227 protein-coding genes, 2 tRNA genes and 2 pseudogenes (2 of these 231 cut by a window edge) are annotated in these 222,079 nt (G+C 72.5%); 99 read left to right on the top strand and 132 right to left on the bottom strand.

Annotated features, from left to right (window positions below):
- On the top strand, positions 1-382 hold the 3' portion of the coding sequence (locus tag OG439_RS10760) for a TetR/AcrR family transcriptional regulator (RefSeq protein WP_247051414.1). 266 nt of this gene lie to the left of the window's left edge; only the last 382 of its 648 coding nucleotides appear in the window; its start codon lies off the left edge, out of view; its stop codon occupies positions 380-382.
- An 8-nt stretch (positions 383-390) separates the two neighbouring features.
- On the opposite strand, the gene OG439_RS10755 is transcribed toward OG439_RS10760, so the two are convergent.
- Positions 391-1,296, bottom strand: coding sequence for an SGNH/GDSL hydrolase family protein (locus OG439_RS10755; RefSeq protein WP_326949234.1), 906 nt, complete (start codon positions 1,294-1,296; stop codon positions 391-393).
- Between the two features lie 205 nt (positions 1,297-1,501).
- Between OG439_RS10755 and OG439_RS10750 the strand changes: the two genes are divergently transcribed.
- From OG439_RS10750 to OG439_RS10720, 7 genes are all read left to right on the top strand, one after another.
- On the top strand, positions 1,502-1,903 hold the full coding sequence (locus OG439_RS10750; protein ID WP_326949233.1) for a YciI family protein: 402 nt from the start codon (positions 1,502-1,504) through the stop codon (positions 1,901-1,903).
- Positions 1,903-3,126, top strand: a complete 1,224-nt coding sequence (locus OG439_RS10745) for an RNA polymerase sigma factor (RefSeq protein WP_326949232.1) — start codon at positions 1,903-1,905, stop codon at positions 3,124-3,126. Before OG439_RS10750 ends, OG439_RS10745 begins: the two co-directional genes overlap by 1 nt.
- A 123-nt stretch (positions 3,127-3,249) precedes the next feature.
- Positions 3,250-4,161 (top strand): ABC transporter ATP-binding protein, encoded by a 912-nt coding sequence (locus OG439_RS10740; RefSeq protein WP_326949231.1) that lies wholly within the window; start codon positions 3,250-3,252, stop codon positions 4,159-4,161.
- On the top strand, positions 4,158-4,952 hold the full coding sequence (locus OG439_RS10735; protein WP_326949230.1) for an ABC transporter permease: 795 nt from the start codon (positions 4,158-4,160) through the stop codon (positions 4,950-4,952). The genes OG439_RS10740 and OG439_RS10735 overlap by 4 nt, the downstream gene beginning before the upstream one ends.
- A complete protein-coding gene (locus OG439_RS10730) occupies positions 4,952-6,046 on the top strand; it encodes a streptophobe family protein (protein ID WP_326949229.1) in 1,095 nt (364 codons plus the stop codon). Before OG439_RS10735 ends, OG439_RS10730 begins: the two co-directional genes overlap by 1 nt.
- Positions 6,043-6,726, top strand: a complete 684-nt coding sequence (locus OG439_RS10725; protein ID WP_326951521.1) for a response regulator transcription factor — start codon at positions 6,043-6,045, stop codon at positions 6,724-6,726. The genes OG439_RS10730 and OG439_RS10725 overlap by 4 nt, the downstream gene beginning before the upstream one ends.
- Complete coding sequence (locus OG439_RS10720) at positions 6,723-8,168, top strand: sensor histidine kinase (protein WP_326949228.1); 1,446 nt, start codon at positions 6,723-6,725, stop codon at positions 8,166-8,168. The genes OG439_RS10725 and OG439_RS10720 overlap by 4 nt, the downstream gene beginning before the upstream one ends.
- Here the strand turns inward: OG439_RS10720 and OG439_RS10715 are convergent.
- Positions 8,154-8,747 (bottom strand): TetR/AcrR family transcriptional regulator, encoded by a 594-nt coding sequence (locus tag OG439_RS10715; RefSeq protein WP_326949227.1) that lies wholly within the window; start codon positions 8,745-8,747, stop codon positions 8,154-8,156. The genes OG439_RS10720 and OG439_RS10715 overlap by 15 nt on opposite strands.
- Before the next feature lie 85 nt (positions 8,748-8,832).
- Here OG439_RS10715 and OG439_RS10710 point away from each other — a divergent pair, with 85 nt between their 5' ends.
- The gene (locus OG439_RS10710) at positions 8,833-9,249 is read left to right on the top strand and encodes a nuclear transport factor 2 family protein (protein WP_326949226.1); all 417 of its coding nucleotides are present in this window, start codon (positions 8,833-8,835) and stop codon (positions 9,247-9,249) included.
- On the opposite strand, the gene OG439_RS10705 is transcribed toward OG439_RS10710, so the two are convergent.
- A complete protein-coding gene (locus OG439_RS10705; protein ID WP_326949224.1) occupies positions 9,246-10,007 on the bottom strand; it encodes an SDR family NAD(P)-dependent oxidoreductase in 762 nt (253 codons plus the stop codon). The genes OG439_RS10710 and OG439_RS10705 overlap by 4 nt on opposite strands.
- 133 nt (positions 10,008-10,140) lie before the next feature.
- On the opposite strand from OG439_RS10705, the gene OG439_RS10700 reads away from it, so the two are divergent.
- From OG439_RS10700 to OG439_RS10680, 5 genes are all read left to right on the top strand, one after another.
- A complete protein-coding gene (locus OG439_RS10700) occupies positions 10,141-10,989 on the top strand; it encodes a helix-turn-helix transcriptional regulator (RefSeq protein ID WP_326949223.1) in 849 nt (282 codons plus the stop codon).
- Positions 10,990-11,059: 70 nt separating this feature from the next.
- On the top strand, positions 11,060-12,103 hold the full coding sequence (locus OG439_RS10695) for a D-isomer specific 2-hydroxyacid dehydrogenase family protein (protein WP_326949222.1): 1,044 nt from the start codon (positions 11,060-11,062) through the stop codon (positions 12,101-12,103).
- Complete coding sequence (vanA, locus tag OG439_RS10690) at positions 12,100-13,131, top strand: D-alanine--(R)-lactate ligase (RefSeq protein WP_326949221.1); 1,032 nt, start codon at positions 12,100-12,102, stop codon at positions 13,129-13,131. Before OG439_RS10695 ends, vanA begins: the two co-directional genes overlap by 4 nt.
- On the top strand, positions 13,128-13,736 hold the full coding sequence (gene vanX / locus OG439_RS10685; protein WP_326949220.1) for a D-Ala-D-Ala dipeptidase VanX: 609 nt from the start codon (positions 13,128-13,130) through the stop codon (positions 13,734-13,736). The genes vanA and vanX overlap by 4 nt, the downstream gene beginning before the upstream one ends.
- Positions 13,717-14,808 (top strand): UDP-N-acetylglucosamine--N-acetylmuramyl-(pentapeptide) pyrophosphoryl-undecaprenol N-acetylglucosamine transferase, encoded by a 1,092-nt coding sequence (locus OG439_RS10680; RefSeq protein ID WP_326949219.1) that lies wholly within the window; start codon positions 13,717-13,719, stop codon positions 14,806-14,808. Before vanX ends, OG439_RS10680 begins: the two co-directional genes overlap by 20 nt.
- A gap of 5 nt (positions 14,809-14,813) precedes the next feature.
- Here the strand turns inward: OG439_RS10680 and OG439_RS10675 are convergent, their stop codons facing one another.
- Positions 14,814-15,914, bottom strand: a complete 1,101-nt coding sequence (locus tag OG439_RS10675) for a sensor histidine kinase (RefSeq protein WP_326949218.1) — start codon at positions 15,912-15,914, stop codon at positions 14,814-14,816.
- On the bottom strand, positions 15,907-16,581 hold the full coding sequence (locus OG439_RS10670) for a response regulator transcription factor (RefSeq protein WP_247051399.1): 675 nt from the start codon (positions 16,579-16,581) through the stop codon (positions 15,907-15,909). Before OG439_RS10670 ends, OG439_RS10675 begins: the two co-directional genes overlap by 8 nt.
- 87 nt (positions 16,582-16,668) lie before the next feature.
- Here OG439_RS10670 and OG439_RS10665 point away from each other — a divergent pair, with 87 nt between their 5' ends.
- The 6 genes from OG439_RS10665 to OG439_RS10640 all read left to right on the top strand — a co-directional run bounded on the left by OG439_RS10665 (position 16,669) and on the right by OG439_RS10640 (position 19,703).
- Positions 16,669-17,127 (top strand): M15 family metallopeptidase, encoded by a 459-nt coding sequence (locus OG439_RS10665; protein WP_326949217.1) that lies wholly within the window; start codon positions 16,669-16,671, stop codon positions 17,125-17,127.
- A 171-nt stretch (positions 17,128-17,298) separates the two neighbouring features.
- Positions 17,299-17,703 (top strand): YbaB/EbfC family nucleoid-associated protein, encoded by a 405-nt coding sequence (locus OG439_RS10660; protein ID WP_326951520.1) that lies wholly within the window; start codon positions 17,299-17,301, stop codon positions 17,701-17,703.
- Positions 17,700-18,005, top strand: a complete 306-nt coding sequence (locus OG439_RS10655) for a hypothetical protein (protein ID WP_326949216.1) — start codon at positions 17,700-17,702, stop codon at positions 18,003-18,005. The genes OG439_RS10660 and OG439_RS10655 overlap by 4 nt, the downstream gene beginning before the upstream one ends.
- Complete coding sequence (locus OG439_RS10650) at positions 18,002-18,367, top strand: hypothetical protein (protein ID WP_326949215.1); 366 nt, start codon at positions 18,002-18,004, stop codon at positions 18,365-18,367. The genes OG439_RS10655 and OG439_RS10650 overlap by 4 nt, the downstream gene beginning before the upstream one ends.
- 2 nt (positions 18,368-18,369) lie before the next feature.
- Complete coding sequence (locus OG439_RS10645; protein ID WP_326949214.1) at positions 18,370-19,098, top strand: hypothetical protein; 729 nt, start codon at positions 18,370-18,372, stop codon at positions 19,096-19,098.
- The gene (locus tag OG439_RS10640) at positions 19,095-19,703 is read left to right on the top strand and encodes a DUF3558 domain-containing protein (protein ID WP_326949213.1); all 609 of its coding nucleotides are present in this window, start codon (positions 19,095-19,097) and stop codon (positions 19,701-19,703) included. Before OG439_RS10645 ends, OG439_RS10640 begins: the two co-directional genes overlap by 4 nt.
- A 17-nt stretch (positions 19,704-19,720) precedes the next feature.
- Here the strand turns inward: OG439_RS10640 and OG439_RS10635 are convergent, their stop codons facing one another.
- From OG439_RS10635 to OG439_RS10625, 3 genes are read right to left on the bottom strand one after another with little or no spacing between them, the layout of a single operon-like run.
- The gene (locus tag OG439_RS10635; RefSeq protein WP_326949212.1) at positions 19,721-20,713 is read right to left on the bottom strand and encodes an NAD-dependent epimerase/dehydratase family protein; all 993 of its coding nucleotides are present in this window, start codon (positions 20,711-20,713) and stop codon (positions 19,721-19,723) included.
- A gap of 22 nt (positions 20,714-20,735) precedes the next feature.
- A complete protein-coding gene (locus OG439_RS10630) occupies positions 20,736-21,185 on the bottom strand; it encodes a MerR family transcriptional regulator (protein WP_326949211.1) in 450 nt (149 codons plus the stop codon).
- A gap of 44 nt (positions 21,186-21,229) precedes the next feature.
- Positions 21,230-21,979: an SDR family NAD(P)-dependent oxidoreductase gene (locus tag OG439_RS10625; protein WP_326949210.1), complete on the bottom strand. Its 750-nt coding sequence runs from the start codon at positions 21,977-21,979 to the stop codon at positions 21,230-21,232.
- A 93-nt stretch (positions 21,980-22,072) separates the two neighbouring features.
- On the opposite strand from OG439_RS10625, the gene OG439_RS10620 reads away from it, so the two are divergent.
- Positions 22,073-22,669 carry a TetR/AcrR family transcriptional regulator gene (locus OG439_RS10620; protein WP_326949208.1) on the top strand — a complete coding sequence of 199 codons (597 nt, stop codon included), beginning with the start codon at positions 22,073-22,075 and terminating at the stop codon, positions 22,667-22,669.
- Between the two features lie 14 nt (positions 22,670-22,683).
- Here the strand turns inward: OG439_RS10620 and OG439_RS10615 are convergent, their stop codons facing one another.
- Entirely contained in the window at positions 22,684-23,793 is a 1,110-nt protein-coding gene (locus tag OG439_RS10615; RefSeq protein WP_326949207.1) for an FAD-dependent oxidoreductase, read from the bottom strand.
- Positions 23,794-23,862: 69 nt separating this feature from the next.
- Between OG439_RS10615 and OG439_RS10610 the strand changes: the two genes are divergently transcribed.
- From OG439_RS10610 to OG439_RS10600, 3 genes are all read left to right on the top strand, one after another.
- Positions 23,863-24,543: a TetR/AcrR family transcriptional regulator gene (locus tag OG439_RS10610; protein ID WP_326949206.1), complete on the top strand. Its 681-nt coding sequence runs from the start codon at positions 23,863-23,865 to the stop codon at positions 24,541-24,543.
- Positions 24,544-24,664: 121 nt separating this feature from the next.
- On the top strand, positions 24,665-25,327 hold the full coding sequence (gene ribB, locus OG439_RS10605; protein ID WP_326949205.1) for a 3,4-dihydroxy-2-butanone-4-phosphate synthase: 663 nt from the start codon (positions 24,665-24,667) through the stop codon (positions 25,325-25,327).
- Positions 25,327-25,995, top strand: coding sequence for an HAD family hydrolase (locus OG439_RS10600; protein ID WP_326949204.1), 669 nt, complete (start codon positions 25,327-25,329; stop codon positions 25,993-25,995). Before ribB ends, OG439_RS10600 begins: the two co-directional genes overlap by 1 nt.
- 8 nt (positions 25,996-26,003) lie before the next feature.
- Here the strand turns inward: OG439_RS10600 and OG439_RS10595 are convergent, their stop codons facing one another.
- Positions 26,004-27,152 (bottom strand): oxygenase MpaB family protein, encoded by a 1,149-nt coding sequence (locus tag OG439_RS10595; RefSeq protein ID WP_326949203.1) that lies wholly within the window; start codon positions 27,150-27,152, stop codon positions 26,004-26,006.
- 156 nt (positions 27,153-27,308) lie between these two features.
- Here OG439_RS10595 and OG439_RS10590 point away from each other — a divergent pair, with 156 nt between their 5' ends.
- Positions 27,309-28,211 carry an alpha/beta hydrolase gene (locus tag OG439_RS10590; RefSeq protein WP_326949202.1) on the top strand — a complete coding sequence of 301 codons (903 nt, stop codon included), beginning with the start codon at positions 27,309-27,311 and terminating at the stop codon, positions 28,209-28,211.
- A 226-nt stretch (positions 28,212-28,437) separates the two neighbouring features.
- Here OG439_RS10590 and OG439_RS10585 read toward each other — a convergent pair whose 3' ends face one another.
- Positions 28,438-29,394 carry an EamA family transporter gene (locus OG439_RS10585; protein ID WP_326949201.1) on the bottom strand — a complete coding sequence of 319 codons (957 nt, stop codon included), beginning with the start codon at positions 29,392-29,394 and terminating at the stop codon, positions 28,438-28,440.
- A 147-nt stretch (positions 29,395-29,541) separates the two neighbouring features.
- On the opposite strand from OG439_RS10585, the gene OG439_RS10580 reads away from it, so the two are divergent.
- The 3 genes from OG439_RS10580 to OG439_RS10570 all read left to right on the top strand — a co-directional run bounded on the left by OG439_RS10580 (position 29,542) and on the right by OG439_RS10570 (position 30,773).
- Positions 29,542-29,943 (top strand): hypothetical protein, encoded by a 402-nt coding sequence (locus OG439_RS10580; RefSeq protein ID WP_326949200.1) that lies wholly within the window; start codon positions 29,542-29,544, stop codon positions 29,941-29,943.
- Positions 29,940-30,326: a DUF4383 domain-containing protein gene (locus tag OG439_RS10575; RefSeq protein ID WP_326949199.1), complete on the top strand. Its 387-nt coding sequence runs from the start codon at positions 29,940-29,942 to the stop codon at positions 30,324-30,326. The genes OG439_RS10580 and OG439_RS10575 overlap by 4 nt, the downstream gene beginning before the upstream one ends.
- A 102-nt stretch (positions 30,327-30,428) precedes the next feature.
- Positions 30,429-30,773, top strand: coding sequence for a hypothetical protein (locus OG439_RS10570; RefSeq protein WP_326949197.1), 345 nt, complete (start codon positions 30,429-30,431; stop codon positions 30,771-30,773).
- On the opposite strand, the gene OG439_RS10565 is transcribed toward OG439_RS10570, so the two are convergent.
- Positions 30,770-31,318: a cysteine hydrolase family protein gene (locus tag OG439_RS10565; protein WP_326949196.1), complete on the bottom strand. Its 549-nt coding sequence runs from the start codon at positions 31,316-31,318 to the stop codon at positions 30,770-30,772. The two genes, OG439_RS10570 and OG439_RS10565, sit on opposite strands and share 4 nt — an antisense overlap.
- A gap of 248 nt (positions 31,319-31,566) precedes the next feature.
- On the opposite strand from OG439_RS10565, the gene OG439_RS10560 reads away from it, so the two are divergent.
- Entirely contained in the window at positions 31,567-33,003 is a 1,437-nt protein-coding gene (locus OG439_RS10560; RefSeq protein WP_326949195.1) for a flavin monoamine oxidase family protein, read from the top strand.
- 6 nt (positions 33,004-33,009) lie between these two features.
- Here the strand turns inward: OG439_RS10560 and OG439_RS10555 are convergent, their stop codons facing one another.
- Together OG439_RS10555 and OG439_RS10550 are read right to left on the bottom strand one after the other, a co-directional pair.
- On the bottom strand, positions 33,010-33,666 hold the full coding sequence (locus tag OG439_RS10555) for a hypothetical protein (RefSeq protein ID WP_326949194.1): 657 nt from the start codon (positions 33,664-33,666) through the stop codon (positions 33,010-33,012).
- A gap of 58 nt (positions 33,667-33,724) precedes the next feature.
- On the bottom strand, positions 33,725-34,243 hold the full coding sequence (locus OG439_RS10550) for a lytic polysaccharide monooxygenase auxiliary activity family 9 protein (protein ID WP_326949193.1): 519 nt from the start codon (positions 34,241-34,243) through the stop codon (positions 33,725-33,727).
- 286 nt (positions 34,244-34,529) lie between these two features.
- Between OG439_RS10550 and lexA the strand changes: the two genes are divergently transcribed.
- Complete coding sequence (lexA, locus tag OG439_RS10545; protein WP_326949192.1) at positions 34,530-35,186, top strand: transcriptional repressor LexA; 657 nt, start codon at positions 34,530-34,532, stop codon at positions 35,184-35,186.
- Positions 35,187-35,223: 37 nt separating this feature from the next.
- Here lexA and OG439_RS10540 read toward each other — a convergent pair whose 3' ends face one another.
- Positions 35,224-36,432 (bottom strand): cytochrome P450, encoded by a 1,209-nt coding sequence (locus OG439_RS10540; RefSeq protein WP_326949191.1) that lies wholly within the window; start codon positions 36,430-36,432, stop codon positions 35,224-35,226.
- A gap of 159 nt (positions 36,433-36,591) precedes the next feature.
- On the opposite strand from OG439_RS10540, the gene OG439_RS10535 reads away from it, so the two are divergent.
- The gene (locus OG439_RS10535; RefSeq protein ID WP_442792298.1) at positions 36,592-38,073 is read left to right on the top strand and encodes an MFS transporter; all 1,482 of its coding nucleotides are present in this window, start codon (positions 36,592-36,594) and stop codon (positions 38,071-38,073) included.
- Positions 38,074-38,140: 67 nt separating this feature from the next.
- Here OG439_RS10535 and OG439_RS10530 read toward each other — a convergent pair.
- Positions 38,141-38,347, bottom strand: a pseudogene (locus OG439_RS10530) (response regulator transcription factor); the annotation flags it as partial.
- A gap of 162 nt (positions 38,348-38,509) precedes the next feature.
- Positions 38,510-39,547, bottom strand: a complete 1,038-nt coding sequence (locus OG439_RS10525; RefSeq protein WP_326949189.1) for a zinc-binding dehydrogenase — start codon at positions 39,545-39,547, stop codon at positions 38,510-38,512.
- Between the two features lie 63 nt (positions 39,548-39,610).
- Between OG439_RS10525 and OG439_RS10520 the strand changes: the two genes are divergently transcribed.
- Positions 39,611-40,183: a hypothetical protein gene (locus tag OG439_RS10520; RefSeq protein WP_326949188.1), complete on the top strand. Its 573-nt coding sequence runs from the start codon at positions 39,611-39,613 to the stop codon at positions 40,181-40,183.
- A gap of 20 nt (positions 40,184-40,203) precedes the next feature.
- Here the strand turns inward: OG439_RS10520 and OG439_RS10515 are convergent, their stop codons facing one another.
- From OG439_RS10515 to OG439_RS10505, 3 genes are read right to left on the bottom strand one after another with little or no spacing between them, the layout of a single operon-like run.
- Complete coding sequence (locus OG439_RS10515) at positions 40,204-41,259, bottom strand: 4-oxalomesaconate tautomerase (protein ID WP_326949187.1); 1,056 nt, start codon at positions 41,257-41,259, stop codon at positions 40,204-40,206.
- On the bottom strand, positions 41,256-41,960 hold the full coding sequence (locus OG439_RS10510; protein WP_326949186.1) for a 4-carboxy-4-hydroxy-2-oxoadipate aldolase/oxaloacetate decarboxylase: 705 nt from the start codon (positions 41,958-41,960) through the stop codon (positions 41,256-41,258). Before OG439_RS10510 ends, OG439_RS10515 begins: the two co-directional genes overlap by 4 nt.
- 55 nt (positions 41,961-42,015) lie before the next feature.
- Positions 42,016-42,690 (bottom strand): GntR family transcriptional regulator, encoded by a 675-nt coding sequence (locus OG439_RS10505; RefSeq protein ID WP_326949185.1) that lies wholly within the window; start codon positions 42,688-42,690, stop codon positions 42,016-42,018.
- 77 nt (positions 42,691-42,767) lie between these two features.
- On the opposite strand from OG439_RS10505, the gene OG439_RS10500 reads away from it, so the two are divergent.
- The gene (locus tag OG439_RS10500; protein WP_326949184.1) at positions 42,768-43,541 is read left to right on the top strand and encodes an NAD(P)-dependent oxidoreductase; all 774 of its coding nucleotides are present in this window, start codon (positions 42,768-42,770) and stop codon (positions 43,539-43,541) included.
- 511 nt (positions 43,542-44,052) lie between these two features.
- Here the strand turns inward: OG439_RS10500 and OG439_RS10495 are convergent.
- The 3 genes from OG439_RS10495 to OG439_RS10485 form a co-directional block, all read right to left on the bottom strand.
- A complete protein-coding gene (locus OG439_RS10495; protein WP_326949183.1) occupies positions 44,053-44,298 on the bottom strand; it encodes a DUF4287 domain-containing protein in 246 nt (81 codons plus the stop codon).
- A 306-nt stretch (positions 44,299-44,604) separates the two neighbouring features.
- Positions 44,605-44,676, bottom strand: a tRNA-Val gene (locus OG439_RS10490).
- Between the two features lie 36 nt (positions 44,677-44,712).
- Positions 44,713-44,787, bottom strand: a tRNA-Val gene (locus OG439_RS10485).
- Positions 44,788-44,983: 196 nt separating this feature from the next.
- Between OG439_RS10485 and OG439_RS10480 the strand changes: the two genes are divergently transcribed.
- Entirely contained in the window at positions 44,984-46,447 is a 1,464-nt protein-coding gene (locus OG439_RS10480; RefSeq protein ID WP_326949182.1) for a DHA2 family efflux MFS transporter permease subunit, read from the top strand.
- A gap of 31 nt (positions 46,448-46,478) precedes the next feature.
- Here the strand turns inward: OG439_RS10480 and OG439_RS10475 are convergent, their stop codons facing one another.
- On the bottom strand, positions 46,479-46,892 hold the full coding sequence (locus tag OG439_RS10475; protein WP_326949181.1) for a MarR family winged helix-turn-helix transcriptional regulator: 414 nt from the start codon (positions 46,890-46,892) through the stop codon (positions 46,479-46,481).
- A 78-nt stretch (positions 46,893-46,970) separates the two neighbouring features.
- Between OG439_RS10475 and OG439_RS10470 the strand changes: the two genes are divergently transcribed.
- Complete coding sequence (locus OG439_RS10470; RefSeq protein WP_326949180.1) at positions 46,971-47,903, top strand: quinone oxidoreductase family protein; 933 nt, start codon at positions 46,971-46,973, stop codon at positions 47,901-47,903.
- Positions 47,904-47,983: 80 nt separating this feature from the next.
- Here OG439_RS10470 and OG439_RS10465 read toward each other — a convergent pair whose 3' ends face one another.
- The 14 genes from OG439_RS10465 to OG439_RS10400 form a co-directional block, all read right to left on the bottom strand.
- Positions 47,984-51,322 (bottom strand): serine hydrolase, encoded by a 3,339-nt coding sequence (locus OG439_RS10465; protein ID WP_326949179.1) that lies wholly within the window; start codon positions 51,320-51,322, stop codon positions 47,984-47,986.
- The gene (locus tag OG439_RS10460) at positions 51,319-52,302 is read right to left on the bottom strand and encodes an ABC transporter ATP-binding protein (protein WP_326949177.1); all 984 of its coding nucleotides are present in this window, start codon (positions 52,300-52,302) and stop codon (positions 51,319-51,321) included. The genes OG439_RS10465 and OG439_RS10460 overlap by 4 nt, the downstream gene beginning before the upstream one ends.
- Positions 52,299-54,233, bottom strand: a complete 1,935-nt coding sequence (locus OG439_RS10455) for a dipeptide/oligopeptide/nickel ABC transporter permease/ATP-binding protein (protein WP_326949176.1) — start codon at positions 54,231-54,233, stop codon at positions 52,299-52,301. Before OG439_RS10455 ends, OG439_RS10460 begins: the two co-directional genes overlap by 4 nt.
- A gap of 10 nt (positions 54,234-54,243) precedes the next feature.
- A complete protein-coding gene (locus OG439_RS10450) occupies positions 54,244-55,224 on the bottom strand; it encodes an ABC transporter permease (RefSeq protein WP_326949175.1) in 981 nt (326 codons plus the stop codon).
- Positions 55,221-56,810 (bottom strand): ABC transporter substrate-binding protein, encoded by a 1,590-nt coding sequence (locus OG439_RS10445; protein ID WP_326949174.1) that lies wholly within the window; start codon positions 56,808-56,810, stop codon positions 55,221-55,223. The genes OG439_RS10450 and OG439_RS10445 overlap by 4 nt, the downstream gene beginning before the upstream one ends.
- Entirely contained in the window at positions 56,807-57,694 is an 888-nt protein-coding gene (locus OG439_RS10440; RefSeq protein ID WP_326949173.1) for a serine hydrolase, read from the bottom strand. The genes OG439_RS10445 and OG439_RS10440 overlap by 4 nt, the downstream gene beginning before the upstream one ends.
- The gene (locus OG439_RS10435) at positions 57,691-59,076 is read right to left on the bottom strand and encodes a serine hydrolase domain-containing protein (RefSeq protein WP_326949172.1); all 1,386 of its coding nucleotides are present in this window, start codon (positions 59,074-59,076) and stop codon (positions 57,691-57,693) included. Before OG439_RS10435 ends, OG439_RS10440 begins: the two co-directional genes overlap by 4 nt.
- Positions 59,077-59,196: 120 nt before the next feature.
- A complete protein-coding gene (menC, locus tag OG439_RS10430; RefSeq protein WP_326949171.1) occupies positions 59,197-60,300 on the bottom strand; it encodes an o-succinylbenzoate synthase in 1,104 nt (367 codons plus the stop codon).
- On the bottom strand, positions 60,297-61,178 hold the full coding sequence (locus tag OG439_RS10425) for a GNAT family N-acetyltransferase (RefSeq protein WP_326949170.1): 882 nt from the start codon (positions 61,176-61,178) through the stop codon (positions 60,297-60,299). The genes menC and OG439_RS10425 overlap by 4 nt, the downstream gene beginning before the upstream one ends.
- A 31-nt stretch (positions 61,179-61,209) precedes the next feature.
- The gene (locus tag OG439_RS10420) at positions 61,210-62,340 is read right to left on the bottom strand and encodes a M20 family metallopeptidase (protein ID WP_326949169.1); all 1,131 of its coding nucleotides are present in this window, start codon (positions 62,338-62,340) and stop codon (positions 61,210-61,212) included.
- Complete coding sequence (locus tag OG439_RS10415; protein WP_326949168.1) at positions 62,337-63,803, bottom strand: amidohydrolase family protein; 1,467 nt, start codon at positions 63,801-63,803, stop codon at positions 62,337-62,339. The genes OG439_RS10420 and OG439_RS10415 overlap by 4 nt, the downstream gene beginning before the upstream one ends.
- A gap of 179 nt (positions 63,804-63,982) precedes the next feature.
- Positions 63,983-64,633, bottom strand: coding sequence for a TetR/AcrR family transcriptional regulator (locus tag OG439_RS10410; RefSeq protein ID WP_326949167.1), 651 nt, complete (start codon positions 64,631-64,633; stop codon positions 63,983-63,985).
- An 87-nt stretch (positions 64,634-64,720) separates the two neighbouring features.
- The gene (locus OG439_RS10405; protein WP_326949166.1) at positions 64,721-65,608 is read right to left on the bottom strand and encodes an alpha/beta hydrolase; all 888 of its coding nucleotides are present in this window, start codon (positions 65,606-65,608) and stop codon (positions 64,721-64,723) included.
- Entirely contained in the window at positions 65,605-66,588 is a 984-nt protein-coding gene (locus OG439_RS10400) for an SDR family NAD(P)-dependent oxidoreductase (protein ID WP_326949165.1), read from the bottom strand. Before OG439_RS10400 ends, OG439_RS10405 begins: the two co-directional genes overlap by 4 nt.
- A 98-nt stretch (positions 66,589-66,686) precedes the next feature.
- On the opposite strand from OG439_RS10400, the gene OG439_RS10395 reads away from it, so the two are divergent.
- The 5 genes from OG439_RS10395 to wsfD all read left to right on the top strand — a co-directional run bounded on the left by OG439_RS10395 (position 66,687) and on the right by wsfD (position 71,104).
- Complete coding sequence (locus tag OG439_RS10395) at positions 66,687-68,465, top strand: flavin-containing monooxygenase (protein WP_326949164.1); 1,779 nt, start codon at positions 66,687-66,689, stop codon at positions 68,463-68,465.
- Between the two features lie 111 nt (positions 68,466-68,576).
- Positions 68,577-68,972, top strand: coding sequence for a DUF6010 family protein (locus OG439_RS10390; protein ID WP_326949163.1), 396 nt, complete (start codon positions 68,577-68,579; stop codon positions 68,970-68,972).
- 10 nt (positions 68,973-68,982) lie between these two features.
- Complete coding sequence (locus tag OG439_RS10385) at positions 68,983-69,195, top strand: hypothetical protein (RefSeq protein WP_326949162.1); 213 nt, start codon at positions 68,983-68,985, stop codon at positions 69,193-69,195.
- 38 nt (positions 69,196-69,233) lie between these two features.
- Positions 69,234-69,446 (top strand): hypothetical protein, encoded by a 213-nt coding sequence (locus OG439_RS10380; protein ID WP_247051344.1) that lies wholly within the window; start codon positions 69,234-69,236, stop codon positions 69,444-69,446.
- Positions 69,447-69,613: 167 nt separating this feature from the next.
- Entirely contained in the window at positions 69,614-71,104 is a 1,491-nt protein-coding gene (wsfD, locus tag OG439_RS10375) for a glycan biosynthesis hexose transferase WsfD (protein WP_326949161.1), read from the top strand.
- Here the strand turns inward: wsfD and OG439_RS10370 are convergent.
- Positions 71,092-72,282, bottom strand: a complete 1,191-nt coding sequence (locus OG439_RS10370; protein WP_326949160.1) for an MFS transporter — start codon at positions 72,280-72,282, stop codon at positions 71,092-71,094. The genes wsfD and OG439_RS10370 overlap by 13 nt on opposite strands.
- 67 nt (positions 72,283-72,349) lie before the next feature.
- Between OG439_RS10370 and OG439_RS10365 the strand changes: the two genes are divergently transcribed.
- The gene (locus OG439_RS10365) at positions 72,350-73,333 is read left to right on the top strand and encodes an ArsR/SmtB family transcription factor (RefSeq protein WP_326949159.1); all 984 of its coding nucleotides are present in this window, start codon (positions 72,350-72,352) and stop codon (positions 73,331-73,333) included.
- Between the two features lies 1 nt (position 73,334).
- On the opposite strand, the gene OG439_RS10360 is transcribed toward OG439_RS10365, so the two are convergent.
- From OG439_RS10360 to OG439_RS10310, 11 genes are all read right to left on the bottom strand, one after another.
- A complete protein-coding gene (locus OG439_RS10360) occupies positions 73,335-74,564 on the bottom strand; it encodes a hypothetical protein (RefSeq protein ID WP_326949158.1) in 1,230 nt (409 codons plus the stop codon).
- A 63-nt stretch (positions 74,565-74,627) separates the two neighbouring features.
- Positions 74,628-75,443 (bottom strand): HpcH/HpaI aldolase/citrate lyase family protein, encoded by an 816-nt coding sequence (locus OG439_RS10355; RefSeq protein WP_326949157.1) that lies wholly within the window; start codon positions 75,441-75,443, stop codon positions 74,628-74,630.
- Positions 75,440-76,648, bottom strand: a complete 1,209-nt coding sequence (locus tag OG439_RS10350; protein WP_326949156.1) for a CaiB/BaiF CoA transferase family protein — start codon at positions 76,646-76,648, stop codon at positions 75,440-75,442. The genes OG439_RS10355 and OG439_RS10350 overlap by 4 nt, the downstream gene beginning before the upstream one ends.
- The gene (locus OG439_RS10345) at positions 76,645-78,519 is read right to left on the bottom strand and encodes an SUMF1/EgtB/PvdO family nonheme iron enzyme (protein ID WP_326949155.1); all 1,875 of its coding nucleotides are present in this window, start codon (positions 78,517-78,519) and stop codon (positions 76,645-76,647) included. Before OG439_RS10345 ends, OG439_RS10350 begins: the two co-directional genes overlap by 4 nt.
- A complete protein-coding gene (locus OG439_RS10340) occupies positions 78,516-79,397 on the bottom strand; it encodes a ribokinase (protein WP_326949154.1) in 882 nt (293 codons plus the stop codon). The genes OG439_RS10345 and OG439_RS10340 overlap by 4 nt, the downstream gene beginning before the upstream one ends.
- Before the next feature lie 109 nt (positions 79,398-79,506).
- The gene (locus OG439_RS10335) at positions 79,507-80,802 is read right to left on the bottom strand and encodes an ADP-ribosylglycohydrolase family protein (RefSeq protein WP_326949153.1); all 1,296 of its coding nucleotides are present in this window, start codon (positions 80,800-80,802) and stop codon (positions 79,507-79,509) included.
- Positions 80,799-81,962 (bottom strand): ADP-ribosylglycohydrolase family protein, encoded by a 1,164-nt coding sequence (locus OG439_RS10330; protein ID WP_326949152.1) that lies wholly within the window; start codon positions 81,960-81,962, stop codon positions 80,799-80,801. Before OG439_RS10330 ends, OG439_RS10335 begins: the two co-directional genes overlap by 4 nt.
- 13 nt (positions 81,963-81,975) lie before the next feature.
- The gene (locus OG439_RS10325) at positions 81,976-83,253 is read right to left on the bottom strand and encodes an ABC transporter substrate-binding protein (RefSeq protein ID WP_326949151.1); all 1,278 of its coding nucleotides are present in this window, start codon (positions 83,251-83,253) and stop codon (positions 81,976-81,978) included.
- A gap of 35 nt (positions 83,254-83,288) precedes the next feature.
- Positions 83,289-84,116 (bottom strand): carbohydrate ABC transporter permease, encoded by an 828-nt coding sequence (locus tag OG439_RS10320; RefSeq protein WP_326949150.1) that lies wholly within the window; start codon positions 84,114-84,116, stop codon positions 83,289-83,291.
- Between the two features lie 3 nt (positions 84,117-84,119).
- Positions 84,120-85,031: a carbohydrate ABC transporter permease gene (locus tag OG439_RS10315; RefSeq protein ID WP_326949149.1), complete on the bottom strand. Its 912-nt coding sequence runs from the start codon at positions 85,029-85,031 to the stop codon at positions 84,120-84,122.
- A gap of 29 nt (positions 85,032-85,060) precedes the next feature.
- A complete protein-coding gene (locus OG439_RS10310; protein ID WP_326949148.1) occupies positions 85,061-86,068 on the bottom strand; it encodes a LacI family DNA-binding transcriptional regulator in 1,008 nt (335 codons plus the stop codon).
- A 389-nt stretch (positions 86,069-86,457) separates the two neighbouring features.
- On the opposite strand from OG439_RS10310, the gene OG439_RS10305 reads away from it, so the two are divergent.
- A complete protein-coding gene (locus OG439_RS10305; protein WP_326949147.1) occupies positions 86,458-87,303 on the top strand; it encodes an alpha/beta hydrolase in 846 nt (281 codons plus the stop codon).
- Positions 87,304-87,330: 27 nt separating this feature from the next.
- On the opposite strand, the gene OG439_RS10300 is transcribed toward OG439_RS10305, so the two are convergent.
- Complete coding sequence (locus OG439_RS10300) at positions 87,331-88,287, bottom strand: alpha/beta hydrolase (protein ID WP_326949146.1); 957 nt, start codon at positions 88,285-88,287, stop codon at positions 87,331-87,333.
- Between the two features lie 103 nt (positions 88,288-88,390).
- Here OG439_RS10300 and OG439_RS10295 point away from each other — a divergent pair, with 103 nt between their 5' ends.
- Positions 88,391-89,431, top strand: coding sequence for a helix-turn-helix domain-containing protein (locus OG439_RS10295; protein ID WP_326949145.1), 1,041 nt, complete (start codon positions 88,391-88,393; stop codon positions 89,429-89,431).
- Positions 89,432-89,508: 77 nt separating this feature from the next.
- Positions 89,509-89,886 carry a hypothetical protein gene (locus OG439_RS10290; protein WP_326949144.1) on the top strand — a complete coding sequence of 126 codons (378 nt, stop codon included), beginning with the start codon at positions 89,509-89,511 and terminating at the stop codon, positions 89,884-89,886.
- Between the two features lies 1 nt (position 89,887).
- Here the strand turns inward: OG439_RS10290 and OG439_RS10285 are convergent, their stop codons facing one another.
- Genes OG439_RS10285 through OG439_RS10255 form a run of 7 tightly spaced genes read right to left on the bottom strand, consistent with a single transcriptional unit; the run spans position 89,888 to position 99,421 of the window.
- Positions 89,888-91,660, bottom strand: coding sequence for an acyclic terpene utilization AtuA family protein (locus tag OG439_RS10285; protein WP_442792297.1), 1,773 nt, complete (start codon positions 91,658-91,660; stop codon positions 89,888-89,890).
- Complete coding sequence (locus OG439_RS10280; RefSeq protein ID WP_326949142.1) at positions 91,606-92,385, bottom strand: TIGR03084 family metal-binding protein; 780 nt, start codon at positions 92,383-92,385, stop codon at positions 91,606-91,608. The genes OG439_RS10285 and OG439_RS10280 overlap by 55 nt, the downstream gene beginning before the upstream one ends.
- A 1-nt stretch (position 92,386) precedes the next feature.
- Positions 92,387-93,133 (bottom strand): enoyl-CoA hydratase/isomerase family protein, encoded by a 747-nt coding sequence (locus tag OG439_RS10275; RefSeq protein WP_326949141.1) that lies wholly within the window; start codon positions 93,131-93,133, stop codon positions 92,387-92,389.
- A complete protein-coding gene (locus OG439_RS10270; RefSeq protein ID WP_326949140.1) occupies positions 93,130-95,082 on the bottom strand; it encodes an ATP-binding protein in 1,953 nt (650 codons plus the stop codon). Before OG439_RS10270 ends, OG439_RS10275 begins: the two co-directional genes overlap by 4 nt.
- A gap of 4 nt (positions 95,083-95,086) precedes the next feature.
- Entirely contained in the window at positions 95,087-96,685 is a 1,599-nt protein-coding gene (locus OG439_RS10265; RefSeq protein ID WP_326949139.1) for an acyl-CoA carboxylase subunit beta, read from the bottom strand.
- Entirely contained in the window at positions 96,682-98,247 is a 1,566-nt protein-coding gene (locus OG439_RS10260; protein ID WP_326949138.1) for an AMP-binding protein, read from the bottom strand. The genes OG439_RS10265 and OG439_RS10260 overlap by 4 nt, the downstream gene beginning before the upstream one ends.
- Positions 98,248-98,269: 22 nt before the next feature.
- The gene (locus tag OG439_RS10255; protein ID WP_326949137.1) at positions 98,270-99,421 is read right to left on the bottom strand and encodes an acyl-CoA dehydrogenase family protein; all 1,152 of its coding nucleotides are present in this window, start codon (positions 99,419-99,421) and stop codon (positions 98,270-98,272) included.
- 69 nt (positions 99,422-99,490) lie between these two features.
- Here OG439_RS10255 and OG439_RS10250 point away from each other — a divergent pair, with 69 nt between their 5' ends.
- Positions 99,491-100,105: a TetR/AcrR family transcriptional regulator gene (locus tag OG439_RS10250; RefSeq protein WP_326949136.1), complete on the top strand. Its 615-nt coding sequence runs from the start codon at positions 99,491-99,493 to the stop codon at positions 100,103-100,105.
- Between the two features lie 84 nt (positions 100,106-100,189).
- On the top strand, positions 100,190-101,887 hold the full coding sequence (locus tag OG439_RS10245; RefSeq protein ID WP_326949135.1) for an AMP-binding protein: 1,698 nt from the start codon (positions 100,190-100,192) through the stop codon (positions 101,885-101,887).
- Between the two features lie 54 nt (positions 101,888-101,941).
- Here the strand turns inward: OG439_RS10245 and OG439_RS10240 are convergent, their stop codons facing one another.
- Positions 101,942-104,041, bottom strand: a complete 2,100-nt coding sequence (locus OG439_RS10240; protein WP_326951519.1) for an RICIN domain-containing protein — start codon at positions 104,039-104,041, stop codon at positions 101,942-101,944.
- A 155-nt stretch (positions 104,042-104,196) separates the two neighbouring features.
- On the opposite strand from OG439_RS10240, the gene OG439_RS10235 reads away from it, so the two are divergent.
- The 8 genes from OG439_RS10235 to OG439_RS10200 all read left to right on the top strand — a co-directional run bounded on the left by OG439_RS10235 (position 104,197) and on the right by OG439_RS10200 (position 111,103).
- Positions 104,197-104,931: an SDR family NAD(P)-dependent oxidoreductase gene (locus tag OG439_RS10235; protein ID WP_326951518.1), complete on the top strand. Its 735-nt coding sequence runs from the start codon at positions 104,197-104,199 to the stop codon at positions 104,929-104,931.
- Positions 104,928-105,986, top strand: coding sequence for a sensor histidine kinase (locus OG439_RS10230; protein ID WP_326949134.1), 1,059 nt, complete (start codon positions 104,928-104,930; stop codon positions 105,984-105,986). The genes OG439_RS10235 and OG439_RS10230 overlap by 4 nt, the downstream gene beginning before the upstream one ends.
- A gap of 373 nt (positions 105,987-106,359) precedes the next feature.
- Positions 106,360-107,304, top strand: a complete 945-nt coding sequence (locus OG439_RS10225; RefSeq protein ID WP_326949133.1) for a hypothetical protein — start codon at positions 106,360-106,362, stop codon at positions 107,302-107,304.
- Positions 107,289-107,939 carry a response regulator transcription factor gene (locus tag OG439_RS10220; RefSeq protein WP_326949132.1) on the top strand — a complete coding sequence of 217 codons (651 nt, stop codon included), beginning with the start codon at positions 107,289-107,291 and terminating at the stop codon, positions 107,937-107,939. Before OG439_RS10225 ends, OG439_RS10220 begins: the two co-directional genes overlap by 16 nt.
- 182 nt (positions 107,940-108,121) lie before the next feature.
- Positions 108,122-108,745: a hypothetical protein gene (locus OG439_RS10215; protein WP_326949131.1), complete on the top strand. Its 624-nt coding sequence runs from the start codon at positions 108,122-108,124 to the stop codon at positions 108,743-108,745.
- A gap of 145 nt (positions 108,746-108,890) precedes the next feature.
- Positions 108,891-109,313: a hypothetical protein gene (locus OG439_RS10210; protein WP_326949130.1), complete on the top strand. Its 423-nt coding sequence runs from the start codon at positions 108,891-108,893 to the stop codon at positions 109,311-109,313.
- Positions 109,300-110,325 (top strand): 3-oxoacyl-[acyl-carrier-protein] synthase III C-terminal domain-containing protein, encoded by a 1,026-nt coding sequence (locus OG439_RS10205; protein ID WP_326949129.1) that lies wholly within the window; start codon positions 109,300-109,302, stop codon positions 110,323-110,325. The genes OG439_RS10210 and OG439_RS10205 overlap by 14 nt, the downstream gene beginning before the upstream one ends.
- A gap of 97 nt (positions 110,326-110,422) precedes the next feature.
- The gene (locus OG439_RS10200; RefSeq protein WP_326949128.1) at positions 110,423-111,103 is read left to right on the top strand and encodes an SGNH/GDSL hydrolase family protein; all 681 of its coding nucleotides are present in this window, start codon (positions 110,423-110,425) and stop codon (positions 111,101-111,103) included.
- Between the two features lie 83 nt (positions 111,104-111,186).
- On the opposite strand, the gene OG439_RS10195 is transcribed toward OG439_RS10200, so the two are convergent.
- The 7 genes from OG439_RS10195 to OG439_RS10165 form a co-directional block, all read right to left on the bottom strand.
- Positions 111,187-112,026 (bottom strand): alpha/beta hydrolase, encoded by an 840-nt coding sequence (locus OG439_RS10195; protein WP_326949127.1) that lies wholly within the window; start codon positions 112,024-112,026, stop codon positions 111,187-111,189.
- 39 nt (positions 112,027-112,065) lie between these two features.
- Positions 112,066-112,710 carry a response regulator transcription factor gene (locus tag OG439_RS10190; RefSeq protein WP_326949126.1) on the bottom strand — a complete coding sequence of 215 codons (645 nt, stop codon included), beginning with the start codon at positions 112,708-112,710 and terminating at the stop codon, positions 112,066-112,068.
- Positions 112,707-113,828, bottom strand: coding sequence for a sensor histidine kinase (locus tag OG439_RS10185; protein ID WP_326949125.1), 1,122 nt, complete (start codon positions 113,826-113,828; stop codon positions 112,707-112,709). Before OG439_RS10185 ends, OG439_RS10190 begins: the two co-directional genes overlap by 4 nt.
- A 25-nt stretch (positions 113,829-113,853) precedes the next feature.
- The gene (locus tag OG439_RS10180) at positions 113,854-114,537 is read right to left on the bottom strand and encodes a hypothetical protein (RefSeq protein WP_326949124.1); all 684 of its coding nucleotides are present in this window, start codon (positions 114,535-114,537) and stop codon (positions 113,854-113,856) included.
- A 61-nt stretch (positions 114,538-114,598) separates the two neighbouring features.
- Entirely contained in the window at positions 114,599-115,504 is a 906-nt protein-coding gene (locus tag OG439_RS10175) for an ATP-binding cassette domain-containing protein (protein WP_326949123.1), read from the bottom strand.
- A gap of 137 nt (positions 115,505-115,641) precedes the next feature.
- On the bottom strand, positions 115,642-116,670 hold the full coding sequence (locus OG439_RS10170) for a Glu/Leu/Phe/Val dehydrogenase dimerization domain-containing protein (RefSeq protein ID WP_326949122.1): 1,029 nt from the start codon (positions 116,668-116,670) through the stop codon (positions 115,642-115,644).
- Positions 116,667-117,866, bottom strand: coding sequence for an FAD-dependent oxidoreductase (locus tag OG439_RS10165; protein ID WP_326949121.1), 1,200 nt, complete (start codon positions 117,864-117,866; stop codon positions 116,667-116,669). The genes OG439_RS10170 and OG439_RS10165 overlap by 4 nt, the downstream gene beginning before the upstream one ends.
- A gap of 250 nt (positions 117,867-118,116) precedes the next feature.
- On the opposite strand from OG439_RS10165, the gene OG439_RS10160 reads away from it, so the two are divergent.
- The 3 genes from OG439_RS10160 to OG439_RS10150 all read left to right on the top strand — a co-directional run bounded on the left by OG439_RS10160 (position 118,117) and on the right by OG439_RS10150 (position 122,020).
- On the top strand, positions 118,117-118,689 hold the full coding sequence (locus tag OG439_RS10160; protein ID WP_326949120.1) for a snapalysin family zinc-dependent metalloprotease: 573 nt from the start codon (positions 118,117-118,119) through the stop codon (positions 118,687-118,689).
- A 95-nt stretch (positions 118,690-118,784) separates the two neighbouring features.
- On the top strand, positions 118,785-120,212 hold the full coding sequence (gene zwf, locus OG439_RS10155; RefSeq protein WP_326949119.1) for a glucose-6-phosphate dehydrogenase: 1,428 nt from the start codon (positions 118,785-118,787) through the stop codon (positions 120,210-120,212).
- Positions 120,209-122,020 (top strand): glycoside hydrolase family 15 protein, encoded by a 1,812-nt coding sequence (locus tag OG439_RS10150; RefSeq protein ID WP_326949118.1) that lies wholly within the window; start codon positions 120,209-120,211, stop codon positions 122,018-122,020. The genes zwf and OG439_RS10150 overlap by 4 nt, the downstream gene beginning before the upstream one ends.
- Positions 122,021-122,191: 171 nt before the next feature.
- On the opposite strand, the gene OG439_RS10145 is transcribed toward OG439_RS10150, so the two are convergent.
- Genes OG439_RS10145 through OG439_RS10125 form a run of 5 tightly spaced genes read right to left on the bottom strand, consistent with a single transcriptional unit; the run spans position 122,192 to position 128,035 of the window.
- Positions 122,192-122,587, bottom strand: coding sequence for a hypothetical protein (locus OG439_RS10145; RefSeq protein ID WP_326949117.1), 396 nt, complete (start codon positions 122,585-122,587; stop codon positions 122,192-122,194).
- A gap of 20 nt (positions 122,588-122,607) precedes the next feature.
- Complete coding sequence (locus OG439_RS10140) at positions 122,608-125,826, bottom strand: WXG100 family type VII secretion target (protein ID WP_326949116.1); 3,219 nt, start codon at positions 125,824-125,826, stop codon at positions 122,608-122,610.
- Entirely contained in the window at positions 125,826-126,140 is a 315-nt protein-coding gene (locus tag OG439_RS10135) for a hypothetical protein (protein WP_326949115.1), read from the bottom strand. Before OG439_RS10135 ends, OG439_RS10140 begins: the two co-directional genes overlap by 1 nt.
- Position 126,141: 1 nt before the next feature.
- Positions 126,142-126,405, bottom strand: coding sequence for an acyl carrier protein (locus OG439_RS10130; RefSeq protein ID WP_247051305.1), 264 nt, complete (start codon positions 126,403-126,405; stop codon positions 126,142-126,144).
- The gene (locus tag OG439_RS10125) at positions 126,398-128,035 is read right to left on the bottom strand and encodes a fatty acyl-AMP ligase (RefSeq protein WP_326949114.1); all 1,638 of its coding nucleotides are present in this window, start codon (positions 128,033-128,035) and stop codon (positions 126,398-126,400) included. The genes OG439_RS10130 and OG439_RS10125 overlap by 8 nt, the downstream gene beginning before the upstream one ends.
- A 290-nt stretch (positions 128,036-128,325) precedes the next feature.
- On the opposite strand from OG439_RS10125, the gene OG439_RS10120 reads away from it, so the two are divergent.
- The 3 genes from OG439_RS10120 to OG439_RS10110 all read left to right on the top strand — a co-directional run bounded on the left by OG439_RS10120 (position 128,326) and on the right by OG439_RS10110 (position 130,974).
- A complete protein-coding gene (locus OG439_RS10120) occupies positions 128,326-129,213 on the top strand; it encodes a carbon-nitrogen hydrolase family protein (protein ID WP_326949113.1) in 888 nt (295 codons plus the stop codon).
- A gap of 392 nt (positions 129,214-129,605) precedes the next feature.
- Positions 129,606-130,397 (top strand): choice-of-anchor P family protein, encoded by a 792-nt coding sequence (locus OG439_RS10115; protein ID WP_326949112.1) that lies wholly within the window; start codon positions 129,606-129,608, stop codon positions 130,395-130,397.
- Positions 130,398-130,401: 4 nt separating this feature from the next.
- A complete protein-coding gene (locus OG439_RS10110; protein ID WP_326949111.1) occupies positions 130,402-130,974 on the top strand; it encodes a class F sortase in 573 nt (190 codons plus the stop codon).
- Between the two features lie 46 nt (positions 130,975-131,020).
- Here OG439_RS10110 and OG439_RS10105 read toward each other — a convergent pair whose 3' ends face one another.
- From OG439_RS10105 to OG439_RS10050, 12 genes are all read right to left on the bottom strand, one after another.
- A complete protein-coding gene (locus OG439_RS10105; protein WP_326949110.1) occupies positions 131,021-132,499 on the bottom strand; it encodes a CoA transferase in 1,479 nt (492 codons plus the stop codon).
- Positions 132,496-134,259, bottom strand: coding sequence for an acyclic terpene utilization AtuA family protein (locus OG439_RS10100; protein ID WP_326949109.1), 1,764 nt, complete (start codon positions 134,257-134,259; stop codon positions 132,496-132,498). The genes OG439_RS10105 and OG439_RS10100 overlap by 4 nt, the downstream gene beginning before the upstream one ends.
- A gap of 317 nt (positions 134,260-134,576) precedes the next feature.
- Positions 134,577-134,921: a VOC family protein gene (locus OG439_RS10095; RefSeq protein WP_326949108.1), complete on the bottom strand. Its 345-nt coding sequence runs from the start codon at positions 134,919-134,921 to the stop codon at positions 134,577-134,579.
- The gene (locus tag OG439_RS10090) at positions 134,918-135,088 is read right to left on the bottom strand and encodes a ribbon-helix-helix domain-containing protein (protein ID WP_326949107.1); all 171 of its coding nucleotides are present in this window, start codon (positions 135,086-135,088) and stop codon (positions 134,918-134,920) included. Before OG439_RS10090 ends, OG439_RS10095 begins: the two co-directional genes overlap by 4 nt.
- A 106-nt stretch (positions 135,089-135,194) precedes the next feature.
- On the bottom strand, positions 135,195-136,076 hold the full coding sequence (locus OG439_RS10085; protein ID WP_326949106.1) for an SIS domain-containing protein: 882 nt from the start codon (positions 136,074-136,076) through the stop codon (positions 135,195-135,197).
- Between the two features lie 12 nt (positions 136,077-136,088).
- Positions 136,089-137,399, bottom strand: a complete 1,311-nt coding sequence (locus tag OG439_RS10080) for an alpha-glucosidase/alpha-galactosidase (protein ID WP_326949105.1) — start codon at positions 137,397-137,399, stop codon at positions 136,089-136,091.
- Positions 137,396-138,334, bottom strand: coding sequence for a carbohydrate kinase family protein (locus OG439_RS10075; RefSeq protein ID WP_326949104.1), 939 nt, complete (start codon positions 138,332-138,334; stop codon positions 137,396-137,398). The genes OG439_RS10080 and OG439_RS10075 overlap by 4 nt, the downstream gene beginning before the upstream one ends.
- Before the next feature lie 7 nt (positions 138,335-138,341).
- Entirely contained in the window at positions 138,342-139,214 is an 873-nt protein-coding gene (locus tag OG439_RS10070) for a carbohydrate ABC transporter permease (RefSeq protein ID WP_326949103.1), read from the bottom strand.
- Positions 139,211-140,137 carry a carbohydrate ABC transporter permease gene (locus OG439_RS10065; RefSeq protein ID WP_326949102.1) on the bottom strand — a complete coding sequence of 309 codons (927 nt, stop codon included), beginning with the start codon at positions 140,135-140,137 and terminating at the stop codon, positions 139,211-139,213. The genes OG439_RS10070 and OG439_RS10065 overlap by 4 nt, the downstream gene beginning before the upstream one ends.
- Before the next feature lie 9 nt (positions 140,138-140,146).
- The gene (locus tag OG439_RS10060) at positions 140,147-141,415 is read right to left on the bottom strand and encodes an ABC transporter substrate-binding protein (protein ID WP_326949101.1); all 1,269 of its coding nucleotides are present in this window, start codon (positions 141,413-141,415) and stop codon (positions 140,147-140,149) included.
- Complete coding sequence (locus tag OG439_RS10055) at positions 141,415-142,239, bottom strand: endo alpha-1,4 polygalactosaminidase (RefSeq protein WP_326949100.1); 825 nt, start codon at positions 142,237-142,239, stop codon at positions 141,415-141,417. The genes OG439_RS10060 and OG439_RS10055 overlap by 1 nt, the downstream gene beginning before the upstream one ends.
- A 199-nt stretch (positions 142,240-142,438) precedes the next feature.
- The gene (locus tag OG439_RS10050; RefSeq protein WP_326949099.1) at positions 142,439-142,975 is read right to left on the bottom strand and encodes a TetR/AcrR family transcriptional regulator; all 537 of its coding nucleotides are present in this window, start codon (positions 142,973-142,975) and stop codon (positions 142,439-142,441) included.
- A 106-nt stretch (positions 142,976-143,081) separates the two neighbouring features.
- Here OG439_RS10050 and OG439_RS10045 point away from each other — a divergent pair, with 106 nt between their 5' ends.
- Both OG439_RS10045 and OG439_RS10040 read left to right on the top strand, forming a co-directional pair.
- On the top strand, positions 143,082-144,542 hold the full coding sequence (locus OG439_RS10045) for an aldehyde dehydrogenase (protein WP_326949098.1): 1,461 nt from the start codon (positions 143,082-143,084) through the stop codon (positions 144,540-144,542).
- Positions 144,539-145,267 (top strand): SDR family NAD(P)-dependent oxidoreductase, encoded by a 729-nt coding sequence (locus OG439_RS10040; protein WP_326949097.1) that lies wholly within the window; start codon positions 144,539-144,541, stop codon positions 145,265-145,267. Before OG439_RS10045 ends, OG439_RS10040 begins: the two co-directional genes overlap by 4 nt.
- Here OG439_RS10040 and OG439_RS10035 read toward each other — a convergent pair whose 3' ends face one another.
- Both OG439_RS10035 and OG439_RS10030 read right to left on the bottom strand, forming a co-directional pair.
- Positions 145,268-145,816, bottom strand: a complete 549-nt coding sequence (locus OG439_RS10035) for a pyridoxamine 5'-phosphate oxidase family protein (RefSeq protein ID WP_326949096.1) — start codon at positions 145,814-145,816, stop codon at positions 145,268-145,270. It abuts the gene before it with no gap.
- Between the two features lie 16 nt (positions 145,817-145,832).
- A complete protein-coding gene (locus OG439_RS10030; protein WP_326949095.1) occupies positions 145,833-146,333 on the bottom strand; it encodes a winged helix-turn-helix transcriptional regulator in 501 nt (166 codons plus the stop codon).
- Positions 146,334-146,466: 133 nt separating this feature from the next.
- On the opposite strand from OG439_RS10030, the gene OG439_RS10025 reads away from it, so the two are divergent.
- A complete protein-coding gene (locus tag OG439_RS10025) occupies positions 146,467-146,787 on the top strand; it encodes a VOC family protein (protein WP_326949094.1) in 321 nt (106 codons plus the stop codon).
- A gap of 131 nt (positions 146,788-146,918) precedes the next feature.
- Here the strand turns inward: OG439_RS10025 and OG439_RS10020 are convergent, their stop codons facing one another.
- Positions 146,919-148,064, bottom strand: a complete 1,146-nt coding sequence (locus OG439_RS10020) for an epoxide hydrolase family protein (RefSeq protein WP_247051284.1) — start codon at positions 148,062-148,064, stop codon at positions 146,919-146,921.
- Between the two features lie 90 nt (positions 148,065-148,154).
- On the opposite strand from OG439_RS10020, the gene OG439_RS10015 reads away from it, so the two are divergent.
- From OG439_RS10015 to OG439_RS10005, 3 genes are all read left to right on the top strand, one after another.
- Positions 148,155-148,964: a metalloregulator ArsR/SmtB family transcription factor gene (locus OG439_RS10015; protein ID WP_326949093.1), complete on the top strand. Its 810-nt coding sequence runs from the start codon at positions 148,155-148,157 to the stop codon at positions 148,962-148,964.
- A complete protein-coding gene (locus OG439_RS10010; RefSeq protein ID WP_326949092.1) occupies positions 148,961-149,560 on the top strand; it encodes a dihydrofolate reductase family protein in 600 nt (199 codons plus the stop codon). Before OG439_RS10015 ends, OG439_RS10010 begins: the two co-directional genes overlap by 4 nt.
- A gap of 177 nt (positions 149,561-149,737) precedes the next feature.
- Positions 149,738-150,028 (top strand): DUF1540 domain-containing protein, encoded by a 291-nt coding sequence (locus tag OG439_RS10005; RefSeq protein WP_247051281.1) that lies wholly within the window; start codon positions 149,738-149,740, stop codon positions 150,026-150,028.
- A 206-nt stretch (positions 150,029-150,234) separates the two neighbouring features.
- Here the strand turns inward: OG439_RS10005 and OG439_RS10000 are convergent, their stop codons facing one another.
- Positions 150,235-150,975, bottom strand: a complete 741-nt coding sequence (locus OG439_RS10000) for an SDR family oxidoreductase (RefSeq protein ID WP_326949091.1) — start codon at positions 150,973-150,975, stop codon at positions 150,235-150,237.
- 132 nt (positions 150,976-151,107) lie between these two features.
- On the opposite strand from OG439_RS10000, the gene OG439_RS09995 reads away from it, so the two are divergent.
- Positions 151,108-151,977 carry an RNA polymerase sigma-70 factor gene (locus OG439_RS09995; RefSeq protein ID WP_326949090.1) on the top strand — a complete coding sequence of 290 codons (870 nt, stop codon included), beginning with the start codon at positions 151,108-151,110 and terminating at the stop codon, positions 151,975-151,977.
- A 36-nt stretch (positions 151,978-152,013) separates the two neighbouring features.
- On the opposite strand, the gene OG439_RS09990 is transcribed toward OG439_RS09995, so the two are convergent.
- Both OG439_RS09990 and OG439_RS09985 read right to left on the bottom strand, forming a co-directional pair.
- On the bottom strand, positions 152,014-152,832 hold the full coding sequence (locus OG439_RS09990; RefSeq protein WP_326949089.1) for a family 1 encapsulin nanocompartment shell protein: 819 nt from the start codon (positions 152,830-152,832) through the stop codon (positions 152,014-152,016).
- A 2-nt stretch (positions 152,833-152,834) separates the two neighbouring features.
- The gene (locus tag OG439_RS09985; RefSeq protein WP_247051276.1) at positions 152,835-153,386 is read right to left on the bottom strand and encodes a hemerythrin domain-containing protein; all 552 of its coding nucleotides are present in this window, start codon (positions 153,384-153,386) and stop codon (positions 152,835-152,837) included.
- A gap of 243 nt (positions 153,387-153,629) precedes the next feature.
- Between OG439_RS09985 and OG439_RS09980 the strand changes: the two genes are divergently transcribed.
- The gene (locus tag OG439_RS09980; RefSeq protein WP_326949088.1) at positions 153,630-154,424 is read left to right on the top strand and encodes an IclR family transcriptional regulator; all 795 of its coding nucleotides are present in this window, start codon (positions 153,630-153,632) and stop codon (positions 154,422-154,424) included.
- On the opposite strand, the gene OG439_RS09975 is transcribed toward OG439_RS09980, so the two are convergent.
- Together OG439_RS09975 and OG439_RS09970 are read right to left on the bottom strand one after the other, a co-directional pair.
- Complete coding sequence (locus OG439_RS09975) at positions 154,391-155,347, bottom strand: hypothetical protein (RefSeq protein WP_326949087.1); 957 nt, start codon at positions 155,345-155,347, stop codon at positions 154,391-154,393. The two genes, OG439_RS09980 and OG439_RS09975, sit on opposite strands and share 34 nt — an antisense overlap.
- Positions 155,348-155,409: 62 nt before the next feature.
- Positions 155,410-156,777, bottom strand: a complete 1,368-nt coding sequence (locus OG439_RS09970; protein ID WP_326949086.1) for an MFS transporter — start codon at positions 156,775-156,777, stop codon at positions 155,410-155,412.
- A 200-nt stretch (positions 156,778-156,977) separates the two neighbouring features.
- On the opposite strand from OG439_RS09970, the gene OG439_RS09965 reads away from it, so the two are divergent.
- The 7 genes from OG439_RS09965 (at position 156,978) to OG439_RS09935 (ending at position 162,983) form a co-directional block, all read left to right on the top strand.
- On the top strand, positions 156,978-157,868 hold the full coding sequence (locus tag OG439_RS09965) for a DUF6282 family protein (protein ID WP_326949085.1): 891 nt from the start codon (positions 156,978-156,980) through the stop codon (positions 157,866-157,868).
- Between the two features lie 16 nt (positions 157,869-157,884).
- A complete protein-coding gene (locus tag OG439_RS09960; protein WP_326949084.1) occupies positions 157,885-158,757 on the top strand; it encodes a hypothetical protein in 873 nt (290 codons plus the stop codon).
- Complete coding sequence (locus tag OG439_RS09955) at positions 158,754-159,524, top strand: HpcH/HpaI aldolase family protein (protein WP_326949083.1); 771 nt, start codon at positions 158,754-158,756, stop codon at positions 159,522-159,524. The genes OG439_RS09960 and OG439_RS09955 overlap by 4 nt, the downstream gene beginning before the upstream one ends.
- Positions 159,521-160,366: an LLM class flavin-dependent oxidoreductase gene (locus OG439_RS09950; protein WP_326949082.1), complete on the top strand. Its 846-nt coding sequence runs from the start codon at positions 159,521-159,523 to the stop codon at positions 160,364-160,366. The genes OG439_RS09955 and OG439_RS09950 overlap by 4 nt, the downstream gene beginning before the upstream one ends.
- Positions 160,366-161,295 carry a 3-keto-5-aminohexanoate cleavage protein gene (locus OG439_RS09945; RefSeq protein ID WP_326949081.1) on the top strand — a complete coding sequence of 310 codons (930 nt, stop codon included), beginning with the start codon at positions 160,366-160,368 and terminating at the stop codon, positions 161,293-161,295. Before OG439_RS09950 ends, OG439_RS09945 begins: the two co-directional genes overlap by 1 nt.
- A complete protein-coding gene (locus OG439_RS09940; RefSeq protein WP_326949080.1) occupies positions 161,292-162,050 on the top strand; it encodes an SDR family NAD(P)-dependent oxidoreductase in 759 nt (252 codons plus the stop codon). Before OG439_RS09945 ends, OG439_RS09940 begins: the two co-directional genes overlap by 4 nt.
- 111 nt (positions 162,051-162,161) lie before the next feature.
- On the top strand, positions 162,162-162,983 hold the full coding sequence (locus OG439_RS09935) for a CPBP family intramembrane glutamic endopeptidase (RefSeq protein ID WP_326949079.1): 822 nt from the start codon (positions 162,162-162,164) through the stop codon (positions 162,981-162,983).
- Here the strand turns inward: OG439_RS09935 and OG439_RS09930 are convergent.
- Both OG439_RS09930 and OG439_RS09925 read right to left on the bottom strand, forming a co-directional pair.
- Positions 162,967-163,641, bottom strand: a complete 675-nt coding sequence (locus OG439_RS09930; protein ID WP_326949078.1) for a response regulator transcription factor — start codon at positions 163,639-163,641, stop codon at positions 162,967-162,969. The two genes, OG439_RS09935 and OG439_RS09930, sit on opposite strands and share 17 nt — an antisense overlap.
- Complete coding sequence (locus tag OG439_RS09925) at positions 163,638-164,795, bottom strand: sensor histidine kinase (RefSeq protein WP_326949077.1); 1,158 nt, start codon at positions 164,793-164,795, stop codon at positions 163,638-163,640. The genes OG439_RS09930 and OG439_RS09925 overlap by 4 nt, the downstream gene beginning before the upstream one ends.
- A 144-nt stretch (positions 164,796-164,939) precedes the next feature.
- Between OG439_RS09925 and OG439_RS09920 the strand changes: the two genes are divergently transcribed.
- Entirely contained in the window at positions 164,940-165,068 is a 129-nt protein-coding gene (locus OG439_RS09920; RefSeq protein WP_326949076.1) for a hypothetical protein, read from the top strand.
- On the opposite strand, the gene OG439_RS09915 is transcribed toward OG439_RS09920, so the two are convergent.
- The 3 genes from OG439_RS09915 to OG439_RS09905 all read right to left on the bottom strand — a co-directional run bounded on the left by OG439_RS09915 (position 165,065) and on the right by OG439_RS09905 (position 166,188).
- On the bottom strand, positions 165,065-165,472 hold the full coding sequence (locus OG439_RS09915) for a hypothetical protein (RefSeq protein ID WP_326949075.1): 408 nt from the start codon (positions 165,470-165,472) through the stop codon (positions 165,065-165,067). The genes OG439_RS09920 and OG439_RS09915 overlap by 4 nt on opposite strands.
- 50 nt (positions 165,473-165,522) lie before the next feature.
- On the bottom strand, positions 165,523-165,816 hold the full coding sequence (locus OG439_RS09910; RefSeq protein ID WP_326949074.1) for a hypothetical protein: 294 nt from the start codon (positions 165,814-165,816) through the stop codon (positions 165,523-165,525).
- 108 nt (positions 165,817-165,924) lie between these two features.
- A complete protein-coding gene (locus OG439_RS09905; RefSeq protein WP_247051260.1) occupies positions 165,925-166,188 on the bottom strand; it encodes a GlsB/YeaQ/YmgE family stress response membrane protein in 264 nt (87 codons plus the stop codon).
- A gap of 124 nt (positions 166,189-166,312) precedes the next feature.
- On the opposite strand from OG439_RS09905, the gene OG439_RS09900 reads away from it, so the two are divergent.
- Positions 166,313-167,029 (top strand): transporter substrate-binding domain-containing protein, encoded by a 717-nt coding sequence (locus tag OG439_RS09900; RefSeq protein ID WP_326949073.1) that lies wholly within the window; start codon positions 166,313-166,315, stop codon positions 167,027-167,029.
- A 3-nt stretch (positions 167,030-167,032) separates the two neighbouring features.
- Here OG439_RS09900 and sigJ read toward each other — a convergent pair.
- Positions 167,033-167,921: pseudogene (gene sigJ / locus OG439_RS09895) on the bottom strand (RNA polymerase sigma factor SigJ).
- 88 nt (positions 167,922-168,009) lie between these two features.
- Here sigJ and OG439_RS09890 point away from each other — a divergent pair.
- The gene (locus OG439_RS09890) at positions 168,010-168,618 is read left to right on the top strand and encodes an LUD domain-containing protein (protein WP_326949072.1); all 609 of its coding nucleotides are present in this window, start codon (positions 168,010-168,012) and stop codon (positions 168,616-168,618) included.
- A gap of 1 nt (position 168,619) precedes the next feature.
- On the opposite strand, the gene OG439_RS09885 is transcribed toward OG439_RS09890, so the two are convergent.
- Positions 168,620-169,624: a hypothetical protein gene (locus tag OG439_RS09885; RefSeq protein WP_326949071.1), complete on the bottom strand. Its 1,005-nt coding sequence runs from the start codon at positions 169,622-169,624 to the stop codon at positions 168,620-168,622.
- Positions 169,621-170,253, bottom strand: coding sequence for a hypothetical protein (locus OG439_RS09880; protein ID WP_326949070.1), 633 nt, complete (start codon positions 170,251-170,253; stop codon positions 169,621-169,623). The genes OG439_RS09885 and OG439_RS09880 overlap by 4 nt, the downstream gene beginning before the upstream one ends.
- A 350-nt stretch (positions 170,254-170,603) precedes the next feature.
- Between OG439_RS09880 and OG439_RS09875 the strand changes: the two genes are divergently transcribed.
- Positions 170,604-171,701, top strand: coding sequence for a S1 family peptidase (locus tag OG439_RS09875; protein ID WP_326949069.1), 1,098 nt, complete (start codon positions 170,604-170,606; stop codon positions 171,699-171,701).
- Here OG439_RS09875 and OG439_RS09870 read toward each other — a convergent pair.
- Entirely contained in the window at positions 171,682-172,767 is a 1,086-nt protein-coding gene (locus OG439_RS09870) for a Dyp-type peroxidase (RefSeq protein WP_326949068.1), read from the bottom strand. The two genes, OG439_RS09875 and OG439_RS09870, sit on opposite strands and share 20 nt — an antisense overlap.
- Positions 172,768-172,818: 51 nt before the next feature.
- On the opposite strand from OG439_RS09870, the gene OG439_RS09865 reads away from it, so the two are divergent.
- Positions 172,819-173,592 carry an isocitrate lyase/PEP mutase family protein gene (locus tag OG439_RS09865; protein ID WP_326949067.1) on the top strand — a complete coding sequence of 258 codons (774 nt, stop codon included), beginning with the start codon at positions 172,819-172,821 and terminating at the stop codon, positions 173,590-173,592.
- 69 nt (positions 173,593-173,661) lie between these two features.
- Positions 173,662-174,105, top strand: coding sequence for an SRPBCC family protein (locus OG439_RS09860; protein WP_326949066.1), 444 nt, complete (start codon positions 173,662-173,664; stop codon positions 174,103-174,105).
- A 13-nt stretch (positions 174,106-174,118) separates the two neighbouring features.
- Here OG439_RS09860 and OG439_RS09855 read toward each other — a convergent pair whose 3' ends face one another.
- From OG439_RS09855 to OG439_RS09845, 3 genes are all read right to left on the bottom strand, one after another.
- Positions 174,119-175,288 carry an LLM class flavin-dependent oxidoreductase gene (locus OG439_RS09855; RefSeq protein WP_326949065.1) on the bottom strand — a complete coding sequence of 390 codons (1,170 nt, stop codon included), beginning with the start codon at positions 175,286-175,288 and terminating at the stop codon, positions 174,119-174,121.
- A gap of 111 nt (positions 175,289-175,399) precedes the next feature.
- Complete coding sequence (locus OG439_RS09850) at positions 175,400-176,977, bottom strand: carboxylesterase/lipase family protein (RefSeq protein WP_326949064.1); 1,578 nt, start codon at positions 176,975-176,977, stop codon at positions 175,400-175,402.
- A complete protein-coding gene (locus OG439_RS09845; protein ID WP_326949063.1) occupies positions 176,974-177,573 on the bottom strand; it encodes a TetR/AcrR family transcriptional regulator in 600 nt (199 codons plus the stop codon). Before OG439_RS09845 ends, OG439_RS09850 begins: the two co-directional genes overlap by 4 nt.
- 288 nt (positions 177,574-177,861) lie before the next feature.
- Here OG439_RS09845 and OG439_RS09840 point away from each other — a divergent pair, with 288 nt between their 5' ends.
- The gene (locus OG439_RS09840; protein ID WP_326949062.1) at positions 177,862-178,167 is read left to right on the top strand and encodes a hypothetical protein; all 306 of its coding nucleotides are present in this window, start codon (positions 177,862-177,864) and stop codon (positions 178,165-178,167) included.
- 694 nt (positions 178,168-178,861) lie between these two features.
- On the opposite strand, the gene OG439_RS09835 is transcribed toward OG439_RS09840, so the two are convergent.
- From OG439_RS09835 to OG439_RS09820, 4 genes are all read right to left on the bottom strand, one after another.
- Positions 178,862-179,386, bottom strand: coding sequence for a hypothetical protein (locus OG439_RS09835; protein ID WP_326949061.1), 525 nt, complete (start codon positions 179,384-179,386; stop codon positions 178,862-178,864).
- Positions 179,387-179,502: 116 nt separating this feature from the next.
- Entirely contained in the window at positions 179,503-180,627 is a 1,125-nt protein-coding gene (locus OG439_RS09830; protein ID WP_326949060.1) for a hypothetical protein, read from the bottom strand.
- A complete protein-coding gene (locus OG439_RS09825) occupies positions 180,624-180,959 on the bottom strand; it encodes a hypothetical protein (protein ID WP_326949059.1) in 336 nt (111 codons plus the stop codon). Before OG439_RS09825 ends, OG439_RS09830 begins: the two co-directional genes overlap by 4 nt.
- A gap of 23 nt (positions 180,960-180,982) precedes the next feature.
- Positions 180,983-181,483, bottom strand: a complete 501-nt coding sequence (locus OG439_RS09820) for a YbaB/EbfC family nucleoid-associated protein (RefSeq protein WP_326949058.1) — start codon at positions 181,481-181,483, stop codon at positions 180,983-180,985.
- A 178-nt stretch (positions 181,484-181,661) separates the two neighbouring features.
- On the opposite strand from OG439_RS09820, the gene OG439_RS09815 reads away from it, so the two are divergent.
- The 3 genes from OG439_RS09815 to OG439_RS09805 all read left to right on the top strand — a co-directional run bounded on the left by OG439_RS09815 (position 181,662) and on the right by OG439_RS09805 (position 184,571).
- Positions 181,662-181,838 (top strand): CsbD family protein, encoded by a 177-nt coding sequence (locus OG439_RS09815; protein WP_323326945.1) that lies wholly within the window; start codon positions 181,662-181,664, stop codon positions 181,836-181,838.
- 178 nt (positions 181,839-182,016) lie between these two features.
- The gene (locus OG439_RS09810; RefSeq protein WP_326949057.1) at positions 182,017-183,219 is read left to right on the top strand and encodes an LLM class flavin-dependent oxidoreductase; all 1,203 of its coding nucleotides are present in this window, start codon (positions 182,017-182,019) and stop codon (positions 183,217-183,219) included.
- A gap of 11 nt (positions 183,220-183,230) precedes the next feature.
- Positions 183,231-184,571 carry an NtaA/DmoA family FMN-dependent monooxygenase gene (locus OG439_RS09805; RefSeq protein WP_326949056.1) on the top strand — a complete coding sequence of 447 codons (1,341 nt, stop codon included), beginning with the start codon at positions 183,231-183,233 and terminating at the stop codon, positions 184,569-184,571.
- Positions 184,572-184,625: 54 nt separating this feature from the next.
- Here OG439_RS09805 and OG439_RS09800 read toward each other — a convergent pair whose 3' ends face one another.
- Positions 184,626-185,417, bottom strand: a complete 792-nt coding sequence (locus OG439_RS09800) for a S1 family peptidase (RefSeq protein WP_326949055.1) — start codon at positions 185,415-185,417, stop codon at positions 184,626-184,628.
- Between the two features lie 133 nt (positions 185,418-185,550).
- Positions 185,551-186,525 carry a ketopantoate reductase family protein gene (locus tag OG439_RS09795; protein WP_326949054.1) on the bottom strand — a complete coding sequence of 325 codons (975 nt, stop codon included), beginning with the start codon at positions 186,523-186,525 and terminating at the stop codon, positions 185,551-185,553.
- Between the two features lie 70 nt (positions 186,526-186,595).
- Between OG439_RS09795 and OG439_RS09790 the strand changes: the two genes are divergently transcribed.
- Together OG439_RS09790 and OG439_RS09785 are read left to right on the top strand one after the other, a co-directional pair.
- Positions 186,596-187,174: a TetR/AcrR family transcriptional regulator gene (locus OG439_RS09790; RefSeq protein ID WP_326949053.1), complete on the top strand. Its 579-nt coding sequence runs from the start codon at positions 186,596-186,598 to the stop codon at positions 187,172-187,174.
- An 88-nt stretch (positions 187,175-187,262) separates the two neighbouring features.
- Entirely contained in the window at positions 187,263-188,879 is a 1,617-nt protein-coding gene (locus OG439_RS09785) for a CocE/NonD family hydrolase (protein WP_326949052.1), read from the top strand.
- Between the two features lie 5 nt (positions 188,880-188,884).
- Here OG439_RS09785 and OG439_RS09780 read toward each other — a convergent pair whose 3' ends face one another.
- Positions 188,885-189,616 (bottom strand): TetR/AcrR family transcriptional regulator, encoded by a 732-nt coding sequence (locus tag OG439_RS09780; protein ID WP_326949051.1) that lies wholly within the window; start codon positions 189,614-189,616, stop codon positions 188,885-188,887.
- A gap of 179 nt (positions 189,617-189,795) precedes the next feature.
- Between OG439_RS09780 and eno the strand changes: the two genes are divergently transcribed.
- The gene (eno, locus tag OG439_RS09775; protein ID WP_326949050.1) at positions 189,796-191,079 is read left to right on the top strand and encodes a phosphopyruvate hydratase; all 1,284 of its coding nucleotides are present in this window, start codon (positions 189,796-189,798) and stop codon (positions 191,077-191,079) included.
- Here eno and OG439_RS09770 read toward each other — a convergent pair.
- The 8 genes from OG439_RS09770 to OG439_RS09735 all read right to left on the bottom strand — a co-directional run bounded on the left by OG439_RS09770 (position 191,063) and on the right by OG439_RS09735 (position 195,651).
- Entirely contained in the window at positions 191,063-191,554 is a 492-nt protein-coding gene (locus tag OG439_RS09770) for a molybdopterin-binding protein (RefSeq protein WP_326949049.1), read from the bottom strand. The genes eno and OG439_RS09770 overlap by 17 nt on opposite strands.
- Before the next feature lie 83 nt (positions 191,555-191,637).
- The gene (amaP, locus tag OG439_RS09765; RefSeq protein ID WP_326949048.1) at positions 191,638-192,210 is read right to left on the bottom strand and encodes an alkaline shock response membrane anchor protein AmaP; all 573 of its coding nucleotides are present in this window, start codon (positions 192,208-192,210) and stop codon (positions 191,638-191,640) included.
- Complete coding sequence (locus OG439_RS09760) at positions 192,207-192,734, bottom strand: DUF6286 domain-containing protein (RefSeq protein ID WP_326949047.1); 528 nt, start codon at positions 192,732-192,734, stop codon at positions 192,207-192,209. The genes amaP and OG439_RS09760 overlap by 4 nt, the downstream gene beginning before the upstream one ends.
- Positions 192,731-193,111, bottom strand: coding sequence for an Asp23/Gls24 family envelope stress response protein (locus OG439_RS09755; protein WP_326949046.1), 381 nt, complete (start codon positions 193,109-193,111; stop codon positions 192,731-192,733). The genes OG439_RS09760 and OG439_RS09755 overlap by 4 nt, the downstream gene beginning before the upstream one ends.
- Before the next feature lie 2 nt (positions 193,112-193,113).
- Positions 193,114-193,290, bottom strand: coding sequence for a hypothetical protein (locus tag OG439_RS09750; RefSeq protein WP_247051229.1), 177 nt, complete (start codon positions 193,288-193,290; stop codon positions 193,114-193,116).
- Positions 193,287-193,652, bottom strand: a complete 366-nt coding sequence (locus OG439_RS09745) for a hypothetical protein (protein ID WP_326949045.1) — start codon at positions 193,650-193,652, stop codon at positions 193,287-193,289. The genes OG439_RS09750 and OG439_RS09745 overlap by 4 nt, the downstream gene beginning before the upstream one ends.
- Positions 193,649-194,122: an Asp23/Gls24 family envelope stress response protein gene (locus tag OG439_RS09740; RefSeq protein ID WP_247051227.1), complete on the bottom strand. Its 474-nt coding sequence runs from the start codon at positions 194,120-194,122 to the stop codon at positions 193,649-193,651. The genes OG439_RS09745 and OG439_RS09740 overlap by 4 nt, the downstream gene beginning before the upstream one ends.
- Before the next feature lie 146 nt (positions 194,123-194,268).
- Entirely contained in the window at positions 194,269-195,651 is a 1,383-nt protein-coding gene (locus tag OG439_RS09735; protein WP_326949044.1) for an MFS transporter, read from the bottom strand.
- Positions 195,652-195,744: 93 nt separating this feature from the next.
- On the opposite strand from OG439_RS09735, the gene OG439_RS09730 reads away from it, so the two are divergent.
- Positions 195,745-196,263 carry a winged helix-turn-helix transcriptional regulator gene (locus OG439_RS09730; protein WP_326949043.1) on the top strand — a complete coding sequence of 173 codons (519 nt, stop codon included), beginning with the start codon at positions 195,745-195,747 and terminating at the stop codon, positions 196,261-196,263.
- Here the strand turns inward: OG439_RS09730 and OG439_RS09725 are convergent.
- Complete coding sequence (locus OG439_RS09725) at positions 196,243-197,145, bottom strand: alpha/beta hydrolase (RefSeq protein WP_326949042.1); 903 nt, start codon at positions 197,143-197,145, stop codon at positions 196,243-196,245. The genes OG439_RS09730 and OG439_RS09725 overlap by 21 nt on opposite strands.
- A 71-nt stretch (positions 197,146-197,216) precedes the next feature.
- Between OG439_RS09725 and OG439_RS09720 the strand changes: the two genes are divergently transcribed.
- On the top strand, positions 197,217-197,630 hold the full coding sequence (locus OG439_RS09720; protein ID WP_326949041.1) for a MarR family winged helix-turn-helix transcriptional regulator: 414 nt from the start codon (positions 197,217-197,219) through the stop codon (positions 197,628-197,630).
- Positions 197,631-197,643: 13 nt separating this feature from the next.
- Here the strand turns inward: OG439_RS09720 and OG439_RS09715 are convergent, their stop codons facing one another.
- Positions 197,644-198,408, bottom strand: a complete 765-nt coding sequence (locus tag OG439_RS09715) for a CPBP family glutamic-type intramembrane protease (protein ID WP_326949040.1) — start codon at positions 198,406-198,408, stop codon at positions 197,644-197,646.
- 163 nt (positions 198,409-198,571) lie between these two features.
- On the opposite strand from OG439_RS09715, the gene OG439_RS09710 reads away from it, so the two are divergent.
- On the top strand, positions 198,572-200,572 hold the full coding sequence (locus OG439_RS09710; RefSeq protein ID WP_326949039.1) for a glycoside hydrolase family 31 protein: 2,001 nt from the start codon (positions 198,572-198,574) through the stop codon (positions 200,570-200,572).
- Here OG439_RS09710 and OG439_RS09705 read toward each other — a convergent pair.
- Entirely contained in the window at positions 200,553-202,118 is a 1,566-nt protein-coding gene (locus tag OG439_RS09705) for an FAD-dependent monooxygenase (RefSeq protein WP_326949038.1), read from the bottom strand. The genes OG439_RS09710 and OG439_RS09705 overlap by 20 nt on opposite strands.
- Positions 202,119-202,186: 68 nt before the next feature.
- Between OG439_RS09705 and OG439_RS09700 the strand changes: the two genes are divergently transcribed.
- Positions 202,187-202,768: a TetR/AcrR family transcriptional regulator gene (locus OG439_RS09700; RefSeq protein ID WP_326949037.1), complete on the top strand. Its 582-nt coding sequence runs from the start codon at positions 202,187-202,189 to the stop codon at positions 202,766-202,768.
- An 8-nt stretch (positions 202,769-202,776) separates the two neighbouring features.
- On the opposite strand, the gene OG439_RS09695 is transcribed toward OG439_RS09700, so the two are convergent.
- Positions 202,777-203,166: an ester cyclase gene (locus OG439_RS09695; protein ID WP_326949036.1), complete on the bottom strand. Its 390-nt coding sequence runs from the start codon at positions 203,164-203,166 to the stop codon at positions 202,777-202,779.
- Between the two features lie 13 nt (positions 203,167-203,179).
- Positions 203,180-203,773, bottom strand: coding sequence for a hypothetical protein (locus OG439_RS09690; protein ID WP_326949035.1), 594 nt, complete (start codon positions 203,771-203,773; stop codon positions 203,180-203,182).
- Between the two features lie 139 nt (positions 203,774-203,912).
- Between OG439_RS09690 and OG439_RS09685 the strand changes: the two genes are divergently transcribed.
- Positions 203,913-204,044 (top strand): hypothetical protein, encoded by a 132-nt coding sequence (locus tag OG439_RS09685; RefSeq protein ID WP_326949034.1) that lies wholly within the window; start codon positions 203,913-203,915, stop codon positions 204,042-204,044.
- 47 nt (positions 204,045-204,091) lie between these two features.
- On the opposite strand, the gene OG439_RS09680 is transcribed toward OG439_RS09685, so the two are convergent.
- On the bottom strand, positions 204,092-205,138 hold the full coding sequence (locus OG439_RS09680; RefSeq protein ID WP_326949033.1) for a class I SAM-dependent methyltransferase: 1,047 nt from the start codon (positions 205,136-205,138) through the stop codon (positions 204,092-204,094).
- Positions 205,139-205,275: 137 nt separating this feature from the next.
- On the bottom strand, positions 205,276-206,421 hold the full coding sequence (locus tag OG439_RS09675) for an FAD-dependent oxidoreductase (RefSeq protein ID WP_326951517.1): 1,146 nt from the start codon (positions 206,419-206,421) through the stop codon (positions 205,276-205,278).
- A 29-nt stretch (positions 206,422-206,450) separates the two neighbouring features.
- Here OG439_RS09675 and OG439_RS09670 point away from each other — a divergent pair, with 29 nt between their 5' ends.
- Both OG439_RS09670 and ligA read left to right on the top strand, forming a co-directional pair.
- On the top strand, positions 206,451-207,341 hold the full coding sequence (locus tag OG439_RS09670; protein ID WP_326949032.1) for a LysR family transcriptional regulator: 891 nt from the start codon (positions 206,451-206,453) through the stop codon (positions 207,339-207,341).
- Positions 207,342-207,351: 10 nt separating this feature from the next.
- On the top strand, positions 207,352-209,343 hold the full coding sequence (gene ligA / locus OG439_RS09665) for an NAD-dependent DNA ligase LigA (protein WP_326949031.1): 1,992 nt from the start codon (positions 207,352-207,354) through the stop codon (positions 209,341-209,343).
- A 617-nt stretch (positions 209,344-209,960) separates the two neighbouring features.
- Here ligA and OG439_RS50055 read toward each other — a convergent pair.
- Together OG439_RS50055 and OG439_RS09660 are read right to left on the bottom strand one after the other, a co-directional pair.
- Positions 209,961-210,206, bottom strand: a complete 246-nt coding sequence (locus tag OG439_RS50055; RefSeq protein WP_442792296.1) for a hypothetical protein — start codon at positions 210,204-210,206, stop codon at positions 209,961-209,963.
- A gap of 152 nt (positions 210,207-210,358) precedes the next feature.
- Complete coding sequence (locus OG439_RS09660) at positions 210,359-211,009, bottom strand: TetR/AcrR family transcriptional regulator (RefSeq protein WP_326949030.1); 651 nt, start codon at positions 211,007-211,009, stop codon at positions 210,359-210,361.
- A gap of 91 nt (positions 211,010-211,100) precedes the next feature.
- Between OG439_RS09660 and OG439_RS09655 the strand changes: the two genes are divergently transcribed.
- Positions 211,101-211,694: an SRPBCC family protein gene (locus OG439_RS09655; RefSeq protein ID WP_326949029.1), complete on the top strand. Its 594-nt coding sequence runs from the start codon at positions 211,101-211,103 to the stop codon at positions 211,692-211,694.
- Between the two features lie 26 nt (positions 211,695-211,720).
- Positions 211,721-212,062, top strand: coding sequence for a hypothetical protein (locus tag OG439_RS09650; RefSeq protein WP_326949028.1), 342 nt, complete (start codon positions 211,721-211,723; stop codon positions 212,060-212,062).
- A gap of 1 nt (position 212,063) precedes the next feature.
- On the opposite strand, the gene OG439_RS09645 is transcribed toward OG439_RS09650, so the two are convergent.
- Complete coding sequence (locus OG439_RS09645) at positions 212,064-212,780, bottom strand: TetR family transcriptional regulator (protein ID WP_326949027.1); 717 nt, start codon at positions 212,778-212,780, stop codon at positions 212,064-212,066.
- A 107-nt stretch (positions 212,781-212,887) separates the two neighbouring features.
- Between OG439_RS09645 and OG439_RS09640 the strand changes: the two genes are divergently transcribed.
- Together OG439_RS09640 and OG439_RS09635 are read left to right on the top strand one after the other, a co-directional pair.
- Positions 212,888-213,301 (top strand): hypothetical protein, encoded by a 414-nt coding sequence (locus OG439_RS09640; protein WP_326949026.1) that lies wholly within the window; start codon positions 212,888-212,890, stop codon positions 213,299-213,301.
- The gene (locus OG439_RS09635) at positions 213,298-214,893 is read left to right on the top strand and encodes a multicopper oxidase family protein (protein WP_326949025.1); all 1,596 of its coding nucleotides are present in this window, start codon (positions 213,298-213,300) and stop codon (positions 214,891-214,893) included. The genes OG439_RS09640 and OG439_RS09635 overlap by 4 nt, the downstream gene beginning before the upstream one ends.
- 84 nt (positions 214,894-214,977) lie before the next feature.
- Here OG439_RS09635 and OG439_RS09630 read toward each other — a convergent pair whose 3' ends face one another.
- The 4 genes from OG439_RS09630 to OG439_RS09615 all read right to left on the bottom strand — a co-directional run.
- Positions 214,978-215,538 (bottom strand): hypothetical protein, encoded by a 561-nt coding sequence (locus OG439_RS09630; RefSeq protein ID WP_247064520.1) that lies wholly within the window; start codon positions 215,536-215,538, stop codon positions 214,978-214,980.
- Between the two features lie 303 nt (positions 215,539-215,841).
- Positions 215,842-219,195 carry a glycosylhydrolase-like jelly roll fold domain-containing protein gene (locus tag OG439_RS09625; RefSeq protein ID WP_326949024.1) on the bottom strand — a complete coding sequence of 1,118 codons (3,354 nt, stop codon included), beginning with the start codon at positions 219,193-219,195 and terminating at the stop codon, positions 215,842-215,844.
- Between the two features lie 115 nt (positions 219,196-219,310).
- A complete protein-coding gene (locus OG439_RS09620) occupies positions 219,311-221,323 on the bottom strand; it encodes a phosphocholine-specific phospholipase C (RefSeq protein ID WP_326949023.1) in 2,013 nt (670 codons plus the stop codon).
- 109 nt (positions 221,324-221,432) lie between these two features.
- Positions 221,433-222,079: the 3' portion of a helix-turn-helix transcriptional regulator gene (locus tag OG439_RS09615; RefSeq protein ID WP_326949022.1), read on the bottom strand. Its footprint extends 193 nt past the window's final position; the window shows 647 of its 840 coding nt (coding positions 194-840); its start codon lies off the right edge, out of view; the stop codon is at positions 221,433-221,435.

Below are 222,079 nucleotides of genomic sequence, written 5' to 3'. Positions count from 1 at the left end.
GGCGGTCGAAGCGGCCTCCCGCGCGCCGCTGGCGGACCTGGTCGACATCGTCTTCGACCGGTTCGTCGAGCGGTACCGGCAGAACCCGGGTTACGTCGCGATCTGGACGGGCCGCCACCTCAGCCCCGAGCTGCTGCGCGCCGACGACGCGAACAACGACCTGCTGGCCGAGAGCATCCGGCGGATCCTGCTCGCGCGCTCGGACGTCGTCGACGGACCGCCGCTCGCGCTCGCCTGCCGGGCCGCCGTCCGGGTGGCGGACGCCTTGCTGCAGCTGGCGTTCCGGATCGACCCCCACGGCGATCAGGACACTTTGGACGAGGCCAAGCGCCTCGATCGGCTCTACGTCGACGAGATCGTCACCAGCCCCCGCTTCCGCTAGCACTCCGGTCACCGCTGGGGTCCGGTGGCCAGCGCCTGGTGGATCAGGCCGGCCTCGGCCTGCATCCCGGCCAGGACCGGGTGGTAGGCGACGGCTTTGACGAGGTTCGTGTACTGGCCGTTGACCCAGGCGGCGCTGCCCGCGCACGCGTCGTGGCCCAGCGACGGGCCGTAGGTGTCGACGTAGGTCGCGCCGGTCTTCTTCGCGGCCTTGGCCAGGGCGGCGTTGAGGGTGCGCTCGACGCCGTCGAACCAGCGGTAGTCGCCGTCGGCGAAGGGGATCTGGTCCGGGCAGTACCCGCTCGGCGGGACCAGCCGCGGGTAGCCCACCAGGACGATCTTGGCGCCGGGCGACAGCGCGCGGGCCCCCTTGACGACCTTCTCCAGGTTCCGTTCGGTGCCGGTGATCGCCGCGGTGAGGGTCTCGACGCCGTCGACGGTGAAGTGCTCCCGGCACGGCGAGCCGGTCGGGTCGGCGGCACGCAGGCCGGGGCAGGTGTAGATCATCGACCCGTACACGCTGGCGTCGTTGCCGCCGATCCCGATGGTCACCAGGTCGGTGTCCGGGGTCAGGGCGTCGAACTGCGGGTATTCGTAGGTGATCGGCGCGTCTTCGCTGGGCACGGTCTGCTGCCGCGTCATGTTCGTCGTGTCCGCCGAGGAGCAGCTCACGTCGGTGAACGCGCCCGGGGTGGCGTAGATGCCGAGCCGGGTGGCCAGCCACGACGGGTAGTTGTTGTTCGACCGGAAGCACCAGCTCGCCGACTGCCACGGGATCAGCGGCCCGGCGGTGTAGGAGTCGCCCAGCGCGACGTAGTGGCGGAACGCCGGAGCCGGCGCGGCGCTCGCCACCCCCGCACCGGTCACGGTGGCCACCGCCAGCGCGGCGGCGAGGACGATCCGGGACACCTTCATGGGCACCTCGTTACCTCGGAGTCGGAGCGAAGGTAACTGTGAATCACGTTCATGTTTTCGTCAAGCCGGTCTGACCCGGGCGTCCCCCGGCGGGGTCGACGGCGCCCGGGGAAGATTTCTCCGGGGCCGTGTCGATTCCCGGGTCGCCCGTTCGACCAGGGGGCGTGAGGCCGGCAGGCGGCCTGACCGGAACGAGGAGCACACGATGTCGAAGTACATGCTGATCATGCGGGGCACCGACGAGTCCAACGCGGCCATGATGGCCGACATCGACCGGGAGATGGCCGCGACCCGGGCGTACATCGAAGACCTGCTCAAGGCCGGGGTGCTGCTCGCGGCCGAAGGGCTCGACGACCCGGCCCGCGGTGTCGTGGTCGCCTTCGGCGGCGAGAAGCCGGTGGTCACCGACGGGCCCTACGGGGAGACCAGGGAACTGTTCGGCGGCTACTTCCTGCTCGACGTCTCCTCCCAGGAAGAGGCCGTCGAGTGGGCCACGCGGATGCCCGCCGTGGCCGGGTCGAAGATCGAGGTCCGCCGGGTCGCCGGCGACGACGAGGTCCCGCGGGGCAGCGAGGCGGCCGGGGTCGAGAGCGCCGGTCGCGACTGATGGGACCGGCCGACGTCGAGGCCGTGTGGCGGATCGAGTCGGCGCGGATCGTGGCCGCGCTGACCCGGTTCACCGGCGACTTCGGGCTCGCCGAGGACGCCGCCCAGGAGGCGGTGGCCGAGGCGCTGGTGTCCTGGCCCCAGGCGGCGCCGGCCAGCCCGGTCGGCTGGCTGATGGCCACGGCCCGGCGGCGGGCCATCGACACGATCCGCCGCCGGGCCGCCCTGAGGGACCGCTACGCCCTGCTCGCGACCGAGGACGAGGTGGCCGCGGTGTCCGCGGACGACGCCGACCCCGACCGGATCGACGACGTCCTGAAGCTGATGTTCATCAGCTGCCACCCGGTCCTCTCCCCCGAGGCCCGGGTGGCGCTGACCCTGCGCGTGGTCGGCGGCCTGTCCAGCGAGGAGATCGCCCGCGCGTTCCTGGTGTCCGTGCCGACCGTGCAGGCCCGCATCACCCGCGGCAAGAAGACGATCGCGGCGGCCGGGGTGCCGTTCGAGCTGCCGCCGGCCGCCGAACGCAAGCAGCGGCTGGGCGGCGTGCTCAGCGTGCTCTACGTGATCTTCTCCGAGGGCTCGACGGCCACCTCGGGTGACCGGCTGGTGCGCCCCGACGTCGCGTACGAGGCGATCCGGCTGGCCCGCACGCTGGCCGCGCTGCAGCCGGCCGAGCCGGAGGTGCACGGCCTGCTCGCGTTGTTCGAGCTGACGGCCGCGCGCTTCCCGGCCCGGACCGCCCCGGACGGCGCGCCGATCCTGCTCGAGGACCAGGACCGGCGGCGGTGGGACTTCTCGGCGATCCGCCGTGGGCTGGCCGCGCTGGCCCAGGCGTCACCGCGCGGGCTCGGCCCCTACGGTCTGCAGGCCGCGATCGCCGCCGTCCACGCGTCGGCGCCGTCGGTGGCGGAGACGGACTGGGACCGGATCGTGCTGCTCTACGAGGCGCTGGGCCGGGTCGCGCCCTCGCCGGTGGTCGAGCTCAACCGGGCCGTCGCCGTGGCCATGGCGTCGGGTCCGGCGGCGGGTCTGGCCATTGTGGACGAGCTGGTCGTCACCGACCGGCTCCCGGGTTCGCACCTGGTCCCGACCGTGCGCGGCGAGCTGCTGACCCGGCTCGGCCGGCGACCGGAGGCGCGGGCCGAGCTGGAGCTGGCGGCCCGGCTGTGCACCAACGAGCGGGAACGCTCGGTGCTGCTGGGCAAGGCGGCCGCGCTGGGCTGACCCGGGCGAGGAGTTGCGATTCCTCGTGACCGGGCCGTCCCGGCCGGGCCGTGAGCGGTGGATTCACAGAGTTCTCCCAGAAGCACTCAGGAACCGGTCGGTTCGGCCGGGCACGCTCGCCGCATGACCACGATCGACGTACGGGGCCTGACCAAGCGGTACGGGCCCGACACCGTGGTGGACGACCTCTCGTTCACCGTCGAACCCGGGCAGGTGACGGGTTTCCTCGGCCCCAACGGCGCCGGCAAGTCCACGACCATGAAGATGATCCTGGGCCTGGCGGCACCGACCCGGGGCTCGGCCACCATCGGCGGCCGCCGCTACGCCGGCCTCCCCGCGCCGCTCACCGAGGTGGGCGCGCTGCTCGACGCCGGTGCCGTCCACGGCGGCCGGACGGCCCGCGACCACCTGCTGGCCCTCGCGGTCAGCAACGGTCTCCCCCGCCGCCGGGTCGGCGAGGTGCTCGCGCGGACCGGGCTGGAGGACGTCGCCGGCAAGCGGGCCGGCGGGTTCTCCCTCGGCATGCGGCAGCGGCTCGGCATCGCCGCGGCCCTGCTCGGCGACCCGCGGGTGCTGATCTTCGACGAACCGGTCAACGGCCTCGACCCGGAAGGGATCCGCTGGATCCGGGACTTCATGCGGTCGCTGGCCCGCGACGGCCGGGCGGTGCTGGTGTCCAGCCACCTCATGAGCGAGATGGCACAGACCGCCGACCACCTGGTCGTCATCGGCCGGGGCCGGCTGATCGCCGACACCGGGGTCGGCGAGCTGATGCGCGCGGGCGGCGCGGGGACCGTCCTCGTCCGCACGCCCGATCCGGGTTTCGCGCACCGGCTCACCGCCGCCGGGGCCACCGTGCGCGACGGGCTCGAGTCCTCGCTCGTCGTCTCCGGCCTGACCAGCGCGGAGATCGGCAAGCTCGCCGCCTACCACGGCGCCGCGCTCAGCGAGCTCACCCCGCAGCGCGCCTCGCTGGAGGACGCCTTCATGGAGCTGACCAAGGACAGCGTCGAGTACCAGGGAGTCACCGCATGAGCGCGCTCGCCACGAAAACGACCTTCGGCCACGCCGTGCACGCGGAATGGGTCAAGCTCCGCAGCCTGCGCTCCACCTGGTTCACGCTGGCGACCCTGTTCGTGGTCGGGCTCGGCATCACCGCCCTCACCGCGAACGCCGCCGGGAAGGAGTACGCGAGCGCGACGCTCGCGGACCAGCAGGCGTGGGACCCGGCCGGGCGCAGCCTGATGTCGTACGTCGTCGCCCAGCTGGTCCTCGGGGTGCTCGGCATCCTGATCGTCACCGCGGAGTTCACGACCGGGCTGATGCAGACGTCGCTCATCGCGACGCCGCGCCGGCACCGGACGCTGGCGGCCAAGGTGGTGGTGGCCGCGGCGGTCGCCGTGGTGGCCGGGCAGGCGCTGATGTTCGCCGCTTTCTTCGTCGGACAAGCGGTTTTCGCCCTGCAGGACGCGCCGGACGCGAGCCTCGGCGATCCCGGCGTGCTCTCCGCCGTGACGGGCGGCGGCGTCTACCTGACGGCGATCGCGCTGCTCGCGGTCGGTCTCGGCGTGCTCGCGCGGGCCACGGCGGGCGCGTTCGCCACGCTGGTGGGCATCGTCTTCCTGATCCCCGGGATCGCCGGGGCGTTCCCCGGCTGGTTCCAAGGTCTCTTCCGCTTCTGGCCGACGCTGGGCGCGGCCGAGGTCCTCAAGACGGTGCCCGATCCCGGGTTCCCGCACCCGTGGCTGAACCTGGGCGGCCTGTGCCTCGGCGTCGCCGTCGTGCTGGCCGTCGCGTTCGCGGTCTTCCGGCGCCGGGACGTCTGATGCGCGACGTCCGCCGGGGCCTGGGCGCGGCGGCCGCCGCCCTGCTCGTGATGGCCGGTGTCGCGCTGGCCGCGCTGCTGCTGCTCGGCGCCGGCCGCTTCGGCGACCTCACGGCGCTGACCGCGACGGTCGTCGCCCTGGCCGTGGGCGGCTCGGCGGACGTCGTCGCGACCCCGGCCGGCGCGCTGCCGATCGCCGTCCACGGCGCCGTCGACGTCATGCCGCTGGGTGTCTCCCTGGCGGGCGCGGTGGTGCTCGGGGCGCTGGTGCTGCGGCACGGCCGGGACGGGCTGGCCGTCCGCGCCGCGACGGCGGCCGTCGCCGTTGTGGCGGGAGTAACCACGATCTCGTTACTGTCAAAGGGAAATCTGGCGCTGCGACTGGCGGGCGGCTCGGGTGGCGGGTCCGCCTGCGGGCCCGCCACAGGAGCGGTCTCGCGGTTCGGCGGCGCGGTCGACGCCGGGTTCTCCGCGGCTGTCCTGCCGACGCTGACGGCCACGGCGGTCTGGGCGCTCGTGGTCGTCGGGGCAGCTGCGCTCGTGGTGCGGTTCCCGGCCCTCGTGCCGGGATTACGCGTCGCCGCAACGGTCTTCGGGGTGGTCACCGCCGGCGGCGTGCTCGTCGCGTGGGTGTTCGGCGGTGCGGCGGCGGCCGGTGCCGTGCTGCTCGTCCTGCCGCAAGCGGTGTCCGGCGCGCTGCTGCTCGGGCTCGGCGTGCCGTGGACCTTGACGTCCGACGGCGTGCTTTCCTGCGCTTTCAACGGGATCGAGCCCGGTGGCGCGTGGATCTGGGTGCCGGTGGTGGTGCTGACGGCCTGCGCCGTCGCCGCCGCCGCGCGAACCGGCCCTGGGCGCCCGCTGCGCCGCGCCGGGGTGTTCGCCGTGGTGACGGGCGTCGTGCCGGCGGTCGTGACGCTGCTGTCCCGGGTGTCCGTCGACCTCGACGTCACGGCGTTCGGGCTGTCGATCCCGGTCCTCGACGCGCGGCTGTCGGCGAATCCCCTGCTCGCCTTGGCGGCCGGCGCGGCGGCGGGGTTCGCGAGCGGCCTGCTCGCCGGCGCGATCTCCGTATCCTCGCGGGCATGGAAGCGATGACGCCCGGGCGGCTGCTGGTGGTCGACGACGAGGCCACCGTCCGCGAGCTGCTCTCCGCCGCGCTGCGGTTCGCCGGCTTCGAGGTGACCTCCGCGGCGACGGCGGGCGAGGCCGTCGCCGCGGCCACCGCGCACCCGCCGGACCTGGTGCTGCTCGACGTCATGCTGCCGGACATGGACGGCTTCGAGGTCGTCCGGCAGTTGCGCGAGCGGCACGCACCGGTGCCCGTCCTGTTCCTCACCGCGCGCGACCGCCAGGCCGACAAGGTCACCGGCCTGTCCCTCGGCGCCGACGACTACGTGACAAAACCCTTCGATCTGGCGGAGCTGATCGCGCGGATCCGCGCGATCCTCCGCCGGACCACCGGCCAGCAGGCCGGCGTGCTGACCGTGGGCGCTCTCGCCCTCGACGCCGAAGGGCACCAGCTGACGCGGGACGGGCGGCCGGTCCGCGTCTCCGCCACCGAGTTCCGGCTGCTGCGCTACCTGATGGAGAACGCCGGGCGGGTGGTGTCGAAGGCGCAGATCCTCGACCGGGTGTGGCGCTACGACTTCGGCGGCGACGCCAGCATCGTCGACACCTACATCTCCTACTTGCGAAGGAAAGTCGACACCGAGGAGCCCAAGCTGATCCACACCGTGCACGGCGTGGGCTACGTGCTGCGGGAGCCCCGGCGGTGAAGCGGCTTTCGCTGCGGGCCAGGCTGTTGCTGCTCACCGCGGGCCTGCTGCTGGCCGGGCTCGCGCTGATCGGCGCGGTCGTGTCCGACCACGTCGAGCGCTACCAGCTCGACCGCCTCGACGGCCAGCTGCGGTCGCTGACCGAGCTGATCTCGCGGGTGCCGGCCGCCGGGCCGCCCGGGCTGAAGAACACGAGCGCCCGCCCCGAACTCCTCGATCCCGCTCTCGATCTGTTCGGCACGCCGTACCTGGTCTACCTGGACGCCGACGGCTCGGTGGCGGGTGGCCTCCACTCCTCCCGGCTCGACGCCGCCGCGCTGCCCGCCCCCGGTGCGCTGCGCACGATCTCCGCCGACGGGTCCGCGGTGGACCTGCCGGCCGCCGACGGCTCGGGACGCTGGCGCGCCGTCGCCCGGCCGACCGTCGGCTGGAACGGGACGGTGCTCGCCGCCGCGCCGCGCACCGAGGCCGACGCCACGATCGCCCAGCTCCGGTCGAGCAGCCTGATCGGCGGGGCCGTGCTGCTCGTCCTGCTGACCGCCGTCGGCTGGTTCGCCCTCGGCCGGGGCCTGCGGCCGCTGCGCCGGATCGAGCACACGGCGGCCGCGATCGCCGAGGGCGACCTCACCCGGCGCGTCCCCGTCCTCGCCTCGCCCGGGACGGAGATCGGGCACCTCGCGGCGTCGCTCAACACCATGCTCGGCCAGCTCGAACGGGCCTTCGCCGACCGGTCCGCGTCCGAGGCCCGGATGCGCGACTTCGTCTCGGACGTCAGCCACGAGCTGCGGACGCCGCTGTTCGGCATCAAGGGCTCCACCGAGCTCTACCGGATGGGCGCGCTGCCCGAGCGGGCCGACGTCGACGAGGTGATGCGCCGCATCGACCGCGACGCCACCCGGCTCACCGCCCTCACCGAGGACCTGCTGCTGCTCGCCCAGCTCGACGAGGCACCCGAAAGCCAGCTCGACCGGGCGCCGATGGACCTGCGCACCCTCGCCGGCGACGCCCGGCACGACCTGCGTGCCCTCGACCCGTCCCGGCCGGTCGAGCTCACCGGGCCGGGCGGCGCGGGCTTACCCGGCCCCGCGCCGGTGCACGCCGACGAAGCGCGGCTGCGGCAGGTCGTCACCAACCTCGTGGGCAACGCCGCCGCCCACACCCCGCCGGGCACGCCGGTCCGCATCGGCGTCGGCACGGTCGACGGCCGGGCGGTGCTCGAAGTGGCGGACCGGGGCCCGGGCCTGAGCACCACCCAGGCGGGCCGCGTCTTCGACCGCTTCTACCGCGCCGACCGGGCCCGGACCCGCTCGGGCGGCGCCGACGCCGGGCTCGGCCTGGCCATCGCGCGCTCCCTGGCCCGGGCCCACGGCGGCGACGTCGAGCTGGACACCGCGCTGGGCGAAGGGGCGTGCTTCCGGCTCACGCTGTCACGGTCCGAGTGACTGCGGCTTCTCCGCCGGCGGCGTGGCCAGGCTTTGGAAGCACGGCCGCAGCAGGTCGACGATCTGCTCGGGTGACGCGTCCGCGAGGTGCGTGAGGCGCAGCAGGTACCGCTCGGCGACCACGCCGTGGACGATCGCGCTGAGCAGGCTCGCGCGCAGGTCGGCGTCCGGCGTCGGGATCGCCTCGGTGAGCTGGTTGAGCTGCGGCTCCCCGGCGGCCCGGTAGCGATCGGCGGCGTCGGCGTTCGTGAGCATCGAGCGCAGGACCGCCAGGGACGCCGTCGGCTCGTCGGTCAGGCGCCGGCCCAGCGACGTGAGCAGCGCTTCGGCCACCTCGTCCGCCGTGCCACCGGGCAGCTCGTCCGCGGGGATCTCGGAGGCGCGGGCGAAGAGCAGGTCCTTGCTGCCGAAGTAGTGCATGACCAGCCCGCCGTCGACCCCGGCGGCCGCCGCGACGGCCCGGATCGTGGTCCGGTCGTAGCCCAGCTCGGCGAAGATCTTACGGGCCGCGGCGAGGATGCGCTCCTCGCTCTGGCGGCGTTGCTCCGCCCGGGACGGGCGGGCGCTTGGTTCGGTCACGGGTTCATTCTACGGCCGTTGACCCGGCGGGCCACTTCGTTCTACAGTCGTTCAATCAACGAGCGTTCAACGAAATGGAGCAGTCATGACCGCCACCGCACGCGAAGTCGTCGAGCAGGTCCTGCGCGCGGGCCTCGCGATGGACACCGACACGTTCGTCGGCCTGATCGCCCCGGACGGCCGCATCGAATGGCCGTACCACCCGGCCGGCGTCCCCGACCACCTGGAAGGACGCGAACAGATCCGCGAGTTCCTGACCGCCCAGGCCAATGGCCTCGTCAGGTTCGAGGAGTACCGCAACACGGTGATCCACGAGACCAAGGACCCGGAGGTGGTGATCGTCGAGTACGACGTCCACGGCACCGTCGTCCCGACCGGCGCACCCCTGCACCAGACCATCATCGCGGTGATCCGGGTCCGGGACGGCCTGGTCGTCTCCTACCGCGACTACCTCAACCCGTTGGTGCTGGCCGAAACCCTGGCGAGCGTGGGCGGCGCCTAGACTTGGTCCGTGGGCCGGATGACGATCTCGGCCACCGCCCGGCGGCGCGGGCCGGTGACGACGTAGGCGACCGCCTCGGCGATGTCGTCCGCGTGCAGCTGTTCGACGTCGGCGAACCGGGCCGCCATGCCCTCGCGGACGGCCTCCTGCTGGTGGCTCTGCAGCTCGGTCTCCACGAGGCCCGGCTCGACGACGGCGAACCGGACGTTGCGCCGCGAGAACTCCTGCCGCCACGCCTCGGTCGCGGCGGTGACGCCGAACTTGGTCGCGTTGTAGACAGCGGCGTTGGGGATGACGAAGCGGCCGGCGATCGAGCTGATGTTGACCACGTCGGCGACCTGCCGCGGGCTGGTGCGGGCGGCGTCGACGAGGTGCGGCAGCGCGGCCTTCGTGACGTACAGCAGGCCGTTGACGTTGATGTCGACCATCCGCTGCCACTCGTCCAGCGGGGCCCGGAGCGAGTCGCCGGTGAGCATCACGCCCGCCGCGTTGACCAAGGTGTCCAGCCGGCCGAGCTGCTCGACGGCGGTGGCGACGACGCGGGTGGCGGCCTCGGCTTCGGTCAGGTCGGCGGCCAGCGCGACGGCCCGGCCGCCGTCTTCGTCGATCTCTTTGGCCAGGACGTCGATCCGGTCCTGCCGGCGCGCGACCAGCACGACGGTGGCGCCCTGGGCCGCGAGCCGGCGGGCGGTGGCCTGACCGATGCCGCTGCTGGCCCCCGTGACCAGGGCGACCGTCGACATCAAGGGGGTGGGCATGGCGATGACCTCCGGAGTGGTGCTGAGTGACTGAACTCCACTCTGCGCTTGGCGTTATCCAGGTGCCAGAGTGTGTTTATGGGGGTATCCGCACCACCTGGCACCCGGCTTCGCGCGGTGGCACAGTGGACCCATGACAACGTCCGCGCCGACCGACGACCAGGTCCGGCGGCAGGAGCTGACGGCCTTCCTGCGCAGCCGGCGGGAACGCCTCTCCCCGGAGCAGGCCGGCCTGCCGCCCACGGGCCGCCGGCGCACCCCGGGGCTGCGCCGCGAGGAGGTCGCGTACCTCGCGGGCATGGGCGTGACCTGGTACACGTGGCTGGAGCAGGGGCGGGACATCACCGTCTCGGACCAGGTGCTGGCCGCGATCGCGACCACCCTGCGGCTCGACCCGTACGAGCGCGTCCACCTCTACGAGCTGGCCGGCCACCCCGCGCCGCCGATGAGCCGCGACGGCAAGGCCATCCCGGACGCCGTGCTGGTGATGGTGCGGCACCTGGAGCCGATCCCGGCCGCCGTGATCAACGCGCGGTTCGATCTGCTCGCGTACAACCACGCGTACGAGCACCTGGTCGGCGGGCTCGACGACGTGCCGTTCGAAGACCGCAACCTGCTGCTGCTCATGTTCACGTCGGCGCGGTGGCGGGCCCGGGTCCTCGACTGGGAGGACGCCGCGACGCGCCTGGCCGGCCGGTTCCGCGCGGGCATGGCGTCGCACGCCGCCGACTCCAGCCGGAAGACCCTGGTGAAACGGCTGCGGCAGGACTCCCCGGACTTCGTGCGCCTGTGGGAGCAGCACGACGTGCGGGCGCCGGAGAACTTCACGAAGCGCTACCTGCACCCCGAAGTCGGCCTGCTCACGCTGGACTACACGCAGCTGTGGCTCGGCGAGCGATCGGAGCTCAAGCTCACCACCTACACCCCGGCCGACGACGAGACCTGGGCGAAAGTCCGGCTGCTGCGGGAAAGCGGGTCCTGAGCCCGGCATATCGCCGGCGTATCGATTCCCGCATACGTGCCGGCAACAGCACCGTGCGTTGACTGGCCGCATGACCTACAGCGAACCGGCGCGCACCGCCGGCCGCCGCACCCGGCCGGGGGCGCCGTGGTCGTTCGCCGCCGCGCCGGGCCCGGGGATCACGGTCTACGGGTGCGAGCCCGACGAAGCCGTCCTGTTCCGGGAACTGGCGGCACGTTTCGGCGTCACCCTGACCGTCACCGAAGACGCCGTCTCCGAAGCGACTGCCGGCCTGGCGTCCGGGAACCGGTGCGTCAGCGTGGGCCACAAGACCCGGATCACCGACGACACCCTGCTCGCGCTCAGCCGGGCCGGCGTGCGGTACCTCTCCACCAGAAGCATCGGCTGCAACCACCTCGACGAGACCTACGCGGAGAGTGTCGGCATCACCGTCGAGACCGTCTCCTACTCCCCCGACAGCGTCGCCGACTACACGTTGATGCTGATGTTGATGGCGGTGCGGGGCGCCCGATCGACCCTCCGGCGCGCGGACGTCCACGACTACCGGCTGAACGAAACCCGCGGGAAGGAACTGCGCGACCTGACCGTCGGGATCATCGGCACGGGACGCATCGGCGCGGCGGTCATGGCCCGGCTGCGGGGTTTCGGCAGCCGGGTGCTGGCCTACGACACCCGCCGCGAAACGTCGGCCGACTACGTTCCGCTCGACGACTTGGTGCGCCGCAGCGACATCGTCACCCTGCACACGCCGCTCACCGCCGAGACGCACCACCTCCTCGGCCGTGAACGCATCGAGGAGATGAAACGCGGCGCGTACGTCGTCAACACCGGCCGCGGTGCGCTGCTCGACACCGAGGCCCTCGTCGCGGCGCTGGAACGCGGCGGACTGGGCGGTGCCGCATTGGACGTCCTCGAAGGCGAAGACGGGATCTTCTACGAAGACCACCGGGGCAAGCCCGTCGAAAGCGGTGTGCTGACGCGGTTGCGGGACCTGCCGAACGTCGTCATCAGCCCGCACACCGCCTACTACACGGACCACGCCCTGCGCGACACCGTCGAGAACTCCCTGGTCAACTGCCTGAACTTCGCCAGCAGAAAGCAGCACTGGATATGAAGACCGGAATCATCTTCGGGGGCATCTCCGAAGAACACCTCGTCTCCGTCAAGTCCGCGCAGGAGGTCGCGAGGCACCTCGACGCCACGAAGTACGAACCGTTCTGGATCGGGATCACGAAGGCCGGCGAATGGCGGCTCTGCGACGGCCCGGGCCCGGACTGGGAGCACGGCGACTGCCGCCCGGCCGTGCTGTCGCCGGACCGGAGCGTCGGTGGGCTGGTCGTCCTGGAAGACGGCCACCACCGGACGATCGGCCTGGACGTCGTGCTGCCCGTGCTGCACGGGAAGCACGGCGAAGACGGCGCGCTGCAGGGGCTGCTGGAGCTGTCCGGCATCCCGTACGTCGGCTGTGACGTCCCCGGTTCCGCGCTGTGCATGGACAAGTCGCTCGCCTACGTCGTCGCCGGCGCCGCCGGCATCGCGACGCCGGGCTTCCGGATCGTCCCGCCGAACGAGCAGCCCGACCCCGGCCGGCTCACCTATCCCGTCTTCGTGAAGCCGGCCCGGTCGGGGTCGTCCTTCGGCGTCGGCAAGGTGTCCGGCCCGGACGACCTGCCGGCCGCGGTGGAGACCGCGCGCCAGTACGACTCGAAGGTGCTGATCGAGGAGGCCGTCGCCGGCAGCGAGGTCGGCTGCGCGGTCCTCGGCAACGACGGCGAGCTGACCGTCGGCGAAGTGGACCGGATCTCGCTGTCCCACGGGTTCTTCCGCATCCACCAGGAGAGCGCGCCGGAAAGCGGTTCCGAGAACTCGACGATCACCGTGCCCGCCGACATCCCGGCGGAAACGCGCGCGCTCGTCCAGGAGACGGCGAAGGCCATCTACCGCGCGCTGGGCTGCAAAGGACTGTCGCGAGTGGACATGTTCCTGACCGACGACGGAACCGTGGTCCTCAACGAGGTCAACACCCTGCCCGGCCTGACCTCCTACAGCCGGTACCCGAGGATGATGGCGGCCGCCGGGTTGCCGCTCGCCGAGGTGCTCGACCGGGTCGTGTCGCTGGCCCTGACCGGGAAAGACCGATGAACGGCGATTTCGTCTTCGTGGACGAGCACGTGCCCGGGATCCGCTGGGACGCCAAGTACGCCACCTGGGACAACTTCACCGGCAAACCCGTGGACGGCTACCTGGCGAACCGGATCGTCGGCACCACGGCGTTGTGCGCCGCGCTGGAGAACGCGCAGGAGAAGGCCGAGACCCTCGGCTTCGGCCTGCTGCTCTGGGACGGCTACCGCCCGCAACGCGCCGTCGACTGCTTCCGGCGCTGGGCGGCCCAGCCGGAGGACGGCCGGGCGAAGGCACGCCACCACCCCAACATCGGCCGGGCCGAGATGTTCGAAAAGGGTTACGTGGCCGCCAAGTCGGGCCACAGCCGGGGCAGCACCGTCGACCTGACGCTCTACCACCTGGCCACCGGCGAGCTCGCGGCGATGGGCGGCGGCCACGACCTGATGGACGTGCTCTCGCACCACGACGCGCCGGGCGTCGCGCCGGCCGACGCGGCCAACCGCCGTCACCTCCGGTCCGTCATGGAGTCCTGCGGGTTCACCGCGTACGAGTCCGAGTGGTGGCACTACACGCTGAAGGACGAACCTCATCCGGACCGGTACTTTGACTTCCCCATCGTCTAGCCGGGTCGTCGTCGCCGGCGGTCATTCGGCCGGGCACATCGAGCCGATGCTGAACTTCGCCGACGCGCTGCGCCGCCTGGAACCCGCGGCCGGGATCACCGCCCTGGGCACGGTCCGCGGCCTGGACACCACGCTCATCCCGGCCCGCGGCTACCCGCTCGAGCTCATCCCGCCGGCGCCGCTGCCGCGCGAGCTGAACCGGGACCTGGTGCGGACGCCCGGCCGGCTGCGCGACTCGGTGCGGGCGGCCGGGGCGGTGCTCGACCGCGTCCGGGCCGACGTCGTCGTGGGCTTCGGCGGCTACGTCGCGATGGCGGCCTACCTCGCCGCCCGCCGGCGGGGCCTGCCGATCGTCGTCCACGAGGCGAACGCCCGGCCCGGCGTGGCCAACCGGCTGGCCGCCCGGCTGACGACCCACGTGTTCACCGCCGCGCCGGGCGTCCGGCTGGCCCACGCGACGGCCATCGGGATCCCGCTGCGGCGGGCGATCGCCGGGCTCGACCGGCCCGCGCTGCGCGACGCCGCCCGGCAGCGGTTCGGCCTGCGCCCCGGCGGGCCGGTGCTGCTGGTCACCGGCGGTTCGCAGGGCGCCCGCACGCTCAACACCGCGGCGGCCGGCGCGGCCCCGGCGTTGCGCGCCGCCGGCGTCCAGGTCCTGCACATCACCGGGCCGCGTCACGCGGTCGAGGTGCCGGCCGGCGAGCCGCCGTACGTGGTCCTCCCCTACGTCGACGAGATGCGGTACGCCTACGCCGCGGCCGACTTCGTGCTCTGCCGCTCGGGGGCGATGACGTGCGCCGAGCTGGCCGCGGCCGGCCTGCCCGCCGCGTACGTCCCGCTGCCGCTGCGCGGCGGTGAGCAGGGCCTGAACGCCGGCCCGGTCGTCGCGGCCGGCGGGGCGTTGCTCGTCGACGACGCCGGCCTCCGCCCGGCCTGGATCGAGTCCACCCTGATCCCGGTGCTGACCGACCCCGCGCGGATCGCGGCGATGTCGGCGCGCGCGTCGGCGGCCGGCACCCCCGACGCGGGCGACACCCTGGCCCGGTATGTGCTCACGGCGATCGCCGGCTGACGCCGTCACCCACCGGGTGCGGCGGCGGGGACCTGCACCGTGACGCGGAGCCCGCCGCCGGGGCGGGCGGTGAGGGTGAGGCTGCCGTCGTGGGCCTGGGTGATGCTCTTGACGATGGCCAGGCCGAGGCCGACGCCGGTGTGCTCGCCGTGGACGCGCGCGGTGCCGCGCTGGAACGGTTCGGCCAGCGTCGAGAGCACCTGCGGGGTGAGGTGCTCGCCGGTGTTCTCGACGATGAGCACGACGGTTCCGCGGCGGACCCCGGTCGTGACCGACACGGTGCCCCGGTCCGGCACGTTGTGGACGATCGCGTTGTGCACCAGGTTCGTCGTCAGCTGCAGCAGGAGCGCGTGCGAGCCGGTGGTGCGGGCCAAGTCGCCGGAGGTCTCGATGGTGACGCCGTGCTTCTCCGCGAGCGGCAGCAGCGTTTCCGCGGCTTCTTCCGCGGCGAGCGACAGGTCGACGTGCTCGCGGCTGAAGGACCGCCGGTTGGCGCGGCTGAGCATGAGCAGCGCTTCGGTGAGGTCGATCGCCCGGGTGTTGACGAAGTGGAGGCGCTCGACGAGCTCACCGGCGTCGCGGTCCGGGTCCTTGCGCGCCACGTCGAGGAGCGTCTGCGTGATCGCCAGCGGGGTGCGCAGCTCGTGGGACGCGTTGGCCGCGAACCGCTGCTGCTCGGCGTCGTGCGCTTCGAGCCGCGCGAGCATGGTGTCGAAGGCGTCGGCGAGCTCGCGGAACTCGTCTTCCCGGCCTTCCAGCTGGACCCGGTGGGACAGCGAGCCGTTCGTGGCCAGGCGGGTGGCGTTGGTGATGCGGGTCAGCGGCGCGAGCATGCTGCCGGCGAGGAGCCAGCCGCCCAGGAGGCCGAAGACCAGCAGGAACAGCAGCGCGACGGCGGCCTTCGGCGTGAACGCGGCCAGCAGGTCCGAGCGGTCGGGTACGGCTATCGAGCCGAGCCGGCCGGGCGGCGCCTCGATCACCTCGGGGACGTACCGCAGCAGGAACACCCACACGACCGCGAGCAGCAGGGCCCCGGCGAGCAGGATGACCCCGGCGTAGCTGAGGGTGAGCTTGACCCGGACGCTCAGCCCGGGCTGCCTAGCCACGGTCCCCTCCCGCATCGATGCGGTAGCCGACGCCGGCCACGGTGGTGATGATCCAGGGTTCGCCGAGGCGTTTGCGCAGGGCCGAGACGGTGATGCGGACGGCGTTGGTGAAGGGGTCGGCGTTCTCGTCCCACGCCCGTTCCAGCAGGTCTTCGGCGCTCACGACCCCGCCTTCGGCCGCGACGAGCACCTCGAGCACGGCGAACTGCTTCCGGGTGAGCGCGACGTACCGGTCGTCCCGGTAGACCTCGCGGCGGAAGGGGTCCAGCCGCAGGCCCGCGATCTCGCGGACCGGCGGCCGGGCGTGCGCGCGCCGGCGGTCGAGCGCCCGCAGCCGCAGGACGAGCTCGCGCAGGTCGAACGGCTTGGTGAGGTAGTCGTCGGCACCGAGCTCGAACCCGGACGCCTTGTCGTCGATCCGGTCCGCGGCGGTGAGCATGAGGATCGGCATGCCGCTGCCGGAGGCGACGATGCTCTCGGCGATCTCGTCACCGGAGGGCCCGGGGATGTCGCGGTCGAGGACGGCGATGTCGTAGGAGTTGACGCCCAGCAGCTCCAGCGCGGTGTCGCCGTCACCGGCGATGTCGGCGGCGATCGCCTCCAGCCGCAGCCCGTCGCGGATGGCCACGGCCATGTAGGGCTCGTCCTCGACGATCAGCACACGCATGAGCCCGATGCTACGAGCCGGCGCCTATCGCCGGCCTATCGAAAACGCCGTACGGGCCGGCAACACCGAAGTGCCTTGGCTGAAGGCATGTCCACCAGCGAACAAGCCCGGGCGCACGGCGCGATCCCCGCCCCGGCGACGATCTTCGACGACGACGTACCGGCCGTGGCCAACCTGGATCCCGCACTGCGCGAAGCCCTGCGCCGAGCCGCAAAGGAAGCGGGCATCGACTTCGCCGTCAACGGCGGCTGGCGTTCCCCGGAGTACCAGGAACGGCTACGCCGGGAGGCGGTCGCGAAGTACGGCTCGGAGCAGGAAGCCGCCCGCTGGGTAGCCACCCCGTCGACGTCGGCCCACGTCTCGGGAGACGCGGTCGACATCGGCCCCGCGGAAGCCAGGAGGTGGCTGTCCGAGCACGGTGCGGGGTACGGGCTGTGCCAGATCTACCGCAACGAACCCTGGCACTACGAACTACGCCCGGAAGCCATCGAGGACGGCTGCCCGCCGATGTACCCCGACCCATCGCACGACCCGCGAATGCGGTGATGATCAGCACGTGCGCCGTGTCGGTTTCCAGGGCCTGGTTGCCTCGTCCCCGTCCCCCAGTAGGGTGCTGCGCGGGCACGTTCCGTCATGACGACGGGACCTGGAGTAGGGGGGATGGATGTTCGACGCCGTGCTGCGGTCATGACCGCACCACACCACGATCTCCGGTTGATGCAGCAGCATGCCGCTGAACTGGACGCGCGGCTCGCGGCCGCCCGGCACACCGCGAGGTCGGCCGAGCAGCCCGTCACCGCGGTCGTCACCGGCCAGGGAAAGCTCGTCGACCTGCGGATCGACGACCGGGCGCTGTACGGCGCACACGCGCAGAAGCTGGGCCTCGCCATCGTCGAGGCCGTCCGAAACGCACGAAACGAGGCACGCACCGCGTCGCTGCCGCAGCTGAACGCGTTGTTCGGCAAGCCATCGGCACCTCCGCCGGCCACCGGGCTCCTGCCGCAGCGGCAACCGGTCGCTCCGGAGCCCGTCCGCCGGCCGGTCGCGCCGGCCGAGGAGGAGAACTTCGAGGAGCTCGACTTCCTGACCGACGAGCCGGACTCGGGAGGTGCGCGCTGGTGAACAGCGAACAGAGACTCTACAACCTCGCGAAAGAGATCGACGCGCGAGTCGCGGCTGTGGAGCAGGCGGCGCAGGCCGGGGACGACCTGCCCTTGGTCCTGACCATCGGCGCGGGCCTCGGCACCGTGACGGTGGACGGGTCGGGCGGCCTGGTTTCGGTGGACCTCGCTCGTGACGCGGTCGCCGGGCAGTCCGGCGCCAGTCTGGCGGGACACGTCCTGCGTGCGATCAGCAACGCGGAGTCGGCGGCTTCGGCCCGCCGCAAGGGCATGGTCGACGACGCGGCTCGGGAGGCCCGATGAGCACCGGCAACTTCAACCCCCTCGGCAACGCCGCGGCCGGTTCGGGCTTCGAGGTCTATCCCGAGGCCTTGCGGGCGGCGACCGACGACATCTTCGCCGCGCGCGACAAGGTCGTGAAGTTCGGCGACGACGACCTGTCGCAGATGGTCCTTCGCGACGACGACGTCGGGATGCTGGGGGTCCGGGCGAACGTCGTCAGGGCTTTCAACGACGCCCTCGGCGGCATCCGCGACAAGACCGGCAAGGGTGCGGTGCAGCTGGGACGGTTCGCGGAAGCGCTGGACAAAGCCGCCGACTACTACGAAACCCAGGACGAAGAGGACTTCAAGCGGTTGCGTGACCAGGAAAAGGGGCTGAACTGACCATGACCACACCGACAGTCGTCCCGCCGAACCCGGCCGCGGCGCCGCAGCCCTATCCGGAAGAAGCCGACGGGAAGGTCCGGCAGATCGCGCAGCTCCTCGGCCGGGTCGACATCCTCGACCTGCTGGCGGACGTCCGGAACAACCTGCTGGGCAACGCGGTCCAGGTCCAGGGCCTGGCCATGGAATTCGCGAAGAACCACACCCTCGCGGACGCCGGCGACGACATCGACGATGCCGTTCAGGCCGTGAGCGGCACCTGGAGCGGCCGCGGCGCCGCCCAGTTCACCACCTATGCGGGTCGGGTGGGGAAAGCGCTCGAAAGCCAGCAGAACGTGGTCGCGAGCATGTCCGGCGTTCTCTCCGAAATCGCCGGCTGCGTGATCGAGACCTACAGCAAGGCCATCGAGTTCATCGGAACGTGCGCCGTCGAACTGGGAAAGCTGGGTTACAAGACGATCATCGCGATCCTGACCGCGGAGATCCCCATCGTCGACATCTTCACGTCCAAAGAGGTCCTGGACACCGTGGTCGACGCGTTCTCCGCTCTCGTCCAGGGAGTCGTCGGGCTGTTCGCACAAGCCCAGACCACGTTGGGCGGGTTCACCAAGCAGGCCACCGCATTGGTGCAGGGCAACACCGACTTCCCGGACATCCCCGAGATGCCCGGGAACTCCGGAATGGACAACGAGAAGCGGTGGCGCATCGACCCGACGGCGGTGCCGGCGTGAAGTGCTTGCCCATGCTCGGCATCGCGATCCTCGCTACCGGTCTGCTCAGTGCGTGCGGGCCGTCAAAACCGGAACGCCTGCTCTCCCAGCCGCCGGCTTCGGCTCGGACCGGTGCGCCGCTGCCGCTCGCCCAGGTCGAGCGGCCGGTCGACCTGGCGAGGTTCGACTCGGACCCGTGCGCTCTGCTCACCAAGGACCAAGTCGCCGCCGTCGTGGCCGATCCGCCTGATGACGTCCGCGCGAACCGGCAGACCGTCCCACCCGCGTTCGGCTGCTCCTGGACGAACCACGGCGGGGCGCTCGTGTCGGCGGCGAAGCCGATCGAGAGCCCGAAGACCCTCGACGAACTGGCGGCCTCGCCCCTGAAGGAGGACGGCAAGCTGGAGCCGTGGACCGAGACGTCCGTCGACGGCCTTCCGGCGGTCGTCTACCACGTGTTCGGGCACACCGATGAGTGCTCCGTTTCCGTGCAGGTCACCGAAGAGCAGATGCTCACCTTCGACATCCAGGGCAAGGACCTGCCCGGCAGCTACTGGGACAAGGACCGCTGCGGTGGCGTCGCGAAGATGGCCGAACTCGTGATCGGCAACCTCCGGCAAAGCTGACGGGACCGCGACCCGGCTTACCCGCGTGACGCCGAAGCGGCCGTGAGGCTGCGGACGGTGTCGGCCACGGTCTCCTCGACCGGGCGGGGCCGCCAGCCCAGCACCGTCCGGGCCTTCGTGGTGCGGATGACCGGGACGCGGCCCAGGCGGGCCGCCGCTTCCCGCATGGCGGGGTCGGTTTCGGCGGCCGCCCGCACCTGCTCGGCGGTCAGCTCCACAGTGGACAGTCCGGGCCCGCCGACCATCCGGGCCAGGTCCAGGAAGCTGATCGACGCGCCCGCCGTGGCGAGGAACCGCTCGCCCGCGGCCTGAGGGTGGGTCATCGCCCGGACGTGCAGGTCGGCGACGTCGCGGACGTCGACGACCCCGAACGACAACGGTGGCACCACCGGCATCGCGCCGTCCAGCACCGCCCGCACCAGCCCGACCGACGACGAGAGGCGCCCGCCGGAGACCGGGCCGAAGATGCCCGTCGGGTTGATCACGGCCAGTTCCGGGCCGCCCGCCGACCGCACCTGGTCCCAGGCCGCGCGTTCGGCGATGACCTTCGACCGGACGTAGGCGCTGTTGGGGTCGGCGGGGTCGGTCCAGTCGGCCTCGGTGTACTCCTCGCGGGGCTCGGCGCTGTAGCCGACCGCGGCGAACGACGACGTCAGCACCACCCGCCGGACGCCGGCCTCCCGGGCGGCGGCGAGGACCCGCACGGCGCCGTCGCGGGCCGGGCGGATCACCTCGTCGTCGTCCTCCGGCGCGCCGGGCGGGAACGGCGACGCCACGTGCAGCACGTAGTCGACGCCCTCGGTCGCCGCGGCCCAGCCGTCGTCGGCGCCGAGGTCGGCCTGCACCACCTCCAACGCGTGCGTGATCTCGGCCGCGCGGCCGAGATCACGCACGGTCGTGCGGACGCGGTAGCCCTCGGCCAGCAGCCGCGTGATGCTGTGGCCGCCGAGGTGGCCGGTGCCGCCGGTGACCAGCACGAGCGTGTCGGCCGGCCGGGTGTCGTCGTTCATTCAGGTGTCCTTCGCAGTGCGGTCAGAAACGTTCGATCAGGCCCACGAGCCGCGGGATCAGGCCCTGCGCCGCGGCGGTGTCGCCCCGGTCGCGGGCGTCCCACAGCCGCGCCTTCAGGCGCAGGTACTCCAGCCGCAGCGTCAGCCGCTCGATCTCGGCTTCCAGCCGGCCGGCGTGGTGGTCGAACAGCTCACGCTGCTCGGCGGCCGCCGCGTCGCCGCGGGCCAGCAGGTCCAGGTACCGCCGCAGGTCCTCGACCCGCAGGCCCGCCGAACGCAGGCAGCCCAGCGAGTCGAGGACGTCCATGGCCGCCGCGTCGTACCGGCGGTGCCCGCTGCTCGGGTCCCGCGGCACCGGGCCGATCAGCCCGATCTGCTCGTAGTAGCGCAAGGTGGGCTCGCTCAGCCCGCTGCGCCGCGACGCCTCCAGGATCGTCAGCCACACCTGTTCACCCGCGACTCGTGCTGCCATGGGACCAGCTTGCAGAACCTCAAGTGCTTGAAGTCAAGCGCGGTTCAGATCTGGTTCTCCCCGCCGTCGACGTAGAGGTTGCTGCCGATGACGAAGCTGCTGTCCGCGGAGGCGAGGAACGCCACCGCCGCGGCCGCTTCCTCCGGGCGGCCCATCCGGCCGATCGCGATGTCGCCGCCCAGTTTCGCCTTGAAGTCGTCCGCGTTCTCCGCGCCGACCAGCTCGGTGATCCCGTTGGTGTCGATCGGCCCCGGCGAGACGGCGTTGACGCGGATGCCCCGGCCCACCAGCTCGTGGGCCCAGGTCCGCGCGAACGACCGGACGGCGGCCTTGGACGCCGCGTACAACCCGAAGGCCGGGGTGCCGTTGTCGGCGGCGGTGGAGGCGTTCAGGATCACCGACGCGCCGTCGTTGAGCAGCGGCAGCGCCTTCTGCACGGTGAGCAGCGTGCCCTTGACGTTGACGTCGAAGATCCGGTCGTACTCCGCCGCGGTGACCTGCTCGAGCGTCGCGAACGCGGCGGTGGCCGCGTTGGCGAACAGCACGTCCAGGCCCTGACCGCGCTCGCGGACCGCGTCGTAGAGCCGGTCCAGGTCGGCCGGGTCGGTGATGTCGCCCGGCACCGCGGTGACGCCCGAGCCGATGACCTCGACGGCCTCGGCCAGCTCGGTCTCGCGCCGGCCGGTGATGAACACGTGCGCTCCTTCGGCGGCCAGCCGCGCGGCCGTGGCCCGGCCGATCCCCCGCGTGCCGCCGCCGGTGACGACCGCCGTCTTGCCTGCCAGCTTGCCCATGTCCGGACCTCCACTGATTTCGGAACCGATCGGTACAGATTTCGACCGTAGCACTTCCGAACCGACCGGTACCGAAGGGGTATGATGGGCACCATGAAGGCACCGATCGGACGACCGCGGGGGTTCGACGCCGACGCGGCCCTCGGGCGGGCCATGGCCGTCTTCTGGGAGCAGGGCTACGAAGGCGCGAGCCTGGCCGACCTGACCGCCGCCATGGGCATCACGAAAACGAGCATGTACGCGGCCTTCGGCAACAAAGAAGACCTGTTCCGCAAGGTCCTCGAACGCTACGAGCAGGGCCCGGCCGCGTACGTGGCCCGCGCGCTGCGGCAGCCGACCGCCCGGGAGGTGGCCACGACGTTCCTGGCCGGCTCGGTCGCCACGAGCACCCACCCCGGCGACCCGGCCGGCTGCCTGAGCGTCCAGGGCTCACTGGCCGCCGGCGAGGCCGGGCGGACGGCCCGCGACCTCCTCACCGCCTGGCGCGACCGGGGCCGCGTACACCTGCGCGACCGGTTCCGGCGGGCCGTCGACGACGGCGACCTGCCCCCGGATGCCGATCCGGAGCTGCTCGCCCGGTACGTCATGACGGTGGCGAACGGCATCGCCGTCCAGGCCGCGGGCGGCGCCGCCCACGACGAGCTGCAGCAGGTGGCCGACGTCGCCCTGCGCAACTGGCCGCCCGCCTGACCGGCGCCGTTCCGTCAGCCGGGCTGGAAGAACGCGAGCAGCCGCTCGGCCGCGTCCGGCGACATCAGCAGCTCCTGCATGCCCGCGGACATCCGGGCGGCCGCGCTGGTGCGCTCGTACATCTCGCGTTCGTACTCCCCGATGGCGGCGGGAACGTCGTCCGGGTGCGCGGCCAGCGCGAGGCCCAGCAGGGCGCCGTCGAGCAGCGCCATGTTCGCGCCCTCCCCCACCGGCGGCATCAGGTGCGCGGCGTCGCCGATCAGCGTGACGTCCGGCGTCGACGGCCAGGTCAGGCCGGCCGGGAGCGTGGTGATCGCGCGCGCCACGACCGTGTCGTCGCAGGCCGCGATCAGCGCGGTGATCCGCGGGTCCCAGCCGGCGAGCAGGTCGATCAGCCGCGCCCGGGCGGCGGCCGGGTCGTCGAACGGGATTCCGCAGGTGGCGATCCAGTCCTCGCCGGTGTTGTAGAAGCTGAGGCCGATGCGGACCCGGCCGTCGCCGTTGCGTTGCGCGGCCAGGGAGAGCCCGTCGCCGAACACCCAGTAGTTGCCGCGCCCGACCATCGCCGCGAGGCCGGGATGCGTGCGGTCGATGTCGGGGATGCCGACCTCGACGATGTTCTGGCCGATGTGCGCCGGGCGGGCGTCGGTGAGCAGCGCGCGGACCCGGGACTGCGCGCCGTCCGCGCCGACCAGCAGGTCGTACGTCGTACTGCGGCCGTCGGTGAAGCGCAGCACGCCGTTGCCGGCGGACTCGAACGCGTGCCCCCAGCGCACCGCGCCTTCAGGGAGGGCGTCCAGGAACAGGTCGCGCAGGTCGGCGCGGTCGACCTCGGGGCGCAGCAGCGGCGCGTCGTCGGGCGTGTCCTCCTGGAGCAGCAGGGTGCCGTCCGGCTGGAGGAGCCGCATGTCCTGGCCTTCACCGCGGGCGATCGCGTGGAACCCGTCGATCAGGCCGGCCTCGTGCAGCGCCCGCTGACCGGAGTGGATGTCGAGCATGCCGCCCTGGCCGCGCGCGTCGCGTGACGGCTCGCGTTCGTAGACGACGGCGTCGATGCCGTGCACGTGCAGCACCCGGGCGAGAGCCAGGCCACCAAGACCGGCTCCGACGATGGCGATGGTCATCGGGTCCCCCTTCGATACAGTGTATTGACGGATACAGCGTATCTCATCATGCGATGTATCGTCTGCGGCATGTTGGTGTGGGAACGGCCGGAACCGCCGGATCGACCGGTGCTCGCCCCGTTGAGCCGGGAGCGGATCGTGCGCGCGGCGATCGGGCTGGCCGACGCGGACGGCCTGGACGCGGTGTCGCTGCGCAAGGTCGCCGCGAAGCTGGACGTCGGCCCGATGCGGCTGTACGGCTACATCGCGAGCAAGGAGGAGCTGCTCGACCTGATGGTCGACGCCGTCTACGCCGAGATCCGGCCGGCCGGCGACGGCTGGCGGGAGGTGCTGCGGTCGCACGCCGAAGCCGTCCGCCGCGTCGTCCACCAGCACGAGTGGTTCGCCGACCTGCTGGGCGGGCGGCCGCAGCTCGGGCCGAACGCGCTGGCCAACGGCGAGACGGTGGTGGCCGCGCTGGACGCCGTCGGCCTGGACGCCGTGATGCCGACGGCCGCCGCGGTCAACGCGTACGTGGCCGGCGCGGTGCGCCGCGAGATCGTCGCCCGGCGGGCCGAGCGAGCCACCGGGATGGATGAGAAGCGCTGGCAGGCCGCGCTCGGGCCGTACCTGGTCCGCACCTTCGCCGACGGCCGGCATCCCGCGCTGGCCACGGTGGTGCGCGACGCCGCCCACCTGGACGCCGACCAGACCTTCCGGATGGGCCTCGACTTCCTGCTCGACGGCATCGAGGCCCGCATCGCGAAGTGACGTGGCCGGTTCACTGCTTCGGGTTACCGGCACGGGTTCGGGGTGCGGCGCGCCACCGAAATGTCGATCATGAAAGGCGCTCTTCGCGCCGCGCCCGGTGATCGCCCCGAAAGGACACTCCATGGATCTCGCCGTACCCCACCAGGTTCGCCGCGACCGATCGTCCGCTTTGGACACCGTGCCGGGCGCGCTCGCGGACATCCGGTCCGGGCGGCCGGTGATCGTCGTCGACGACGAGGACCGCGAGAACGAAGGCGACCTCATCATGGCCGCCGAACACGCCACCGCGCCGGCGCTCGCCTTCTACATGCGCCACACCAGCGGCCTGATCTGCGCGCCGATGGCCCCCGAGCTCACCGAGCGGCTCCTCCTGCCGCCGATGGTGCCGGCCAACGAAGATCCCGCCGAAACGGCGTACACCGTGTCGGTCGACGCCGTCGCCGGCATCGAGTCCGGCATCTCGGCGGCCGACCGCGCCCACACCCTCCGGGTCCTCGCCGATCCCGCGACCACGCCGGGCATGGTGTGCCGGCCGGGTCACGTCTTCCCGCTGCGCGCCCGCCCCGGCGGCCTCACCGAGCGACGCGGCCACACCGAGGCGGCGGTCGAGCTGATGCGCTTGTGCGGCCTCGCGCCGGTCGCCGTGATCAGCGAGGTGTGCAACGACGACGGCAGCGTCGCCCGGCTGCCCCAGCTGCGCGCGCTCGCCGACCGGCAGTGGCTGAAAGTCGTGTCCATCGAACAGATCGCCGCGTACGCGGCGCAGCCCGCCGCGGCCCGCTGATGCTCGTCGCCACCGTCTTCGACCTCGACGAGACCCTGGCCGACAGCGCCGCGACCTGGCAGCACGTCATCGGCGCCGTCGCCACCCGCCACGGTTACGCGTGGACGCCGGACGACTGGGCGGCGATCCAGGGCACCAGCACCGGCAGCTGGTCCGCCTACCTCGCGCACCGCTGCGTCGGCCTCACCCCCGAGGCGGCGGCGACCGCGTGCCTCGACGGCATGGTCGCCGCGCTCGGCGAAGGCCGGTTCGGCCTGCTCCCCGGGGCCGCCGACCTGGTCACCACAGCGGCCGCGCTGGGCCCGGCCGGCCTGGTGTCGGCCTCACCCGGGCGCTACGTCCGGGCCGCGATCACCGCCTTCGGGCTCGGCCGCCACCTCACCACGACCGTGACCGGCGACGACGTCCGGTGCGGCAAACCCGCGCCGGATCCGTACCTCTTCGCCGCGCACCGCCTCGACGTGCCGCCCCGGCAGTGCGTCGCGGTCGAGGACTCCGGTTCCGGCATCCGCTCGGCCCACGCGGCCGGCCTGACCGTGCTGGCCATCCCCAACGCCACGACCGCGCTCGACCTCGACGTGCTGAAGCTCGCCGCCCACCACGCCACCGACGCGTACATCGCCGCGAAGACACTGCTCTCGTTGATCGGCGGTCGCCGGCCGGGCTGACCGCGGCGTCACGCCCGTTGCGGGGCGACCGGGCAGACGCCCGCCGCGAGCCACTTCTCGCGCAGGCCGGCCGGGATGGTCAGCGCGGTCGGCTGCCCGTCGGTGAGGGTGCGGACGCTGCCGCCGAGCAGCAGGGCGCCCGCCTTGTCGAGCACCGCCGTCGCCGCGCGGCTGCGGTCCTCCGACCGCTCCAGCAGCCGCATCACCCGGACGCCGGCACCGACCGCGCGGCCCCAGCCGCGCGAGCGGGGTACCTCGAGCCAGTCGGCGACCTCCGGCGTGACGACCCGGCGGACCATCGCCGCGACGACGCCGTCGAAGGCCTTGCCGGGCACCATGTTCTCGTACAGGCGCACGAGGTTGCGGGTCAGCTCGACGCCTTCGGCCGACGGCCCGAAGCTCACCTCGACGAGCTCGGCGTTCAGTTCCTGGGCCGCCCGCAGGGTTTCGGGCATCGCCTCGGGCGGGATGCCGAGCATCGCGCCCGTCACCCGCCAGACGTAGTAGTAGTCCTCGGCTTCGCGCTCGGTCACGGCGACGCCCATCCGGCGCATCCCGTCGATGACCTGGACCGAGAAGATCAGCAGCGCGCCCAGCATGTCCTGCTGGCACAACGGGACGCCGTCCGCCTCGACGTCCCATTCACCGGACCGGGTGATGAAGTAGCGGACGGCGGCGTGGATCAGCCGGGTCTTCTGGATCGTGGGCACGAAGCTGCCGCCGGAACCGAACGGCTCGGGGCCCATCATGTTCAGCACGAACTGCGACGTCTCCGCCAGGCGGCGGTGCGGCTGGTTCAGCCGGTGGGTCAGCGACAGGACGCGCGACGGCCGGGGCTGGGCGTAACAGTTGACCATCGCCCCGAACGACAGCACCGACGCGACGTGCACGCCGTCGTCGACGAAGAACTCGTACGCACCCGCGACCCGTTCGAGGTCAGTCCAACTCGGCGGGTCGTCCGTGGCGATGAGGTACCGGCGCACCGACTCCGGCAGATCTTCGGGGATGAGCTGGTCGTTGTCCCGGAACCGCGCCAGCACCTCGTTCACCGCGCCCGTGCGCCCACCCGCCACCAGGTCGGCGACGACGGCGTCCGCGAGCGGATCCCCTTGGTACTTCAGCGCTTCGAGCGCGGACAACCCTGAACGTTCCGGCATCGGACCAGCTTCATCGCCCGCCCGAACCCGGCGCTAGCGCCGTTCAGGGACGGCCGGAACCCGATCTGACGGCGGCCACGATCACAGCCGGTGACGACCGGCTTCCGTGGTGGCTGTGGCAAGATCGGGACCACCGAGACAGCGGGAGAGATCAGGATGCCGAGCCCCGAGATGCAGGCCGTGATCGACGAGCTGCGGCTGCGGAAGCAGGCCCGCGCGGGCCAGGCCCCGCCCACTGTGGACGACCTCCGCGCCGGCTTCGCCCCGGCCGGGCGCCCACCCGAGGCGATCCCGGACGACGTGACCGTCACGGCGGTGGACGCCGGCGGCGTTCCCGCACACTGGTTGTCGGCACCGGGCGCCGATGCCGGACGGACCCTGCTCTTCCTCCACGGTGGCGGGTTCTCGCTGGGTTCCCTGCGCAGCCACGGCGAACTCGCCGCGCGGCTCGGCCGGGCCACCGGGATGCGCGTGCTCTTCCCGGAGTACCGGCTGGTGCCGGAGCACCCGTTCCCCGCCGGGGTCGAAGACGTGCGTGCGGTGTGGCACTGGCTGCGCGCGCAGGGCGTGCCCGCCGGTTCGGTGGCGCTCGCCGGCGATTCGGCCGGCGGTGCGCTCGGCCTGACGTTGCTGCTGTCCCTGCGCGACGCCGCCGAGGACCTGCCCGCGGCCGCGGTGGTGCTCTCCCCCGCCATCGACCTGACGACGTCCGGGGCGTCGATGGCCGAACGAGCGGACGAAGACCCGATCTTCACGCCGGGGATGATCCGCGGAATCGCCGCGGGCTACCTCGGCGAGGCCGACCCGCGCGCGCCCCAGGCCTCGCCGTTGTTCGGCGACTTCACGGGGTTGCCGCCGCTGCTGGTGCAGGCGGGCACGGCGGAGGTGCTGCTGAGCGACTCCGAGCGGCTGGCGGAAACAGCGGCGGCCGCGGGCGTCGACGTAACGCTGACGATCGGCGAGGGACTCCCCCACGTCTACCCGATCATGGCGGGCACCCCCGAGGCGGCCGAGGCCACTCGCGAGATCGCCGCATTCCTAGGCAAGCACGTCCGCTGAGCCGCTCCCCGGCTCACATCCGGACCACGTCGACGCCCGCCGGCAGCGGCTTCGGGCCCGCCACCACATCAACAAGCAACATGACCACCTCAGCCAACTGAGCCACAACCCGGCTCACGTCCGAACCACATCGGCCCCCGCCGACACCGGCTTCGGACCGGCCACCTGAACCACCACCGCGCCAGCAAGCAAGATCACCACCCAGCCAGCCGGGCCACGGCCCCGCTCACGTCCGGACCACATCGGCACCCGCCGCAACCGGCTTCGGGCCCGCCACCTGGACCAGCACCGCGCCGGTAAGCAAGATGACAGCTCCGGCCAGCTGGGCCGGGCCGAGTGTCTGGCCCAGCAGCAGCCACGCCAGTGCGGCGGCGACCAGCGGTTCCACCAGCGCCAGCACGCTCGCGACGGCCGACGGCAGCGCGCGCAGTGACTGCAGGCCGGCCAGGTAGGGCAGCATGGTGCCGGCCACGGCCAACGCCACCAGTGCTAGCCACACCGGCACCCGCAGGCCGCCCAGGTCCGCCGGGGCGGCGAGCAGGCCCGCGGGCAGCGTCCACGGCGGGCTGACCGCCATCACCACGACCGCGCCGATCGCCAGGCCGGCCGCCGTCAGGCCGAACGGGTCGTGCCTGCTCGCGCCGTGTTCGCCGAGCAGGAAGTACCCGGCCGAGCAGATCGCCGCGCCGAGTCCGGCCGCGACGCCCGGCAGGTCCAGCCGGGCGCCCTGCCAGATCTGGGCGACCAGCGCCAGCCCGGCCACGGCCAGCCCGATGCCCAGCCACACCGCCCCGGGCAGCCGGGTGCGCCGCACCACCCGCACCCACAGCGCGACCAGCGCGGGCGCCAGGTTGACCAGCACCATCGCCACACCGACCGGAACCCGCGCCACGGCCACGAAGAAGAACAACTGCACCCCGGCGACGCCGAGCACGCCGTACCCGAGCAGCAGCCACAGGTCGCCGCGGCGGAACCGCAGCGCCCGCGGCCGCAGCACGCCGACCACCGGCCCGAGCAGGACCGCGGCCAGCCCGATCCGCACCGCCGTCACCGCGGCCGGCGACCAGCCCGTCGCCATCACGGCCTTGGCGACCGGGCCGGAGCTCGCGAACAGCACCCACGAGGTCAGGCTCAACCCGGTCGCGCGCGCCCGGCTCGGGGCGATCTCGTCCACTGTGGCCACGTTCGCAGTGTGCCTCCGGAACCCGCGCCCGGGACAATGGTTTACGGTCCGCCGCGCGAGGATGACGGGCCTACGTCGGGCAACGTACGGCACGGTTACGCGTCAGCGCGGATGGCAGGACCGCCGGGCGCCGACAGAGTTGTCCGCATGACTGGACTCGACGTGCTCGGCCGCACCACCGCCGCCCGGATCGCCCTGGCGGGGCTCGGTGTCGGCGTCATCGGCCTGGTGATCCAATGGATCGCCGATCCGGGGAGGTTCCCGGCGTTCCCGCCCGGGATCATCATCATCGCCGTCTTCGGCGCCCTCGTCGTGCTGACCGCGAGGTGGTGGTGGAGCCCGCTGCTGGCCACGCTGATCGCGTTGTGGATCGGCGGCGTCGGCTTCGCACTGGTGCTGCGCAACTTCGGCGTGGGCAACCCCGGTCTCGCGGCCGGCACCGCGGTCATGGCCGTGGGCCTGTGGGGCGCCGCGATCGCCGGGATCATCGCCGCCGTGCAGGGGTTCCGGCGCCGCGAACTCGCTTCCGTCCCGCCGGTCGTGTCGTGACTGTCCGGCCCGCGACCCACCGCACCGCGAACGTCGCCCGGTGGGCCTGCCGGATCCTCGGTGTCCTCTTTGTCGCGACCGGCCCGATCGTGGTCTTTTCGGCGGATACGCCGAGCCGCTGGCACACGCTCCTGCACTTCGTCACCGGCCTGGTCGCCCTCTACGCCGGATTCCGGGGCGGGGCCAAGGTGTTCTGCCTCGTCTTCGGCGGCGGGTACCTGGTGTTCGGCGCGCTCGGTCTCGTGCTCGGCGATCCCGCGGCCGATCGCATGTGGCACGTCGGGCCACTGCACCTGATGACGGGCGACCACCTGTTCCACGTCGTCCTCGGCGCGGTCGTCCTCGCCGCGGGGGTCGTCACGCGGGGCCGCGCGACCGGGTAGCACCGATCACGATCCGGGCCGATTCCCCGAAGTCGCCTCCTCGCCCGAGCGGAGGTGCTTACGATCACCGCGATCGATCAGGGAACGGAAGGTGCGGGACTCGTGCGGATTCTCTCGGCGGTGTTCGGGGCGCTGTTGTTCGTGGCCGGGATGGCGTTGCTGGTGACCGGCGCGGTCACGGCGTTGAACCTGGCCGACGACCCCACCTCGGGTTCGTCGGACTGGACCTGCTCGGCGCAGAACAGCGAGCAGCGGTGCGACTACAGCGTCGGGTCGCTGCCGGAGACGCAGGCCGAGATCACCGGCGACCTGGCGCTGACCGTCGCCGGCACCGGGATCGCGATCTGCGGCGCGATCTTCGTCCTGATCGGCAGCCAGCGCGCTCCCCGGCCCGCCGCGCCGGTGCCCGCCTACCCGCCGATGCAGCAGCAGTACCCGCCGCGCTAGCGGGCGGCGACCCACTCGGCGACGGTCGTGACGTCCGCCTGGCCCGGAAACACCTTCTCGGTCAGCACGCGGTGCACCTCGGGGTCGGCGTCGAGGCAGCCGTCGGCCAGCACGGTGAGGCCGAAGTCGAGGTCGGCCGCCTGGCGCAGGGTGGACAGCACGACGCCGCTGGTGGCGATCCCGGTGAGGACCAGGTGGTCGATCCCGCCCGCCCGCAGCACGACGTCCAAGTCGCTGCCGGCGAACGCGCTGACCCGGCGCTTGGTGACGACGACGTCGCCGGCTTCGGGAGCGACGTCCGGGTGCACCCGGGTGAGCTTCTCGTCGAACGGCGCCCCGGAACCCGCGAGCGCGCCGAACATCTTGTTGCGGGAGCTGATTTCCGGGAACCCGGGACGGAACCCGACGACGACGTAGATCACGGGCGTGCCACTCGCCCGGGCGGCCTCGATCGCCTCGCGCAGGCGGGGCAGGTAGGCGGGATCGGGGTACCGGTCCACGACGACCGGCTGGACATCCATGACGAGGAGAGCGTGCTTGGTCACCGTCGGCCCCTTCGTGCGTTAAGTCATCAAGTGATTACTTGAAGTCTAGTGGTGCCGCCACACAGTCGCCGGACGGGTCCACCCGCACGACCGATGGTTTCCCGCTGACCGTCCCAGTCAAACCAGAACGCTCCGACGTATTTCGAGTAATGCTTGCGTGATAAAGGTTTCCGGACACGGCGTTGACAGCCGCCCCCGATCGCTGCTTACTATGGTTTCTCGGGGGCAATCGTTTGGGGCTGGTACAGATGCGAGAAATCACGCGTTCCGAAGTGCGGCGGCAGCTCGACGAGGGGTTTCCGCGGCTGCGGCCGCCGCGGTCGGCGGTCGTCGTCGGGGCCGGGCTCGCCGGGCTGGCCGCCGCGCACGAACTGCACCGCGCCGGCTGCGACGTCACGGTGCTGGAGGCGTCCGATCGCCCCGGCGGCCGCGCGTTCACGCTGCGGAGCCCGTTCGCCGACGGCTTGCGCGCCGAGGCCGGCGCGATGACGGTGACGCCGCACTGCGACTACGTGACGCACTACCGGAAGCTCCTCGGCGTCGAACTGGACCGGTCCGACCTGCTGGACCAGGACTTCTCCTACTTCGTCAACGGCGAGTTCGTGCGGGCCGACCCGGATTCGCTGGCCGCGGCGGGGCTTCCGCTCGCCGAGCACGAACGCGGCATGAGCGTCACCGACATGATCGAGCGGTACGTCACCGCGGTGGCCGAGGAGCTCGGCCCCGATCTGGCGGCACCGGACTGGGCGCCGCCGGCGGAGCTGGAGCACCTCGATCGCGCGTCGGTGCAGGAGGTGCTGCGTGGCCGGGGCGCGTCGCAGGCGGCGATCGACCTGATGGAGCCGCTGTTCCTGGAGATGCGTGGCGGTGACCTGCGCTCGGCGTCGGCGTTGTCGTGGCTGCGACACGAAAGCGGACACCGGTCGCTGCTGGGCGAAGTGGACGGCTGGGGCAAGATCGCGGGCGGCACCGACGTGCTGCCACAGTCCTTTGCGGACGGACTGCGCGAGCGGATCCGGTACCGCAGCCCGGTTGTCCGCCTCGTGCAGGACGACGACGCCGTCACGGTCACCTACCTCGACCACGGCCGCCTCGCCACGGTGACCACCGAGCGGGTCGTCGTCACCGTGCCGTTCAGCGCGATGCGCCACGTCGACGTCAGCCACGCCGGGCTGTCCGAGGCGAAGATCGACGTGATGCGGCGGCTGCGGTACGCGTCGATCGTGCGCGTCTACCTGCAGGTGCGGCGGCAGTTCTGGGAGGGGCGCAACGTGAGCGTGTCCACCGATCTGCCGGTGCGCTGGGTCCGCGACGCGTCGGCGAGCCAGCCGGGCCCGCGGCGCATCCTGGAGGTGCTCATGACCGGCTGGCGGTCGAAGGCGGTCGCGGCGATGACGGAGGAGGAACGGCTGAACTTCGTGCTGGAGCACGTCGAAACGATGTTCCCCGGCACGCGGGAGCACTACGAGCTGGGCGTGTCGGTGGCCTGGGACCACCAGCCGTGGATCGAGGGCTCGTACGTGCTGCCCGAACGCGGCCACGGCAAGCTGATGCCCGCGATCCGCGCGCCCGAGGGCCGCATCCACTTCGCCGGCGAGCACACCAGCTACGAGCCCAACGGCGGTTCGATGAGCTACGCCCTCGAATCCGGCGTACGAGCTTTCGTGGAACTCGCGGCGGCTTGAGTCCGGTCAGCCGATGCCGCGCAGGTCCGCGTCCCCGAACCCCGAGTAGACCAGAGCGGTGCGGTGCGGCGGGAAGCCGCAGGCTTCGGCTTCGCCCGTGTAGCGCGCCACCAGGGTGTCCTCGCCGCGCCACCAGGTGTCGGCCAGGCCGGCGACCTCGGGCACCGGCGTGCAGCCGGTCAGATCGAGGTCGTCCAGCGCGTCGCCGGTGAGCCGGGTGATCCGGGCCGCGGACGCCGACGCGTGGTGGGCCAGGGCGACGGACTCGACCCAGCCTTCGACCGTCTCGTGCAGCGGCGCCCAGCGGTCACCGTCCACCCCGAACTCGCCGGCGGGCCCGATCAGGAAGCCGAAGGGCAGCGCCGTCCGCGCCGTGCCGGCGTCGAACGCCCAGCCCGCTTCCGTCGAGTATTCGGGAAGGTCGCCCGAGAAGTACCGCGGACCACCGTCGTAGGCCGGCGCGGGTGGCAGGAGCAGGCCGCCCCAGCGGTCGTGAAAGGCGACGGCCCGGTCGATCTCCGCCGCCGGGATGCCCAGCGGGAGCCACTTCTCGCGGTACGGCTCGATCGACGGCAGGGCAAGCCGGATTCCCTGGGCCTGCACGAAGTGCCGTCCCCGGGTGCCGAGGCCGTCGAGCAGGGCGCCGGTCACGGAGAAGTCCACCCCGCGAGCCTACTGGCCGGGCCGCCCGGGAGCCGCGCGCTCCCGGGCAGCCCGGGGCTCAGCTCACCTGCAGGTCGATGCAGGCGTAGAACGCGTTCGCCGTGTCCGCGATGTTCCAGACCGCGAGGACCGTCTGGCGTCCAGTGTGGCCGCCCAGATCCACCTGGTGCGAAACGGTGGCCGGCGGCTGCTGGTTGTTGCCGGGGACGCTCGCGATCTTCTCGCTGCCGATGTAGTAGTCGTAGCTGGCCGTGCTGTGGCGGGCCGTGAAGGTCCACGTGAACGTCACCGACCGGCCGACCGGGGCGGCGTTCCAGCCCTTGTTGTTGTCGTTCAGCTCGGCGAACTGGGCGTTGCCGCCGTTGCAGGAGGTCAGCCCCTTCGGGCCTTGGACGCTCTGCGGTTCGTACTTGATCTCCCCGCAGGACACGGTGCCCTGGGCGCACTGCGCCTGCCGGCTGGCCGGAGAGTTGACGTAGCCGTGCGCGCTCGCGATGCCGGCCGGGTTGACCAGCACCAGCACCGGCGCCAGCAGCACACCCGCGGCGGCCGCGACCAGTTTCCGGTTCGCTTTCATACCAGCTCCTTCGGGGACGGGCTCGCCTTCCCGCCGCCGGGCACGGCGAAGTCGCGGTCCGGACCCCGCTGGGAGGCCCGCCCGCACCGGGAAGGTGTTCGAGCGAAGGAAATTTGTGGTCTAGACCATACGATGGAAACGGACATAGGTCAACAGGTGGCGACTCTCAAGTCATGTTGGTAAGGCGCCAACCATTCAGGAATGTTCCACTGAGCGGGACTCACCCGATCGTGGCGGACCGGACCGGGCGACGGCGCGCACCGCGCCTACCACTAGGATTCCGCCCGTGACCACCTACGACGTCGATCCGTTCGAGCACCTGGACTCCACCGCCCTGCCCGAGCGGCAGCAACGGATCCTGGTGGCGATCCGGGACTGCGTGGTCCACCACGGTTACTCGCCGAGCAGCCGGGAGATCGCGGAGATCGTCGGGCTGCGGTCCTCGTCGTCGGTGTCGAAGCACCTGGCGGCCCTGGAGGACAAGGGCTTCCTGAGCCGCGGCGGCTCGGTCGCGCGCCAGCTCGACGTGCGCGCGTTCCTGCGTGACAGCGGCCCCCGCGAGCACGCCGACTCGGTCGCCGTGCCGGTGGTCGGCGACATCGCGGCCGGCACGCCGATCGCGGCCCAGGAGCACGTCGACGACGTCCTGAACCTCCCCCGCGACCTCACCGGCCGCGGCACAGTCTTCGGCCTGCGCGTGCGCGGCGACTCGATGATCGACGCCGCCATCTGCGACGGCGACATCGTCGTGGTCAAGCAGCAGAGCGAAGCCCACTCGGGCCAGATCGTCGCGGCGATGATCGACGAGGAGGCCACGGTGAAGGTCTTCCGCCAGCGCGACGGCCACGTCTACCTCGAGCCCCGCAACCCGGCCTACGAGGTCATCGACGGCGACCGCGCGGTCATCCTCGGCACGGTCGTCTCGGTGCTGCGCAGCTTCTGACCGCACCCCCGGGCTCGTCGGCGGGCTCGTCCGGCTGCTACCAGGTGACGGGCAGCTCGTAGACGCCGTAGACCGACCCGTCGTGCTTGAACGGGACCTTGCCGACCTCGGTGGCCAGCGCGAGCGTCGGGATCCGGCGGTACAGCGTGCTGTAGACGACCTGCAGCTCCAGCCGGGCCAGCGGCTGGCCGAGGCACTGGTGGACGCCGAAGCCGAACGCGATGTGCCGGTGCGCGTCGCGGCTCAGGTCGAGGCGGTCGCCGTCCGGGAAGACGTCCGGGTCGCGGTTGGCGATGTCGTTCGCCATGATCATGCCCTCACCCGCGCGCACGGTCTCGCCGGCGATCTCGATGTCCTCCAGCGCGAGCCGGCGCCGTCCGTTGTGCGTGATGTTCAGGTAGCGCAACAGTTCTTCGACGGCCGAGGCGACCAGCTTCGGGTCGTCGCTCTCCCGCAGCAGCTTCAGCTGGTCCGGGTGCTCCAGCAGGGCCAGTGTGCCGAGCGCGATCATGTTCGCCGTGGTCTCGTGCCCGGCGATGAGCAGCAGGACGCCCATCTGGGCCGCCTCCACCCGGGTCAGCTCCCCCGCGTTGACGCGGGTGGCGAGCCCGGAGAGCAGGTCGTCGGCCGGTTCGGCCAGCTTCTTGCCCATCAGCTCGTCGAGGTAGCCGATGAGCGCCCGGTGCCCGGCGGCGCGCTCCTCGGGCTTCGCGTCCCGCCGGATGATGACCTTGCTGTTCTCCTGGAAGAAGCCGTGGTCGGCGTAGGGCACGCCGAGCAGCTCGCAGATCACCAGCGACGGCACCGGCAGCGCGAACGCCTCGACGAGGTCGACCGGGTTGGGGCCGGCCAGCAGGCCGTCGAGCTGGTCGTCGACGATCCGCTGCACCGCCGGGCGCAGCTTCTCGGTGCGCCGGATGGTGAACGGCGCCGTCACCATCCGCCGCAGCCGGGCGTGCTCGGGGTTGTCCATCAGGATGAAGCTGATGCCGCTGCCACCGCCCTTCGGCAGCGGTGCGGGGCTCGGGTACCCGGGCCGGGAGATGTCGGCGCTGACCCGCGGGTCGGCCAGCAGCGTGCGCTGCTCGGCGTAGCGGGTCACCAGCCACGGCGTGGAGCCGTCCCACAGCTTCACCCGCTTGAGCGGGGCCTCCTCCTGCAACGCGCGGGCGGCCGGCGGCGGGTCGAACGGGCAGCCCGCGGCGCGGGTCATCGGGAACTCCGGGATCCCGAGCGTGCTGGTCATCCGGTTCCTCCACAGTGGACGCGGGCGCGGGTCTGCTTGGGCGTGTTCCAGCCGAGGACCACCGTGCATCCTCCTCGTGGTGCGCCGTCAGTACGTCAGCAGTCAACCGAAGGCTGCTACGCTAGTCAAGCGGTTGCTTTAAATCGACCCGAACGCCCGATGCGTCCCCGTTGGAGGACCCCGCCCGTGTCCAGACCTCCCGCCCCCGCCGGGGAAACCGCGCCGAGGGCGAACCTCGTCGTCGCGGTCCTCGCGTTCGCCGGCATCGTCGTTTCGCTGATGCAGACGCTCGTGATCCCCCTGATCCCGGCGCTGCCCGGACTGCTGCACGCGTCCGCCTCCGACGCGACCTGGGCCATCACGGCCACCCTGCTCGCGGGCGCGGTCGCGACGCCGACGGTCGGGCGGCTCGGCGACATGTACGGCAAGCGGCGGATGCTGCTGGTCAGCCTCGGCGCCCTGGTCGCCGGCTCGGCGATCGGCGCGCTGTCCGACACCCTGGTGCCGATGGTCGCCGGGCGGACGCTGCAGGGCCTCGCGGCGGGCGTCATCCCGCTCGGGATCAGCATCATGCGCGACGAGCTCCCGGCGGAACGGCTCGGCTCGGCGACGGCGCTGATGAGCGCGTCCCTCGGCGTCGGCGGCGCGCTGGGCCTGCCCGCGGCCGCACTGCTGGCCGAGCACGCCGACTGGCACGTGCTGTTCTGGACCTCGGCCGGGCTCGGCCTGGTCGTCACCGGGCTCGTCGTCGCGCTGGTGCCCGAGTCGCCGGTGCGCACCGGCGGGCGGTTCGACGTGCCGGGCGCGGCCGGGCTGTCGATCGCCCTGGTCTGCCTGCTGCTGGCCATCTCCAAGGGCGCCGACTGGGGCTGGGGCAGCGCGCCGACGCTCGGCCTGTTCGCCGCCGCCGTCGTCATCCTGCTGCTGTGGGGCCGCTGGGAGCTGCGGACCCGGCAGCCGCTGGTCGACCTGCGCACCACCGCGCGGCGCCAGGTGCTGCTGACCAACCTCGCGTCCGCGGTGTTCGGCTTCGCGATGTTCGCGATGTCGCTGGTCCTGCCCCAGCTGCTGCAGCTGCCGGCGGCCACCGGGTACGGCCTCGGCCGGTCGATGCTGGTGGTGGGCCTGGTGATGGCGCCGTCCGGCCTGGTCATGATGGCGCTCGCGCCGGTGTCCGCGCGGATCTCGCGCACCCGCGGCCCGAAGACGACGCTGATGCTCGGCGCGGTGGTCGTCGCGATCGGGTACGCGATCGGCATCGTGCTGATGAGCGAGGTCTGGCACCTGGTCCTGATCTCGTGCGTCATCGGCGGCGGCATCGGCCTCGCCTACGGCGCGATGCCGGGTCTGGTGATGGCGGCGGTCCCGGTGTCGGAAACGGCCGCGGCGAACAGCTTGAACACGCTGATGCGCTCGATCGGCACGTCGATCTCCAGCGCGACAGCGGGTCTGGTGCTGGCGCAGCTGACCGTCCACTTCGGACCGGCGACGCTGCCCGCGGCGAGCGGTTTCCGCGTGGTGCTGGCCATGGGCTCCGGTGCGGCCCTCATCGCGCTGACGATCGCCGCGTTCCTGCCCAAGCACACGCCGGCCGCGTCAGCGCCCGCGACCCCGGAACCGGTTGCGGCGGCACAAGGCTGACGCGGTTCGGTGCCGCCGCGCGCCGGCGCGGCGGTACCGGTACCGGCCCCGGTGCGGTGCCGCCGCGTCAGTCGGCGCGGTGGTACCGGCCCGGCTCCGCGATGCCGACCGCGTACAGGACCGCGTCTTCCCGCGAGTGGAACCCCGCCTTGGCGAAGAGGTTGTTGATGTGCGTCTTCACCGTGGCTTCGCTCATCACCAACCGCCGGGCGATCTCCTGGTTGCGCAGGCCTTCGCCGATGAGGTCGAGGATCTCGGTCTCGCGACCGGTCATCGTGAACTTCGCTGTGACACGCCAGCCGTTGCTGATGACCGGGGCTTCCTTCAGACTCACAGAGGCGTCATCGGCGCGGGAAGCCCAGTCGTTACACCAGGTTCCGGATGACCGCGGCGGAGCTGTCGAATCTGTCGAACACCGTCCACATGGGACTGATCGTCACGGGACGAGGATCAGCCGGATCGGGTTGCCCGTCTTCTCCGCGAGCTGCTTCACTGCCCGGTCCGCCTCCGCCAGGGGGATGTGCGCGCTGATCGACCGGGACAGGTCGAGCCGGCCGTGGCGGGCGAGGGAGACCAGTTCGAGCACGTGCTCGCCCGATGAGCCGAAGTGCCCGAGGATCCGCTGGCCGCGCACGCTCAGCCCGGCGCTGTCCGGGAGGTGCAGCGGCGCGTTCGTGAGGCCGGCGAGCACCATCGCGCCCTGCGCGCCCAGCACCGCGGCCGCCTGCTCGCGCACCGCCGCGTACCCGGCGAAGTCGAACGCGTAGTCCAGCCCGCGCCCGCCCGTCAGCTCGCGGATCCGATCCGCGAAATCCGCGGCCGCGGGGTCGAGGGCGACGTCCGCGCCGAACGACAGGGCCCGCTCCCGGGCCGCCGGCAGCGGGTCGATCGCCACGATCGGGGCCGCGCCCGCGAGCCGCAGCACCTGCAGGCCGTGGACGCCGAGGCCGCCCGCGCCCCACACACCCGCCGAGCGCGCCGGGCGCACCTGCGCGGTCGCGACGACCGCCGCGTACGGCGTCGACACCGCGTCCGGGATGATCGCCGCCTGGTCGAAGGGCAGGTCGTCGGGGATCGGGACGACCGTGTCGGTGCGGGCGAGCGCGTACTCCGCCCAGCCGCCGTCGTAGTGCACGCCCCGCACCCGCGAGCGCAGGCACGGTTGCCGGCGCAGGCAGCGGTCGCAGACCTCGCACGACTGCCCGGCCTGCAGCGTGACGCGCAGGCCGAGGGTGAGGTGGGCCGGCACGTCCGGGCCGAGCGCCTCGACGGTGCCCGAGACCTCGTGGCCGAGGGTGACCGTGCCGGTGCCGGGCAGGGTGCCGTCGATGAGGTGCAGGTCGGACAGGCAGACGCCGGCCGCGGCGACCGCGATCCGCACCTCCCCCGGCCCGGGCGCCGGAATCGGCACCTCTTCGACCCCGAACTCCCGCTTGTCCAGATCGAGCCGGCCCGCCAGCATCGTGTCGCCCATGCCGTCGATCACACCACAAAGCGCCTTCGCGCGCGGGACGCGCCGGTGAAGTACGTTGCGCCGATGGGCATCCCCGACGAGTACCACGAATTCGCCGTCGCCGTCGCCGGTGCGAGCGGCGCGCTGATCGGCTTGCTGTTCGTGGCCGTCTCGGTGTCCCCGGACCGCGTCCGCCGGACGACGACGCACGCCGAGTACCACACCCGCGCGTCCGCCGCGATGCTGCTGTTCACCAACGCGCTGGTGCTGTCGCTGATGATCCTGGTGCCCGGGAGCTCGCCGGGCGGCTGGGCGGTCGCGTCCGGGGTCGGCATCCTGGTGTTCGACGCGGCGGCGATCCGCTCGATCGTGACGGCGGTGCGGCACCGGCTGGGGCACTGGAGCTCGCTGCGCATGGCGTCGGCGCTGCTGGTGATCGCGGGCTTCGAGATCTACGCCGGCGTCGAGCTCCTCACCGAACCGGGCAACTGGGACCCGCTGCGCACGCTGTACTACGTGCTGATCGGCGACCTGGCCTTCGGCATCGCGCGCGGCTGGCAGCTGATGGACATGCGCCGGGTCAGCGTGTTCTCGTCCCTGCGCACCTTGGCCCACGGCGACGAAGCCGACGACCCGGAGGAGCCGGGCAAGAGCTGAGCGCCGTCAGGTTCAGCTCCTCAGGAGCGTGGGAAAACGGTGCCGTCGAACAACTTCCGTGCCGTGCGGAACACCGTCGAGCGTGCGACTCGCGGTGGCGTCACCGTGGTGTCGAACTCGATCCCGACGCCGAGCGTGCCGCTCGCGTGCTCGATCTCGATCGGTTCGCCGGCGGGCGGGCGGACCAGCAGTTCGTGGCCGACGGCGCCGTCGAGCAGCAGGGCCGTGACGACGCTGACCCCGCCCAGCACGCCGATCGCAGGGTGCGGCCGCACCGGGATGAACGTCCGGGTGGCGATCGCGCCGCCGTCACGCGGGGCGGCGACGAGCATGGTCTTGGGGACGGAGCTGCCGCGCACGTCGCCGAGGCCCATCAGCTTGCCCGCCTCGACGCGCAGGGCGTCGATCCGGTCGGCGAGACCGGTCAGTTCCTCGACCGGTTCGTATCCGGTGATGCCGAAGTCGGTGGCGCGAGCCACGACGACCGGCATCCCGTTGTCCACACAGGACACTTCGAGGCCGCCGACGTTGTCGCGGATCCGGCCGGTGGGCAGGAGACTGCCGCACACCGAGCCTTCGGTCCCGGTGAAGTCCAGTTCCACGGGCGCGGCCGTGCCGGGCACGCCGGAGATCGCGAGTGATCCCGCGTAGCCGACTTCACCGCCGGGCGTGGCGAACGTCGAGACCGCGATGGAGCCGGTGTTGACCAGGAGCACGCGCACCGTCGTGCGTTCACCGCCGGCCGGGACCAGGCCGCGCTCGACGGCGAACTGGCCGACCCCGGCGAGCAGGTTGCCGCAGGTCTGGCGGTCGGAGACGGTGGCGTCGTCGACGCCGAGCTGCAGGAACAGGTAGTCGACGTCGCGATCGGGCCCGCCGGGCGGCGCGACGATGGCGACCTTGCTGGTGACGGGCTGCGCGCCGCCGAGGCCGTCGATCTGGCGCGGGTCGGGGCTGCCCATGATCCGCAGCAGCAGGTCGTCGCGCTCGGCCGGGTCGGCGGGCAGGTCGTCGGCGAGGAAGTAGGCGCCCTTCGAGGTGCCCCCGCGCATGAGCATGCAGCGCACGCCGGTCATCCCTGCTCCTTCTCGTACTCCTCGGCGGTGAGGTAGCGGACACCGAGCGCGTCGAGCTTCTCGCGCAGGCCGTAGCGGTCGAGACCGAGCTGGCCGCCGGCGAACGCCTCACGCGCGGCGGCTTCCTTCTCCAGCCGGGCCTGGGAAGCCGTCAGGCCGGCTTCGACGTCCTGGCGCCGGACGCGCAGCACGCCGTCGTCGTCGGCCAGGATCGCGTCGCCCGGGTGGACGACCTGGCCGCCGAGCACGACCGGGACGTTGACCGCGCCGGCCGTCGCCTTGACCGTGCCCTGGGCGCTGACCGCGGCCGACCACACCGGGAAGCCCAGCTCACGCAGCTCGGCGACGTCGCGGACGCCGGCGTTGATGACCAGGCCGCGCACGCCGCGGTGGCGCAGCGCGGTGGCGAAGAGTTCGCCGAAGAGGCCGTCGCGCGACGGCGAAGTCGTGGTGACGACCAGGACGTCACCCTCGCGGCACTGCTCGACGGCCGCGTGGATCATCAGGTTGTCCCCCGGCCAGCACAGCGCCGTGACGGCGGTGCCGCCGATCCGCGCGCCGTCCTGGATCGGCCGCAGGTCCGGGCCGAGCAGGCCGCTGCGGCCGAGCGCTTCGTGGACGGTGGCCACGCCGTACTCGGCCAGCCGGGTCACCTGCCCGGCGTCGGCGCGCGGCGGGTTCGTGACGATCACCGGGTTCATGCCGTCGACGCTAGATAGCGTCGACGAAATTGTCAACAATCTTGGCGACTGTTGCTCAGCGGAGGTGGGACACCTCGGCGGCGTCGGCCTCACGCAGGGCTTCGATGACGCTCTGGAGGTGGACGCGCGCGGCTTCGGCGGCCTCGACCGGGTGATGCGCGCAGACCGCGTCGATGATCGCGAGGTGCTCGGGCAGCGAGACCTGCGGCCGGCCGGGGCGCATGGCCAGCCGGAACTGGTGGCGGACGCTCTGCCCGCGCAGCCGTTCGAGGACCTGCGCGGCGGTGCGCTGCCCGCCGATCTCGCGGACGCGGCGGTGCAGCCGCTGGTTGAGCCCGGAGTAGCCGACGACGTCCCCGCCCGACACGGCGGCGCGCATCGCCTCCCCCAGCTCGCGCAGCTCGGCGATCTCGGCGTCGGTGATGCGCTCGGCGGCCTTCGCCGCGCACAGCGACTCGAGCATCATCCGCACCTCGGAGATCTCGACGGCCTCTTCCAGCGAGACCGCGCGCACCCGCGCGCCGCGGTTCTGCACCCGCTCGACCAGGCCTTCGTTGGTGAGCTCGATGAGCGCGGACCGCACGCTGGCGCGGCTGGCCGCGAACTGGGCGGACAGGTCGGCCTCGACCAGCCGCTGATTGGGGACGAACTCGCCGCGGACGATGGCGTCGCGGACGGCGGCCACCACGGATCGTTCCCCCGGCCCCTGGTCCGCGGCAGTCTCCGGCATACTTCCACCCCTGTTTGTTGACAATTTTGTCGAGCAGATCGTCTACTCGATCGTAGGTGTCCGGAGAGGATTGTGCTATGCGCGGAACCATCGCGGTACTGGGGCTGGGCGAAGCGGGCAGCGCGCTGGCCCGAGACCTGGCGGCGGCCGGCGCGGTGGTGAGAGGTTACGACCCGGCCGTCACCGCACCGGACGGGATCGTCACCACCGGCTCCGAGGCAGAGGCAGCGAGGGGCGCGGAGGTGGTACTGAGCGTGAACAGCGCATCAGCCGCCCACGACGCCCTGTCCGCGGGTCTCTCCGGCCTAGGACCGGACACTCTCTGGGCCGACCTGAACACGGCATCCCCCGGAGCGAAGCGCCGCCTGGCTTCGACGGCGGCTTCCCACGGCACGGCGTTCGCGGACATCGCGATCATGGCGCCGGTGCCGGGCCGCGGACTGCGGGTCCCCATGCTCGCAACGGGCCCCGCAGCCGCCGCGGTAGCCGAAACCCTGAACGCACTCGGAGCGGCGGTGGAGGTCATGCCGGGCGAGGCCGGACTGGCGGCGGAGCGAAAGCTGCTGCGAAGCGTGTTCTTCAAGGGCATGTCCGCGGCGGTGGTAGAGGCCCTGCACGCAGCGCGAGCCGCAGACTGCGAGGACTGGCTGCGGCAGCTGATCACCGACGAGCTGACGACCGCGAACGAGTCCACAGTGGAGCGTCTGGTCACGGGCTCCCACACGCACGCAGTCCGCCGCACAGCAGAGATGGCGGCAGCAGCCGAGATGCTCACCGAGCTGGGCGTGCCCTCGAACATAGCGGGCGCGGCACGAGACCAGCTGGCGCAGCTGGCGAAGGAGCCAGAGTAAGAGGTCGTGAGTGCTTAGGAGGGTTAGAACCCTCCTAAACACTCACGACCCCCGGCACCGGGACGCAAGCGGGTCGCCCCTGCCGCACACCCGGAGCGGCCACCTCATCACCCAGAGCCCGCCGGGCGGTGTGGATGTCGACGCGGACGCGGTCACGGGTGCGCTCGATCTCGACCTTGGAGACGCCGGCGGCCAACACGGTTCGAGCAGGCCGCCCTCCGGTTCGCCGAGGCGGGCACGACCGCGCTCCCGACCTTGCCGATCCCCGAACAGCTCGGCCGGGAGGTGTCCGGGGCGGCCACCAAGGTGCCCTGAAAGCCAACACACCCACCGCATCGGCAAACACGCCGCCAACCGGGCGTGTTGGCCACTCCGGTCGCCGCACTGGCCGCTCCAGGCGGCGAGTTAATCGCCCCGAGGCAGCGAGTTGGCTGTTCCGGGCACCGAGTTAGGCCCTCCGGGCGCCGCGTTGGCCGCTCTGGGCGGCGTGGACGAAACGGCCGCCCGAGGGTCACCCTCGGGCGGCGAGACCGTCGAGGTGGACGGCACCGTGGTGCTCGGCGACGAACTCCGGGCCCTTGACGACAAGACGGGCCACCGCAGTTGCGTGCCCGTGCCCCAGGCCGTGCTCGGCCTTGAGCCAGGCGACGATCTCCCCCTGCTCGGTCAGCCCCTGGCCACCGACCAGCTCCAGAAAGCCCCGCGGGGTGATGCCGGTCTGCTTCTCGGCGTTGTCGAGGTAGGCCTGAAAAGACATGTCCGCTCCCAGAGGTCGAGGTCCCGGTACCCACAACACTCCCACCGACAACTTTTCTTGTCAAGCCCCGACCAGCACAAACTCCAACGACAACAGTCACCAAGATCCACAGTGGACAACCACCGGGAAGGCACACGATTACCCGAAAGGGGGAACAACAAAAGGCGAGCCGCCAGCCCGACAGAACCACACGCGGGGGTCCTGGGCTTGCCCCCGGCGGGGGCGTGGGGGCTCGGCCCCCACAAGACACAACGAGAAAAGCCCCGGTTTGCGCTTTCCGCAAACAGGGGCTTCCGCGAATTCTCGTGGGCGATACTGGGATCGAACCAGTGACCTCTTCGGTGTGAACGAAGCGCTCTCCCCCTGAGCTAATCGCCCGCGGTACGAACTCCGGCTGTGAGGGTCGGGGAACCCTGGTGCGCGATACTGGGATTGAACCAGTGACCTCTTCCGTGTCAGGGAAGCGCTCTCCCGCTGAGCTAATCGCGCGCTCCGGAAGTCCGTACTCGCAGAAGCATATCGGACGGTGATGCCGGGGTTGCAGGGGGTTCCCCTTGCGCCGGAGTGACCGGGACCACGGTCGAAACCGCCGTGACACCGGGGCCGCGGGCCAGGCAGACTGGACGGGAGACCAGCGCACTTCCCCCGACCGTCGCCGGCGCAGTGACCAGGAGTTCCCACCTCGATGACCGACACCGTGCACACCGCACCCACCGACGACCGGACGGACGCTCCGGCGGGCTCGGGGCTCCTCATCGGGGTTCTCGTGCTGTCGGCGTTCGTGATGATCCTGAACGAGACGATCCTGAGCGTCGCGTTGCGGGACCTGACCGTCGACCTGCACGTGCCGACGACCACCGTGCAGTGGCTGACCAGTGGTTTCCTGCTGACGATGGCCGTGGTGATCCCGGCGACCGGGTTCCTGCTCGAGCGGTTCACGCCGCGCCAGGTGTTCCTCGTGTCGCTCACGGCGTTCAGCCTCGGCACGCTGATCAGCGCGCTCGCGCCCGGGTTCGGGGTGCTGATGGTCGGGCGCGTGGTGCAGGCGTGCGGCACGGCCGTGATGCTGCCGCTGCTGATGACGACCGTGATGCGGCTGGTGCCGCCGCAGCGGCGGGGCGCGACGATGGGCACGATCACGATCGTCATCGCCGTGGCGCCGGCGATCGGGCCGACGATCGGCGGCGCGGTGCTGTCGGGACTGGGCTGGCGGTGGATGTTCTGGATCGTGCTGCCGCTGTCGCTGGCGGCGCTGGTGATCGGCCTGCTGCGGCTGCGGCTGCACAGCGAGACGCGCCGGGTGCCGCTGGACGTGCCGTCGGTGCTGCTGTCCGCGATCGGCTTCGGCGGCCTGCTGTACGGGCTGTCCTCGACCGGCGAGGCCGCCGGGGTGGAGCCGCCGGTGCCGGCGTGGGTGCCGATCGTCGTAGGGCTCGTCGCGCTCGTGGTGTTCACGTGGCGGCAGGTGCGCCTGCAACGCCGTGACCGCGCACTGCTGGACCTGCGGCCGTTCACCCACCGCCCGTTCGTGGTGGCGCTGGTGCTCACGGCGTTGCTGTTCGTCTGCCTGATCGGCGCGGCCGCGATCCTGCTGCCGCTCTACCTGCAGACGGTGCTGAAGACGACCACGTTCGTCAGCGGGCTGGCGGTGCTGCCGGGCGGGCTCGTGCTGGGCTTGCTGGGCCGTCCGGTGGGCGCGTTGTTCGACCGGGTGGGCGCGCGCCCGCTGGTCATCCCCGGCGCGGCGGCCATGGCGTTGTCGCTGTGGCTGTTCACGCTGCTGGGGCCGGCGTCGCCGCTGATCGCGGTGATCGGGATCCACGTGCTACTGATGGCCGGGCTGGGCCTGATGATGACGCCGCTGATGACGGAGTCGCTCGGCGTGCTGCCCGAGCACCTGTACTCCCACGGCAGCGCGATCCTCTCGACGCTGCAGCAGGTGGCGGGCGCGATGGGCACGGCGCTGTTCGTCAGCGTCGCCACGCTCGGCACCGCGGACGCGACAGCGGGCAGCCCGGACGCGTCGGGGCTGCGGATGGCGTTCGTGGTCGCCGGATGCATCGGGCTGGTGGCCTTCGCGCTCAGCTGGCTGATCCGCCGTTCCAGCGGCACGTCCACCGAGCCGGCAGTGTCCACTTCGGACAACTGAGTCTCGCTCGGCGACGGCCGAGCGGCGCGGGTCAAGGGAGCATGCGGCCGAGGAGCGTGCCGAGCCGGGTGCGTTCGGCCGGGGTGAGGTCGCGGGTCAGTGGCGCCAGCAGCCCGGCGATCTCCGCCTCCAGTTTCCGGGCGAGGCGGTGCGCCTCTTCGGTCAGGCCGACGCGCACCGCGCGCCCGTCGTCCTCGCTGGCCTCCCGCCGGACCAGGCCGCGCTTGACGGCCCGGTCGATCAGGCCGGTCACCGACGAGCGGTCCAGGCCGAGGTAGTCCGCCAGCTCCGCCATCTTCGGCGTGCGGTCGCGCAGGATCGCCAGGGCGCGCAGCTGCGTCAGCGACAGGTCGTGCGCGGCCGCCGCGCGGCTGAGCAGCGCCATCACCGTGAAGGACACCTGGACCAGGTGGTCCAGCACCTCGTCGGGCCCGGGTTCGGTCATACCGCCACGCTACCTTGAACTAGTTGGTAATGCCAGCTAATCTACTTGGCACTACCAACTACTTATCAAGAGGTCACCATGCGCGCAGCGGTCGTCACGTCGTTCGGCACACCGCCGACCTGCCAGGACTTTCCCGTCCCCGTGCCGGGAACGCCGGACGAGGTGCTCGTCGACGTCGTCGCCGTCGGCCTGCACCCGCGGGTGCGCTCCCAGGCCGACGGTTCGCACTACACCGAGTCCGCCGAACTGCCGTTCGTGCCGGGCATCGACGGCGTGGGCCGCGCGCCCGACGGCCGCCTGCGCTACTTCGTCCTGCCGGACACGGCGATGGGCGCGCTGGCCGAGCGGACGGTCGTCGACCTGCGCCGCAGCGTCGTGCTGCCCGACGACGTCGACCCCGTGCTCGTGGCCGCGGGCATGAACCCGGCGATGTCGGCGTGGATCGCGCTGCGGCGGCGGATCGAGTTCACGGCCGGACAGGACGTCCTCGTCCTGGGCGCGACCGGCAACGCGGGCCGGCTGGCCGTCCAGGTGGCCCGGCACCTCGGCGCCGGGCGGGTCGTCGCCGCGGGCCGGGATCCCGGACGCCTCGCGACGCTGCCGGGCCTGGGTGCCGACGTCGCGGTCCCCCTCGCCGACGTCGGCGCGGCGGGCGCGGACGTCGACGTGGTCCTGGACTACGTCTGGGGCGAGCCGACGGCCGAGGCGATGCGCGAGATCGTCACGCACCGCGGCGACCGGGCCCGCCCGCTGACGTGGATCGAGATCGGCTCGGTCGCGGGCCGGACTGCGTCGCTGCCCTCCGCCGCGTTGCGGGCCGCGCGGCTACAGCTGGTGGGCAGCGGCCAGGGTTCGGTGCCGACACGGGACATCGTCGCGGAACTGCCCGCCCTCGCGGCGGAAGTCGGCCGTGGCACCTTCCGGATCGACACGCGCACGGTCCCGCTGGAGGACGTCGAAGTGGCGTGGAAGGACGACGGCGACGACCGCCGCGTCGTGATCGTCCCCTGACCGCGGGGCGTAAGCCGTGAATGCCACATCGAGGGACCAAGTGTCCCTCGATGTGGCATTCACGGACTTCAGGCCGGCGTTCAGCTCACCTTCGGGGTGGCCCGGACTCCGCTGTGCAGGTACCGCTCCCCCGTCGGGAGCTGGTAGAACGTCACCGACTGCCATGAGCGGGTGCCCGCGGGGCGCAGGGCGAACTGGGTCGCGCTGATCGGGATCAGGTCGTCCTCCGTCGTCGGCTCCGGGACCAGCTCGGCGAGCGGGCCCGTGACCGTCTGGCGGATGCGCAGGCCCGCGTCCGTGCTGAGGACCTCCGTCCGCACCGACTCCCGCTCGTACGTCCCGAGGAACTCCGAGACGTCGACCGACGGCGGTGTGGCCGCGGGCGCCAGCGGTTGCGGCATCGCCACTCCCGCCAGTTCCGCGAAGATCTCGCGGTACAGCTCCTCGTACAGGTCGTGCGTGCCGCCGCCGTTGGCGAGCAGCGTGACCGCGAGGCCCTGGTCCGGCAGGATGCGGAGGAACGCCGCCTGGCCGATCGTGTTGCCGTCGTGGCCGTAGACGCGGTGGCCGTCCCAGTCGAAGCGGATCCAGCCCAGGCCCCACGAATCACCGAGGGTGTGCTTGTCCGGCATGTCCGCCTGCCACTCGGTCATCGCCGTGGCGGACGCCTCCGAGAGGACGCGCGTGCCGTCCGGGCCGAGGCCGCCCCGCAGGTGCAGGCGGGCGAAGGCCAGGACGTCCGCCGGGGTCGCCGTGATCAGGCCGGCCGGGCCCGCCGAGCGCGGCAGGCCCCAGACCGGCGCCGGCCGCGGCTCCTCGTCGCCCGCCGCGACGTGGCCCATCGCCGCGCCGAACAGCAGCGCCTCCTCGGGCAGGGTGCCCGTGTGCGTCAGGCCGAGCGGGGTGAACAGCCGCTCCCGCAACGCCGCGTCCCACGTCTTGCCGGTCAGCTTCTCGATGACGCGGCCGGCCAGGATGAAGCCCGAGTTGCAGTAGGACAGCGTCGCGCCGAGCGGGTGGGTCTGCGCGGCCTGGTCCAGCACAGCGACGTACTTCTCCACGCAGTCGTCGCCGCGGCCGGTGTCGGTGAAGACGTCGCCGTCGATGCCGCTGGTGTGGGTCAGCAGGTGCCGCAGCGTCACCTGCTTGGTGACGTCCGGGTCGGCCAGCCGCAGCTCCGGCAGCACGTCGGCGATCGGCGCGTCCAGGTCGAGCAGGCCTTCGTCGACGAGTTGCATGGCGACGGTCGCCGTCCACACCTTGGTGATCGAGCCGATCTGGAACACCGACTCGCCGGTGACGGCGACGCCGGTCGTCTTGTTGAGCACGCCGGTGTGCGCGAAGGCCTGCTCGTCGCCGTCGAGGCGCAGGATGCCCAGCGTCGCGCCGGGGACGCGGTACTTGCGCGCGAGTGCGGTCAGCCGCCGCTGCCAGTGAGCGCCGTCGAGCGGGACGCGCCCCGGCGAGCCCGCGTGCTGCTCGACCCAGTCGACGACGCGGCGGTTGAAGTCGCTGCGGTGCGAGGGTTTCCCCTCCAGGATGAACAGGTGTGACGCGCCGGGGTAGAGCACCAGCCGGGTCGGCACGCCCTGCTCGCGCAACGCCGTGAACCACTGCTCGGCCTGCCCGACGGGGCAGCGGTCGTCGTCGGCGCCGTGCACCACGAGCGTCGGCGTGCGGACCTGCCCGACCCGGGCCAGCGGCGACGACTCCCCGAAGTGCGCCTCGTCCACAGAGGACGCTCCGCCCAGTTCGGCGACGCCGAGGTAGTGCCCGCTGTCGGACGTGCCGGCCATGCTGACCGCGTCGCTGACGACGCCGCCGGCGACGGCCGCGGCGAACCGGTCGTCGTGGCTGGTCAGGTAGCACGTCATGAAGCCGCCGTAGCTGTAGCCGGAGACGGCGAGCCGCTGCGCGTCCGCGACCCCTTCGGCGACGAGCGCGTCCAGCGGCTCGAGGAAGTCCTTGGCGTCGGCGACACCCCAGGCGCCGACGGCCGCGGTGTAGAACGCTTCGCCGTAGCCGTCGCTGCCGCGCGGATTGAGCAGCAGCACCGCCCAGCCGCGCGCGGCGAGCTGCTGGTGGTAGGCGTGGACGGCGTCGGCGGTGCCGCTCCACGCGTTGTGCGGGCCGCCGTGGATGTCCAGCAGCAGCGGCCGCGGGCCGGTGCGGGCGGGGTCGCGCACCAGCCAGCCGTGCACGACCGTGCCGTCCGAGATGGTGAACTCGCGCTCCTCGCGGGTGAACAGCTCGACCTCGGCCCCGCTGCCGTGCGTGGTGAGGACTTCGGGCGCTCCCCCGGCGACGGCGACCGTCGCGATCTCGCCGTACGACGTCGGCGTGGCGAGGACGACCGCCGCGGTGCCCCCGGCGACGGACACGTCCGACAGGGTGTTCCCGGTGCCCCCGGCGACGAGCCGCGGTTCGCCGCCGTCGACGCCGACCGCGTAGACGTGCGTGTACCCGCGGTCGCGGACGCAGAACACGACCGTGGTGCCGTCTCCGGTCAGCACCGGGACCGCGCCGGGGTAGCCCGGGCCGCCGGGCATCACGTTCCGGTCCAGCGGGGCGGCCAGGTCGACGGTTTCCCCGCCGTCCACGGGAATCCGCAACAGGCCGAGGTGGCCGGGCGCGGTGTCGCGGCGGCCGGCGACGAGCAGCGCGGTGCCGTCGGCGGTCCAGGTGACCGTGCCGCACATGCCGTCGCCGGAGCCGACCGGGCGCGGCTCGGCGAGGCGGTTGCCGGCTTCGAGGACGTAGGCGCCGGAGCGGAACGTCAGGTCGGCGTCGGCCTCCGGGCCGGCCGGGAAGGCCAGCAGCGCACCGTCCGGCGACCACGCGGGATCGCCCGCGTGCCAGTCCCCCGCCGTCACCTGCCGGACGTCACCCGAGGCGACGTCGAGGACGTGGACGTGCTTGCGCAGGGTCCGCAGCAGCCCGGCGCCGTCGGCCTTGAAGTCGAGGCGGTCGGCGGCCACCGGGGCACCCGCGCGGCGGCCGCGGGCGGCGTCGTCGTCACCCTCGTCCGCGGCCAGGTCGACCGGGGCGGTGAAGGCGATCTCGGCGCCGTCCGGCCGCCACACCGGGCTGCCCGCGCCGAGCGGGAGCGTGGTGATCTGCTCGGGTTCGCCGCCGTCGGCGGGCAGCAGCCACAGCTGCGCCGGGCCGTCCGCGGCGCGCAGGAACGCGATCCGCGTGCCGTCGGGCGACCACACCGGGGCGAGGTCGGCGGTCCCGCGGGTCAGCCGGCGCGCCGGGCCGCCGCTCGTGGCGACCAGCCAGAGCGAGCGGGTGTCGCGGTCCGCGTCGCGGTCGGCGGTGCGCACGACGTAGGCGATCCGCGTGCCGTCCGGCGAGAGCGCGGGCTGCTCGGGGAACTCCAGGGCGTACAGGTCGTCGGCGCTCAGGCGGCGGGTCATGCGGATCTCCTCGTGGGATTCGGCGCAGTGTGATTCGGTGCGGTCGTGGCGAAGTGGCACGCCGCGACGTGGGGTCGTTCCGCGGCCGCGGCGGCCGGGTCGGCGCTGAGGCAGACGGTGCGGTCGGGGTGCACGAGCGGGCCGATCGGGCACCGCGGATGGAAGTGGCAGCCGGACGGCGGGTGGTGCGGGTCGGCGGGTTCGGTGTCGGCGAGCGCGTCGACGCCGGGGTCGTCGAGCAGGCCGTGGTGCGCGGACGGCGCGGCGGCCAGCAGTTCCCGCGTGTACGGGTGCCGCGGATCGGTGAGCACCTGCTCGGCCGGCCCGGCCTCGACGATCCGGCCGAGGTACAGCACCGCGACGAAGTCGCTCACGTACCGCACCACGGCGAGGTTGTGGGAGATGAACAGCATCGACAGCGCGAGGCGCCGCTGGACCTCGCGGACCAGGTTGAGCACGGCGCCCTGCACCGAGACGTCGAGCGCGGACGTGATCTCGTCGGCGATCAGCACCTTCGGCTGCCCGGCGAGCGCCCGGGCGAGCGCGACGCGCTGGCGTTGCCCGCCCGACAGCTGACCGGGCAACGTCGTGGCGCGGTCCGGGTCCAGGTTGACGAGTTCGAGCAGCCGCGCGACCTCGGTCCGCCGGGCGGCCCCGCCGCGGTGGGCGCCGCGCGGCATCGCCTCGGCGATGGACTCGCCGACGGCCATCCGCGGGTCCAAAGAGGAGTACGGGTCCTGGAACACCATCTGCAGCGGCTTGCGCCGGGGCAGTCGCCGGACGTCGACGCCGTCGAGCAGCACCCGGCCGCCGCTGACCGGGGCCAGCCCGACCGCGGCCCTGGCCAGCGTCGACTTGCCGGAGCCGGACTCGCCGACCAGGCCGACGACCTGGCCGGACGGGACGGTCAGGTTGACGCCGTCCACCGCCGTCAACCGGCCGTACCGGACGCTCACCGTGTCGAACCGCAGCTCGCTCACGCGGCACCTTCCTTTCGCGACTGTCCGGAAAGGACACTCACGGCGGTCTCGTGCGGGTGCCAGCACGCCACGCCGTGGCCGTCTCCGGCCCGTTCCAGCACGGGATCCTCGGTGAGACAACGCTCGGTCGCCAGCGGGCACCGGGCCGCGAACGCGCAGCCCACCGGGACCTGGTCCGGCTCCGGCGGCCGGCCGGGGATCACGGCGAGGGGCTCGTCGCGGTCCGTGCCGAGGTCGACCGTCGTGGCCAGCAGCGCCCGGGTGTACGGGTGGCGGGCGGCGCCCGGGAGGTCCGCCGTCGGCAGGTCCTCGACGACGCGCCCGGCGTACATCACCAGCATCCGTTCGCACGTCTGGGAAACCACCGCGATGTCGTGGCTGATCAGCAGGATCGCCGCGCCCTCGGCGTCCCGCGTGCGGGCCAGCAGCCGCAGCACCTGCCGCTGGACCGTGACGTCCAGGGCCGTTGTCGGCTCGTCCGCGACGATCAGCTTCGGCGAGCCCATCAGGCCCATGCCGATCATCGCGCGCTGGCGCATGCCGCCGGAGAACTCGTGCGGGTACTGCCGGGCGCGCCGCCGGGCGGCCGGGACGCGCACGGCAGCGAGCCGGTCCACCGCGCGCTCGAACGCCGCGCGCCGCGACAGGCCGTGGTGCTGCTCGGACACCTCCGCCAGCTGCCCGCCGACGCGCCGCGCCGGGTTGAACGACGTCATCGGGTCCTGGAACACCATGGCCAGCGACGTCCCGAGCAGGCCGCGCAGCTCGCGGTCGGACGCGGAGAGCAGCGACGTGCCGGCGAACTCCAGCCGGTCCGCGGTCACCACGCCCGGCAGCTCGATCAGCCGTGACACGGCCAGCGCCGTCAGGCTCTTGCCGGAGCCGGACTCGCCGACGACGCCGATCGCCTCGCCGGCGCGCACGGTGAAACTGACGCCGCGCACCGGCACCGTCCACCCACCCGCTCGCGGGAACGCCACCTGCAGGTTCTCGACGACGAGCACGGCGTCGTCCGCCGGTGCCTCGACGACCGCGGGCCGCGGCACGGGCACCGGGCCGGACGCGCTCCGGGCGGCGCGGGAGCGGACCCCGACCACGGCGGCGACGGTCTCCCCGACCAGGTTGAACGCCAGCCCGGCGAGCACGACGGCGACGCCGGGCGCGATCGCGGCCACCGGCGTCACGTAGATCCCGTCCAGGCCTTCGCGCAGCAGCCGGCCCCAGTCGTAGTCCGGGGCCTGCACGCCGATGCCGAGGAACGAGAGCCCGGCGAAGGCGAGCAACGACGACCCGGCGCCGATGGTCGCGTTGACGACCAGCGGTTCGCCGATGTTCGGCAGCACGTGCCGGGCCAGCAGCCGGATCCGGCCGACGCCGGACACCCGGGCCGCGGCGACGAAGTCGCGCCCGGCCACCGACGCCGAGAGCGTCTGGACCAGCCGGGCGAACGCCGGCGCCATCGCGAACGCGATCGCCAGCACCGCGCCGTGCGTGCCGACACCGAAGATCACCGCGAAGAACAGCGCCAGCAGCAGCCCGGGGAACGCGACGGCGATGTTGATCGCCGCGGTGAGCAGCCGGCCCGCCCACCGGGGCAGCACCGCCGGCAACGACCCGAGGAGCACCCCGGCGCCGACGCCGATCACGGTCGCGAGCACCGCGAGGCCGACCGACAGCCGGGTCGCGACGAGCGTGCGCAGGAAGATGTCGCGGCCGAGGGAGTCGGTGCCGAACGGGTGCGCCGCGGACGCGCCCTGGCCGATCGCGTCGGTGTCGACCACCGCGGCGCCGTCACCCCAGAACAGCGGCGCCAGCACGGACAGCGCGATCACCAGCACCAGCAGCACCGCCGAGCACGCGCCCACCGGCGTGCGCACGGCCGTCGTCCACACCGAGCCGCGCTTCTTCACTGAACCACGCCGTGCGCGCATCGCCGTCACCTCAGCTCTCCCGGATCGTCGAACGCGGGTCGAGCAGCCCGAGCACGACGTCGACCAGCAGGTTCACCAGCAGCACGCCGATGCCGTAGACGAGCACGATCCCCTGCACCAGCGGGTAGTCCTTCTGCAGGATCGACTGCACGATCGTCGAGCCGAGCCCGGGCCAGGCGAACACGTTCTCCACCAGCACCGTGCCCGCGACCAGGCCGGTCAGCATCAGCCCGCCCAGGGTCAGCGTCGCGGTCAGCGCGTTCGGCAGCGCGTGCCGGACGTACACCAGCCGCGCGGGCAGCCGTTTCGCCCGCGCGGTGCGGACGAAGTCGGCGCCCAGCACCGAAAGCAGCTCCACCCGGACGATCCGGGCGAGCACCGCGGCCGGCCCGATCGTGAGGGCCGCCACCGGCAGCACGTACGCGCCCGGGCCGTCCCCGCCCGCGACCGGGAACCAGCCGAAACCGACCGCGAACACCGCCACCAGCCCGACCGCCAGCAGGAAGTCCGGGATGGCGGCGAGCAGCACGCTCCCCGACGTGAACGCCAGCTCACCACCCCGGCGACGGCCGCCGCGCGTCAGCACCGCGAAGCACACCCCGACCGGCACCGCGACCACGACGACCACCACGAACGCGAGCACGGCCAGCTGCAACGTCGCCGGCAGCCGGTCGCCGATCACCTGCGTCACCGGCTGCCCGCTCGCCATCGACGTCCCGAAGTCGCCGGTGACCAGCCCGCGCAGGTAGTGCCCGTACTGTGTCCACAGTGGATCGTCCAGGCCGAGCTCGGCGCGGCGCGCCCGCACCAGGGCGGCGGGCGCGGTCATCCCGAGCGCGGCCCGCACCGGGTCGCCGGGGACCAGGTGGATCATCAGGAACGCCGCGGTCACCAGCGCCCACAGCGACACGGCGAACCGGGCCAGCCGGCGCCCGGCGAACGCCGGCCACGGGCTGCCCCGCAGGCCGGCGGGCGCCGTCGCCGTGGTCATTTCGCGTACATCCGGATCGAGGACGGCAGCACGGCGCCCTGGCTGAGCGTGAACTTCGTGCCGCTGCCGTAGATCGGGATGACGGAGTCGACGTAGGGCACCACGTCCACCCGCTTGATCAGCGCCGTCTCCGCGGCGATCCAGGTCGGGCAGCTGGCGTCGCCGCTCGTCGCGGCGGCCTGCTTCACACCCTGGTCGTAGGTGGGGTTGGCGATGTGCGCGAAGTTCGTCCCGTCCGGCGCGGCCGGGCCGGACACGAACGGCACCAGCTGGCTGGGCAGCGCGAGCCCGAGCGGGCCGAGCGAGACCTCCCACTCGCCGGTGCCGAACAGCACCTGGGACAGGCCGGGGCTGTCGACGCCCTTGAGCGTGACCTCGGCGCCGAGCGCCTTCCAGGTCTGCTGGAACAGCTCCGCCGTCGGCGCCATCGTCGGGCCGAGCTGGGTGCCGTAGATGACGTTCAGCGTCAGGCGCTTGCCGTTCTTCACCCGGACACCGTCCCCGCCGGCCTGCCACCCCGCGGCGTCCAGCGCGGACGCGGCCGCGGCGGCGTCGTGGGCCGGCAGGTTGCCGGTGATGGTGTCGCCCGCGCACGCCTTGGGGTCGGCCGTGACCATGCCCTGCGACGGCTTGCCCGTGCCGCTGGTGAGCACCTTGCCCAGCTGCGCCAGGTCGAGCGACTGCGTCAGCGCGCGCCGCACGGCTTCGTCCTCGCCGGGCCGGCCCGCGGCCTGGTTGTAGTAGATCTCGCCGAGCGGCGCGTTGTAGTCGGCGTGGAACAGCTTGCGCGCGTCGAGGCGCTGGCGGTCCGGGCCGGTGATCGCCGCGGCGTTGAGCTCGCCCGAGAGCAGCAGGTTCGCCGCCGTCGAGGTGTTGGAGATGACCCGCAGGACGAGCTTGTCGGGCAGGCCAGGCTCGGCCTTCCAGTCCCCCGGGCCCCAGGCGTAGTCCTTGCGGCGGGTGAACGTGTAGTGGTCGTTCGGCACGGCTTCGGAGACGGCGAACAGGCCGGTGCCGCTCTCGCCCTTCGCCAGCCGCTTGCGGTCGGCCAGGCCCTTGCCGCAGACGATCGGCAGCGCGCCGATGTTGCGGAGCAGGAACGCGTCCGGCGCGCCGCTGGTGACGGTGATCGTGCGGGTGGCCTCGTCGGCGGTGGCCTTCGTGCCGGGCGCGATCGTCAGGCCGGCGAAGGGCGACTTGTTCACCGGGTCGCCGACGAACACGATGTTCGCCGCGACGTCGGCGGCGGTCAGCGGGGCGCCGTCCGCGCAGGTGAGCCCCTGGCGCAGGGTGAAGGTCGCGGCGGTGGTCGAGGTGGCGGCCCACTTCTCGGCCAGCTCCGGCAGGGGCTTGCCGTCCGCGCTGAGCTCGAGCAGGGAGTCGTAGAGGAACTTGTCGACCTGGCCGGTCACCGACAGCACCGACATGTGCGGGTCGAGGTTGCCCGGGTCGGAGCCGATGGCGAAGGTGAACGTCCCGCCGTCGACGGGGGTCTGGCCCGAGCCGGTGTCTCCCGGTCCCGCGCAGGCGGTCGCCACGAGGGCGAGCCCGCCGAGCAGGACCGCCGCGGTCCGTGTGGGGGTCATGGGGTTTCCTTCCGCAGGTGGTCCACGGCGAGGCTCGCGGCCGCGCCGATCGCGGCGTCGACGGCGGGCTGCCGTTCGTCGAGCGAGTCCGCGCGGGTGAAGACCGCGACGGCGAACCGGCGTCCGTCCGGAAAGGACAGCACACCGGCTTCGTTGCGGACCGCCGGCAGGGTGCCGGTCTTGGCCGCGATCGTGACGTCCGAACCGAAGCCGGCGGAGATCCGGTGCGGCCAGATCTGACGCGCCATCATCGAGCGGACGCGCTCGCAGGCCGCGGGTTCGGCGGCGCGATCGGTCCAGACGGCGTCGAGCAGGGTGGTGACCTCCCGGGGCGTCGACGACGTCGTGCGCTCCGGGTCGAGCACCGAGAGCTTCCACGTCTGCTCCGGGGTGGCCCCGGCGAACGCGGCGTCGAGATCACCGTCGGCGCCCAGGTCGGCCATGACCGAGGCGAACAGGTCCTCGCAGCAGCCGATCAGCCGCGTCCGCTTCAGGTCCAGGTCGGCCAAGACGCGGTCGACGGCGTCCTGGCCGATCCGGTGGTAGATCACATCGGTGGCGGCGTTGTCGCTCATGGTCAGCATGAACAGCGCGAGGTCGCGCCAGCTCATCTCGACGTCGTCTTCGCAGCCGGCGGTGCCGATCCCGCCGATGCGGTAGCGCTTCCCGACGCGGGTACGCTCGGTCTCGTCGAGGCGGCCCGCCACGACCTCCCGGGCGTAGGCGACGGCGACCGGGATCTTGAACACCGACGCCAGCACCACCGGGTCGTCCGCGCCGAGCGCCACCTCGCCCGGGCCGCCGCCGATCTCCCGCGCGTGGACGAAGCCCCGCGCGCCCGCCGCGGTGAACACCGCGCCGATCTCGTCTTCGACACCGGTCATGCGCGCACCCGGCGGTCGGCGCGGCCGGTGTGCAGGTACAGCGCGTGGCCCGTTCCGTCGTCGCCGACGAAGGCGTGCGGGATGTACATGCCCTGCATCGGCTCGGCGAGGATCAGCGTGTCGCCGTTCATCGCGACCAGCTCGCTCTTCACCGGGCCGCTCAGCTCGGCGAAGATCCCCTTCGGGACGCGCTCCACCCAGACGCGGCCGCTGTCGTCCTGGCTGACCACGATGTCCGCGACCGTCGAGGAGTACTCGCCGACGTAGCGGGAGGCGTCGACGCGCGGCGCGGCCGGGTCGGGCACCGGCGGCAGGGTCAGCTCGATGCCGGTCAGCTCCCGCAGGACGTGGCCGATGATCTCGGTGTAGAGCGGGATCGGGTCGCCGCCGTTGGTCAGCAGCGCGACGGCGACGCCGTGCTCCGGGGCGACCCGCAGGAACGACGCCTGGCCGATCGTGTTGCCGTCGTGCCCGACCAGGGCGCCGCCGGGTGAGTCGAACAGCGACCAGCCGAGCCCCCACGCGTCGCCCATCAGGCCGAGGTCGGGCAGCTCCACCAGGCGTTCCCGCATCGCCTGGGCGCTCGCCGCGCTCAGCACGCGGGTGCCGTCCGGGGCCTCGCCATCACGCAGGTGCATGCCGGCGAACGTCGCGAGGTCGCGCGCCCGCATCGCGAGCATCGAGCCGGCCGGCGCGTTCGACGGCGCCAGCGCCCAGATCCCGGCGGGTTCCGGCTCGGCGCCCGGCTCCGGCGACAGGTGGCCGAGCGCGGCGCGGAACCGGATCGCCTCGTACGGGCTCTGCGCCGCGTGCGTCAGTCCTAGCGGGACGAACAGGTGGTCGCCCAGGCACTGGTTGTAGTCCTTGTCCCGCAGCACTTCCACGACGCGGCCGAGCACGCAGAGCGCGGCGTTGTTGTAGGAGAACATCTCGCCGGGCGGGAAGAGCTGGGGCACGTCGTGGAGGGTGGCGACGTACTTCTCGACGCAGTCCTCGCCGCGGCCGGTGTCGGTGAAGATGTCGCCTTCGAAGCCGGAGGTGTGGCACATCAGCTGCCGGACGGTGATCCGCGCGGCCGCGTCGTCGTCGGCGAGCGCGAACCCGGGCAGGTACCGGCGGACGGGCTCGTCGAGGTCCAGCTTCCCCTCGTCGACGAGCTGCATCGCCAGCGTCACCGTCCAGACCTTGGTGACCGAGCCGATCTGGAACACCGAGTCGGCGTCCGCCTCGACGCCGGTGGCCTTGTTGAGCACCCCGGCCGCGCGGTCGAGGATTTCGCCGCCGGCGTACACGGCGACCGACGCGGCCGGCACGTGGTTTTCGGCCAGCAGTGCGGGAAGCCGGCTTTCGAGCCAGGTCCCGAGGTCGGTGAGTTTCGCCATGATTGCCTCTCGTCCGATGGTGAACCGGCGTTGCCGGGGATGCTATGACCTGCGCTTACCCCGCCGGTTCGTCGAATCCGACGAGACCGGGGGAAACTTTCATCGCGGCGGACGAACCGGTCAGGCCAGCCAGCTCTTCGCCGTGGTCACCTCGGCGAGGCGGCCCGCGATCGGCGTCACGCCGAGGCCGGGGCCGGACGGCACCGGCAGGTGCCCGTCCGCCAGCACGAACGGCTCGGTGATGTCGTCGCGGTAGAACCGGTCCGACGCCGAGGTATCGCCCGGGAGCGTGAAGCCGGGAAGCGACGCGAGGGCGACGTTGGCCGCCCGGCCCAGCCCGGTCTCGATCATCCCGCCGCACCAGACCGGGATCCCGTGCGCGGCGCAGACGTCGTGCACCCGCCGCGCCTCCAGGTAACCGCCGACCCGGCTCGGCTTGATGTTGACGATCCGGCACGCGCCCAGCGTGATCGCGTCGGCGGCCGAACGCGCGGAGACGATCGACTCGTCCAGGCAGATCGGCGTCCGGATGTGCTTGGCCAGCTCCGCGTGCCCGAGCACGTCCTCCTCTTCGAGGGGCTGCTCGATCAGCAGCAGCTCGAACGGGTCGAGCCGGGCGAGCTGCGGGATGTCCGACAGCGTGTACGCGGTGTTGGCGTCGACCTGGAGCAGGATGTCGTCGCCGAAGCGTTCCCGGACCGCGCGCACCGGTTCGACGTCCCAGCCGGGCTCGATCTTGAGCTTGATCCGGACGTACCCGTCGTCGAGGTAGCCGCCGACGACGTCGAGCAGGTGCGGGACGGTCTCCATGATCCCGACGGAAACGCCGCACGGCACCGAGTCCTTTGTGGACCCCAGCGCGGCCGCGAACGACACGCCGTGCGCCCGCAGCTCGGCGTCGAGCACGGCCATCTCCAGCGCGGCCTTGGCCATCCGGTGGCCCTTGAACTTCGCCAGCAGCGGCGCGACCTTGTTGGCCGTCAGGTCGCCGGCCGCGGTGAGCGCCGGGACGAGGAAGGTCCGCAGCACGTGCTCGACGCCGTCGACGTACTCCGAGGAGTAGAGCGGGTCGACCATCGCGCCGCACTCGCCCCAGCCCTCGCCGTCGGAGGTGACCGCGCGCAGGAGCAGCAGTTCGCGCTCGGCCTGCGTGCCGAACGACGTCCGGAACGGCGCCACCAGGGGCATCCGGACGCGCAGGAGCTCCACACCACTGAGTTTCACGGCTTCTCCTTGGCCAGAACGTAAAAACCGGCACGATCGAACCCGACGACCTCGGCGCCGCCGGCCATCAGGCCGCCCAGCACCTCCCGCAGCGCCACCCGCCACGACCGGCCCCCGGCGGGGTCGGTGCGGCGCAGCGCCTCGATGTCCGGCGGCACGGCGACGAGCACCAGCGGCCCGTCCGCGGGCCCGCTCACCGGCCCGCCGTCCGGGCCGACCGCCAGCGCGGTCGACGCGCCCCGCGCTCGCAGCGCGACCGCGTCGAACCGGGCCGGCTCGCCGAGCGCGGCGGCCCGCACCGGCGGGCTCGCCAGCTCCCAGGCGACCATGATCCGGTCGGTGTCGCCCGAGCCGTTGATGCCGTCGTGCATCGGGCCGTAGAAGTCGGGCAGGTACTGCGCCGGGCGGGCGCCGAGCTTGGTCACGTTGAAGTGGGCGTTGCGCCGCACGAGCGGGTCGAACGTCCAGGAGATCACCGGGACGTCCTGGTGCAGCGCCCACGCGCGCTGGTGCAGCTTGAGCGCGAAACCGAGCCCGCGGCCGAGCCCGGCCGGGAGGACCCCGGCGATGTGGCTGTGCAGCCCGCCTTTCGCGGGCCGGCCGAAGAACCCGAAGCAGGCGCCGAGCAGCCGGGGGCCGTCGAAGGCACCGGCGACGTAGTTGCCCGCCGCGACCATCGCCTTGAGCAGCTCGGCGTTCACCGGCTGGCTGCCCGGTTCGGGCTGCCAGATCGTCTCGAAGAGCAGGGCCACCGCGTTCAGATCGGGGATCTCGGCGAGCTCACGGACCTCGGCCCCCGAAGCCGCGGCGGCGGCGGTGGCCGTGAGGGCCGCCTCGTCCCGCACGGACGGGACCGTGTTCGTCACAACGTCAGTCACGGGACCATCCTTTCCGGACCCGGCCGGCGCGTCACCGTTGTCCCGCACCGGATTCGCCCCCGGCGTTGGTCGTGGCGGACGAAGTCCCGTTCGCCAGCACGGTTTTGGTCAGTGAGACGAGCAGCGCGGTGCGCGGGAGCAGCTGGTCGACGACGACGTGTTCGTCGTCCGCGTGCGCGCCGCCGCCCACCGCGCCGAGGCCGTCGAGGGTGGGAATCCCCAGCCCGGCCGTGAAGTTGCCGTCGGACGCGCCGCCGACCGACGCGGACGTGAGCGTGCCGCCGGCGAGGGAGTCCGCCAGGGCGAACAGATCCGCCGACGCGACGGCGTCGAGCGGCGCGCGGTTGATACCACCGGCGATCCGGAGCTTGGAACCGGGCAGCACCGGTGCCAAGCTCCGGACGGCCTGGTCGACGCGGTCCTGCTCGGCGGTGTCCCACACGCGGGCGTCGACCGCGACGCTGGCCGCGGCGGGCACGGTGTTGGTCGTCGTCCCGGCGGACAGCGCGGTCGGGACGACGGTGGTGCCCCGCTCGGCGTCGGCGAGCGCGGCCACCGCGAGGATCTGGTGAGCGAGCTCGATCCCGGCGTTGACACCCTTCTCCGGTTCGAGCCCGGCGTGCGCGGCGCGGCCCTCGACCTCGATCCAGTACCGGGAAACGCCCTTGCGGCGGGTCTTCAGCGCGCCGCCGTCGGCGGAGGCCTCGAGGACGAACACCGCGTCGCAGCCGCGGGCCTCCTCTTCGATCAGCGAGCGGGACAGCGGTGAGCCGATCTCTTCGTCGCCGGTGACGAGGATCGCCAGGCCGGTGCGGTCGGCCAGCGCCGCGGCGGCGTGCAGGGCCATCACCACGCCGGCCTTCATGTCGAAGCAGCCGGGGCCGCGCAGGACGCCGCCGGTGATCGAGAACGGGTGCGTGCGCAGGGAACCCAGCGGCCACACGGTGTCGTGGTGCCCGAGCAGCAGGACGCGGGGCGGGCCGTCGCCGAACCGCCAGCGCAGGTGCGTGCAGCCGTCGGTGACGATCCGTTCCGGCTCGGCGCCGAGCAGGCGGCGGCCGATCTTCGCGACGGCTTCGGCGCTGCGCGCGACGGCGTCGTGGTCCTCGGACGGCGACTCGCACCGGACGAGCGACTCGATGTCGGCGAGGAGGTCGTTCACCGCGGCTCACCCCGCAACGGCTTCCCCGGGAACGCGCCGGTGCGCAGTTCGCCGTCGCCGACCACGGCGACGCCGCCGACGAACAGGTGCCGGACGCCCCGCGACGGCCGGGTGGGATCGGCGTACGTGGCGGCGTCGGTGATCGTCGCCGGGTCGAGGACGACCACGTCGGCGTCGGCGCCCACCCCGAGGTGGCCCTTGCCGCGGGCCGCCGGGGCGACGTCGTCGAGCAGCCGCGACGGCAGGTAGGCGCAGCGGCGGAACGCTTCGAGCCAGGTCCAGGCCCCGGTCTCGCGCACCATCAGGCGCAGGGTCTTGGCGAAGGTGCCCGCGGTCCGCGGGTGCGTCGTGCCGCCCGGCGGGAGCGGCCACTCGGTGCTTTCGGTGCGGCCGTCCTTCCAGTACACCGGCATCGCGTCGCTCGCGACGATCGAGTCGGGAAAGGCGAGCGCCTGGCGCAGCGTCGCCTGGTCGCGGGGGTTGTCCTCGTCGAGGAACTCCAGCAGGCACGGCGCGCCGGGGTCGGCTTCGCGCAGCTGACGCAGGCGGGCTTCGTCCGCGACGCGCTCGCCGGTCTCGAGGATCACCACGCTCGACGGCGAAAGTCCCTTGAGCCGCAGGCGGTCCGGCTCGATGAACGCGGCGCCGACGGCGGTGCTGCCGGCGCCGTACGGGTAGGCCTCGACGGTGACGCGGGAGCCCGCGCGGCGGGATTTCTCCAGGGTGGCCAGGACGCGGTCGAGGTGGTGACCGGAGGTGCTGTTGACGTGGCAGTGGTGCATCGCGGCGCCGGTCTCGGCCGCGGCGATGACGATCTCCTCGGAGCCGTCGACCGGGATCGCCGGGTCGACCTCGACCAGCTCGCGAACGTGCGTGTAGGTCGGCACGCCGGCCTTCGCGGCGAGGTGCGCGACGGCCAGGAACTCGCCGGGCTCGGTCGCGGGCGCGTACCCCATCAGGACGCCGATGCCGAGCGCGCCGGCGGCCAGCTCACCCTCCACAAGGGACAGCCAGGCCGCGAGTTCTTCCGGCGACGACGACCGTTGCCACGCCGGGTTGCCCAGCACGGCGAGGCCGCTGTCGATCTGCGCGTCCGGCTCGATCCCGGCCAGCACCTGCGCCCGCGCGGCGGCCCAGCACGCGGAGAAGCCGTAGTTCAGCGGCCGCCCGGCCGCGGCGGCCTCGGCGTAGGCCCGTTCGAGGGGCATCAGGCCGGCTTCGAGGTCGAGCGCGGTGGTCACGCCGTCCAGCGCCTGCAGCCGCTGCCCGGCGACGGAGTGCACGTGGCTGTGCAGGTCGACGAACCCGGGCCCGACGACGAGCCCGCTGACGTCCACCACGGCGGGCGCGTCGAGCCCGCTCCCGACGGCGACGACCTTGCCGTCGTCCAGGAGCACGTCGGCGACGCCGTCGAACCCGGTCCCGGGGTCGACGACCCGCCCGCCCCGCAAGAGTGTCCGCACCGCTGCGCCTCCTCGTCGTCACGTACTCGGGTCGTGGCGACGATAGGAGGGATTCCGGCGGAGCCGTTGGTGCGCGGCGACGAACCGGGGCGGTCCGGTCCATCCGCGCGGACGAACCCGCGGCTCCCGGTCGTGAGTGTTCAGGGCGGTTCTAACCGCCCTGAACACTCACGACCGGGTCAGGAGGCAGTGGTCACCGGGGCCAGGAGCAGGCCGGTCACCGCGTCGATCAGGCCGGTACCGGCGTCGTACCAGGTCGCGCGCGGGGTCGCGGTGTCCTCGGCCAGGGCGCGCTCGCGCTCGGCCGTCATGTGGATCATCAGCTGACGCGCCATGTCGCCGCGCTCGGCCCGGACGTCCGGCGGCAGGACCGAGAGGGTCCGGTTGAGCCCCGCCACGACCTTCGCGAGGACCGGGGAGGTCAGCGACTCCTCGGCGATGATCGCGCGCAGGGCCGGGTCGGTCAGCACCTGGGCGGTGAAGCGGGCGAACCACGTCGGGGAGCCCAGCTCCTGCAGGTACGTCGTGGTCGGGCGGATCAGGCAGGCCACCCAGTCGCGCAGCTCGCCCGGGCCGTCGATGGCCCCGGCGAGCTCGGCGCGCAGCTTCTCGACGTGCTCGGAGTGCTTGCGCACGATCGCGCGGACGAGGTCGGTCTTGGTGCCGAAGTGGTAGTTGACGGCGGCGTTGTTGCCCTGGCCCGCGGCCTCGCTGATGTGCCGGTTGGACACCACCTGCACCCCGTGCTCGGCGAACAACCGCTCCGCCGTGACGAGGATGGACTCCCGCGTGGCGCTCGCGCGCTCCGCCCGGACGGCCTTCACGTTCATCGGTGCCACCTCGTCTCCCCCGTGCTCGGCTGCCTTCACCTTACGGAGCCCCGGCCCGCCGGACGTCCCTGGCCAGCACCTCGACGATCAGGCGAACCCGCCCAGCCACGCCCGCGCGGTGGCGAGGTAGCCCCGGACGATGCCGGTGTCCGGGGCCCAGGACTCGAACCCGTGCGGCGCGCCCGGTTCGACGTGCACGGTCGTGCCGACGCCCGCCGCGCGCAGCCTGCGGGCGTACTCGACGTCTTCGTCGTGGAACAGATCGATGTCGCCGACGCCGATCCAGGCCGGCGGCAGGCCGGTCAGGTTCTCGCGGCGGGCGGGCGCGGCGTAGTGCGGGAGGACCGCCGCCCCGGGGTCCTGCCCGAGGTAAGCGCGCCAGCCGAGACGGTTGAGGCGGTTGTCCCAGCCGCGGAGACGCCGCGCGTCGAGGTCGCGGCGGGCGGCGGTGCGGTCGTCGAGCATCGGGCAGAACAGCCACTGCGCGAGCGGCCGCTCCCCTTCGTCGCACAGGCGCTGGACCAGCGCGGCCGCGAGCCCGCCGCCGGCGCTCTGCCCGCCGACGACCACCCGGGCCGGGTCGGCGGCGTGGTCCCGCGCCGACTTCCAGGCGGCGTGGCAGTCGTCGAGCGCCGCCGGGTACGGGTGCTCCGGGGCGAGGCGGTACTCGGCCGACACCACGGTGATCCCGAGCTCCCGCGCCGTCTCCCCGCAGAACGCGTCGCCCTGCACGGTGTTGCCGATGACCAGGCCGCCGCCGTGGATCCACAGGAGCGTCAGGTCGGACCGCGGCTCGCGCGGCCGGTAGATCCGCAGCCCCGCGGTGACCTCGATGTCGACGTCCGGGACCGCGACGGGCCGCATCCGGGCCATGGTCCGGCGCACCAGCCACAGCCCGAAGGGCCGGTCCAGCGGCAGCCGGGGCAGCCGCCGCGCCGGGCCGCGCAGCTCGGGTGCGATTTCGGCGAGCTTCACTGGGCCGCCCACCCGCCGTCCGACGGCAGCACGACGCCGTTGACGTTCGCGCCGTCGTCGCTGAGCAGGAACGTGATCGACGCGGCCAGCTGCTCCGCGGTGGCGATCGGCGGCATCAGGCCGAAGAACGCGCCGAGCCGCTCCTGCCCGAACGCCGACGGCGTGCCGCTCTGTGCGATGCCGGTCGCCACCCCGCCGGGCGCGACGGCGTTGACGCGGATGCCGTGCGGCCCGTACATCACCGCGCAGTTGCGGGTGATCCCGACGACCGCGTGTTTCGAAGCGGTGTAAGCGATCCCGGCCGCCGAGCCGCGCAACGCGGCTTCGGAGGCGATGTTCACGATGGAGCCGGACCCGGCCGCCAGCATCGCCGGGACCACCGCGCGGATGAGCCGGAACGTGCCGTCGACGTTGACCGCGAAGACGCGCCGCCACAGCTCGTCGCTGACCTCGTGGGCCGGCGAGAAGTCGTCGGCGATCCCGGCGACGTTGGCCAGGCCGTCGATCCGCGTCCCGGCGGCGGCCAGGATCCGCTCGACCCCGGCGGCGTCGGTGATGTCCGCGGCCACCGGGACCAGCTCGGGCGTCTCGGCGGCGAACTCGTCGAGCCGCCCGGCCGAGACGTCGACCGCGACCACCCGGCCGCCCTCGCGGGCGATGCGGGACGCCGTCGCGCGGCCGATGCCGGACGCGGCTCCGGTGACGACGACCGTGCGGCCGTCGAACCGGCCGGGGACGGTGCTCAGCGCGGCGCCGGTGGCGGCCGGGACGACGCCGTCGTTGACGCGCGCCACCAGGTCGTCGACGACGTCCTGGCCGAGTTTCCCTTGGCTGAGCGCCACGAGCTGGCCCAGCGGCACCTGGCTGATCGGCGCGAGCACGCTCTCGTCGAAGCCCGCGCCGGCGAGCAGGGCCCGGATGAGCGGGCCGCCTTCGGGGTGGGCCACCCACTCGCCGATCGGCGTGTCCGCGGTGATCATGGCGACAGCGTACCCCAGGTTTAAATCACTTGCTTGACCAAAGTTCCCGAACTGGGTTTGCTGGAGGTGAGCCGATCACCGAACCCGGAAGGGCACCCATGTCCCCCACCTCGCCCCTGCCCGCCGACCTGGGTTTCGACCCGGACGCCCTGCGCGCGAAGTACCGCGCCGAGCGCGACCGGCGCCTGCGGCCGGACGGCAGCGCGCAGTACCAGCGGCCCACCGGCCGGTTCGGGTACTACGCCGAAGACCCGTACGTCGAGGGCGACCTCGTGCGCGAGCCGCTGCGCGACCGCGTCGAGGCCGTGGTGGTCGGCGGCGGGTTCGGCGGGCTGCTCGCCGCCGCGCGGCTGCGCCAGGCCGGCGTCGGGACCATCCGCGTGATCGAGAAGGGCGGCGACTTCGGCGGCACGTGGTACTGGAACCGCTACCCCGGCATCCACTGCGACATCGAGTCCTACGTGTACCTCCCGCTGCTGGAGGAGGTCGGCCACGTCCCCGGCTGGAAGTACTCGCCGGGCGCGGAGATCCTGGAGCACGCCCGCGCGATCGGGCGGACGTTCGACCTCTACGACGACGCCTGCTTCCGCACCGCGGTCAGCGAACTGCGCTGGGACGACGGCGAGTGGCTCGTCCGCACCGACCGCGACGACGAGATCCGCGCGCGGTACGTCGTCGTCTCGAACGGGACGCTCGACCACCCGAAGCTGCCCGGCATCCCGGGCATCGAGACGTTCGCCGGGCACACGTTCCACACCAGCCGGTGGGACTACGGCTACACCGGCGGGACCGCCGACGGCGGCCTGACCGGGCTGGCCGACAAGCGCGTCGCGCTGATCGGCACCGGCGCGACGGCCGTCCAGGTCGTCCCGCACCTCGGGCGCGACGCGCGGGAGCTGGTCGTCTTCCAGCGGACGCCGTCCACTGTGGACGTCCGCGGAAACGGGCCCACCGATCCGGCGTGGGCCGGTTCCCTGACCCCGGGCTGGCAGCGGCGGCGCCGGGACAACTTCCTCACCGTCGTCACGGGCGGTCGCGCCGAGGAGGACCTGGTGGGCGACGGCTGGACCGGCAGCGCCCGCCTGCTGAAGGACTTGGTCGCGACCGACGCCTACACGGACGTCCCGGCCGAGGTACACGAGCTCGCCGACTTCCGGAAGATGAACGAGCTGCGCGACCGGGTCGACGCGCTCGTCGACGACCCGGCCACGGCCGCGGCGCTCAAGCCCTGGTACCGCTACATGTGCAAGCGCCCGACGTTCAGCGACCATTACCTGCAGACGTTCAACCGGCCGAACGTGACCCTGGTGGACACCGCCGACAGCGGCGGCGTGGAAGCCGTCACCGAACGGGCCGTCGTCGCCGGCGGCCGGGAGTACGAGGCCGACTGCATCATCTTCGCGACCGGGTTCTCGGTCGGCGCCTCGGACGTCATGGCCGGACGCCTGCCGGTCGTCGGCCGCGACGGCGTCTCGCTGCTGGAACGCTGGCGGAGCGGCCCCCGGACGCTGCACGGCGTCGCGAGCCACGGGTTCCCGAACCTGTTCCAGCTCGGCTCGCTGCAGAACGCCCCCTCGGTGAACTTCGTGCACGTGCTGGACGAGCAGGCGAGCCACATCGGTGCGGTCGTCGCCGAAGCCCGCAAGCGCGGAGCGTCCATTGTGGAGCCCACGGCGGCGGCCGAGCAGGCGTGGGTCGAGACGATCCGCCGGAAGGCGCCGGACCGCTACCGGTTCCAGCTGGAATGCACCCCGGGCTACTACAACAACGAAGGCAAGCCACGAGAACACAGCCAATCGTTCGGCGACGGGCCGGTCGCCTTCCACGCGCTGCTCGCCGCCTGGCGGGAGAACGGCGGGATGGACGAGGTCATGTGAACGGTCCGGCCGGACCGGGAGCACCTCGGAGCCTGACGTGGCGAGAATCCGGCGGAGGATGGCAGAACAGCCACTGGCCGGTGCGGCCGCGGGTTCCTAGCGTGGTCCACCATGATCGCGGTACTGGCGCCGATCCTGGTCGGCCTCGTCTACGTCCTGCTCAACTCGCTGATCCGCGAGCCACACCGGCAGCGCTTCAACGCGCTGATGGTCGCCGGTGCCGGGGCGGCCTACCTCTCCGGCGGTGCGCTCGGGCCGTGGGAACTGGTGTTCTGCGCGGTGCTGACCTACGTCGCGTTCCGCGGGCTCGACTCGTGGACGTTCATCGGAATCGGCTGGCTCCTGCACACCGGCTGGGACGTCGTCCACCACCTGAAGGGCCAGCCGATCCTCCCGTTCGCCCACGACTCGTCGTTCGGCTGCGCGTTCTGCGACCCGGTGATCGCGATCTGGTGCTTCACCGGCGGGCGGTCCGTCGTGGCGTCGCTGCGCACGGCCCGGGCGTAGGCTGACGGCCGTGTCCGACTCCCTCGACGTGCTCATCGAGCAGCTGGGCGAGCAAGGCGACCTCGCCGGTCTCCGCCGCATCGCCGACACCGGCGACCCGACGGCGCTCGACGTGCTCATCGAGGTGGCCACCGAGCAGGAGAACCTCGCCGAGCTGCGGCGTCTCGCCGACGGCGGCAGCACGACGGCCGCGGAAGTGCTCGCCGAGCTCACCACGGACTGACGCGGTTGCCGCCCCGGCCGGCCGGGTATCCCGTATCCATGAGCGCCAGCCAAGACAGCACCGCCGTCGAACGCGCGGCGCACGCCTACTGCCCCCGCTGCAACCCGGACCCCCAGCCGGGTGATCGGGTCACCGCGTTGTGCGGGGCCACCCACCCCTACTGGGGACGTCGTGAGCGCCCGATGACGCGGTGCCCGGCTTGCGAAGCGCTGGCCGGTGCCGCGGTCCTGCACTGCGGCCACTCCGGCTGAGGCGCACCCCGCGTCACGGCGTGCGCCGAACGCGCCGCGCACGTCCGCGGACACCCCGTGACCAGGCACCTAGCACCAGCGCGTCCGGCCACGCGCGGTGAGATCCGGGCCACCGGAATCGGGTGTTCCGGAACCACCCGGCGAACCGACCACCTAGGCTGACCGGTGTGAAGAGGGTGGGGATGGCCGTCGCGGCCGGGTTCGTCGCTGCGCTGGGGCTGATCATCAGCCTCGGTCTGCTCGGCACCCCGAACGGCGTCGGCGACAACGGTGACGGTTACCGGCTGTTCTGCACCGCCGGGCTCAGCCCGGCCACCCCCGACCACAAAGCGAGCTGGCTCGGCGGCGTCGTGCTGGACTTCGGCCGCGGCACGCCGTGCCCCGACCCGCAGCCCTCGAGCGCCGCGGTGCTGTTCAAGGCGGTCGCGGACGGCGACGGGCCGTTCAGCCTCACCTCGCTCGGCTGGCTGTACACGCTGCTGGTCTTCCTGGTCACGGCGCTCGCGGCCTGGGCGTTGCTCGCCCGCGGCTGGCGGCGTCTCGCGCTGCTGCTCCCGGCCGTCCTCCCGCTGCTCAACCCCGACTTCGCGCGGCTGTTCCTCTCGACGTTCGGTGAGCCCGCCGGCCTGTTCGGCGCGTACACGCTGCTCTGCGGGCTCGCGGTGATCGCCGGCACCAAGGTCGAGGACGGCTTCGAGCGGCTGTCCGCGCTGCTGCTGGTCGCGGCCGGCGGCGTCGTCGCGGGGCTGGCGAAGATCGGGTTCCTGCCGCTGTTCGTGCTGGCGGTGCTCGTCTGCGCGGTGACCGGCGCCCGGGCCGGCGCCGGACGCTGGTGGTCGGGCCGGCTCGTCGGGCCGCTGATCGCCGTCCTGCTCGTGCTGGAGATCATCGCGCCGATCCGGGCGAACCTCGCCTGGCAGGAGCGCAACTACGCCGACGTCAACGCGGTAAACGTCGTCTACACCCTCGGCCTGGTCGAGCTGCCGGGTTCGGCGGCCGAGCTGGGCCTGCCCGAAGCCGCGAGCCAGAGCGCGGGCAAGGCGTACTACCCCGACGGGCCTGATCAGCTGGCCGGCGCGGACGTGCTGCTGGAGGAGCCCAGCGCGGTCAAGGGCAAGGTCTGGAGCCTGCTGCTGGCCCACCCGGCGGCGCTGGCCCGCGCGATCGGCATCGGCCTGCAGGCCACGCACGGCCGCGACCTGCCGTACCTCCCGAACCGCCCCTGGGGCGCGGCGACCAGGGCCCCGGACAACTCGGCCCCGGTCAGCGGCGACATGGGCGGCAACCCGCAGACGTTCCGCGAGTGGCTCGACAACATGAGCCTGCCGTGGTGGCCGTCCCTGATGGTGCTGCTCGGCCTGGCCGGCGCCGTGATCGCCCTGCTGCGCCGCCGGGCGTGGACGAACCGCGCGGGCCTGCAGGCCGGCGTCTCGGTGACGGCGGCCCTGGGCATCGCGGTGATGGCGGTGGTCGGGGACGGCTACTTCGAGATCGCGAAGCACGTCTGGCTGGCGGCGTACCTGCTGGACGTGGCGGCCCTGTCGTTGTGCGTCATGGCGGCCCCGGTGGTCTACCGGTTCGTCCGGGACCAGCTGAACCGACGTCGACGCCCGGCGGCTCCGGTGGCCGAGCCCGAGGCGACCGCTCAGGTCGGCTGAGACCGCACCAGCGCCGGCAGCGCCACCACCAGCGCGATCCCCCGCACCACGGCCGCGACCAGGTACGGCGTGCGCAGCCCGAACCCGTGGGCCACCAGGCCGCCGGCCAGGGCGCCGAACGGGATCAGGCCCCAGCCGAGCAGCCGGTAGACACTCGTGACCCGCCCCAGCAGCGCCGACGGCACGAGCTGCTGGCGGAAGCCGACCGTCACGATGTTCCAGAGCGTCGTGACGAAGCCGTTCACCGCCAGGAACGCGCCGAGCACCACCGGGCCCGGGCTCAGGCCGATCCCGGCGAACGCGACGACGTTCACGCTCAGCGCGGTCAAGAGCGCCGCGAGCGGCCCGATCCTGGCGACGACGCGCGCGTTGACCAGGCCACCGAGCACGCTCCCCGCCGCCGCTCCGGCCAGCAGCACGCCGTAGCCGCGCGCGCCGACGTGCAGCGTCTGCGTGGCCAGCAGGACCAGCGTGACGTTGGCGAGCTGCCCGCAGAAGGTGTTGACGCCGAGCAGAACGGCGAGGGTCCGCAGCAGCCGGTGGCCGCGAAGCCACCGCACGCCCTCCGCGATCGCCGCGCGCGGCCGGTCCGGCGGGGCAGGGCGCCGCGGCAGGGCCGCCACCAGGACCGCGGACAGTGCGAACGACACGGCGTCGGCGCCGAGCGGCAGCGCCGCGGCCACCGCGAAGAGCAGGCCGCCCAGCGGCGGCCCGGCGAACTGAGCGGTGACCGTGGTGATCGCCTGCTGGCGGCCGTTCGCCCGGTGCAGCAAGGGTTTCGCGACGAGGTCCGGCAGGATCGCCTGCGCCGCGTTGCCGAAAACGACGTCACCCGCACCGAGCGCGAACGCCGCGGCGACGAGGACGGGAATCCCGGCCGCGCCCGTCGCGACCAGGATCGCGGTAGCCGCGGCCACGACGGCCTGGAACGCCTGCCCGCGCCACATCAGCCCGGCGCGGTCGTGCCGGTCGGCCAGCGAGCCGGCGGGCAGGGACAGCAGCAGCCACGGCAGGTACGCGGCGGTGGAGACCAGCGAGACGAGCCGGGGATCCCGGGTGACCGTGACGGCCAGCAGCGGCACGGCCGCCGCGAACACCCCGTTGCCCAGGTTGTCGATCCCGGTCGCCCACCACAACCGCCAGTACGCCCTCGGCAGGCGAATCTCGATCCGCGTCATGCCCGGAATCCTTCGGCCGGACACGGAACCGGGACAGCATTTAGCCCACGGCTGCATACTCGGGATCATGGCGCTGACGATCGAGCTCGGGGTGGCCGAGCTGGCGACGACGCGGTTCGCGATCTCACCCCTGTCGGAAACCGTGGCGTGCCTGCAACAGCTGGCCGGGCGCGACCGGGAGGCCGCCAACCTCCCGTGGCTGCGCTGGGCCGAGGACGAGCTCGCGAACGCGCCGCTGAACCTCTCGTGGACGTGGCCGCTGCTCGTCAGCGACCGGCCCAACTGGCCGGAGTTCCTCGTCCCCGCCCCGCGCGGTTCCGGCCCGTCGATCGACGACGACCTGGCCGCGCTGCGGCGCACCACCGCGCGTCAGGTCCGGGCCAGCCTCGGCCGGGTCTTCGGCGATGCCCTCCCCGAGCCCGTCGCGGCGCTCGCCGCGCACCCGGAGGCCGGCCTGGACACGATCGCCGCGGAGCTGCGCGCGGCGCACGACCGGCTCGTCGCGCCGCACTGGCCGCGGATCCGGGCCGTCCTCGACGCCGACGTCGGGCACCGCGCCAAGCAGCTCGCCGCGGGCGGCAGCGCGCGGCTGTTCACCGGCCTGCACCCGGACCTGCGCTGGCAGGACGGAAAAGTCGTGCACACCGGCGCGCGCCGGCGGGCGGACCACGTCGTGCACCGGGGGCCCGGCGGGCTGGTCCTCATCCCGGTCGCGCTCGGCTCGCCGCACGCGCTGATCAAGGGGAACACCTCGACCCAGACCACCGTGCGCTACCCGGCCCGCGGGCGCGGCGCGATCTGGACGGCGGGAACGCGGCCCCCGCCCGGCAGCACGGTCCGGCTGCTCGGCCGCGCGCGGGCCGGGCTCCTCGAAGCACTGCGCTCCCCCGCGACGACCACCGACCTCGCGCGAGCCCTCGGCGTCACGCCCAGCGCCGTCTCCCAGCACCTCGGTGTGCTGCGCGACAGCGGATTGGTCGAGCGGGAACGTTCCGGGCGCCAGGTCCTGTACCTGGTCACGGCGCTCGGAACGGCCCTGCTCGACCGCTGACTCAGGCCGCCAGCGACGACAGCGGCACCGCGAACACCGACCGCCCGCACGTCTGGCCCTGCGCGGTGCAGTCCGCCGTCGACCACTCCGACTGGGACCAGACCAGGCCCGTCGACCAGTCGTACGTCAGCGCCTCCGGGTGGACGGCCCAGCAAGCAGCGGTGGAGCCACACATGACCGACGTGCTCTGCGTCGTCGTCTGGGTCCAGAGCTGGCCGTTGATCGTGGCCGAGCTGTGGGCGACGTACCACTTGCCGCCGTGGGACAGGACGCCCTGCATGTTGCCCACCGAGCTGCGGAACGCCTCCGTCGCGGTCCAGGTCAGCAGGTAGTCCGTCCCCATCGGGAAGCGGTAGAGCCGGCCGTGCAGGCTCTGGTCGGAGAAGTACTCCGTCGTCACGACCGTGGCCGGGCTGGTGCTGCGGTCCAGGGAGATCGACGAGAAGCACGGCACCCCGGTGTCGGCGGCCATGCTGCACGTGCCGCCCGCGTAGGTGTAGTAGCCGACCTGCATCATCGCGTACTTGTACGTGTACGCCGCATATCCGCCCGACGTCCTGCCGATCGCGTTCGACGTCGTGTCGGTCAGCTGCAGGATGTGCTTCGTGCTGAACACCCGGATCGCGGTCGAGGTGTTCCCGACGGCGGTGACGTAGATCTTGTCGCCGTACCAGGCCATCCCGCCCATGTGGGCCTTCGCCGCCGAGAAGGTGCTGCCGGTGCTGTTCGGCACGGCCAGGTACACCATTCGGTGGGCGGCGGAAGCGGGGGTGTCGTAGTTGACCGCCTGGATTCGCGCGTCGTCGTAGCGGCCGAGCGCGTCGGTGCTGTGCCAGCCGGACAGGATGATCTTGTCGGCACCCCACAGGCCGTCGTCGTCGGCGTCGCCGGACGTCGTGATGCCCTGCGGCACCCAGGTCGTGCTGCCCGCTCGGTCGGCGTCCCAGCACAGCGACTTCGTGGCGGCCGGCGCCTTGGGCAGCGCGGCCTTCTCCGCGCCGGTGCAGCCGGTCATCGCGTAGCTGGGGTCGTTGACGACGGTGTTGAGGCTGACGTTCGGCAGCGCGTTGTCCAGCGCGGTCAGCGCGGCGGCCGGGGTCGCGTGCCAGACCAGGTTCTGCTTGGTCGTGGTCGTCAGCGGGTCGCTGTAGGCGGCACCGGCCGTACCTGGCAGCGCCAGTGCGCCGGCCACCACGGCCAGCACGAGAAGGAGCACTCGGGGAATTCGCATGGCGTCATTGCCGCACGCGCCGGTCAAAGTTTCGTACAACGGCTTTTGTACTGAGCCGCTGTACTACTCCGCGAGCGAAAGCACCGTCCGCGCTTGTTCGACCATGGCGACGTCGAGGAAGGTGCCGTCGGCGAGGGCGATCGCGCCGACTCCGGCCGCCGTCGCACCCGTGACGCGCTCGACGACCTCCCGCGCCCGCGCGATCTCCTGCGGTGTCGGCAGGAACGCGGCCCGGATCGTGGCCAGCTGCACCGGGTGGATCGCCGTCCGGCCGCGGAACCCGAGGGCCCGCCCGGCCCGGCAGGACTCGGCCAGGCCGTCGAGGTCCCGGACGTTGGCGTAGGCCGACATCGCGGGCGGCGCCAGCCGGGCCGCGCGGGCCGCGACGATCACGCGGCTGCGGGCCCACGTCAGCCCGGCGTCGTCGGCGACACCGAGGTCCGAGCGCAGGTCGGCTTCGCCGAGGCCGAGCGACGCGATCCGCGGCGACGCCGTCGCGATGTCGAGGGCCCGTTCGACGCCGAGCGCGGACTCGATGAGCGGGTGCAGCGCGCGGTCCGGCAGGGCGGCCGCGACGGCCCGGATCTCCTCGGGTGACTCGACTTTCGGCAGCCGTACGCCCACTTCCAGCGGCAACGCGGTGACCGCCGCGAGGTCAGCCGCGTGCCACGGTGTGCTCGGGTGGTTGACGCGCACCTGCACCGGCCGCACGACGGAAGCCAGTAGTCGCAGGACGTTCGCCCGCGCCGCGTCCTTGTGCGCGGGCGCGACGGCGTCCTCCAGGTCGACGAGCACGACGTCGGCCGCGGAGCCGAGGGCCTTGGCCACCCGGTCCGGCCGGTCGGCGGGGGCGTAGAGGAACGTCAGCGGCGGGCTCACACCGCACCCCGTTCGCGCAGCTCGGCGACGCGCTCCGGGGAGAACCCCAGCTCACCGAGCACCGCGTCGGTGTCGGCGCCGTGCGGCCGGCCGGTGAAGCCGATGACGCCATCGTGGCCCGAAAGCCGGAACAGCGGGCCCTGCATCAGCATCGGCCCGAGGTCGGGGTCGTCGATCTCGTGGATCGTGCCGAGCGCCCGGAACTGCGGGTCTTCGACGATGTCGGCGGCGTCGTAAATCGGCGCCACGGCGGCCTGCGCCTGCTCGAACGCGGCGACGACGTCGTCGCGCGTGCGCTGTCCGATCCACGCGCCGACGGCTTCGTCGAGCTCGTCGGCGTGCTGTGCGCGTTCGGCACCGGTCGCGAACCACGGCTCGTCGGCCAGATCGGGCCGTCCGACGAGCCGGACGACGCGCTCCGCGATCGACTGCGCCGACGTCGACACCGCGACCCACTGACCGTCGGCGGTGCGGTAGGTGTTGCGCGGCGCGTTGTTCGTGGACCGGTTCCCGGTGCGCGGCTGGACGGTCCGCAGCTGGTCCCAGCGGGTGATCTGCGGCCCGAGCATGGCCAGCATCGGCTCGATGATGGCGGTGTCGACGACCTGCCCGCGCCCGCTCTGCCCGCGCGAGGCGAGCGCGACCATGATCGCGTACGCCGTGGCCAGCGACGCGACGCCGTCCGCGAGCCCGAACGGCGGGAGCGTCGGCGGGCCGTCGGGCTCCCCCGTCGTCGCCGCGAAGCCGCTCATCGCCTCGGCGAGCGTGCCGAAGCCCGGCCGCGAGCGGTACGGCCCCAGCTGGCCGAAGCCGGTGACGCGGGCGAGCACGAGCCGCGGGTTCCAGTCGGAGAGGACGTCGTAGCCGAGGCCCCAGCGCTCGAGGGTGCCCGGGCGGAAGTTCTCGATCACGACGTCCGCGCTGGTCACGAGCGCGAGGAACACCTCGCGGCCGCCTTCGCTGCCGAGGTCGGCGGTGATGGTGCGCTTGTTGCGGCCCAGGGTCTTCCACCACAGGTTGACGCCGTCCTTGGCGGCGCCGTGGCTGCGCGACGGGTCGGGTTTGCGCGGGTGCTCGACCTTGATCACCTCGGCGCCCATGTCGCCCAGGTGCATCGCGGCCATCGGGCCGGCGAACAGCGTGGACGCGTCGACGACGCGCAGCCCGGCGAGGGCGCCGCCGGCGGGGTCACGGGTGACGCTCATGCCGGCACGTCCCAGGCGCACCGGAAGCCGACCGTCGCCGCGCGGGCGAGGCCGAGTCCGGGCAGCAGGAGCTTGACGCTGTACGCCGGTTCCCGGCGTCCGCCTTCGACGTACCACTCGGAGCCGTCGGCCCGGTAGTCGCTGCCGCCCTTGAGCATCACGAAGCGCGTCCGTCCGTCCGAGTGTTCGCTTTCAGTCCAGTTCCACACGGCCGGGGTGCCGCGCTCGAGGCCGCCGGTCTCCCCCGCGAGCTGCCATTCGTCCTCGGTGGGCAGCCGCCCGCCGCGCCAGGCGCAGTACGCGCGGGCGTCGTCGAGGTCGACGTAGGTCACCGGCTCGTCCTGCCCGCCGCGGTGCTCCAGGAACCGGTGCGGGTACTCCGGCCGGTAACCGGTGGCCGCGACGAACTCGGCGAACTGGGCGTTCGTCACCTCGGTGGCCGCGACGGCGACCGGCGTGGCCAGCTCGCCGTCGCGTTGCAGCGTCCGGGCGTCGTGCAGGCGCGGCGGGAGCGGCTTCCATTCGTCCACGTAGGGCGCGCCCTGGTACATCCCGGTTTCGCGGGCGCGGTACCGGACGGTCAGCACGTACGGTCCTTGGGGGACGATCACGGCGTCCGGCTCGGGTTCGCCAGTGGTCCTTTGTGGACTGACGCGCGTCGCGAGCCGGTGCGGGAAGCGGGCGTCGGGGTCGTGCTCTGCGATGTTCAAGTCGTTCAGCCAGGCGGGCTCGGCGGCGCCGTCGGCGACCTCCAGTGCCGCGCCGATCCCCCGGGCCGGCACCCCACCCAGGAGGTCGATGCCCGGCAGCGCACCCTCGTAGTCGGTGTCGCCGCGGTTGACGATCGTCCACAGGGTCACGCCGTCCAGTTCCCAGCTCGACGCGTGGAGCCCGGGGGCCAGGTCGGCCAGCGGCGTCCAGTCACCGTCGAGGAGCAGTTCGCTCGCCGCGCGCTGGACGGTCACCATCCGCCGCACGGTCGCGGCGTCCCGGCGGGACCAGCCGACCCACACGCCGAAGACGACTTCCCAGACCATCACGCCGACGCCGTTGAGCCACGCGGACTGCAGTTCTTCGGTGTGGTCGCGGTGCCAGCGGCGGACGTGGTGCTGCATGTGCCGGCGCTCGTACCAGTGGGCGCGCAGGACGCCGGGCACGGGCGAGTCGGCGAAGAACTGGGCCCACGACGCGGCGTGGTCCTCGATCCGCTCGACCGCGAGCTTCGACTCGCCTTCCAGCACGAGCCCGGGCTTGGCCGCTTCGAGCCGCTCGACGAACTCCGGCTCGGCCTTCTTGAGGGTGTCGAGGAAGACGCCGTCGACGTCGAGGTCGGCGACGAGCGCGGCCAGCTCGGTGAGGTCGTCGGCGCCGCGGCGGGTGCCGACGTCCCAGGGGTTGTAGTCGACGAAGACCCGCAGCCCGGCTCGGTGCAGGTCCTCGACGAGGGCGTCGAGGCCGGGGACGTCGCGGTAGAAGTCCCACTGGTTGCGGTCGTCGAGGCCGATCACCGGGTAGGCGTGCCACAGGACGACGGCGTCGAGGCCGCCGAAGCGGGCGCGGGCGTCGTCGAGGAACCGCTCGGGGGTGAAGCGGTGGTCGGCGAAGGAGTAGAGCAGCTCGTCCCACAACCACACCTGGGCGACGCTGTAGCAGGTCTGCGCCCAGGCCGCGCCCGGCCGCGCGTAGGCGGCGCCGCTGTAACCGTGGCGGGCTCGCGCGTCTTCGCGCCAGGCGTGGAGCTTCTCGCGCCACGCGGGGACGTCCGCGGGGTCGTCGGGCGCGGCGAAGATCTTGGCTTCGTCCAATTCGGACAGCGGGCCACGCACCGGCGTCGGCCGGTCGATCGGCCGCGGGACGAGCGGGTCGGTCATGACACCCTTCCTCCGAGCAACGCGACCTCATCGGCGGACGGAACGGCGGTCTGCGCCCCGGGCCGCGTCACGGCCAGGGCGCCGGCCGCGCAGGCCAGCCGGGCGGCCGCTTCGACGTCAAGCCCGCGGGCGAGCGCGGCTGCGAGGACACCGCAGAAAGCGTCGCCCGCGCCGGTCGTGTCGATGACCTGCACCGGAATACCGTTGATGTGCAAAGGTTCCCGCTCACGGCGAAGGATCACGCAGCCCTCACCGCCCAGCGTCACCACGGCCACCGGCACGCGGTCCAGCAGGGCTTCGGGGGTGCCCGCGAGGTCGGCGGCTTCGTGCTCGTTGACAACGAGGATGTCGACCGCGCCCCACAGCACCGGCGGCAACTCACGCGACGGCGCGGCGTTGAGTACGAAGAGCGCCCCGGCCTTGCGCGCCGCGGCGGCTTCGGTCACGACGTCGAGAGGAATCTCCAACTGGGCGAGCACAACGTCGGCGTCGGCGATCCGCTCGGCCTGGTCGTCATTGAGCTGCAGAAGGTCATTGGCCCCGGGGGCGACGACGATGGCGTTCTCCCCGCCCGGATCGACGGTCACGAAGGCGGTCCCGGTGGGCGCGTCCACGCGCGCGACGAGATCGGTGCGCACACCGGCACCGCCGAGCGAGACGAGCAGCAGATCAGCGGCCTCGTCATCCCCAAGCGCCCCGACGAAGAAGGTATCGGCCCCGCCGGCCCACGCGGCGGCAACGGCTTGGTTCGCACCCTTGCCGCCAGGACTACGACGCAGCCGATCCCCGAGAACGGTCTCGCCCCCATGCGGATGCCGGGGCACGTCAACAACGAGGTCCACATTCGCCGACCCGACGACCACCACCCGCCCGCTCATGCCGCACCGCCAGCGAACGCCGTGCCGATCTGCGCCGCCCGCGAGGGTCGTGAGTGGTAATGAGGGTTAGAACCCTCATTACCACTCACGACCGCTACCACCCGCTCAGTCATGGCTGCTCCACCAGCGCCGCCGTGCGGGCCGCCAAGGCCGCGATCTGCCGTTCTCCGCCCGGCAGGGACGTCGCGATGCGGCCGTCCAGGGGCTTTGTCCAGTACTCGCCGATACCGTCTACTCCGCGCAACGCACCCACCACTCCCCCGACCGTCGCCGCGGCCGAATCCGTGTCCCAGCCCGCCGTCACCGCGATCGAGACGCTCGGGCCGAACTCGCCGCCGCCCTTGGCCAAGGCGAAAGCGATCACCGCGGCGTTGTTGAGCACGTGCACCCAGTGCAGGTCGCCGTACGCGGCGTGCAGCTGGTCGAGGCCCGCGCGGACATCGCCCGACCGTGCCGCCGAACGACCCAGCGCGACCGCGGACGCCAGCGCACTCCCCGCGGGGATCACGGCGTCGGCCGCGTCGAGGACCTCGTCCGGCGTCGCGCACACCATCGCCGCCGACGCCAGGGCCGCGGCCCACATCGCGCCGTAGACGCCGTTGCGGGTGTGGCTCAGCCGGGCGTCCGTCCGCGCCAGCCGCGCGGCCGACACGACGTCACCCGGCGAGACCCAGCCGAAGACGTCCGCGCGGATCAGCGCGCCGATCCACTCGCGGAACGGGTTGCGGTACGTCGCCGGCGACGGGCGCGCGTCGAGGATGTTGCGGTACGCCGCCCGCTCGGCCGTGAACACCCGGCCCGCGGGCAGGTTGTCCAGCCACAGCTGCGCGACGTCGTCGGTGCCGAAGCCGCGCCCGTGCGTCTCCAGCAGGGTGAGCGCGAGGATCGGGTAGTTGAGGTCGTCGTCCTCGGGCATCCCGTCGATGTTCTCCTCGAGCGACGTCGGGGCCGAGCGCCGGTTCCACGGCCACCGCGCGGCCACCTCGGCCGGCAGGCCCACCGCGGTGAACCAGCCCGACAGCGGCCAGCGGCCGGTCGCGCGCAGGATCTCCTCGATGCCCTCGCGCGGGATCTTCTCCACCGGCTTGCCCAGCAGGCACCCGGCGGCCCGCCCGGTCCACGCGCCGAGCAGCCGGTCCGTCCCGCCGCGCGGCAGCTCGGGCGAGGCCGGAAAGTCCCACGACGGCTCCGGAACAGACGGCAGCGCGTCCAGTTCGTCGAGCAGTTCCCGTGCCAGCGCCCGCAGCTCAGCTGCCCCGGGGCCCGCGCCGCTCACGACCGGCACGGGGTCGCCGCCTGCCGCGACCCAGCGGGCCCGGACCGCCGAGACGTCCCGGCCCTCCGCGGCCGACTGGACCAGCTCGTGGGCCAGGAGGTCCTCCGGTTGCGCCCAGGTCAGCCTCACGCGGCGCCCCCGAGGACGTCGAGGGCCGCGACCCGGGCGAGCGCGCGTTCGCGGTCGGCCCGCAGGATGTCGGCGGCCGCCGAGGCCAGCAGGTGCCCGGTCTCGCGCAGGTCCATCCGGCTGGCGTCGCCGATCGTGTCGACCCACTCCTTCGGCACGACGGCCGTGCCGCCGAGGCCCGCGCAGAGCGCCGCCGCCATCACGGCGATCGAGTCGGCGTCGCGGCCGTAGTTCACCGAGGCGAGCACTGCGCCGCGGAAGTCGCCGCGGTGCGCGAGGACGAACGCCAGCGCGGCCGGCAGCTCCTCGATCGCCTTGGTCCGCGACGGGCGGCGCGCGTCCATCGACATCTGCCGGTAGTGCGGCCCGACCGAGTCGAACGGCGCCACCGTCTCCCGAACCCGCGCGGCGAGCGCCCGCTCTTCGTCGTCAGTGGCCGGGGCGGTGGTCCAGCTGCCGAACTCGTCGACGACGGCCCGCAGCGCCGCCGCCGTACCGTCGTGGGCCACGTCGAGCCCCGCCGCGACGACGTCGTCGAGCGACGCACCCGGCGCGACCGCGGCGGCGACCATCGCGGCCAGCACGCCCGCCGCCTCCCGGCCGTAGCTCGACTGGTGCGCGGCGGTCAGGTCGATCGCCTCGGCGTACGCGGCCCGCGGGTCACCCGCGTTGACGACGCCGACCGGCGCGACGTACATCGCCGCCCCGCAGTTGACGAGGTTGCCCACACCGGCTTCGCGCGGGTCGACGTGTCCATAGTGGAGCCTCGCGACGATCCACTTCTCCGCGAGGAACACCCGCTGCAGCAGCAGCGCCGTCGACTCCAGCTCCGGCACCCAGCGCGGCTCGCCGATCATCAGCGGCACCAGGTCCTCGGCCATCGCGTACGCGTCGAGGTGTTCGCGGCGCTTCGCGTACACCTCGACGAGCGCCCGCGTCATGAGGGTGTCGTCGGTGACGTGCCCGTCACCCTTGTGGTACGGCGCGATCGGGCGGGCGGCCCGCCAGTCCGGGTACCACGGGCCGACGACGCCGGTCACCCGGCCGCCGTGCCGCTCTTCGATCTGCTCGGGGGTCCACCCTTCGGTGGCGCCGCCGAGCGCGTCCCCGACGGCCGCGCCGGTGATCACCGCGACGGCCCGGTCTTCCAGCCAGGTCAAGAATCCGCTCCTGTCACTTGCTGACGCTCTTCCAGCCGTCTTCCAGCTGTTTGGCCAAGCCGGCCGCGTCGATCTTCTGCCCGAGGAACTGCTGGTACGCCGGGGTCGCGACGGTGTCCTTCCACTGCGCGTACTTGCCGGCGAACAGGTACGGCGCCGAGGTCAGGTACTGACCGGAGGCGAGGATCGGGCCCCAGCCGTTCTTCGTGCCGAGCTTCGTGGTCAGCGCCTGCCGCGCCGACGTCGTCGGCGGGATCAGGGCGTCGGCCTCGTTCATCGCGGCGAGGTTGTCGGTGCTGGTGAAGAAGTCGACGAACTCCGCGGCTTCCTTGACGTGGTCCGAGTCCTTGTTCACCGACAGCGTCTGCGGGTTGGCGGCCTGCGCGGGTCCGGCCGAGCCGGCCAGCGGCGGCAGCACGACCCAGTCGAAGCCCTTCGGCGCGTCCTTCGCGATGTTGGCCGCCTGGTAGGAACCCTGCACGGTCATGGCGATCTGGCCGGCGTAGAACGGCGCGAGGGCCTTCGTCCCGGACTGCGTCAGCGTGACCGGCATGATCGAGCGGTCCTGGTGCGCCATCGCGTCCACCAGCTGCGGCAGCGCCTGCTCCCCCGGGCCGACGGCCAGCTTCGCGTCGTTGCCGACGCCTTCGAAGTACTTCCCGCCGAAGCCCGGGGCCAGCGCGACGAACGCCGCCGTCGGGCTGGACAGGCCCCAGCCGAGGCCGAACTTGCCGTCCTTGGTCGTCGCCTTCGCGATGTCGCGCAGCTGGTCCCAGGTCATCGTCGCGCCGGTCGGGATCGTGACACCGGCCTGCTGCAGCTGGGTCTTGTTCGCGAAGACCACGTAGGACTGTAGCTCGGTCGGGAAGGCGACGACCTTGCCGTCGACCGTCACCGAGTCGAGGACGCCCTTCGGGATGTCCGCCTTCTTCTCCGCCGGCAGGTACTGCGTCAGGTCCGCGAGGTAGCCGTCGGTGGCGAACGGCGCGATGCTCGCCGCCTCGTAGTGCACGATGTCCGGCGCGGTGCCCGCGTTGAACTGGGTGATCAGCTTGTCGTAGACGCCGTCCCAGCCCGCCTGGACGATCTTGACCTGGACGTCCGGGTGCGCCTTGTTCCAGTCGCCGACGATCTTCTGCGTCTGGGCGATCGCGGCCGGCTGGTCCGAAAGGGACTGGAAGGTGAGGGTGACCGGCCCGTCGCCGCTGTCCCCGCTGCCGCTGCCGCACGCGGCGAGCAGCAGGCTGGTGACCATCAGGCAGGCGGCGACCACCGCGCGTCGTGTCTTCATCGACCGACCTTTCGAGGATTTCGTTGAGGGGTGGGTCATCCCTTCACCGCCCCGGCCATCAAGCCGCTGGTCAGCTTGCGGCGCAGGATGCTGAAGAAGACGATGCTGGGGATGGCGGCGAGCACGGCGCCCGCCGCGAGCGGGCCGAGGGCGACCTTGCCCTCGCCGCCGACGAACATGTTGAGCGTGATGGGCAGCGTGTAGTTCTCCGGCGACTGCAGGAGAACCAGGGCGAAGAAGAACTCGTTCCACGACGAGACGAAGCTGAACATCGCCGTCGCGACGACGCCGGGGGCCAGCAGCGGGAACACGATGGTGCGCAGCACGGTCAGCCGGCTCGCGCCGTCCATCGCCCCGGCTTCCTCGAGCTCCACCGGGATCGCGGCGACGTACCCCTGCAGCATCCACAGCGCGAACGGCAGCATGTACGTCGTGTGCACCAGCGTCAGGCCGGCGAGGTTGTCGGCCAGCCCGAGCGTCCGCAGGATCAGGAACAGCGGCAGGATGATCAGCACGACCGGGAACACCTGGCTGACCAGGATCCAGCCGACGCCGGCGACCCGCAGCTTGCCCCGCAGCCGGGCCAGCACGTAGGCCGCGGGCACGGCGATGAGCACGGCCAGCGCGGTCGACGCGAGCGCGACGACCAGGCTGTTGCCCGCCGAGCGGATGAGGCCCTGCTTGTCGAGGGCCTCGGTGTAGTTCTCCCAGTGCCACTCGCTCGGCAGCAGGCTCACCGTCAGCGAGTTCAGCTCACCGGACGACTTCACCGACGCGGACATCAGCCACAGCAACGGGAACCCGAGGAACAGGATGTAGAGCGCGAGGGCCGCGTACTGGGCCGGGCGCACGAGTCCGCGCATGGCTCAGCGCCCCTTTCCGGCACGGTCGTCGCGGAACTGCGACCGCAGGTAGACGGCGAGGATCAGCACGACCACGAGGACGAGCACGAGGCCCATCGCCGCCGCGTAGCCGATCTCGCGGTTCTTGAAGGCCTCCAGGTAGACGAACAGCACCGGGACCATGGTCTTGCCGCCCGGGCCGCCCGCGGTGAGGACGTAGACCAGCGAGAACGAGTTGAAGTTCCAGATGAAGTTGAGCGAGGTGATCGACGTGACGATCGGGCGCAGGCTCGGCCACGTCACCGCGGTGAAGCGCCGCCACGCGCCGGCGCCGTCCATCGCCGCGGCTTCGTGCAGCTCGGCCGGGATCTGCTGCAGGCCGGCCAGGAGCGTCACCGTCGTCTGCGGCATGCCGACCCACACGCCGACGACGATCACGGCGGGCAGCGCGAACGAGAAGTCGCCGAGCCAGTTGATGTCGTCGGGCAGGCCGACGCTGCCGAGGACGGCGTTGAGCGGGCCGCCGTTGGCCGAGTAGATCATCTGCCACATGATCGCCACGACGACCGGCGGCATCGCCCACGGCACGAGCGCGAGCACCCGCGTCAGGCCCTGCAGCCGCAGGCCGGAGTCGAGCAGCAGCGCCAGGCCCATCGCGGCGGCGAGCTGCAGCACGGTGACGCCGACGGTCCAGATCATGCCGATCCGCAGCGAGTCCCAGAACAGGTCGTTCTCCGCCAGGCGCCCGAAGTTGTCGAAACCGGCGAAGGTGTAATCCGGGTGGCGCACCAGGCGTGCGTCGGTGAAGGCCAGGAAGATCCCGACGACGATCGGCGCGACGCTGAGCACCAGGATCGGGATCAGCGACGGCAGCACGAGCCCGATCGCCTCGCGGCGCCGGGTGCGCTGCTGCGTCGGCTTCCGCTTGGTCGGCACGGGACGCTCTTTCAGGGCCGGGGCCGTCATCACGCACCTCCCGGGTTCGAGGACTCGCGCACCACGAGTTCGGGGCCGACGGCGATCTGCTGCACGGCGCGGTCCGGGTCGTCGGCGAGCTGGAGCATGATCTCGGCGGCCGCGCGGCCGCGTTCGGTCGAGCCGAGGGAGACGCTGGTCAGGCTCGGCTGGAAGACGCGGCCGATCTCGGTGTCGTCCATCCCGGTGACCGCGACGTCCTCCGGCACCGACAGGCCCAGCTCGCGCACGGCCCGGATCGCGCCGATGGCCAGCAGGTCGTTGGCCGCCACGAGCGCGTCGACCCGGCCGCGGGCGAAGAGCCGGCGGGCCGCGTCGAGCCCGGCGGTGACGGTGAAGTCGGCGGCGATCTCCTGGTCCTCCCGGTCGAAAGTGATCTCCTGGGTGACGGCGTCGAACCCCCGCTGGCGCGCGGCGCCGGGCGTGGTGTCGAGCGGGCCGTTGAGGAAGCCGAGGCGGCGGCGGCCGAGGGCGTGCAGGTGGCGGACGGCTTCGCCGATCCCGCCCGCGGAGTCCGTGGAGACCGAGCTGATGCCGCGGTCGTCGAGGGCCCGGCCGATCACCACGACCGGCACCGGGGCCTGCTGGATCTCGGCGATCAGCCGGTCGTCGGTGCGCAGCGGGCTGACGATCATGCCGTCGACGAAGCCGCTGTTCAGGCTGCGGACCAGCTCGGTGGTCGACGTCGCGGTGTCGCCGGTGCTCATCACGACGACGCGGTAGCCGTGCGGTTCGAGGACCGCGTGGATGGCCCGCATCATCTCGACGTAGACGGGGTTGCCGATGTCCGCGACCGCGAACGCGACCTGGAAGGTCTTCTTCATCCGCAGCGAGCGCCCGATGGCATCGGCGCTGTACCCGAGCGCGGCGGCCGCGGCCCGGACGCGCTCGACCATCGCCGGGCTCGCCCCGGTGCCGTGCAGGGCACGGGAGGTCGAGGCCAGGGAAACCCCGGCGCGCTCGGCCACCTGGATCAGCGTGGCACGTGGTGACGTCATCGTCGCTTCTACCCTCAGATAAGGCTTCTGGAAACGTTTCCAACCTGCGGAAGCCGGGTTTGGAAACGTTTCCAACTGGATTGACGCCGATCCTGACACCCGGTCGGCGGTTGTGTCAACCACCGGGACAGGCTGGGTAGCGCGCCGACCGCTCCGGCAACTCGCCGACGGGGGTGGTCGACCCGACCAATACGGCGACGGCGGCGCCCCGCGATCTCTGTTGGTCGTTGCAGGCACCGTGTCGGCCGGTCGGCGTGGCCGGTGATGACCCTGCGCCCGGCCCGAAACCGGCCTCACCGCGCCCGGGGGCAACTCCGGCGAAACGCGGCATTCCTCCCGCATCGTGGTACTGCTGGCCGCGCGCCCGGCTGGGTCCCGATAGTGGTCCCGTGCTCACGCCCCGTGCTCCCCTGGCCGCGTTCGCCCTGCCCCGAGCCGAGCGCGCCGGGGCCCGGGTGGTCTACCGCGACGCGCTCGTGGCGCCGTTGCCCGGCTACCGGCCGTTGCTGCTGGACCTCGTCGTGCCGGCCGGCGCCCCGCCCGCGGTGGTGGTGTTCCTGGACGGCGGCGCGCTCGCGGCCGGCTCGCACAAGCACGGGCGGATCGGCGACCACGTCACCGAAACGTTGGTGGACAACGGTTTCGCTGTCGCGCGGGCGCAGTACCGGCTGGGCCGGGAGGCCGCCTTCCCCGCTCAGCTCCACGACGTAAAGGCCGCCGTCCGGTGGATCCGCCGGCACGGCACCGAACTGGGCGTCGACGTCGGCCGGGTCGCGGCCTGGGGGCACTCGGCGGGTGGGTACCTCGCCGCGATGCTCGCCGTCACGGCGGACCACCCGAGCCTGGACGGCGACCTTGGCGTCACCGGCGAGCCGAGCGGGCTCGCCGCGGCCGTCGCCTGGAGCCCGCCGACGGACTTCACCCGCATCCCGCCCCCGCCCGAGGGAACGTCGTTGCACCGCACCGGCCACGACCCGCACGACTGGCTGCCGGACGCGACGGCGAGCCCGCTGCTGCACGTCTCGGCCACCGCCGCCCCGCTGCAGCTGGTGCACGGCACCGACGACTCCGGCATCCCGATCGCCCACAGCGAAGCGCTCGTCGCGGCGTACTGGCGCGCCGGGGCCGACGCCGACCTCATCCGGCTGGACGGCGCCGGCCACTTCTACAGCCGGCAGAAACTGCAGCAGGCCACCGAATCCGGCCTCACGTTCCTGCACGAGAGCCTCGGCTGAGCGCCGGCCGACACGGCGCCCGGTGCGTCAGTCCTTCGCCGTCACGCCGAGGCCGCGGCGCAGAGCCGCCACCTCGTCCGCCAGCATGCGGCGTGACACTGCCGCGTCCTGGATGATCGCCGAGCCGTGGAACGTGCCCGGGTAGTGGTGCAGCTCCGTCGTGACCCCGGCCTGCAGAAGACGTTGCGCGTACTGGATTCCCTCGTCGCGCAGCGGGTCGAACTGGCACGTCGTCACGAACGCCGGCGGCAGCCCGGTCAGGTCCGTGGCGCGGGCCGGGGCCGCGTACGGCGAGACGTCACCCGATTCGGGGCCCAGGTAGCTCGCCCAGCTGTAGACGGCGTTCGGGCGGTTCCACATCGGAGTGTCGACGTACGCCTGCATCGACGGCGTTTCCAGGCGGTCGTCCAGCTCCGGGATGCCGAGGTACTGGAAGCGCAGCGCCGGGCCGCCGCGGTCGCGGGCCAGCAGGGCCGTCGCGGCGGCGAGCCCGCCGCCCGCGCTCTCGCCGCCGACGCCGATGCGGTCCGGGTCGATGCCCAGCTCGGCCGCCTTCGCCGCCGTCCAGGTCAGCGCCGCGTAACAGTCCTCGACCGGCGCGGGGAACGGGTGCTCGGGCGCGAGCCGGTAGTCCACCGACACGATCACGATGCCCAGCTCGTCGACCAGGTGCAGCAGCGAGGCGTGGAACATGTCCAGGTCGCCGAGGATGAACCCGCCGCCGTGGATGTAGACCAGCCCGGGCACGGTGCCCTCGCGGTCCGCCGGGCTGTACACGCGGACCGGGACGTCGGGGGCGCCGGACGGGCCCGGCACCGTCGTGTCGCGGACGTCGACCGGGTGCACCGGCTCGTAGGCCGGCATGACCTCCTGCAGCTGCGCCATCGAAGCGCGCGCGGCCAGGAGGGCGTCGTAGTCGGGCAGGGTCACCGCGGGGAGCATGTCCAGCCAGGGCAGCAGCTCGGGATCGATCGCGTAGGTCATGGTCCGATCTTCGGCTCGCGCCGCCGCCGTCGCCACCGCCACGCGGCGGGGGTTGACGGCCCGGGCCTCGCCATCCGGCGGCGGACGCGCCTATCGTGGCCTCATGAAGGGCCTGCTGCTGAGGCTGTCCGGACTCGACGCCGACGCCGAGAACGCGGTGCGGGTGATCGGGTTCTTCGACCGCCTGATCACCGATCGGGCGAGTCTCGACGTCCTCGTCCGCAGCACGGCCCGGCTGGCCGACTGCCCGGCCGGGGTGCACGCCCCCGCCCAGGGCCTGGCGCTGCGGGCGGAGCCGGACGCCGACGCCGCGGCCGCGGGCCGGGTGCCGGCCGGGGCCGCCGTGCGCCGGCTCGAGGGCGGCGTCGTGGTCTGGGTGGCCCGCGTGGGCGCGCCCACCCCGCTCGACGACATCCTGCTGGAGCGCTTCGCGATCGCCACCGCCGTCCTGCTGGAGCACACCAGCGTGCCGCTGCCCGCGCTCGGCGACCCCGCGCTGGTCGAGCTGGTGCTGTCCGAGGGGATCGGGACGGCCGAGCGGTCGCGGGCGCTGCACCTGCTCGGCCTCGGCACGACGGCCCGGCTGCGGGTGCTGGCGGCCACCGGCGCCGACCTCGACGGCCGCGCCGCCACGTTCGGCGACGTCCGTGCCGTGCTCACCGCCGACGGACCCGAGACGGCGCCACCGGACGCCCGGATCGGCGTCGGGCCCGTGGTGCCCGTGCTCGACCTGGCGCGGTCCTGGCAGGCCGCGCGCACGGCGCTGCGGTTCACGGCCGGCGCCGAGCCCGTGGTGTGGTGGGAGCGCCTCGGCAGCCTCGCCGCACTGGCCGGGGTGCTCGGCCCCGCGGATCTCGCCGCGCTCCCGGACGTCCAGGCCCTCGACCGCCTCGCCGGCGAACCCCACGGCGACGACCTCCTCGCGGCGTTGACGGCGCTCTGCGCGACCGGCTCGGCCCGCAAGGCGGCGGCCGTCCTGCACCGCCACCACAGCACGATGCCCGCACGCCTCGCCCGCGCCGGAGCCGTGCTCGGCTTCGACGTCGACTCCCCCGCGGGCCGCTTCCGGCTGCACCTGGCCCTGATGCTGCGGCGGTTGCGCGACGCCGGACCGTCCGAAGTGGACGCTGCGCCGAACGGGTGACGTCGGGTCCCGGCCTCAACCGGGCCGGGGTTCCCGGAGTGGACGGCACGCACATCCGGAATCCTCCAGGAGGACACGTGCCGAAACTACCCACCCTCGCCGCGGCGACCCTGCTGGCCGCCGTCGGAACCATCGCCATCGCGCCAGCCGCCTCGGCTCACGACGCGCTCGCGCAGGTCGCCGACTGCAGCTACCAGGGCGCGATCCGTTGCGGTTACGGCGGAATCACCAACAGCCACACGCGCGTGTACTCCTGCGACACCTTCGGTGACGGCTACGGCTTCCGCACGGAGTGGCGCACCCGCAGCGGCGGCGGAGGCGGCATCGACGACGCCAACGGCAGCAGTTCCGGCTGCAGCTCGAAGACCCCGGGCACCGCGGCGAACCCGATCACGATCTTCCGCGCCTGCCAGAAGACACCCAACTGGGAGTGCACGAACTGGATGAACGCCTGAGTCAGGGCTCAAGCAGCGCCACCGGGACGTCGGCGGGCCGGCTTCGCAGGTACTCGCCCAGTCCCTTCGCCTGCGGGTCCGGCCGGGTAGCCGACGCCACGCCGTCGCCCAGCAAACCGACCACCACGAAGTTCACCGCTCGCAGGTTCGGCAGCTCGAACCGGCGGACCTCCAGTTCGGCCGCCTCCGGCAGCAACTCGCGGAAGCGCGAGACGTCGAGATAACCGCGCAACCACGAGAACTCGTCGTCGGTACGCGTCCAGAACCCGACGTTCGCGTTGCCGCCCTTGTCCCCCGACCGTGCACCCGCGACCGTGCCGAGCGACACCCGTCGTGTCGGCCCGAAGTCCCGCGTCTCAAGCGAAACAGCGGGCATAGACACCGAGGGCCCGGTCGGCGGATGCGGGATCACGAGCCGCGAACCGTCGGGCAGCGTCACTCGGTGCTCCACCGAGGACGCGGGCACCAAAGCCGGCCAGTAGACGCCGAAAGCGCTCTCCGTGGTCGGCGGCGTTGTCGTGTGGAAGCCCGGGTAACCGCCGAGCGCGAGTTCCATCGTCGTGTTGGCGAAGCGGCGGCCGACCTTGCGGGCATCCGGGTCCTTCACCGTGATCCGCAGGTGCGCGGTCGCCTCGGCGTTGACCGGCGAGCCCGGGTGGTCGAACCGCAGCAGCGTGACGTCGACCTCGGCGAACTGCTCCCGCCCGCCCAGCAGATCGAACAGCTGCTGCTCGGCCCACGCGGCCTTCTCCTCGATGCGGTCGCCGGTCAGCACCAGCGTCATCGTGTTGCGGTAGCCGCCGTCGTGGTTCAGCGCGACCTTGAGCTGCTCGCCCGGCGGGCTGCCGCGGGTCCCGCTGATCCGGACGCGGTCCGGCGCCTCCTCGAGCAGCCGCAGGCTGTCGAAGTGCGCGACGGCGTCCGGCCCGGCGTACGCCGGCTCCGCGATCTCGTACAGCAGCTGCGCGGTGACCGTGCCGGCCGAGACCAGTCCCCCGGTGTCCGCGTGCTTCGTGATGACGCTCGATCCGTCGGCCGCGACCTCGGCGATCGGGAAGCCCGGATAGCGCCGGTCGGTGACCTCGTCGAAGAAGGCGTAGTTGCCGCCGGTCGCCTGCGGACCGCACTCGATCACGTGCCCCGCCGCCATCGCCCCGGCGATCTCGTCGACATCCCCCGGCGTCCAGCCGTGCCACCACGCGGCCGGCCCGACGACCAGCGACGCGTCGGTGACCCGCCCGGTGACGACGACGTCCGCGCCGGCGTCGAGGGCCGCGGCGATGCCCCAGCCGCCGAGGTAGGCGTTGGCCGTCAACGGTTCCACGCCGGCTTCGGACAGCTTGCGGCCGGTGTCGAGGTGCACCAGGTCCGGCAGGCGATCGACGATGTCGTCGCCGTCGACGTAGGCGATCTTCGGGTGCAGGCCCAGTGCTTCGATCCGCGCCGCCAGCCCGGCCGGGTTCAGGCCACCGGCGTTCGAGACGATCCGGATGCCCCGGTCCAGGCAGGTGCCGAGCACGTGTTCGAGCTGGGTGAGGAACGTCCTGGCGTAGCCAGCGGCGGGATCCTTCCGGCGCGCCTTCCAGAGGATCAGCATGGTCAGCTCGGCGAGGTAGTCGCCGGTGAGGACGTCGATCGGGCCGCCCTCGACCATCTCCCGCGCCGCCTCCAGGCGGTCGCCGTAGAAGCCGGAGCAGTTCGCGATCCGGACCGGGCGCTTCACGCGCGTCCCCGGCCGGGTGCGCCCGCGAAGGCCTGGGCGATGCCGATCCATTCCCGCGCAACGGGTCCGCGCACGACCAGGCCGGTGTCCGAAGCGTCACGCCGTTGGGTGACGGCCAGGCAGAAGTCCAGCGCCGAACCTTCGACGCGGTCGGCGGCGGCCCCGTCACCCCACGTCCACCTGTCTCCCGACGGCGCGTGCAGGACGACCCGGATCGGGACGACCGGCGCCGGGCGATCATGGAGCCCGAAGCTGAACGCCGTCGTCGACACCCCGAGGTGCGCGATGTGCCGGAGCCGGTCGGTCGGCACGCGCGTCACGCCGAGCGTGTCGGCGATGTCCTGCCCGTGCGCCCAGGTCTCCATGATCCGCGCGGTCACCGACGACGCGACGCTCATGTCCGGCCCGTACCACGGCAGCCGGGCCCGGGGGTCGCGGCCGCGGAACGCCGTGACGAACGCCGTCCGCGCGCGCCGGAACCACTCGCGGACCTCCGCCGCGCCCATCCCCCGGTGCTGAGCGGCGACGCGGTCGGGAAAGTCCATGCCGTCGGCCAGCAACGCGGCCGCCGCGAGCCGGAAGCCCTCGGGGTCGACGGCGGCCTGCGTCGCGGTCTCGTCGAAGAAGGCCAGGTGCGTGACCTGGTCGCGGATGTCCCAGCCCACGGCGGGCGTCGGCCGCGCGATGGCGTCGTCGTCGAGCGGGGCGAGCATGGCCTCGACGTCGGCGGTCTCGGCGAGCAGGTCGTCGAGGAGAACGTCCAGGGAAACGGGCATGTCAGCGGCCTTCCCACACGGGCGTGCGCTTCTCGCGGAACGCAGCGGGGCCTTCCTGCGCGTCCCGCGAGCGGTAGACCGGCGCCCAGATCTCCTCGGCACGGTCGTAGACGTCGTCGCGTTGCAGGTACGCCGTCTGCTTCGCCGCCCGCACGGACAACGGCGCGTTGGCCGCGATCCGCTCCGCCAAGGCCTGCGTCCGGGACCGCAGCTCGTCCAGCGGTACGACGTCGTTCACCAGCCCGACCTCCCGGGCGCGTTGTGCGGTCAGGGGGTCGCCGGTCAGCAGGATCTCCATGGCGATCCGCGGCGGCACCAGCCACGACAGCGGCGCGGCCCACGGCGAGCCGCGGCCCACCTTCACCTCAGTCACGGCGAACCGGGCGTGCGCGGCGGCCACGACGAGATCGCACTGCTGGGCCAGCAGGAAGCCGCCCGCGTAGGCGACGCCGTTGACGGCCGCGATCGTCGGTTTCGGGACGTCGATGTTGCGGCCGAACTGCGGCAGGAAGTCCGGTGGCGGGATCTCCAGGGCCGTCTCGGCCATCTCCTTGAGATCGCCGCCCGCGCAGAACGCCTTGTCACCCGCGCCGGTCAGGACGAGCACCGCGGCCGAGTCGTCGGCGACGAACCGCCGGGCGCCGTCCCAGAGGCCGTCGCGGACCTGTTTCGACAGGGCGTTGCGGGCTTCGGGCCGGTCGATCGTCAACCAGGCGACGCCGTTGTCAACCTCGTAGGAGACGCTCACGACACGACCGCCAGCACCTGGCCGGTGTCGACCTGGTCGCCTTGGCCCACCCGCAGGTCGGACAGGACGCCGTCGGCCGGGGCGGCGACCGTGTGCTCCATCTTCATCGCCTCCAGGACGACCAGCGGCTGCCCGGCCGTCACGGCGTCGCCCTCGCCCGCCAGGACGCGCACCACCGCACCGGGCATGGTGGCGAGCAACGACCCCGCAGCCGTGGCGGCGTCCGGGTCGGCGAAACGCGGCACCTCGGCCAGCGCGGCCGACCCGTCCGGGCTGTCCACATAGGACACGCCCGCCCGAGGGTGCACGGCGTAGGTGCGGTGGACACCGTCGATCTCCAGTTCCACCAGCGAAGGCGACGCGGACAGCAGCCGCACGGAACCACAGAGCGGCTCGCCGTTCACCGTGACGCGCAGGCCGGACCGGCCCAGCGAGTACGCGACCTCCAGGGTCTCCCCGTCCAGGGTGTAGGTGACGCGCTGTGGGGCGCGGCCGACGTTGCGCCACCCGGACGGCATCTCGGGCACCACCCGCGCGTCACGCCGGTTGCGCGCCTGGGCCGCCAGGGCCGCGGCGACCGCCTGCCGGGCCCCGCCCGGGGACGCGCCGAGCGTGGCCGGGTCGTGCCGGGTCAGGTAGCCGGTGTCGGTGTGCCCGGCCAGGAACTCCGGCTCGGCCAGGATGCCGGCCAGGAGGTTCCGGTTGGTCGTGACGCCGTGCAGTTCGGCCTGCCGCAGCGCCCGCGCGAGGGTCCGCGCGGCCTCACGGCGGGTCCGGCCGTGGGCGATCACCTTGGCGAGCATCGGGTCGTAGTGCGGGCCGACGACGGAGCCGTCCTGGACGCCGGAGTCGACGCGGACGCCCTTCAGCGGGGGGACGCGGAAGCGGTGCAGGGTGCCGGTGGCGGGCAGGAACCCGGCCGGGACGTCCTCGGCGTAGAGCCGGACCTCGATGGCGTGCCCGTCGATCCGGGCGCCCAGCACCGAAGGCGGCAGCGGCTCGCCCTCGGCCACGCGCAACTGCAGCTCGACGAGGTCCAGGCCGGTGACCAGCTCGGTGACCGGGTGCTCGACCTGCAGCCGCGTGTTGACCTCCAGGAAGAAGAACTTGCCGTCTTGGTCCAGCACGAACTCGACCGTGCCCGCGCCGGTGTAGCCGATGGCTTTCCCGGCGGCGACGGCCGCGGCGCCGAGCTCGGCGCGCAAGGCGTCGTCGACCGCCGGTGACGGGCACTCCTCGACGATCTTCTGGTACCGCCGCTGGATCGAGCACTCGCGCTCGAACAGGTGCACCACCTCGCCGTGGGTGTCGCCGAGGATCTGGACCTCGACGTGGCGCGGGTCGACGACGAACCGTTCCAGGAACACCGAGCCGTCGCCGAACGCCGACGCGGCTTCCCGACGGGCGCCCGAAACCGCGTCTTCCAGCCCGGCGGCGTCGTGCACCACGCGCATGCCCCGGCCGCCACCGCCGAACGCGGCCTTGACCAGCACCGGGAACCCGATCTCGGCGGCCACCGCGGCGAGGTCGGTCTCGTCCGTGACGGTCGCCCCCGGCAGCACCGGCACCCCGGCCGCGTCCATCAGGGCCTTGGCCTCGATCTTCGAGCCCATCGAGGCGATGGCTTCGGGCGACGGCCCCACGAACGTCAGCCCGGCTTCGCCGCAGGCGCGGGCGAAAGCGGCGTTCTCCGACAGGAACCCGTAGCCGGGGTGCACGGCGTCGGCCCCGGTGGCGCGCGCGGCGGCGATCACCAGGTCAGCGCGCAGATACGTCTCCGACGGTGCGGAACCAGGCAACCGGACGGCCTCGTCGGCGAGCCGGACGAAGGGCGCGCCCGCGTCCGGGTCGGAGTAGACCGCGACGGTGGAGATGCCGAGGTCGTGCGCGGTGCGCATGACCCGCGCGGCGATCTCCCCGCGGTTGGCGACGAGCAGTTTCGCGATCATCGGCTCACATCCGGAAGACGCCGAAGCCGCGACGGCCCTCGACGCGGTTGGAGTGGACGGCGGACAGCGACATCCCCAGGACGTCCCGGGTGTCGCGCGGGTCAACGATGCCGTCGTCGTACAGCCTCGCGGTGACGGCGAAGGCGTGCGACTCGGTCTCGATCTGCGCCTCGATGGCGGCCGTGCGCGCGCGGTCGGCGTCGTCGTCGAACGGCTTTCCCTGCGACGCGGCGGAGTTGCGGCCGACGATCGACATCACGCCGGCGAGCTGGGCCGCGCCCATCACCGCGAGTTTCGCGCCCGGCCAGGCGAACATCAGCCGCGGGTCGTAGGCCCGCCCGGACATGCCGTAGTTGCCGGCGCCGAACGACGACGCCATGTTGACGGTCAGGTGCGGGACCGTGCTGTTGGTGACGGCGTTGATCATCTTGGCGCCGTCCTTGATGATGCCGCCCTGCTCGTAGCGGGTGCCGACCATGTAGCCGGTCGTGTTCTGCAGGAACACCAGCGGGACATCGGTCTGGTTGGCGAGCAGGATGAACTCGCTGGCCTTCTTGGCCTCCTCGCTGAACAACACACCGCGGTGGTTGGCGAGCACGCCGACCGGATACCCGTGGATGCTCGCCCAGCCCGTCACCAGCGAGGTGCCGTAGAGCGGTTTGTACTCGTCGAAGGCCGAGCCGTCGACGGTCCGGGCGAGGATCTCGCGCGGGTCGAACGGCACCTTCGGGTCCGGCGGGACGATCCCCAGGATCTCCTCGGGGTCGAACTTCGGCGGCTCCGGCGTCCGGCTGGGCGCGGGGCCGAGCTTGCGCCAGTTGATCCGGGAGATCACGCGACGGCCGAGGCGGATCGCGTCCCGCTCGTCGACGGCGAAGTAGTCGGACAGGCCGGAGACGCGGGAGTGCATGTCGGCGCCGCCGAGGGACTCGTCGTCGGCCTCCTCGCCGGTGGCCATCTTGACCAGCGGCGGCCCGCCGAGGAACACCTTGGCCTGGTGATCGACGAGCACCGCGTAGTCGCACATGCCGGGGACGTACGCGCCGCCGGCGGTCGAGTTGCCGAACACGATCGCCAGAGTCGGGATGCCCAGCGACGACAGCTCGGTCAGCTCGTGGAAGATCCGCCCGGCGGGCACGAACAGGTCGGCCTGCGTCGGCAGGTCGGCCCCGCCGGACTCGACGAGGTTGATCACCGGCAGCCGGTTGACGCGGGCGATCTCCAAGGCCCGCAACGTCTTGCGCAGCGAGTACGGGTTCATCGCGCCGCCGCGCACGGTCGGGTCGTGCCCGATGACCACACACTCCACATCGGACACCACACCGATGCCGGTGAGCACCGACGCGCCGACCGTGAAGTCGGTGCCCCACGCGGCGAGCGCGGCCAGCTCCAGGAACGGGCTGTCCGGGTCGAGCAGCAGCTCCAGGCGTTCGCGGACCGGGAGCTTGCCGCGGTCGCGGTGGCGCTGGACGTACCGCTCGCCGCCGCCGGCGATGGCCAGCTCCAGCTGCTCTTCGAGCCGCGCCAGGGCGTCGAGCTGGGCCTTCCGGTTGGTCGCGTAGCTCTCGGCGGAGACGTCGAGCAGGGACTTGAGGACGGTCATTCCGCTCCCCCGTAGTGCCCGGAGTGCTTGTCCCGGACCACGTTCTTCTGGATCTTCCCGGTGGACGTGCGCGGCAGCTCGTCGGTGACGATCACGGCCTTCGGGACCTTGTAACCATCGAGGCGGTCCTTCAGCCGCAGCCGCAGGTCGTCGGCGTCGATCGACGCTCCCGGCTTCGGCACGACGACCGCCGTGATGGCCTCGGTCCACCGCTCGTGCGGCAGCCCGACGACCACGACCTCGGCGACGTCCGGCTCGGTGTCGTAGACGGCCCGCTCGACCTCGATCGAGGCGACGTTCTCGCCGCCGGTCTTGATGACGTCCTTGGAGCGGTCGGCGAACCACAGCACGCCGTCCGGCCCGAACCGGCCGACGTCACCGGAGTGGAACCAGCCGTACCGGAAGGCCTCCTCGGTCGCCTCGGGGTTGTGCAGGTACTCCTGCATGGTCGAGGGCGCCCGGTAGACGATCTCGCCCTGCTCGCCGCGCGGCAGCAGCTTCCCGCCGGAGTCCATGATCCCGACCTGGACGCCGGTGAGCGGCGTGCCGACCGCGCCGACGTGCGAGAGCTGGTGCTCGGGCCGGAACAACGTCGTGATCGGGCTCATCTCGGTCTGCCCGAACAGCAGCGCGAAGTCGCAGCGGAAGCCGTCGAGGCACGCCTTGATCTGCGCCTCCGGCATCGGTGCCATCGCGTAGACGGCGCGGCGCAGCGACGACAGGTCGCGCCCGGCGAACGACGGGTGCTCCAGCGCGGCGCGGAACATCATCGGCAGGCCGAAGACCTGGGTGATCCGCTCGCGTTCGATCGTGTCGAGGAACCGGGCCGGGTCGAAGCCGCGGTGCACGAAGATCGTAGCGCCGAGGAGGATCGCGGGTGTGCAGAAGGCGTTCAGCTGGGCGGTGTGGAACATCGGCATCATCGCGACGAACCGGTCGTCGGGGCGCCAGCCGGAGTCCAGCGCGGCCGACATCGACTCCAGGTGGATCGCCAGGTGCGTCCCGACGACGCCTTTCGGTGAAGCCGTGGTCCCGGAGGTGTACAAATAGGACAGTGGGGCGCGGTCCTCGATGACGACCTCGGGTGAGGTCGTATCGTCCGAGAGCACGTCGTCGAGGGTCAGGCCGGTGGCGTCGCCGCCGGTGTCGGGCGCGAGGATCACGTCGGCGACCCCGGGCGTCTGCGCGACGGCGGGCGCGATCACCCCGGCCAGCTGGCTCTCCACGACGATGCCGCGAGCCTGCGAATGCCCGAGTACGTAAGCGACTTCGTCACTCCGCCAGCCGAGGTTGATCGGTACGCAGACGAGGCCGAGCTTCGCGCAGGCGTAGTAGACGGCGAGGAACTCGGCGCTGTTGGCCGACGCCAGCGCGAGGACGTCGCCGGTCGTGTACCCGCGCGCCTCCAGGCCGTGGGCGAGCCGGTTGACCCACGTGTCGAACTCGCCGTAGGTCCAGCGGCGGTCGCCGTCGACCACGGCGAGGGCCTCCGGGCGGGCGAACGCGACGCGGGTCAGCGCGTCACCGACGTTGACCCGCTGGGCGAGGGTGCGATCCGTCATCAGTCCTCCTAAACCAGTCCTCCTAGTAGGACCGGGGCAGCCCGAGGCTGTGCTGGGCGACGAAGTTGAGGATCATTTCGCGGTTCACCGGGGCGATCCGCAGCAATCGGGCGAGCCCCCAGTACGGCAGCAGCCCGAAGTCCGCCGAGACGCCGTTGCCGCCGTGGGTCTGGATGGCGGCGTCGACGGCGGCCAGCGCGGCCTCCGCGGCGGCGTACTTGGCCATGTTCGACGCCTCGCCCGCCGGCTGCCCCGCGTCGTGCAGGGCCGCCGCGCGGTGCGTCATCAGGGCGGCCAGCTCGGTTTCGATCTTGGCCTTGGCCAGCGGGTGCGAAACGCCCTGGTGGACACCGATCGGCCGGTCCCACACGGTCCGCTCCCGGGCGTAGCGGGCGGCGACGTCGAGGGCGTAACGCGCGATGCCGACGCAGAGCGCGGCGCCGGTGATGCGTTCGGGGTTGAGGCCGTGGAAGACCTGCCGGAAGCCCGCGCCCTCGTCGCCGACGAGCGCCGTGGCGGGCAGCCGGACGCCGTCGAAGTGCAGCGTGAACTGCTTCTCCGGGAGCATGACGTCCACCGGCAGCGGGGTGACCGTGAGGCCGGGCGCGTCGACCGGGACCAGGAACAGCGACAGCTGGGCCGTGCCGTCGGGGTCGCGGCCGGTGCGGGCGACGAGCAGCAGCGCGTCGGCGGTGTCGACGCCGGAGATGTAGTACTTCTCGCCGTCGACGATCCAGTCGTCGCCGTCGCGGCGGGCGGTGGTGGCCAGCTTGTGGGTGTTGGAGCCGGCGTCGGGCTCGGTGATGGCGAAGACGACCTTCGTCCGGCCGCTCGCGATGCCGGGCAGCCACTCCTTGCGCTGCTCCGGCGTGCCGAACTCGGTGATCACCTCGGCGGAGATGGCTTCGGTGACGAGCAGCAGCAGGATCGGCGCGCCCTTCGCGGCGCTCTCCTCGATGACGATGGTCAGCTCGGCCAGCCCGCGGCCGCCCCCGCCGTACTCCTCGGGGATGTTGACACCGATGAACCCCGCGTCGCCGAGCGCGTGCCAGAGCTCGGTGCACTCACGGCCCTCGCGCGCGTGGTCGACGTAGTACTTACCCCCGAACGGGGCCGCGATGGCGCCGACCGCGGCCCGCAGGTCACGGGCCTCGTCGCTCTCGAACACGTCCACGCCGACGCTCCTTAGTGATTCTTCATTCACTTATAGCGCACCGTAGCGCTCGTCTGCGAGGATGACAAGATGACGGCAGTCCCCTCGGCTTCCCCGGCCACCCGAAGACGGCGCGACCCCGAGCGACGCGAGCGGATCCTCACCGCCGCCGCCGAGCTCACCGCGCGGCGCGGGTTCCACGCGATCGGCATGGCCGACATCGGCGCGGAGGCGGGCATCGTCGGATCCGGCGTCTACCGGCACTTCGAGAACAAGGACGCGATCCTGGTCGCGCTGCTCGACCGGGTGATGACCCGGCTGCAGGACGGCGCCGCCGCGATCCTCGCCGGCGCCCCCGCCGACCACACCGTGCTTTCCGGCCTGATCAGGGATCACATCCGGGTCGCCATCGAGGATCGCACCGTGCTGGCGGTCTACCACCGCGAAATCCACAACCTGCCCGAGGAGGACCGGCGGCGGCTGCGCCGGCTGCAGCGGCACTACCTCGAGGACTGGGTCCACGTGCTGGCCCCGCTGCGCCCCGACCTCGCCGACGGCGAACTGCGCCTGGCCGTGCACGCGGCGATCGGCGCCGTGCAGTCCACGCTGTTCTTCCGCAGCGGGCTCGCCCCGGAGCGGCTAGCCGCCCTGCTCGGCGAAATGGCGCACGCCTGCCTCGGCGTCCCGGCACCACCATCCCCGTGAGTGAATGGCGAATAACTTTCTCTTGATTTGGTGACCTGGCTCACGGCATGCTGATCGACGTCGGCGACGGCGAAGGAGCCCGGGATGACCACGACCAGTGCCCTGCCCCACCACCCGCACGGCGCCGCCCCGCCGGACCCGGCCGCCATCGACGTCGAAACCCTGCGTGGACGCCGCGCGGTGAACCGCTGGGAACGGACGTCGGTCGGCGACATCTTCGAGCGGCTCACCTGGAGCCGGCCGGACCAGGTCGCGATCAGCGCGGCCGAGGGCGCGTACGGCGAGGAGCAGTTCGCCGCCGTGACGTACCGCGAAGCCGACCGGATCGCGAACCGGCTCGCCCACGCGCTCGCCGCCGCCGGTCTCGTGCCCGGCGATCGCGTGCTGCTGTTCTGCGAGAACACCGTCGAGGCGTTCCTGGCCAAGATCGGCATCGCCAAGGCGGGCATGGTCGTCGTCCCGCTGAACCCCGGCCTCGCCCCGGACGTCGTCGAGCACCTCGTGCGGCAGACCGAGCCGCGGCTGGCGATCGTCGACGCCGAGCTGTGGCCACGCCTCGAAGGCGTCGCGGGCGTGCGGGTCGGCGCCACCATCACGGTCGGCGGTGGCCCGGTCGCGGGCACGCCGTCGTTCGGCGCGTTCCTGGCCGGGCAGCCGGACACCGAACCCGACGTCGAGATCCACGGCGACGACATCTTCCAGCTGCTGTTCACCTCCGGCACCACCGCGATGCCGAAGGGCGTGATGCTCTCGCACAGCTACGCGCACCTGGCCGGGCTGAACTTCGCGCTGTCGCTCACGCGCGGCCTGCGCCACGAGACCGATCTGCGCGTCTGCACGTTCCTGCCGATGCTCTACCACGTAGGTGACGCGCTGTTCACCTACTCGACGTTCCTCGCCGGCGGCACGCTCGTCCTCGGCCGCCGCCCGGTCCCGGGCCCGGTCGCGGTGTCGCTGGCGCAGTCGCGAGCCACCGCCGTCTGGGCCGGATCGCCCCAGTTCGTCGCCGCGCTCGCCGACGCGATCGACGCCGACGCGTCGCTGGACCTGACGTCGCTGACCACGCTCGTCTACGGGTGGGGCGCGCTCGCGCCCGAGTTGCTGCGGCGCCTCGAAGCAAGGACCGCGCCCGGGTTCGTCACGGTCGGGATCTTCGGGCAGACGGAAGCCATCGCGTGCCACCGGTTCTGGCCGTCGGCGTGGCCGGAGGTGCACGCGCGCACGGCGCCGGCGATGAACTACGTCGGCGTGCCGAGCGGGCTGCTCGCCTCCGACGTCGTCGACGAGCTGGGCGAACCGGTCCGCGGCGTCCCGGGCGAGGCGGTCTACCGGTCGCCGGTGATGACGGCGGGCTACTACCGCGACGCGGAGGCGACCCGCGAGGCGTTCCGCGGCGGCTGGTTCCACTCGGGCGACTCGGCCGTGGTGGACGAAGACGGCCTGCGCGTGATGGTGGACCGCTACAAGGACATCGTGAAGACGGGCGGCGAGAACGTCTCGAGCATGCGCGTCGAGACGGTGCTGGGCCAGCACCCGGCGGTCCTGCGGGCCGCGGTGATCGGCCTGCCGCACGAGCACTGGGGCGAAGCGGTGACGGCGGTGGTCGTCCTCCGCGCTCCCGCCACCGAAGCCGAGCTGATCGCCTTCTGCCGCGAACGCCTGGCCGGCTACGAAAGCCCCAAGCGCGTGGTGTTCGCCGAGACCTTGCCGGACACCGTGGGCGGCAAGATCCTCAAGTACAAACTCCGCGCCCAGCACTCCGCTCTCTACAACCGGTCGTGAGTGCGTAACAGTGTTCTAACACTGTTACGCACTCACGACAACTTGCACCGAACGTCAGCCGAGCGCCCAACGCTGCAGCGCCGTCCCCGTGTCGGCTTGCTGGGTCACCGCCGCGCCGTCCACTGTGGACGCCGTCGTCAAGACCAGGCCACTGTGCTGGGCCTTCAGTGTCGAGCCAGCGACCAGCCAGCGCTGGTTGGCGCCGCCCGTGCACGTCCACTGGATGACCTTCGCGCCCGCCGACGTCGAGCCGTCGGCGACGTCCAGGCACAGGCCCGATTCCGCGTTCGCGATGCGGTAGCTGCCGTCGGCCTGGTGGGTGAAGACCCACTTCTGGTTGCTGCCGCCGTTCGGCGTCCACGTCACCAGCGCCGTGCCCGCGGTCGTCGAGTGGGCCGGGACGTCGAGGGCCTTGCCGGACGCGGTCAGCGTGTGCGTCCCGTCCACAGTGGACGAGGCGGTGAACGTCAGCGTCTGCTCGGCTGCGGTACGACCCCCGCCCGACCACGCGCGGAACGGCGTGGTGTCGACCGCGCCGGAGAGACTGAGGGACAGCCCGCTGTAGCGGTTGACCAGCCGGAATCCGCCACCCTGGGCCGGGACGGCGAACCACTGCTGCCCGACCGACGACCCCGTCGTCACGACCGGCTTGGTGCCCCAGGCGCGGTTCGCGGGTGACGTCGGCACGCCGAGCGCCTGCCCGGTGGCCGCGTTGGTGATCCGGTAGGCGCCGTCGCCGGTCGCGGTGAACGTCCAGGCGGCCAGGTCCGAGGTGCCGGTCGTCGACGTCGTCGCGGAGCTGCCCGAAACCTGGGCCAGGACGCGGCCGGCGCCGCTGCCGATGCGGTAGGTCTTCGCCGGGTCGACCGGCGGCGCGGCGGGCGTGCCGGTGACCGTGATGTTCGCGTACTCGCCGTCGGAAGACGCGCAGGCGATCGAGCAGTACGACCGGAACGTCTTGCCGACGATCGTGGCGCTGGTCTTGTTCGCGTCGTCGGCGAACCAGCGGTACCAGGAGCCGGACTTGTACGCGCCGGAGTCGCCGATCAGGCGCCACTTCTGCGTGGCCAGGTCGTCGGTGACGTAGAACTTCTGCGGCGCGGTGCCGGTGACCACCTCGGGCTCGCCGATGTAGAGGCCGAGGTGCGCGTCGTAGGCGATGTTCATCACGAACAGGTCGGACTTCGGCGGCAGCTGCCCGGCCGCGACCTGCTGGTCGACGTTGCCGGTGTTCGCGGGGTCGTAGTCGTCGGCCGGCGGGGTGTAGCCGGTGGCGGTGGTGCCGGTCGGCACCATGTTGCTCTCCTTGCCGCCGACGCCGGGCTGCGTCCACTTGCCGTCGTACCACTTCTGCCACGAGCCGGTCGCCATCTTGGCCGACATCGGCGACCGGGCGACGTGCGCAAGCCCGACCATGCCCCCGCCCGCGCCGGCCTTCGGCACGATCCGCGAGCCGTAGTAGACGTAGAAGTAGCCCGAGACCGGGTCGGCGAACAGGCGCGGGTCGCCGTCGCCGTAGTCGAAGGTCTGGTTCGGGAACGCCGCCGTGTCGCCGCGCTTCGTGCTGTACGGCGAGGTGATGGCGTGGCCCTTGATGCTCCAGGTGTGGCCCTGGTCGGTCGAGACGGCCCAGTCGATCGCGTCGTAGTGCGAGAAGGAGTACGCGCCGAACGGCTCGGGGGTGAACTCGTTGTGCACCAGGCCGTACCAGGCGCCGGTGTCCGGGTCGACCCAGGTGCCGACCAGGTCGCAGAAGTTCTTCTCCACGTAGCTCGACCCGGCCGGCGGATCGGTCGCTTCCTTCCCGGTCGGGCTCGTGTTGCAGCGCCAGGTGGTGTCGTTGTTCTTGTCCCGGGACTCGGCTGGGTTGACGGCGTTGCTCAGCGCGCTCGACTTCGTCGCCGAGTCGAAGTCGGCGCCGGTGTAGAACTCCCACTCGCGCGGGCCGTCCGCGCCGTAGAGGGCGGCCGACTGCTGGAAGTAGAACGTGCCGTCCTTGTCGATGAACGCGCCGGCCGGGGTGTCGGTCGGATGAGCGTAGGTGCCGGTGGACCCGACGGTGACGGTGTAGGCGGCGGCCGCGTCGGCCGGAGAGGCGGCGACGAGGCCCGCGGCAAGAGCCGCGGCGGCGAGCGAAGCGCTGAGCGATGACATGACCACGGTCGTCTCCTCGGGGACCTGAGCGAGCGATCGAACAATATCGAACAGCTTCTGTGTCGTTTTCTGATCTGTCAAGGGCCGTTATGAGCATGTTTGCTCATTCGGCCGTGATCTACGATCAGAGCGTGACGAACGACGTGGCCCCCGGCCTGCCCGACCTGTCCGGCACGGTCACCTGCGTCACCGGCGCGTCCGGCACGATCGGCCGCGGGATCGCCCGGCGGTTCGCCGAGGCGGGCAGCGCCGTGGCGGTGCACCACCGGCGTCCCGGCGCGGCCGACGACCTCGTGGCCGCACTCGGCGACCGGGCCCGCGCGTTCACCGCCGACCTGACCGACGACGACGCCTGCCACGCGATGCTGGCCGCCGTCGCGGACTGGGGTGGCCGGCTCGACGCGCTCGTCAACAACGCCGGCGTCCAGCCGGTGGAAGACCTCGACGGGCTGCCGGTCGAGCGGTGGCGGGCGATGCTGGACGCGAACCTGACGAGCGCGTTTTCCTGCACCCAGGCGGCGGCTCGGCTGATGGGCGACGGCGGGAGCGTCACGCACATCGCGTCGATCGAGGCGAAGCAGCCCGCGCCCGGGCACGTCCACTACAGCGCGGCGAAGGCGGCGCTGGTGATGCACGCGCGCGGCGCGGCGCTGGAGTACGGGCCGCGCGGGATCCGCGTCAACACGGTGTCGCCCGGGCTGATCGACCGCCCGGGCATGGACTGGCCCGAGGGCGTCGAACGCTGGCGCCGCGCCGCACCCCTGGGGCGGCTGGGCACGCCCGAAGACATCGCGAACGCGTGCGTCTTCCTGGCTTCACCACTGGCTTCCTGGGTCACCGGCCACGACCTCGTCGTCGACGGCGGCGTCTCGGCCCGGCCCACCTGGTGACGGCCGGCCCCGTCGAAGCCCAGTTCCGGGCGGCGGTCACGCGGTTCGCCGGGCCGGCGCGGGCGGTGGCGACCGGGCTCGTCGGCACGTTCGGCGTCCTCGCCACCCCGACCGGCGCACTGCCCCTGGCGTTCGGCCTGCTCGCGCTCACCCTGGTCGCGGGCGCGGCCGACGTCTTCGCCGGGCGCGGGACGGCGTTCGTCCTGTCGGTGCTGCGCGCGGGGGCGGTGTGCGCGTGCCAGCCGTGGACGACGACCTTGTGGGCGGTCAACGTCCTGACGATCACGGCGATCACGTGGCAGTGGGAGTACCGGCCGCGCTTGACCGGCCCGGTGGTGGCGGGACTGCTGGTGCTGGCCGCGTTCACCGGCTTGGACGACTGGCTCCCGGTGGCGCTGCGGGTGGTCGTGGAGACCGTTCTGGCGCGCTTGGCGTTCGTCCTCTTGGTCCGCTCGACGGCCCGGACGGACACACTGCGCGCCGACCGGGCCGCGCTCGAGCGAACGGAAACCCTGGCCCGCGACCGCCGCCGCCGCGAGCGCGAGTACTTGGCATTGCTGCACGACACGGCGTCGGCGACCTTCCTCACGGTGGCCGCAGGAGCCACGGCCGACCCGGCGGCGGCGGCGGGCTACGCCGCGCGGGACCTGGCCATCCTCACCGGCCAGGACGACGCACCGGCCGAACTGGAGGCGGGCCTGCGGGCGGTGGTCGCGAACCGCGAGTTCCGGGTGGAGGCGGTCTGGACACAGGTCCCGCTGATCCCGGCCGCGGCGGCCCTGGCCCTGGTCCGCGCAACGGACGAGGCGCTACGCAACGCCGAACGCCACTCCGGCGCGGCGTGCGCCGCCTTACGCCTGGCGCCGACGCGGGACGGGGTGGTGGTGACGATCTCCGACACCGGCGCGGGTTTCGACCCATCGGAGATTCCGGTGTCCCGCCGGGGAGTCCGGGCCTCGGTGGTCGAGCGCATGCGCACCGCGGGCGGAACGGCGGAGGTCCGCTCACAACCGGGCGAGGGCACGACGGTGACGCTGAGGTGGCCCGATGCCTGACCACGAGCTGGCGGACCCCGGCGAACAAGCCCCGAACCACACCGGCCACGCAACCGAACTGCCACCCCGTCACGGCATCTCCACCACGGCGGCCACACACCCGACCAACCCCACAGCCGAACCACCACACCACACCCCCGCCGAAGCGGCCGGACACCCCACCGGACCGCCGATCTCAACCGACACCGCGGCCCACACCGCCGCCACGGCAAAGCGCTCGGCCGGTGCCGGGCCGCTTGCTCTCGCCGATCCCGCCGTCCGGCTTGCGACAGCGGTCCGGATCGTGGTGCTCGGCGTCGCCGCCATCGTCCAAATCGGACTTTGCCTCGCTCCTCTGCTCCGTCACCCCTCCCTCGCCGCCGTTGTCGCCTACGTGACCTTCGCCGTCGTCACCTCGGCCGCCGCCTTCTGGCTGCTCCGGCGGCGACCGCTTCCCGGCGTCGTTGCCGCCATCGGGACCGGCCTCGTGCTCGCCGCGTCCAGCGTCGCCACCGCTCTCGTGCCCGCCGATGACTTCTTCCGGGACCGGCACTGGTCGTTCGGGCTTGTCGGGTGGCTGCTGCTCGTCCTGCTGTCCGATCGGCCGGCGCTTCTGGGCGGCACGCTCGGCCTGCACGCCGCCGTCAGCGTCGCGCAGTTCCTGCTCGCCGGGACGCCCGCGCGCACCGAAGTCGGCGACGCCGCGATCGTGCTGTTCGCCGTCACCGCCTTCCAGCTCGCCATCGGCGGGCTGATCCGGCTGGTCGACCGGCGCACCGGTGAAGCCGCCGCCGTCGCCGCCGAGCGGGAGCGCCTTGAGACTCGCGCCGCCCTTGCGCGGCAGGCCGGGCGGGACCTGCGGGCCGGGTTCGCCGAACAGCTCGGTGCGACCCTGCCGCTGCTGGCCGGGCTCGCCGACGGCACCGTCGACCCGCGAAGCGACGTCGCTCGCACCCGGTGTGCGCTCGCGGCCGCGCAGCTGCGGCGGCTCTTCGCGGAGAACGACGACGTGCCCGACCCGCTCGTCCACGAGGTCACCGCCTGCCTCGACGTCGCCGAGCGGCGCGGGGTCGCCGTGACGCTCGCGGTCAGCGGCGATCCCGTTGACGTCCCGCCCGCGTTGCGCCGCCACCTGACCGGCCCGGTCCTCACCGCGCTGACCACCGCCCGCACGCGGGCCCGGGTGAGCGTGCTGCGCACCCCCGGCCTGGTGCGGGTCGCCGTAGTGGCGGACACCACGGGCGACGGCCACGAATTCCCGGGAGCGACCGGCGTCGTCGTCACGTCCCACACCCAGGACGGGCAGACCTGGATGGAGGCGCGATGGCAACCCGCGTGACGGCCGTCGTCGTCGACGACCACCCGGCGGTGCGCGCCGGTGTGGCGTACTGGCTGGCCGGCGGCGAGCCGCCGATCGACGTCGTGGCCGACGGCGAGGACGTCAAGGTCGCGTGGCTCGGCGACGGCGCGACGGCCGACGTCGTGATCCTCGACCTGCACCTCGGCGGGCCCGGGCCCGCGTTCGGCGACCTGCGGCGGCTCGCCGAGGCCGGGCGCCGTGTGGTCGTCTACTCGATGCGCGCCGACGACGACGTCGCGTTGCGGTGCCTCGAACTCGGCGCGCTCTGTTACCTGACCAAGGCGGAGGGGGCCGGGCACCTCGTGGAGGCGACGCGGGCCGCCGCGCTGGACCGGCCCTACACGCCGCCGTCGCTGGCCGGCGCGCTCGCCGGCGACCGCTCCGAGACGCGGCCCGCGCTCTCGGCGCGGGAGGCCGAGGTGCTCGTCGAGTGGTTCCAGTCGGAGTCGAAGGAGTTCGTCGCCCACCGGCTGGGGATCTCGGCGAGCACCGTGAACTCCCACCTCGAACGCATCCGCGTCAAGTACGCGCGCATCGGCCGCGAAGCGCCGACGAAGGCCGCGCTCGTCGCGCGCGCCATCCAGGACGGCCTGATCGGCGTCGACGACCTCTGATGTCCGCGTGTGGTGCGAACGGCCCACACCGGACACCGCCGAAAGGGGCTACGTTCCCGGCGACGGAGCCGCGCGGGTGCCCCGTACGGGCCGCCGCGACCGCCCTGGGGGCGTGATCGCGGCGTTCGCCCGGCTCCTCGCCCGCGCCGGAAACCCGTCCGGCGGGCCGCACGAGGAGATCCATGAAGCACGTCCGCACCACCCTGCTCGCCGCCGCCGGATCTGCCGCCGCCCTCCTGCTTTCCGCCTGTGGCGGGGAATCCGGAACGGCCGCGCCCGCGGTACCGGCCGCCCCGTCTTCAGCGGCACCGGCCGAGACGAGCGCGGCGGAGTCGTCGGCCGCCTCCCCCGCGGGCGACGCCACGAAGCCGGGCACCGAGCTGAAGGTCGGCGACCGCGCGGTCGTCCCGTTCAAGTACGGCACGACCAAGTCCGGCACCATCGCGATCACCGTGACGGCCATCGACAAGGGCGCGAACGCCGATCTGGCCAAGTACGGCGACAAAGCGAAGGGCATCACGCCGTACTACCTGCGCGCGTCGATCGAGAACGTCGACGGGGCCGACCTTTCCTACGCCTCGGTGAGTTTGCGCGCCCTCGGCACCGATGGACGGTCCACAGGCGTGATCATCACGGGCAGCACGGACCAGTGCAAGTCGGGCACCGCCCCCAAAGAGTTCGCCGCGCCGGGCGCGAAGTTCGAAACCTGCACGCTGCAAGGTGCGCGAGAGGGCTCCGAAGTGGCCGCGGCGACCTTCGACAAGGGAGACGGCTACGACAAGTCGCCGATCGTCTGGAAAAACTGACACCGATCACACTCGGTGACAACCACGCGAAAGAACCTCATGATCCACTGAGTGGGAAATCGAGCTATATTCAGAAAAACGCATGGTTGAGCTTCCTTATCAGCCGCGCTGATCACTGTCTGTATCCGGGGGTGCTCCGGCGGCCGTGATCATCGCGGTACGTTTCGCGGCGTTCCTCGCGAGCCCCGACGACGCGGCCCGCGCCACTCCTCAAGCGGCCCGCGTCTCCGGCGCGCGCCGCTTCGCCGTGCCGAAAGGAAGTTCCTTGACCGCCACGACGTTGACGCAGGTGCTTCGTGACACCCGCCCGACCACCGGGACCACCCGGCTGATCGTGCGCTGGGACCGCGAAACGGGCTGGGCGCACCTGGCCATCGCCGTTCCGGGCACCGAGCAGGCCCGCTTCGCCGGGTTCCACCGGTTCACCGGCGGTACCACCGACGCCGTCGCCGCCGAGCTGGCGGCCGCCGGATGCGTTTCCGCTCCCCCACTGCACATCGACGACACGCTGTCCGAGATCGAAGCCGTGCTCGCCCACCGGGAGGTGACCCCCGATGCGGCTCGATGACCTGTACCTCAACGGGATCGGCTGCGACGTCGGTGCGCTGATCCCGGTCTCGGCGCCGATCGCGGCCGGGGAGTTCACCCACGACGACGCCGCCCGCACCGGGCAGCTGTCCACCGCCGTCGCCGAACGCCCCGGCCCGGAACTGGCCGTCCGGGCCGGGCGGCAGGCACTGGCGCAGGCCCGCGCCACAACCGGCGAGCCGGTCTGGCCGAGCCTGTGCCTGCACGCCGGGATCTACCACTCCGGCATCGACTTCTGGCACGCCGCGTCGTACGTGCGCGACCAGCTGGGGGTCGGCGCCGGGCCGGGACTGACGCTGGAGCTCGGCGCGATGAGCAACAGCCTCGTCGCCGGGATCGACGTCGCGGCCAGCGTGCTGCGCGGCCGCCCGGACCACGAAGCCGCCCTCATCACGGCCGGCGACCGGTTCGGCGCGCCCGGGTTCCCGCACTGGAGCACGGACATCGGCATCGTCTACGGCGACGCGGGCAGCGCCGTGGTGCTCACCCGGCGGCCGGGCCTGGCCCGGATCCGGGCGATCGCGTCGTACACCGACCCGTCGCTGGAAGGCCTGCAACGCGGGGACGAGCCGTTCCGCGCGGCGAGCGTCGCCGCCCACCGGGGCATCGACATCCGCCGCCGCAAGCGCCAGTGGCTCAGCCGCCAGGGCGGGCCGGCGCACGTCGCGACCCGCAACGGCGACGCCGTCACGACGGTCGTGAAGACAGCGCTTTCCGACGCCGGGGTCGACCTGCCGGACATCGCGAAGGTCTGCGCGCCGCACTACGGCAGGCGGCTGGTGGAGACGCAGATTCTCCGTCCACTCGGGATCACCGAGGACCGCACGATGACGGAGTTCGGGCTGCGGGTGGGCCACCTGGGCGCGAGCGATCAGATCGTGGCGCTCGAGCACCTGCTGGCCGGCGGTGACGCGGGTCCGGGTGACACGGTGCTGCTGCTGGGCATCGGCGTGGGCATGACGTGGACCGCGGTGGTCCTGGAACTCTGCTGAATCCCGCCGAACCCGGATGGGGGTGGCCGAAACCACCCCCATCCGGGGCGGGACCGGCACCGAATCCCGGGAAACCGCTCTCCGAAGGGACGTGCCCGTGCCGCGTCGGACGTGGTCGAGCCGCTTGCTCGACGTCTCGGCCAAGGTGGTGCCCGGCATCGGCCGGGTCCGCGCGCAGAAGGAACCGTTCGCCCTCGCCTGGGCGGCGGCCAACCGCGTCGCGCTCGAGTCCGGCCGGCCGCTGTGGGTGGCGCTGGGCGACTCGATGACCCAGGGCATCGGCGCCCACGACGTCGACGGCGGCTGGGTCCCGCGCCTCAACGCCCGACTCGGCGAGCCGTTCGCCGTCGTCAACCTGTCGGCGTCCGGGGCGCGGGTCCAGGACGTGCTCGACGACCAGCTCCCGCGCCTCCCGGCCACCCCGGCGCTGGTCACCGTGCTGGTGGGCGCGAACGACATGCTCACCCGGGGCCGCCGCCGCGACGTCCCAGCCCGGTTCGAGGCGCTGCTGGACCGGCTCCCGGCGGGCCGATCGGTGGTCGCCACGCTGCCGCAAGGCAATACACAGGCCTTGGCGGTCAACGCCTTGCTGGACCGAGCGGGTGCGGCCGGCCGCATCGACGTCGCCGACCTGCGCGGCCCGGCGCTGGGCCCGCTGCGCGGCAGCCTGGCCGACGACTGGTTCCACCCGAACGACGTCGGCTACGAGCGGATGGCGGGGCTCTTCGAAGGCCCGGTCCGCGCCTGCCTGGCCCGCTACCCCGGCTCCCGGTCGTGAGTGGTTAGGGCGGTTCTAACCGCCCTAACCACTCACGACAAGCCGCGGCAGGCCCGGAAGCCCCTGCCCGCGGTCGCCGCGCGTTATGCGACCGCGCGGGCGATTTCCGCGGCCACCAGGGCCATCGTGGTGCGGGCGCGGTCCGGGTCCTCGGTCAGGAAGTAGTGGTCCACCCCCGGCGTCCGGTCGTGCAGCACCTCGACGCCCGCCGCGCGCAGCCGGGAGACGTAGTTCTCGCCGTCGGCGCGCAGGGCGTCGCGCTCGGCGGTCAGCACCACCGCCCGCGGCAGCCCGGCGAGATCGCCGGCCAGGAGCGGGGACGCGTACGGGTGCCGCCGCGTCGCCGGGTCCGGGAAGTACACCCGGCGGACGAGGTCGCGCAGGCCCGGCGAGATCATCCCGCCGGCGGCCGGGTCCGGGTCGGTGGCGAGGTCCAGCGCGGGCACGCCCAGCACCTGCAGGCGCGGCCGCCACCCGCCGGCGTCACGCGCCTGCAGGCAGACCGCCGCCGCGAGACCGCCGCCGGAAGAGAACCCGCCGACGGCGACCCGGTCCGCCGCGGCCCACGAAGCGACGTCGAAGCACTGGTGCTGCGCCACCGGGAACGCGACGTAGGGACCGCAGCGGTAGTCGACGTTATACACCGTGACCCCGGCCGTGGCCGCGACGTACCGGCACCACCAGTCGTCCATCGCCGGGTAGCGCATCAGCCAGGCCCCGCCGTGGAAGTGGACGTACGCGCCGCCGGAATCGCCGGCGGGACGGTAGACGTGCACGCGGACCGGTCCGTGCCGGGTCGGGGCCCGGACCACCGAGGGCGCCGGGAGGTCGGTCCCGGCGAAGCGCAGGCTGTCGCCGTAGTGCACGGTCCACCGCGCGGTGCCGTGCATGACCATCGCCGCGAGCCGGTCCCGGAGCCTCATACCCGGGGTTCGGAGCCGGGCCGCCCGGCGATGGGTGGCTCAGCCCAGCCCGGCGTCGTGGACGAGGATCGCCACCTGGGTCCGGTTCGCCGCCTCGAGCTTCGCCATGATGTGTCCGATGTGGACCTTCACGGTGGACTCGCTGACCACCAGGGCCTTCGCGATCTCGCCGTTGCTCAGGCCGCGGCCGATCTGGACGGCGACGTCGTGCTCGCGCGGGGTCAGCGCGGCCAGCCGGTCACGGGCCTGCTCGCCCGCGCCGCCCGTCGCGAAGTCCATCAGCAGCCGCTTGGTGATCTTCGGCGACAGCATCGCCTCGCCGCGGGCCACCACCCGCACCGCCGTGACCAGCTCGCGGGGCGGGGTGTCCTTGAGCAGGAACCCGGCCGCGCCGTGGCGCAGCGCGGCGTAGACGTACTCGTCGACGTCGAACGTCGTCAGCACGACCACCGCGGGCGCCGCCGGGTGCCCGGCCAGCCGGCGGACCACCTCGATGCCGTCGACCTTCGGCATCTGGACGTCGGTGAGCACGACGTCGGGGCGGTACCGGTCGGTCAGCTCGACCGCCCGCGCGCCGTTGGTGTCCTCCGCGACGACCTCGACGTCCCCCGCCGACTCGAGGATCATCCGGATGCCGCTGCGGACCAGCTCCTCGTCCTCCAGCAGCACGACCTTGATCGTCACTCCGCCTCCTGCACGGGGAATCCGGCCAGCACGCGGAAGCGGCCGTCACCGGTCTTCCCGGTCTTCAGCTCGCCACCGGCCAGTTCGACGCGTTCGCGCATGCCCACCAGGCCGTAGCCCGATCCCGGGACGCCCGTGTGGTGCGGGGTGAGCCGGTTGGTCACCTCGACCGCGAGCCGGTCGCCCTCGGTGGCGAGCCGGACGTCGACGGCGGCGTGCGGGGCGTGTTTCCCCGCGTTGGTCAGGGATTCCTGCACGACGCGGTAGACGGCGCGGCCGACCTGGTCCGGCACCGCGGGCAGCGGGTCCGGCAGCTTCAGCTCCACCCGGGCGCCGGTCGCGGCGACCTCCTCGACCAGGTCCTCCAGCGAAGCCGGCAGGCCGGCGCCGGGGCTCGTGGACTCGGGGACGTCGTCGCGCAGCACCTGCAGGATGCCCCGCAGCTCCTCGAGCGCGGTGGCGCTGACGGCGCGGATCGTCTCGGCGGTCCGCTCGGTGGCTTCGTCCGGGGCGCGCAGGGAAAGCGCGCCCGCCTGCAACGCCACGGCCGTCACGCGGTGGGCGACGACGTCGTGCATCTCACGCGCGATGCGCCGTCGTTCGGCGAAGACGGCCTGGTCGGCGCGCAGGGTCCGGGTGCGCTCGGCCTCGTCGGCCCGCTCCCGCAGCACGGCCAGCAGCCTGGCGCGTTGGTGCATCCAGAGCCCGGCGAGGACCGGGCCGACGGAGAACATGCCCAGCACGACCACGAGGGTCAGCAGGTCCGCCGGCTCCGACACGACCCGCAGGACGCGCCCGCCGAGCACGGTGACGACCATCGCGACGCCGGTCAGGACGCTGACGCCGTGCCGGGCCGCGACCGAGTACAGGGCGATGGTCATCGGCAGCAGCGTCACGCCGGCGAAGAGGCAGGCCACCGCCACGAGCAGCACCAGGAACGGCCACCGGCGGCGGGCGAGCAGCGCCAGCGCGGAGACGATCACGGCCGGCACGTAGAGCGCCGGGTGCGGGTCCCGCGGGTCGCCGCCGGCCAGGGTGACGACGATCACGGCCGCCGCCACCGCGACGTCGAGGGCGAGCAGCGCGACCCGGCCGTCCCACCACTTGAGCCATCGCATCGGGACCAGGTTAAGGCGCGCCCGCTCACCCGGCACGACGTGCCAGGGTGAAACCCGTCGCGACCAGGGCGACGGCGGTCAGCGCGGCGAACACGGCGGGCCCCGGCATGCGCAGCAGGGCGGTGCCGCCGAACGGCAACGCCGTCACCGGCACCTTGACGAGCGCGGCCAGCGCGGTCTCCGCGACGAGCGTCCAGACGGCGAACACCCCGATGGCGGCCGCGGTGTGCCGCAGCAGCCCGCCGAGCGCGACGCCGGCGAGTCCGGAAAGGACGGTCAGCAGCAGCACCGCCGCGATGGCCCGGCCCGCCGCCCCCGCGTCGGCGGGCCGGACCCCACCGCCGGCCAGCACCCCGGCCGCGGCGAGCACCACCATGAGCACCCCGCCGAGCAGCCCGAGCCCGCCGGTGACCACCGCCCGGGCCGCCACGATCCGCACGGGCGAGCGCAGCACGAGCCGCGTGGTGGCGAGCGTCCCGTGCTGGAAGTCGAGCCCGAACGCGGCGACGCCGACGGCCGCGACGAGCAGCGCCCCGAGCCGCGCGACCAGGCCGAACGACGAGGTGAAGGCGTCGAGGTCGCCGAGGTCGCGCTTGAGGCCCCAGTAGAGGCCGGACGCGAACTGCAGGACCCCGGCGGCGAGCAGGAGCAGCCAGGTCGAACGCAGCGAGCGGGCGCGGATCCATTCGTAGGCCACGGCGTTCTTCACGACAGCTCCCTCCGCTGTGGCTTGGCGGCACTTTCACGTGAAAGTGCCGCTTCGCCGCGTCTCACGACGACTCCCCTCGGTGCCGGACCGCGGCGGCCGTCGCGGCGAGGAAGGCGTCCTCCAAGCCACTCCGGCGCACGAACAGCTCCCGCACCCCGATGCCCGCCCGCGCGGCCACCGCGGCCACCCGCTCGGTGTCGGCGGTGTCGACGGCCAGCTCGCCCGCGGCCTCCTGCCGTACCCGCAGGCCGTCGCGGGTCAGGGCGACCATCAACGCCGTCGCGCCACCCGTGCGCACCACGACGTCCGCGTGGGCGTGCCGCGCGACGAACTCCGGCAGCGGCCCGGCCGAGACCAGCCGCCCATCGCCGATCACGATCAGGTCCTCGGCCAGCAAGGACATCTCCGCCAGCAGGTGCGACGACGCGAACACCGTCCGGCCCTCCCCGGCCAGGCGGCGCAGCAGGTCGCGGATCCAGCGCACGCCCTCGGGGTCGAGGCCGTTGGCCGGTTCGTCGAGGATCAGGTACCCGGGGTCGCCGAGCAACGCCGTCGCCAGGCCCAGCCGCTGCTTCATGCCGAGGCTGAAGCGGCCGGCGGGCCGGCCCGCGACGGACTCCAGCCCGACCGTGGCCAGCACCTCGCGGACGCGCCGGGCCGGGAGACCGCCGCCCGCGGCGACCATCCGCAGGTGCGCCGAAGCCGTCCGGGCCGGGTGGACCGCGCCCGCGTCGGTGAGCACGCCCACCGCGCGCAGCGGGTCCGCGACCTGCGCGTACGTGCGGCCGCCGAACGTCGTGCGGCCCGCGCCGCGCTCCAGGCCGAGCATGAGCCGGATGGTCGTCGACTTCCCGGCGCCGTTCGGGCCCAGGAAGCCGGTGACGACGCCCGGGCGCACGGTGAACGACAGGTCTTCGACGCCGGCGCCGCCGCGGTAGCGCCGTGTCAGGCCCTCCGCGACGATCATCGCCGCACCGGCTCACCAGCGGCGGCTAGCGGGCTCATCGGGTTCTCCTCACGGGATCGTGGCTGATGACTCCACGATCGCCGTCCGGGCGCCCTCGCACATCGGAGATTCGGCTCTGCCGCGATAAGCGGAAAGTACTAGACGCGCGCCGGGGCGAACCGCAGGCCGCAGACCGTTTCCGGGACGTCGTCGAGCAGCTCGGCCAGCGCCGATCCCACCCGATCGGGGGCGCCCGAGCTGCGTCGCAGCAGGTCCGCCGTCCGGTCGGCGACCGTCTGCGCCACGAACCGGTACACCTCGTCGGCCGGACCGGTCCGGAACCGCGCGGGCTGGTGGTGCTCGATCGAGTCGCCGATGACCGCGCCCGCGTTGGCGACGACGTCCGGGACGCCCAGGATGCCGCGCCGCGCGAGGATCCGCGCCACCTCGCGGCTCGTGTAGGGGCAGTTCGCGCCGCTGACGATCACCCGGCACCGCAGCCGCTGCGCGACGCGCTCGTCCACCACCCCCGACGCCGAGCACAGCACCAGCAGCTCTTCGGGCCGGGCCCACCACGCCGACAGCGAGTGCAGCGCGGTGCAGCCGGGCAGCAGCGGCGCGGCCGGGTCGTGGTCGTAGGTGGTGACGCGGGCGCCGCCGGCCGCCAGCAGCGCGGCCACCGCAGCCCCGGTCTTCCCGACTCCGTGCACCAGCACACCCCGGTCCGCGACGGCGCCGCCCGCGGCCTGGCGCACGGCCGCGACGATGCCGTGCGCGGTGGCGAGGCTCGCGTCGACCGCGCTGTCCACGGCCGCGAGCACGTACGGCGACAGGCCGCTGAGGACCCGCATGTCCGCGGCCGTGGTGTTCATGTCGCAACCGGTGTAGAGCCGCCCGGCGTGCCGGTCGAGCACGTCGCCGACCGCCCGCAGCAGCGCGAACCGGTCCACTGTGGACGGATCGGCGACGGCGGTGAGCTTCGCCCCGGAGAACCCGGTGCGGTACAGGGCGTGCTTGAGCGTCATGCGGCGGGCGAGCCGCAGGCCGTCCGCCAGCGCCCGGCGTTCGCTGTCGTAGGGCAGCAGCCGCAGGCCGCCGTTGGCCGGACCGGCGCCCGGATCGCCGTCGCGCACCACGAACACCGGCACGCCCTCGGCCGTGCGGACGCGCTCGACCACCGGTCTCATCGCAACGCCCCCGCGCGCCACAGGTCCGGGTGCAGCGCGCCCGGGGCGATGTCGTGCGCGGTCCGGCCGTCGAGCGCGAGGTCGGCGCAGACCTCGCCCAGCAGCGGGGCGATCTTGAACACCCAGCCGGTGGCGCAGACGACGACGTCCCGGAGCCCGGGCGCGAAGTCGACGACGAGCTCCCGGGCCAGCGCTCCGGGCTGCTCGGACCGGGTCAGCAGGCCGCACAGGCACGCCGACGCGTCGACCGGCGCCGGGTCCAGCCACGGCAGGTGCTCGCCCACCCACCGTCCCATCTGTGCCACGACCCGCGGATCCACCTCGCGCCGCGACGGCGGCTCGGCCGAGACCGCGGCCGGGTGGTTGACGCCGACGCGCACGAAGCCCGGACGGTCCCAGGCCAGCTCCGGAAACCCGTAGTACAGCCCGGGATCGCCGGTCCGCGGCGCCTGGAACGTGATCCAGGTGGGCAGCTCGCTGGCGGGTTCGCGGGTCCGGAACCAGGCCGAGACCATGGTCCAGGTCGTGGTGGCCAGCTCGAACCCGAGCAGCCGCAGGACCGCGTTCGTCTCCGGACCGGCGGCGATCACCAGCTTGGCGCCGTGGAACGAGTCCCCGGCCGCGGTCTCGACGCGCACCCCGCCGTCGCCGGTGTGGATCGCGACGACCTCCTGGCCGCGCCGCAGCGCCACCCGCCCGGACGCCGCGGCCGCGCGGTGGAACGCGCGCAGCGTCGCCTTGACGTTGGTCGCGGCGCCGTCGGGCTGGAAGAACCCGGTCCACCAGTCCGGGATGCCGGCGAAGCCGAACCGCCGGGTGACGTCGGCCGCGGTGAGCCGGTCGAACGGCAGGTCCAGCTCGGTCATCACGGCGAGGACGGCGTCGATCTGCCCTTCCGCGCCGGGCGCGTGCGGGTCGCCGAACCACAGGCAGCCGGTGCGCGTGGCCAGGTCCTCGGTGGTGCGCTCCTGCAGCTCCGCCCACAGCGGCCGCGACGCCAGCACCAGCCGCGAGACGGCGGGGTCGTCGTACTGGAGCCGGAACTGCCGGGACGTGCCCCCGGACGCCGTCTCGTCGTGGAAGAACTCGCGTTTCTCCAGCACCAGCGCGGTGCTGCCGCGCTTGGCCGCCGCGTGGGCCGTGGCGAGCCCGACGGCTCCCCCGCCCACGACGATCAGGTCGACCGGGCCGTCCATCCCCACCCCTCTCGGCGCCGGCGCGGTCGCACCCGGCCCCTAGATCACTACCGGGCCGGCGGGGTGGTCCACGGGCCGTTCACCTGAAGGTGTCGCCCACCTTCGGCTTGTCAACCCGCAGATAGTGTTGGGAAATCACCAATCGCGAGGCCCTACGGAAGTCGGCTCCGGCGGTGTGTGTCCGCGGGGTAAATTCCCCAAGCGCGCGCAAATCCGGCAAATCCCCGTCCCCCCAACGAGGAGTCTTCCGATGTCCAGGAAGTTCGCTCTGACCGGCGCTGTCGCGCTCGCGATCGCCCTCACCCCGCTCGCCGCGGGCACCGCGACCGCCGCCCCGGCCTCCACCCAGCAGGAAGCCGCCGTCACCACGGTGTACTACAGCACGTCGGGCGCCCCGTCGTTCCGCTCGCAGATCAACCAGGGCGCCGCGAACTGGAACAGCAGCGTGACCAACGTCAAGCTGGTCGAGCGGGCCTCCGGCGCCAGCCTGCGCTACGTCGAGGGCAACGACGCCCGCGGCTCCTACGCGCAGACCAACGGCCACGGCAGCGGCACCATCTTCATCGACTACACCCAGGCCCAGCAGTACTACCCGGTCCGGATCACCGCGCACGAGACCGGCCACGCCCTCGGCCTGCCGGACCACTACTCGGGCCCGTGCTCCGAGCTGATGTCCGGTGGCGGCCCCGGCACGTCCTGCCGCACCGCGGTCCCGAACTCGGCGGAGCGCAGCCGGGTGAACTCCCTGTGGGCCAACGGCTTCGCCGCGAACAACGCGCCGGAGCAGCGCATCTACGAGGACGGCACCGTCCTGACCTTCTGACCGGCCCCGGCACCACCGACGGCCCCCGGGGATCAGCTCCCCGGGGGCCGCTCGGCATCCCCCGCACCCGCGCTCGACGTGCGGGACCGGCGCGCGTGATCGACGATCAGGACGTGCAGACACCGCAGCCCCACGTGCTCGTCCTGTTCGGAGCCACCGGTGACCTCGCGCGCCGGAAGCTGTTCCCCGGGCTCTTCCGCCTCTACACCGCGAAGATGCTGCCCGGCGGGTTCGCGATCGTCGGGTCCGGACGGCACTCGCCGGGCACCGACGACGAGTTCCGCGACCGCATCGGCGACGCCCTGCGTGAGAACCTCGGGGACGACTTCGACGACAGCGCCTGGCGCGAGTTCGCCCGGCGGCTCTCCTTCCGCGTCTCCTCCGCCGACGACGGCGCCGACCTGGCCGGACACGTCCGCGAGCAGCGCGAAAGCCTCGGCGACGACGCCCGGACCCTGCTCTACCTCTCGGTGCCGCCCGGCGCGATGACCGGGATGGTCGGCATGCTCGGCGAGACCGGCCTGGCCGAGGGCGCCCGGCTGGTGCTCGAGAAGCCGTTCGGCAGCGACCTCGAGTCCTCGCGCGAGCTCACCGCCGCGCTGCACGAGGTGTTCACCGAGGAGCAGATCTTCCGGATCGACCACTTCCTCGGCAAGGAGGCGGTGCAGAACATCCTCGTGTTCCGCTTCGCCAACGGCCTGGTCGAGTCGCTCTGGAACCACGACCACATCGCCTACGTCCAGATCGACATCCCCGAGTCGATCGGCATCGAAGGCCGCGCGGCCTTCATGGAGTCGACCGGCACCTTCCGCGACATGGTCTCCACGCACCTGCTGCAGGTGCTCGGTTTCCTCGCGATGGAACCGCCGCCGGAGATCAGCGCCGAGTGGCTGCGCGCCGAGAAGCACAAGCTCTACCACAGCCTCCGGCCGCTCGACCCCGGCGACGTCGTGTTCGGCCAGTACGAGGGCTACCGCGACGAGGAGGGCGTCGACGACGCCTCGGACGTCGAGACGTTCGTCGCGCTGGAGGCCCGGATCGACAACTGGCGCTGGCAGGGGGTGCCGTTCTACCTGCGCACCGGCAAGGCCCTGGCCCAGACCCGCCGCACCGTGACCATCGGGCTGCGGGAGCCGCCGCTGGCGATGTTCACCGGGGCCGACGACCTCGGCGGCGGCAACGAGCTCGTCTTCGAGCTCACCGAGCAGCCGCAGCTGACCCTGGAGCTGCGGGCGAAGCGGCCCGGCGCGGACCTGTCCGTCGGCAAGGCCGCGCTGACCCTCGACGTCGCCGGCACCTTCGACGGCGTCGAGCCGCTCGAGGCCTACCAGAAGCTGCTGCTCGACGTCATGCGCGGCGACCACACGCTGTTCAGCAGCGCCGAGGAGATCGAACGGCTCTGGCAGGTCTGCGAGCCCGTCCTGCGCAACCCACCGAAGACCCAGCCGTACGCGAAGGGGTCGTGGGGCCCCGAAGCGGCGTTGCGCCTGCCCGGCGAACGCGGCTGGCGGGTGCCCGAGTGACCTACCTCCCGATCGCCGAGCACGGCCTGGTCGGCGACCTGCGCACCGCCGCCCTCGTCGGCACCGACGGCCGGGTGAGCTGGTTCTGCGCGCCGCGGTTCGACTCGCCGAGCGTCTTCGGGGCGCTCGTCGACGCCGAGCACGGCGGCGACTGGGAGCTGGCGCCGGTGTGCGAGGTCACCGCGCGCCACCAGTTCTACTTCCCGGACACGAACATCCTCATCACCCGGTTCCTCACCGAGGACGGCATCGTCGAGCTGCAGGACTTCATGCCGATCCTGCGCCCGCACGACGTCGAGCACCGGCAACGGCTGGTCCGGCGGGTGGTCAACATCCGCGGGCACGTCCGGATGCGCACCCGGGTCCGGCCGTGCTTCGACTACGGCCGCGACGTCCCGGAAGTGTCCGAGAAGGACGGTCGCATCTCCTTCCAGGGCAAGGAGATGCGCGTCTGCCTCGACTCGTCGGTCACCCTGGACACCGGCGACGGCGCGGCCACGGCCGAGTTCGACGTCCCCGCCGGCGACACGGAGCTGTTCGTGCTGGAGGTCGCCGACGACACGGCCGACCACCCGGCCGCCGACGCGGCCGAGGCGCAGGACCTGTTCGACGCGACCGTCGGGTTCTGGCGCGACTGGCTGTCCCGCTCGTCCTACACCGGCCGGTGGCGGGAGATGGTGCACCGCTCGGCGTTGACGTTGAAGCTGCTCACGCACGAGCCGAGCGGCGCGATCGTCGCCGCGCCCACCCTCGGCCTGCCGGAACGGATCGGCGGCGAACGCAACTGGGACTACCGGCACGTCTGGCTGCGCGATGCCGGGTTCTCGCTGTACGCGTTGCTGCGCCTGGGTTTCACCGACGAGGCCGAGGCGTTCGTCGGCTGGCTGACCGACCGCGTCTCCGACGACCGCGACGGCGACCTCGGCCCGCTGCGCGTGATGTACTCCATCGACGGCGACGCCGACCTCACCGAGCACGAGCTGGAGCACCTCGAGGGTTACCGCGGCTCACGCCCGGTGCGCGTCGGCAACGGCGCGGCCGGGCAGCTGCAGCTGGACGTCTACGGCGAGGTCATCGACTCGATCTACCTGTTCGACAAGTACGGCAAGGGCATCTCGCACGCCAGCTGGGCGAGCCTGTGCACGATGCTGGACTGGCTGCTGGAAAACTGGGACCGGCCGGACCACGGCATCTGGGAAACCCGCTCGGGGCAACGGAACCACACGTTCTCCCGGCTGATGAGCTGGGTCGCGGTGGAGCGGATGGTCCGGGTCGCGCGCCGCCGCGGCCTGCCCGCCGACCTCACGCGCTGGACGTCGGTGCGCGACGAGATCTACGGCCGGATCCAGGAGCAGGGCTGGAACGAGGAGATCGGCGCGTTCGTCCAGCACTGCGAGCCCGAGCCCGGCACCGCGCTCGACGCGTCACTGCTGCTGATGCCGATGGTGAAGTTCTGCTCCCCCACCGACCCGCGGTTCCTGTCCACTGTGGAACGCATCGGCGAGGAGCTGGTGCTGGACAGCCTGGTGTTCCGCTACAACCCGGAGGAAGCCCCCGACGGCCTGGACGGCTCGGAGGGCACGTTCTCGCTGTGCTCGTTCTGGTGGGTGGAGGCCCTGACCCGCGCCGGCCGCACCGACGACGCGCGGCTGGCGCTGGAGAAGATGTTCACCTACGCCAACCACGTCGGGCTGTACGCCGAGCAGATCGGGCTGACCGGGGAGCAGCTGGGCAACTTCCCGCAGGCGTTCACCCACTTGGCACTGATCAGCGCAGCCCTCAACCTGGACCGAGCCCTGGACACCTAGCCCGGTTGCGGCGGCGGGCACGTGTCCGACGCGATCCTGCGCGATCCGGCCCGGATCCGCGTGATCCGGGCCGGAACTCACATGACCAGGCCCGGGACTCGCGTGATCCGGGCCGGAACTCGCGTGATCAGCGGGCGAACTTGATCGGCGAGGAATCGCGGCGCCGTCGGGTTACCAGGGGTTGTTGCCGAAGCCGTCGTCGTCGTCCGTGTCTGCTGCTCGGTGGCGGCGGCCGCGGCGGGGTTCCGCCGGGGCCGACGGCGGGGCCGGGGTGGGGGCGAACGGCGATGCCGCGCCCGCGCCCTGCTCCCCCGCGAAGCCCTCCGGCTCGAAGCTCTGCGGGCCGCCGCTGTCGTCGCGGACGCCCCAGCCGGACTTGGTCTTGCGGTTGGCCATCTCCCGCACGTGCTGGACGTACCGCTCGGCCGCCTGCACCTGCTTGGTCATGTACTCCTGGGACTTGGCCTTGATCTCCTCACCCTGCTGCTCGCGCAGGGAGCGGCGCTCGGCCTGTTCGCGGACGAGGCCGTCCAAGCCGGCCTTCATGCCCGCCATCTCGTCGCTCATGCGTCCTCCTCAGCCCGCGCTCACCACCGGCGGGGGGCCGGTGGCTCCTCGTCGTCCAGCGACCCGACGATGCGGCCGGTGGGTTCGGCCATCGGCTCGAAGACGGCGCCCTCGATCCGGTACGCGCGGTTCGAGCGCTCCTGGTCGCCGCCGCCCTGGCCGCCGCCGCCCATGCCGCCCATCGGCATGCCGCCGCCCATCGACTGACCGGCCTGGCCGTTCGCACCGGACATGGCCGCCGAGGCGAACGCGGGCGCCGCCGGCTGCTGCTGGCTCGCACCCACCCCGCTGTGGACGCCCTCGGACAGCGACGGCGACTCGCCGAGCGAGCCCGTCACCGCGCCGCCACCCGTGTCGAGACCGGCCGTGGACAGCGCGTGCGCGCCACCCCCGCCGCCACCCGACGCGCCGGCCCCGTCGAGGGTGCCGCTGTGCTTCGGCAGGTCGTCGGGCTTCGCGTCGGGGGTGTCGCCGAGCGCGTGCGACGCCGTGTCGCCCCTGGTCTCGCCGCTGAGCGCGTCGTCGAGGTGCTTCTTGGCGGCGTCGTCCAGGCCGCCGGGCGACGTGTCGTCCTCGCCGAGGGTGTAGGTCGTCGGCTTGCCGGTGCCGTCGTCGACGGTCACGACCGTCGGGCCGTCCGCGCCGTCGGGCCGCTCGGCGGTGATCTTGACGTCGCCGTCCTGGATGTGGATCTTGCCGTCCGCACCGGGGTGGTAGACGCCGTCGGCGTCCGGCTTCCCCGGGTCGTCCGAGCCGACGCCGAGGTCAGTCTTGGCGGCGTCATCGTCGGGCCAGTCGAGCTTGAAGTCCTTCGCCGGGCCGTCGCCTTCGCCGACCTTGATGTCCATCTTGCCGTCGGAGTCCGGCTCGGTCATCTCGAAGGTCTTGTCACCCTGCTTGACCTTCAGGTGGTCGAGCTTCTCGTCGCCGTCGGGCTTGCCGTCGCCGTCCTTGTCGGTGTCGGGCTTGCCGTCGCCGTCGGTGTCGGACTTGCCGTCGTCGAGCAGGCCGTCGCCGTCCTGGTCGGTCTTGATGCCGTCGCCGCCGAGCTTGTCCAGGGCGTCGGACGCCTGCTTCTTCGCGTCCTCCGCGGCCTTTTCGGCGGCTTCCTTGCCGTCCGCGGCCGGGTCCGACCCGGAATCCGAGCCCGAACCGGAGCCGGAGCCCGCGTCGTCGCCACCGCCGCTGCCGCCGAGGCCCGAACCGCCACCGGCGTCGGTCTTGATGCCCTCGCCGGAGAACTCGCTCAACGCGTCGGCGGCCTTCTTCTTCGCCGCTTCCGCCGCCGCGGCGGCCGCGTCCTGACCACCGCCGGCTCCCGAACCCGAACCGGCCCCGGACGGCGACGTGTCGCTGCCGCCGCCGGCACCACCGCCGGTGTCACCGCCACCGCCACCGCCGAGGCCGCCCGCGCCGTCGCCGGAGTCGGTCTTGATGCCCTCGCCGCTGAACTGGCTCAACGCGTCGGCGGCCTTCTTCTTGGCGGCTTCCGCCGCCGCGGCCGCGGCCTCCTGACCGTCCGAAGACGACGGTGGCGGCGTCGAAGACGGCGTCGTGTCGTCGCCACCGCCCGAGCCCCCGCCACCGGACATGTCCGGGATGGACGGCATCGGCCCGCCACCACCGGAACCCGAGCCGGAACCGCCGCCCGAGCCCGAACCGGAACCACCGGAGATGTCCGGAATCGGCGGGACAGAACCGCCACCACCGGAGCCGGAACCCGAGCCCGAACCGGACCCGGAGCCGCCGCCGGAAGCACCGGACGGCGTGTCGAAGTCCGGGATCGGCGGCACGTTGCCGCCGCCACCCGAACCCGAGCCGCCGGAACCCGAGCCGGAGCCCGAACCACTGCCGGAGCCGGACCCGCCGGAACCCGAGCCGGAGCCGCCGGAACCGGAACCACCGGAGCCCGAACCGTCACCGCCGCCCGAGCCACCGCCGTAGCCGCCACCGCCCGAACCCGAGCCGGAACCGCCGCCGTAACCACCGTTGCCCGAACCCGAACCCGAGCCGCCACCGGACCCACCGGTGCCGGACCCGGAACCCGAGCCCGAACCGCCGGGCATCGTGACACCCTCGAACTCGTTCTTGACCTTGCCCATGACCTTGTCGAGCGCGTCGTAGGCCTGGTCGACGAGGTCCTTGGTGTCCTTGCAGGTCTTGGCGAAGCCCTGGTAGAGCCGGTCCCACATGTCGGGGTTGAACTGGTTCTGGATCCACTGCTTGGCCAGGTCCTGGCCGTGCTTCTTGATCTCGTCGCCGTCGCAGCAGCCCTGGTCGTTGAGCGTCTTGACCAGGTTGGTGCCGAAGTTGGCGTCCATCCAGCCCGCGATCTGGGCCAGGTCCTGCTCGTTGCCGTGCTCGCCGCTGGCGACCGCGACGACCTTCTGCGCCATCGTGTAGTCGGCCTTGCCGACCAGGTCGGTGTACATCCCGATGACCGCGTCGGCCTTGCCCTTGCACAGCTGGAAGACCGTGGTCGCGGTGCTCAGCGTCGCCTCGCCCGCGTTGCCGAGGGTCTGGGACAGCTTGTTCGCCTTGGGCAGGATCTTGTCGTTGTAGGTGTCCGACGCGGCGTCGGCACCGGCGCCGGTCCAGCTCTGGTACAGGCTGGACAGCTCGGTGCCGGTGTTCTCCACCGTCTTGTCCACCGTGGTCGAGCCGGTCTTGAAGTGGTCGGCGTCCTCCACGAAGTTCTGGAAGCTGATGCCGCGCTGCTCGTCGAACGGCTTCCGGATGTCCTTGTCCAGGTCGAGCGCGCGGGTGTTGCCGCGGCAGTCGTCCGGGAGCTTCGCCAGCAGCGAGCCGAACGTCTCGAACAGCTTGAGCGCGGGCGCGGCGGCGTCGAAGATCTCGTCGGACGTCTTCGTGCCGGTGCTGGCGCCACCGCCGGACTCGTCGGAGGCGGGCGGCTTGGTGTCGTCGAGCTTCTTCTTGCCGTCGTCGACGGCCTTCTTCTCCTGGTCTTCGTTGTAGCTGGCCTGGTCGCCCGCCTTCTTGGCGGTGTCGTAGGCCTCGTCGAGCGGGACGCCGGAGAAGAGCGGGTTCGCGTTGTAGGCGGTGGCGAGCTTCTCGGCTTCCTGCCGCTTGGCCTTGATGTCGTCCGGTTCCTGGTCGGCCAGGAACGGCGGGGGCGGCGGGTTCTCCCGCATCCAGCTGCTGATCAGCACGCTCTTGGTCTGGGCGGGCACGCTCGGGTCGTCGAGCACCGCCTTGACCTCGGTCCAGGTCTTGGCCATTACAGGTCAGCCCCCGCGGTGGTGATCGCGCCCGACTGGTTTTCCTCGTTCGCGCCGTAGCTGCTGCCGGCGGTGCCGAGGTTCGTGCCGAACGAGCCCAGCGTGCTGCTGTACCCGCTGACCGCGGCCCACAGCGCCGTCACCCCGGCGGTGTACTTCGCCGCGTGCGCGCCGTGGGCCTGGCCGAAGCCGGCCGCGTCGACCGGCGTGCTCGACAGGTCCGGGTTGTCGTCCAGCAGCTGTTCCGACAGCCGGCCGATGTTCTTCGACGCCGACGACAACGCGTCGGTCGTCGCGGTGTACCCCCCGCTCATTTCAGAGCCTCTCGTCAGATCCGCCGGTCGCGCCCGCGAGCGCTTCCGTGAGCACTTCGGCCACCGAACCCACGTCGGTGAACCGGTCGAGCTGGTCCAGGTCGATCGTCACCCGGAAGTAGACCTCCAGCGCCGCCAGCAGCTTGATCCGGCCCTTGGAGTCGATGCCCAGCTCCTCGAGGGGAGCGTCGGGTTCGACGCCGGCGGGGTCCAGCATGAAGGTCTCGCTGACGACCTTCGTGACCTCGGCGCGGTGATCACCCACGGAAGTCACCATAACGCGCCTTGGCGGCCGACCGGGCGACCTTGCCACTGGAAGTGCGCGGAAGTCCGCCGAAAGGGACCAGACGTACCGAACGCAGCGTGAGATCGTGTTCGCGCGACACCGCGCGCAGCACCGCCCTGGTCACTTCTCTGACATCCACACCTTCGGTGTCACGCGCCCACTCGGCCACCACCACCGCGCCCTCGCCGGCGTCGTCGGCCACGCCGAACGCGGCGACGCGGTCCCGGCGGACGGCCGGGTGCGCCTCCCCCGCCGCCGCTTCGATGTCCTGCGGGTGGAAGTTGCGGCCGTCGACGACGATGAGGTCCTTGATCCGGCCGGTGACGTAGAGGTCGCCGCGGTGCACGACACCGAGGTCGCCGGTGCGCAGCCAGCCGCGCAGGCCGTCGAGCGTGGCGCCGAACGCGGCGGCGTCACCGCGACCCCAGTAGCCGGTCGCCACGTTCGAGCCGTGGATCCAGATCTCGCCGACGTCGCCGTCGGGCGCCGTCCGTCCATCCCGGACGATCCGCACGCGCTGCCCGACCGGACGCCCGACCGACACGAGTTCCTGGCCGTCGACCATTTCGACGGCTTTGCCCTGCGCGAGGGCGTCCCGGTCGAACACCGCGCCGCGCGGTCCTTCGGGGCCCGCGCTCGTGACGTAGACGGTGGCTTCGGCCAAGCCGTAGGACGGGCAGTGCGCCCCGGGGCGGAACCCGCGCGGGCCGAACACCTCCTGGAAACGCCGGACCGTGCGCGGCCGGACGGGTTCACTGCCGTTGAGCGCGACCCGCACGCCGGACAGGTCGAGGTCGTCGCCGGCCTCGGCCGCCGCGTCGGCCGCGAGGTCGAAGGCGAAGTTCGGGGCGGCGGTGAACACCGCCGGGTAGTCGTGCAGCTGCCGCAGCCACCGCTGCGGCCGGTGCACGAACTCGGCCGGGGCCATGAACACCGAGCGGCCGCCGGCGAAGACGGGCAGGCACAGCAGCTGGATCAGGCCCATGTCGTGGAAGAACGGGATCCAGCCGGCGCAGGTCGTGCCCTCGTCGACGGCGTAGGCGCGGCTGCCCTGCCAGCAGGCGGCGACGATCGCCCGGTGCGGGATCACCGCGCCGGCCGGCTCCCGCGTCGAGCCCGACGTGTATTGCAGGTACGCCGGGGTTTCCGCCGTCACCGGGACCGGATCGACGCCCGGGCCGGACACTTCGTCGGCCACGACGAGGTGGTCGAAATCGCCGGCTTCACGCACCCGGGCCGCCGCGGCCGACGACGTCAGCCAGACGCGGGCGCCGCAGTCGGCCAGCACGCCCGTGAGCCGGTCGCGCTGGCCGCGGCTCGCCGGCGCCATCAACGGCACCGCGACCAGGCCGGCGGCGAGCGCGCCGAAGAACGCGAGCGGGTAGTTCAGGTCCTGGCCCGCGAGGATCGCGACGCGCTCCCCCGGCTCGGCGACGCGGCCCAGCGCGCCGGCCACCACGCGCACCCGCGCCGTGAACTCGGCCCACGTCAGCGTGTGCACGGCGCCGGCGCTGTGGTCCTGGTGGGTGAACAGCGGACGCTCGTCGGCCGCACGCGCGAAGAGGCGCTCGACGATCGAGGTGCGCAGCACCTCTTCGGGCACGTTCACCGGCGGCTCGGGCGGACGGGACGCATACGGGCAACCTACCGTGCGCCACCGCCGGGCCAGGCGGTGCCGGAGCAAGCCCGCTCGACGGGCCGCCCGGCTTGCTCCGGCACCGCCTAGGCGGTGTCCTGCAAGTCTGCTCGATGGGCTTCGTGATACAGGTGGTTCCCGACGGCACGGGCGAGTCACCCTCGTACTGGGCCGTACTCGGGCGATCCCGCCCGTGCCGTCAGGGGCCACCTGGGCGCGAAGACCGCGAGCTTGACTTGCAGGACACCGCCTAAGCTCGGGTCGTGGCGCGGACGTTCCGCTTGGCGGTGGCCCAGAGCGAAGTGGTCGAAGATCCGGCCGACGTGACGGCGCTGCGCGCGTCGGCGGTCCGGCTGCGCGAGCTGATGGCCGAAGCGCGGGACGCGGGCGCCCGGCTGGTGCAGTTCCCGGAAGGGGCGATCACCTACCCGCACAAGCGGGTGATGTCGGTGCACGGCCCGGAGCGGGTCGGCCCGGCCGACTGGACGCGCGCGGCGTGGCCGGTGCTGCGCGCGGAGGCCGAGGCGATCGCCGAGCTGGCCGGCCGGCTCGGGATCTGGGTCGCGTTCGGCTCGATCCACCCGCTGAGCGGCGGAAGCCGCCCGCACAACAGCCTCTACGTCGTGTCGGACACCGGAAAGCTCGTCGGCCGCTACGACAAGCGGTTCCTGTCGAACACCGAGCTGCGGTACCTCTACTCGCCCGGCACCGAGCCGCTGGTCTTCGAGGTCGACGGCGTCCGGTTCGGCTGCGCCCTGTGCATCGAGGTCAACTTCCCCGAGCTGTTCGCCGAGTACGAGCGCCTCGACGTCGACTGCGTCCTGGTGTCGGTGATGGTGGACGACGCGGCCCGGGCCACGGTCGCCCAGGCGTACGGGACGTTGTACAGCTACTGGCTCGGCTACTCGGTGCCCGCCCAGTTCGCGGCCACCGTGCCCGCCGGTGTCGTCGCGCCCGGGGGCCGGTGGATCGCGCGGGCGCCTTCGCGTCCGGAGCCCGGTCTGGCCGTCGCGGACCTCGAGCTGTCGGACCCGGACGTCGCCACGGCGGTGCAGCTGGCGCGGCCCTGGCGCCGCACCGCGCGGGCCGGGCTCTACGACAACCACGTCGTCCGCGGCAACCCGCGAAGCGACGACCGCGGCACCTTCTGACCGGCCACGCACAGCTCCCGCTGTCCCGCTGGACGAGGAATCGAATCCGTCGAATCCCGTGGCGGTCACATCACTCCCCGTGTTCGCCGCGCCCCAGCCGAGTAATCACTCGGACGTGTCATAACGGGGGGTGAACCCCCTCGAATGCCGCAACGGGCACTACTCGCCGTCGATCATCGGGGAAATGCGTCGAGCCGAAGTGGCCACTTCGAGTTGTTTGTTTTCCGGAAGATCACGTTTCGCGAACTCGGGTAACCACCGGGGATCTCGGCTTCCTTGGCAGCAAGCGCGATTTTGATAGCGTGGCCGAGCTTTCCTCCGCGGACCGAGTCACGCTCGGCCCGCCGTCGCCGCACGTTTTCGCGGCCCATTTCTTTGAAAGGACCTCGTTCATGCGCACAACCATGCTCCGAGCCGGGAGCCTGGCCGGCCTGACCGCCGTCGTCCTGGCCACCGGAGCCACCGGCGCCACCGGTGCGCTGGCCGGGGACGCCGGGGTGACCGGCTCCGCTTTCGGGGCGTCCGCCGGGGTCTCCCTGCTGCCCGGCGTGCTGAAGGATCTGGCCGGTGGCAAGGGGATCACCGTCGAGACCGGCAAGCTGGCCCCGTCGAGCAGCACCGGCCCGACCTCGGCGAACGTGGCCGACGCCCCGCTGAAGGGGCTCGTCACGGCGAAGGCCATCTCCAGCTCCGTCGTCTCCGACACGGCTTCGGTCGCGAGCAAGGCGAGCATCGTCGAGGCGACGCTGCCCGTGCTGGCCGCGGTCGCCGGCCGGGTGCCGTCGGCGCGGGTGATCAGCGCCCGCTGCGCGTCGGCCGACGGCAAGGTCGTCGGCAGCAGCGACCTGGCCGGGGTCAACCTCGGCCGGCTCGGCACGATCCCCGCGGAAGCCGCGCCCAACACGCGTCTCGGCATCCCCGGCGTGGTCGAGGTGATCGTCAACGAGCAGGACCAGCGCTACGACGGCGGCCTCGACGTGACCGCGCTGCACGTCAAGCTCCTTGGCGGCGACGTCACCGGCGCCATCGGCAGTGGTGACGTCAAGCTCGCGTCCGTTTCCTGCGGCCCGGCGAAGGAACTCGCGCCGCAGGCCCCGCCGCGTCCGCAGAACCCGGGCCAGGTCACCGTCGTGCCCGCCGGTGCCCCGCAGACCGGCGACGGCAGCCTCGCGACCGAGGGCTGAGCCGATGCGCCGCGCACTTCTCTTCGTCCTCACCGCGTTGCTGCTCGCCGGGTGCGGCGCCGCGACGCCGACCGCGGCCGGCAACCCGGCGCCCGTGCCCGCCGCGGCCGCCCCCGCCGGGCTGTCGCGGTCCCTGCCGACCGCGATCGACGTCCCCGCCATCGACGCGCAGTCGTCGCTGGTGTCGCTCGGGCTCAACGCCGACAAGACCGTCGAGGTCCCGCCGGTCGACCAGCCCCTGCAGGCCGGCTGGTACGAGTACGGGCCGACGCCCGGCGAGGTCGGCCCGGCGGTCATCCTCGGCCACATCGACGGCGACCACCAGAAGGGCATCTTCTGGCGGCTGCACGAGACGAAGGTCGGCGACCAGGTGCACGTCGACCGCGCCGACGGCGGCAAGCTCACGTTCACCGTGGCGAAGGTCGACCAGATCGCGAAGAAGGAGTTCCCGACGGAAGCCGTGTACGGGAACACGAACGAGCCGGAACTGCGGCTGATCACCTGTGGTGGCAAGTACGACGCGGCGAGCCGCAACTACCTCGACAACGTGATCGTCTACGCGAAACTGCTGAAGTAGCCCGCCGGTCGTGAGTGGTAATGAGGGTTAGAACCCGCATTACCACTCACGACCACTCGGGACGGGACGAGCCGCGCGGCACCAGGACCGTGCGGTAGCGGCCCGGCGTCGCCGACATCCGGACCTGGTCGGTGACGCCCTGGTAGTGCCCGAGCGGGGTGTCCGCGGTGAACGTCTCCGGGTCGAGGTAGGCGTGCGCCTCGCCGCGGCCGGCGGTGTCGAGCGCGTAGGCCTTGTCGAACACGCCCATGCTCAGGATCCACAGCGCGGCGCGGGTGAGCGAGACGTGCACGCGGTAGCTGCCGCCGTCGGTCGCCCGCCGCGCCAGTGCCTCGACGATCCCCGCGGTCATCAGCCACGAGACGATGTAGTCGTTGACGACGAGGATCGGCGGCAGCGCCGGGGTTTCGCCGTCGCCTTCCAGGTGCATCATGCCGGTGAGGCTGCCGGCGGTCTGGTCGAACCCGATCCGGCCGGCCCACGGCCCGTGCTCGCCGTTGAGCGACGCGGTCGCGTACACGATCCCCGGCCGGGTTTCCGCCGCCTGCTCCGCGGTCAGCCCGATCTTCGCGAGGTAGCCGGGCCTTCGGTTGGCGTAGAAGACGTCCGCGGTGCCGAGCAACTCCCGGATCTTCCGCGCACCCTCGTCGCTGTACGGGTTCACGATGGCCGACCGGGTGCCGACGTTCGCCGTCACGTAGGTGACGTCGTGCTCGAGTTCGCCCGGGCGCCACAGGTTCAGGACGTCGGCGCCGTGCAGGGCGAGCGCGCGGCCGACGCCCGCGCCCGCGATCACGTGACCCATGCCCAGCGCGCGGACGCCGGACAGCGGATCGGCGGCGCCGGCGGGCAACGGCACCGGATCGCTGTCGGCGATCTTGGTGATCTCGATCAGCGGCAGCCCGGCCAGGGTCTCCCGGTAGTGCGGCTCGGCGAGCAGCTCGATGGTGGTGCGCAGCATCGGCAGCACGGTCCCGGCCGCCACCGCGGCCTCTTCCAGCTCGATGCCCTTCCAGCCGGCGACGGCGGCGGCGACCCGGTCCGGGTCCTCCGGGACGTCGAGCAGCCGTTGCGCGGCGATCTTGATCTTCGGGTACGGGTTGAGCGGCATCACCCAGCGGTCGTCGACGGTGCGGTAGAACCGGAACCCCAGTGCCTGGCTCGGGTTGGCCGCCGCGTTCTGCGGGAAGCCGTTGACCAGCTCCCACTTCCGGTCGTAGAACGGGCACAGCCGGTGCGGTGCGACACGCAGGTCGACGCCGATGTCCTGGCCGTCACCGCCGCGCAGCCGCCAGAGTTTCGCGATCGCCGCCGACTTCGCGGCCAGTGCGATGGCCGACGCGCCGCCGAGGCGCAGCGTGCTCGGGACGACCGGGTCGGCGCCGTCGAAGGTGATCGTGCCGCCGGTGTCGGCCGGGCTCATCCCGATGCCGGCCAGCAGGTCGGCGAGCTCGGCGTGCGGGTCGAAGGCGTCGCCGGTCGCCGGGTGGGCGATCGCGTGCGCGACCCGGTCGGTGAGCGTCATCGGGAGTCCTTCCGCTGCAGGAGTTCTTCGGGGACGGGCACCAGCCGGGCGCGCAGGTACTCGCCGACGGCCTTGCCGACCTGGTCGACGCGCAGGTTCGCCGAGCCACCGGTACCGAGCAGCCCGCGCAGGACGAAGTGCACGGCCCGCAGGTGCGGGAACTCGTGCCGGACGATCTCGAGTCCGGCGGTCTCCGGCAGCAGCGTGCGGAGCCGGGCCGTGCTCAGCGTCCGCCGCAGCCACGGCCAGGCGTCCGGGTCGGCGGTCCAGACGCCGAGGTTGCAGTTGCCGCCCTTGTCGCCGCTGCGGGCGTGCGCGACCGTGCCCAGCGGCACGAACCGGGTCCCCTCCGGCTCTTCGGTGGGTTCCGGGTGCGCCGGTTGGTCCACAATGGACGTTTCCGGGGGCGCCGGGACGTCTTGTGCTTGCCCGCCGGCGAAAACCACGCGGTGCGGGACGACGTCGGCGTCGAGCACGGCGGGCCAGTAGTCGATCCGCGGCCGCGGCCGGACGGCCAGCTCGGCACCGCCGTCGTGGAAGAAGCCGGGGATGCTCTGGAGGTACAGGCTGCCGATCCGCTTCGCGAGCCCGAAGCGTTCGAGGGGTTCTTTCTCGCGGGACGTCGCCATGATCCGGACGGCCGCGGTGGCGTCCCACTGGCTGCCGGGGTCCGCGGCCGGGACGCCGATCCGCGTGACGTCGAGGTCGACGCCGTCCGCGCGGCCGAGCTGCTCGCGCAGCAGGGCGATCTTCGCGTCGACGTCGAGGCCGGTGACGTAGACGGTGTTGACGACGCTGTACCCGATCTGCCCGAACAGCGCGACCTTGGTCGTCGGGGGCGGCGGCGACCCGGTCGCGCCGGTGATCGCCACCCGGTCGGGGCCGGCCGGGGCGAGGCGGACGTCGTCGAGGTGGACGGTGACGTCGGGGTTGAGGTAGCGCGGGCCCTGGATCTCGTAGACGAGCTGGGCGGTGACGGTGTCGAGGGTGACCATGCCGCCGTCGCGGGTGTGCTTGGTGATCACGCAGCCGCCGTCCGCGGCGATCTCGGCGATCGGGAAGCCGGGCTTGGCCATGCCGGGGACGCCGGTGAAGCCGGAGAAGTTGCCGCCGACGGCCTGCGGGCCGCACTCGATGACGTGCCCGGCGACGACGGCGCCGGCGAGCCGGTCCCAGTCGCCGGCGGCCCAGCCGTGCCACCACGCGGCCGGCCCGGCGGCCAGCGACGCGTCGGTGACCCGCCCGCACACGACGACGTCGGCACCCCCGGCGAGCGCGGCGGCGATGCCGTGGCCGCCGAGGTAGGCGTTGGCGGCGATCGGCGTGGTGCCCCAGCTCGACAGCGGACGTCCGGTGTCGAGGTGGGTCAGCGGGTGCGTGGCGGCCAGCTCGTCGAGGTCGGCCAGGAGGTTGTCGCCTTCGACGTGCGCGACAGACAGCGTGACCCCGGCTTCGGCAGCGGCCGCGCGGACGGCGTCGGCGAGCCCGGCGGGGTGGAAACCGCCGGCGTTGGTGACGACCTTGACGCCTCGCTCGGCGATGGTCGCGAGGTGGGGCCGCAGCTGGTCGAGGAAGTATTCGACGTAGCCGCGCGCGGGATCGCGCCGGTGCCGCGCGGCGAGCACGGCCAGGGTGATCTCGGCGAGGTAGTCCCCGGCGAGGACGTCGACGGGGTCGCCGCCGAGGGCCTCGGCGAGCGCGGTGAAGCGGTCGCCGAGGTAGCCGGAGAAGGTGCCGATCCGGATCGCCCGGTCCCGCATCCCCGCTCCTCCCGCCGATGGCTGGTCGGTTCCGACGCTAGCCGCCCGCGGCGGGCGCGGCATCCCCGGCTCGCGCCCGGGCCGCACCTCGGCGCCTGCGCCCGCACCCGGCGGGCGGGAGCGGGCACGGAGATCGATTCACTCGTTCGGGGATCACCCGGTGTCCGCGGCTGACCTGCGGATTCAAGGTCTTTGCAAGGTTTCGCCACGGTGGCCGGGGCATCCTTGTGGGGTACGCCGGACCGGGCCGCCGAGGGGGCGGCTCCGGTCCGGCTGCGTGGCCTGCACGGCGACGTCCAAGCCGGCGCGTCGTTCGGTCACGTCCCGGACGGCGCCTGGAGAATCCACGTGCGCCCGTCGGGATCGCGGACGCTCATCTCGCGCGTCCCGAAGTGGGTGTCGGCGAACGGGCTGACGACCTCCACCGGCGCGTCGGCTTCGAAGGTGTCCTCGGCGGGGACCTTGATGACGACCTGCATCCCGGTCGGCTGGTCCGCCGGCACCTCGGCGACGAACAGGTAGGCGCCGTCGCCGTTGCGCAGCAGTCCCGAGCTGTGGTCCGTCGCGAAGTCGATCTCGAACCCGAGCGACTGGAAGAACTTGGTGGCCTTCCCCCAGTTGTGCGTCTCCAGGTACAGGGCTTCGACGCGGTCACTCTTCATCGCAGTTCTCCTTCTGAGTCGGCCGTGGCGGTGGCGAGGTACTGGCGCAGCGCCGCGGTGACGAGGGCCGACAGCGACTGTTCGGTGTCCACGGCGTGGTGCTTCACCTCACGGATCAAGTCCGTCGGCAGGTACACGTTGAACTGCTTGACGTCCTTGTCGCTCATGACAGAATGCTAGCACGCTAGCCAGCTAGACGACCAGAACGCCGTGAAGGGCACCTTCATGGCGGTTAGGTCCATGAAGGTGCCCCTCACGGCACTTCAGGTCGGGTCAGCTCGCCAGGACGACCGAGCGGGTCAGGTGGGCCGGGCGGTCCGGGTCGCGGCCCGCCGCTTCGGCGAGGGCCACGGCCAGTCGCTGGACCAGCACCAGCTCGGCCAGCGGGTCCAGCTCGCCCTGCCGCAGGTACCCGCCCGTCGCCTCGATCTGGCCGACCAGGCCCGCGTCCAGGGACGCCAGGCTCCAGACCGCCCGGCCCGGCGCGGCCACGGCGATCGGGCCGTGGCGGTACTCCATCGCCGAGTACGACTCCGTCCACCAAGCCGCCGCCTCGCGGACCTTCAGCGCCGCCTCGTTCGCCACTCCGACGTGCCAGTCCGCGCCCAGGAACGAAATCTGCGACGCCGCGAGCAGCTCCGGGGCGAGCGGTGTGGTCAAGGCCCGGGAGACGTCGGCCAGCGCCCGGTCGATCGGCAGGCCCAGGTGGGCGCGCAGGAGCAGCAGCTGCGTCGTCGGGAACCGCGTCTGGACCACCGAACGCTCGTCGGCGTACGGCAGGCAGACGACGTCGTCCGACAGCGCCGCCGCCGGTGAGTCGGCCACCGCCGTGATCGTCGTGACGCGGGTGCCCGGGCGCGTTCGTTCCAGCGCGGTCAGGATCTCCGTCGTCGTGCCGGAGCGGGTCATCGCCAGCACGCGGTCGTACGGCCGGTCGAGCTTCGCCTCCGACGCCGCGAAGACGTCGGTCAGGCCGTGGCCGGCGTCCTCCCGCAGCCGGGCGTAACTCTGCGCCATGAACCACGAGGTGCCGCAGCCGATGACGGCGACGCGCTCCCCCATCGCGGGCAACGCGGGCGCGTGCAGCGGCAGTTCCCGGACCACGCGCGCCCAGCACTCCGGCTGGCTGGTGATCTCGTCGAGGGTGTAGGACATCGTTCTCCTGAATCAGTGGCCGAGAAGGGTACGCAGTGCGGGCTGGAGACGGTCGCCGTGCGCGCGGACCAGGTCGTCGCACAGCTCCCAGATCCGCTCGACCGGCAGCGATGCCGCCGTGGCGGGGTCGGTCATCGCGGCGTGGCGGATGTGACGCGGGTCGTCCTCGATCGCCGCGCGCACGACCAGGTCGTTCATGCTCAGGTACGTCCGGTTGAGCGCCGCCAACTGCGGTGGCAGCGCGCCGATCCGCGTCGGCCGGACGCCGGTGCCGTCGACCAGGCACGGCACCTCGACCACGCCCCCGGCCGGCAGGTTCTCGATCAGGCCGCGGTTGACGACGTTGCCGTAGACCGTGCGCGGGGTGCCGGTGACGATGCTGTGGATGACCTGCGGCGCGTACTCGTTCGTGCCTTCGACGGGCAGCGGCTCGCCGGCGGCGACGGCGTGGCGCGTCCGCTCGTACTCGGCCTCGTTCTCCGCGACGATCTCCAGGTACGCCCCGACCGGCAGCCGCAGCCGCTCGATCTCGCTGTCGTGGTGCAGGTACCAGGGCACGTACTCGGCGGAGTGCTCGCTGGTCTCGGTCGGGTAGTACCCGAGCCGCCGGAACATGTCGAACCGGACGCGCCGCCGCAGCTGCTCGTCGCCCTCGGCCAGCGACGTCAGCCGCGGGTAGAGGTCGGTGCCGCCGTGCTCGAACCGCAGCACCCAGGCCTGGTGGTTGACGCCGGCCGCGACGTAGGTGACCTCGTCGAACGGCACACCGACCAGCTCGGCGAGCCCGTGCACCGTCCAGTACACCGAGTGGCACAGCCCGACGACCCGCGTCAGGCCGGTGGCCTCGCTCAGGTACTGGACGTTCATCGCCATCGGGTTGGTGTAGTTGAGCAGCCAGGCTTCCGGGCAGACGTCGGCGATGTCCGCGCCGAGTCCCTTCAGGAACGGGAAGGTCCGCAGCGCGCGGAAGATCCCGCCGATGCCGAGGGTGTCGCCGATGGTCTGGCGCAGGCCGTAGCGGGCCGGGACGGCGAAGTCGGTGCGCGTCGACTCCCCCATCCCGATCTGGACCATGTTCACGACGAAGTCCGCGTCCGCCAGGGCTTCCCGGCGGTCGGCGTGCGCGGTGAGCAGGGGTTTGACACCGCGGGCGGCGGCGATCTGCCGGGCCGCGGCCAGCGCCGTCGCCAGCCGCTCCGGGTCGATGTCGTGCAGGGCGACGTGCACGCCGTCCAGCTCGGAGTAGGTGAACAGGTCGGCGAGCAGGCCCTGGGTGAACACGACGCTGCCCGCGCCGACGAAGGTGATCTTGGGGGTGGTCATGCGTGATCCGATTCGGTGCGTTCGAGGTGGACGAGGACGTCGTCCCACGTGGCCTGGCCGGCGGTGCCGCCGCGGGCTCGGACCGAGAAGCCGCCGCAGACGACGCCGCAGCGCAGCGCCGTCCCGAGCGGCAGCCCGGCCAGGACGCCGGCGAGGAACCCGGCGTTGAAGCTGTCCCCGGCGCCGACGGTGTCGACGGCGGTCACCGGGATCCCCGGGGTGGTGGTGAGTTCGCCGTCGCGGCAGGCGAAAGCGCCGTCGGCGCCGTCCTTGACCACGACGGCCGGGCCGCGGGCGGCCAGCAGCGTGGCGGCCTCCCACGCGCCGGCCGCGCCCGTCAGCCGGCGTGCCTCGGCCGCGTTGGGCAGCAGGAAGTCCGTCTCTGAAAACAGATCCCCGACTTCCCATCGCCCGGCCGGGTCGTCGTTGGTGTCGACGGACGTGGTCGCGCCGTGCCCGCGGGCAGCGCGCAGCAGACCCGGCAACCCCGGCGCGAGCTTCGGGAGCAGGAAGTACGACGACGAGTGGACGTGCCGGCTCGCCGCGAGCAGCTCCGGCGGGACGTCGCCGGCGCCGATCGCGGCCAGGGTGCCCGGTGCGGTGACGATCGCGCGGTCGCCGTCGCGGGTCAGGACGGTCGTCAACGGCGTCGGCAAGGACGGATCGGTGTGCAACGCGCTGGTGTCGACGCCACGTTCGTCGAGGGCGTCGCGGACGAACCGGCCGCCGGCGTCGTCGCCGACGCGCCCGGCGAAGGCGACTTTCAGCCCCAGCCGGGCGGCGCCGGCGGCGGTGATGGCGCCGGAGCCGCCGAGGGTGAGCACGCCGGAGTCGGCGAGCTGCTCCCGCTGGCCGAACGCCAGGTCCGTCCGCAGTGGACCGATGATGACGTCGGGGTTGGCGTCGCCGACCACGAGCAGGTCGAAACGGTGCATGACGGCCCTAGCCCTTGAGGCCGCTGGAGGTGATGGACTGGATGAACGTCTTCTGCGCGCCGAGGAAGGCGAGCAGCACCGGCAGCACGGTGATCACGTTGCCCGCCATCACCGCGGCCCAGTTGGTGTGGTGCTGGCCCTGGAACGTCGTCAGGCCCAGCTGCAGCGTGTAGACGGTGTCGTGGTTGAGCGCGATCAGCGGCCAGGTCAGGTCGTTCCAGGTGCTCAGGAACGTCAGCACGGCCACCGTGCTCAACGCGGGCCGCGACAGCGGCAGCACGATCGTGAACAGCACGCGCAGCCGCGAGCAGCCGTCGATCCAGGCCGCTTCCTCCAGTTCCCGGGGCAGGGACAGGAAGAACTGGCGCAGCAGGAACACCGCGAACGGCGTCACCAGCGACGGCACGATGAGCGCGCCCAGGCTGTCGATCAGGCCGAGCTTTTTCATCACCAGGAACGTCGGGATCATGGTCAGCTGGAACGGGATCGCCATCGTCGCGATCATCACCGCGAGCAGCGCCCGGGACCCGGCGAACCGCATCCGCGCGAACGCGTACCCGCCGAGCGCGCCGAACAGCAGGTTCGACACCACGGTCACCGCCGACACGATCAGCGAGTTCGTGAACCAGCGCACGAACAGGGCGTTGTCGAGGACGTAGCGGTAGCCCGAGAAGTCCACGTGGGACGGCCAGAGCGCGGGCGGGAACCGGTTGATCTCGGCGTTGCTCATCACCGAGCTGAGCAGCAGCCACACCAGCGGCGCGGCGAACACCACGGCCAGCGGCACGAGCAGCAGGTGCCAGGGGCTGAAGGGCAGCCGCGGGCGGCGCAGCACGGGCAGCACCCGCGGTGCGGGCACGCTGTCGATCCGGGCGGTCATCGGAGCGCCTTCCGGGGCCGGCGGAGCAGGCGGACGGCGACCACGACGACCAGCAGCGCGACCGCGAGCACGTAGGCCGACGCCGCGCCGTAACCGGCGGTGAAGTTCTTGAACGCCTGCTCCCAGACGAAGTAGACGATCACCGTGGTGGAGCCGAGCGGGCCGCCCTTGGTCGTCACGTACACCAGGTCGAACACCTGCAGCGACGTGATCAGCTGCCACACCACCAGGAACGCCGTCACCGGCATGATCGCCGGCAGCGTGACGTGCCGCAGCACGCGCCAGGTGCCCGCACCGTCCAGCCGCGCGGCCTCCACCAGCGACGGCGGGACGTCCTGCAGCGCGGCCAGGTAGACGATGACGCAGAACCCGGTACCGCTCCACAACGTGATGGCCACGAGCACCAGCAGCGCCTGCCCCGGATCGGTCAGGAACCCTTGCGGGGACACGCCGAGGTGGTGCAGCAGCGAGTTGGCCGCGCCGAACTGCGGGTCGAGGATGAACGAGAACAGCACGCCCTGCGCCGTCGCCGAGAGCACGAACGGCACGAAGACCAGCGTCCGGTAGACGCCGATCAGCCGGATGCGCCGGTTCAGCGCCTGCGCCAGCAGGAAGCCGAAGAAGATGCTCAGCGGGACGTAGAGCACCGTGTACAGCACGGTGTTCCCGACGGCCTGGGCGAAGTTCGGGTCTTGGGCGAGCGCCGCGTAGTTGTCCCAGCCGACCCACCGGCTGGGCGTCACGAGGTCGTCGACCTGGAACGAGAGCAGCAGCGACCAGGCCACGGGCACCACGCCGAGGCCGAGGATGATGAGCACGGCGGGTGAGACGTAGGCCCACGCGGCCGCGGACTCGCGCCGACGGCGGCGTTTTGCATGTTTGTGGGCGGGGGTGACGGTGATGGGCCTCGGCAGTCCGGGCATGGCGGCTCCCTAGCGGGGGATGATCAGGGCGGCGTCGGCGGCCGCGGCGCAGTCGCGCAGCGCGTCGGCCGGGGTGGCCCGGCCGAGCAGCACGGCGACGATCGCGGTGCCGACGGCCGCCGACACCTGCGGGTAGGCCGGGTGCACCGGCCGGACCCGCGCGTGGTCCAGAGCGTCGACGAACACCGGCAGCCCCGGTGTCTCGGCGGTTTTCTCCTGCCACGCGGGCAGTTCCTGCGTCCGGCGGCTCAGCGGCAGGCTGCCGGCGCCGTCGTCCCAGCGGACGTCCTGGGCCGGGTCGGCCAGCCAGGCCAGGAACGTGCGCGCCGCCGCGACGCGCTCCTCGCCGTTGTCGAACAGCGTCCAGGTGTCCGGCCCGGAGATGGTGCCGGGACGGCCGCTGAAGCTGGGCAACGGCACGACCGCGTAGTCGACGCCGGCGTCGGCGATGTCGGGCAGCTGCCACGGCCCGGTGGGGACCATGCCGATGTGCCCGGCTTCGAACGCCTGGTACATCTGCTCGCTGCCGGACTTCGGGTCGAGGTAGACGGCCTTCGCCGCGGCGAGGTCGCGGACGACTTCCAGAGCCCGCACCCCCTGGTCCGCGAACCCGATGCCGCGGCCGCCGGCGCCGATCACGTCGCCGCCGAGGTCCCACACCATCGGCCACAGCCGCCACACGGTGTCCTCGTCGCCGGTGGCGGGCCAAGCGGTGCCGAAGGTGCCGTTGGCCGCGTCGGTGAGCTTCTTCGCCGTCTCGACGAAGTCGCCCCACGTCCAGCCCGCGGCGGGCAGCGGGATCCCGGCCCCGTCGAACAACGTCTTGTTGCACACCACGGCCAGCGAGTCGAGCAGCGCCGGGACCGCGCGCACCCGGCCGTTGACCGTCACCGCTTCCCGTGCCGGGGCCCAGAAACCGGGCCCCGCGTCGACGAGATCGGTGACGTCGACGACGCTCGGGCTGCGCGCGACGCTGGCGAGGTCCGAGCCGAAGACGTAGGCGATGTCGGGGAAGGACCCCGACGCCAGCGCCGCGGTGATCTTCTGCAGCATCGCGTCGGCGAGGACACCGCCGCCGAGATCGATGCGGATCCCCGCGTGGGTCCGGTGGAAGTCCGCGACGAGCTCGTCGAGGACCTTCTTGCCGGTGTCGGTCTGGCCGTGCCAGACCTCGACCGTCACCGGCCCGCCGTCGGTCCCGGTGGCCGCGCCGCACCCGGCCAGCGCGGTGCCGAGGGTGAGACCGCCGACGCCGCGCAGGAAACCCCGCCGGTCCATCAGCAGGTCTTGCGGACGTAGCCGGACTCGCCCTTGGGGACGACGTCGAGGTCACGGCGGACGATGCTGAGCGAGCTCCACCGGCTGCAGGCGGTCTTGAGGCCGGCGTCGGTGTACTCGATGACGATCACGTGGTCGCCGAACGCGGGCGTGAACTCGCCGCAGTTCTTCTGCTGGCCGCACTCTTCGGCGATGGCGAAGTCGAGCCCGTTGGCCTGCCGCTGGCCGGCCAGCTCGCTGGTGTTCTTCTGGCCGATCGCGAGGCCCTTTTGGTGGGCGTGCGCGGAAAGCAGGCGGATGTAGGCCTGGGCGTCGCTGTCGGAGAGCAGGCCCCGGGAGCGCGTGAAGCTGTCGTAGTTGTCCGGCTCGATCGCCTGGTAACCCCGCGCGGCGCAGTCGTCGACCCAGGCGTTGACCTTGGCCGCGACGCGCGTGCGCTTGTCCGCGGTGTGCAGGTCGAGCAGGGCCTCGTCCCAGTCCTCGTCGACGACGACGTTGCCGTTCGCGTCGCGCAGCAGCAGGTCGCCCCACTCCCCCTCGGCGCCGGGCTGGGACTGGAAAGCGTTGACGTAGCAGATGTTGTAGAGCCCGGCGGCCGGTGCGGCCGTGTGGTCGCGGCTGACGACCTTGACGCCGGACGGCGGCGTGTAGGCGCCGCCGATCTGGTAGTCGAAGCCCGCCTTCACCGGTGGCGGGGTGACCGCGGCCGGGGCGGCCGAGGCCGTGCACGCGGTACCGCCGAGGACGGCGGCCGCGAGCGCGGCACTGGCGAGGAACTGAACGCGGGAGAAGGGCATCATCGAACTCCGGATGATGGTGGGCACGACCCCGCCTCGGACCACGAGCGCGTCCTGGCGACTCAGTCCGGGCTCGCGGCGGAGGCCGACATACCGGCTGGGCGTACCTCTGACGTCGGGCGTCCGTTCCGACGTGCCCAGAAGTAAAGCGAGCAGAACCGGGCATGTCAAGTGCTCGATACTGGGGTTTCTCCGTCGTTAATGGACAGTTTCGAGCAGTCGCTGCTCAGTACGCGCCGACTCCGCGCAGCAGGGAGGCGACGAGCAGGTCCGCCGCCTCGGGGGCGCTCGACGGCTGCCGCGACGCCAGGTGCAGCAGCTGGATCACGACGTCGGACACCCAGCCCGCCGGGACGTCCGCCCGGAAGACGCCCTCCGCGGTGGCGCGCGCGATGAACGCGTCCACCTCGGCGATCACCCGCCCGCGACGGTCCTGAATGGACGGTTCGGCCCGCATCCGGGTCAGCTCGACCGGCCACTTGCGGTTGACCTCGATGATGCCTTCGGCGTAGCGGTGCAGGGCCACCGGGACCGGCGCCTCGCGCAGCCGCGCGTGGTCGACGGCCTCCTCGACCGCCGTCAGCCGGGCGTCGTAGATCGCGGCCAGCAGCTCGTCACGGGACGCGAAGTGGCGGTAGACGGTGCGGCGGTCCACGCCGGCTGCGGCGGCGATCGCGGCGACGCCGGTCGCCGGGTCCTCGGCGAGCATGCGCGCGCCCGTCGTCAGGACGGTCTCGAGGTTGCGGACCGCGTCGGCTCTCATGACCTCAAGTTACCACGTAGTTGTGACTGTAACGCAGCTTACTGTCACGCTCGGAATGCCCTAAGCCCAGTAAGCGCTACAGTGGTGTAACAAATAGGAGGCGACCGTGATCACCTACGACAAGCTCTTCATCGGCGGCGAGTGGACCGAGCCGAGCGGCCCGGACCTGCTGGACCTCGTGTCCCCGCACGACCAGGCGCCGCTCGGCCGCGTCGCGCAGGCCCTCCCGGCCGACGTCGACCGCGCCGTCGCCGCGGCCCGCGCCGCCTTCGACGACGGCGCCTGGCCGAACACCCCGCCCGCCGACCGGATCGCCGTGCTCCGCAAGCTCAACGCGCTGCGCGAGGCGCGCGCGGACGACGTCGCCGCTATCATCTCCGCCGAGAACGGCTCGGCGCTCTGGTTCACCCGAGCTGGTCAGACCGGGCTGACCCGGCAGGCGAACGCCTACCTCGAGGCCGCCGAGGCGTTCGGCTGGGAGGAGACCCTGACGCCGTCCGACCCGGGCGCGCCGGTCCGCTCGGTCGTGCGCCGGGAGGCGATCGGCGTGGTCGCCGCGATCATCCCGTGGAACTCGCCGTTCTCCGCCGCGCTGGCCAAGGTCATCCCGGCGCTGCTGGCCGGGAACACCGTGGTGCTCAAGGTTTCCCCGGAGAACTCGCTCAGCATGAACCTGCTCGCCGGGCTGCTGGCCGAGGCCGGGCTGCCGCGCGGCGTCGTCAGCGTGCTGCCGGCGGACCGCGAGACCAGCGAGTACCTGGTGAAGCACCCGGACGTCGACAAGGTCGCGTTCACCGGCTCGACCCGCGCGGGCCGCCGGATCGCTTCACTGGCCGGGGAACAGCTCAAGCGCGTCAGCCTCGAACTCGGCGGCAAGTCCGCGGCCGTCATCCTGCCCGACGCCGACCTCGGCGCGGCGATCCAGGGCCTGAAGTTCGGTTCCCTGCTCAACAACGGCGAGGCGTGCATCGCCCAGACCCGCATCCTCGCGCCGCGCGGCCGGTACGACGAGGTCGTCGCCGGGCTCAAGGAGATGGTCGAGTCGCTGCCGGTCGGCGACCCCGCCGACGAGAAGACGTTCATCGGCCCGATGGTCCGGCCCGACCAGCAGCAGCGGGTGCGCGACTACATCGCGCTCGGTGTCGAGGAAGGCGCCCGGCTCGTCACCGGCGGCGCGGACGTCCCGGCCGGGCTGGAACTCGGCAACTACGTCACGCCGACGCTGTTCGCCGACGTCTCGAACACGATGCGCATCGCCCAGGAAGAGATCTTCGGGCCGGTATTGGTCGTGATCGCCTACGACGACTCGGACGGCACCGTGGACGACGCCGTCCGCATCGCCAACGAGTCCGAATACGGGCTCTCCGGCGGAGTCTGGTCCGCGGACCGGGAGCACGCGCTCGCCGTCGCCCGCCGCCTGCGGACCGGCACCGTCACGGTCAACGGCGCACCCATCGGCTTCGACGGCCCCTTCGGCGGCTTCAAGGCCAGCGGCTTCGGCCGCGAGTACGGCGTTGTCGGGCTCACGCAGTACATCGAGTACAAGACCGTCACGGTGCCGGCGTGACCGCGCCGGTCGCCCTGGTCACGGGCGCGAACAAGGGCATCGGCCTGGCCACCGCCCGGCAGCTGGCCGAACGGGGGTTCACCGTGCTCCTCGGCAGCCGCGACGCCGGCCGCGGCGCCGCGGCCGCCCGGGAGCTGACCGGCCTCGCCGTGCGGCCCGTGGCGATCGACGTCACGGACCAGGCGTCGGTCGACGCCGCGGCCGGGTACATCGAGCGCGAATACGGCCGCCTGGACGTCCTGGTGAACAACGCGGGGCTGCTCGTGCGCAAGCACGCGACCGACGTCACCGCCGACGACCTGCGCCCCGAGTTCGAGACCAACGTGTTCGGGCTGGTCCGGGTGATCCACGCGATGCTGCCGCTGCTGCGGGAGTCGCCGTCGCCGCGGATCGTCAACGTGGCGAGCAACTCCGCGATCTTCGCGAAGGCCACCGAACCGGGGTCGATGTTCGCCCGCTCGCACGAGTCGTTCGCCTACTCGGCGACGAAGGCCGCGGTGAACATGCTGACCGTCAAGTACGCCAACGCTTTCCTCGACGACCCGGCACTGGCGCACGTGAAGGTCAACGCCGTCACGCCGGGCTACGTCGCCACCGACCTGAACGGCTTCCGGGGCGTCCGCACGACCGACGAGGGCGCGCGGGTTTCCGTCCACTGGGCCACGATCGGCGACGACGGCCCGACCGGCGGGTTCTTCGACGAGGACGGGCCGCTGCCGTGGTGATCAGCCGCGCGCGGGCACGGCGCTGGTGTGGGTGAACTCGACGGTCGAGAGCATCGAGGTGTCCGAAGCGGGGGTGCGCTGCCGGCCGAACGTGAGCACCTTCGCCGGCTCCACCGCGAAGATCAGGGCGTCGTTGCCGCCCTGGCGCAGGCCGTCGTCGCCCACCTCGTACTTCCAGCTGCCGTCCCACTTCTCCAGGTACGCGGCGGCGAGCCGTTCGAGGGTCGGGCGGTCGGTGACGCGCCGCGCCTCGCCCTCGACCATGACGTCGAGGCCGTCGTCCCAGCTGTTGCGGCCGGTCGTCAGCACGACGTGCGGGTTCGCGGTCAGGTTGAGGCACTTCTGTTCGGTGGCCCCGGTCCCGAAGCAGAGCTTGCCGTCCAGCCACACCGCGACCAGCGGCGTGACGTGCGGGCGGCCGTCCGCGCGGACGGTGGTGAGCCAGCTGATCTGCGCGGTTTCGAGCACTTCCCGCGTCGTGGCCCAGTCGGTGGGCCGCGCGCCGGGGTCGCTGAACCGGTCGTCGAGGCGGATCGTCGGGTCGTTCATCGGTGAACTCCGATCATCAGTGGGTGGCGGAAGCGGTGTAGGCGGCCTCCATCCGGGCCGCGACGGTGGGACCGTCCGGCACTGGGCCACGACGGGCACCCGGCCCGAGGTGGGTTTCCCGCAGTTCGTCCATGAAGGCGTCCCACAGCGGCGGGCCGCCGGCGGTGAGCACCCCGGCGCGGGCGGCGTAGGCGTCACCCACCGGGAGGTGGCGGACGCCCCAGGTGCTGAGCTGGACCAGCACGGGCACCAGCTCGATCGCCTGCTCGGTGAGGCTGTAGGTGACCTTCTGCTTGTGCGTGGGATCGCCGGCCCGGGTCAGCATCCCGTGCTCGACGAGCACGGCGAGCCGGTCGGCGAGGACGTTCGACGAGATCCGCTCGGGCCCGCCGAGCAGCTCGCGGAAGTGCCGCGCGCCGGCGAAAACGACGTCACGCAACACGAGCAGGGTCCAGCGGTCGCCGAAGATCTCCAGCGACAGGTTGATCGGACAGCCCGACCTCGTGTCCTTGCGCACTGCTCTCACCTCAGGACTGGTTGCATTACCGCACCAGTATGACGCACGACACTGGCGGTAGCAAATCGGCGGCGATGAGGCCATCTTGAGGGGTGCGGCGCCGAACGGGCCGCGCAGAGCCGAAGGGGTTCCGATGCCGGACATGAAGCTCGAGATCGTCGTCCTCCCCGTCTCCGACGTCGACCGGGCCAAAGCCTTCTACACGGCGCTCGGCTGGCGGGAAGACGCCGACTTCCCGGGCGCGGGCGGGTTCCGGGTGATCCAGCTGACGCCGCCGGGGTCACCCGCCTCCGTGATCTTCGGCAGCGGGATCACCGACGCCACACCGGGTTCCGCCCAGGGGCCGGCGGCGTCTTCCACCACGCCGCACCGAAGCGCGAGTCAGCGACCCGGAGCCGGACCACATCAGCTACGCGTCGCGCCTCGTTCAGCGATCCGGACGGCAACGGGCTGAGTGCTCCAGGAGATCACCACGCGGCTGCCGGGTCGGGTGACCGACGTGACGTTCTCGTCCGCTGCCGAGCTGGCCTGCGTGGTACGCCGAATACCTGGTGCGGCACGGGCTTTCGGGTACGTGAGCCGCGGTCAGCGGTAGGGGCGGAAGAACTCCCGCAGCTCCCGGGCGTAGACCTCCGGCTCCTCGAACGCGGCGAAGTGCCCGCCGTGCTCGGGTTCGGTGACGCGCACGGTGTTCGCCGTCCGCTCCAGCCACGCCCGCGGCGGCCGCACGACGTCGCCGCGGAACAACGCGAACCCGGACGGCACTTCCACCCGGCGGGCGAGCTGCTCGGCCGGGATCGCCGAGTTCGCGTGGTACATCCGCATCGACGAGCCGATCGTGCCGGTCAGCCAGTAGATCATGACGTTGGTCAGGATCTCGTCCTTCGTGTAGCTCCGCTCGATGTCACCGCCGGTGTCGCTCCAGCTCTGCAGCTTTTCGACGATCCACGCGGCCAGCCCGGCCGGCGAGTCGTTGAGGGCCGCCGCCGCCGTTTGCGGCTTCGTGCGGTGCATCGCGGCGTACGCGCCCTCCGTCGCGCCCCACGCCGCGACGGTCTCGAACCACGCGAGCTCCTCCGGCGCCAGCTCCGCCCGGTCGCCCGAGAAGATCGGGAGGCCCGCGTCCGTGCGGTGGACCGCCACCACCCGGTCCGGGTGGTCGAGCGCGAGGTACCGGCTGACGTGGCTGCCCACGTCCCCGCCCGCCGCGCCGAACCGCGCGTAACCCAAGCCCGCCATCAGTTCCGCCCACAACCCGGCGACGGCGATGGAGTCCAGCGGCGGCCCGGCCGGCCGGTCGGAGTAGCCGAAGCCCGGCATGTCGGGCACGACCACGTCGAACGCGTCGGCGGGGTCACCACCGTGCGCGCCCGGGTCGGTCAGCAGCGGGATCACCTTGCTGTAGCGCCAGAACGAGTCCGGCCAGCCGTGGCTGAGCACGAGCGGGAACGCGGGCCCGGCCGCCTTCGCGTGCACGAAGTGGATGCCGAGGCCGCCGACCGGGGCCCGGAACCGGGGCAGCTCCCCCAGCTCGGCTTCCCGTGCGGGCCAGTCGAACCCGTCCGCCCAGTAGGCGACCAGCTCGCGGAGGTAGCCGACGTCGGTCCCGAGCGACCACCCGGCGTCCTCCGGCGAGTCCGGGAAGCGGGTCGCGCGCAGCCGCGCGCGCAGGTCGTCGAGCACCGCGGGCTCGGTCTTCGGGGCGAACGGCTCAGGCGTGATCTCCGGCATGCCCGCACCCTACGACCCGATCCGGCGGCCAAGATCCCACCCGAAGATATTCCTTGACAAGAATATTCTTGGAAGTGAATACTTCAGGGCATGGACGAGATCGCGGCAGCACTGGGAGACGGAGCGCGGTGGCGCATCGTGGAGCTCCTCGCGGAGCGGCCGCGGTCCGTCGGCGAGCTGGCCGAGAGCACCGGCCTGCGGCAACCGCAGACCACCAAGCACCTGCAGACCCTCGCCCGCGCCGGCCTCGTCACCATGGCTCCGCTCGGGCAGCGCCGGGTCTACGCGCTCGAAGCGGGCCCGCTCGCCGCTCTCGAAGCGCGGCTGCGGGAACTGGTCGGCGCCATCGAGGCGCACGCCGACACCCGGGACGTCCTGGCGCGCTATCAAGCCGCGATCGAGGCGGAGACCGCCGCCGCGGACCGGCGGCGGTGGGCGGACGGGCGCACCTTCTCCTTCGACCGCGTCCTGCCGGTGGCCCCGGACGTCGTCTGGCGGCACTGGGTCGACCCGGACCTGCTCGCGTCGTGGTGGGCGCCGCCGTCGCTGACGATCACCGAGTGCGTCCTCGAGCCGGCACCCGGCGGGCGCGTCGTGCTCGACTACCGCGACGCCGAAGGGCACTACCGCTCCGCAGGACGGGTCCACGCCGCCGACGGACCCGAGCACCTCGCGTTCGAGCTCTCGGTGCTCGACGCGGCCGGGCAGGTCTCCTTCACCGGCCACTACGACCTGACGCTGACCGCGGACCCGGGCGGCACCCGCCTGCGGCTCGGCCTGCGCATCACCGAAACGACCGTCGAGGCCGCCGCGTTCGTCGCCGGGATCGAAACCGGCTGGGGCCAGGTGCTCGACCACCTCACCGCAACACTCACCCGACAAGAAGGACCACGCTCATGACCAGCACGACCGGCCGCAAGGTCACCGCGAACATCGCCCTCACCCTCGACGGGCACTACAACGGCCCCGCCGGCCCCGCCGACTTCGGCGCCATCGCCCCGTACGTGACCACCGACGTCGCCCGGGACCACATGACCCGCATCTGGGAGAACGCGACGACGGCGGTGCTCGGCCGCAACAACGCCGAAGGCTTCCTCGGCTTCTGGCCGTCGGTGGCCGGGGACGAGAACGCCGACCCGCGCGACCGCGGCTACGCGAAGTGGCTCGTCGACACGGAGAAGGTCGTCCTGTCGACCACCCTGACCGAGGCGCCGTGGGAGCGCGCCCGCGTCGTGAACGCCCCCGCGGCCGACGTCGTCACCGACCTCAAGACCACCGGCGCGGGCGAGATCCTCGTCAACAGCAGCGCGAGCGTCATCAAGCCGCTCCTCGCGGCGGACCTGATCGACCGGCTCTACCTGCTGATCTGCCCCGAGATCACCGGTGGCGGCGGCCGCCTGTTCGAGGACGGCCTGCCCGCGAGCAAATGGACGCTCGCCCGCCACGAAGCCGGGGCGCTGGGCGAAACCGCCGTGATCTACGACCGCGTGCGCTGAACCGGCGGCTTCACCCGAAGCGCTTTGTCGACGCGGCGGGGGTGTCGCGCCCCGATCACCCGACCGGGGCGGGAAGCCGAGTGAAAGATCACCATCCGGATTGCCGGGTTCCGGAGCCGGTGGCAGCGTCGGACGCGCCCGAACGCACACCACCACCACGAAACCCGGGAGCCCGGTATGACGACGACCGAAATGCCTGCCGTCCACGAGTGCACCGTCAGCGGCTGTTCCTACAACGACGACGGTTGCCACGCCTTCGCGATCACCGTCGGCGGCGACAACGGCTCGGCCGACTGCGGCACCTTCGTGCCGCTGAACACCAAGGGCGGCCTCGACCGCGTCACCGCGCAGGTCGGCGCCTGCTCCCGCGCGGACTGCCGGCACAACGCGGCGCTGGAGTGCACCGCTTCGAGCGTCCGGATCGGCGCCGGCGGCGGCACGGCGAACTGCCTGACCTACCAGAAGTAGGCCGGCCCCGGGTGGACGCCGCGCGTCCACCCGGGACACCTCACCCGACCGGCTTCCCGTCCCGGGTCGAGGTCACTCGCGAACGCGGTGCGCCGGTGGCTCACCGTTCGGGGTCCCCCATGCCGCGTGCTGCCACGCGTCCTCGGCGTCCATAGTGGACAGTGCGGCGTCGGTGCGACCCGCGCCGCCGGAGCCGATCACCCGTGTCAGCGGGCCAGCCACTCCGCCAGCCGGGTCTCCGCGACCTGCGCGCCCGGCCCCGGCAGGAGGCTGTCCTTCTCCAGCAGCGTCCCGAAATAGCGTGCCCGCGGGTCGGAGACGACCTCGCGCGCGTCGGATCGCGCGGCCAGCACCGTGCGGACCCACTCGTCGAGGCCGAACACCTCCGGGCCGCCGATCTCGATCGTGCCGCCGACCGGCGCACCGGCCGCGGCCCGGCCGACCGCCGCGGCCACCTCGGCGGCCGCGACCGGCTGGACCCCGCCGCTGGGCAGGCGCACGACGCCGTCCGTCGTCGCGGTGTCCGCGATGCCGCCGGCGAACTCGAAGAACTGGGTCGCGCGCACGATCGTGTAAGGCAGGCCGGCGTCCTCGATCAGCGCTTCCTGCGCGACTTTCGCCCGCAGGTAGCCGGACTCGGGCAGCCGCTCCGAGCCGACCACGGAGAGCGCGACGTAGTGCCCGACCCCGGCTTCTTCGGCGGCGTCGACGAGGTTTCCGGTCGCGGTGCGGAAGAACGCCATGACGTCGTCGTCCGCGAACGACGGCGAATTCGACACGTCGACCAGGACGTCCGCGCCCTGGAGCACTTCCTTCAGCCCTTCGCCGGTGATCGTGTCCACGCCGGTGCTGGGCGCGGCGGGCACCGCCTGGTGGCCGTGCTCCCCCAGCCGGGCCACGACGGTCGAGCCGATGAGTCCGGTACCGCCGATGACGACGATCTTCATGGTGTTCCTTTCGTCGGTGGTGTTCGTCAGGGAAGACAAGACAGCCCGCCGGAACGTGACAGCGACCTGCCTCACACCGCGGCCACCGCTAGGCTCAGGGCCAGGCCCGAAACGGTGTGGCGAAGGGGATTCATGGACGTGACCGCCGACCTGGACGACGCGGCCGCCGTCTTCGCCGAGGTCCGGCCGCGGTTGTTCGGCATCGCCTACCGGATGCTGGGCGGCGTGGCCGACGCCGAAGACCTGCTGCAGGAGGTCTGGCTGCGGTGGCAGACCTGCGACCGGTCGGCCGTCACCAATCCGGCCGCCTACCTCGCCACGACGACCACGCGGCTGGCCATCAACGCGGGCAAGACCGCCCGCGCGCGGCACGAGACCTACGTCGGGCCGTGGCTGCCGGAGCCGGTGGACACCTCGGCCGACCCGCAGCTCGGTGCCGAACGCGCCGCGGCGCTGGAACTCGCGGTCCTGGTGCTGCTGGAAAGCCTGACGCCGACCGAGCGCGCGGCGTACGTGCTGCGCGAAGCGTTCGATTACCCGTACCGGCAGATCGCCGAGATCGTCCGGACGACGGAACCCACGGCCCGCCAGCTGGTCAGCCGCGCCCGCAAGCACCTCGCGGCCGGCCGCCGCGCCCCGGCGAGCGCCCCCGAGCAGCGGCGCCTGCTGACGGCGTTCGTCGCCGCGGCCCAGGCGGGCGACCTGGCGGCGTTGGAGGACCTGTTCGCGGCGGACGTGGTGAGCTGCTCCGACGGCGGCGGCGTCGCCCGCGCGTCGCGCATCCCGGTCCACGGCGCGACGACGGTGGCGAAGTACGTCCGCGCGTTCGCGGACCGCTTCTGGGTGGGTGTCGAGGTGGCGCCGGTGGTCGTCAACGGCCTGGACGCCGTGGTCCTGCGGCGTGACGGCGTCGCGTTCGCGGTCCTGACCGTCGCGGCCTCGGCCGAGGGCATCGACCAGGTCTTCTGGATGATGAACCCCGCCAAGCTCGCGGCGGTGTAGCCGGTCCGTCCACTGAGGACGGACCGGCTCACGCGCTCAGGCCGTGAGGGTGATCGCGGCGTCCGGTTCCGAGACCCGGAAGCTGAAGCTCTCCTCCAGGTACAGCGTCACGCTCTCGGCGTCGTGGTGGCTGTAGCCGACCGCGAGGTCCTGGCCCAGCTCCAGGAAGAAGTCGCCGCCGGCGAGGCTCAGGACCATCGCGCCGTCCAGGCCGGGGGCGCGGACGATCTTGCCGCCGCCGAGGACGCGGCGGACGTGGTCGAAGACCAGCTGGCCGCCGTGCTCGGTGCTCTCCACGATCCGGGTGTAGCCCGCCGGGCCGATCGCGAGGCCGTACGGGCCGTCGATGCCCGCGCGGCGCAGCGTGTCCACCGCCCGGGCGATCACGCCGGGGTACGCCTCGGCGTTCTCCCCCAGCGCCGGCCGGTCGTACGGGCAAGTCTCGGCGATGCCGGTCATCCCCGCCGCCGCCCAGCCGTGGAACACCGCGCGGTTCTCGACCATCGCGATCTGCTTCGCCGCGCGGTCGAGGTCGTCGAACTCCAGGTCGTCGGCGCCGCGCTCGGCGTCGTCCAGCTCCTCGCGGGACACCGTGAACGGGACGCGGACCTCGGCCAGCGGCAGCACCCGGCGCTGCCGCACGAGGACGCCTTCCTCACCGTCGGGCAGGGAGGACCCCTTGAGCGAAGTGGTCCGGCCCAGGTCGGTGGCGGAGTACTGCCAGCCGTGCGGACCGGCGACGTCGACCAGGCGCCGGGCGGCGAGGTGGGTGTGCAGCCGTTCCTTCGCCTCGGCGTCGACCTCCTTCCACCCCGCGTCCGAGATCGGGGCCAGACCGCGCATCAGGTGGTTCATGTTCAATCCCGTTCCTTGAGGCTGCCGATACCGAGTGAACCGTCGCCGGGGCCGGTACCGAGTTCCGCTTCGACGTACTCTTCCGGGTCGATGTCGCTGACGTCGAGATCGCGCGCACCCTCGTGCTGCCGCTTGAACTCGACGAACTTGCGGCCGAGCTCTTCGCGCAGACCGGGGTCGGCGTGACGCCGGAAGTCGGCCAAACCCTCGTCCTCCTCCTCGGCCATGTGCTCGCTGTTCGCCATCCTGGCCTTCCGGACGGCGTCGAGCCAAGCGGTGCTGCCGACGGGGTGCAACGCGGCCTCGTGGACGCCGTCGCGGATGTCGTTGTGGTCGCCGATCGCGTCGAGCGTCTCCTCCTTCGCGTCTTCGCCGCGGCGGAGCAGGTGCGGGTAGAAGATCTCCTCCTCCGCCCGCGCGTGCACGTCGAGCAGGTCGGCCAGCGGTTGCCAGACCGCCGCCAGCTCACCGGCGTCGGAGATGTCGTCCATGCGGGCGAACTGCCGCCGGAACCAGTCGTGGTCGTCGAGGATGAGGCTGGTGATGTCGGCCATGCGGTCAGCCCCTGACCCGCGGTGTGGTGGAAGTAGCCATGCCCGTCTCTACCCCGTCCCCGGCACCGGAAAACACCGGACCGCCAGTCTCCGGCGCGGCCGGGTGCCGTGCCCGGCCGGACGCGGCGTTTTCACCCTTACGAGGGTGCCCGTGAACGGGGCCCGGGTCGGGTAGCCTACGGACGTGTTCACGAAGTGAACATCCTTTTCACGCCCTCGATCACCGCTCGCCGGAGGCTCCCCGTGACCAAACCGACCCGGTCGCCGGAGGCCACGCGCGCCGATCAGGCGGACATCCAGGCGGTGAGCCGCGTCAGCCAGATCCTGGCGCTGTTCGACCCGGCCACGCCGGAGGTAACGGCCGGCGAGATCGCCGAACGGCTCGGCCTGAACCGCACCACCGCGTACCGCTACTGCACGTCCCTGGTCGCGGCCGGCCTGCTCGAACGCAGCGCCGAGGGCGGGTACGTCCCCGGTGGCCTGCTGCTGCAGCTGGGCGCCTTCGCCATCGGTCACCGCCGCGTCGTCAACCTCGCCCCGCGGCACATGCAGGCGCTGTCGCGCGCCACGCAGACCAGCGTCGTGCTCAGCCTGTGGGGCCTCACCGGCCCGGTGGTGTCGCGGGTCGAGGAGAACGTCTCGACGATCGTCGTCGTGTCGGTGCGCGTCGGCAGCCACCTGCCGCTGGACACGGCGCAGAGCAAGGTGTTCCTGGCCTACCACGCCGACCAGCTGTCGATGGAACGCCTGATGGCCAACCTGTCCGGTTCGGCGCGCGACGAGCTGCGCGAAGACGTCGAACGCGTTCGCGAAGTGGGCCACTGTTCCGCGATGAGCACACCGGGCGTCGTCGCGGTGGCCGCGCCGGTGTTCGACGAGTACGGCATCTGCGCCACCATCGCCATCGTCGGCCCGGACAACACGCTCTCGATGTCGGACGACGCGCCCGAGCTGCGGGTCATCGCCGACGCGGCGCGCGAGCTGACCCACGAGCTGGGCGGCCACTACCGCCCGGACGACCTCAGCCGCGCGGTGTAGGGCAACCAGGCCGGCGACGGCAGCGGCGGGATCTCGGCGTACTCCCGCGCCCCGGCCAGCGCGCTGCCCACGAACGTCGCCAGGTCCAGGCCTTCCAGCCCGGCGACCAGCTTCGCGATCACCCCGGGACCCTCGATCCACAACGCCGTGACGACCTCGACGGCCGACGCGCCCGAGGCGAGGAACCGCCGGACGTCGTCGGCGGTGCGGGCGCCGTTGGTGCCGATCAGCGGCACGTCCGCGCCCAGGGCCAGGCGTGTCTTGCCGACCCAGTAGAGGCTCATCGGCAGGCACCCGGGCGCACTCCACGCGCCCCAGGAGCCGAGGACCGCGCCGCCGTCGAGGTCGGGCAGGAAGCCCGGGTAGCGGCCGACCAGGCCGATCGCGTCCGCGCCCGCCGAGCGGGCCGCCCGGGCGAGCGCGACGACGTCGGACGCCTGGCCGGGCAGCTTGACGAACAGCGGCACGTCGACGGCGTCCCGCACGGTCCGGACGGCTTCGCCCACCGCGTCCGCCTCGGTCAGCTGGCGCACCGCGGACGCCTCGCGGCCGTGCGGGGCGCCGATGTTCAGCTCGACCGCGGGCACCACGTCCGCCAGGGAACGCCCGATGCGCGCGGCCGCGGCGGGTTCCCCGAGGGTGATGCTGCCGATGACCGGACAGCCCCGCGGGGCGCCGTACGCGACCGCGTCGGACAGGATCGTGAGCCAGTCGTCCAGGTCCACCTGGGCGAGGCCGGAGCGGTTGAGCAGGCCGTCGCCGAGACGCGCTTCGCCCGGCGGCCGGACCGCGCCGCCGGGCGAGACGAACGCGTAGTCCGCGATGTCCAGCTGGCGCCGGGCGGCGGCGCTCTCGTTGACGGACTTCGCCACCACCGCCCCTGCTCCCGCGTCGATGCAGGCGAAGAGCCCTTCGCGGGTCATGGTCAGCTCGGAGGAACCGACCCAGACCGGGTTGGCGGTGGCGAACCCACCCGGTTGTCCGATCAGGACAGTGCCGGGATCGTGCTGTCGTCGCCCATGTCGACGTCCTTGGTCTCCGGGCCGAGGAACCCGCCCAGGCTGATCAGCACGCCGGCGAGCGCGATGAGCACCGCGGGCGCCAGGTGCGCGGGCATGACGCCGTCGAACCGCTGCAGGTAGAACTGGTAGAACGCCGGGGCGATGAGCGCGAGGCTGTAGCCGACGCCGTAACCGGTGGAGCGGATGCTCGCCGGGAACCGCTCGGTCAGGTACGCGGCGATCGGGCCGAACGTGCCGACGGTGAAGATGCCGATCAGCACACCCCAGCCGAGTGCCGCGCCGAAACCGCCGTCCGACGCCATCAGCAGCGTGTAGGAGCCGGCGCCGATCACCAGGACCGCGAGGCCGTAGCCGATGTAGAACCGCCTTCGCCCGATGCGCTGGGACAGCAGCCCGAACAGCGGGTACGAGAGCGCGGCGGCGGCGTTGATGACGAGCATCGTCATCGTGACCTCCTTGCTGGAGAGCAGGAGGTGCGACTTCAGCTGCGCGGGCGTCACGGCGGCTTCCATGTTGGTCGCCAGCCAGGTGCCGGTCATCAGCACGAACACCTGCGCCAGCGCCCGCGGGTACTTCACCAGCAGCCGGACGAACGGCATCTTGTGCTTCTCGCCGGTCAGTTCCGCCGGCGTCTCGTGCACGTTCTTGAGGTAGTAGCGGAACAGCACGACCGCCAGCGCCGCGCCGACGAAGAACGGGATCCGCCAGCCCCACTGGACGTAGGCGCTGTGCAGCCCGGCCGAGGGCAGCAGCTGCAGCATCAGCAGCGTGATCGCGGCGATCACGGCGTACGCGGCGGGCGAGGTCGACGTGATGATCGAGGCGTAGAGGCCGCGTTTGTGCTTCGGGCTCCACTCCATCGCGAGCGGCACCGCGGTCGTGTACTCGCCGCCGAGGAAGATCCCGTCGACGAACCGCAGGCCGATGAGCAGGCCGACCGACCACACCCCGATCGTCTCGTGGCCGGGCAGGCACGCGGTCAGCAGCGTGATGGCCCCGAAGCCGCCGACGGCGACCAGCGTCGTGCGCTTGCGCCCGACGGTATCGGCGAAGTGGCCGAAGATGATCGCGCCGAGCGGGCGGCCGATGAGCGTGGACGCGAACACGAGCGACGCCAGCAGCGCCGTCGTGCTCGCGCTCAGGTTGGCCGCCTGGAAGTACGCGGTCGCCGGTGCGAGCACCACGATCGGCAGGTAGATGTCGAACTGGTCGACGAAGTAGGCGAGGGTCCCGCCGCGGACGGCGGCGCGCACCTTGGCGCTGTCCGGGCCGTGCGGGACTCGGGGACGAGCCGGCGTCTGCGGCTCCACGGCGGGGGGCGGTGTGGACATCGTCGTCCTCCGATGGTTCTGAGGGCTCTGGCTACCCGCAGCTCACGCATCGCGACGATCTGTGCAATCCGAACTGCGTGTTCACGAAGTGAACGAATGACACCGTAAGCATGTGTCCTGCGATGCACAAGAGCGGCTTTAGGGTTGACACGCGGTCTTATAGTGAACTTCGAATTCACAATGCGAACGAAGGGCTGCCCATGAGCCAGCGTCCCGCCATCGCCGCCGTCCTGGACGGTCTGGTCGACATGCACGTCCACTCCGGGCCCAGCCCGTTCCCCCGCCGGTTCGACCACGTCGAGGCCGCGCAGGACGGCGCCCGGATCGGGCTGCGCGCCATGGTCGCGAAGTCCCACCACCACAACACCCAGATGGACGTGCTCGCGATGAAGGGGCGCCTCGAAGGCGTCGCCGCGAAGGTCTACGGCGGCATCGCGCTGAACAGCACCGTCGGCGGGCTCAACGTGCACGCCGTGCGCATGTGCCTGCGGATGGGCGGCAAGGTCGTCTGGTTCCCGACCATCTCCTCGGGCCGGCACATCGACTGCCACCCCGAGGACGGCGCCTTCCCGACCACCACCGTGCCGCTGACGCTGGAGCGCATCGACATCGTCGACGAGAACGGCGAGCTGAAGCCCGCGGCGATCGAGATCCTCGACGAGATCAAGGACCAGCAGGCCGTCCTCAACGGCGGGCACATGTACCCCGAGTACATCAAGACGCTTTTCGCCGCGGCGAAGGAACGCGGCATGAAGCGGCTGGTCGTCAGCCACCCGGACTTCGTGATCGGCGCCGACCCGGAGCTGTGCCGCGAGCTGATCGAGCTCGGCGCGTTCGTCGAGCACGAGGTCGGCATGTACGACCCCGAGGGCACCCAGAAGTGGGACCCGAAGCAGCTGCTGACCTGGATCGAGAAGCTCGGTCCCGAGCACATCGTGCTGGCCTCGGACTTCGGCCAGCAGGCCAACCCCAAGCCGGTCGACGCGTGGATGCGGGTCGGCGAGGCGCTGCTCGACCTCGGCGTGCCGGAGAAGGACCTGCGGCGGATGGTCCGCGACAACCCCACCTACCTGCTCGACCTCGACGCCTGAGCGAAAGGACTCCCCCGTGTACGAAAAGGACGATCCCCGGTCCGCGCTCGCGACGGCCACCGCGTCCCGGCCGGACAGCGGCGCCGCGATCACCACCGCGCAGTACCTCGACCTGCACGACAACGAGGTCGTGCGCGCGCAGAACGTCATCCTGATCCACACAGAGGCGCACTCCGGTGACGACCTCGACAACGGCTACCTCGCCGGCGAACTGGCGATCGTCGTCACCGGCGCCTCCCCCGCGTTCACCCTCTTCACCGACGACGGCGCCACCCGGATCGCCGAACCCGGCCTCGTCGTCGCCCCGCCCGGCGCGTCCCGGATCAGCGTCGAGGGTGACGGCCCGCTCGTCCGCCTGGTCGAGGCGACCGAACGCGACTGGCGCGACCGGCCCGCGAACGCCGGTGCGTACGCCGAAAACCACCCGCGCGTCACGCTCCTGCAGCGGTGGCCGGAACCCGCCGGCGGCAACCGCGTCCGGTTCTACCCGCTCTCCGAGGTGCCGCAGGACCCGAAGCGGTTCGGCCGCATCTTCCGCACCCGGGCGTTCATGGTGAACTTCCTGCCCGAGCAGGACGGCCCGCGCGACCCGCGCAAGCTCTCGCCGCACCACCACGACGACTTCGAGCAGCTTTCCCTTGCCGTGCAAGGAGAGTACGTCCACCACATCCGCACGCCCTGGCTCAACGACCGGACGACGTGGCACGACGACGAGCACGTGCGGATCGGCAGCCCGTCCGTCACGGTCATCCCGCCGCCGACCGTGCACACCTCCGAGGCGAGCGACCCGGGCGTCAACCAGCTGATCGACATCTTCAGCCCGCCGCGCGTGGACTTCTCGGAGAAACCGGGCTGGGTCCTCAACGCCGACGACTACCCGATGCCGTGAGCGCGCGCACCGGCGGCGGGCTGTTCGCCCGCGAGACCACTCCCCTGGGCACCTGGCTGAAGATCGCGTCGGGCGAGCCGGTCGAGATCATGGCGTACGCCGGGTTCGACTTCGTCGTGATCGACCTGGAGCACGCGCCGCTCGACCTGCAGACCGCGTACCGCCTGATCAACGCGGCCGCCGCGCTGGGTGTCACGCCCGTCGTGCGGGTGCCGGACACGACGGCGTCGACCATCCAGAAGATCCTCGACGCGGGCGCCATGGGCATCCTCGTGCCGCACGTCGACACCGTCGAGCAGGCGGCCGCGGTCGGGCGCGCGTGCCGGTTCCCGCCGCACGGCGTCCGTGGCGCCGGCGGCACCAGCCGCGCCGGGGCGTGGGGCCTGCGCCCGAACGCCGAGTACCTCGCCACCGGCAACGACGAGGTGCTGTGCATCCCGCAGCTCGAGAGCGTCGAGGCGATCAAGGCCGCGCCCGAGATCCTGGCGCTGGACACCGTGGACGCGGTGTTCGTCGGCGCCGCGGACCTGTCGATGTCGATGGGCTCGACGCCGTCGTCGCCCGAGGTGCTCGACCTGATCGCGTCGGCGATCGAGGCCGCGCACACCGCGGGCAAGCGCTGCGGGCTCGCGTTCGGCGGCGTGCCCGAGCGGGCGGCGCAGGCGGTGCGTGACGGCTGCGACTTCGTCCTGCTCAGCAACGACACGACGATGCTGGCCGACGCCGCGCGGACCTTGGTCAAGGCGTTCCGGGAAGCCGACGGATGACCCTTTCCCTGCCGCGCACCGCGTTGTCGATCGCCGAGCTGGACGACCTCGACCACGACGGCGTGATCAAGTTCGTCCGCGGGCTCGAAGAAGCCGGGCACCGGATGGTCTGGATCCCGGAGGTCGCCGGGCGCGAGGCGTTCACGACCGCGGCCCTCGTGCTGCAGTCCACCGAACGGCTGATCGTCGGCAACGGCGTCGCCCGCGCGCTCGAACGCGTGCCGAAGTCGGCGGCGTCCGCGGCGCGGGACCTCGCCGCGGGCTTCCCCGGCCGGTACGTGCTCGGGCTCGGGGTGAGCGGGGCGGTCCGCGAACGTGGGGTCGGACCGCTGCCGTTCCTGCGGGACTACCTCGACGGCGTCGAGGCGATCCTGCCCCGGGCGGTGCCGCGGGTGCTCGGCGCGTACTCGGAGGGGATCACCCGGCTGGCCGCCGAGCGCGCCGACGGGCTGCTCACCTTCCTCGTCACGCCCGAGCACACCCGCTGGGCACGCGGGACGATCGGGCCGGACCTGTTCCTGTCGGTCGTCCAGTGGGCCGTGATCGGCCGCTCGCGGGCAGCGGCTCGCGACGTCGCCCGCGAGCGCCTCGCCTACTACCTGACGCTGCCGCACCAGCTCGCCAAGCTGACGCGGCTCGGCTTCACCGGCGCCGACCTCGCGCCGCCCGGGTCCGACCGGCTGGTCGACGCGCTCGTCGCGTGCGGCCAGCCGGATCAGGTGCGCGAGGCGTTGCGGCAGCAATACGACGCGGGAGCCACGCAGGTCGCCGTCACCCTGGTCGGCCCGCTGGACGACGCCAAACTCGACGCTTACCGAGCCCTCGCCGAACAGGAGAACTGATGCGGGCAGCGGAGAAAGTCATCATCACGACCGCCATCACCGGGTCGGTGAACATCCCGTCCCAGAGCCCTTACCTGCCGCTGTCGGCCGCCGAGGTGAGCAAAGCGGCCCTCGAAGCGATCGCCGCCGGGTCGGCCGTCGTGCACCTGCACGCCCGGCACCCCGACGGGCGGCCCGCGTTCGAACCGGCGGTCTTCGACGAGATCCTCGAGCCGATCACCACCGAGACCGACGCCGTCATCAACATCACCACCGGCGGCGCGTCGTCGATGACCATGGACCAGCGGCTCGCGGCGGCCCACCACGTGCGGCCCGAGCTCGCGTCGATGAACATGGGGTCGATGAACTTCGTCTACTCGGGCATCGCCGACAAGGTCACCGAGTGGAAGCACGACTGGGAGAAGCCCTACGTGCTCACCACCTACTCCCACCCGTTCGTGAACACCTTCGACAAGATCGAGCACACCCTGCGCACGCTCGGCGCGGCCGGCACCCGGTTCGAGTACGAGTGTTACGACATCGGGCACCTCTACTCGCTCGCCCACTTCGTCGAGCAGGGCCTGGCGAAGCCGCCGCTGCTGATCCAGGGCGTGTTCGGCGTCCTCGGCGGCATCGGCGCCGACCACGCGAACCTGGAGCACATGGTGCGGATCGCCGACAAGCTCTTCGGCGACGACTACCAGTTCTCGGCGTTCGCGGCCGGGCGCGACCAGCTGGCGTTCGGCACGCACAGCGCGTGGCTCGGCGGGCACGTGCGCGTGGGCCTCGAAGACAGCCTGTGGATCGGCAAGGGCAAGCTCGCGGAGAGCAACGCCCAGCAGGTGCGGAAGATCCGCGCCGTCGTCGAGGACATAGGCAAGCAGATCGCCACCCCGGACGAAGCGCGGGCGATGCTTGCGCTTCGCGGTGCTACCAAGGAGAACGCATGAGCACCCCCCTGCTCGCGGACAAGGTCGTCCTCGTCGTCGGCGCCAGCTCGGGCATCGGCGCCGAAGCGGCACGCGTCTTCGCCGAAGACGGCGCTTCGGTGATGCTCGTCGCCCGCACCGAGGAACCCCTTGCGGCGCTGGCGAAAACCCTCGACGCGGCGGGCCACGACGTCGCGTACACGACGGGAGACGTCGCGGACGCCGACAGCGTCGCGGCCTTCGTCGACGCGACGGTCGCCCGCTTCGGCCGGCTCGACGGCGCGTACAACAACGCCGCGATGGGCCAGGGCGGCCGGCTCGACGCGGTGCCGGAAGCCGACTTCGACCGGATCATGGCGGTGAACGTCAAGGGCACGTGGTTGTGCCTGCGCGAAGAGGTGCGGGTGATGGAGGCGCAGGGGTTCGGCGCGATCGTCAACGTGAGCAGCATCGGCGGCCTGCGCGGCAGCTCCGGCATGGGCGCCTACCAGGCCACCAAGCACGCGGTCATCGGCCTGACCCGCACCGCCGCGCACGACTTCGGCCCGCTCGGCATCCGCGTGAACGTGATCGCCCCCGGCCCGACGGAGTCCCCGATGCTCGACGAGCTGCGCCGCACCATCCCCGGCGGCGTGGAAGCGCGCATCGCGGCGACGCCGTTGCGGAAGGCCGGCACCGGAGCCGAGGCGGGCGCCACCGCGGCGTTCCTGCTCAGCGACCGGGCGAGCCACCTCAGCGGCGTCGTCCTCCCGGTGGACGGCGGGTTCACCGCCTGATTGTCCCTCTCGGGAGCTACACCGGATGTCCGTCACGGAGTGATGTGGCACTCCCCGTCGCGCTCGTAATCTCGCCGCACTCCACAAAGACGTCCGGCGAGAGGAACCCCGATGACCACCCCCACCGAGCGGAAGCCCCGGCTGCGGCGCTTCCGGTTCCTTGTCCTGTTCCTCGCCACCGCCGTGCTGCTGATCGCGGCCCGCGGGCTGGACGCGCTCGTGGCGGGCGTGCCGGTCCTGCGCCTCCTGGTCGGGGCCGGCGCGGCCGCCGGCGCCGTCTTCGCCTACAAGTGGGTGGCCCGGCGGGTCGAGAACCGGGACGAAATCACCGAACTCGCCACCGCCGGCCGCTGGGGCGGGCTCGGGCGCGGCGCGCTCATCGGCGGCGCCGCCTTCGTCGCGACCATGCTGCTCTCGATCGTGTTCACCCACGCCGACATCAGCGGCGGCTCGTTCTGGGCCTGCCTGGGCGTGGCCGGCTCGATGGCTTCCGTCGCGGTGACCGAGGAACTGCTGTTCCGCGGGGTGCTCCACCGCATCCTGGAGCAGCGCGCGGGCAGCGTCATCGCGATCGTGGTCTCGTCGCTGCTGTTCGGCCTGACGCACCTGATCAACGGCAACGCCACGCTCTGGGGCACCCTCGCCATCGCCGTCGAGGGCGGCACGATGCTGGCCGTCGCCTACACCGCCACACGGTCGCTGTGGCTGCCGATCGGCCTGCACTTCGCCTGGAACTGGCTGCAGGGCGGCGTGTTCGGCACCGCGGTCTCCGGCGCCGACAGCGAGCCCGGCCTGCTGCGCACCGTCCTTTCCGGACCGGACGCGCTCACCGGCGGCTCGTTCGGCCCGGAGGCCGGCCTGTTCGCGCTGCTGTGCTGCCTGGTGACGACGGGGCTGCTGCTCCGCCGCGCGAAGCTCATCCCTCGGCGCTGACCAGCCCGGTCCGGTAGGCGAGCACCACGGCCTGCACCCGGTCCCGCAGGTCCAGCTTGGTCAGGATCCGCGAGACGTACGTCTTCACCGTCTCCACGCTCAGCACCAGCTCGGCCGCTATCTCGGCGTTCGACAAGCCATTGGCGATCAGCTTCAGCACCTCCAGCTCCCGTCGGGCAAGGCCTTCCAGCGGGCCGCCGGTGGGAGCGGCCGGGCGGATGCGGTCGGCGTAGCGGCCGATCAGCGTCCGGGTCACCGACGGCGCGAGCAGCGACTCGCCGCGGGCGATCGTGCGGACACCCTCGACGAGCTCGTCCAGCGGCGCGTCCTTGAGCAGGAACCCGCTCGCCCCGGCGCGCAGGGCGTCGTAGACGTACCGGTCGACGTTGAACGTCGTGACCACCAGGACCTTCGCCGGGTCGGCCGCCTCGGGGCCGGCGATGCGGCGGGTCACCTCGATCCCGTCCAGCAGCGGCATCTGGATGTCCATCACGACGACGTCCGGGCGCAGCCGGTCGAACTCGGCGAGCGCCTCGTGGCCGTTCGCGGCCTGACCCACGACGTCGAGGTCCGGCTGGGCACCGAGCACCGTCACGTACCCCGCGCGGATGAGCTCCTGGTCCTCGCAGATCAGGACCCGGATCGGGCCGTCGGTCATCCGTCGCTCCTGGGGATCTCGGCCGTGGGGATCTGGGCTGTGGGGATCTGGGCGCTGACGCGGAAGCCGTCACCCGACGGGCCCGCGGTGAACCGGCCGCCGAGCGCGTCGACGCGGTCCCGCAGCCCGGCCAGCCCGCGGCCGCCGGACCCGAGGGCGCCGGCCGCCGTCGCCGGACCTTCGGTGGTCACCTCGATTTCGAGGAGGTCGGCGCGGTAGCCGACGCGCACCGCCGCGGGCCGGCCGGCGGCGTACTTGGCCGCGTTGGTCAGCGCCTCCTGCACGATCCGGTACGCCGTGAGCTCCGTTTCCGGAGGCAGCGCCGGGCGTTCGCCCTCTTCGACGAGCTCGACCACCCGTCCCGGCTGCTCGACGAGGGCGCGCAGCGCGCCCAGGCCCGGCGTGCGCGCGCCGGTGGCTTCGAGGACGCCCAGCAGGAACCGCAGCTCGGTCAGGGCGTCGCGGCCGGAGCCGGTGATGGTGGTGAGCACTTCGGGGACGCGCTCGGGTGGCAGGTACCGGGCGGCGTCGGCCTGCACCACCATGGCGGTCACGTGGTGGGTGACGACGTCGTGCAGCTCGCGGGCCAGCCGGGCGCGTTCCTCGGCCGCGGCGGCGCGGGCGGTGAGCCGCCGCCGGTCGGCCTCCTGCCGGCGCCGCTGCCGCACCAGCGCGCCCAGCAGCCAGAACAGCGTCAGCACCACGAAGTAGACGACGTAGTCGAGCAGCCCCGACGGCGACCCGCGAAGGGCCAGCAGGCCCGCGAAGACGACGTACCCGGCCGACGCCGTCGCGACCAGCGCCCGGCGGAACCGCTCCTCGTGCGCTCCGGCGGAGTAGAGCGCGAAGTACAGGGCGAGGCTGCCGACGGTGGTGGGGTACGCGAGCACCTCGTGCGCGGCGAAACAGACCGCGGTCACGGCAAAAGCCGCAGCGGGCCAGCGGGTCCGCACGGCCAGCGGGAGCGTCTGCCCGAGGACCAGCACGACCGCGAGGAACCCGCCGTCGTGCCGCGGCAGATCGCCGAACTGGGCGCCGAGCACGGCGAGCCCGGGCACGAACGCGGCGGCCGTGACGACCACCGCGAGGCCCCGGTCCCGGACCTCGAGCGAGACCCCCGCCCACCGGCTCCGGAGACGTCCCAGCTTCGGCATGGCGGGGAGCCTAGCGAGCCCCGGACCCCGCCGGATCACCGATCGCCGTCACCCACGTGGGGGACGCGGGTTTTACCGGGTCACGGGGAGGGTAGCCAGCTTCCGGCCGGACGCGGGACGCGTCCCGCGAAGAAGGAGCGGTTCGTGGTCATCATCGGCATCACCCTCGGCGCGAGCGGGCTGGTCCTCGGCATCGGCGTGCTCTTCCTGCTCGGCCTGCTGCTCCTCGTCGCCGGGCTGATGTTCCGGCTGCTCGCCAAGCAGGCCTTCTAGGTCACAGCATCCCGATCGCGCAGGTACGCCGCGATCCGGACGCGCAAGCCGCGGACGTGCACCAAGCTCAGGGTGAAAGCCGCTTCGGGCTGCTCCGCCGGAAGGTGACACGGACCCGCGATGTGCACGAAACCGTCGTCGGGGTCGTGCCGCGGCGCCGACCACACGTCCTGCTCGCCTGCCGAGCGGTCCTCGGCCCGGGCCCGCGCCGACCAGTAGACCGGCAGCTTCATGACCTCGCCGAGCGCCTTCCCGAAGGTGGGCAGATCGGCCTCCGGCAGCGCGAGCCCCCGGCCGCTCCACACGCGCGGGCCGCCCGGCGCGGGCCGGACCCGGGTGAAGGTGGCGATGTCACCTGCGGTGCCGATCGTCCAGTGCGGTGTTTCGGTGGTGGTGGTCGCCACGGTTTCTCCTCGTGCGTAGCGGCCCCCAGGCTGACACCCACTCTAGTGGATCACCCGGCGTCCCAGGGCCGGCCCGCCAGGAGGTTCGTCACCCACCGCACCGCGAGCCCGCAGAGGGCGCGTTCGGGGCCGCGCCGGTGGGACACCACGACGTCGTCGCACCAGAGCATCAACGCGGTCGCCCCGCCGGCGGTCGGGGTCAGGCCGACGACCCAACGCCGGCCGTGCGCGTCGACGGTGCGCTCGGCGGTGAGCCACCAGCCCTTCGACGCGGTGACCGTCCACGCCCGCACCTGGGCGAGCTCGGCCACCGAAGCCGGTTCACGCGCGGTCGGTTCGTCCACATCGGCCACTCTCGCACACCGGTTCACGTTTCCCGCACGATCGCGAACGCCTTCGCGAGGCACCCGGATGCGCAAAGGCGAGCCAGTCACCTTTGCGCGTCAAGCACCTCAGTCGCGGCGGCTGCCGAAGATCAGGCGGTAGCCGACCAGGATGATCAGTGCGCCCAGCACGGCGAGACCCCAGGTGCGCAGGTCGAAGAACGTGCCGAGGTCGGTGTGGAAGAGCGTCTTGCCCACCCAGCCGCCGACGAACGCGCCGCCGACGCCGAGCAGGATCGTGATGATGCAGCCGCCGGGGTCCTTGCCCGGCATGAGGATCTTCGCGATCACGCCGGCGATGAGCCCCAGCACGATCCAGCCGATGATGCCCACGGACTGCTCCTCTCATCCACGCTCGACCCAGACGGCACAGGATGGCAGCCGGGCGTGGCGGCGTCGCGCCGAGTGAGCTGGACGTGACCTGGATCTCATCCGGCCCGCCGCTAGGGTCCCGGCCATGGGAACGCCGATCGCCGAAGACCTCGCCCCGACCGGCGTCCTGCGCGCCTCGATCAACCTGGGCAACGCCGTGCTCGCCCAGGGCACCCCGGACGCACCCACCGGCGTCACGGTCGACATCGCGCGCGAGATCGCCGCGCGGCTGGGCGTCCCGGTGGAGTTCGCCTGCTTCGACGCGGCGCGGAAGTCGTTCGACGCCTTGACCTCCGGCGCCGCCGACCTCTGCTTCCTGGCGATCGACCCGGCCCGCGCGACGGAGGTCGCGTTCACCGCGCCGTACGTCGTCATCGAGGGCGTGTACGTCGTGCCGCGCGGCTCGGCGCTCACCACCCCGGCCGACGTCGACCGGCCGGACGTCCGGATCGGCGTGAAGCAGGGCTCCGCCTACGACCTGTTCCTCTCCCGCACGCTGGAGCACGCGAGCGTCGTGCGCGGCGACGAAGGCGTCACGACGTTCGAGACCGAGGGCCTCGAAGCCGCGGCCGGCATCCGGCAGCCGATGACCGCCTACGCCGCCGCGCACCCCGGCGTCCGGGTCGTCCCCGAGCGGTTCATGCAGATCGAGCAGGCCGTCGGGACAGCGAAGGACCGCAGCCCCGAGACCGTCGCGTTCCTGCACGACGTCGTCGAGGAACTGAAGGCGAGCGGGTTCATCGCCGAGGCGTTGCGGCGCGCGGACCAGCCCGACGCCGCCGTCGCTCCCCCGGCCCGCTGACGCTCAGGCCGCTGTCCAGGCACGGAGTTTCTCGGGGTTGCGCACCGCCCAGATGTGCTTGATCCGGTCGTCCTCGACGTGGAACGCGAACACCGTCACGGTGACGCCGTCCTGCTGGGAGAGCAGGCCGGGCCGGCCGTTGACGGTGGTCTCCCGGAAGGTCATGCCGGGCAGCACGTCCAGGATCGCGGCGCAGGCGCGCGCGACCGCTTCGCCGCCGTACATCGGTTCGAGGCGGGCGGTCGCCAGCCCACCGCCGTCGGCGGTCGCCGTGACGCCGGGGTCGAGCAGGCCGATCAGCGCCGCGATGTCCTGGGCTTCCCAGGCCACCTTGAAGCTCCGGACGAGGTCAGCTTGCCGGGCGGTCGGTGTGGCCACCGGTGGGCGCGACGCCTGGATCCGCCGGCGCGCCGACGAGGCCAGCTGCCGGCACGCCGCCGTCGACCGGCCGACGATCCCGGCCACTTCGGCGAACGGGTAGCGGTAGACGTCGTGCAGGACGAACGCGACGCGCTCGGCCGGGGTCATCGCCTCGAGGACGACGAGGAAGGCCATGTCGACCGACTCGTCGAGGGTGACCCGGTCCGCCGGGTCCACGTCGATCCACTCCGTGCTGCCCGGCAGCGGCTCCGGGATCCACTCCCCCACGTACGCCTCGCGCCGCACGCGCGCGGAAGCGAGCTGGGTCAGGCAGATCCGGCCGGCGACCGTCGTCAGCCAGGCGCCGGGTGACGCGATCGCGGCCCGCTCCCGCGCGGACAGGGCGTACCAGCGGGCGAAGGTCTCCTGGACGACGTCCTCGGCGTCGGCCAGCGAGCCGAGGAGCCGGTAGCCGGTAGCCGAGGCTGGTCAGGTGCCGCCGTTCGCTCGTGATCGGGTCGGGCCGGGTCATCGGGTCGCCTCACATTCCGCGGTGCTGCCTGGTCGTAGTCCTGACGAACCCCACGGCTTCGTTGTGACACGACCCCGCAGGAGGAACCATGACCCCGTTCACCGCCGCCGCGCCCGCGGAGAGCCTGGAGCGAGCGGCCACCGCGCTGAAGGAACACGGTTTCGCCGTGGAGATCCTCGACGACGTCGCCGCCGCGCGCGACCGCGTCCGCGAGCTCGTCCCGGCCGGCGCGAGCGTGTTCACCTCGGCCAGCGAGACGACCCGGCTCTCGGGCATCGAGGAGGACCTCAACACCGGCGGCCGGTTCGACGCCGTCAAGCCGCGGGTCCTGGCGATGGACCGCGCCACCCGGGCCGACGACATCCGGCGGCTGATCGCCACCCCCGACTTCGTGGTGGGCAGCGTCGCGGCGGTCACCGAGACCGGTTCCGTGGTGGTCGCCTCGGGCAGCGGCAGCCAGGTGCCCGCCTACGCCGGCGGCGCGGGCCGGGCGATCTGGGTCGTCGGGGCGCAGAAGGTGGTCCCCGACATGGCCACGGCGTTGCGCCGCCTCGAAGAGCACGCGCTGCCGCTGGAGAGCGCCCGCGCCCAAGCGGTCTACGGCCAGCCGAGCGCGATCAACCGCCTGCTGGTCCTCAACGCGGACGGCCCCGGGCGCGTCACCATCCTGTTGCTGCGCGAGGCCGTCGGCTTCTGACTCAGCCGCCGAGGGAGGCGCTGCCGTCCGGGCCGGTGACCACGATGCGGAGGGTCACCGCGCCCGCGAACGGGATCACCGTCACCTGCCACGTCTGCGGTACGCCGACCTCCAGGGTGCTCCGCGCCTTCGCCACCAGGGCGGGGACGCGGTCGACGGGCAGGGCGCGCAGGTCGAACGACGGGACCGTGACGCCGGTCGGCGCGAACACCACCGACAGGCGGTGCTCCTGGACGACCGCGGTGAGCACCTTCGAGACGTCCGCATGAGGCGCCAGGCCGTCGACGGCGCGGCGCAGCTCGCCCACGTCCGCCAGGGACTGTCCCGGGCCGACGGTGACCGTGGCCGAACCCGAGGACGACGTGACCGACGTGGGTTCGGCGGCCTCCGAGGCTTCGGAGGCTTCGGAGGCTTCCGCCGCCGGGGCGAACAGCTCGGTGCGGAACTGCAGGACGACCACGGCCGCGCCGACCAGGATCCCGAGGAGGACGAGGAAGCCGTGCCCGGAACCGGCCGACGGCTTCCGGACCACAGTGGACTCGGGCGCGGACGCCAGGGTGGCGCCGGCCGCGCGGCGCGCCCATTCCGCGTCCGGCTCGACGATCCGGGCCTTCCACGGGCGGTCCGGCGGGTACGCGACGACCAGGACGTCACCCGGCCGGTAGCTGGGCAGGTCGACCAGGTTGACGTCGAGGCGGGCTTTGGTGCGGAACGACGGCTCGCCGTACGGGGCGACCGTGAGGTCGAACCGGACCGGCACGTCACCCGTCTCCGTGCCACTGGCGCGCAGGCTCTCGATCTTCGCGAGCGCCACGCGCGGCACGACCGCCGCTTCCCGCGCCCGCCGCGGCATCCCGGCGACGAACAGGAGAAGGCCGTAGGCGAAGGGAAGTCCGATGCCCGTGAGGATCAACGGGACGTTTTCGATGATGATGCCGGTGACGAAGGCGCTCAGCGTCACCCCGATGACGGCACCGGTCAGGAACCCGCGGACGAGCTTGATCACGATGTACTCCGGATTCTCGAAGGGCTCATCGGGCCGGCAGCCAGCCGGCGAGGACGGGATCGCGCGGTCCGGACCATCCCGGTGTACCGGCGGCGGCCGGTGACGGCGCGGCCGAGCACCAGCAGGGTCACCACGAGCAGCAGCGCCGGCACCCACCAGTCGGCGTAGTAGAAGAGCCAGCCCCAGAAACCCCACGGCTCGTCCTGGTGGAACACCGGGTCGACGGCGGTGCCGACGGCGAGCGGCGGCAGCCACCCGCGGGCCGACACCCCGGCGCCGACGGTGCCGCCCGCCAGCGCCAGCACGGCCGGGAACGCGGGACTCGCCGGCCGGCCCCGGTAGCGGCGCGCGGCGGCGCCGGCGAGGGTCGCCGTGAAGAGGCAGCCGAAGACGCCCAGCGTGCCCCAGATGACCACGTACGGCGGGTCCGCGTCGCCGCGGTCGTCGAAGATGCTGTCGATCGCCATGGTCCGGAACTGCGCCATGAACCCGCCGAACCCGAGTCCGGCCAGCACGCCCAGCGCCACGGTCGCGACCGAAGCCACGACCACGGCCGTGAGCACCACCGGGTGCCCGTGCCACCGTTCGAGGCGCTCGTGCCGGGCCCGCGCCGGATCCTTCGTGTTCACCGCAACCACATCCTGTCCTCGAGACGCCCCCAGCTTGCGCGGGCCCGGCTGCTACCGAACCCAGGTTTCGGCCACGATCAGGTGAGAAACCGGCGGCTCGTCGCCCGGAAACAATTCCCGAATGCCGCGAAAATCGTCGCGGATTGTCGCGCGTGAAGGGACCAGGCGGGGCGTCACCAACCGCGGTGATCACTCACAGGAGTGACGATCGACAAGCCCTCAACCTGGCCCGTTGCGCCGGAAAGGGGAATTGCGAGACCTACTCAAATGGCAGCTATCCGGCTTTCCCGGTACTGCGTAACGTCGATTGACGGGTGCGGTTCTCGCACTCACGACTCCTGGAGGTTCTCGTGATTCGACGACCCCTGCGCACCGTGGCCGCCCTCGTCGGCGCCGCGGCCGCGGCCACCGCTTTCGCGACCCCGGCCTCGGCGGCCGCCGCGCCGTTGACCGAAGCCGCCGGCCCGGCCGCGCTGGCCGCCGCGCAGCACACGCTCGGCGGCTCCCTGGGCAGCGCTTTCGGGCTGTCCTGGCTGGACACCACCACCGGCGGCTTGGTCGTCGGCACGACCGACGCGGCCCGCGCGGCGCAGATCCGCGCCGCCGGGGCGACGCCGAAAGTGGTGCGGCACAGCGCGTCCGAGCTGAAGGGCGTCCAGTCGACGCTGGATCGCAGAGCCACCGGCGTACCCGCCTCGGTCGCCGGCTGGTACGTCGACGCGCCCGCCAACGAGGTCGTCGTGAGCGTGGTGGGCGGCGACCCGGCAGGTGTCGCGTGGGCCACCGCGGGCGGCGCGCCGGTGCGGGTGGAGCGCGTCGCCCGGGCGCCGCGGCCGCTGTGGGACGCCATCGGCGGGCAGGGCCTTTACTTCAACGGCGGCGCCTGTTCGATCGGGTTCAACGCGTACAACGACAACGACGTCCACTTCGTCATCACCGCCGGGCACTGCACGGAACTCGGCGGCGCGGTGAGCGGCGTCGGCGGCCCCATCGGCAAGGTGGCGAAATCGTCGTTCCCCGACAACGACTACGGCACCGTCAAGGTGACCAGTGACGCCGTCTCGACGCCGCCGCGGGTGGACCGCCACGAGGACGGCACCGACGTGCGGATCGACGGCACGGACGTCGTGCCGGTCGGCGGCCGGATCTGCCGGTCCGGCATCACCACCCACTGGCAGTGCGGCCGTGTGGTGGCGCTCGACCAGGCCGTGAACTACGGCGACGGCAACCTCGTGTACGGGCTCACGCACACCGACGCCTGCGCCGAACCCGGCGACTCGGGCGGCTCGTTCGTCAGCCGTCCCGCCGCGGGGTCCGGCACCAAGCTGGTGCAGGCCCAGGGCATGACGTCCGGCGGGTCCGGTGACTGCGAGACCGGCGGCGACACGTTCTTCCAGCCCGTGCGGGAGGTGCTGGACCGCTACGGCCTCACTCTCGAAACCAACTGACACCCGCTGACGGCTCGGCGGTCTCCCGGAGGCCGCCGATGCCGAGCGAGTCGTCGGGTGCCGGCGCTGTTCCGGGTTCCGCTTCCGGTTCCGCTTCCGGTTCCGGTTCTTCCGCTTCGGTTTCCGGCTCGGGCGGGTCCTCCAGGAAGTCCGCCGTCGGCACGTACAGCAACGCGCCGGTGTGCGGGGTCGAGAAGTCGAGGATGCGGTCGTGGTTCCCGGGCGGCGACCCGACGAACATGTTCTCCAGCATCCGCTCGATCACCACGGGCGACTTCGCGTAGCCGATGAAGTAGGTGCCGAACTCGCCGTACGCCGGGCGGCCGAACGGCATGTTGTCGCGCAGGATGTCCAGCTCGTTGCCGTCGTCGTCGGTGATCACGTTGAGCGCGATGTGGGAATCGCTCGGCTTCTCCGCGTCCGAAAGCTCCACATCGGACAGTTTGCGCCGACCGATCACCCGCTCCTGCTCTTCGGTGGACAGCGCGTTCCACGCCGTCATGTCGTGCAGGTACTTCTGGACGACGACGTAGCTGCCGCCGTCGAACCCGCCGTCGTCGTCGACGTACACGGCCGCGCGGGCGGCGCGGCCGGTCGGGTTCTCGGTGCCGTCGACGAAGCCGAGCACGTCGCGCGCGTCGAAGTAGCGGAAACCCTGCACCTCGTCGACGACGGTGACCGCGCCGGCGAGCCGCGCCATGATCAGCGTCTCCAGCTCGAAGCACAGGTCCATCCGGTCCGCGCGGAAGTGGAACAGGAGGTCGGCGTCACTCGTCACGCTTTCGTGGCGCTCGCCCTTGAACACGGGCAGCTCGTGCAGCTCGGCCGGGCGCGGGCTGCCGTAGACCCGGTCCCAGGCGGCGGAGCCGATCCCGGCCAGGCAGGAGAGGCCGCCGGTCAGCGACCGGAACCCGACGGACCGCCGCAACCCGGGCAGGTCGGCCAGCAGGTCCTTGACGACGTCCTCGCCGCCGAAGTCGATCCGCAGCAGCAGGAAGATGGCGGCGCGGGTGAGGGGTCCGGCGATCTCCTCGGCGTCACCCGGCGAGGCCTCTTTCGAAAGCATCCGCGACGATAGCATTCGCCGCCATCGCTCCCTCCTCCTACATTGGGGGACATGACTTCCACCGCCGACAAGGCCAAGCGCTTGCAGGAGCTGCACGCGGCTCCGGAACTGCTGCTCGTCGTCAACGTCTGGGACGCGATCACGGCGAAGGTCGTCGCCGAGACGCCGGGCACGCAGGCCCTCGCCACCCCGAGCCACGGCATCGCCGCCTCCCGCGGCTACCCGGACGGCGAAAAGATCCCGCGCGACGAGATGATCGCCGAAGTCGCCCTGATCGTGCGCACGGCGGGCGACCTGCCCGTCTCCGCCGACCTCGAAGCCGGCTACGGCGACCCGGGCGGCACCATCGCCCGGGCCATCGAGGCCGGCGCCGTCGGGGCGAACCTCGAAGACCAGATGAAGCCGCTCGCCGAGTCGGTCAAGGCGGTCGAGGCGGCCGTCGCCGCGGCGCAGTCGGCCGGTGTCGACTTCGTGCTCAACGCCCGCACCGACGCGTTTCTCAAGATCGGCGACCAGGAGGAGGCGCTGACCGAGGCGATCACCCGCGGCCGCGCCTACCTCGACGCGGGCGCGTCGAACTTCTTCGCCCCCGGCAAGCTCGACGAGACCCAGGTCGGCCGCCTGGTCGAGGCGCTCGGTGAGCGCAAGGTCAACCTGATCGGCATCCCGGGCTCGATCCCCCTGGCCGTCGCGCAGAAGCTCGGCGTCTCCCGGGTGTCGTACGGGCCGTGGAGCCAGAACGTCGCGCTGACCGCGCTGGCCAAGCTGGCCGAAGACGTCTACGGCGGCGGTGGCCTGCCCGCCGACACCCGCAAGCTGAACTGACGGCGGATCCCTCGTTGTTTACAGTCACTGAAGTGATACGGTGACTGTAAACAACGAGAGGACGCCGCCGTGAGCGAGTTCGAGATCGTCACCGAGTACCCGCACCCCCGCGACCGCGTGTGGCGGGCGCTGACCGACCCGGCCCTGGTCCCCCGGTGGACGTCCACCGGCCAGGGCGGCCGTCCCGAGGGGTTCGTCCCCGAGGTCGGCACGCGGTTCCGGTTCGTCGGCAAGCCCATGCCCGGCTGGGACGGCGTCGTCCGCTGCGAGGTCCTCGCCGCCGACGCGCCGGCCTTGCTGCGCTTCACCTGGCGCAACAAGGAAACCGACGAGCCGAGCTTCGTCACCTACCGCCTCGAGGACACCGCCGCGGGCACCCGCTTCACCTACTCGCACACCGGTTTCCGCGGCGTCGGCGGGCTCGTCATGTCCCGCCTGCTGCAGCGGGTCCGCCGCCGGATGCTGGCCGAGGGCCTGCCGCCGGTGCTCGACGACCTCGGCGCCGCCGCCTGAAGCTCAGGGCGGCTCAGGCGAGGTCCGGGATCAGCTCGCCTATCAGGCGGATGCTCTTCAGCACCTTGTCGTGCGGGATGCCGCCGATCTGCTGCAGGCACATCAGCCGGTCGATGCCGAGATCGGCGTAGGCCTGCAGCTTCTTGCGGCAGGTGTCCGGGCTGCCGACGATCAGCGAGTCCTGCGCGCTCAGCACCTCGAAGATCTCGTCGTCCGGCACCGATTCCCCTTGCAGGATCCGGGCGATCAGCAGGTTCGCGTCCGTCGGGCCGTTCTGCGCCTCGCCGCGCAGGAACTCACCCGTCAGGCCACCGCCGTCCGGCGCCGCCACCAGCTCCTGCTGGCGGGCGTTGAGGCGGACGAACTCGTTGGCCGCCTCGAAGAACGTCAACGCCGTCACGGTGTACCAGGCCGCGGCCGCGGCGGCGCCGTTGCGCATCGCCTCCTCGTCGGTGTCCGCGCAGTGCACGAACGTGAAGAAGCCGACCTGGTTGTTGACGAACGCGCCGACCGGGTCGGTGCACTGCGCGGCCGCCGCCCGGTACAGGCCGATCAGCCGGCCGGCGCGCTCCAGCGACTCCCACATCGTCGTGCCCAGCACGCCGACGCCGCGGCGCCCGGCCTCCTCGAAGGAGGACGCGCTCGCCGCCGCCTGCCACAGCGGCGGATGGGGCCGCTGCAAGGGTTTCGGCCCGATCGCGACGTCGTCGACGCGGTAGGCGTCGCTCTCGTGGGAGAACCGTTCGGAGGTCCACATCCGCGGCACCATCTCGAAGGCTTCCTGTGTCTGGGCGCGGGCGTCGTCCGGCTCGATGCCGAACAGGCGCCACTCCGGGATCGTCGAGCGGGTCAGGCCGAGCTCGACCCGGCCGCCGCTGAGGTGGTCGAGCGTCGCGGCGCGCTCGGCGACGCGGATCGGGTGGTTGAACCGGCCCGGCGCGAGCACCGCGGAGTGCCCGAGCCGGATCCGGCTGGTGCGCTGGGAAAGCGCCGCCAGCATCAGCTCCGGCGCGGACGACAGGCTGAACTCCCCCGCGCCGTGGTGCTCGACCTGCCACCAGCACCCGTAGCCCAGTTCGTCCGCGAGAACGGCCTGTTCGATCGCCTGGCCGAACCTGAGCTGCTCGTGGCCTTCGGGCCACGGCCGGGGGTTCTGGATCTCGTTGAACAGGTCGATCTGCATCCACGGCCTCCGGCTGCTCGGGTCTGCTCCTCGATGGCACTGAGAAGTCAGTCCCCGAGAGCGACGGCTCCGTTACTCATGTCGCACGTTCGGCGCAGTACTTCCGGCGGGCTACGGGTTCCGCGGCCAGAAGCCGCAGTGGTGGTCGGATCCGCTGTCGACGACGTTCTCACCGGCGGCCGTCAGGCTCAGCACGCTCGTCGAGGTGGCGGTCCCCGGGACGATGTCCGCCGCCCCGGGCGCGGCCGGGGTCCCGGTGCGGGCGAAGCCGCTCCAGTAGCCGACCATCCGCTCCCCGAGCCGGGCCTGGGCGGGATCGGTGAGCAGGTTCTTGCCGCCGAGGTCGAACAGGTACGGCGTGTCGGTGGCGTGCGCCGCGCCCTGGGCCATGCCGGGCACGTTGACCTGGTTGACGTTCGGCGCGTGCGACTCGGCGAACTCGTACGGGAACACCTTGGTCGTGCGCGCCAAGGCCTGGTTGCCGGCCAGAGTGGGACAGCTCCACGCCGCGTCGGTGATCACCGTCGAGAACGCCTCGACCGGCGTCGGGAACCGCTGCAGCGGGTACTCGCGCAGGACGTCCGCGGCGCGGACGCCGAACGCCGCCCGCACGAGCTGCGGGTAGGTCGCCTCGGTGATCGAGGACGGGTCGGCCATCGCCGCGCCGCCCATGAACGAGCGGGCTTCGTCGTGGTTGCCGCCCGAGAGGACCGGGATGCGGGCGATCCGGCCGGCGCGGACCGCGTCCGGCGGGTTCTCCGGCAGCAGTTCGGTGCCGTAGGCGAGGTGGTCGGAGAACGCCGTGCTCACCGGCAGCAGCTTGTCGGCGGGCAGGCGGCGAAGGCACTGCAGCGCGCCGGAACCCGTGCAGCCCAGCTGATTCGCGGTCACGACGCCGTCGGCCTGGTCGGTGGCCAGCGAGGTGTAGGGCGTCTGCGCCGGGACGCCGGGGAACAGGCCGCCGGCGGGCCAGTTCAGGAAGCAGGAGCCGGACGAGATCGCGACGCGCTGGACGAGCCCGGCGGCCTGCGGCGAGGTGAGCAGCGCGCACGCCGACATCCCGCCCGCGGACTCGCCGAAGACGGTCAGGTTGGCCGGGTCGCCGCCGAAGGCCGCGGCGTTGTCCTTCGCCCAGTGGGTGGCGGCGAGCTGGTCGGCGAAGCCGAAGTTCCCCGAACCGGCCAGGCCGGGCAGCCCGAGGTAGCCGAAGACGCCGAGGCGGTAGTTGACCGTGACCACGACGACGTGCCCGCGCGAGGCCAGCCGCTGGGCGTCGTAGTCGGCACCGGAGCCGCTGGTGTAACCCCCGCCGTGCCACCACACCATGACCGGCAGCCGCTCGCCGGGCGCTTGGTCGCGCGGGGTCGTCACGTTGAGGAACAGGCAGTCCTCGGACGTCCCGGCGGCCTGCGTCCCCTGGGAGCAGCGGGCGCCGGGGCGGGTCGCGTCGACGACGCCGGCCGGGGCCGGCGCGGGCTGCGGCGCGGTCCAGCGGCGCTCCCCCGTCGGCGCGAGCGCGTAGCGGACGCCGAGGAACTCCCGCGCCGACGCGGTGGCCAGGCCGTGCACCTGACCGCTGGTGGTGCCGACGGTCAGCTGCGGCCCTTCGGGTGGCGGGCTCGAGCACGCGGCCGCGGTCAGGGCCAGCGCCACGGTCAGCGCGCCGGCGATCCGGGCTCGGACGGTCATGGGGTTTCCTTTCGGGTCGCCAGGTCGAACGTGCGGACCAGTTCGTCGCGCACCCGCGCCGCCGTGGCGGGCGTGCGGTCGGCGGTGACGCGGACCAGGGCGGCGTCGAGCGCGGCGCGGATCGTGCCGGCCATGATCGCGACGTCGAAGGCCCGGAACTCGCCGGCCTCGACCCCGGCGCGCAGCAACGCGCCGACGTCGTCCAGCTCGGTCTGGTGGTGCCGGGTGCCGTCCCGCTCCTGCGCGGTGAAGACGGCGCTGAGCGCGGCCAGGTGCCGGGGATAAGCGGCGTAGAACTCGATACTGCCGCCGATGAAGGCGAGCAGGCTCGCCCGCGGCGACCCGGCCCGGACGACCCGCGGCCCCAGCTCCGCTCCGGCGAGCGCGTACACCGTCCGGACGACCTCGGCGACCAGGTCGGCGCGGTCCCGGAAGTGGTAGGTGAGCACGCCGCGGCTGACCCCGGCCGCCCGCGCGATCCGCACGGTGGACGCGGCGGCGTACCCGTCGCGGGCGAGCACGTCGATGGCCGCGTCCACCAGCTGCGCCCGGCGCGCGGCGTGGACGGCCGTCTCGCTGCTCCGTTCGGGGGCCACACTTGGTGATAGCCCGTGGCGGCCGCGGTTAAACAGTCCTGTTCAGAGTGACGACGTTTCGGCGCGGAATCCGTAGACCATCACCCGATCCGGTGAACTATTCCGACACGCACCTCACCTGATTGCGCATTCAGCCCGATCATGTACGGCCTACCGGGCGATGGGGGACAGTCTTTCGGGTACACCACGGTCTGGACTGATCATCCGAACGCCCTCGTCTGCGACACTTTGGAGCTAATGGCGGGGACGCAGCGTAGCGACCCGCCGGAGCGCAGGGGTGGAGGACGGATGACCACGCACCACCGACAGGCGGGCTTGCGTGCATGGACGCACCGCCCGCGCCACGCCCGCCGCTCGACCACCGGGCTGTCCCCGATCCTGGTCCTGGCGGCGACGATCCTGCTCCTCGCCGACACGGCTCTCGGCGTCACGGTGGTGATCCTCGTGTTCGCCACGCTGACCGTGCTGTGGACGGTCCGCCGGCCGCTGCGCAGGGCCGCGCGAGACCTGGACACGATCTTGACGGAGGAGCTGGGCCCCCGCCACCGCCGCGACGGCCTCCACTTCGCCGACCCGGCCCCCGCACAGAGCTAAGCCACCCGAAACTCGCGCCGGCCGCTCGTCGGCCACTCCGGGCAGGGTGTTGGCCGCTGCGGGCAGTGTTGGCCGGTCGAGGCAGAGTGTTGGCCACTCCGGACGCCATGCTGGCCACTCCTGGCACCGTGTTGACTGCTTCGAGCGCTGAGTCGGCCACTCCAGCCGCGCGTTGGCCGATCCGGCCGCCGTGTTGGTCGTTGCGGGCAACGTGTTCGGCCCGTCCGGCACCGTCTCGGCTGCTCCAGGCAGAGTGTTGGCCGCCGCGGGCAGTGTGTCGGCCGCTCCGGCAGCCGTGTTGGCAGTTCCGGCCAGTGTGCTGGCCACTCCGGGCACAGTGTCGGCCGCTCTCGGCAGCGTGTTGGCGGCCGCCGGCCGCCGCGTTTGGCAATCCCGGGCACAGTGCAGCACCGTTGGGCCCGGGATTCGGCCCTCTCGCCGCCGCACGTGGCTGCTCCGGGCGGTGTTTTGGCCGCCACGGCCGCGGTGTTGGCGCTCCACCGGCCATGTTGGCCACTCCGAGCGCCGTGCCCCCACTCCAGCAGCCGCGTTGGCTGTGCCCAGGCCCGCGCGTTGGCCGTCGCGGGCGCAGTAACTGGCGCCCCGGGTAGCGTTGTCAGCCACTCCGGCCTCCGTGTTGGCCGCCCCGGCGGCCGTCTTTGGCCGGGTCGCCGAGGCGCGTGCTCCGGCTGTCCTACTCCGGGCGGCCGTTCCAGTGCACCACGTCCGGCCACTCCAGGAACTTCCGCAGGTGCTGCTCCTCCGAACGCCCGTGCAGCGGGAAGCGGAACACCGAACCGTCCGGCCAGGTCAGCTCCTGCTTGCGGAAGCCGACCGCCGGAGCCTCGGGTTTCCGGGCCTCCCAGACGATCCGCGGCGCCGGCGCGTCGGCCGGGTCGACGTACGTCGAGCCCGTGTCCACCACGGCTACCGCCGTCGGGGAGAACGCCAGCCATGGGCCGCTCGCCGAGCCCAGGCGGTCGGTCAGGTCCAGCGCCTGGGCGTCCGCCGGGCCTGACACGCGGATCTCCCGCTGGAACGGACGGCCCCCGCCGCCGCCGTTGGCCAGGACGAAGACGGACACGACCGCGCCGCCGATGCCGCGGGCGATGTTCCAGAAGAACCGGCGGATCAGCCGCTTTCCCGCCACCGTCCCGTCGTGGCGGCGGCCGGGGACGTCGAAACCCAGGTCCGTGTCCCCCAGGCGCAGGACGATCACCGGCTCGTGCCAGTGGTCCCGGAGAACACCCTCGACGCGTTCCCGGAAGCCCGGACGGACTTGGGCGTCGGCCGACCAGCGTTCCGCGCGGTCCTGGAGTTCGGCCGCCCGCGTCTCTAGATGTCCAGGTCCTTCCGGGTGTCCTCCGGACTCCGGTCCCCGCCGATCTCGCTCTTGTCGAACCACGGTTCGTCCCCCTCGGGCGTGACAGCTTCCTTGCCCTCGGCGAAGGCGCCCTTCGCCGCGCCGATGCCCGCCTTGACGCCCGCGCCGGCTAGCAGCGGTCCGGCGCCCGCCGAGGTGCCGAACATCGTCGTGAGCACCCGGTTGCTCGGCTGGAAGCCCTGGGCGACCGCGCCGAAGCCGAACTTGGTCTGGCCGGGCATCACGCCGACCCGCAGCTTGGTGGTGAACTCGACCAGCTTCGTCGAGTACTTCGCCATGAACTCGATGAAGGTGTCGAGCAGCTTGCCGAACTTGCCCAGGTAGCCGGTCACCTTCTTCAGCACGCTGGCGGCCTTGGCGACCGACGCGGTCATCGCGGCGGCCACCGAGCTGCCGAAGCTGATCACCGACGCCGCCAGCGCGGGCAGCCAGAGCGTGATCAGCCAGGACACCAGCTCGGTGATGATCCCCTTGATCACCTCTTCGATGACGACCATGACCATCGACCACATCTGCAGCACCTCGGCCACCGAACCAGCGGCCGAGCCGACGCCGCGGATGCCCGAGGAGAAGTCGCCGAGCGCTTCCTTCGCCGCGTTGCCGGCGTCGTCCACCCACTCGGCCAGCGCGGTGTCGCCGGTCTTCTCGAAGTCCTCGGCGAGCGCGACGAAGCCCTGAGCGATGGTGACGAAGTTCTCCGACGCGTGCCCGATGGCCGGGCCGTCGCCGGTGACCTGGTGCAGCGCGTCCTGCAGCGGCTGGACCAGCTCGAGCAGCATGTTCAGGCCGTGGCTGACGAGCCAGCCGATCGGGTCCATGGCGAAGGTGACCATGTCGCCGGCGGCCGCGCCGACGAACTTCGCGCCGTCGCCGACCAGCGCGCCGCCCGCGGAGGCCAGCTCGCCGAAGTTGCCCGCCTGGGCCGCCTGCTGGGCGTGCTCCCCGATGGACTTGCCCGCCTTGTAGGCCGTGCCCGCCACCGGCACGTAACCCGCCGCGCGGTCGAGGTTCGCGCCCGTGCTCTCGTCGTAGGGCTGGACGTCCAGCGCGTCGGCGATGCTCTTGTGCTCGCTCACTTGCCCTCCCCGATCGCGTCGATCTGCGCCTCGTACCGGCCGAACGTGATCACGCCGGCGTCTTCCATGCCCTGGTACATCTCCGCGGCCTTGGTCAGCTTCGTGGTGAAGCCGTCGACGCCGTCCTTCAGGTCGGTCAGCAGCGACCGCAGCTCGCCGAGCCGGTCGGTGTAGCCCTGCTTCGCGAACAGGCCGATGAGCCCCCACGCCTCGTCCGTGACGTCGGCGGCGTCGATCTTGGCGCCGAACTTGTCGGCTTCCTGCTCGTAGAACGGCAGCTGCCGGGCGTACGCGGAGATCGCGCCGATGTTGGTCTGGATTCCTTCTGGCATCGCGGGAGCTCTCTCGGTCGGGGTCAGTCGCGGCGGAGGATCGTGTTCTCTTCGAAGTAGTCGTCGTCCCGCGGGGCGGGCCGGCGTCGCGGTGCGGCCTGGGGCTGCTGCGGCCCCTGGGGCTCCGACGCAGGGGGTTCCGCCGTGGTTCCGAAGGCTTCGGTCTGGGCCTCGCGCACCTGCTCCTGCGTGTTGACGCCGAGCGTGTCGCCGAAGGCGTCGTCCACGATCCCGGCCTGCTGCTGGACGGCCCCGGCCACGGCCTGGCGCAGGGTGGTCATGATGATCGCCGCCAGCCGGCCCGCTTCGAGGTGCGTGGCCCCCGCGGCGAGCCGCAGGTCGGTGACGGTCCCGCCGGCCCCGGCCACGACCGTGACGTTGCCGTCCGGCGAGGTCACGGTCGTCGCCACCTGGGCGATCCGCTCCTGCATGTCGCCGACCCCGGCGAACCGGGTCTCGGCCTGGCGAACCTTCGCCTGGAAGTTCTGGAACTGGGCGATCAGCTCGTCCATGTGCGCGGACATCGTGTCTCCCTTGCGCGGTCTGGTGACATCCGCCCGCATGATGTCAGATCCGCGGGGGGTTTCGGTCCGTTTTCGGAGTTTCGCCCCGGGGTGGGCGACGGCCGTGCCCCCGCACCCGGCCCGATGTGTATCCGCCGCGGCACCGGGTAGCCGTACCGCACCCCAGGAAAGGTGGACGATGAACGACAAGGCGGAACACAAGGCCGAAGAGCTCAAGGGCCAGGCCAAGGAAAAGGTCGGCGACGCCACCGGGAACGAGCAGTGGCAGGCCGAAGGCAAGGCCGAGCAGGGCAAGGGCGCCCTCAAGCAGGCCGCCGACAAGGTCAAGGACGCCGTGACGGGTCACAAGGACTGATCTCACCGGGCCCCGGCCCGAAACGGCCGCCGCACTCCGGAGTGCGGCGGCCGTTTCACGTCCCGGTTATTCCCGGGCCGCCGGGAAACTTCCCACTTTCCCATCCCCTGGCCACTCCGGCCCGGCCACCGGGAACCGGCGCACACTGAGGCGACGGGACGAGGGAAGGAAAGCCGGGATGGCAGCAGGGAACGGACCACGGATCGCCGTCGCGCTGGACGGTGCCGGGTGGCACCCCGCCGCGTGGCGGGAGCCGGGGGCGCGGCCGGGTGAGCTGCTCACCGCGGGGTACTGGGCCGACCTGGTCCGCGAGGCCGAAGCGGCCAAGCTGGACTTCGTCACCCTCGAGGACTCGCTGGCCCTGCAGACCGAGCAGTACCTCGACCGGCCGGGCGAACGCACCGACCTCGTCCAGGGCCGCCTCGACGCGGTGCTGATCGCCGCCCGCGTCGCGCCGCTGACCTCGCACATCGGGCTCGTGCCGACCGCGATCGTCACCCACACCGAGCCGTTCCACCTGTCGAAGGCGATCGCGACGCTCGACTACGTCAGCGGCGGCCGGGCCGGCGTCCGCGTCCAGGTCGCCGGGCGGCCCGCGGACAACCGGCACTTCGGCCGACGAGAGTTCGGCGAATTCCGGCTCGAGGACTCCACCACCCCGGACGTCGTGAGCCCGCTGTCGGAGCTGTTCGACGAGGCCGCGGACTACGTCGAGGTGCTGCGCCGGCTGTGGGACAGCTGGGAGGACGACGCCGAGATCCGCGACGTCGCGACCGGCCGGTTCGTCGACCGGGAGAAGCTGCACTACATCGACTTCGAAGGCCGCTGGTTCAAGGTCAAGGGCCCGTCGATCACCCCGCGCCCGCCGCAGGGCCAGCCACCGGTCACCGCGCTGGCGCACGCCGCGGTCCCCTACCGGCTCGCCGCCCGCTCGGCCGACGTCGTCTACGTGACGCCGTTCGACCGCGCGCAGGCCGGCGAGATCGTCACCGCGGTGCGCGACGAGCAGGACCGGGCCGGCCGCGCGGCCGAGACGCTGCACGTGTTCGGCGACGTCGTCGTGTTCCTCGAGGAGACCGAGCGGGCCGCGGCCGACCGCTTGGCCCGGCTCGACGACCTCTCCGGCGCGAAGTACACCTCGGACGCCCACGTCTTCACCGGCACGCCCGCCGGCCTCGCCGACCTGCTGCTCGACTGGCAGGCGGCCGGGCTCTCCGGGTTCCGGCTGCGGCCGGGCGCGGTGCCGCACGACCTGACCGCGATCACCCGGGGCCTGGTCCCCGAGCTGCGCGCCCGCGGCGCCTTCCGCACCGAGTACGAGGCGGACACCCTGCGCGGCCTGCTCGGCCTCGCCAAGCCCGCCAACCGCTACGCCGCCTGAGGAGGCCCGCGATGACCCAGCCCCGCAAGCAGATCCACCTCGCGGCGCACTTCCCCGGCGTGAACAACACGACCGTGTGGAGCGACCCCGAGGCCGGCAGCCACATCGAGTTCAGCTCGTTCGTCAGGCTCGCGCAGACGGCCGAACGCGCCAAGTTCGACTTCTTCTTCCTCGCCGAGGGCCTGCGCCTGCGCGAGCAGAACGGCGAGATCTACGACCTCGACGTCGTCGGCCGCCCCGACACCTTCACCGTGCTCTCGGCGCTGGCCGCGGTCACCGAACGGCTCGGCCTGGCCGGCACCATCAACTCGACGTTCAACGAGCCGTTCGAGGTGGCCCGCCAGTTCGCCTCGCTCGACCACCTCTCCGCCGGGCGCGCGGCCTGGAACGTCGTCACGTCGTGGGACGCCTTCACCGGCGAGAACTTCCGGCGTGCCGGGTACCTCCCGCAGGACCAGCGCTACGACCGCGCCGAGACGTTCCTGCGCACCGCCTGGGAGCTGTTCGACTCCTGGCGCGGCGACGAGATCGCCGCCGACGCCGGCAGCGGCGTCTTCCTCCGGGATCCCGCCGCGGGCGCCTTTGCCCACCACGACAAGCACTTCGACATCGAGGGCCGGTTCCCGGTACCGCGCAGCCCGCAGGGCCGCCCGGTGATCATCCAGGCCGGCGACTCCGACGAGGGCCGCGAGTTCGCCGCGGCCACCGCGGACGCGATCTTCAGCCGCTACGGCACCCTGGAGGCCGGGCAGGCGTTCTACACCGACGTCAAGGGCCGGCTGGCGAAGTACGGCCGGACGTCCGAGCAGCTGGTGATCCTGCCCGCGGCGACGTTCGTCCTCGGCGACACCGACGCCGACGCCCACGAACGCGCCCACGTCGTCCGGCTGCAGCAGGTCAGCGGGCAGACCGCGATCAAGTTCCTCGAGCAGCTGTGGAACGCCGACCTGTCCGGCTACGACCCGGACGGCCCGCTGCCCGACATCGACCCGGTGCTCGGGGAGCACACGATCGCGCGCGGCCGGGCCAGCGTCCGGATGTACCGCGACCCGCAGGCCACCGCGAAGGAGTGGCGGCAGCTCGCCGAGGCGAAGAACCTGTCCATCCGCGAGCTGATCATCGAGGTCACCGGCCGGCAGACGTTCATCGGCTCCCCCGCGACCGTCGCCGCCACGATCGACGACCTGGTCCAGGCGGACGCGAGCGACGGGTTCATCCTCGTCCCGCACGTCACGCCGGGCGGGCTCGACGAGTTCGCGGACAAGGTCGTGCCGCTGCTGCAGGAACGCGGCTCGTTCCGGACCGAGTACACCGGCACCACCCTGCGCGAGCACCTCGGCCTGGACGCCTGAACACGACGACGGCCCGGGTTTCGCTCCCGGGCCGTCGTCGTCGTTCCCGCCGGATCAGCCGATGTGCGTGCTGATGTCCGCGTAGTCGTTGCCCACCTTGGTGTACACGCCCGGGAAGTCCTTGCGCGCGCAGCCCTGGCCCCACGACACGATGCCGGCGAGCTTGCCCTCGACGTAGGCCGGGCCGCCGGAGTCGCCCTGGCAGGAGTCCTTGCCGCCCTCGGGCACACCGGCGCAGAACATCGACGCCTTGTCGTAGCTGTTGCCGCCCGTGCTGTAGGCCGTGGCGCAGGAATCGTTGTCCACCACCGGAACCGACACCTTCAGCAGGGTGTCGGAGACGTCGCCGCCCTCGGACGTCGCGCCCCAGCCGACCACGGTGACGTCGGCACCCGCCTGGTACGCGGCGTCGTCGGCCGACTGCACCAGCGTCGCCGGCTTGTAGGGCAGCTCCTTGTCGAGCGTCAGCACGGAGTTGTCGTGCTGCATGCCGGTCATGTCGAAGCCCGGGTTCTGCCAGACGTCGCTCACGCCGGCCTTCTCGCCGGAGGTGTCACTGAACTTGGTCTGGCCGCCGATGATCTCCATCTGCGACGCCTCGACGCCGTCGGTGCAGTGCGCGGCGGTCAGCACCTTGTCCGGCGCGACCAGGGTGCCCGCGCAGTGCTGCGCACCGTTGACGTTGAAGATGACGGTGGCCGGGAACTCGTCGATGGTGGTCGCCGTCCCGCCCACGATCCGCGGGCCGGCACCCGCGGCGCCCGGTGCGGTCACGACGGCGAGCGCCCCGGCCGCGATGAGCGCCACTGCGGCCCGCCGGACCACCGAACGTCCGTCTACCTGCATGAACATCTCCCTTCAGGGGACCTGGAAGGTGGTGATCACGAGCAGACCAGACGGGCTCGGGTCTCGGTTAGCTACGAAAGTAGCATTCTGAAAGTTTGCGAAGATGGTTGGTTTTTGTCCGACACTCCTTGGCTCACACCGCTGACGGACGGGCCTCCCCTTCGCGCGCGAAGGTCGGTTCCGCCGCTTCCAGGCGGGGTACCGCGACGCCCAGCCGCCGCGCTTCCGCCAGGGTGTCGCGGCAGATCTCGCGCGGTTCCTCGGTCCCGGGGTCGGACTGCGCCTCGAAGTTCACGCGCAGCGGCGCGAAGTGCGCGGTCAGCCAGGCGAGCACGGGGGCCGTCAGCCAGGCGGGCGCCCGTAACCCCACCACCCCGCCCCGGTGGCGTCGCAGGTCGACGCCGCGTGCTTCGAGGAGCGGGAGCAGTTCGCGGCCGGTCAGCAGCGCTTCGCGAAAGGCGCGCGTCGACCCGGCCAGCTGGGCCAGCGAACCCAGTTTCAGGCCTTGCGTGTGCACGCCCGCGTTGAACGCGAAGTGGACCCACAGCCAGCCGCGGAAGTCGGGCTTCTCCCGCGGCCGGAACCCGGCCTCGCGAAACACCCGGCGCACGGCCTGCTCCCGGTCGGTCGGCGGCCGGTCGAGGGTGCCGAAGACGGCCTGCGGCAGCAGCGCCCCGCGGAGCACGCCGTCCGCGCCGAAACCGCCGCCGGCTTGGGGAAAGCCCCACGCGACGCGGTCGAGGGGCAGCGCGCCGATCGCGGCCGTCGGCTCGGCCCAGAGGTTGCCGAAGACCAGCACGGTGGCCGCGCCGACGCGCGGGGCCAGGAACGCCGCGGCCTCCGCGAGGCGGTGGTGCTGCACGCTCAGCACGATCAGCTCGAAGTCGTGGTCCGGCGCCAGCTCTTCGCGGTAGCGCACCGGCCACTTCTCGACGACCCGCTGCCCCCACGGCCGCCGCCGCGTGTCGAGCAGGTCGAGGTCCACCGCTCCCCCGTACGCCGCCGCGCGGCCCGGCCGGACGTAGAACTCGACCTCGTGCCCGGCCCGTTCGAGGGCCCAGCCGTACACCGTGGCGATCACGCCGCGGCCGAACATCAGGATCCGCAAAGCACACCTCATGAGCTAGGATGGAAATGGAGGTCATCTCCACTTCTCAAGCTAGGGAGGCCGGGTCCGGTTGTCAACGCGAGGTTCCGACAAGCCGTTGCGCGCCGACGCCCGGCGCAACCGCGACGCCCTGGTGGCCAAGGCCCGGGAGGTCTTCGACGCCGGGGGCTTCTTCGACCTGCGCTTCGACGACTTCGCGCGCTTGGCCGGCGTGGGCACCGGCACGCTGTACCGCCACTTCCCCACCCGGGAGGCGCTGGCCGAGGCGGTCTACCACGAGGAGGTCGCCGCGTTGTGCGACCGCGCCCGCCGGTTGCGGGCCACCCTGCCCGCGCAGGAGGCGTTGGCGGCCTTCCTGCGCGGCATGGTCGACCACATGGACGCCCACCAGGGCCTCGCCCGGACCCTGGCCACGCTCATGACCACCGGCTCGAGTGCGCTCGCCGACGGCAGCCTGGCGCTGGAGCAGGCCGTCACCGAGCTGGTGGCCGCCGCGGTGGAAGGCGGCTCCGTCCGCGACGACGTGGGCGCCGGCGCCGTCATGATGGCCCTGCACGGCATCGGCGCGGCCCACGACCGCCCCGACTGGCGGGCCGAGGCCGACGGCGTCATCACCCTGGTGCTGGACGGGCTGACCAGGCCGGAGTAGCCGGTACCGGACTGTCCGTCCCGGAAGCCGGCCCTTGCCGGAATAGCTGTTCCGGTACGCTGACGGGGCCGAGCACGAGGAGCCGCACATGCCAGCACCGTCGACCCCCGGCCTCATCGCCCGCGCGGCCGGGGCCGTCCACACCCGGGCGTTCTCGCTGCCGCCGGCGCGCACGGCGTACACGATCACGCGCGGGCTGCGGGTGCCTGCCCGTGACGGCGCCGAACTGGTCACCGACCACTACGAGCCGCGGGCCGGGGCGCGCGGCACCGTGCTGATCCGGTCGCCGTACGGCCGCGGGCTGCCGGTCAGCCTGCTGCACGGCCGGATGCTCGCGGCGCGCGGTTTCCACGTCCTCGTGCAGAGCGTCCGCGGCACCGGCGGCTCGTCGGGCGTGCTCCGGCCGATGACGCAGGAGGCCGCCGACGGCCAGGACACCGTCGCCTGGCTGCGCGAGCAGCCGTGGTTCGACGGCCGGCTGGCCACCCTGGGCGGTTCCTACCTCGGCTGGAGCCAGTGGTCCCTGCTGCGCGACCCGCCGCCCGAGCTGAAGGCCGCCGTGGTGGTCGCCGGCCCGCACGACATGGCCCGCGCGATGTACGGCACCGGCGCGTTCGCCCTGGCCGACTTCCTCGGCTGGAGCGCCACCGTGCTCGCCCAGAGCGACGGCGGGCTGCGCCAGGCGATGACGTCCGGCCGCCGGGCGCGCAAAGCCACGCACGAGACGCCCCTCGGCGCGGCCGCGGAGACCGCGCTCGACGGCGCCGCGCCGTGGTTCGCCGGGTGGCTGTCCCACGCGGATCCGGCCGATCCCTTCTGGAACGCTTACGACGCAAGCGAAAGCCTCACCGAGGTCGAGGCCCCGGTCCTGCTCGTCGGCGGCTGGCACGACGTCTTCCTCGACCAGACCCTCGAGCAGTACCGGGCTTTGTCCACAAGGGACGTCGACGTCGCGCTCACGATCGGGCCGTGGAAGCACCTGGACACCCTCGCCGCCGCCGCGCGCGTGATCGACCGGGAGACCCTGGCCTGGCTCGAACAGCACCTCGACGGCGGTCCCGCACGCTCACAACCGGTCCGCGTGCACGTCACCGGCGCGGGCGAGTGGCGGACGCTGCCGTCGTGGCCGCCCGCGACCACCGACCGCGTGCTGCACCCGCGGGCCGACGGGCGGCTCGGCGACACCGCCGACGTCGAGGGCGCGTCCACCGGGTTCCGGTACGACCCGGCCGATCCGACACCCGCCGTCGGCGGCCGGCACATGTCGGCCGGTGCCGGGGCGCGGGACAACCGCACGCTCGAAGCCCGGCCGGACGTGCTGACGTTCACCTCCGAACCGCTCGGCTCGGCGCTGGAGGTCATCGGGGCGCCGCGGGTGGAACTGGCGCTGGAAACCGACAATCCGCACGCGGACGTGTTCGTCCGGCTCTGCGACGTCGACCCGCGCGGCCGCTCCCGCAACGTCACCGAGGTCTTCCGGCGGCTCGATCCCGGCCGCGCCACGACGGTGTCACTCGAACTGGGCGCCTGCGCGCACCGGTTCGCCGCCGGGCACCGGCTGCGGCTGCAGGTCAGCGGCGGCGCCCATCCCCGCTACGCGCGCAACCCCGGCACCGGGGAACCGATCGCGACGGCGACGGCGTTCACGGCCACGCGCTACACCGTCCACTGTGCCCGGTCGACGCTCACCATGCCGATCGCATAAGGGAACTACGTCGCCACGGGTGGCGCGATCCGCTGGCGCCGCTGCCGTTCCAGTGCCGCGATCTGCCGGTTGGTCAGCCCCGGCTCCGGCAACGGCGTCGGCGCCTCGCGGGCGGGCTGCAGGCTGTCCAGCACGAGCCCGATCACCCGCCGGTACAGCCGCGGGTGGCGCGGGCCGCCGAAGTCGACCGACGTCTGCACGGCCATCGACAGCAGCAGCAGGTCACCCGCGACGAGGTCGTCCCGCACGAGCCCGGCCTCGCGGGCGCGCCGGACGAGCCGCTCGAGGTGCGCCCCGGTCCGGTTGTGGCTGTCCTCGACGAGCTTCGCCAGCCGGTGCGGCGTGCGCGGGCGGGACCAGCCGAGCGTTTCGCTGTAGGACCCGTTCAGGAGCTCGCGGAAGCCGCGGTCGGGCGCCAGCGTCGTGACGCAGGTTTCGAGGAACCCGGCGATCCCGTGCCACGGGTCCGCGTCCGTGCTCGCGTCGAGCGCTTGCTGTTCCGCCGCCTCGAACCGGGGTTCGTAGACCTCGTGGATCAGGTCGTCCTTCGTCGCGAAGGTCCGGTAGACCGTCCCGACACCCACGCCGGCCGCCTTGGCGACGTCGGCGAGCGTGACGGTGAGGCCCCGTTCCGCGAACAGGCCGACCGCGGTGGCCAGGATCCGCGCGAGGTTCTCCTGCGCGTCCCGCCGGCGCGGCCCGGTGCGGGTCGCCTCTGGTGTTCGAGGGGGCGCCATTTCCCGGATGCTACCGGCCTTCGCGGTGCCGCTCGTCCCGGCGGCTCGTGCTCACGAAAAGTTCAGGATCGATTCAGTAACTTCTGCTAGTCTCCCGATGTTTCGCGGCTCACCGTGGCGCCGCGCCTGCAGCCGTTGCGCCGTAACCGGTGCGCGGCGCGAACTCATCGAGGAGTCACATGACAGCCATCGTCCGGGTCCACGGCCGCCAGGTCCTCGACAGCCGGGGCAACCCGACCGTCGAGGTCGACGTCGAGCTGGCGGACGGTTCGCTCGGCCGGGCCGCCGTGCCGTCGGGCGCCTCCACCGGCACGAAGGAAGCGGTCGAACTGCGCGACGGGGACAAGTCGCGGTTCCACGGCAAGGGCGTGCGCAAGGCCGTCGACGCGGTCAACGGCGAGATCGCCGAGGCGGTCGTCGGGCTCGACGCCGAGGCGCAGACCGAGGTCGACCACGCGCTGATCGCCCTCGACGGCACCCCGAACAAGGCCCGCCTCGGCGCGAACGCCACGCTCGGCGTCTCGCTCGCGGTGGTCAAGGCCGCCGCGGCCGCCAGCGGGCTGCCGCTCTACCGCTACGTCGGCGGCGTGTTCGCGCACCTGCTGCCGATGCCGATGATGAACATCATCAACGGCGGCGCGCACGCGGACAACCCGATCGACTTCCAGGAGTTCATGATCGGCCCGATCGGCGCGGAGACCTTCGCCGACGCCGTCCGGATGGGCTCCGAGGTCTTCCACACGCTGCGCAAGTCACTGCACGACGCCGGGCACGGCACCAACGTCGGTGACGAAGGCGGCTTCGCGCCGAACCTCAGCTCCGCCGACGAAGCGCTCGAGTTCGTCCTGCGCGCGATCGAGCAGTCCGGCTACAAGCCCGGCGAGGACATCGCACTGCTGCTCGACCCGGCCGCGTCCGAGTTCTACACCGGCGAGGTCTACGACTACACCGGCGAAGGCCGCAAGCGCAGCGTCGAGGAGCACGTCGCCTACCTCGCCGAGCTGACCGCGAAGTACCCGATCATCTCCATCGAGGACGGCCTGGCGCAGGACGACTTCGAGGGCTGGAAGCAGCTGACGGACCGGATCGGCGACCGCGTGCAGCTCGTCGGCGACGACCTGTTCTGCACCAACGTGAACCTGCTCAAGGACGGCATCGAGCGCGGCATCGGCAACTCGATCCTGATCAAGGTCAACCAGATCGGCACGCTCACCGAGACGCTCGACGCCGTCGAGACCGCGCACAAGGCGGGCTACTCGGCCGTCATGTCGCACCGGTCCGGCGAAACCGAGGACACCACGATCGCCGACCTCGCCGTGGCCACCAACTGCGGCCAGATCAAGACCGGCTCGCTGTCGCGTTCCGACCGCACGGCCAAGTACAACCAGCTCATCCGCATCGAGGAGGAGCTCGGCGCCGAAGCCCGTTACGCCGGCGCGTCCACCATCAGCGGCCGCCGCTGACCCGATCCGGTCCGGAACCGCGCACGCCGTTCCGGACCGGGTCGCCGGCGACGCACATCAGCTGCAGCCGGGCCAGTCCGCGGACGTACCGGCTGGCCCGCTGGTCGCTCGGCATCACCAGCGTCGGGCGGGCGAGCAGCTCGCCGTTGTAGCGGGTCGCCAGCAACGCGGCGCAGGCACCGAACTCCGGATCCAGCTCCGCCAGCGACAGCGCGACCTGGAACCCGTCCTCGGCCACCGCCAGCACGACCACCGTCAGGCTCGCCATCTTGTGCCGCGTGTCCACCGGCAGCGGGCCTTCGCGCAGGACGTCGTACAGGTGCACGCCGTGCACCTCGTGCCGCTCGTGCCGGCGGCGGGTCACGTACTCGACGTCGAGCCGGATCCGCGACCGCTCCCGCAGCTCGCCGATCCCGATCACCCGCGACGCGCACCCGGTCCCGGTGACCAGGAGCCCGACTGCTGACGGTTCCATCCCTCCACGCTAAGTCACCGTGGTCGCGGCGTACAGCCACGATACGGCCGCAGATACGGAACTTTACGACCCGGGACGCCGCGTCAGCGGATGCGAGGGCCGGCGGACGTGGTGAAGCGGAACTCGATCGCGACCGGGACCGCGTCGAGGTCGAGCGCCTGCCGGAGCCGCGGCAGGCCCTCGGTCTCCAGGCGTTCGCGGATCTCCGTGGGGTCGCCGTCCTGCTCCACCGAGACGACCAGCGCCAGCGTCGGGTCCTCCCGGGTCCCGGCCAGCGTGGCCCGGGCCTGGTGCACGCCGGGATACGTCCGGAGCTCCTCGGTGAACGGCGCCACCGCGGCGTCGGCGGCCAGTTCGGTCCGGCCGCGGTCCGGGTCCTGTTCGAAGCGCCACGTCTGCGTCCGCGGGCGGCGCGCCAGCTGGGCGAGCAGCCAGCGCAGCACCAGCAGCCCGAGCACCACGGCCACCGCGGCGGCGACGTAGAGCACCCACGTCGGCGGCGACGCCGTGCCCGGGACCAGCGGCGACCCCGGGTCGACGACGGTCAGCCGGCGGAAGTGCGTCGCGACCGCGAACCCGCCCGCGGCCAGCAGCACCAGCCCGACCAGGCCGAGCAGGACGCGGTTGAGCCGGGCGGGACGGTTCAGGTTCGTCATGACTTCCTCCGGGGAGCGCGGACCCGCACCGAGACGGCCGGCCGGGTGGCCGGGCCGACCTGGTCGAGCCGGTGGCCGACCGCCTCGCGGACGGCGTCGGCGAGGCCGTCGGTCCGGGTCCGGGCCGTCTCGACCCGGACCTTCACCCGCCGGGTGCCGAGCTTGACCGCGGCACCGGACACGCCGTCGACGCCCGCCGCGGCGGCGCGCAGCGTCGAGCGGTAGCCGCCGCGAGCGGCGCCCGCGTCGAACGATCCGCCCAGCGGCAGCACGGTCATGGTCCCCGGCAGGATCGCGCCGAGCACCAAGACGAGCCCGAGCAACGCGACGACGCCCCCGGCCACGGCCGGCAGCACGTCCGTCCACCGCAGGTCGTGCAGCCGGGACGCGACCGAGTCCGGGCTGACCCACGGACGTTCACCGAGGATCAGCTGGACCGCCACGACGGCGACAAGCACGCACGCGGCCAGCACCACCACCGCGGTCAGGACGGCCGGGACGCTCCGGCGGGGACGGCGTTTCATTCGACCCTCCGTACTTGGCCCGCGGTGGTGTGCAGGGCGGTGACCACGAGGTCGACGCGCGTGACCGTGAGCCCGGTCAGCTCCTCCACCCGCTCCACGAGGTGTTCACGCGCCCGTTCGGTGGTGCGCGCGACCGAGGCGGGGTAGACGATCGAGATCCGGACGTCGAGCGTCACGGTCCCGTCGCCGACGTGGGCGCTCACCTTCGCGGAGTGGTCGAGGTCCTCGCCGCTCAGGCTGACGCCGAGGACCCGGCCGGCCGCGCCGCCGACGTCGTCGACCTCGAGCACGGCGCAGGCGGCCAGCCGTTCGACCGCCTGCGCCGAGATGGTCAGCACGCCGCGCTCGGCGACCGGCGCGGTCAGGGTGGTGGTCACGCTCAGCCCCGATCGCGGCCGGAGAGCTGCGACAGGTCGAGCTTGCCGTCGAGGTAGCGCCCGACCAGGAAGCCGATCGCCCCCAGCACGGCGACCGCGGCGAACGCGCCGAAGCCGCCGAACGCGACGGCCAGCCCCAGGACGAGGCCGGTGAGCAGACCCAGCTGCGTGGACTTCACGAGACCCTCTCCTTCTCTTGTGCGGCAACCACTTTTCCGCGGATCTCCGGTCCGGGGATCTCCGGTGCGGGGATCTCCGGTGCGGCGCCGGCCGGTTCGGCCAGGTCCGCGATCACGACGTGCACCGGCCGCCCCGCGACGGCGGCGGCGGTGCGCACGGCCGCGGCGACGTCCGCGGCCACCAGCGGGTAGCGCGTGGTGACCGCGATCGTGACGTCTTCGTCGCGGACGCGCACGCCCGCGACCCGCCGCGGCGGGTCGAGCGTGGCGATCTCGCCGAACCGGCCGCCGTGCAGCCCGGTCACGCCGGGTGCGATCCGCACGGCGGCCGCGATCCGGGCGGCGTCGGGTTCGGGATTCACTGCACCCGGCCGGTTTCGGTGGTCTCGCCCTCGTCCTCGGACGGCAGGTGCAGGTCGCCGACGTTGATGTTCACCTCGACCACCTCCAGGCCGGTCATCTGCTCGACGGCGGTGATCACGTTGCGGCGCACCGAACGCGACAGGTCCGCGATGGACACGCCGTACTCGACGACGATCTGCAGGTCGACGGCCGCCTGCTTCTCGCCGACCTCGACCGACACACCCTGCCCGGCCGAGGCGGTCGCGCCCGGGATCCGCTCGCGGATCGCGGAGAAGGCCCGCGCGGCGCCGCCGCCGAGGGCGTGCACGCCGGGGATCTCGCGCGTGGCCAGGCCGGCGATCTTCTGGACGACGACGTCGGCGATCGACGTGGCGCCCTCGGTCGTCACCAGCGCGCCGTCGCCGCCCTTCTTGGCCTGGTCGGACGGTGCCTGCTGGGCGGGCACCTTGGTGGCGGTGGCGTTCGTCATGACGTCTCCTTCGCACATCGGGAATGCGTTGTGTTCTCGCGGAAGCCCCTTGATTGTTCTTCCACACAGGACAGACAACGCGGTGGGAAGATCGTCACGACCCGATCGTGTGACACCCATCTCCCGTGTACGGGTGACCGCCCGGTCTACCCGGCGACGGGAACCCCGGCGCGTTTCGCCGCCGCGCCCAGGGCGGCGATGACCGCCGCGCCGGCCACCGACAGCGCGATTCCCACCAGTACGGCCACATTCCAGCCCGCGACCAGGTCCGTCGCCGGGGTCGCCGACGGGTGAACCGCCAGCACCGTCACCACGGTGACGCCCAGCGCCGCGCCGACGTACCGGCTGGTGTTGTTGATGCCGCTGCCCATCCCGGCCCGGTGCGGCGGCACGCTCGCCACCGCTTCCCGGCCCAGCGACGCGTTCACCACGCCGGTGCCGAGCCCCGCCAGCAGCAGCCCGCCGAGCAGCGGGCCCGCGCCGGAGCCCGGGGTGACGAACGCGAGCGGCACCAGGCCGGCGGCCACCACCAGCAGGCCGGCGCTCAGCCGCGCCCCGCCGGAGAACGCCGCGGGCAGGCGCCGGGTCAGCAGCGCCGAGACCACGCTGGTCGCCGACCACGTCAGCACCACGAGCGACGCCGTCAGCGGGGTGAACGCCAGGCCGTTCTCCAGCATCGTGCACAGGAAGGCCATCAACGCCGTGACGCCGCCGCCCGCCACGAACGCGCCGGTCGTCGCCGAAAGCAGCGCCGGGCGGCGGAACAACGTGAGGTCGAGCATCCCGCCCTCGGCCCGGCGCTGGTGCGCGAAGAACACGGCGAGCAAGACGACCGCGGCGACGAGGAGCATCACCTCCAGGGGGCTCGTCCAGCCCTGGCGGCCTTCGGTGAGCGCGGCGAGCAGGGCCGCGAGGCCGCCGCCGAGCAGCAGCGAGCCGGCGACGTCGACCTTGCGCGCCCGGCCCGAGACGGACTCGTCGAGCAGGACCCGGCCCAGCACGGCGACGCCGAGGGACAGCACGGTGGTGACGAGGTAGAGCACGCGCCAGCCGGCGGCGAGGTCGAGGACCGCGCCGGCCACCGGGCCGATCGCGATGCCGGCGCCGAGGCACGCGCCCCACACCCCGGTGGCGCGGGCGCGGCCGGCGGCGTCCGGGAAGGCGTGGCCGAGCACGGCGAGACCGCAGGCGATCAGCGCGGCCGCCCCGAGCCCTTCGACGACCCGGCCGACGATGAAGGTCAACGGCCCGGGCGCGATCGCGCACAGCAGCGACCCGGCGGCCAGCACCGCCCCGCCGGCCGCGAACACGCGCCGCCGGCCGAAGTCGTCGCCGATCGCGCCGGCCGACAGGAGGGCGACCGCCAGGCCGAGGCTCATCGAGCTGAGGATCCACGACGTCGCGATCGCGCCGGCGCCGAGCCCGCGGGCCACCGACGGGACGATCGAGAGCGGCGCGGTGAACACGAACATGGCGAGCAGGGTGCCGCCGCCGGAGGCGACGAGCACAGCGGCCGGGCGGCGGTCCATGCGAGCTCCAGTTGATTCGGTGACCGAACTATTCGCCCGGAGGCTAGCACGGTTTGTTCGTTCACCGAACCTTTCTGTGGCACACTGGGGCGCATGGCACTCCCCCGCGAGTACACCGGCCAGGCCTGCTCGATCGTGCGCGCCCTCGAGATCGTCGGCGAGCGCTGGACGCTGCTGATCGTGCGCGACGCGGTCTTCGGCGTCCGGCGGTTCAGCGACTTCCTGGAGCACCTGGGCACCCCCCGCGCGGTGCTGACCGAACGGCTGGAGTTCCTGGTCCGCGAAGAGGTCATGACCCGCGTCCCGGGGCCGGGCAAGCGGAGCGAGTACGAGCTGACCGCGAAGGGCCTCGCGCTGTGGCCGGTCGTCCGCTCCCTGTCGGCCTGGGGCGACGAGTTCTACGCCCCCGAAGGCCGCCGGCGCGTCTTCGTGCACGCCTCCTGCGGCGGCGAGGTGACCCCGGCGGGCGCGTGCGTCACGTGCGGCGCGCAGGTGCCGATCGCCGAGACGGTGATGACCCCGGGCCCGGGGCTGCCGCCGCCGTCGCCACAGGACAGCCCGATCACGGCGGCCTTGGCCGAGCCGCGGCCGCTACTGCTGCCGGTGCACTGAGGGCACCGCGGTGAAGTGCCGCGCCACGGCGTCGGCGGCGGTCTTCACCGGACCCGGCCGGTCGTAGAAGTCGTACTGGGTGACGCCGTCGAGCCAGCACTGTTCGACGGGCTCGGGCACCGCGGCGACGAACTCGCGGACGCTCTCCGGGCTCGCCGCCGCGTCGCTGTGCACCACGAGCAACGGCACGGTAAGCCGGGACGCCGACGCCTGCGCGTCGTAGTCGAGCCACTGGTCCCACGAGGCGGGGTTGAACGTGTTGTCCCACGCGGGAATCGCGCCGCGCGCGGGGTCGGCGAAGTAGTCGGCGGGGAGGCTTTCGTCCGTGCGCGGCACCGCCGGTTCCAGCCGCTCCTCCCCCGTCCGCTCGTAGTGCTCCCGCGCTTCCCGGCCCGCGTCGCGGAGAGCGGCGACCCCCTGCGGGCCACCGAGGTTGGCCACCACCGTCTCGCGGCTGGGCAGTGCGGGCGCCACGAGGGCGAGTGACGAGAAGAGCGACGTCTTCGCCGCCGCCGAGGCCAGGTACGCGCCGCTCGCGCAGATGCCCAGGCCGGCGACGCGGTCGACGTCGGACCGCGCGGCCAGGTACCCGGCGGCCGCGACCAGGTCGTCGGCCTTGGCCAGGGGATCTTCCATGGACCGCGGGCGGCCGCCGCTCGCGCCCCAGGAGCGGAAGTCGAACGCCAGCGCGGAAAACCCGCGGGCGGCCAGCTCCCGGGCGTACCGCGCAGGCATCTGTTCCTTGACCGTGCGCCACGCGCCGGCCACGACCACGGCCGTCCGGGGACCGTCCACTTCGGACGCGGGGTGGAAGAGGTCGCCGGCCAGGTCCACTCCGGATGACGCGAACCGGACGTGCTCGACCGTCACTTGACTGTTCATGACTTGAACCGTACCAGCGCTCAACCGTCGAGTTCAAGCGCTGTACCGTGCCAGCGTTGTAGGATCACCGGATGCGACTCCCCCACCGGTCACCGCTCGAGGCGCTCTACGAGATCGTCACGACGACGACCCGCGGCGCGGAGCCGGCGCTGGACGCGCTCGGCCTGACCATGCCGACGGTCTACGTCCTGTGGGCCATCGACCCCGATGAGCCGCCGCCGACCATGAAGGCGATCTCGGAACGGATCGACAGCACCAAGTCCAACCTCACGTTCACCACCGAACGCCTGGTGGAGCTGGGTTATCTCACCAGAACCGAAGACCCGACGAACCGCCGCTTCCGGGTCCTCGCCCTCACCCCCGAGGGCCGCGAGGCGCGGGAGGCCGCGCTCGCGGCGCTGGACGCCGCCTGCCCGCTGCGCAAGCTCGGCCGCAAGCAGCTCGACCAGCTCTTCGCCCTGCTCGACCACACCCTCGACGACTGAGCCTGGCCGAGGGTCACAGCTCGATCCGGCGTCGCCGGACGAGGACGAGCACCGTGAGCACCACCAGGGCGAGCACACTCGCGCCGGGACCCACGTACGCGCGGCCGGGGACGACCGCGGACGAGATGAGCGAGAAGTCCCAGAGCCCGTGGAGCAGGCCGGGCAGCAGCAATCCGCCGGTGCGCCGCCGGACGAGGTAGAAGAAGTAACCCGCCACGGCGACCACCAGCACCTGGACGAGCGCTTTCGGGCCGGTGGAGAACAGGTTCGCGGCGTGCGCGACGCCGAAGACGACCGACGACCACAGCGCGACCTTGCCCTCGGAGAAGCTGTGGGCGCGGAAGACCGTCACGCCGATCCCGCGGAAGAGCGCCTCTTCGGCGTAGCCGACGAACAACGCGCTCAGCAGGAGCAGCAGCGTGAAGCCGAGGCCGCGGTCGGCGAGCCCGGCGTAGTCGGTCGCGAGCAGGATCGCCACGACCATGATCACCGGGACGGCGACCACCCAGCGCTGCACCGGCCGGTCGTCGGTCAGCACCGGCCGCCACCACCGCAGCGCCGTGATCGCCACGGCGACCAGCACCAGCCCGATGCCGACCGGGAGCGTGAGGCTGCGCCAGACCTCGTCGAGCGAGGTCGGGCTGGCGTACGCGACGTCGATCCCGGCGGTCGCCGCCCAGCCGATCAGCCCGGTCACCACCACGTACCCGACGACCAGGGCGAGGTACGCCCACACCGGCAGCGCGCGGCTCCCGGCCTTGACAGGCTGCGACGACATACGACTCCACTCCGCCGGGAGCCCCGCGGGCTCGGGTCCCGATCATGACCCAGCGGCGCGGGTCTCGCGAACTCTTGACAAGGAACCCCATCAGCCTGTCATGCTTACTCATGCGCGAATGGACGTGTTAACGAGCAGTTTCTCGCACTTTCCGGAGGCTCGAGTGCATCGACGGCTAAGCGGAACCCCTCGACGGCTGCTGTGCGGCGCCGTCGCCCTGGCGCTCACGGGAGCCCTCGCGGCGCCCGCGGCGGCGGACCGGCTCACGGCGGGGACCTTCTCGGTGCCACGCAGCGGCGACGCCCCGGGCTACCAGGTGCGCGTCGACCCCGCCCACCTCGGCGTCAGCGTTTCGCGAGGCGGGGCGACCCTGCTGCGCACCGCGCCGGACGCGTTCACCTTCGGCACCGCGGTGGCGACGCGCGTACGGTCCGTCTCGAAGCAGGGCGCGACCGTGGTCGTCGAAGCCGACAGCACCGCGGGCAGGACCGTGACCCTCCGGCTGACGCCGCACGCGGACCGGTTCGACCTGAGCTGGTCGGTGGCCGGCGAGCCGGCCGGGGACCGGGCTACGCACTTCGACCTGGCGGCGTCCGGGCACTGGTACGGCGGCGGGGAGACGAGCGAGGGCACGCCCCAGCCGTACCCGCTCTCCGCGGGCGCGGTGGACGAGCCGGAGTTCTCCCCCGCCAGCTACATGATGCAGGAGCCGTACTTCTACACCTCGAAGTCGATCGGGGTGTACGTCCGCACCGCGCAGCCGATGAAGGTCGCGCTGGCGAACGGGCGCGCCGACCTCACGGTGACCGGGTCGGCGGAGTACGCGAGCACGGTGTTCGTCGAGTCGAGCCGCCGCGCGGTCTACGACGACTACGTCGGCCAAGTCGGCAAGCCGGAGAAGAGCGACGCGACCGACGCCGAGTACGCCAGTCCACTGTGGAACTCGTGGGCGCAGTACTACCGGAACATCGACCAAGACAAGGTCGTGGCGTGGGCGCGCGACCTGAAGGCCGCGAACGTCGCCGGCCACACCGTGCAGCTCGACGACAAGTGGGAGTCGAACTACGGCAACCTGACCTTCGACGCGAAGACGTTCCCCAATCCGAAGAAGCTCGTCGACGACATCCACGGCATGGGCCAGAAGTTCGGGCTGTGGACGACGTTCTGGATCAACCTCGACTCGGCGAACTACGGGTACGCCCGCGACCACGGCTACCTGCTGCACGCGAAGGCGAACCCCGCCGAGCCGTGCACCGTGACGTGGTGGAACGGCACGGCGGGGATCATCGACCTCGGCAACCCGCAGGCCCGCGACTGGTACACCGGCAACCTGCGCACGCTGATGGCGGACTACGGCGTCGACGGCTTCAAGTTCGACACCCGCTTCTTCGACGACAGCTGCGCGACGTCGAACGGCCTGACGCCGCAGGACTACCAGAAGCTCGGCGCGGACATGACCGACCGGTTCGACCAGCAGGGCGCCGGGATCCGCACGCACTGGGGGAACCAGCGCTACGGCTTCGTCATCCGCGCGGTCGACGCGGACACGACGTGGGACGGCCTGCGCACCTCCCTGCGCCGGGCTTCGGCGATCTCCGCCGACGGCTACCCGTTCGTCGAGACAGACATGATCGGCGGCTCCGAGAGCATGCCGCCGCCGTCGGAGGAAGTCCTGGTGCGCTGGGCGCAGGCGGCGTCGCTGATGCCGCTGATGTACGCCTCGACGTCGCCGGTGACGACCGTCGACACCACCACCGGCAAGCCGGTGACCTACCCCGCCGACACCGCCCGTCTGTACGCCGACGCGGTGCGCACGCACGCGAAGCTGGCCGGTTACCTGCAGACGCAGGTGAAGCAGGCGGTCGCGGACGGCACGCCGATCATGCGGCCGGTCTTCTTCGACTTCCCCGCCGACCACCGCTTCGACACGATCGACGACGAGTGGCTGCTCGGCCCGGCCCTGCTCGCCGCGCCGATGATCACGGCGGGCACGTCGCGCGACGTCGTCCTGCCGGCCGGCCTGTGGTTCGACCCGAACACCCACCGCGTCGAGCTGGGCGGGCGCACCCTGCGCGGCTACCCGGCGCCGCTCGGCACCACCCCGATGTTCGTGCGCCTCGGCGCCGCTGGTTCGGCCGGCCTGATCACCGCGCTGTCCCGCTGAGCTGACCGGCGCTCACGCGGGAGCCGAGCACCCGCGTGAGCGCGTCGGCCAGCGACGTGTCCGACGTCGAATGCCACGCGACCACGACGTCGGGCCGCAGCAGCAACGCACCGTCGGCGGGCAGGCAGACCTCAGCCAGCCAGCCGTCGTGCGGCACCGAGGCCCACCGCAGCCCGAGCCGGTCGGCCTCGGCGATCCAGTGGCCGTTGTCCGGGCCGGTGAGCAGCGTCAGACCCGGCCCGGCGTAGTCCACAGTGGACGTCGTCGCGTCGAGCCACGCGTGCGGGACGCGGGTGCCGGGGCGGCCCGCCGGGGCGTAGTGATCGGCGGGCGCGGGGTCGCGGCCGTCCGGGACGAACGCGCCGTCCGCGTACTGGGTGCCGAACATCGTCGTCATCGGGTCGCCCGGCAGCCCGCCGCCCTTGGTGAAGGCGGACAGCATGTCGCCCACGTGCCCGATCACCGTGCTGGACGCCTCGGCGATCGCGTAGCCGGCCGGACGGCGTTCGGTGTCGTACGTGCCGAGCAGCGCCGGGGCCGCCTTCCCGGCCAGCACGGCCGCGAGCTTCCAGGCGAGGTTGGCCGCGTCGGCGACGGCCGTGTTGGCGCCGGCCGCGGCCATCGGGGGCATCACGTGCGCGGCGTCGCCCGTCAGGAACACCCGGCCGTCGGCGAACCGGTCGGCCACGCGCATCGCGGACTCCCACGGTGACCGGCCGAGCAGCTCGACGTCGAGGTCCGGCACGCCCACCACGATCCGCAGGAGGTCCAGCCAGTCGCCGTCGCCGAGGGTGCCCGCGTCGGGGAAGTCGGCGGTGGAGAACAGCCAGCGGTCGGTGCCGTTGACCGAGAGGAACGCGCCCGAGGCCACCGGGTTCTCGATCTGGCACAGGTTGAACGGCTTGTCCCGCACCAGGTCCGTGAGGTCGGCGCGGAAGTGGAGGTCGAGGTTGTCGGCGAGGTGGCCGTGGCCGCCGCGGGTGATGCCGAGCGCCTCGCGGACGGGGCTGCGGGCGCCGTCGGCGGCGACCAGGTAGTCCGCGGCCAGCTCGTACGGCTCGCCGTCCGCCGGCCGCAGCACCGCCGTCACCCCGCCGTCGTCCTGGGTGAACGACACGAGTTCGGTGCCGAGCCGCACGGACACGCCGCGCTCCTGGGCGGCCCGGCGCAGCAGCGGTTCCAGCACGGACTGAGGACACAGGACGTTCGGTGCCGGACTCAGCTCGGGCATCCGCCCCTGCTGCCCCCGCCGGGCGCGCAGCAGGTCGGTCAGCTCCCGCGGGCGGGCCGCGGCGAGCGTCGGGCCGGTCAGCACCTGGCTGAACGCCGCCAGTGGCGCGCTCGCCTCGTCGACCTCGTCGGCCAGGCCGAGCAGGCGGAACATCTCGGTGCTGCGGGGGTTGAAGCGGCGCGCCTTCGGCTGGGGCGACGAGCCGTCGCGCCGGTCCACGAGCACCGGGAACACCCCTTCGCGACGCAGCAGCAGGGCGGTGGTCAGGCCGGCGATCCCGCCGCCGCTGATCAGGACGGGGACACGTGCGGTCATGGGAGACTCCCTCTAAAAGTGACACGGTACAACTCAGTACACCGTGCAACTAGTGATATCGTCAAGCCATGACCACGGAGACCGGGCCGGGCCGGCGCGAGCGCAAGAAGGCGGCCACCCACCGGGCGCTGGCCGACGCGGCCCTGCGCCTGTTCCTCGAGCGCGGGTTCGACGACGTCGGCGTCCGCGAGATCGCCGAGGCCGCCGACGTGTCCACCACGACCCTGCAGAAACACTTCCCCACCAAGGAATCCCTGGTCTTCGACCGCGACGGCGACGTCGAAGAGGGCCTGATCGCCACCGTGCGGGACCGAGCGTCCGGCACCTCCGTGCTGGACGCGCTTCGGGACTACACGCTCGCCCGCGTCCGGCTGGGCGCCGCAACCGAAGGCGCGTCGGCGTTCCTGGACCTCGTGCACCGGACGCCCGCACTGAGCCGGTACTGGCACCGGATGTGGATGCGCCACGAAGACGCGCTCAGGCGGGCGCTCGCCACGGAAACCGGGGCCCCCGAGGACGATCCCGGCTGCGCCGCGCTGGCGCACTTCGCCCTGGAGACGTCAGCGCTGGCGATGCGCGCCGCGGACCCGGTCGCGACAGCCGAAGCCGCGTTCGCGATCCTGGACCACGGCTGGCCGGCCTCCCGCTGAGCCCGGCCCTACTGCAGCGGGCCGAGAACGGACCAGTGCTCGACGAACTGCCCGTCGCGCATCCGCACGAAGTCCATCACGCGGAACTCGACGTCCCGGCCCGACGGCGGCGTGCCCAGCCACCCGCCGACGTGGCGGCCGCGGTAGATCTTGTGGGTGGCGACGACGTCATCGGTGTCCACGCAGTGCACGATCTCAACCTTCAGGCCTGCGAACGCGGTGTGCAGCGCCCGCGTGACCGCGGCCACGCTCCGGCGATCGTCCGGCAGGCCGTTCTTCGCCGACCGGTTCCGGAAATCGGGGTGGACGAAGTCGTCGATCAGCTCGACCCGGCCGCCCTCGTGCACCTGCTCGACGAACGCGCGCATCCGCGCGACATTGCCGGATTCCGTACCCACCCGGCCACGGTACTCAGAGGCAGGGCGGCCGGTAGCCGTCGACGCGCAGGCCGCGGAAGGCCAGCACGTTCGGCGTCTTGCCGACGAACACCAGGCCGCGGGCCTCGGTCAGCGCCGAGGCGAACGAGTACGTCGGCGTGCCCAGCTCGGGCAGCGACGTCCAGGCGCGGGGCGCGAAGCTGAAGAACCTCGTCACGACCTTGCCGTGCGTCGAGGGCACGAGCGTCAGCCACTTGTCGCCGCCGCTCCAGTGCGACGCCGGGCGCAGCTGGACGTAGAGGTCGTCGGTCGCGCTGTAGGTCAGCCGGAACCCCGCCGACCGGGACAGGTCGGCCTGCGCCTCGAACTGGTTGCCGAGCCAGAGGACGGCCACGTGCCATTCGGCGTTGAGGAAGCTCACCTTCGCCGCGTACCGGCCGTGGTCGCGCACGAGCAGGCTGCCCGTCGCCGGCACCGTCGTGCCCTCGCCGCTGGCCAGCCACTGCTGGTAGCCGTCGATCGACGGCGTCGCGCACTCGCACGAGCCGGCGGCCGACGCGCTCGCCGTCCCGAGCAGCGACATCACCAGCACCAGGACAAAAGCTGCAAACGGAACCCGTGCGCGCATTCCCGGGAAGCTAGCAAAGACCGGCGACCGCCCGCGCACACGTGTTTCGGTGAGCGGGATCGTGTGGCGCGCGTCACGGAATGCCTGTCGATCTTCGGCGCTGAACAGTAGAGAAAGCGTTTCGATCCGAGGGAGTGCCATGTCCGCCACCACCACGCCGCCCGAGGCGTCGACCGCGCCGGTCGTGCCCGTGCTCGACGACTTCGACTTCCCGCTCACCGACGGCGCCGCCTGCCGCATCGACGACCCGGACTGCGAAGCCTGCCAGTGAGCCCGAGCGCGGGCCGTCCACTCCGGTGGCCGGCCCGCGCCCCCGGCTCAGCCGCCGGCCGGACGCTCGACGACCACCGTGGCCATCAGCGAGTGGCCGACCCCCAGGCCCTGCTGGGACTGCTGTTCGCACGCGAACAACGCCTGCGCGAGCCGCTTCGCCTGCTCCGGTGAGCGCAGCTCCCCCGCCGCCGCGAGGACGCCGTTCCAGCGCTCGGCGAAGGCCGCGAAGAACGCCTCGACCCGCGACGGCACCTCCCCCGCGGGCGGCGTGAACCGCAGCTGCGCCGGAGCGACGTCGGTGGCGCCGCGCGCGAGCTCGTTGAGCAGCGTGCGGTACGGCGGGATCGCCTGGTTGAACGCGCGGGTGGCGGTGTGCCGGCCGACGAGCACGGACCGGTCGGTGAAGGTCACCGCGCCCAGCCGGGCACCCGCGCCGATCGCGGCCTGGACGAGGGCGTCGTCGAGGGACCCGCGGTCGTAGAAGCTCATCTGGTCGTGGACGGTCTCGTTCGCCCCCTCGAAGAAGCTCATGTTGTACGCCCAGCGCGTCTCCGGCCAGCGCGGCGTCCATTCGACCGAGTAGCGCCCGAGCACGTCGACGATCATCACGGCGCTGTCGCGGGTCTCGACGATCCGCCGCATGAGCCCGGTCAGGACGTCGATCGTGTCGGCGTGCGGCAGGTGCGAATAGGGCACCCCGCAAGACAAGTAGAGGTCGAAGTCGCCGGCGGGGAGCTCGGCGCGCATGTCGGCGACCTCGAACTCGGCGGGCCGCCCGGCGTGCAGCGAGCGCGCCGTCTCGACCATGCCGGGGTCGAGGTCGACGCCGACGTAGGCGAGCCGGCTGTCGTCGGTCACCGGGGTGAGGTCGCCGTGCGGCTCGGTGAGCAGCGCGAGCCCGTCGCCGGTGCCGGCACCGATGTCGACCACCCGCAGCGGCTCGTCCGGCCCGCGCCGGACCAGGTCGACGGCGTCGCGCAGGACCCGGTGCGTGACCACCTCTTCGAGCATGGTCTTCACCGGGTCCCGGCGCTTGGGCGAGGTGTAGTGGGCTTTCGCGTCGCGGTAGGACGTGGCGGCTGTCGTGTTCACGCCTCACCCCGGGTGCGAGCATCGTCGATCAGTACGTATGACGCGTTGCTGGTCGTGATCTCCATATCCCGATTCTGGCAAGAAAAGCCGTTCGGGTGACCGGACGTCTCGGATTGTGCCCACTGCGTTCCGTTCCTTCAGACCGGTGTAGTGGTCAGCATCCAGTGGCTGAACGCGGCGTACCGCGCGGCGAACTCGGCGGGACCGGCGGCTGCTTCGACCGCGGCGGAGAACTCCCGGACCCGCTCGAACCGGGCGATGCGGGCGTGTTCGTACTGCTTGAGGGCCTCGGTCAAGTCCGCTGACGCCAGCGCGGTCCGGAGCACACCGGCGTCCTCGACGCCGAGGGTGCCGCCCGCGGCGATGTGCGGCGAGAGGCCGTGGGCGGCGTCGCCGATGAGCGCCACGCGCGAGCCGGTCCAGCGCGGCAACGGGGGTACGAGCATGATCCGGTTCTCGAGGATCGCGTCCTCGGAGGTGGCCGCGATCATCCGCAGCAGCTCGTCGTGCCAGCCCGCTTCGGCGAGGTTGCGGGCGCGTGCCAGAGCGCGGTCGCGCTTGCTTCCCGACAGCGGCCCGGCTTCGAACTGGTTGACCATCCACATGGTCTGCCCGTCGGCGACGCGGGTGTAGCCGCCGCGCGTGCCGTCCGTCCCGATGGTCAGCACGGTGCCTTCGGGGCGCTCGTCCCCGGCCGGCACGATCGCGCGCCACGCGTAGTGCCCGGCGTGCGCCTGGGCGTCGGTGCCCGGCAGCAGCCCCGAGCGGACCCGGGAGTACACGCCGTCGGCGCCGATCAGCAGGTCGGCGTGCAGGCTCTCGCCGCCGTCGAGGTGGACGACGACCTCGTCCGCGCGGTCCTCGAACCCGGTCAGCCGGGCGGAGAGCCGGATCCGGTCGCGGCCGATGACGTCGGCGAGCAGTGTGTTCAACGCCGGCCGGGGCACCAGTAGGAAGCGGTGATCGCTGTCGTCGTACCCCTTGGCGCGCAACGGCTTCCCCGCCGGGTCGAAGAACCACGCGTTGATCTCCTGCCCGAGCGCGCGGACGTCGACGCCGGCGTCTTCGAGCACCCGGATCGCGTTGGCCCACAAGCCGATCCCGGCCCCGGCGGCCCGGATCCCGGGCGCCTGCTCCAGGACGGTGACGTCGTGCCCGATCCGCCGCAGGGCCGCGGCGGTGGTGAGCCCGACGAGGCCGCCGCCGGCGATCACTGTGTGCATGTCCCGCTCCTTCGTTCGCTCCTGCCTCCAGTCAAGGACGACGGCGTCATGATGGCAAATGCATGTTCGCTATCTGTAGCATTACCTGGGTGCATCTTGATCTGAACCTGCTGGTCGCGCTGGACGTCCTGCTCGACGAAGGCAGCGTCGGCGCCGCCGCGGACCGGCTCCACCTCTCCCAGCCGGCCATGAGCCGGACGCTCGGGCGCATCCGGCGCGCGACCGGCGACGAGATCCTCGTCCGCGCCGGCCGGGTGATGCTGCCGACGCCCTACGCCGAGCGGATCCGCGACGAGGTGCACCAGCTGGTCACGCGCGCCCAGACGATCTTCACCGCGGGGACCGACCTCGACCTGGCCACCCTGGACCGCACGTTCACGCTGCAGTGCAACGACGTCGTGGCGGGCACGCTGGTCCCCCGCCTGATCGCCCGCGTCGCGGCGACCGCCCCGGGCGTCTGCCTGCGGGTGCTCGGCGAGGCGGACACGGACGCCGACGGGCTGCGCCGGGGCACCGTCGACGTCCGGCTGACCGACGAGACGACGCACCCCGCCGACGTGCGCTCGGCGACCGTCCTGACCGACACCCTGGTCACCGCCGGCCGCCACGACCTCGCCGTCGACCCGGCGACGACGGCCGGCTTCACGGCGCTGCCCCACGTCGTCGTCTCCCGCCGCGGCCGCCGGCGCGACCGCATCGACGACGTCCTCGATGCGCACGGCACCGCCCGGCGCGTCTCTCTCATCGTGCCCACTTTGGCCATGGCCCTGGCCGCCGTCACCGCCGCCGAGCTCGTCACCGTCGTCCCCGGGATGGCCGCCGCCCGGCTCGGCCCGGAGCTGCGCGGGTGGCCGCTTCCCGTGCCGACGCCGGAGATCCCCGCGGTGCTGGCCTGGCACGCCCGCCACGACCGCGACAGTGCCCACACGTGGTTGCGCGACACGATCCGGGACGTCCTTTCTGTCGGTGGTCCCCGGTAACGTCTGGTGCGTGAACGCTCGGGAACGCATCCAGGAACTCGCCGATCGGATCGTCGTCATGCGCGACGCCTACTACCGGGGCTCGCCCACGGTGGCGGACGCGGAGTACGACGCCGTCGAGGACGAGCTGCGTGGCCTGATCGAGGCGAACCCGGACCTCGCGCCGGACCCGAACCCGCTGGACCAGGTGGGCGCGCCCGCGGTGCTGCACGCGCCGATCCGGCACTCGCGCCCGATGCTGTCGCTGGAGAAGGCGACCCGGCCCGAGCAGGTCGTGGCGTTCTTCGAGCGCTTCCCCGGCCAGCCGGTGGTCGTCATGCCGAAGCTGGACGGCCTGTCGCTGGCGCTGGTCTACGAGAAGGGCCGGCTGGCCCGGGCGATCACCCGCGGCGACGGCACGACCGGCGACGACGTCACGAAGCTCGTGCGGGCGCTGACCGACGGCATCCCGGACCGCGTCGACGCCCCGGGCCGCGTCGAGGTCCGCGGCGAGGCCGTGATGCTGCGGTCCACCTTCGCCGCCTACAACACCGCGCACCCGGACAAGCCGCTGATCAACCCGCGCAACGCCGCCGCGGGCACACTGCGGGCCAAGGACCCGGCCACGGTCGCCGGCCGGAACCTGCGGTTCTTCGCCTTCGACCTCTACACCGACCCCGACAGCGCGGAAACCGACCTGGGCAGCGCTCTGGCGTCCCTCGGGTTCACCGCCGCGGACATGCGGCGTTGCACGGAGGCCGAGGCCGCGCAGGACGTGATCACCACGATCGAGCAGCAGCGCAACGACCTGGACTACGACCTCGACGGCGCCGTGCTGCGCCTGGCCGACCGGGACGCCTACGCCGCCGCCGGCACCCGGTCGAGCTCACCCCGCGGCGCGCTGGCGTTCAAGTTCGCCGCGGAAGAGAAGACCACGGTGCTGTCCGATGTGGTCTGGGACGTCGGCAAGACGGGCAAGATCGCCCCGGTCGCCTGGCTGGAGCCGGTGTTCGTGGGCGGCACCACGGTCACCCGCGCGACCCTGGCCAACCAGGAGGTCATCCGCGCCCGCGGCATCAAGATCGGCGACACGGTGCTGGTGCGCCGCGCCGGCGACGTGATCCCGTTCGTCGCCGGGGTGCTCGACGCCTCGAAGCGCACGGGCGCGGAGCAGGAGATCGTGCCGCCGACGGTCTGCCCGTCGTGCGGCCATCCGCTGACCGAGCAGGGCAACAGCCGGGAACTGTTCTGCACCAACGTCTCCTGCCCGGCCCAGACTGTCCGTCGGCTGATCCACTGGGCGTCACGCGCCGCGGCGGACATCGACGCCATCGGCGGCGTCTGGATCGAACGGCTGGCGGAGACGGGGATCCTGGAGCAGCCGTCGGACTTCTACGGGCTGACCAAGGAAACGCTGCTGGAGTACGACCGCATCGGCGAGGTCTCGGCCACCAGGATGATCGAGTCGATCGACACAAGCCGCCAGGTCGGCCTACGGCGAGCGCTGATCGGCCTGGCGATCCCGATGGCGTCGGAAGGCACCGCCGCCCGCCTGTGCCGAGCCGGATTCGGCTCCCTGGAAGACGTAGTGGACGCGGGCGTAGACGGCCTGGTCGCGGTGGAGGACATCGGCCCGAAGGTGGCGACGTCCCTGATCGAGCACCTCACCCGGCTGCGCCCGGAACTGGAGCGGCTGCGCGAGGCGGGAGTGTCACTGGACGTACGCGAGGAGGACCTCCCACCGGTAGTAGCGGCGGGAGCCCCGTTGGCGGGCAAGACGGTGGTGATCACGGGCGGCATCAACGACCCGCGTTCGGGCGAGAAGGTCCCCCGCCCGACATTCCAGCGCCTGTGCGAAAAAGCGGGCGCCACCACGGCATCCTCGGTCTCGGCAACCACGGACCTGCTCATCACGGGCGCCGACGTCGGGGCGAGCAAGCTGACGAAAGCGGAGAAGCTAGGAGTAGAGGTAAAGGACCAAGGCGAAATCTGGCCCCTACTGATCAACGCCGGCATCGTCTAGCCCCCGGCCTCTGGCCCCGGGTCGCCCGGCCAACGCGGTGGCCACTCTCGGCAGCAACTTAGCCGCTCCAGCCAACGTGATGGCTGCTCCCAGCGGCAACTTCGCGGCTCCGATCGCACATTGGCCACTCCGGCCAACGTGTTGGCCGCTCCCGGCGGTGGCCACTCCCGGCGGCAACTTGGCTGCTCCAGTCAACATAATGGCCACTCCCGAGGGCACCTTGGCCGCTCCAGTCACACGTTGGCCGCTCCCGGCAGCGTGTCGGCTGGGGCCATCGGACCGGTATGTCATGAGGGGCACCCTCAGGGACATAAGAGCCATGAGGGTGCCCCTCATGGCTTTGGCCCAGCGAGCCGACCGGCCCCGTGTGATGGCGCGCTTTGCCACTCCCGACGGCATGTTGGCCCGCCGGGCAGCACGCTGGCCGCCCCCGTCGGCGCGCCTTACCGCCCCCGGCGGCGCGCTTTGCCGCTCGTGACGGCATGTTGGGCGCGCCGGTCAGCACGCTGACCGCTCCAGCCAACGTTGGCCGCTCCCGGCGGCGTGCCAGCCGCGGGCCGTCGGACCGGTTGTCGTGAGGGGCACCCTCAGGGACACAGGAGCCATGAGGGTGCCCCTCACGGCTTTGGGTTGGGCAGCCGACCGGCCCCGGACGGTGGCGCGCCTTGCCGCTCCTGGCGGCATGTTGGCGGCACCGGTCGGGCGAGTCGGCCGTTCCCGGCGGCGAGTCGGCCGCACCGGTCAGCGAGTCGGCCGCCTCCAGCGGCAAGTCGGCCACTCCCGCCGGCAAGTCGACCACTCCCGGCGGCGGGTTGACCGCGCCGGTCGGCGAGTCGGCCACTCCCGGCAGGCGTGTTCGCCACTCCCGGCGGGCATGGTCGCCGGCCCGTCCGCGAGGCCGCTGGGGCCGACCTTCCAGCCGTCGGGTTCTGCCGTGGGTTGTCGTGAGTGTTTAGGAGGGTTCTAACCCTCCTAAACACTCACGACCGCGGCCGCCCCAAGCAAGCCGCGGCGGTCACTTTTCCAGCAGGGCCTTGAGTTCCTCGTCGATCAGCAGGTCCGGGTCGAACTTCATGCCGGCGAAGTGGCCCGCCAGTTCCAGGGACAGCACGCCGTGCAGGCGCGTCCAGAACGCCAGCGCTCGGTGCAGTGTCGCGGCTCCCGCCGGGTGGTCTGCGGCCCAGTCGCGGTGGGTCTCCAGGTGCTTGTCGAACGGGGTCGACGCGCGGTCCGCCGGGAGCGTGCCGGAGGCCGCGTCCAGGAGCACTGTCATGACCTCGAACGAGATCGCCGTGATGTCGTCCGGGGCGTGGTAGCCCGGGACCGGCGTGCCGTAGATGAGGAAGTAGCGCTGGGGGTCGCTTCGAGCCCAGTCCCGTACGACGTGGGCCAGTGCCGCCAGGTCCGCGCCTGCGGAGCGGGCCGCGCGGACCGTGTCGGCGAGGCTTCGGTATGCGTCGCGGATCAGGGCGGTGATCAGCTCGTCGCGGCTCGCGAAGTAGCGGTACAGCGCGGGGCCGCTCATGCCCACCTGCTTGGCGATCGCGTTGAGCGACAGCGCCGGCACGCCCGCCGCGGCGATCTGCTCCCACGCGTGCTGCTTGATCTCCGCGCGCACCTGAGCCCGGTACCGCTCACGGGGGCTCTGACCAGCTGGGTCCGTCATGAGTTAGAGGATATCACTTTTCCTATTGACACTCACGCCAACGTAGTTATAGCTTCTAACCAACACGACGACCACTAACAAGGAGTACCCGATGAGCTTCCGTTCCGCGCTGATCGCGATCCCGCTGGCCGCCGCCGGGATCTTCGGCGTCACCGCCGCCACCCCGGCCGAAGCGGCGACGAGCCTGACCTGCCACGGCACCGGCATCGACCCCGCCGCCCAGCTCCACTACCGGACCGAGACGCTGATCAAGGCGCCCCTGAGCACCGTCTGGACACTGCACACCGCCGTCGAGGGCTGGCCGTCCTGGCAGGACGCCGTCACCAGCGTGAAGCGGCTCGACCCCGGCCCGCTGCGGCCGGGCTCGCGGTTCCGGTGGACCACCCCGGCACCGGCCACGCCCACCACGCCCGCGACGACCCTCGTCATCACCTCGACCGTCCAGCAGGTCACGCCCGGCCGGTGCATCCGCTGGACCGGGCCGGCGATCGGCGACGGCCTGAGCATCGACCGCGGCGTCCACGTCTGGAACTTCACGCCGGTGCGCGGCGGCGTCCTCGTCCGCACCGAGGAGAGCTGGACCGGCAAGCAGATCGAAGCCGACCCGGCCACGGCCATCCAGTACCTCGCCCCGGGCCTCGACGCCTGGCTGGCCGCGCTCAAGACGACCGCCGAAGCCCGCTGAAACCCCGCAACCGTCAGGAGAAACCGATGACCACCGCCACCGCCCGCAAGACCTCGCTCGCTGTCCTCGTCGCGGCCTGGGCCGTCCCGGTCTTCGTCGCCGGGCAGTTCGCCCTGCTCGCCGGGATCCCGATCATCGTCGTGCTGATCGGCACGCTGCGCGAACCCCGCCTGCGCGCCGTCCGCTGGCCGACCGCCGCCCTCACCGCGGTCTACGCCGGGTCGCTCGCGTTCTGGCTGCTCGGCCCGAGCGACGCGCCGAGCCTGTCGAAGTTCCTGAGCCCGGTCGCCACCGGCGTCTTCACCGCGGTCGGCGTCGCGACCGCCATCGCGCACCACGTCGTCCGGCGGCGCTCGACCACGAAGTAGCTCAGGCCTCGCCCGCGAACTCCGGGAGAGCCGCGAGCCCGGCTTCGACGAGTCCCGCCGCGCGCCCGACGTCGGCCGAGACCAGGTCCTCGACCTCCTCCGCCGTGCGGGTGACGTCGAGGTGCTTGGCCATCGACCGGAACTGGATCTGCCAGAGCGCGACGAGCGCGGTGGCCAGCACCCGCGGTTCCGGGTCGTCCGGGGTGGTGCCGGCCCGCTCGGCCAGCGCCTCGGCGGCGACCACGACGAGCTGTTCGGTCATCTCCAAGCGGTGCGCGCGCAGGGCCGGCGTGGTCGCGATCAGCAGCCCGAACCGCCGGGACTTCGTGACCGCCTCGGCCGGGTCGTCCTGCTCGGCGAGCCAAGACAGGACGGCGGCGCGCTCCTCCGCGAGGATCCGCAACGTCGCTTCGACCGGGGACACGCCGGGCTCGGCCAGGTCGGACCGCAACGCGGTCAGCGCCGCGTCCGGGTGGTCGAGGATCAGCGACTCCTTGGTCGGGAAGTAGTTGAAGACGGTCTTCTCCGACACCCCGCACGCCTCGGCGATCTCCGCCACGCGCACGGCGTCGAAGCCCCGCTCGACGAACATCTCCGTCGCCGTGTCCGAGAGCTGCTGACGCATCAGCCGCTTCTTGCGCTCGCGCAGTCCCTCGACCTCGGGCTCCCCGTTGCGCCGGGTGCGCGAGGCCGCCCAGTTCACCGTTCGCGGACTCATGGCACCAGCTTAGTGCACCGCCCGGATATTTTCTGCTACAGTAATTTTTCAGTGACCGAAGACTGGTTGCTTCCTCCCGAAATCCCCACGGAGAAACGAGTCTTGCGATGGACCCTGTCCACAACCCGATCAGCCGCGGCGCGCTCCTGCTGCTCCGGGCGAGCGCCGTCGTGGCGGCCGTGCTCGCCTGCCTGCAGCCGGTGCTGGCCGGCGCCTTCCTGCAGGGCCACTATTCGATGCTGTCCGCACACCGCATGTCGGGCATGCTCTTCGCGCTGGCCCTGCTGCCGACGCTGCTGGCGGCGCTGCTCGTGTGGCGCGGGGGCCGCGGGCCGGGCCGCCCCGCCCTGTTCGCCGCGCTGGCGCTGGTGCTCTGCGCCGCGCAGATCGTGCTGGGCTTCACCCGGGACCTGGCCGTCCACGTGCCGCTCGGCGCTGCGCTGCTCTACCTCGTCGTGCGGATCGTCATGCTCTCCTGGGCCAAGCAGCCGGTGGCGCGTTACGCCGGGGTCCCGGCGTGAGCCCCGGGATGAGCCGTCGCCGCTTCCTCGGCGTCGGCACCGTGGCCCTGGCCGGCGCCGGCGCGCTCGCCGTCGCCGGGACGCCGTTCCTGCGCGAGCTGTTCGCCGACGGCCAGCCCGGGCTGCTGCTGTCGAGCCGGGCACCGGTGCCGGCGGCGTTCCGCGCCGAACTGCCGATCCCGCCGGTGCTCGCGCCGGTGCGCAGCGACGCGACGACGGACTTCTACGAGATCGTCCAGCGCCCGGCGTCGCTGGGCATCCTGCCCGGGCTGACCACCGAGGCGTGGACCTACCAGGGCAGCTTTCCCGGCCCCACCTTGCGAACGCCCGCCGGGCGCAAGGCCGTCGTGAAGCACACCAACCAGCTGCCGCACCCGACCGTGGTGCACCTGCACGGCGGGCACACCCCGGCCGACAGCGACGGCTACCCCACCGAGCTCGTGCACCCCGTCGGCGGCGAGCAGACGAGCACCACGCCGGGCATGGCCGCGATGTCGGCGATGGCGGGCATGGCGAAGATCGACACCGGCGGCGGCCAGACCAGCCGGACCCACACGTACCCGCTCGACCAGCGCGCTGCGACGCTCTGGTACCACGACCACCGGATGGGCTTCACCGCCGCCAACGTGTGGCAGGGCCTGGCCGGGTTCCACCTCGTGACCGACGACGAGGAGGCGGCTTTGCCGCTACCACAAGGGAAGCGGGACATCCCGCTGATGATCTGCGACCGGTCGTTCGGCGCGGACGGCAGCTTCACCTACCCCGCGCTCGCCGGCGGCCAGCAGCTGCCCGGCGTCTCGCCGGCCTACATGGACGGCGTGCTCGGCGACGTCATCCTCGTCAACGGCGCGCCGTGGCCGGTGCTGCGCGCCGACCGCGCCCGGTACCGCTTCCGGATCCTCAACGGCTCCAACGCCCGCCGGTATTCGCTGGCGCTGGACCCGCAGCCGCCGGGCGGCGGCGCCCTGGTCCAGATCGGCGGCGACGGCGGCCTGCTGGCGAGCCCGCTGACCCACGACAGCATCGACGTCTCCCCCGCCGAACGCTTCGACGTCGTGATCGACTTCGCCCGTTACGCGCCGGGCACGCGCGTCCGGCTCGTCAACAAGCTCGGCTCCGGTGCGACGGCCGAAGTGATGTGCTTCGATGTCGGCACCGACGGCCGGGTGGCCGACGACAGCCACGTCCCGGCGAAGCTGTCGGAGGTCGCCGTCCTGAACCGGACCAGTGCCACGGTGACGCGGGACTTCCTGTTCCAGAAGTCCTCGGGTTCCTGGACGATCAACGGCGCCCCGTACACGCCGGGCCGCGACCTGGCGCGCGCCAAGCTGGGCACGACGGAGATCTGGCGCTTCACGAGCGACGTCCACCACCCGGTGCACCTGCACCTGAACCACTTCCAGGTGCTGAGCCGCAACGGCCACGCGCCGGGCCCGTACGACGCGGGCTGGAAGGACACGGTCGACGTCCGCCCCTCGGAGGCGGTCGAGGTGGCGGTGAAGTTCACCGACTACGCGGGCCGGTACATGCTGCACTGCCACAATCTCGAACACGAGGACATGGCGATGATGGCGGACTTCTCGACGGAGTAACGCGCACGCGACGACGGCCCACCCGGGGTTTCCGGGTGGGCCGTTCCGTCACTCCGGCCTAGCCGGGGTGTCCGATGTGGATGGTCAGCCGCCGAGGATCGCGAGGATCTGGTTCAGCAAGTTGACCAGCGCCTGCAGGTTGCTCAGGGGGCCCGGGTCGAGCAGGCCCGCGATCGCGCACAGGAGGTTGCCCAGCAGGTTGCCGGGACCGGCGTCGGCCGTGATGTTCAGGTGCACCTGGTTCAGGTGCACGACCAGGCCGAGCAGGTCGAGGTCGAGCGGGCCGAGCACCAGGTCGAGGATCTGGCAGGACGCCGCGGCGACGCCGACCGGAACGGTGACGGCCTGGGAAACGGTGCCGACCTGCTGGCCGGCGGAGTCGACCATGGTCAGGTCGGCGACGCCGTTGGCGAGGGTGCTGGTGCCATCGGTGGTGAAGCCGGTCGGCGTGAAGCTGCCGACCGCCGTGCCGGTGCCGCCCGACGCGTCGGTGAACGTGCCGGTGATCGGCGCGGTCAGCGCCGGAGCGGCCTGGGCCGCCGGGGCCGGAGCCGCGGAAGCCGTGCCCGCACCGGCGAAGAAGCCGACGAGAGCCGTGACCAGCAGGGCGACGACCGCGGAGCGGCCGAGCTTTCCGATTCTCACTGTTGTGCTCCTTTCGAAGTCCGAATTCGACTTGCTAGGAATGCACCGAAAGACCCCATCGAAAACCGGATACGGCCGGAAACCGCAGTGAGCAATCTCAACTGATCGACACGTCCGCGAGCCGTAACCAATCCGGCCGCCGGTCGTCTACACCACTCGAAGTCCGTTCGTGGCGGATAAGTAGAGGCGGGAAGCCTGCGCACCGTCCCTAAAGGACAATGTATCACAATCGCGGATTCCTCGTCACGGAATTGTGTTGGACTGATTGCCTCCGCGGCTGCGTCCGAATGCCGCAGGCCGCCGTCAGTGCCGGGACAACGCGACGTCGACGAGGCGGTGCGGCCGCAGGTTCACCGGGCCGATCAGGCCGGACGCGAGCACCTCGCCCCGCGCGTTCGCCCCGGTGTTGGTGACCCGCACCCGTACTTTGTTCCGGCCGGCGCGCAGCGCCGCCGTGACGTCCACTCGGTACGGCGCCCACAACCGGGATCCGAGCCGCTTCCCGTTGACCTCGATTTCGGCCACCTCGTGGACTTCGCCGAGGTCAAGCGTCCACTTGCGACCGGATAGCGTCGCCGCCGTGACATCGAAGTCCTTTTCGTACCAAGCCGATCCCGAATACGCCGGGTCCACGTCGGTCCAGGAACCCAGAGGACGCGTTATCGCCGAAGCGTCCGGACGATCGAAGCGGAACACCCAGTCCCCGCCGAACGAAATGGCCGTGAGCGGATCGGAAACCGTGGCCGTTCCGGAAAACGTCCGGCCGCCCCCATTCACAGTAACGCCGACCGATCCCGGGGCGATCACGCGCAAGGTCGCGGCCCGGCCGTCGGCGCGCACCCGCTCCACCGGCGCCGACGCGCTCACCGCGTGCGCGGGCTCCGCGCCCGCGCGGAACACGACCAGCAACGTGGCTTTCGGCTCCAGGCGCAGGACGGTCGCCGTGCTCCCGGACGCCGCTCGCCGCCAGACGCCCACCGGTGCCGTGGTGCCGGTGTCGGGGTCCCACACCTCGGGCACGCCGGTCGCCGGGAACGTCGCGGTCAGCTCCACGGCGTCGGCGCGCTCGTTGAGCACCACGAACAGCGGCCGGCCGGCGCTTTCCAGGCGCAGCACCCGGACGTCGTCGTGGCGCGGTTCCAGCGTCGCCGCCGCGCCACCCGCGGCGGCCACCGCGGTCGCGGCCGCCACCGGGTCGGCCGCCCGCACCGCCGTGCGCGCGGTGAACAACTCGGTCAGCGCGGCCCGCAGGCCCGCGTCGTTCCCGCCGGCCTCCCGGCTCGGCGGTGCGCCGACGAGAACCACCGTGCCGCCGCCGCGGACGAACCGGATCAGCGTCCGCACGGTCCCGACGGCGAGGATCGGCGTCCGGGGCACCACGACGATCCCGTACGCCTGCTGCCCGACGACCAGCTTCGAGCCGGTCGGCTGGGCGTGCGTCCGCAGCGCCGGGTCGGCGTCGAGCGCGCCTTCGTCGAGGAAGTCGAAGTCGACCTGGACGTCCTCCAGCGCGTGGGCGGTGGTCAGGAACGCCGTGTCGAGGTCGGCCATCGCCGGGGTGTCCTGTGTGGACTCGACGGCGCGTTGCGGCTGCAGCAGCGCGGTGCGGGCGCGAGCCGGCGCGCGGCACGCCTCCATCAGCCGGCCGATCCAGTCGTTGAGCGGCGCGGACGCCGCCCACCACGGGTTGGCCGGCTGGAACGGCGGCGGGTAGACGATCTGGTTCTCGTCGCTGAACCGCGCGTGCAGCAGCGTGTGGTTGACCCCGCGCACGGCGAACGCGCCGACCACCTCGCGGACGAACGACGGCGTGACCGGCCAGCCGGTGCCGCCCATCGCCTCCAGGTAGACGCGCTCCAGCCCGAGCTGGTGCGCGGTGCTGGCCGGCCAGCGCGAGAGCGTGCGGTGGTAACCCCGCTGGTAGTGGTCGAAGATCAGGTCGGTGCCCGGCACCTGCGCCCACTGGTTGGTCGTGTTCAGGTTGCCGGAGCTGCGCAGCTGCTCACCCGGGCCGTACTCGTCCCACAGCGGGTTGGAGATCAGCTTCAGCCCGCGCGCGCCCAGCCACTGGCCTTGGCTCTTGTAGTACGCGGCCGCGAACCGGTTGCTGACCGCGCGCCAGAACACGCCGCGCAGTCGCAGACCGGCGTCGCCGAGACCCGCGTCGTGCACCGCGGTGAGGGCGACGCCCGGCGACGTCCCGAGCGCGTGCAGTTCCGCGTCCAGCGTGGGCGACCAGGGAACCGTGTTGAACGGCCCGTCGGCCGAGGCGAGGTAGGGCTCGTCGTCGGCGAAGCCGCGCAGGACCGCGCCCGGCGCCCACGGGAACCGGCGCACGTACTCCCCCGGCACGGCGTCGAGGAACAGCCGCACGGCTTCGTCGTCGAGCAGGTCGAGGTAGGCGCGGCCGGTGCCGGTGGGGGTGCTCAGGTCGCGGACGGTGAACAGGTCCAGCTGCCAGGTCCCGGCGGGCGGCGTCCACGTGCCGCCCGCGCGGGCCTGCGCGGTCAGGTCCACCAGCGTCGCGGGATCCGTCGAGGACGCCGGCCGGGCCGCCGCGGCGACCAGCGGGACGCCGGTCGCGGGCAGGTCGAAGCCGTCGAGCGCGGCAGCGCTGTCGAACGTCTCGGTGTAGAGAACGGCACCGGTCGCGTCGCGCACGGTCAGGCTGTCCCACGACGACCGCTGGGACGCCACCGAGCGCACGCCCACCCGGCCGGCGGCGTACTTGAGGCCGTCCACCGCGGGCTGCGCGACGCCGTCCAGCGTCACGGTCAGGGTCGTTCCACGGACCCGCACGGCCAGTTCGTGGTCGGCGGCCGGGTCGAAGCCCGGGACCGCAGTGCCGCCCCGGAGCTGGGTGAACGCGCCGCCGGTCTGCTGCCAGACGTCGACGGCGCCGTCGGTGCGCAGGTCGGCCAGGACGCCGTTGTCCGCGTCGGTGCTGCGCACCATGAGCCCGGCGGTCGCGCTTTCGACGCGGACCTTCGCCACGACGTCGTAGTCCTGCCACCCGGCCCCCTCGCGCAGCAGGGTGACGCCGTCGCGGGCCGCGGCGTCGACCAGCAACCGCCCGCCCGACACCGAAAGCCCCCGGCTCACCAGCGGCACCGGCACCCCGCCGGGGACGGTCAGGACCTGGCGCCCGACGCCCTTGAGCCGCAGGTCCGGCCGCGGCTGGTAGACGCGGTCGCCGACCTTGCCGCCGTCGACGACGAGCCCGCCCGCGCGGCCGCTCGGGAAGTAGTCGTCGTTGAACAGCCACAGGTGCATGCCGTGGCGCTGCGCCTCGCGCAGGGTGAACTCGATGATCGTGAACCAGTCTTCGGTGAAGAACGCCGGTTTCAGCGCCGCCGTGTCGAACGGGAAGACCAGGACCTCGTGCACGCCCTTGTCGCGCAGGTCCGCCAGCCCGTCGGCCACCAGCGCGGTGGTGACGGTGCCGTTCCAGAACCACAGCACGGTGGGCCGCGAGTCCGGCCGCGGGTCGGCGAACCGGCCCGCCGCGCCGTCGGTTTCCGGTGCGGCGTAGGCGATCGGCCACCCGCCGGCCGTGCCGGCGATGGCCGCGGCCGAAGCGAGCGCGAGCGCGCGCCGCCGGGACAGCCGGAACTCCCCGCCGATCGACGTGGCGTGTACCGGGTCGTTTTCGATCACCGTGATCCCCCGACCGTGGATTGAAACGATTCAAGACACGGCGGAAGTTACGTGACGCCGGTCATACCCGTCAAGGCATGACCGGCATCCTGTCCGACGGGACAGCCCTATCGGCTCACCGCGTCAGGATTGCCGGGTCGCTGGTGCCGGGGCGGCCGGTCTCGACGTGCCCGGCCAGCCGGCGCAGGAACTTCGGGTCCTGGTCCGACGTCACGGAGACGTCGTACCAGTCGTTGCTCCGCCCGGTGTCCACCCGTTCGACGACCCGCGCGCCCGGCCGCAGCCGCCGGGTCGTCGAGCGCCGCCCGTAGGCGTCCGCGATCGTCAGCCGGACGGTGGCGGACCCGGTGTTGGTCAGGGTCAGCTCGACGCAGCCGCCGTCCTGGCGCGCGCTCACCTCGGGCCCGGCCGCGGTGCCCCGGAACTGCCGCAGGAAGCTGTTCGGGCCGTGGGCGGTGAAGTCGTACCCGCCGGCCGCGGGCAGCGCGCCGGACAGCGAGCGGCCCGCGCCCGCGGTGTAGGTCCGCGGGTCGGCCGACGGCGACGTCACGACGAACGCCGCGCCCGCCCGGCCGTGGTTGGCGAATGTCAGCGTCAGCTGGTCACCGTGCACCCGGGCGTCGGCCGCCAGGTCGTACGGCAGGGCCCGCGCCGGCCGCAACCCGCGTTCCTGCTTGGGCAGCACGCCCTTCGCGGGCACCGCGGGCACGTAGTCCGGGTGCCGCTCGCGGTCCGGCGGCTGGTAGGCGGCCGTGTCCGGCAGCCGCGGCACGTGGGTGTCGGCGCGCGCGAAGTCGAACGCCGACGTCAGGTCGCCGCAGACCGAGCGCCGCCACGGCGTGATGTTCGGTTCCTGCACCCCGAACCGCCGTTCGATGAACCGGATGATCGACGTGTGGTCGAACGTCTCCGAGCACACCCAGCCACCCTTGCTCCACGGCGACACGACCATCATCGGCACGCGCTGGCCGAGGCCGTACGGGCCGGCCGGGTTCGAGGCCGACCCCGCGAAGATCTCGCCGGTCGTGTCCACCGTGGACTGTCCGGCCGTCGCGTACGGCGGGAGCACGTGGTCGAAGAAGCCGTCGTTCTCGTCGTAGGTGACCAGCAGCGCGGTCTTGCTCCAGACCTCCGGGTTCGCGGTGAGCGCGTCGAGCACCTGCGCCAGGTACCAGGCGCCGTAGTTGGTCGGCCAGTTCGGGTGCTCGCAGAACGCTTCCGGCGCCGTGATCCACGAGACCTGCGGCAGCGTCCCGGCCTTGACGTCGGCGCGCAGCCGGTCGAAGTAGCCGTCGCCGGCCTTCGCGTTCGTGCCGGTGCGGGCCTTGTCGTAGAGCGGGTCGCCGGGCTTGGCGTTGCGGAAGGAGTTGAAGTACAGCAACGAGTTGTCGCCGTAGTTGCCGCGGTAGGCGTCGTCGATCCAGCCCCAGCCGCCGGCGGCGTCGAGGCCGTCGCCGACGTCCTGGTAGATCTTCCACGACACCCCGGCCTTCTCGAGCCGCTCGGGGTAGGTCGTCCAGGAGTAGCCCTTTTCGTCGTTGCCCAGGACCGGCCCGCCGCCGGTGCCGTCGTTGCCGGTGAAGCCGGTCCACATGTAGTAGCGGTTCGGGTCGGTGGAGCCCATGAACGAGCAGTGGTAGGCGTCGCAGATCGTGAACGCGTCGGCCAGCGCGTAGTGGAACGGGATGTCCTCGCGCGTCAGGTACGCCATCGTGGTCGAGCCCTTGGCGGGGACCCACTTGTCGTACTTGCCCCGGTTCCACGCCGTGTGCGTGTCGTTCCAGCTGTGCGGGAGGTCCTGGATGAACTGCAGGCCGAGGTTGTCCGCGTCGGGGTGGAACGGCAGGATGTCGCGACTGCCGTCGGACTGCGCCCAGACGGGTTTGCCGGACTGCAGCGTCGCCGGCCGCGGGTCGCCGAAGCCGCGGACGCCGCGCATGGTGCCGAAGTAGTGGTCGAACGACCGGTTCTCCTGCATCAGGACCACGATGTGCTCGACGTCGCGCAGGGTGCCCGTGCGGTGGTGGGCGGGGATCTCCGCCGCGCGGGCGATGCTGCCCGAAAGGACCGAAAGGGCGGCGGTGCCGCCGGTCAGCTGCAAGAACCGCCTGCGGTTGACGTCCGTCATGAGCACTCCGGAGGTGTGGTGGCCGGGATCCGCGCCAGTATCGCCCGCCCCGCCGGGAAACCACTACCGCCGCGGGGGAACACCGGGTGAAGCCCAGGTCAACGGCGCGTCAGACGAGCGTCTGCGTGCCGAGCACGATCGCCAGGTCGAGGCGCTCGGCGTCCTCGGTGCCCGGTTCGGCCGTGTAGACCATGATGCGCAGGTCGTCGGCGGCCACGATGAGCGTGTCGCAGTCGAGGGTGATGCGGCCGACCAGCGGGTGGTCGACGACCTTGTGCCTCGACGTCTCCTGGCTCGGCTCCGGGGCACCGGCGTCCCAGAGCTCGACGAACCGCGGGCTCCGCGACAGCTGGTCGACGAGCCGGGTGACGCTCCGGTCGGCCGGGTAGCGCGCCACGTTCAGCCGCAGGTCGGCGACCAGTTGCGCCACGAAGCCGGCGTGTTCTTCCGGGGTGTGGACGGCGCGGGTGCCGGGGCCGGCGAGGTGGCGCCAGACGGCGTTGCGTTCGATCCCACGCCAGGCCGTCGTCTCCCCCATCAGCGCGTCGTAGGGCGCGTTGGCGACGACGAGTGTCCAGGTGGCGTCGTAGACGGCGACCGGCGTGTGCGCCAGCCGGTCGAGCAGGCGCTGGACGCTCGGGGTGATCCGCGACGGGACGACGTCGAGCCCGGGCGCGACGTGCCCGGCCAGCCGGAACAGCAGGTCACGCTCGCCGTCGGCCAGCCGCAGGGCGCGCGCCAGCGCCTCCACGACCT

The sequence above is a fragment of the Amycolatopsis sp. NBC_01307 genome, assembly GCF_035975215.1.
GTDB lineage: Bacteria > Actinomycetota > Actinomycetes > Mycobacteriales > Pseudonocardiaceae > Amycolatopsis.
This window is presented reverse-complemented; position numbering and strand designations above follow the sequence as displayed.

Coding starts and splice junctions, on each gene's coding strand:
- OG439_RS10755 (WP_326949234.1), bottom strand. CDS start 1,296: ATGAAGGTGTCCCGGATCGTCCTCGCCGCCGCGCTGGCGGTGGCCACC.
- OG439_RS10750 (WP_326949233.1), top strand. CDS start 1,502: ATGTCGAAGTACATGCTGATCATGCGGGGCACCGACGAGTCCAACGCG.
- OG439_RS10745 (WP_326949232.1), top strand. CDS start 1,903: ATGGGACCGGCCGACGTCGAGGCCGTGTGGCGGATCGAGTCGGCGCGG.
- OG439_RS10740 (WP_326949231.1), top strand. CDS start 3,250: ATGACCACGATCGACGTACGGGGCCTGACCAAGCGGTACGGGCCCGAC.
- OG439_RS10735 (WP_326949230.1), top strand. CDS start 4,158: ATGAGCGCGCTCGCCACGAAAACGACCTTCGGCCACGCCGTGCACGCG.
- OG439_RS10730 (WP_326949229.1), top strand. CDS start 4,952: ATGCGCGACGTCCGCCGGGGCCTGGGCGCGGCGGCCGCCGCCCTGCTC.
- OG439_RS10725 (WP_326951521.1), top strand. CDS start 6,043: ATGACGCCCGGGCGGCTGCTGGTGGTCGACGACGAGGCCACCGTCCGC.
- OG439_RS10710 (WP_326949226.1), top strand. CDS start 8,833: ATGACCGCCACCGCACGCGAAGTCGTCGAGCAGGTCCTGCGCGCGGGC.
- OG439_RS10705 (WP_326949224.1), bottom strand. CDS start 10,007: ATGCCCACCCCCTTGATGTCGACGGTCGCCCTGGTCACGGGGGCCAGC.
- OG439_RS10700 (WP_326949223.1), top strand. CDS start 10,141: ATGACAACGTCCGCGCCGACCGACGACCAGGTCCGGCGGCAGGAGCTG.
- OG439_RS10695 (WP_326949222.1), top strand. CDS start 11,060: ATGACCTACAGCGAACCGGCGCGCACCGCCGGCCGCCGCACCCGGCCG.
- vanA (WP_326949221.1), top strand. CDS start 12,100: ATGAAGACCGGAATCATCTTCGGGGGCATCTCCGAAGAACACCTCGTC.
- vanX (WP_326949220.1), top strand. CDS start 13,128: ATGAACGGCGATTTCGTCTTCGTGGACGAGCACGTGCCCGGGATCCGC.
- OG439_RS10670 (WP_247051399.1), bottom strand. CDS start 16,581: ATGCGTGTGCTGATCGTCGAGGACGAGCCCTACATGGCCGTGGCCATC.
- OG439_RS10665 (WP_326949217.1), top strand. CDS start 16,669: ATGTCCACCAGCGAACAAGCCCGGGCGCACGGCGCGATCCCCGCCCCG.
- OG439_RS10660 (WP_326951520.1), top strand. CDS start 17,299: ATGCAGCAGCATGCCGCTGAACTGGACGCGCGGCTCGCGGCCGCCCGG.
- OG439_RS10650 (WP_326949215.1), top strand. CDS start 18,002: ATGAGCACCGGCAACTTCAACCCCCTCGGCAACGCCGCGGCCGGTTCG.
- OG439_RS10645 (WP_326949214.1), top strand. CDS start 18,370: ATGACCACACCGACAGTCGTCCCGCCGAACCCGGCCGCGGCGCCGCAG.
- OG439_RS10635 (WP_326949212.1), bottom strand. CDS start 20,713: ATGAACGACGACACCCGGCCGGCCGACACGCTCGTGCTGGTCACCGGC.
- OG439_RS10630 (WP_326949211.1), bottom strand. CDS start 21,185: ATGGCAGCACGAGTCGCGGGTGAACAGGTGTGGCTGACGATCCTGGAG.
- OG439_RS10625 (WP_326949210.1), bottom strand. CDS start 21,979: ATGGGCAAGCTGGCAGGCAAGACGGCGGTCGTCACCGGCGGCGGCACG.
- OG439_RS10620 (WP_326949208.1), top strand. CDS start 22,073: ATGAAGGCACCGATCGGACGACCGCGGGGGTTCGACGCCGACGCGGCC.
- OG439_RS10615 (WP_326949207.1), bottom strand. CDS start 23,793: ATGACCATCGCCATCGTCGGAGCCGGTCTTGGTGGCCTGGCTCTCGCC.
- OG439_RS10610 (WP_326949206.1), top strand. CDS start 23,863: ATGTTGGTGTGGGAACGGCCGGAACCGCCGGATCGACCGGTGCTCGCC.
- ribB (WP_326949205.1), top strand. CDS start 24,665: ATGGATCTCGCCGTACCCCACCAGGTTCGCCGCGACCGATCGTCCGCT.
- OG439_RS10600 (WP_326949204.1), top strand. CDS start 25,327: ATGCTCGTCGCCACCGTCTTCGACCTCGACGAGACCCTGGCCGACAGC.
- OG439_RS10595 (WP_326949203.1), bottom strand. CDS start 27,152: ATGCCGGAACGTTCAGGGTTGTCCGCGCTCGAAGCGCTGAAGTACCAA.
- OG439_RS10590 (WP_326949202.1), top strand. CDS start 27,309: ATGCCGAGCCCCGAGATGCAGGCCGTGATCGACGAGCTGCGGCTGCGG.
- OG439_RS10580 (WP_326949200.1), top strand. CDS start 29,542: ATGACTGGACTCGACGTGCTCGGCCGCACCACCGCCGCCCGGATCGCC.
- OG439_RS10560 (WP_326949195.1), top strand. CDS start 31,567: ATGCGAGAAATCACGCGTTCCGAAGTGCGGCGGCAGCTCGACGAGGGG.
- OG439_RS10550 (WP_326949193.1), bottom strand. CDS start 34,243: ATGAAAGCGAACCGGAAACTGGTCGCGGCCGCCGCGGGTGTGCTGCTG.
- OG439_RS10540 (WP_326949191.1), bottom strand. CDS start 36,432: ATGACCAGCACGCTCGGGATCCCGGAGTTCCCGATGACCCGCGCCGCG.
- OG439_RS10535 (WP_442792298.1), top strand. CDS start 36,592: ATGCGTCCCCGTTGGAGGACCCCGCCCGTGTCCAGACCTCCCGCCCCC.
- OG439_RS10525 (WP_326949189.1), bottom strand. CDS start 39,547: ATGGGCGACACGATGCTGGCGGGCCGGCTCGATCTGGACAAGCGGGAG.
- OG439_RS10520 (WP_326949188.1), top strand. CDS start 39,611: ATGGGCATCCCCGACGAGTACCACGAATTCGCCGTCGCCGTCGCCGGT.
- OG439_RS10515 (WP_326949187.1), bottom strand. CDS start 41,259: ATGACCGGCGTGCGCTGCATGCTCATGCGCGGGGGCACCTCGAAGGGC.
- OG439_RS10510 (WP_326949186.1), bottom strand. CDS start 41,960: ATGAACCCGGTGATCGTCACGAACCCGCCGCGCGCCGACGCCGGGCAG.
- OG439_RS10505 (WP_326949185.1), bottom strand. CDS start 42,690: ATGCCGGAGACTGCCGCGGACCAGGGGCCGGGGGAACGATCCGTGGTG.
- OG439_RS10500 (WP_326949184.1), top strand. CDS start 42,768: ATGCGCGGAACCATCGCGGTACTGGGGCTGGGCGAAGCGGGCAGCGCG.
- OG439_RS10495 (WP_326949183.1), bottom strand. CDS start 44,298: ATGTCTTTTCAGGCCTACCTCGACAACGCCGAGAAGCAGACCGGCATC.
- OG439_RS10480 (WP_326949182.1), top strand. CDS start 44,984: ATGACCGACACCGTGCACACCGCACCCACCGACGACCGGACGGACGCT.
- OG439_RS10475 (WP_326949181.1), bottom strand. CDS start 46,892: ATGACCGAACCCGGGCCCGACGAGGTGCTGGACCACCTGGTCCAGGTG.
- OG439_RS10470 (WP_326949180.1), top strand. CDS start 46,971: ATGCGCGCAGCGGTCGTCACGTCGTTCGGCACACCGCCGACCTGCCAG.
- OG439_RS10465 (WP_326949179.1), bottom strand. CDS start 51,322: ATGACCCGCCGCCTGAGCGCCGACGACCTGTACGCCCTGGAGTTCCCC.
- OG439_RS10455 (WP_326949176.1), bottom strand. CDS start 54,233: ATGCGCGCACGGCGTGGTTCAGTGAAGAAGCGCGGCTCGGTGTGGACG.
- OG439_RS10450 (WP_326949175.1), bottom strand. CDS start 55,224: ATGACCACGGCGACGGCGCCCGCCGGCCTGCGGGGCAGCCCGTGGCCG.
- OG439_RS10445 (WP_326949174.1), bottom strand. CDS start 56,810: ATGACCCCCACACGGACCGCGGCGGTCCTGCTCGGCGGGCTCGCCCTC.
- OG439_RS10440 (WP_326949173.1), bottom strand. CDS start 57,694: ATGACCGGTGTCGAAGACGAGATCGGCGCGGTGTTCACCGCGGCGGGC.
- OG439_RS10435 (WP_326949172.1), bottom strand. CDS start 59,076: ATGGCGAAACTCACCGACCTCGGGACCTGGCTCGAAAGCCGGCTTCCC.
- OG439_RS10410 (WP_326949167.1), bottom strand. CDS start 64,633: ATGAACGTGAAGGCCGTCCGGGCGGAGCGCGCGAGCGCCACGCGGGAG.
- OG439_RS10400 (WP_326949165.1), bottom strand. CDS start 66,588: ATGATCACCGCGGACACGCCGATCGGCGAGTGGGTGGCCCACCCCGAA.
- OG439_RS10395 (WP_326949164.1), top strand. CDS start 66,687: ATGTCCCCCACCTCGCCCCTGCCCGCCGACCTGGGTTTCGACCCGGAC.
- OG439_RS10390 (WP_326949163.1), top strand. CDS start 68,577: ATGATCGCGGTACTGGCGCCGATCCTGGTCGGCCTCGTCTACGTCCTG.
- OG439_RS10380 (WP_247051344.1), top strand. CDS start 69,234: ATGAGCGCCAGCCAAGACAGCACCGCCGTCGAACGCGCGGCGCACGCC.
- OG439_RS10370 (WP_326949160.1), bottom strand. CDS start 72,282: ATGACGCGGATCGAGATTCGCCTGCCGAGGGCGTACTGGCGGTTGTGG.
- OG439_RS10365 (WP_326949159.1), top strand. CDS start 72,350: ATGGCGCTGACGATCGAGCTCGGGGTGGCCGAGCTGGCGACGACGCGG.
- OG439_RS10360 (WP_326949158.1), bottom strand. CDS start 74,564: ATGCGAATTCCCCGAGTGCTCCTTCTCGTGCTGGCCGTGGTGGCCGGC.
- OG439_RS10350 (WP_326949156.1), bottom strand. CDS start 76,648: ATGAGCGTCACCCGTGACCCCGCCGGCGGCGCCCTCGCCGGGCTGCGC.
- OG439_RS10345 (WP_326949155.1), bottom strand. CDS start 78,519: ATGACCGACCCGCTCGTCCCGCGGCCGATCGACCGGCCGACGCCGGTG.
- OG439_RS10340 (WP_326949154.1), bottom strand. CDS start 79,397: ATGAGCGGGCGGGTGGTGGTCGTCGGGTCGGCGAATGTGGACCTCGTT.
- OG439_RS10325 (WP_326949151.1), bottom strand. CDS start 83,253: ATGAAGACACGACGCGCGGTGGTCGCCGCCTGCCTGATGGTCACCAGC.
- OG439_RS10320 (WP_326949150.1), bottom strand. CDS start 84,116: ATGCGCGGACTCGTGCGCCCGGCCCAGTACGCGGCCCTCGCGCTCTAC.
- OG439_RS10310 (WP_326949148.1), bottom strand. CDS start 86,068: ATGACGTCACCACGTGCCACGCTGATCCAGGTGGCCGAGCGCGCCGGG.
- OG439_RS10300 (WP_326949146.1), bottom strand. CDS start 88,287: ATGACCTACGCGATCGATCCCGAGCTGCTGCCCTGGCTGGACATGCTC.
- OG439_RS10295 (WP_326949145.1), top strand. CDS start 88,391: ATGAAGGGCCTGCTGCTGAGGCTGTCCGGACTCGACGCCGACGCCGAG.
- OG439_RS10285 (WP_442792297.1), bottom strand. CDS start 91,660: ATGGATCGGCATCGCCCAGGCCTTCGCGGGCGCACCCGGCCGGGGACG.
- OG439_RS10280 (WP_326949142.1), bottom strand. CDS start 92,385: ATGCCCGTTTCCCTGGACGTTCTCCTCGACGACCTGCTCGCCGAGACC.
- OG439_RS10270 (WP_326949140.1), bottom strand. CDS start 95,082: ATGATCGCGAAACTGCTCGTCGCCAACCGCGGGGAGATCGCCGCGCGG.
- OG439_RS10265 (WP_326949139.1), bottom strand. CDS start 96,685: ATGACCGTCCTCAAGTCCCTGCTCGACGTCTCCGCCGAGAGCTACGCG.
- OG439_RS10260 (WP_326949138.1), bottom strand. CDS start 98,247: ATGACGGATCGCACCCTCGCCCAGCGGGTCAACGTCGGTGACGCGCTG.
- OG439_RS10250 (WP_326949136.1), top strand. CDS start 99,491: ATGACGGCAGTCCCCTCGGCTTCCCCGGCCACCCGAAGACGGCGCGAC.
- OG439_RS10245 (WP_326949135.1), top strand. CDS start 100,190: ATGACCACGACCAGTGCCCTGCCCCACCACCCGCACGGCGCCGCCCCG.
- OG439_RS10240 (WP_326951519.1), bottom strand. CDS start 104,041: ATGTCATCGCTCAGCGCTTCGCTCGCCGCCGCGGCTCTTGCCGCGGGC.
- OG439_RS10220 (WP_326949132.1), top strand. CDS start 107,289: ATGGCAACCCGCGTGACGGCCGTCGTCGTCGACGACCACCCGGCGGTG.
- OG439_RS10215 (WP_326949131.1), top strand. CDS start 108,122: ATGAAGCACGTCCGCACCACCCTGCTCGCCGCCGCCGGATCTGCCGCC.
- OG439_RS10205 (WP_326949129.1), top strand. CDS start 109,300: ATGCGGCTCGATGACCTGTACCTCAACGGGATCGGCTGCGACGTCGGT.
- OG439_RS10195 (WP_326949127.1), bottom strand. CDS start 112,026: ATGAGGCTCCGGGACCGGCTCGCGGCGATGGTCATGCACGGCACCGCG.
- OG439_RS10185 (WP_326949125.1), bottom strand. CDS start 113,828: ATGCGATGGCTCAAGTGGTGGGACGGCCGGGTCGCGCTGCTCGCCCTC.
- OG439_RS10175 (WP_326949123.1), bottom strand. CDS start 115,504: ATGATCGTCGCGGAGGGCCTGACACGGCGCTACCGCGGCGGCGCCGGC.
- OG439_RS10170 (WP_326949122.1), bottom strand. CDS start 116,670: ATGAGACCGGTGGTCGAGCGCGTCCGCACGGCCGAGGGCGTGCCGGTG.
- OG439_RS10165 (WP_326949121.1), bottom strand. CDS start 117,866: ATGGACGGCCCGGTCGACCTGATCGTCGTGGGCGGGGGAGCCGTCGGG.
- OG439_RS10160 (WP_326949120.1), top strand. CDS start 118,117: ATGTCCAGGAAGTTCGCTCTGACCGGCGCTGTCGCGCTCGCGATCGCC.
- OG439_RS10145 (WP_326949117.1), bottom strand. CDS start 122,587: ATGAGCGACGAGATGGCGGGCATGAAGGCCGGCTTGGACGGCCTCGTC.
- OG439_RS10140 (WP_326949116.1), bottom strand. CDS start 125,826: ATGGCCAAGACCTGGACCGAGGTCAAGGCGGTGCTCGACGACCCGAGC.
- OG439_RS10135 (WP_326949115.1), bottom strand. CDS start 126,140: ATGAGCGGGGGGTACACCGCGACGACCGACGCGTTGTCGTCGGCGTCG.
- OG439_RS10115 (WP_326949112.1), top strand. CDS start 129,606: ATGCGCACAACCATGCTCCGAGCCGGGAGCCTGGCCGGCCTGACCGCC.
- OG439_RS10110 (WP_326949111.1), top strand. CDS start 130,402: ATGCGCCGCGCACTTCTCTTCGTCCTCACCGCGTTGCTGCTCGCCGGG.
- OG439_RS10105 (WP_326949110.1), bottom strand. CDS start 132,499: ATGACGCTCACCGACCGGGTCGCGCACGCGATCGCCCACCCGGCGACC.
- OG439_RS10100 (WP_326949109.1), bottom strand. CDS start 134,259: ATGCGGGACCGGGCGATCCGGATCGGCACCTTCTCCGGCTACCTCGGC.
- OG439_RS10095 (WP_326949108.1), bottom strand. CDS start 134,921: ATGAAGAGTGACCGCGTCGAAGCCCTGTACCTGGAGACGCACAACTGG.
- OG439_RS10090 (WP_326949107.1), bottom strand. CDS start 135,088: ATGAGCGACAAGGACGTCAAGCAGTTCAACGTGTACCTGCCGACGGAC.
- OG439_RS10085 (WP_326949106.1), bottom strand. CDS start 136,076: ATGTCCTACACCCTCGACGAGATCACCAGCCAGCCGGAGTGCTGGGCG.
- OG439_RS10080 (WP_326949105.1), bottom strand. CDS start 137,399: ATGACCACCCCCAAGATCACCTTCGTCGGCGCGGGCAGCGTCGTGTTC.
- OG439_RS10075 (WP_326949104.1), bottom strand. CDS start 138,334: ATGCACCGTTTCGACCTGCTCGTGGTCGGCGACGCCAACCCCGACGTC.
- OG439_RS10070 (WP_326949103.1), bottom strand. CDS start 139,214: ATGACCGCCCGGATCGACAGCGTGCCCGCACCGCGGGTGCTGCCCGTG.
- OG439_RS10065 (WP_326949102.1), bottom strand. CDS start 140,137: ATGCCCGGACTGCCGAGGCCCATCACCGTCACCCCCGCCCACAAACAT.
- OG439_RS10060 (WP_326949101.1), bottom strand. CDS start 141,415: ATGGACCGGCGGGGTTTCCTGCGCGGCGTCGGCGGTCTCACCCTCGGC.
- OG439_RS10050 (WP_326949099.1), bottom strand. CDS start 142,975: ATGAGAGCCGACGCGGTCCGCAACCTCGAGACCGTCCTGACGACGGGC.
- OG439_RS10035 (WP_326949096.1), bottom strand. CDS start 145,816: ATGAACGACCCGACGATCCGCCTCGACGACCGGTTCAGCGACCCCGGC.
- OG439_RS10025 (WP_326949094.1), top strand. CDS start 146,467: ATGCCGGACATGAAGCTCGAGATCGTCGTCCTCCCCGTCTCCGACGTC.
- OG439_RS10020 (WP_247051284.1), bottom strand. CDS start 148,064: ATGCCGGAGATCACGCCTGAGCCGTTCGCCCCGAAGACCGAGCCCGCG.
- OG439_RS10015 (WP_326949093.1), top strand. CDS start 148,155: ATGGACGAGATCGCGGCAGCACTGGGAGACGGAGCGCGGTGGCGCATC.
- OG439_RS10010 (WP_326949092.1), top strand. CDS start 148,961: ATGACCAGCACGACCGGCCGCAAGGTCACCGCGAACATCGCCCTCACC.
- OG439_RS10005 (WP_247051281.1), top strand. CDS start 149,738: ATGACGACGACCGAAATGCCTGCCGTCCACGAGTGCACCGTCAGCGGC.
- OG439_RS10000 (WP_326949091.1), bottom strand. CDS start 150,975: ATGAAGATCGTCGTCATCGGCGGTACCGGACTCATCGGCTCGACCGTC.
- OG439_RS09995 (WP_326949090.1), top strand. CDS start 151,108: ATGGACGTGACCGCCGACCTGGACGACGCGGCCGCCGTCTTCGCCGAG.
- OG439_RS09990 (WP_326949089.1), bottom strand. CDS start 152,832: ATGAACCACCTGATGCGCGGTCTGGCCCCGATCTCGGACGCGGGGTGG.
- OG439_RS09985 (WP_247051276.1), bottom strand. CDS start 153,386: ATGGCCGACATCACCAGCCTCATCCTCGACGACCACGACTGGTTCCGG.
- OG439_RS09975 (WP_326949087.1), bottom strand. CDS start 155,347: ATGACCCGCGAAGGGCTCTTCGCCTGCATCGACGCGGGAGCAGGGGCG.
- OG439_RS09970 (WP_326949086.1), bottom strand. CDS start 156,777: ATGTCCACACCGCCCCCCGCCGTGGAGCCGCAGACGCCGGCTCGTCCC.
- OG439_RS09965 (WP_326949085.1), top strand. CDS start 156,978: ATGAGCCAGCGTCCCGCCATCGCCGCCGTCCTGGACGGTCTGGTCGAC.
- OG439_RS09950 (WP_326949082.1), top strand. CDS start 159,521: ATGACCCTTTCCCTGCCGCGCACCGCGTTGTCGATCGCCGAGCTGGAC.
- OG439_RS09945 (WP_326949081.1), top strand. CDS start 160,366: ATGCGGGCAGCGGAGAAAGTCATCATCACGACCGCCATCACCGGGTCG.
- OG439_RS09940 (WP_326949080.1), top strand. CDS start 161,292: ATGAGCACCCCCCTGCTCGCGGACAAGGTCGTCCTCGTCGTCGGCGCC.
- OG439_RS09935 (WP_326949079.1), top strand. CDS start 162,162: ATGACCACCCCCACCGAGCGGAAGCCCCGGCTGCGGCGCTTCCGGTTC.
- OG439_RS09930 (WP_326949078.1), bottom strand. CDS start 163,641: ATGACCGACGGCCCGATCCGGGTCCTGATCTGCGAGGACCAGGAGCTC.
- OG439_RS09925 (WP_326949077.1), bottom strand. CDS start 164,795: ATGCCGAAGCTGGGACGTCTCCGGAGCCGGTGGGCGGGGGTCTCGCTC.
- OG439_RS09900 (WP_326949073.1), top strand. CDS start 166,313: ATGGGAACGCCGATCGCCGAAGACCTCGCCCCGACCGGCGTCCTGCGC.
- OG439_RS09890 (WP_326949072.1), top strand. CDS start 168,010: ATGACCCCGTTCACCGCCGCCGCGCCCGCGGAGAGCCTGGAGCGAGCG.
- OG439_RS09870 (WP_326949068.1), bottom strand. CDS start 172,767: ATGCTTTCGAAAGAGGCCTCGCCGGGTGACGCCGAGGAGATCGCCGGA.
- OG439_RS09865 (WP_326949067.1), top strand. CDS start 172,819: ATGACTTCCACCGCCGACAAGGCCAAGCGCTTGCAGGAGCTGCACGCG.
- OG439_RS09855 (WP_326949065.1), bottom strand. CDS start 175,288: ATGCAGATCGACCTGTTCAACGAGATCCAGAACCCCCGGCCGTGGCCC.
- OG439_RS09850 (WP_326949064.1), bottom strand. CDS start 176,977: ATGACCGTCCGAGCCCGGATCGCCGGCGCGCTGACCGTGGCGCTGGCC.
- OG439_RS09840 (WP_326949062.1), top strand. CDS start 177,862: ATGACCACGCACCACCGACAGGCGGGCTTGCGTGCATGGACGCACCGC.
- OG439_RS09825 (WP_326949059.1), bottom strand. CDS start 180,959: ATGCCAGAAGGAATCCAGACCAACATCGGCGCGATCTCCGCGTACGCC.
- OG439_RS09820 (WP_326949058.1), bottom strand. CDS start 181,483: ATGTCCGCGCACATGGACGAGCTGATCGCCCAGTTCCAGAACTTCCAG.
- OG439_RS09815 (WP_323326945.1), top strand. CDS start 181,662: ATGAACGACAAGGCGGAACACAAGGCCGAAGAGCTCAAGGGCCAGGCC.
- OG439_RS09810 (WP_326949057.1), top strand. CDS start 182,017: ATGGCAGCAGGGAACGGACCACGGATCGCCGTCGCGCTGGACGGTGCC.
- OG439_RS09805 (WP_326949056.1), top strand. CDS start 183,231: ATGACCCAGCCCCGCAAGCAGATCCACCTCGCGGCGCACTTCCCCGGC.
- OG439_RS09800 (WP_326949055.1), bottom strand. CDS start 185,417: ATGCAGGTAGACGGACGTTCGGTGGTCCGGCGGGCCGCAGTGGCGCTC.
- OG439_RS09785 (WP_326949052.1), top strand. CDS start 187,263: ATGCCAGCACCGTCGACCCCCGGCCTCATCGCCCGCGCGGCCGGGGCC.
- OG439_RS09780 (WP_326949051.1), bottom strand. CDS start 189,616: ATGGCGCCCCCTCGAACACCAGAGGCGACCCGCACCGGGCCGCGCCGG.
- eno (WP_326949050.1), top strand. CDS start 189,796: ATGACAGCCATCGTCCGGGTCCACGGCCGCCAGGTCCTCGACAGCCGG.
- OG439_RS09770 (WP_326949049.1), bottom strand. CDS start 191,554: ATGGAACCGTCAGCAGTCGGGCTCCTGGTCACCGGGACCGGGTGCGCG.
- amaP (WP_326949048.1), bottom strand. CDS start 192,210: ATGACGAACCTGAACCGTCCCGCCCGGCTCAACCGCGTCCTGCTCGGC.
- OG439_RS09760 (WP_326949047.1), bottom strand. CDS start 192,734: ATGAAACGCCGTCCCCGCCGGAGCGTCCCGGCCGTCCTGACCGCGGTG.
- OG439_RS09740 (WP_247051227.1), bottom strand. CDS start 194,122: ATGACGAACGCCACCGCCACCAAGGTGCCCGCCCAGCAGGCACCGTCC.
- OG439_RS09735 (WP_326949044.1), bottom strand. CDS start 195,651: ATGGACCGCCGCCCGGCCGCTGTGCTCGTCGCCTCCGGCGGCGGCACC.
- OG439_RS09730 (WP_326949043.1), top strand. CDS start 195,745: ATGGCACTCCCCCGCGAGTACACCGGCCAGGCCTGCTCGATCGTGCGC.
- OG439_RS09725 (WP_326949042.1), bottom strand. CDS start 197,145: ATGAACAGTCAAGTGACGGTCGAGCACGTCCGGTTCGCGTCATCCGGA.
- OG439_RS09720 (WP_326949041.1), top strand. CDS start 197,217: ATGCGACTCCCCCACCGGTCACCGCTCGAGGCGCTCTACGAGATCGTC.
- OG439_RS09715 (WP_326949040.1), bottom strand. CDS start 198,408: ATGTCGTCGCAGCCTGTCAAGGCCGGGAGCCGCGCGCTGCCGGTGTGG.
- OG439_RS09705 (WP_326949038.1), bottom strand. CDS start 202,118: ATGACCGCACGTGTCCCCGTCCTGATCAGCGGCGGCGGGATCGCCGGC.
- OG439_RS09700 (WP_326949037.1), top strand. CDS start 202,187: ATGACCACGGAGACCGGGCCGGGCCGGCGCGAGCGCAAGAAGGCGGCC.
- OG439_RS09690 (WP_326949035.1), bottom strand. CDS start 203,773: ATGCGCGCACGGGTTCCGTTTGCAGCTTTTGTCCTGGTGCTGGTGATG.
- OG439_RS09685 (WP_326949034.1), top strand. CDS start 203,913: ATGTCCGCCACCACCACGCCGCCCGAGGCGTCGACCGCGCCGGTCGTG.
- OG439_RS09660 (WP_326949030.1), bottom strand. CDS start 211,009: ATGACGGACCCAGCTGGTCAGAGCCCCCGTGAGCGGTACCGGGCTCAG.
- OG439_RS09655 (WP_326949029.1), top strand. CDS start 211,101: ATGAGCTTCCGTTCCGCGCTGATCGCGATCCCGCTGGCCGCCGCCGGG.
- OG439_RS09650 (WP_326949028.1), top strand. CDS start 211,721: ATGACCACCGCCACCGCCCGCAAGACCTCGCTCGCTGTCCTCGTCGCG.
- OG439_RS09645 (WP_326949027.1), bottom strand. CDS start 212,780: ATGAGTCCGCGAACGGTGAACTGGGCGGCCTCGCGCACCCGGCGCAAC.
- OG439_RS09640 (WP_326949026.1), top strand. CDS start 212,888: ATGGACCCTGTCCACAACCCGATCAGCCGCGGCGCGCTCCTGCTGCTC.
- OG439_RS09620 (WP_326949023.1), bottom strand. CDS start 221,323: ATGACGGACGTCAACCGCAGGCGGTTCTTGCAGCTGACCGGCGGCACC.